We start from the raw sequence: 217,857 nt of genomic DNA on the forward strand, positions 1-217,857 counted from the left end.
CCGATTGCTGATCGTCCGGCCATTAGCCACCCCCTGAGCAACCGAACCTAGGGCGGCGGTCATGCGAAGGCAAGCCTGAAAGAAGTCGAGGATATGCTACTTCTTGCCTTTCTTGTCCTCGACCTTTTCCGGCTTCTTCTCTTCCTTGCCCAGCGCGATGGGAACGGTGGAGGTCAGCCTGAGGGTGAGCGGGCACATCTCGGTTTCCTCGCCCGCCTTCACGCACTTGACCGGCGGCCAGTCGTAGCCGCTGGTGGGCACGATGGTGAACTGGGTCGCCCCCAGCGTGCAGGAGAACAGCCGTCCGGTCCGGCCGTTGGGCGCCAGCGTGGCGACGCTGACCACCCAATTGTCCACCAGCTCGTCCATGGCCCCGAAGGTCCGGGCGATGAAGCCGAGCGCCACGTTGGCCAGAAATCGTTCTCCACCACGAAATTGACCCGGCACTTGGCCGAGCCCGACCCCGCCCACATGGTGGCGATCACCGCCACGGTGCCCAGGCCTTCGCTGGCCTGGGGCGGAGCCACCACGACCTCGCGCGGGCCGGGCAAGGTCGTCCACATGGCGCCCTGGGACTCGCCGCCGCCTTCCTTCTTGCCCCCGGCCGCGACAGCAGGAAAGGCCGCCAGGACCGCGAGAAGAACCGCCAATGCCAGATCTCCGGCACCCAGACCACTCCTCGTCCTGCCCTTCCGGCGAGGATGACGCCGCTGCCGGGCATTGCAATGCCCGGCCGAGGGGCCACCTTGGGGAAAGGGCGCCGGCTCGACAACTGGCATGATACATGCTTGTTTCCCTTCGGCACTGTCACAAGGAACGGACATGGGATTGCGGGTCATCGTGGTGGACGACGAGCGGGACCGGGCCGAAATGGTCCGAACCTCGCTGGAGGCCGACGGCTTCACCGTGGTGGCGGTGTTCGCCAGCGGCGCCGGCCTGCCCGCCCGCGTGGCGGAACTGGCCGCCGACGTGATCATCGTCGACATCGATTCCCCCGACCGCGACACCTTGGAAGATATGCGCCACGTCGGCATCGAGCAGGGCCGGCCGGTGGTGATGTTCGCCCAGGACGGCAAGCCCAGACCATCAAGGCGGCGGTGGACGCCGGCGTGTCCGCCTATGTGGTCGATGGACTGAAGCCCGACCGGGTCCGCCCGGTCATCGACGTGGCCATCGCCCGTTTCGCCCAGTTCCAGTCCCTGCGGGGGGAACTGGACGAGGCCCGGACCACGCTGGCCGAGCGCAAGCAGATCGAGAAGGCCAAGGGCATCCTGATGAAGCGGCGCAAGGTGGAGGAAGACGAGGCCTACCGCCTGATGCGCCGCATGGCCATCGACCAGAAGCAGCGCCTGATCGACGTGGCCAACAAGATCATCGAGGCCGCCGAGCTGCTCGGCTGATCTGCCGCTTTTCTAGCCGAATGCCCGCCGGCCGGTCATCGGCACCCCCCAACCAGGAAACAGCACCGCAAATGTCTATTTTTTAGACAGTTTTGCGTTTGTGTCTAAAAAATAGGCTTGCACAGCCTGTTGCGCCGCAGCAAAGCACCGGAATCGGTCAATTTCCACTCTGGCACGGCGGTTGCTTTTCCATTTCGTGACGGCGGAGCCCCTCAATGGCGAGGTCCCGCCCCACGAGAATTCCTCACGAACAGGCCATCCGGCGACGATGCCGGCCAGGCCGAACAAGGAACAAAGGCGTTCCACGGAATTGCGCCCCCTTTCATGGGATGGCGTGACGCCGCGGAACGCCTTTTTTGCGTTTTGGCTAACGAAGGACACGACGACCATGACCGACAACAGCACCACGACCAAGGGTATCTCCGCATTTACCATCCTGGCCTCCGCCGCCGTGCTGGCCGCCGCCCGCGCCGCCCTGCCCGGCGGCGCCTGGGCCGCCGCCGGCGATCCCGGAGGTCAAGGGCGCCGTGTTCGGCTTCATCGCGCTGACCGATTCCTCGCCGCTGATCATCGCCAAGGAGAAGGGCTTCTTCGCCAAGCACGGCATGCCCGACGTGCAGGTGCTCAAGCAGGCCTCGTGGGGCACCACCCGTGACAACCTGGAGCTGGGCTCGGCCGGCGGCGGCATCGACGGCGCCCACATCCTGACCCCCATGCCCTACCAGATGAGCTCGGGCCGCATCACCAAGAGACCGCAAGGTGCCCATGAACATCCTGGCGCGCCTCAACACCAACGGCCAGTGCATCTCGGTCTCCAACGCCTACAAGGAGCTGAAGCTGACCACCGAGGCCAAGGCCTTCGGCCCGGCCCTGGCCAAGGGCCGCGCGGCGGGCAAGGAGATCAAGGTGGCCATGACCTTCCCCGGCGGCACCCACGACATGTGGATCCGCTACTGGCTGGCCGCCAACGGCATCGACCCCGACAAGGACGTCTCCACCATCGTGGTGCCGCCGCCCCAGATGGTGGCCAACATGAAGGTGGGCACCATGGAGGCCTTCTGCGTCGGCGAGCCGTGGAACGACCAGCTGGCCCACCAGGGCATCGGCTTCTCGGCGGTGACCACCGGCGAATTGTGGGCCAACCATCCGGAAAAGAGCCTGGCCATGCGCGCCGACTGGGTGGAGAAGAACCCCAAGGCGGCCAAGGCCGTCACCATGGCGGTCATGGAGGCCGCCCAGTGGTGCGAGGCCAACATCGAGGAGATGTGCAAGATCGTCTCCGGCCGCGAATGGTTCAAGGTGCCGGTCGAGGACATCGTGGCGCGCGCCTCGGGCTTCATCAATTACGGCGACGGCCGCCTGGTGGAAAAGAGCCCCCACGTCATGAAGTTCTGGAAGGACTTCGCCTCCCTATCCCTTCCCAGAGCCACGAGCTGTGGTTCCTGACCGAGAACCAGCGCTGGGGCTACCAGCCCATGGATCTCGACACCAAGGCGCTGATCGCTCAGGTCAACCGCGAGGACATCTGGCGGGCCGCCGCCAAGGATCTGGGCGTTCCGGCGGCGCAGATCCCCACCTCCACCTCGCGCGGCATCGAGAAGTTCTTCGACGGCAAGACCTTCGACCCCGCCAACCCCACCGCCTACCTGAAGAGCCTCGCCATCAAGCGCGCGGCGGTCTGACCGAGGAGATGACATGACCATGGCAACCAATCCCGTCGGCGTGACCCCCGACACCACCAAGGCGACCGCCTACAAGCCCGTCGTCCCGGTCAGCGCCGCCGCCAGGAAGGCCAAGGAGGTGGCCGGCCGCGTCCTGCCGCCCATGATCGGGCTGGCGGTGGTTCTGGGCGTCTGGCAACTGGCCTGTTCCGGCCCCAACGCCATGCTGCCCGGTCCGGTCAAGGTGGTGCAGGACACCTGGGGCCTGATCGTCGATCCGTTCTTCGATCGCGGCGGCGTGGACAAGGGCCTGTTCTGGCATCTGTTCGCCTCGCTGAAGCGCGTCGCGGTGGGCTTCGCCCTGTCCTCCCTGGCCGGCATCTTCCTCGGCGTGCTGATCGGCCAGAGCACCATGGCCTACCGGGCGCTGGACCCCATCTTCCAGGTGCTGCGCACCGGCGCCGCTGGCCTGGCTGCCCATCTCGCTGGCCGCCTTCCGCCAGGCCGACCCGTCCGCCATCTTCGTGATCTTCATCACCTCGGTGTGGCCGATCATCCTCAACACCGCCGTCGGCGTGCGCAACATCCCCCAGGATTACCGCAACGTCGCCGCCGTGCTGCGCCTGTCGCCCATCGAGTTCTTCTTCAAGATCGTCATCCCCGCCACCGTGCCCTACATCTTCACCGGCCTGAAGATCGGCATCGGCCTCTCGTGGCTGGCCATCGTGGCGGCCGAGATGCTGATCGGCGGCGTGGGCATCGGCTTCTTCATCGGGGACGCCTGGAACAGCTCGCTGATGAGCGAGATCATCCTGGCCCTGATCTATGTCGGCCTGGTGGGCTTCATGCTGGACCGCATGATCACCTTCATCGGCCAGAAATTCTCGAGCTAGAAAGGACCCCGTCATGAGCGCCTATCTCTCCATCGAGAACGTCGGCATCACCTTCAAGACCGACAAGGGATCGTTCTGCGCCCTGGACGACGTCAAGCTCCGCATCGAGAAGGGCGAGTTCATTTCGGTGATCGGCCATTCCGGCTGCGGCAAGTCCACCCTGCTCAACATCGTCGCCGGTCTGCTCCAGGCCACCGAGGGGGGCGTGCTGCTGGAAGGCCGCGAGGTGGACTCCCCCGGCCCCGACCGCGCCGTGGTGTTCCAGAACCACTCGCTGCCGCCCTGGCTCACGGTCTACGACAACGTGCGCATGGCGGTGGACAAGGTGCTGGGCAGCACCAAGACCAAGGCCGAGCGCCACGACTGGACCATGCACAATCTGTCGCTGGTGCGCATGGACCAGGCCAAGGACAAGAAGCCGGGCGAGATCTCGGGCGGCATGAAGCAGCGCGTCGGCATCGCCCGCGCCCTGGCCATGGAGCCCAAGGTCCTGCTGCTGGACGAGCCGTTCGGGGCGCTGGACGCGCTGACCCGCGCCCACCTGCAGGACAGCTTGATGGAAATCCACAACCGCCTGGGCAACACGGTGATCATGATCACCCACGACGTGGACGAATCCGTGCTGCTGTCCGACCGCATCGTGACGATGAACAACGGCCCGGCCGCCACCATCGGCCAGATTCTCGACATCGACCTGGAGCGTCCGCGCCGCCGCGTCGATCTGGCCGCCGACCCCCATTACAACCACCTGCGGGCCGAGGTGCTGCGCTTCCTCCATGGCCACGCCCCGGCCAGCCACGCGGCATAGTCTAGTTTTTGAACACCTCTTTTTTGTAAGCCTATTTCTTAGGCACACCTGCCGGCAAAACCCCGCCGATCCGCCGTTCCGGCCTTGGCATGGGGTGTGCAAGTCAGCAGGCGAGTTTGCAGGACACGGCTCGGGGCCTCAATGGCGAGGCTCCAAGCCCGAAAACGAAACCCCGGGATCGCGACGAAGCGGCCGATGGGGCTGGAGGAACAAAGGCGTTCCACGGAATTCGACGCTGCCCCTCGGGGCCGGCGCCGGAGATTCCGCGGAACGCCTTTTTGTTTGGCCGAGGGATCAAAGTCATGAACCTGGAAAAGACCCGCCTGAAGTTCGGTATCGTGCCCCTGATCGACGCGGCCCCCCTGGTGGTCGCCAAGGAGCGCGGCTTCTTCGCCGAGATGGGCCTGGACGTGGAGCTGTCGCGGGAGTCCTCGTGGGCCTCCATCCGCGACAAGGTGGCGGTGGGCGCGCTGGACGGCGCCCAGATGCTGGCTCCCATGCCGCTGGCCATGAGCCTGGGGCTTTCTCCGCTCCGGGTGCCCATGGCCGCCGGCGGATGTAACGCCGCGCCTCAATCCCGGCGGCAACACCACTGGGCGGCCCCCTGGCCGTGCAGGCGGCCGACGAAGCCACGGCCGGCCATGACCGGTCTGGGCCCGCGCCCTCAACGGTGTGAGGTGATGCCGTTCACGGCGTACCAGGCGCGCGGGTGATGACGCTGTCGTCCACCGGCTTCTCCCCGGCCAGCACCGACGACAGCATGATGCGGTTGTAATTGGGGTGGGGCTCGGCGCCGAACACCGTGATGTCGTAGCGGGCGGGCGCGATGGCCAGCAGCTCCTCCACGGTGCGCATGCCGGCCATGCCGTTGCCGATGACGACCAGCTTCTGGCGGGGAACAGCGTTCATGTGAGGTCTCCTGATTCGGTCTTCGCGGCGGGGGCCGGAGCGGTGACGCGGGAGGTGAAGGGGTCGAAGGTGCCGCCGCCCAGCAGCAGGTCGGGACCCATCTCCATGGGGCGGGTGGATTTCGACAGGGTCCAGGGAACGGCGTGGCCGCCCTCGGTCTTGTAGTCGGTGAGCGGGACGGCCAGGCCCTGGGCCAGGGCCGCCACCCGGTAGAGGTCGGGGCGGAACACGGATTCGGCGGCCGAGCGCGAATCCAGGGTGGCGGGGGCCATGTCCCAGCGCTTCATCATCTCCAGGTACCACATGGCCTGGGAGCGCCAGGGGAAGTTGGCGGCGAAGGCGTGGAAGGTGATCAGGTCCCGGGGCAGGCCGTTCTCGCCCAGCAGCGGCGCCCGCAAGGCTTCGAGCGGGGCGTTGACGTATTGCGGCTGGGCCAGCAGCTCCGCCAGTTCCGGCCGGTTGTCGTCACACCAGCGGGCGGCGTTGATCAGGGCCTGCAGCGCCGCCAGATGGGTTTCGGGATGGCGCTCCGCCCATCCTTGCGTGACGGCGAAGACCTTTTCCAGCCGGCCGGCGAAAATGTCGCGGCTGGTGGCGGCGATGCGGCCCAGATTCATGCGTGCCGCCAGGCTGCCCCAGGGCTCGCCGACGCAATAGCCGACGATGTTGCCCGCCGACAGGAACGAGATCATCTGGGGCGGCGGCACCACGGTGAAGGCGACGTCCTTCTGGGTGTCGATGCCGGCCGCTTCCATCCACAGGCGCAGCTCGGCGGCGTGGGGGGAATAGGGATAGACGGTGGCGAAGGTCATGGGCGGCCGGCCGCGGGCCCTGTCGGCCTCGATCACCCGCTTCAGGGCGCGGGCCGAGACCGGGCGGGCGGCCATGGCTTCGGGATCGGCCGCCTGCATGCGCTCCCAAAGGGCGTTGCCCAGCGTGATGGTGTTGCCGCCGAGATTGAGCGCCATGCCGGCGGCCATGGGCACCCGGAGCGGAGAAAGCCCCAGGCTCATGGCCAGCGGCATGGGAGCCAGCATCTGGGCGCCGTCCAGCGCGCCCACCGCCACCTTGTCGCGGATGGAGGCCCACGAGGACTCCCGCGACAGCTCCACGTCCAGGCCCATCTCGGCGAAGAAGCCGCGCTCCTTGGCGACCACCAGGGGGGCCGCGTCGATCAGGGGCACGATACCGAACTTCAGGCGGGTCTTTTCCAGGTTCATGACTTTGATCCCTCGGCCAAACAAAAAGGCGTTCCGCGGAATCTCCGGCGCCGGCCCCGAGGGGCAGCGTCGAATTCCGTGGAACGCCTTTGTTCCTCCAGCCCCATCGGCCGCTTCGTCGCGATCCCGGGGTTTCGTTTTCGGGCTTGGAGCCTCGCCATTGAGGCCCCGAGCCGTGTCCTGCAAACTCGCCTGCTGACTTGCACACCCCATGCCAAGGCCGGAACGGCGGATCGGCGGGGTTTTGCCGGCAGGTGTGCCTAAGAAATAGGCTTACAAAAAAGAGGTGTTCAAAAACTAGACTATGCCGCGTGGCTGGCCGGGGCGTGGCCATGGAGGAAGCGCAGCACCTCGGCCCGCAGGTGGTTGTAATGGGGGTCGGCGGCCAGATCGACGCGGCGGCGCGGACGCTCCAGGTCGATGTCGAGAATCTGGCCGATGGTGGCGGCCGGGCCGTTGTTCATCATCACGATGCGGTCGGACAGCAGCACGGATTCGTCCACGTCGTGGGTGATCATGATCACCGTGTTGCCCAGGCGGTTGTGGATTTCCATCAAGCTGTCCTGCAGGTGGGCGCGGGTCAGCGCGTCCAGCGCCCCGAACGGCTCGTCCAGCAGCAGGACCTTGGGCTCCATGGCCAGGGCGCGGGCGATGCCGACGCGCTGCTTCATGCCGCCCGAGATCTCGCCCGGCTTCTTGTCCTTGGCCTGGTCCATGCGCACCAGCGACAGATTGTGCATGGTCCAGTCGTGGCGCTCGGCCTTGGTCTTGGTGCTGCCCAGCACCTTGTCCACCGCCATGCGCACGTTGTCGTAGACCGTGAGCCAGGGCAGCAGCGAGTGGTTCTGGAACACCACGGCGCGGTCGGGGCCGGGGGAGTCCACCTCGCGGCCTTCCAGCAGCACGCCCCCCTCGGTGGCCTGGAGCAGACCGGCGACGATGTTGAGCAGGGTGGACTTGCCGCAGCCGGAATGGCCGATCACCGAAATGAACTCGCCCTTCTCGATGCGGAGCTTGACGTCGTCCAGGGCGCAGAACGATCCCTTGTCGGTCTTGAAGGTGATGCCGACGTTCTCGATGGAGAGATAGGCGCTCATGACGGGGGTCCTTTCTAGCTCGAGAATTTCTGGCCGATGAAGGTGATCATGCGGTCCAGCATGAAGCCCACCAGGCCGACATAGATCAGGGCCAGGATGATCTCGCTCATCAGCGAGCTGTTCCAGGCGTCCCAGATGAAGAAGCCGATGCCCACGCCGCCGATCAGCATCTCGGCCGCCACGATGGCCAGCCACGAGAGGCCGATGCCGATCTTCAGGCCGGTGAAGATGTAGGGCACGGTGGCGGGGATGACGATCTTGAAGAAGAACTCGATGGGCGACAGGCGCAGCACGGCGGCGACGTTGCGGTAATCCTGGGGGATGTTGCGCACGCCGACGGCGGTGTTGAGGATGATCGGCCACACCGAGGTGATGAAGATCACGAAGATGGCGGACGGGTCGGCCTGGCGGAAGGCGGCCAGCGAGATGGGCAGCCAGGCCAGCGGCGGCACGGTGCGCAGCACCTGGAAGATGGGGTCCAGCGCCCGGTAGGCCATGGTGCTCTGGCCGATCAGCACGCCGAGGAAGATGCCGGCCAGGGAGGACAGGGCGAAGCCCACCGCGACGCGCTTCAGCGAGGCGAACAGATGCCAGAACAGGCCCTTGTCCACGCCGCCGCGATCGAAGAACGGATCGACGATCAGGCCCCAGGTGTCCTGCACCACCTTGACCGGACCGGGCAGCATGGCGTTGGGGCCGGAACAGGCCAGTTGCCAGACGCCCAGAACCACCGCCAGCCCGATCATGGGCGGCAGGACGCGGCCGGCCACCTCCTTGGCCTTCCTGGCGGCGGCGCTGACCGGGACGACGGGCTTGTAGGCGGTCGCCTTGGTGGTGTCGGGGGTCACGCCGACGGGATTGGTTGCCATGGTCATGTCATCCTCCTCGGTCAGACCGCCGCGCGCTTGATGGCGAGGCTCTTCAGGTAGGCGGTGGGGTTGGCGGGGTCGAAGGTCTTGCCGTCGAAGAACTTCTCGATGCCGCGCGAGGTGGAGGTGGGGATCTGCGCCGCCGGAACGCCCAGATCCTTGGCGGCGGCCCGCCAGATGTCCTCGCGGTTGACCTGAGCGATCAGCGCCTTGGTGTCGAGATCCATGGGCTGGTAGCCCCAGCGCTGGTTCTCGGTCAGGAACCACAGCTCGTGGCTCTGGAAGGGATAGGAGGCGAAGTCCTTCCAGAACTTCATGACGTGGGGGCTCTTTTCCACCAGGCGGCCGTCGCCGTAATTGATGAAGCCCGAGGCGCGCGCCACGATGTCCTCGACCGGCACCTTGAACCATTCGCGGCCGGAGACGATCTTGCACATCTCCTCGATGTTGGCCTCGCACCACTGGGCGGCCTCCATGACCGCCATGGTGACGGCCTTGGCCGCCTTGGGGTTCTTCTCCACCCAGTCGGCGCGCATGGCCAGGCTCTTTTCCGGATGGTTGGCCCACAATTCGCCGGTGGTCACCGCCGAGAAGCCGATGCCCTGGTGGGCCAGCTGGTCGTTCCACGGCTCGCCGACGCAGAAGGCCTCCATGGTGCCCACCTTCATGTTGGCCACCATCTGGGGCGGCGGCACCACGATGGTGGAGACGTCCTTGTCGGGGTCGATGCCGTTGGCGGCCAGCCAGTAGCGGATCCACATGTCGTGGGTGCCGCCGGGGAAGGTCATGGCCACCTTGATCTCCTTGCCCGCCGCGCGGCCCTTGGCCAGGGCCGGGCCGAAGGCCTTGGCCTCGGTGGTCAGCTTCAGCTCCTTGTAGGCGTTGGAGACCGAGATGCACTGGCCGTTGGTGTTGAGGCGCGCCAGGATGTTCATGGGCACCTTGGCGTTGTTCTTGGTGATGCGGCCCGAGCTCATCTGGTAGGGCATGGGGGTCAGGATGTGGGCGCCGTCGATGCCGCCGCCGGCCGAGCCCAGCTCCAGGTTGTCACGGGTGGTGCCCCACGAGGCCTGCTTCAGCACCTGCACGTCGGGCATGCCGTGCTTGGCGAAGAAGCCCTTCTCCTTGGCGATGATCAGCGGCGAGGAATCGGTCAGCGCGATGAAGCCGAACACGGCGCCCTTGACCTCCGGGGTATCGCCGGCGGCGGCCCAGGCGCCGCCGGGCAGGGCGGCGCGGGCGGCGGCCAGCACGGCGGCGGAGGCCAGGACGGAACGGCGGGAGATACCCTTGGTCGTGGTGCTGTTGCTGGTCATGGTCGTCGTGTCCTTCGTTAGCCAAAACGCAAAAAAGGCGTTCCGCGGCGTCACGCCATCCCATGAAAGGGGGCGCAATTCCGTGGAACGCCTTTGTTCCTTGTTCGGCCTGGCCGGCATCGTCGCCGGATGGGCCGTTTGTGATCTCGTGGGGCGGGACCTCGCCATTGAGGGGCTCCGCCGTCACGAAATGGATAAGCAACCGCCGTGCCAGAGTGGAAATTGACCGATTCCGGTGCTTTGCTGCGGCGCAACAGGCTGTGCAAGCCTATTTTTTAGACACAAACGCAAAACTGTCTAAAAAATAGACATTTGCGGTGCTGTTTCCTGGTTGGGGGGTGCCGATGACCGGCCGGCGGGCATTCGGCTAGAAAAGCGGCAGATCAGCCGAGCAGCTCGGCGGCCTCGATGATCTTGTTGGCCACGTCGATCAGGCGCTGCTTCTGGTCCATGGCCATGCGGCGCATCAGGCGGTAGGCCTCGTCTTCCTCCACCTTGCGCCGCTTCATCAGGATGCCCTTGGCCTTCTCGATCTGCTTGCGCTCGGCCAGCGTGGTCCGGGCCTTGTCCAGTTCCCCCCGCAGGGACTGGAACTGGGCGAAACGGGCGATGGCCACGTCGATGACCGGGCGGACCCGGTCGGGCTTCAGTCCATCGACCACATAGGCGGACACGCCGGCGTCCACCGCCGCCTTGATGGTCTCGGGCTTGCCGTCCTGGGCGAACATCACCACCGGCCGGCCCTGCTCGATGCCGACGCGGCGCATATCTTCCAAGGTGTCGCGGTCGGGGGAATCGATGTCGACGATGATCACGTCGGCGGCCAGTTCCGCCACGCGGGCGGGCAGGCCGGCGCCGCTGGCGAACACCGCCACCACGGTGAAGCCGTCGGCCTCCAGCGAGGTTCGGACCATTTCGGCCCGGTCCCGCTCGTCGTCCACCACGATGACCCGCAATCCCATGTCCGTTCCTTGTGACAGTGCCGAAGGGAAACAAGCATGTATCATGCCAGTTGTCGAGCCGGCGCCCTTTCCCCAAGGTGGCCCCTCGGCCGGGCATTGCAATGCCCGGCAGCGGTGCTACCCTCGCCGGAAGGGCAGGACGAGGAGTGGGTCCGGTGGTCGGAAAACTGGCATTGGCGGTTCTTCTCGCGGTCCTGGCGGCCTTTCCCGCCGTCGCGGCCGGGGGCAAGAAGGAAGGCGGCGGCGAGTCCCAGGGCGCCATGTGGACGACCTTGCCCGGCCCGCGCGAGGTCGTGGTGGCTCCGCCCCAGGCCAGCGAAAGCCTGGGCACCGTGGCGGTGATCGCCACCATGTGGGCGGGGTCGGGCTCGGCCAAGTGCCGGGTCAATTTCGTGGTGGAGAACTATTCCTCGGCCAACGTGGCGCTCGGCTTCATCGCCCGGACCTTCGGGGCCAAGGACGAGCTGGTGGACAATTGGGTGGTCAGCGTCGCCACGCTGGCGCCCAACGGCCGGACCGGACGGCTGTTCTCCTGCACGCTGGGGGCGACCCAGTTCACCATCGTGCCCACCAGCGGCTACGACTGGCCGCCGGTCAAGTGCGTGAAGGCGGGCGAGGAAACCGAGATGTGCCCGCTCACCCTCAGGCTGACCTCCACCGTTCCCATCGCGCTGGGCAAGGAAGAGAAGAAGCCGGAAAAGGTCGAGGACAAGAAGGGCAAGAAGTAGCATATCCTCGACTTCTTTCAGGCTTGCCTTCGCATGACCGCCGCCCTAGGTTCGGTCGCTCAAGGGGGGCGGCGAATGGCCGGACGATCAGCAATCGGATGGATGAGGCCGGCGGCGGCATGGCTGCTGGCGCTTGCCCTGCTGCTCGGCACCATGCCGCCCGTTCCCGTGGCCGTCGGCGGCACGGGGCCGGATGCCTTCGTCGCCGCCGATCTCTGCTCCACCTCCCATGGTGTCGATCCCGCCGGAACGGCCGGATCGAAGCATGATTGCGGCAACCATTGCTGCGTCCTGTCGGGCAAGGTGCTGCCGCCCGCGCCGCTGTCCCCGCGGCCGTTGGGGCTGGTGGTCGCCGCGCGGTCCGGCCCGGTGCCGTCTCTCGCGCCCGACCAGCCGCCCGCTCCTGTCCCGCCGGCCCGCGCCCCTCCGTTCCTCGCCGCCTAAGACACGGCCCGCCCGTCCGGGCCGCCTTCAGCGATTCATTCATCGAGGAACATCATGACCTGCCACGCGATTCATCGTGGCGGATTTCGGCATGGCCGAGTCCGCCTGCTTGCCAGCACCTTTCTCTCCACCCTCCTGATGTCGGGGGCCGCCCTGGCCGAAGAGATTCCGGAAGTGGTGATCTCGGCGCCTCGCCTCAGCGTTCCGGCCGAGGCCAAGGCCAACGCCGCCGGCGACACCGCCAGGCTGCTTTCCGGCACGCCGGGCCTCAACCTCAACGGCCGCGGGGACAGCGGCGCGGGCGGCAGCACCTTGCCCGACAGGACGCAGCAATGGTTGCCGCAATCATGCTTCGATCCGGCCGTTCCGGCGGGATCGACACCATGGGAGGTGGAGCAGAGATCGGCGGCGACGAAGGCATCCGGCCCCGTGCCGCCGACGGCCACGGGAACGGGCGGCATGGTGCCGAGCAGCAGGGCAAGCGCCAGCAGCCATGCCGCCGCCGGCCTCATCCATCCGATTGCTGATCGTCCGGCCATTCGCCGCCCCCCTTGAGCGACCGAACCTAGGGCGGCGGTCATGCGAAGGCAAGCCTGAAAGAAGTCGAGGATATGCTACTTCTTGCCCTTCTTGTCCTCGACCTTTTCCGGCTTCTTCTCTTCCTTGCCCAGCGCGATGGGAACGGTGGAGGTCAGCCTGAGGGTGAGCGGGCACATCTCGGTTTCCTCGCCCGCCTTCACGCACTTGACCGGCGGCCAGTCGTAGCCGCTGGTGGGCACGATGGTGAACTGGGTCGCCCCCAGCGTGCAGGAGAACAGCCGTCCGGTCCGGCCGTTGGGCGCCAGCGTGGCGACGCTGACCACCCAATTGTCCACCAGCTCGTCCTTGGCCCCGAAGGTCCGGGCGATGAAGCCGAGCGCCACGTTGGCCGAGGAATAGTTCTCCACCACGAAATTGACCCGGCACTTGGCCGAGCCCGACCCCGCCCACATGGTGGCGATCACCGCCACGGTGCCCAGGCTTTCGCTGGCCTGGGGCGGAGCCACCACGACCTCGCGCGGGCCGGGCAAGGTCGTCCACATGGCGCCCTGGGACTCGCCGCCGCCTTCCTTCTTGCCCCCGGCCGCGACGGCGGGAAAGGCCGCCAGGACCGCGAGAAGAACCGCCAATGCCAGTTTTCCGACCACCGGACCCACTCCTCGTCCTGCCCTTCCGGCGAGGGTAGCACCGCTGCCGGGCATTGCAATGCCCGGCCGAGGGGCCACCTTGGGGAAAGGGCGCCGGCTCGACAACTGGCATGATACATGCTTGTTTCCCTTCGGCACTGTCACAAGGAACGGACATGGGATTGCGGGTCATCGTGGTGGACGACGAGCGGGACCGGGCCGAAATGGTCCGAACCTCGCTGGAGGCCGACGGCTTCACCGTGGTGGCGGTGTTCGCCAGCGGCGCCGGCCTGCCCGCCCGCGTGGCGGAACTGGCCGCCGACGTGATCATCGTCGACATCGATTCCCCCGACCGCGACACCTTGGAAGATATGCGCCGCGTCGGCATCGAGCAGGGCCGGCCGGTGGTGATGTTCGCCCAGGACGGCAAGCCCGAGACCATCAAGGCGGCGGTGGACGCCGGCGTGTCCGCCTATGTGGTCGATGGACTGAAGCCCGACCGGGTCCGCCCGGTCATCGACGTGGCCATCGCCCGTTTCGCCCAGTTCCAGTCCCTGCGGGGGGAACTGGACAAGGCCCGGACCACGCTGGCCGAGCGCAAGCAGATCGAGAAGGCCAAGGGCATCCTGATGAAGCGGCGCAAGGTGGAGGAAGACGAGGCCTACCGCCTGATGCGCCGCATGGCCATGGACCAGAAGCAGCGCCTGATCGACGTGGCCAACAAGATCATCGAGGCCGCCGAGCTGCTCGGCTGATCTGCCGCTTTTCTAGCCGAATGCCCGCCGGCCGGTCATCGGCACCCCCCAACCAGGAAACAGCACCGCAAATGTCTATTTTTTAGACAGTTTTGCGTTTGTGTCTAAAAAATAGGCTTGCACAGCCTGTTGCGCCGCAGCAAAGCACCGGAATCGGTCAATTTCCACTCTGGCACGGCGGTTGCTTATCCATTTCGTGACGGCGGAGCCCCTCAATGGCGAGGTCCCGCCCCACGAGATCACAAACGGCCCATCCGGCGACGATGCCGGCCAGGCCGAACAAGGAACAAAGGCGTTCCACGGAATTGCGCCCCCTTTCATGGGATGGCGTGACGCCGCGGAACGCCTTTTTTGCGTTTTGGCTAACGAAGGACACGACGACCATGACCAGCAACAGCACCACGACCAAGGGTATCTCCCGCCGTTCCGTCCTGGCCTCCGCCGCCGTGCTGGCCGCCGCCCGCGCCGCCCTGCCCGGCGGCGCCTGGGCCGCCGCCGGCGATACCCCGGAGGTCAAGGGCGCCGTGTTCGGCTTCATCGCGCTGACCGATTCCTCGCCGCTGATCATCGCCAAGGAGAAGGGCTTCTTCGCCAAGCACGGCATGCCCGACGTGCAGGTGCTGAAGCAGGCCTCGTGGGGCACCACCCGTGACAACCTGGAGCTGGGCTCGGCCGGCGGCGGCATCGACGGCGCCCACATCCTGACCCCCATGCCCTACCAGATGAGCTCGGGCCGCATCACCAAGAACAACGCCAAGGTGCCCATGAACATCCTGGCGCGCCTCAACACCAACGGCCAGTGCATCTCGGTCTCCAACGCCTACAAGGAGCTGAAGCTGACCACCGAGGCCAAGGCCTTCGGCCCGGCCCTGGCCAAGGGCCGCGCGGCGGGCAAGGAGATCAAGGTGGCCATGACCTTCCCCGGCGGCACCCACGACATGTGGATCCGCTACTGGCTGGCCGCCAACGGCATCGACCCCGACAAGGACGTCTCCACCATCGTGGTGCCGCCGCCCCAGATGGTGGCCAACATGAAGGTGGGCACCATGGAGGCCTTCTGCGTCGGCGAGCCGTGGAACGACCAGCTGGCCCACCAGGGCATCGGCTTCTCGGCGGTGACCACCGGCGAATTGTGGGCCAACCATCCGGAAAAGAGCCTGGCCATGCGCGCCGACTGGGTGGAGAAGAACCCCAAGGCGGCCAAGGCCGTCACCATGGCGGTCATGGAGGCCGCCCAGTGGTGCGAGGCCAACATCGAGGAGATGTGCAAGATCGTCTCCGGCCGCGAATGGTTCAAGGTGCCGGTCGAGGACATCGTGGCGCGCGCCTCGGGCTTCATCAATTACGGCGACGGCCGCCTGGTGGAAAAGAGCCCCCACGTCATGAAGTTCTGGAAGGACTTCGCCTCCTATCCCTTCCAGAGCCACGAGCTGTGGTTCCTGACCGAGAACCAGCGCTGGGGCTACCAGCCCATGGATCTCGACACCAAGGCGCTGATCGCTCAGGTCAACCGCGAGGACATCTGGCGGGCCGCCGCCAAGGATCTGGGCGTTCCGGCGGCGCAGATCCCCACCTCCACCTCGCGCGGCATCGAGAAGTTCTTCGACGGCAAGACCTTCGACCCCGCCAACCCCACCGCCTACCTGAAGAGCCTCGCCATCAAGCGCGCGGCGGTCTGACCGAGGAGGATGACATGACCATGGCAACCAATCCCGTCGGCGTGACCCCCGACACCACCAAGGCGACCGCCTACAAGCCCGTCGTCCCGGTCAGCGCCGCCGCCAGGAAGGCCAAGGAGGTGGCCGGCCGCGTCCTGCCGCCCATGATCGGGCTGGCGGTGGTTCTGGGCGTCTGGCAACTGGCCTGTTCCGGCCCCAACGCCATGCTGCCCGGTCCGGTCAAGGTGGTGCAGGACACCTGGGGCCTGATCGTCGATCCGTTCTTCGATCGCGGCGGCGTGGACAAGGGCCTGTTCTGGCATCTGTTCGCCTCGCTGAAGCGCGTCGCGGTGGGCTTCGCCCTGTCCTCCCTGGCCGGCATCTTCCTCGGCGTGCTGATCGGCCAGAGCACCATGGCCTACCGGGCGCTGGACCCCATCTTCCAGGTGCTGCGCACCGTGCCGCCGCTGGCCTGGCTGCCCATCTCGCTGGCCGCCTTCCGCCAGGCCGACCCGTCCGCCATCTTCGTGATCTTCATCACCTCGGTGTGGCCGATCATCCTCAACACCGCCGTCGGCGTGCGCAACATCCCCCAGGATTACCGCAACGTCGCCGCCGTGCTGCGCCTGTCGCCCATCGAGTTCTTCTTCAAGATCGTCATCCCCGCCACCGTGCCCTACATCTTCACCGGCCTGAAGATCGGCATCGGCCTCTCGTGGCTGGCCATCGTGGCGGCCGAGATGCTGATCGGCGGCGTGGGCATCGGCTTCTTCATCTGGGACGCCTGGAACAGCTCGCTGATGAGCGAGATCATCCTGGCCCTGATCTATGTCGGCCTGGTGGGCTTCATGCTGGACCGCATGATCACCTTCATCGGCCAGAAATTCTCGAGCTAGAAAGGACCCCCGTCATGAGCGCCTATCTCTCCATCGAGAACGTCGGCATCACCTTCAAGACCGACAAGGGATCGTTCTGCGCCCTGGACGACGTCAAGCTCCGCATCGAGAAGGGCGAGTTCATTTCGGTGATCGGCCATTCCGGCTGCGGCAAGTCCACCCTGCTCAACATCGTCGCCGGTCTGCTCCAGGCCACCGAGGGGGGCGTGCTGCTGGAAGGCCGCGAGGTGGACTCCCCCGGCCCCGACCGCGCCGTGGTGTTCCAGAACCACTCGCTGCTGCCCTGGCTCACGGTCTACGACAACGTGCGCATGGCGGTGGACAAGGTGCTGGGCAGCACCAAGACCAAGGCCGAGCGCCACGACTGGACCATGCACAATCTGTCGCTGGTGCGCATGGACCAGGCCAAGGACAAGAAGCCGGGCGAGATCTCGGGCGGCATGAAGCAGCGCGTCGGCATCGCCCGCGCCCTGGCCATGGAGCCCAAGGTCCTGCTGCTGGACGAGCCGTTCGGGGCGCTGGACGCGCTGACCCGCGCCCACCTGCAGGACAGCTTGATGGAAATCCACAACCGCCTGGGCAACACGGTGATCATGATCACCCACGACGTGGACGAATCCGTGCTGCTGTCCGACCGCATCGTGATGATGAACAACGGCCCGGCCGCCACCATCGGCCAGATTCTCGACATCGACCTGGAGCGTCCGCGCCGCCGCGTCGATCTGGCCGCCGACCCCCATTACAACCACCTGCGGGCCGAGGTGCTGCGCTTCCTCCATGGCCACGCCCCGGCCAGCCACGCGGCATAGTCTAGTTTTTGAACACCTCTTTTTTGTAAGCCTATTTCTTAGGCACACCTGCCGGCAAAACCCCGCCGATCCGCCGTTCCGGCCTTGGCATGGGGTGTGCAAGTCAGCAGGCGAGTTTGCAGGACACGGCTCGGGGCCTCAATGGCGAGGCTCCAAGCCCGAAAACGAAACCCCGGGATCGCGACGAAGCGGCCGATGGGGCTGGAGGAACAAAGGCGTTCCACGGAATTCGACGCTGCCCCTCGGGGCCGGCGCCGGAGATTCCGCGGAACGCCTTTTTGTTTGGCCGAGGGATCAAAGTCATGAACCTGGAAAAGACCCGCCTGAAGTTCGGTATCGTGCCCCTGATCGACGCGGCCCCCCTGGTGGTCGCCAAGGAGCGCGGCTTCTTCGCCGAGATGGGCCTGGACGTGGAGCTGTCGCGGGAGTCCTCGTGGGCCTCCATCCGCGACAAGGTGGCGGTGGGCGCGCTGGACGGCGCCCAGATGCTGGCTCCCATGCCGCTGGCCATGAGCCTGGGGCTTTCTCCGCTCCGGGTGCCCATGGCCGCCGGCATGGCGCTCAATCTCGGCGGCAACACCATCACGCTGGGCAACGCCCTTTGGGAGCGCATGCAGGCGGCCGATCCCGAAGCCATGGCCGCCCGCCCGGTCTCGGCCCGCGCCCTGAAGCGGGTGATCGAGGCCGACAGGGCCCGCGGCCGGCCGCCCATGACCTTCGCCACCGTCTATCCCTATTCCCCCCACGCCGCCGAGCTGCGCCTGTGGATGGAAGCGGCCGGCATCGACACCCAGAAGGACGTCGCCTTCACCGTGGTGCCGCCGCCCCAGATGATCTCGTTCCTGTCGGCGGGCAACATCGTCGGCTATTGCGTCGGCGAGCCCTGGGGCAGCCTGGCGGCACGCATGAATCTGGGCCGCATCGCCGCCACCAGCCGCGACATTTTCGCCGGCCGGCTGGAAAAGGTCTTCGCCGTCACGCAAGGATGGGCGGAGCGCCATCCCGAAACCCATCTGGCGGCGCTGCAGGCCCTGATCAACGCCGCCCGCTGGTGTGACGACAACCGGCCGGAACTGGCGGAGCTGCTGGCCCAGCCGCAATACGTCAACGCCCCGCTCGAAGCCTTGCGGGCGCCGCTGCTGGGCGAGAACGGCCTGCCCCGGGACCTGATCACCTTCCACGCCTTCGCCGCCAACTTCCCCTGGCGCTCCCAGGCCATGTGGTACCTGGAGATGATGAAGCGCTGGGACATGGCCCCCGCCACCCTGGATTCGCGCTCGGCCGCCGAATCCGTGTTCCGCCCCGACCTCTACCGGGTGGCGGCCCTGGCCCAGGGCCTGGCCGTCCCGCTCACCGACTACAAGACCGAGGGCGGCCACGCCGTTCCCTGGACCCTGTCGAAATCCACCCGCCCCATGGAGATGGGTCCCGACCTGCTGCTGGGCGGCGGCACCTTCGACCCCTTCACCTCCCGCGTCACCGCTCCGGCCCCCGCCGCGAAGACCGAATCAGGAGACCTCACATGAACGCTGTTCCCCGCCAGAAGCTGGTCGTCATCGGCAACGGCATGGCCGGCATGCGCACCGTGGAGGAGCTGCTGGCCATCGCGCCCGCCCGCTACGACATCACGGTGTTCGGCGCCGAGCCCCACCCCAATTACAACCGCATCATGCTGTCCTCGGTGCTGGCCGGCGAGAAGCAGGTGGACGACATCGTCATCAACCCGCGCGCCTGGTACGCCGAGAACGGCATCACCCTTCACACCGGCGATCCGGTGGTCGCCATCGACCGCGCCGCCAGGACGGTGAGTTCGGCCAACGGCGTGGTGGTGTCCTATGACAGGCTGCTGCTGGCCACCGGCTCCAAGCCGCTGATGCCGCCGCTGCCCGGCCTGGATCTGCCTGGCGTGGTCGCCTTCCGCGACATCGCCGACGTGGACAAGATGCTCGCCGCCGCCGAAGCGAAGCAGCGCGCCGTGGTGATCGGCGGCGGTCTGTTGGGCCTGGAAGCCGCCTGGGGCCTGAAGCGGCGCGGCATGCCCGTCGCCCTGGTCCACCTGATGCCCACCCTGATGGAGCGCCAGCTGGACGTGGAGGCCGGTGGCCTGCTGCAGAAGGACCTGACCGAGCGCGGCCTGCACTTCTTCACCTCGGGCCAGACCGAGGAGATCATGGGCGCCGAGGACGGCCGCGCCCGGGGAGTCAAGCTCACCGACGGCCGCGAGATTCCCGCCGATCTGGTGGTGGTCGCCATCGGCATCCGTCCCAACGTGGATCTGGCCAAGGCCGCCGGACTGGACATCAACCGCGGCATCGAGGTCGGCGACGACATGGCCACCTCGGACCCCGCCATCTATTCGGTGGGCGAATGCGTCGAGCACCGGGGCCAGATCTTCGGTCTGGTCGCCCCCATCTGGGAGCAGGCCAAGGTCTGCGCCTCGCGCCTGGCCGGCCGCGACGAGCTCAATTACGAGACACCGCCCCTGTCCACCCGGCTCAAGATCACCGGCATCGACGTGTTCTCGGCCGGCCAGCTGGCCGCCCAGGATGAGGCCGACGAGGAGCTGGTCTACCGCGACTCCGCCAAGGGCATTTACAAGAAGCTGGTCATCCGCGCCGACCGCGTGGTGGGCGCCGTGATGTACGGCGACGTGGCCGACGGCTCGTGGTACTTCCAGCTGATGCGCGAAAAGGCCGACGTGGCCGCCATCCGCGACCGCATGATCTTCGGCCAGGCCTATGCCGACACCTCCTGCAAGGGCCACGGGGGCGGCGTCAACGTCGCCGCCATGAGCGACGACACCCAGGTCTGCGGCTGCAACGGCGTCTCCAAGGGCGCCATCGTCAAGGCCATCACCGAGAAGGGGTTGACCAGCCTCGACGAGGTCAAGGCCCACACCAAGGCCTCGGCTTCGTGCGGCCAGTGCGCCTCGGTGGTCCAGGCCATTCTCTCCCACGTCACCGGCGAGGTGGTGGAGGCCAAGGCCGCCGGCATGTGCGGCTGCACCGACCTCTCCCACGACGAGGTCAGGAAGGCCATCCTCGCCCAGGGCCTCAAGACCCAGGACGCGGTGCGCTCGGCGCTGGGCTGGCGCCACGCCGACGGCTGCGCCAAGTGCCGCCCGGCGCTCAACTACTACCTGCTGTGCGCCTGGCCGGCCGAATACGTGGACGACTACCAGAGCCGCTTCATCAACGAGCGCGTCCACGCCAACATCCAGAAGGACGGCACCTATTCGGTGGTGCCGCGCATGTGGGGCGGCCTCACCACCCCCGACGAGCTGCGCGCCATCGCCGACGTGGCCGACAAGTACGAGATTCCCACCGTCAAGGTCACCGGCGGCCAGCGCATCGACCTGCTGGGCGTCAGGAAGGAAGACCTGCCCGGCGTGTGGGCCGATCTGGGCAAGGCCGGGCTGATCTCCGGCCACGCCTATTCCAAGGGCCTGCGCACGGTGAAGACCTGCGTCGGCTCGGAATGGTGCCGCTTCGGCACCCAGGATTCCACCGGCCTCGGCGTCAGGCTGGAGAAGCTGATGTGGGGCTCGTGGACGCCGCACAAGGTCAAGCTGGCGGTGTCGGGCTGCCCGCGCAACTGCGCCGAGGCCACCATCAAGGACATCGGCGTGGTCTGCGTCGAGGCGGGCTATGACATCTCGGTGGGCGGCAACGGCGGCATCGAGCTGCGCGGCACCGACCATCTGGTCCGCGTCGCCACCGAGGAGGAGGTGCTCGAATATTCCGGCGCCTTCATGCAGATCTACCGCGAGGAAGCCCGCTACCTGGAGCGCACCGCGCCGTGGGTCGAGCGGGTCGGCATGGATTACGTCAGGAAGCGGGTGGTGGACGACGCCGAAGGCCGCCGCGCCGCCTTCGCCCGCTTCGTCTTCTCGCAGAAATACGCGCAGGTGGACCCCTGGGCCGAACGGGCCTCGGGCGCGGTGGACACGCACGAATTCAAATCCCTGGCAGAGGTGGGCTGAGACCATGCAGGACTGGATCAAGATCGGACGCGTCGAGGACATCCCCAGGCTGGGCGCCCGCACCGTCCATACCGCCAAGGGCGACATCGCGGTGTTCCGCACCCGGGACGACGAGATTTTCGCCCTTCACAACCGCTGTCCCCACAAGGGTGGCCCGCTGTCGGAAGGCATCGTCACCGGTCGTGTGGTGGTGTGTCCGCTGCACTCCTGGACCATCGACCTGGAAACCGGCGAGGCCACCGCCCCCGACGAGGGCTGCACCCGCCCGGTGGAATCCAAGGTGGCCGACGGCCAGGTCTGGCTGAAGCTCGAAATCGCGAAAAAGGTGGCCCATGGCTAGGTGGAGCAACATGTCATCCTGAGGCGCAGCCGAAGGACCTTTCAGGCAACCGACGCTTCGGCTGAAAGATGCTTCGCTGCCGCTCAGCATGACAGGCGCGCGACATGAGCCGGAACGATTGAAACGAGGACACCATGGATACAATCCGCACCACCTGTCCCTATTGCGGCGTCGGCTGCGGCGTCATCGCCGCCCGCCTGGACGAATCCGCCGAATGGGTGGTGCGGGGCGATCCCGAGCATCCGGCCAATCTGGGCCGCCTGTGCGTCAAGGGCTCGGCCCTGGCCGAGACCATCGGCCTCTCTGGCCGCCTGCTCCATCCCATGATCGGGGCGGAACAGGTGGCGTGGAAGCCGGCACTGGATCTGGTGGCGGAGAAATTCTCCGCCGCCATCGCCGAACACGGCCCCGATTCCGTGGCCTTCTACGTCTCGGGCCAGTTGCTGACCGAGGATTACTACGCCGCCAACAAGCTGATGAAGGGCTTCATCGGTTCGGCCAACATCGACACCAATTCAAGGCTGTGCATGTCGTCCACCGTGGCCGGCCATGTGCGCGCCTTCGGCTCCGACACCGTGCCCGGCTGCTACGAAGACCTGGACCTGGCCGATCTGGTGGTGCTGGTCGGCTCCAACGCCGCCTGGTGCCATCCCGTCATCTTCCAGCGCATCCTGGCCGCCAAGACAAGGCGCCCCGACATGCGCATCGTGGTGGTCGATCCGCGCCGCACCGCCACCGCCGAATGCGCCGATTTGCATCTGGCCATCCGCCCGGGCTCCGACGCCATCCTGTTCAACGCCCTGCTCGCCCACCTGAAGGGCGAGGAGACCGATGTGGACGTGGGCGTGCCCCTGGAACGGATCGTCCAGTTCTTCTCGTGGTTCGCCGACACCGAGAAGACCGTCACCGTCTGGTCCCAGGGCATCAACCAGTCGTCCTCGGGCACCGACAAGGTGGATGCCATCATCAACTGCCACCTGCAGACGGGCCGTATCGGGCGGCCCGGCATGGGGCCGTTCTCGCTCACCGGCCAGCCCAACGCCATGGGCGGGCGCGAGGTGGGCGGGCTGGCCAACATGCTGGCCGCCCATATGGGCTTCGACGAGGCCAGCGTGGACCGGGTCGGCCGCTTCTGGAACGCGGCGCGCATGGCCACCCAGCCGGGGCTCAAGGCGGTGGACCTGTTCCGCGCCGTGGCCGAGGGCAGGATCAAGGCCCTGTGGGTCATGGCCACCAACCCGGCGGTCAGCCTGCCCGAGGCGGATCTCGTGCGCGCCGCCATGCAGGCCTGCCCCTTCGTGGTGGTCTCGGAATGCGAGGCCGACACCGATACGGCCCGCTTCGCCCATGTGCGCCTGCCGGCGCTGGCCTGGGGCGAGAAGGAGGGCACCGTCACCAATTCCGAGCGCCGCATCTCGCGCCAGCGTCCCTTCCTGGCCGCGCCGGGCGAGGCCCGGGGGGATTGGTGGATCATTGCCCAGGTGGCAAGCCGCATGGGCTTTGGCGAGGCCTTCGCCTGGGCCGATACGGGCGCCATCTTCGACGAGTTCTGCCGCCTGACCGCCTTCGAGAACGACGGCGCCCGCGACCTGGACCTGACGGGTCTGGTGGGGACCGATTACGATGCCATGGAGCCCATCCAGTGGCCGGTGAAGGCCACCGGCAAGGGCACGGCGCGCCTGTTCGCCGACGGCCGCTTCTACCACCCCGACGGCAAGGCCCGCATGCTCGACATCACGCCGCGCCCGCCGGCCCGCACCACCGACGAGGCCTTTCCCCTGGTCCTCAACACCGGACGCATGCGCGACCAGTGGCACACCATGACGCGCACCGGCCGCTCGCCCCGGCTGGCCGCCCACGCCCCCGAACCGGTGCTGCTGGTCAACCCCAAGGACGCCATCCGCTTCAACCTCGCCGATGGCGGACTGGCCAAGGTTTCGGGATCGCGGTCCAGCGTGGTCCTGCGCGTCGCCATCGACTCGGGCCAGCGCCCGGGCGAGGTCTTCGCCCCCATCCACTGGAACGACCGCACCGCCTCGGGCGCGGTGGTGGGCGGCCTGATCGACGCCGCCACCGACCCCGTCTCGGGCCAGCCGGAACTGAAGCAGGCTCCGGTGATGGTCGAGCCGGTGGCCGCCGCCTGGCACGGCGTGCTGCTGTCGCGCGACCCGGTGGAGCTGCCCCGGTCGTTCTACTGGGCCAAGGCGGCGGGCGAGGCCCATTCCATCTGGCGGCTGGCCGGCGAAGGCGGCGAGGACTGGCCCGCCACCGCCAGGCAATGGCTGGGCGGGGACGGCGAATGGATCGAGTTCCTCGACCCCAATCGCGGCCATTACCGGGGGGCGCGGCTGGTGGGCGGCCGCCTGGATGCGGTGCTGTTCGTCTTTCCCTGGGCCACCGACTTCTCGCCCGACTGGGTGGCGGCCGCCTTCGGCCGCGCCGCCATCGCCGGCGACGAGCGCGCCACCCTGGTGGCCGGGGCGCCGCCCGGCGGCGACCGGGGCCGCGACAAGACGGTGTGCGCCTGTTTCAACGTCGGCCTCACGGCCATCCGTGCCGCCATCCGCGACCACCGCCTGTCCAGTCCGGCGGAAATCGGCGCCATGCTGAAGGCGGGCACCAATTGCGGCTCGTGCATCCCGGAACTGCGGGCGATCCTGGCCGAAGCGGCGCCCAAGGTGGCGTAGGCCGTTCATGGCGTCATGGCCGTGCTTGACACGGCCATCCACGTGGCGCGGCATGGATGCCCGGATCAAGTCCAGGCATGACGAAGGAAAGCGTGGGGACGCTATTTCTCGAAGACGGCCCAGCCCTTGTCGCCCTTGACGAAGCGGCCCGAGGCCTTTTCCGTCTTCTCGCCCAGCGGGCCGTTGACGGTCATCTCGAAGTCGCAGGCGAAGCCTGGATTGCCCTTGGCCTCGGCGCAGGCCAGCTTCTTGAAGCCCTTGACCTTGGTGGACAGGTCCTTGCCGATCAGCTTGCCGACACCGCCCAGCTGTTCGTTCATGCCGCCGAAGGTCTGTTCGACGGCGGCCTTCATGTCGGCCTCGGAGGGCTCGCCGCTGCAGGCGGCCAGCAGGCCGCAGGCGGCGGAAACGGCAAGCAGCGACCGGGCGAGAGTGAAACGGGACATGTGACCTCCTCCATCCATGTTCCCATCGGGTATAGCGGCGCCCGACCCCGGCGGCAAGGTGGCGGCTGGTCGAGGAGGGGTATTTCGTGGTATTGCCCCGTCGCCCGATAATCCATGCAGCCGGAGCCATGACCATTCGAGCGAAAGACGCCGCGTTGCTGGCCGGATTGGTGACCCTGGCCGCCCTGCTGCATCTGTGGCTGGCCGGCACCACCCTGCTGTCCGGGGACGAGGCCTATTACTGGCTGTGGTCGCGGGATCTGCAGCTGTCCTATTACGACCACCCGGCCATGATGGCCTGGTGGATGGCCGCCACCACCGCCCTGTTCGGCGAATCGGAAGCGGCCATCCGCCTGCCCGCCGCCCTCGCCGTGGCGGCCGTCACCCTGCTGGTCTTCGACATCGCCCGCCTGGCCTTCCGGGACATCCGCGCCGGCTGGTGGGCGGTGATCTTGCTGAATGCCACCATCCTGTTCGCCGCCGCCGGGGTGATCGTCACCCCGGATTCGCCGCTGCTGGTGTTCTGGTCGCTGGCGCTGTGGGCCATGCTCCGCCTGCTGGACGGAGGGGGGGCACGGTGGCTCTACGTCCTGGGCCTCTCGCTCGGCCTGGGCTTCACCTCCAAGTACACCATGGTGCTGATCGCGCCGGGCATCCTGGCGGTCTTCGCCCTGTTCCCCGATGCCAGGCGCTGGTGGAAGAGCCCGCATTTCTGGGCGGCCATCGTCCTGGCCCTGGCCTGCACCCTGCCGGTGCTGGTGTGGAACGCCCAACACGATTGGGTGTCCATCAGGAAGCAATTGTCCCATTCCTTCGACGTGCCGGTGAGCAATCCGCTGAAAAGCCTCACCACCTTCCTCGGCACCCAGTTGGGCACGGTGACGCCGCTGATCTTCGTCTTCATGCTGTGGGGCATGGGCTGGGCGCTGTGGGCCGGCTGGCGGCAGCGTCGGCCCGGCTGGTTCCTGCTGGGCGCCACCTCGGCGCCGCTGCTGGCCTTCTTCGTCAACCACAGCCTGGGCGGGCTGGTGCAGCCCCACTGGCCCGGCCCCGCCTATCTGGGCGCCACCATCGCCACCTCGGGCGCCTGGGTGGCGCTGGGGCCGTCCTGGCGCAAGAGCCTGCGTTGGGCCTGGTTGGCGGCGGTGGGGCTGGGCGGCCTGCTGGTCGCGGCAACCTACCTCCAGATGGCCACGGCGCGCCTTCCCATCCCCATCAAGTCCGACCCCATGAGCCGCCTGGGCGGCTGGGACGATCTGGCCCGCGCCGTGGAGACCGAGCGGGCCAGACACCCCGACGCCTTCATCTTCGCCACCAAGCACGAAGTGGCCGGGCTGATGACCTATTACCTGCGGGACCATCCCATCGTCTTCCTGACCGGTTCGGCTGGCTTTCCCCGAATTCCTTCGTATGATGCGCGGGACGTGGCGACCCTTCCCGGCCGGGACGGGCTGTTCGTGGTCAAGGACGGGTTCTACGCCTTGCAGGACATCGGCCCGTCGTTCAAGACGCTCTCCTTGCTGACCACCGTGGAGAGGCGCTGGGGGAGCAAGGTGGTCGATCGGTATGAAATCTGGCTGGCCGAGGGCTATACCTCGGGCACCTTCGAGGGCAAGTGAGGCGGGCGTGAACGTCGACAGGATGCGGCAGATCGATTTCTGGGCGGGGGTCCCCCTCGCCTTCCTGATGACGCTCTACTGGCGGATCCGCTGCTTCTTCGCCCCGCCCACCCCCAAAGCGGGCAAGAACATCCTGTTCATCGAACTGTCCGAGATGGGCAGCGCGGTCATCGCCGACGCGGCCCTGAAGCGGGCGCAGGCGCTGTTTCCCGACGCCCGGATCTACTTCCTGATCTTCGCCAAGAACCGCCCCAGCCTGGACATCATGGGCACCATCGCGCGGGAAAACATGCTGACCATCCGCGCCGACAGCCTGTGGACGCTGGCCACCGACACCCTGGCCATGATCCGCACCATGCGTTCGCTGGACCTGATGGCGGCCATCGACATGGAGATGTTCTCGCGCTTCTCGGCGCTGCTGACCTTCCTGTCGGGCGCGCCCAAGCGGGTGGGCTTCCACCGCTTCCACACCGAGGGACTGTATCGCGGCGAGCTGCTGACCCACCGGGTGCCCTACAATCCCCACCAGCACGTGGCCAAGTGCTTCATGGCCCAGGTCCACGCCCTGAGCGAGCCGGACGGCACCACCCCCCACGGCAAGGCCCATTTCACCGACGAGGACATCCGCCTCGCCCCGGTGACGCCATCCGCCGAAACGCTGGAATCCTTCAAGGCCCGGCTGTTCGAGGCCTATCCGGTGCTGAGGACCGCCCGGCGCTGGGTGATCCTCAACCCCAATGCCAGCGAGCTGATGCCGCTCAGGCGCTGGCCCTACGACCGCTACAAGGAGGTGGCCCGCCGGCTGCTGGCCGAGCATGACGACCTGGCCATCGTCATCACCGGCGTGGCCTCGGAAAAGGCCGAGGCCGAGACCCTGGTGGCGGCGGCGGGTTCGGAGCGTATCTGCAATCTGGCCGGCTTCACCCGCATGGAGGACCTGATCCCCCTCTACGCCCTGTCGGCGGTGATGGTCACCAACGATTCCGGGCCGGCCCACTTCGCCGCCCCCGTCGGTCTGCCCACCATCGTGCTGTTCGGCCCCGAGACGCCCGCCCTGTACGGCGCGCTCAACGACCGGGCCGAGTTCATCACCGCCCGGCTGGCCTGCTCGCCCTGCGTCTCGGCCATGAACCACCGCAGCACCGCCTGCACCGATCCCGCCTGCATGCGCGCCATCCCGGTGGAGCAGGTGCTGGACGCCGTCAAGCGCCTGCTGGGATGATGCTGATCGGCCATCGCGGACTGGCCGGCCTCGCCCCCGAGAACACCCTGTCATCGTTCCGCGCCGCCGCCCGCCATGGTCTCCCCATGGTCGAATTCGACGTGCGGCTGTCCCGGGACGGCGTGCCGCTGGCCTTCCACGACGACACCCTGGAGCGCACCACCGACGGAACCGGCCCGGTGGCCGGGCGCGACTGGGCGGAGATCGCCCGGCTGGACGCCGGATCGTGGTTCGCCCCCGCCTTCGCGGCGGAGCGGGTTCCCAGCCTGGAACAGGCGCTGCGCCTGTGCCTGGACCTGGGACTGCTGGTCAACCTGGAGATCAAGCCCGACCGGGGCCGCGAGACGGAGACCGCCGAAGCGGCCCTGGCCCTGGCGCTGCGCCTGTGGCCCGGTGATGTCCCGCCACCGCTGATCTCCAGCTTCGAAATCCCCTGCCTGGAAGCTTCGCGCCGGGTCGCGCCCCCTTGGCCGCGCGCCCTTCTGCTGGAAAGCCTGCCCCCCGACTGGCGCGAGCGGGCGCAGCCTCTCGCCGCCGCCCTGCATCTGGATCACCACGGCCTGACGGCGGAGCAGGTCGCCCAGGTCGCGGCGGAGGGAGTGGCGGTGCGGGCCTACACCGTCAATGACCCGGCGCGGGCGCGGCAGCTGGGCCAATGGGGCGTCACCGCCGTGTTCAGCGACATCCCTCATTCGTCATGAGTTCGTAACGTCACTGTGGCGCATGACGACAAAGGGTTATATATGTGCCGTCATCGGCAGGCCTGGGAGAGCCCGCCGTCGCCATGCGAGGAGTTACCCCTGACGTGAAAGCGCTCGATCCTATCCTGATTTCCGGCCGCGAGGTCCTGCCCCTGGTCGAGGGCGGCAAGGGGATCAACGTCTCCAACGGCGAAAGCTCGGGCGCCTGGGCGGCCGCCGGCGGCGTCGCCACCTTCTCCGGGGTCAACGCCGATCTCTACGACGAGAACGGCAATCGCATCGACATGGTCTATCACGGCAAGACCAGGACCGAGAAACATCACGAACTGATCGCCTACGGCATCCGGGGCGGCATCGCCCAGGCCCGCATCGCCCACGACCTGGCCGGCGGCAATGGCCGCATCCACATGAACGTGCTGTGGGAGATGGGCGGCGCCGAGCACATTCTCGAAGGCGTGCTGGACGGGGCCAAGGGCCTGATCCACGGCGTCACCTGCGGCGCCGGCATGCCCTACCGCGTGGCCGAGATCGCGGCGCGCTACAACGTCTACTACTACCCCATCGTCTCGTCGGCCCGCGCTTTCCGCGCCCTGTGGAAGCGCGCCTACCACAAGTACGGCCAGCTGCTGGGCGGCGTGGTCTACGAGGATCCCTGGCTGGCGGGCGGCCATAACGGCCTGTCCAATTCCGAGGACCCCAGGAAGCCCGAGCCCCCCTATGGCCGCGTCGCCGAGTTGCGCAGGACCATGGTGGAATGCGGCCTTCCCAACACGCCGATCTTCATGGCCGGCGGCGTCTGGTGGCTGAAGGAGTGGGAGGACTGGATCGGCAATCCCGAACTGGGCCCCATCGCCTTCCAGTACGGCACCCGTCCGCTGCTGACCCAGGAGAGCCCCATCTCCGACGCCTGGAAGCAGCGCCTGCTGACGCTCAAGCCCGGCGACGTGCTGCTGCACCATTTCAGCCCCACCGGCTTCTACTCCTCGGCGGTGAAGAACGGCTTCATCAACGAGCTGTGCCAGCGCCTGGACCATCAGATCCCCTATTCCAGCGAATGCGTCGGCGATCACGAGGCCGAGCTGCCCATCGGCGCCCGTAAGCGCATCGTCTGGGTCACCCCCCACGACCGCGACCGGGCGCTGGGCTGGATGGCCGAGGGCTTCACCGAGGCGCTGCGCACCCCCGATTCCACCCTGGTCTTCGTCACCCCCGACAAGGCCGAGGAGATCCGCATCGATCAGGTCAACTGCATGGGCTGCCTGTCCCAGTGCATGTTCTCCAACTGGGCCCAGAACGAGGCGGCCACCACCGGCAAGAAGGCCGACCCGCGCAGCTTCTGCATTCAGAAGACGCTCCAGAACATCGGCCATGGCGGCGACGTGGAGAACGAGCTGATGTTCGCCGGCCACAACGCCTACCGCTTCGGCTCGGACCCCTTCTACAAGAACGGCTTCATCCCCACGGTGAAGCAACTGGTGGAGCGCATCGCCAGCGGGGAATGAGGCCGGCAAGCGGCCGGGACGGCCGCGCTCCCAAATCCACTCGGAGCGCGGGCATCTTGCCCGCTGTCCCATACTTCCGCCGCATTTCCGGCCCACAAACGAAAACGCCGCCCAAGCCGGGCGGCGTTTTACGTTGGGGCGATGCCGATGGCGCTATTCGTTGACCGCGGCCTTCAGCACGGCGCGGGCTTCGTGTTCGTCGATCTGGTGGACGTCGGAGAGGTGGGTTTCCCAGTTCTCGACGTATTCCTTGACCGCGACGGCCAGGCATTCCCCCACCGTCTGCCCGGTCTCGGCGGCCAGCGCCTCCAGGCGCTGCTTCAGTTCGGGCGAGATGGCAAGCGACAGGGTTTCCATGGTTCGGTCCTCGTTGAACATTTCGATGTCGGCGAACGCTTCCGTTCGCCGACATATAGCCGCCATTGCGGCGGCGGCCAAGCGAGCGGAGGCGAGCGCCCGGCGAGGGGCAAAAGGCGAGTCGCGTCAGCGCCTCGCCGACATGAACGGACTCTACATCCAATGAACGGATGTTGCCAGTTCCGAGCGCCCCCCGCCCCGTGGTAGAAGGCGCCATGGCAGTTCCTCCTTCGCGCCCCAAGGGCGCCGGCAATCCGTTCAAGCTTTCCATCGACCCCGCCGACCGGCTGTTGCCCAGCGGCTCCGGGGGCGAGCCGCCGCCGCGCGAGCCGCCGCAGCCGCCGAAAAGAGCGCGCGAGCCGCGTGAGCCGAGGAAGCCCAAGGCGCCGGGAAAGAGCGGCGGCAATGGCGGCGGCCGGCGGATCTGGCTGCGCCGCCTGCTGATGTGGGGCCTGACCCTGGCCATCTGGGCCGGTATCGGCGTGGCCGGGGTGGTGGCCTATTACGCCATCGACCTGCCCGACATCGACCGCATGACCGCCCAGACAAGGCGGCCCAGCGTGGTGTTCCACTCGGTGGAGGGCGAGACCTTCGCCGCCTATGGCGATCTCTACGGCGAGCCGCTGGAGCTTGCCGAGATGTCGCCCTTCATCGCCCAGGCGGTGCTGGCCACCGAGGACCGGCGCTTCTACAGCCATTGGGGCGTCGATCCCATCGGCCTGGCCCGCGCCCTGTTCGTGAACTTGAGGGCCGGGCACACGGTGCAGGGCGGCTCGACCATCACCCAGCAGCTGGCCAAGAACCTGTTCCTCACCCCCGACCGCACCCTGAAGCGCAAGGTGCAGGAAGTGCTGATGGCCTTCTGGCTGGAAAAGCGCTTCTCCAAGGAGCAGATCCTGGGGCTCTACCTCAACCGGGTCTATCTCGGTTCGGGCACCTTCGGGGTGGACGCCGCCGCCAAGCGCTATTTCGACGTCTCGGCCCGCAAGGTCGACGTGTACCAGGCCGCCGTGCTGGCCGGATTGCTGAAGGCGCCGTCCCGCTATTCGCCCTTGAACGACCCCGAGGCGTCGCGCAAGCGGACCAGCGACGTGCTGGGCCTGATGGTCAAGGCCGGCTATATCGATCCCAAGACCGCCGAGACCGTCCAGATCACCGGCGCCGCCCAGCTGGTCAAGCGCCCCGTTCCCGCCGGCCGCTACTTCGCCGACTGGGTGATGGCCAACCTGGACCAGTTCGGCGAGGTGGCGGGCAAGGACATCGTGGTCCACACCACGCTGGACATCAGCCTGCAGCGCAAGGTGGAGGCCGACCTCAGGGCCATGATGGCCGGAGCCGGGGCCAAGGCCCGCGCCTCCCAGGGCGCCGTGGTGGTGATGAGCCCCGATGGCGCCGTCCGCGCCCTGGCCGGCGGCCGGGATTACGACGACAGCCAGTTCAACCGCGCCACCCAGGGACTGCGCCAGCCCGGCTCGTCGTTCAAGCCCTTCGTCTACCTCACCGCCATGGAGAAGGGGCACACCCCCGACGACGTCTACGAGGACGCCCCCATCAAGCTGGGCAACTGGAGCCCCGGAAACTACACCGGCAAGTATCTCGGCCCCATCGCCCTGCGCCAGGCCCTGGCCGAATCCGTCAACACCATCGCGGTGCGGCTGGTGGAGGAGGTGGGGCCCGCCCGGGTGATCGCCACGGCGCGACGCCTCGGCATCACCGCCGATCTGCGGGGCGACGCCACCCTGGCGCTGGGCACCAGCGAGGTGTCGCTGCTGGAGATGACCACCGCCTACGCGGCCATGGCCAACGGCGGATACGGGGTTGCCGCCTATGGCGTCTCCCACATCACCGACCCCCAGGGCCGCGTGCTCTACCAGCGCCAGGGCGGCGGCTTCGGCCAAGTGGTGTCGCCGGCGGCGCTCGCCCGCATGCACGACATGATGAGCGCCGTCATCACCCAAGGGTCGGGCAAGGCGGCGCGCCTGGACCGCCCGGCGGCCGGCAAGACCGGCACCACCCAGGATTACCGCGACGCCTGGTTCATGGGCTTCACCGCCGATTACGTCACCGGCGTGTGGATGGGCAACGACGATTACCGCATCGAGATGAAGAAGGTCACCGGCGGCGGCCTGCCCGCCCAGTTGTGGAAGCAGGTGATGGTCTCCGCCCATCGCGGCCTGCCCGCCCGGCCGCTGCGCACCCCGGAAATTCCGTCCGAGCCCGCCCCGGCCGAGAGTGTCGGCGACTTCGTGGCCGGCGCCGCCCAGGCGGCCGGCGACGCGGCCAGGGGCATCGGCGGGGCCATCGACGATCTGCTGAAGGGGATTTTCGGGCGCTGACGGCGGGCTCCGCCCACACCCGCAAAGGGCCTGAGGCCCTTTGATCCCCCTGGGTTAAAGGGAATGGGGGCCAGGGACGAATACCAGCCGGTCAATGAATTGACCTGTCATGCTGAGGCGAAGCCCACTGCCGTCCGGTTTACTTCGGCCAGCACTGGTCTCTTGCCTTGCCCAGGCTTGGTTTGAGATGGCTCCACCGGAATGGGGATACGGAAAAAGCCTCTACAACCACCAAGACACCAAGACACCAAGAGGACAGAGCGGATCGCCCCGCCCAACCTCATCGTCATGGCCGGGCATCGTCCCGGCCATCCACGCGGATCCGCTGGAATGCCTTATGAAGCAATAGTCCCTGCGGATGGGCGTGGATGCCCGGAACAAGTCCGGGCACGACGCACCTGAAATGATGGGGTGGACGGCCCCTGCTCACCGGCGTCGCAATGCGCCAAGATGGTGGTTGTCGAGACACACCATTCGAAGGGGGCCGTCCATGGCGGAGAGTATCACGGTTGGTTTGGATCTGGCGAAGCGGGTTTTCCAGGTTCACGGGGTGGATAGTGCAGGAGCCGTGACGCTCCGGCGCCAGTTGCGCCGGTCGGAAGTCATCAAGTTTTTTTCCAGCCTTTCCCGGTGTGTTGTGGGGATGGAGGCGTGCGCCTCCGCTCACTATTGGGGGCGGGCGCTGGTCAAGTTGGGTCACGAGGTGCGTCTGATCGCCGCCTCGCAGGTCAAACCCTATGTCAAACGGGGACGAAAGAATGATGCCGCCGACGCGGCGGCGATCGCCGAAGCGGTGACGCGCCCGCACATGCAATTCGTCCCGATCAAGACCGAAGAGGCGCAGGCGGCGCTGATGCTTCATCGGACCCGCCGTCTGCTGATGACCCAACGCACCATGCTCGCCAACGCCTTGCGGTCGCACTTTGCCGAATACGGCATCGTCGAACCAGAAGGGCAGGCCGGATTGGCGCGGCTGGTGATCCTCGCTCTGGATGCCCCCGACGCAGCCTTGCCCGAGGCCGCCCGCGAGGCGCTGGCGATGGTGGCGGCACACTGGCGCGACACCGACGCCAAGATCGATGCTCTGGACGTCGAAATCCTGAGGTGGCATCGCGGCAACGCCGACAGCCTGCGGATCGCCACCATCCCCGGCATCGGCCCGCTGATCGCCAGCGCCATCGTCGCCACCATGGGCGATCCCAGGCGGTTTAAGACAGGGCGCGACTTTGCCGCCTGGCTTGGACTGGTGCCTTCGCAAAATTCTACCGGCGGCAAGACGATACTGGGGCCGATAACCAAGGCAGGCGATCGCTACCTGCGGTCCCTGCTGGTGGTTGGCGCCACCAGCGCATTGTGGCGCCGCCGCAAGGAGGAGGGAACATGGCTTGCCGCCTTGATGGCGCGCAAGACGGTGCGTCAAGTTTCCATCGCGCTGGCCAACAAGATGGCCCGCATGGCCTGGGCCATCCTGGCCAAGGGCGGCGTCTACAGGGAATCGGCCGCGATGGCGGCATAGACACAGGCACAAGAAACAACCAGTTGCGAGGGCGATGAAAGCGTGATGGCGACCGGTCAATCCAAGGAACGGCAAAACCCTGCAAAGGTCACGGCCGGCAAGGCCTCTGAAATGATTGGGAGCCGTTCCGCGGATCACATCATGGCCAGCGGTCATAGTGCCGCGAAAACAGGCCGGACACATGACTGCACCCGACCGGGGCGTGATCTCGCAAAAATCTCCTTGCAACGCAGGGGCCGTCCACACATGTCCTCTTGGTGTCCTTGGTGTCTTGGTGGTGAAAAAAACCGTCCGCCAGCACCCAGGTAATTGGAGCGGACAGCTGAGGCGAAGCCGAAGCATCTTTCAGGTGCAAACGGCTCCGCCTGTGGCTGAAAGATCCTTCCGCCCTTTGGGCGTCAGGATGACAACTTCAAAGGCCGGCTGGTACAAGTCGTCCCTGGCTGGTGCGGGGCAAAGCCCTGCATTCACCCGCCTATTCCGGCCAGGTCACCACGTGATAGTCCAGGAGGTCGGCCCGCGATTCGGCGATGACCTTGCCGCGCACCGAGATGCCGGCCCGGTGCACCGTCTCGGGATCGCCCGAGACCAGCGGGTGCCACCATTGCAGCACCTTGCCCTCGGACAGCACCCGGTAGGCGCAGGTGGAGGGCAGCCATTTGAGGGTGGGCAGCACCACGGGGGAAAGCTCGACGCAATCGGGCACCGAATCCCAGCGGTTCTTATAGTTCTTGCACCCGCAGGTGTGCAGGTTGAGCAACCGGCAGGCCACGTTGGTGTAGTGGACCTCGCCGGTGTCGGCGTCCTCCAGCTTGTGCAGGCAGCAGCGGCCGCAGCCGTCGCACAAGGATTCCCATTGTGCCCGGGTCATGGCCGACAGGGGCGTGGTCCGCCAGAACGGCGGACCGTCCTGCTCCGGCTTAGCCCCGGTCGTGTTGGCGGATGAACTCGCGGACATTGGGATAGACCTCTTCACGCCAGCGGCGGCCGTTGAAGACGCCATAATGGCCCACCTTGGGCTGCAGGTGGTAGCGCTGCTTCTCGGGCGCCAGATTGACGCACAGATCGTGGGCCGCCTTGGTCTGGCCGATTCCGGTGATGTCGTCCTTCTCGCCCTCGATGGTCATCAGGGCGGTGTGGCGGATGGCGCCGGGATCGACCTTGCGGCCCCTGGACACCATCACGCCGCGCGGCAGATGGTGCTCCTGGAACACCTTGCGGATGGTTTCCAGGTAGTAATCCGCCGGCAGGTCCATCACCGACAGGTATTCGTCGTAGAACTCGCGGTGCTGGGCGGCGGAATCGCCGTCGCCCTTGACCATGTTCTGGAACAGCTTGACGTGCTCGCCCACGTGGCGCTCGAGATTCATGCTCATGAAGCCGTGCAGCTGCAGGAAACCGGGATAGACCTTGCGACCGTGGCCGGGGTAGTTCATGGGCACCGAGTGGATCACCGTGCGCTCGAACCACGAATGCGGCTTGTGGGTGGCGACCTCGTTGACCTTGGTGGGATTGACCCGGGTGTCGATGGGACCGCCCATCATCAGCATGGAGCGCGGCTGGTTGGGGTTGCCCTCGGCCGCCATCAGCGACACGGCGCACAGCATGGGCACCGACGGCTGGCACACCGCCATGACGTGGGTGTCGGGCCCCAGGAATTCCATGAACTCCACCAGCAGGTCGATATAGTCGTCCAGGGTGAAGTCGCCCTTGGCCAGCGGCACGTTGCGGGCGTCGATCCAATCGGTGATGTAGACGTCGTGCTCGTGCAGCATGGTCTCCACCGTGCCGCGCAGCAGGGTGGCGAAGTGGCCCGACATGGGGGCCAGCAGCAGCACCTTGGGGTCGTTGCGCCCTTCGACGACGCGCTTGAAATGCAGCAGATTGCAGAAAGGCGTGTGGTGGACCACCTGCTCGACCACGTTCACCGTCTCGCCGTCCACCGTGGTGGTGTGCAGGTTGAAGGGCGGCTTGGGATAGCGCCGCGTGGTCCGCTCCACCAGTTCCGCCGTCGCCGCCACGGTGCGCCCGAACTTGGTGTAGGCCATGGGCACCCAGGGGTGGCTGTACACCGACTGCATGGCCTCGGCCAGCATGCGCATGGGCGCGAAAGCGTGGTGCTGCATTTCGTGGAGATGATAGAGCATGTCCGTCGATCCCAGGCTGATTGGAACGGTGGCGTGCATTTTTGTTACAGGCGGATGACATTCCCCGCAACAAAATTATTCTGCACTATGATGCAGAATTCGCCTTGACCCTGGAATCATTTCATGCTGCGCCGCAGCAAGTTCAAGGGGAAGCCGCGTCGATCAGATGGACGAAGGAGCCGCTCACCCCTCCCTCGGCCAATCCGGCCCGGCCCAGCGGGGCGCCCGGCGCGTCGGAGATCGCGAACAGTGGCCGCCCCTCCTCGGCCAGGATGGAGGCGTAGTGGAATTCATGGCCGCGGAAGGCCTCGCCCGCCCGTCCCAGCGGCCCGTCGGCGGCGAGAACGGCCCGGCGATACCCCAGATGCAGTTTCCGCCTGGCGAAGGAGGTTTCCAGCCCCAGCAGGCCGGCCATGGGGTGGCGCACGCCCTGGGCGTCCTCCATTCCCCGTCCCAGCACCATGTAGCCGCCGCATTCGCCGTACAGCACCGCGCCTCGCTCGGCCGCGGCCCGCAAGCCCCCCAGGAAGCCGGCACTGCCCGCCAGCCGGCCGGCATGCAGTTCGGGATAGCCGCCCGGCAGATAGACCGCGTCGGCGGCGCCATCCGGCCCCTGGTCGGCCAGGGGGGAGAAGAACGTCAGGTCCGCTCCCGCCTCGCGCCAGCCCTCCAGCATGGCGGGATAGGCGAAGGCGAAGGCCGTGTCGCGGGCCACGGCGATTCGACTGCCCAAGGGAGGGACCGGGGCGCCCCCCACTCCGCCGGCCAGACGCGACGGCTCGGCCAGGGCCACCAGCCCGTCCACGTCCAGATGCCGCTCCGCCAGGGCGGCGGCGCCGTCGAGGAAGGCCTGGAGATCGGCGCGCTCGGCGGCCTGGACCAGTCCCAGGTGACGGGACGGCGTCTCCAGCCCGGGCGAGGGCGGCAGGAAGCCCAGCAGGCGAATCCCGGGGCAGGACATGGCGCAGGCCGCCGCGATGGCCGCCTTGTGCTTGTCGCCCGTCACGCGGTTGAAGATCACGCCCCGGATGCGCACGTCGGGCCTGAGATTGGCGAAGCCGGCCAGCACCGCCGCCGCCGAGCCGGTCATCCCGCGCCCGTCGATGACCAGCACCACCGGCCAGCCGGTCATGGCCGCCAGATCGGCGGTGCTGCCGTCGGGCTGGCCGGCGGGGACGAAGGCGCCGTCGAACAGCCCCATCACCCCTTCGCAGACCAGCAGATCGGCCCCATCCCCCGCCCTGGCCGCCAGGGCGGCCAGGGTCCGGGGGCGCATGGCCCAGGAATCCAGGTTGTAGCAGGGCCGCCCCGAGGCGGCCGCGTGGAAGGCCGGATCGATGTAATCCGGCCCCACCTTGGCCGAACCGACCGCCAGCCCCCTTCCCGCCAGCAGGCGCAGCAGGCCCAGCGTCAGGGTGGTCTTGCCGCTGCCAGAGGCGGGTGCGGCGATGATCAGCCCTTTAACCAACGTGCTTCTTCAGCCCCGCCACCAGATCGTCGACCGAGATGCCGTGGGTGAAGTGGGCGACGAACTTGCCGTCAGGCCCCATCAGGTAAAGGATCGCCGAATGGTCCACGGTGTAATGCTCGGGGCGGTCGCCCTTGACCTTGGCGGCGTAGACCTTGAACTCCTTGGCCACCTTGGACACTTCGTCGGACGAGCCGGTCAGGCCGACGATTTCGGGGGAAAAGGCCCCCACGTATTCCTTCATCACCGCCACGGTGTCGCGCTCGGGATCGACGGTGATGAAGATGGGCACCACCTTCCTGGCGTAGGACGGCCCCAGCTTTTCCAGGACCGCCGTCACCGTGGACAGCGTGGTCGGGCAGACGTCGGGGCAGAAGGTGTAGCCGAAGAAGATCAGCATGTAGCGATTGCGGTAATCCCGGTCGCTCACCGTCTTGCCGTTATGGTCGGTCAACTGGAAGGGGCCGCCGATGGCCGGAATGGCCTTGGCACTCTCGGAATTCTGGCCGCTCCAGATCACCAGGCGGACACCGACCACCACCAGGGCGACGACGATCACCGCCATCAGGGCCAGCAGGCTGCGCGAGAACTTCATCCCTCGTCTCTCCGTATCAGGAAGCAAGAAGCTGCCAGGCCATGAAGCCCAGCATTCCCGCGTTCAGAACCAACAAGGCGGGCGCCGCCCGCAACAGCGGAGCCCGCCAATGGGACAGGGCCGCCTGCCCCACCGCCGCCACCGCCACCAGCATGGGCACCGTTCCGGCCCAGAAGGCCAGCATGCCGAAGGCGCCGGCCACCGGATTGCCGCCCGCCGCCGCCGCCGCCAGGGCGGCGTAAAGCAGGCCGCAGGGAATGAACCCCAGCATGGCCCCCAGCGCCCAGCCGCGCAGCCCGAAAGGCCGGGCGAACAGCGGCCCGGCCAGACGGCCCACCGACCGCGCCCAGCCACTTTCTCCGCCGCCTCCGGCCAGCGCCTTGATCCCGGGCAAGGCCATGGCCAGCAGCAGCAGCGCCGCCACCCCCAGCAGCAACGCTGCCAGCAGCCTGAACGAGTCCGCGCCCCCCAGGATGCCGCCGAAGGTCGCCGCCACGGCGCCCAGCGCCCCATAGGTGGTGGCGCGACCCAGATGATAGGGAGCCAACGCCGCCCCCGCCAGACGCCGCATCTCGGTCATGCGCTCCAGGGGAATGGCTTCCAGCCGCGCCGCGCATTGCGACAGCACGAAAGGCCCGCACATGCCGCCGCAATGGGTCAGGCTGCCCACCAGCCCGGTGACGAACAGGCCGAGAATGAGGTTCTCGCGCCCGTCGATGCCGACCTTGCAGATTCCCATGCCGGCATGGGCCAGATCGGTCAGCACCTCGATCATGCCCGGTCTCTTTTTCTTACCGTCATCCCGGCCTTGAGCCGGGATCCAGGGGGGGCGACTCCTGGATCCCGGCTCAAGGCCGGGATGACGAGGGAGCAGAAGGCTTTCATTCCCGCCACCAGTCCAGCTGGCGGCGCAATTGGACAACCGGGCCAACCACCAGCAGGGCGGGGGGCTTCAGCCCGGCCTGCTCCACCGCCCGGGCGGCCTCGGCCAGGGTGGTCTCCAGCACGGACTGGCGGGACGTGGCGGCGTTGCAGACCACCGCCACCGCCTCGTCCGCCTTGCGCCCGGCCGCCATCAGGCGGCTGGTGAGACGGTCCAGATGCTTCAGCCCCATGTAGAACACCAGGACGGGGGCGCCACGCGCCAGGGCGTTCCAGTCGAATTCGTCCGGAATCTCCCCGTCGGAGCCATGGCCGGTGACGAAGGCCACGGCGGAATTGGTTTCCTTGGAGGTGACGGGAATGCCGGCATAGGCCAGCCCGCCGATGCCGGCCGTGATGCCCGGCACCATGCGGAAGGGCACGCCCGCCGCCACCAGGGCCAGGGCCTCCTCCGGCCCGCGCCCGAAGACGAAGGGGTCGCCGCCCTTGAGGCGCAGCACCCTTTTTCCCGCCCGGGCCAGTTCGATCAGCCGCGCCGTGATGTCGGCCTGCCGCGCCGAGGCCTCGCCACCGCGCTTGCCCATGGATTCCATTTCGGTTCCAGGCGGGATCAGGGCCAGGATGCGGGCATCGACCAGGGCGTCGTGGACGACCACGTCGGCGGCCTTCAGCGCGTGCAGCGCCAGCAGGGTCAGCAGGCCGGGATCGCCGGGGCCGGCGCCCGCCAGCCACACCGAGCCGGGGGCGAATTCGGGAAGGTCGAAAGGCAGGTCGAGCATGGTGGCCCGTACTATAAGAGTTTGCGGCCCCGGAGTCTCACCCCTTTGGCCGAGTCTCACCCCTTGGCCGGGCGCAGGACGTGGGTATGGTCCTCGGCATACAGCCGGGAATCGGTGAACTCGGCTCCGCCCAGCACGCGGCCCACCAGGATCAGGGCGGTGCGGGTCAGCCCCGCCGCCTTCACCTTGTCGCGGATGTCGGAAAGCGTGCCCCGGATGAAGCTCTGGTCCGGCCAGCCCACCCGGAAGGCCACCACCACCGGGCAATCCGCGCCGTAAAGGGGCGACAGTTCCTTGACCACGTGGGCGAGGTTGGTCACCGACAGGTGGATGGCCAGCGTCGCGCCGCTTCTGCCCAGCGTCGCCAGATCCTCGTTGTTGGGCATGGCCGACGAGCGCACCGAGGTGCGGGTCAGGATCACCGTCTGGCTGACGTCGGGCAGGGTCAGCTCGGTGGACAGCGCCGCCGCCGCCGCCGCGAAGGCGGGCACCCCCGGCGTCACGTCATAGGGGATGCCAAGCTGGTCCAGGCGGCGCATCTGCTCGGCGATGGCGCCATAGATGGACGGGTCGCCGGAATGGACGCGGGCCACGTCGCAGCCCCTGGCGTGGGCGGCCTCCATCTCGGCGATGATCTCGTCCAGATTGAGCGGCGCGGTATCGACCACCTGGGCCGAGGGCATGGCCTCGGCGACGATTTCGGCCGGCACCAGCGAGCCGGCGTACAGCACCACCGGACAGCGGCGGATCAGGTTCAGCCCCCGCACCGTGATCAGGTCGGGAGCGCCGGGGCCGGCGCCGATGAAATGGACGGTCATGGACTATCTTCCGAAAATCGTCATGGCCGGGCTTGACCCGGCCATCCATGGACCCCCGGGTCAAGCCCGGGGATGACGATGAATAAACTCAGCCGCAGCCGCCGGCGCCACCGCCGCCGCAGCCGCAGCCGGTACCGCGCACCTGGTCGGGCTGGACGTGCAGCGCCGCCACGCCCGGCAGCTCCTTGCCTTCCAGCCATTCCAGGAAAGCGCCGCCGGCGGTGGAGATGTAGGAGAACTTGTCCTCCACCCCCGCCTTGGCCAGGGCCGAGACGGTGTCGCCGCCGCCGGCCACGGTCAGCAGCTTGCCCTGCCTGGTGCGCTCGGCCGCCCACTGGGCGACGGCGTTGGTGGCCTTGTCGAAGGGCGCGATCTCGAAGGCGCCCAGCGGGCCGTTCCACACCAGGGTCTTGCAGCCGCCCAGACGGTCGATGATCGCCTCGGCCGAGGCCGGCCCGGCGTCGAGCATCATCTTGTCCTCGGGAATGGCGTCGATGCCCACCACGGAATTGGCGGCGTTCTCGGCGAACTCGCCCGCCACCACCGCATCGACCGGCAGCACGATGTGGCAGTTGGCGGCCTTGGCCTTCTCCAGGATCTGGCGCGCGGTATCGGCCATCTCCTTCTCGCACAGGCTCTTGCCCACCGCCTTGCCCTGGGCGAACAGGAAGGTGTTGGCCATGCCGCCGCCGATGATCAGGTAGTCCACCTTGGCCACCAGATTGCCCAGCAGGTCCAGCTTGGTGGAGACCTTGGCGCCGCCGACGATGGCCGCCACCGGCTTCTCGGGGGCTTCCAGCGCCTTGCCCAGGGCCTCCAGCTCGGCCTGCATCAGGCGGCCGGCGGCGGCCGGCAGCAGATGCGCCAAGCCTTCGGTGGAGGCATGCGCCCGGTGGGCGGTGGAGAAGGCGTCGTTGACGTAGGCGTCGCCCAGCGCCGCCAGCGCCTTGGCGAAGGCGGGATCGTTCTTCTCTTCCTCGGGATGGAAGCGGACGTTCTCCAGCAGCGCGATGTCGCCGTCCTTCATGGAGGCGATCAGCTTTTCCACGTCCGGACCGATGCAGTCGTCGGCCCAGGCCACCGCCTTGCCCACCGCACGCGCCAGCGGCTCGACCAGCAGCTTCTGCGAGTACTTGTCCTCGCGCCCCTTGGGGCGGCCGAAATGGGTCAGCACGATGACCTTGGCGCCCCTTTCCGCCAGCTGGATCAGCGTGGCGGCCGAGCGGTCGATGCGGGTGGTGTCGGTGACCTTGCCGTCCTTGGCCGGAACGTTGAGGTCGGCGCGCACCAGCACCCGCTTGCCCTTGACGTCGAGCTTGTCGATGGTCCGGAACATGGAAGTCTCCCTTGGGTCTTGATATCTAAACGGCCCCCAAACCGTCATGCCCGGACTTGATCCGGGCATCCATGTGGCGGACGCCGAAGCCGGGGTACCGGCGACGCTTCGGCGGACCGGCGTGGATGGCCGGGACAAGCCCGGCCATGACGATCAAGGCCTGGAGCCTACTTGGCGATGTGGCCGAGGAAGCGCAGCATGTTGCAGGTGTAGCCGTATTCGTTGTCGTACCAGGTGACGACCTTGACGAAGGTGCTGTCCAGCGCGATGCCGGCGTCGGCGTCGAAGATGGACGGCAGGTTGCAGCCGACGAAATCGGTGGCGACCACCTTGTCCTCGGTGTAGCCCAGCACGCCCTTCAGAGCGCCTTCCGACGCCGCCTTCATGGCCTTGCAGATGTCCTCGTAGGAGGCGTCCTTGTTCAGTTCGACGGTCAGGTCGACCACCGAGACGTCCGAGGTGGGAACGCGGAAGGCCATGCCGGTCAGCTTCTTGTTCAGCTCGGGCAGCACCTTGCCCACCGCCTTGGCGGCGCCGGTGGACGACGGGATGATGTTTTCCAGGATGCCGCGGCCGCCGCGCCAGTCCTTGGAGGACGGACCGTCGACGGTCTTCTGGGTGGCGGTGGCGGCGTGCACGGTGGTCATCAGGCCGCGCTTGATGCCCCAGTTGTCGTTCAGCACCTTGGCGACGGGGGCCAGGCAGTTGGTGGTGCACGAGGCGGCCGAGACGATCTTCTCGCCGGCGTACTTCTCGTGGTTCACGCCGTAGACGAACATGGGGGTGTCGTCCTTGGAGGGAGCGCTCATCAGCACCTTCTTGGCGCCGGCCTTGATGTGCTTCTCGGCGTTGGCGGCGTCCAGGAACAGGCCGGTGGACTCGATGACGATATCGGCGTCGACCTCGTTCCACTTCAGCTCGGCCGGGTCCTTGACGGCGGTGAGGCGAACCTTCTTGCCGTTGACGATCAGGTTCGAGCCTTCGACCGAGACGTCGCCGTTGAAGCGGCCGTGCACCGAATCGTACTTCAGCATGTAGGCGAGGTAGTCGGGCTCGAGGAGGTCGTTGATGCCGACGATCTCGATCTCGGGAAATTCCTTCGCCACGGCGCGGAACACCATGCGACCGATGCGGCCGAAGCCGTTGATGCCAACGCGAACAGTCATAATTTCCTCCACTTGGTCCGACACGACGTCTCGCAGGCACGCCCTGGCCGGGGGCATGAAATGGGTGGCGCCGGCGCGCGCTCAAAGGCAGCGCGCCCTGGCCTGCGGAGTCGGGCAACCATATTGCACAGAGTGCGCTCCGAATCCAGTGCTGGGTGGGGGCGGAATTCGGCCATGACTTTGGCGCATTCCAGGGTGATACCAATCGACCTCTTGTGCCGCCCGCACGGTTATGGTTCAACCGCTGGCACCGATGTCTCGGCCGTGGACGCCGCCCCGGCGCCCAGACCACCGACGAGAAGGAAAGATCGCTCATGAAGATGCTGTTTGCGCGCCGCCCCATGCTCGCCCTCTCCCTGGCGGCCGGGCTGGCCGCCAGCCCGGCGTTCGCCGCCGACACCGTTGTCGCCAACGTCAACGGCTCCGACATCAAGATGTCGCAGCTGGCCGAGTACGGCCGCCAGATGGGGCCCCAGGCCCCCTACGAGGCGGTGCTCGAGGTCGCCATCAACAACCAGCTGGTCTACGAGCTGGCCAAGAAGGAAAAGATGGACGCCGATCCCGACGTCAAGGCCGCCCTGAAGCGGGTCGAAACCCAGCTGATGGCCCAGGCCCTGATGCAGAAGAAGGTGCGCGGCGCCATCAGCGACGAGGCCGTCAAGGCCCGCTACGACCAGGCGGTCAAGAACTTCGTGCCGCAGGAAGAAGTGCGCGCCCGCCACATCCTGGTGGAGACCGAGGAAGGTGCGCGCTCGCTCATCGCCGACCTGGGCCGCGGCTCGGATTTCGGCGAACTGGCCAAGAGCCGCTCCACCGACAAGGGTTCGGGCGCCATGGGCGGCGATCTCGGCTACTTCGTCAAGGACGCCATGGTGCCGGAATTCGCCGCCGCCGCCTTCGCCATGCGCCCCGGCGAGGTCTCCAAGACCCCGGTCAAGAGCCAGTTCGGCTATCACGTCATCAAGGTCGAGGACAAGCGCATGGCCTCGATCCCGCCCTTCGACCAGGCCAAGCCGGTCATCGCCCGCCAGATCGCCGAGGAGATCCAGGAAAAGATGGTCGTCGATCTGCGCGAAAAGGCCAAGATCAAGCGGTTCAAGCCCGATGGCTCGCCGCTGGAAGCGGCCAAGAAGTAAACGCCTCCGACGGGCCCGGCCACTTGACAGCGGCCGGGCCTTATACCCTGCGACCACGGAACCGAACGCCATGAGCACCGCCATCTCCCCCCTCGCGCCCGAGAGCTTCCCCGACATGCCCGCCATCCGGGGCGTCCGGCTGGCCAGCCACGCCTGCGGCGTGCGCTATGCCGGACGTACGGACCTCCTGATGGTCGAGATGGACAAGGGGACCAGTGCCGCCGGCGTCTTCACCCGCTCGCTCACCGCCTCTGCGCCGGTGGAATGGTGCCGCGCGGCGGTGGCCAAGGGCTCGGCCCGCGCCCTGGTGGTCAATTCCGGCAATGCCAACGCCTTCACCGGCTCGGTGGGCGTGGCCTCGGTCAAGCGCACGGTGGAGTCCACCGCCGCCCTGGTGGGCTGCAAGGAGTCCGAGGTCTATATCGCGTCGACCGGCACCATCGGCGTGCGCCTGCCCGACGAGAAGATCACCGCGGCGCTGGCCGACGTCCGCGCCAAGCTCCAGCCCGGCAACTGGCTGGAGGCCGCCCAGGCCATCATGACCACCGACACCTACCCCAAGGGCGCCACCCGCCGGGCGGTGATCGACGGCACCGAGGTGATCATCAACGGCATCGCCAAGGGCGCCGGCATGATCGCGCCGGACATGGCCACCATGCTGTCCTACGTCTTCACCGACGCCGCCCTGCCGGCCGAGGTGCTGCAGGACCTGCTGTCCAAGGGGGTGGACAAGTCCTTCAACGCCATCACCGTGGATTCCGACACCTCCACCAGCGACACCCTGATGCTGTTCGCCACGGCCAAGGCCGGCAACACGGTGATCAAGGATTCCAAGGACAAGCGCCTGGCCGATTTCAAGGCCAAGCTGTTCGACCTGCTGCTCGACCTGGCGCTGCAGGTGGTCAAGGACGGCGAGGGCGCCACCAAGTTCGTCACCATCCACGTGACCGGCGCCGCCGGCAAGCGGGCGGCGCGGGCCATCGGCATGTCCATCGCCAATTCCCCCCTGGTCAAGACCGCCATCGCCGGCGAGGACGCCAATTGGGGCCGGGTGGTGGCCGCCGTGGGCAAGGCGGGCGAGAAGGCCAACCGCGACCGGCTCTCCATCCGCATGGGCGGCGTGCTGGTCGCCGACAAGGGCGAGATGGCCCACGGCTATGACGAAGCGCCGGTGGCCGCCCATTTCAAGGGCAAGGATATCGTCATCGAGGTGGACGTGGGCGTGGGCAAGGGAAGGGCGACGGTCTATACTTGCGACCTGACCCACGCGTATATCGACATCAACGGGTCCTATCGCACCTGAAGACGGAGCGTGTTGCCATGAGCGAACGGGGTTGCCGGGAACCAGGAACGGTCTGGGCGGGACACCCTCTGCTCACCGCCCGCCTGCGCATGCGTCCGGTAAACGACCATGACCTGGATGCCCTGGTGGCGCTGCTGGGCGACTGGGACGTGGTGCGCCTGACCGCCGCCATCCCCCACCCCTTCGGCCTCGACGAGGCCAAGGCCTTCGTCGCCCACCAGGAAGTGCGCCGTATCGAGGGCAAGGGCGTGGCCCTGGCCGTCGAGCGCACCACCGACGGCGTGCTGGTCGGCGTCATGGGCTTCGGGCTGGAACGGGACGGCACCCCCGAACTGGGCTATTGGATCGGCAAGGAGTTCTGGAACCAGGGCTATGCCACCGAGGCCGCCCACCGCCTGATCCGCCATCTGTTCGATACCCTGGGATACGAGCGGGTCTGGGCCCACTTCCATCCCGACAACGCCGCCTCCAAGCGGGTGCTGGAAAAGGTGGGGCTGACCTTCCACCACGTGGACACCTGCCCCATGCCGGCGCGGGGCGAAAGCGTCGTCGCCCCGGTCTTCCACCTGCGCAAGGCCGAATGGGAAATGGCCCGTTCGCTCCGCCCCACCCTGCTGGTGGTGGCCGCCGCCCTGGTGGACGGTGACGGACGGGTGCTGATGGCGTCGCGGCCCGCCGGCAAGGCCATGGCCGGCCTGTGGGAGTTCCCCGGCGGCAAGATTCATGAGGGCGAGACGCCGGAGAGCGCCCTGGTGCGCGAACTGGAGGAGGAACTGGGCATCGACGTGCGGGAAAGCTGCCTCGCCCCCGTCGCCTTCGCCTCCCACGACTACGACACCTTCCACCTGCTGATGCCCCTCTATCTGGTGCGGGTGTGGAAGGGCAACCCCGCCGCCCGCGAGGGACAGGAACTGCGCTGGGTGCGCGCCGCCCGCCTGGGCGACCTGCCCATGCCGCCCGCCGATATCCCCCTGGTCGCCATCCTGCGGGAATGGGTATAATACCGGTCGTCATTCGAACTGTTGTCATCCTGACGACCGTAGGGAGGAAGGATCTTTCAGCCTGAAGCTTCTGGCGTCACGGCGTGAAAGATCCCTCGCCAAGGCTCGGGATGACAAGACGAGTCCGTTCCACGGGCGGACGGTATAATACCATTCCCCGATATGGGAGTGCGGTCATGGCCAATGCGGCGATCCTGGTGATCGGCAACGAGATCCTGTCCGGTCGGACCCAGGATTCCAACGTCGCCTATCTGGGCAAGGAACTGGCGGCGCGCGGCATCGCGCTGGCCGAGGTGCGCATCGTCAGGGACGACCAGGCGGCCATCGTCGCCGCCCTGGACGCGTTGCGGGCCGCCTACACCTACGTCTTCACCTCGGGGGGCATCGGCCCCACCCACGACGACATCACCTCGGCGGCGGTGGCCAAGGCCTTCGGGCGGAGGCTGGAGCGCAACCCCGAGGCCGTCCGCCGCCTGCAAAGCCGCTACGGCGAGGGCGAACTCAACGCCGCCCGCCTGAAGATGGCGGAAATCCCCGAGGGCGCCGCGCTGATCGACAACCCCATCAGCCAGGCCCCCGGCTTCCGCCTGGACAACGTCTTCGTCATGGCCGGGGTGCCCTCCATCCTGCGGGCCATGTTCGAGGGCATCCGCGCCACCCTGGCCGAGGGGCCGCCGCAGATGTCGCGCTCGGTCACCCTGTCGGTGCGCGAGGGCGACCTGGCCGAGGGCCTGTCCCGCATCCAGGACCGCCACCCGGAGGTGGACGTGGGCTCCTATCCCTCGTTCACCGAGGGCCGCTCGCTGGTCACCGTCGTGGCGCGCGGCACCGATGCCGGGCGGCTGGACGAGGTCATGGCCGAGACCCGCGCCCTGGCGGCCCGACTGAATGCCGCCGTCACCGAAGGGTGAGGCCCGTGACCCCCAAGGAACGCGAGCCCCTGAAATTCCTGGCCCAGCACCTGTGCTACGGCCTCGCCGCCGGAGCCACCTTCGGCGGTCTGGTGCTGGCCACCGATCTCGGCCATATCCGCACCATGGCCATGGATTCCCCCAATCCCGTTCCGGTGCTGCTCCTGCTGTTCGGCGGGCTGTTCATCACCTTCGGCTCGGTGGCCATGGGGGTGGGAATCATGAGCCTGGCCCGGGACGACGAGCGCGACCGCGACATCTATTAGAGTTTGTCCGACTTAGGCTGAAGCATCTCCATTGGCCGTCATTGCCGGGCTCGACCCACGGGTGACCGGTTCAATTCGGCCAGCACTGGTCTCTTGCCTTGCCCAGGCTTGGTTTGAGATGGCTCCACCGGAATGGGGATACGGAAAAAGCCTCTTCAACCACCAAGACACCAAGGACACCAAGAGGACAGAGCGGATCGCCCCGCCCAACCTCATCGTCATGGCCGGGCATCGTCCCGGCCATCCACGCGGATCCGCTGGAATGCCTCATGAAACAATAGTCCCTGCGGATGGGCGTGGATGCCCGGAACAAGTCCGGGCACGACGCACCTGGAATGTCCTCTTGGTGTCTTGGTGGTGAAAAAAACCGTCCGCCAGCACCCAGGCAATTAAGCCGGACACCCGTGGGCTCGACCCGGCAATCCATGGCCCCCCGGATCAAGTCCGGGAGTGACGGTGGAAGGAATGCGTTTCAGCTTCAATCGGACGAACTCCAGACCGGCAGGCTTTTCCCCGCACCCGGCAGTTTTTTCCGTCCGACCGCGCTCACGCCTCTGTCCCCGCGCTTCCCCGAAAAAATAACAATGTGTGTTTTCAATGCACTAGATGAGTTGGCACGACTTGGCCCGCCGCTTGCTGAGGAATGGACGCGAAAGACCGTTCGCAAGCCCATTTCGCGGGGACAAGACCATGACCGTGCAATCCATCGACAAGCGTGTGGTACCCGAAGCCAACATGACTGCCGTCTCCCAGGACAAGCAGCAGGCCGGCGTGTCGGCGGAGGACGCCTTCCTTTCGGTATTGCAGCAGACCACCCAGCGCTTCGCCGGCGTCAACGGCAAGCTGGGCGGCCTGACCTCGGGCGACAAGGTCCTGTCCGAGCACATCACCCGCCTGCACGTGGAAGTGAAGGCCGACGCCCGCCAGGAGGCCCGCGAGGAGGCCCCGGCCGTGGCCAAGGACACCCGCTCCGCCGGCAAGGGCGACAAGGCCCGCGCCGCCGGGACCGGTCAGGCCAATTCCCGCAAGACCGACGAGGCCGAGGCCGCCCCGGCGCCGGTCAAGTCCGACGACGACGCCAAGAACGTCCAGGCCGCCGATGCCGAGGCCTCGGACGAGGATGCCTCGGCCCAGGACGGCGACACGGTACAGGCTCCGGCCGAGACCGGGGCCGACGATGATGGCGAGGTGGTCGTCGCCATCGACGTGACCATCACCGAGACCGTGCAGATCATCCAGGTGGACACCTCCGGCGACGCCCCCGCGCTGGACCTGAACGCCCTGGCCCAGACCGTGAAGACCCAGCTGGACGGCATGGACGACGGCAAGGACGGGAACGACCTCATGGCCGGCCTGTCCGCCGATGACCGCCAGCGCATCGCCGATCTGCAGGACCGTCTGATCAGCGAGGTCGAGGACGGTGACCTGGAAGACGCCCTGGACGCCGCCACCGAGCTGGTCAACCAGATGATCTTCAAGGTGGGCCAGCACAAGGCCGCCGCCGAAGCCACCACCGCCGGGCAGGTGGAAGACCTGGCCGACCGGCAGGCCCGCGACCTGGCCGCCATGCTGTCGGGCTCCAACGTCCACATGGACATCAAGGTCCAGACCAAGACCGCCGATGCCGGCCCCGTCACCCAGAGCGCCGCCACCGTGGTGGAAACCTTCTCGCTGCTGGACCTCGCCGCCCAGACGGCCGGCGCCCAGGGCGGCGGCCAGGAGCAGGCGGCCGGCCAGGGCTTCGCCTCCAGGCAGGAAACCGGCCCCGCGCAGGTCCAGGCCGCCCCCACCCTCGCCCAGGACGCCGGCGCCGCCATGGCGACCGAAGCCGAGGCCAGCCCCTTCGCCGCCATCCTGGCCGCCCAGGTGGAAGCCTCCACCATCGACGACGCCCAGCCCGAACAGCGCAATGTCGCCGGCCTGGCCGGCGTGGGCTCCGCCCAGGCCTCCGACAAGGCGTCGGCCGGCCAGGCCGCCCATTCCGCCGCCCGCACGCCGCGCACCCAGCTGCAGGCCCAGGTGATGGAGCAGGTCTCCGTCCAGATCGACAAGCAGGTCAAGGACGGCGCCGACACCATCAAGATCCAGCTGAAGCCCCATGAGCTGGGCAAGATCGAGATCAAGCTGGAAGTCGGCACCGACGGCCGCGTCTCGGCCACCGTCACCGCCGACAAGCCCGAGACCCTGGCCATGCTGCAGAAGGACGCCAAGGGCCTGGAGAAGGCCCTGGAGGATGCCGGCCTCAAGCCCGACAGCGCCTCCACCACCTTCAGCCTGAAGGGCGGCGAGCAGCAGCAGAACGCCGATCGCGGCAACAACAACGCCCGGTCCCGCCGTGGCCGCAACCGCGAGACCGGCGGCGGCGACGATGCCCAGCTGGCCGGTGCCGGCGCGGCCCAGGCCGCCCGTGGCCGCACGCTGGGCGGACGCTCCGGCGTCGACATCTCGGTGTAGGAGCAGGCCCGATGACCACCATCGACACATCCGCCGCCTCGGCCAACGCCGCCTCCGCCGGAACCGGCTCGGCCGCGGGCAAGGCGACGCTGGGCAGCAACTTCAACACCTTCCTGACCATGCTGACCACCCAGCTGAAGCATCAGGACCCGCTGTCGCCCATGGACTCGACCCAGTTCACCAACCAGCTGGTCCAGTTCTCCAGCGTCGAGCAGCAGATCAACGCCAATTCCAACCTGGAAAAGCTGATCAAGCTGCAGCAGACCGCCCAGACCACCCAGGGCATCAACTATCTCGGCCAGACGGTCGAGGTGGCGGGCACCGACCTGCCCCTGCAGGACGGCGCCGCCTCGCTGACCTACACGCTGCCCAAGGAAGCCCGCGACGTGAAGGTCGCCATCAGGGATTCGTCGGGAACGCTGGTCAAGACCATCAACGGCGAAACCAAGGCCGGCACCCACAACCTCGACTGGGACGGCAAGGATTCGTCGGGCAACCAGCTGGACGACGGCCGCTACTCCATCACGGTGACGGCCACCGCCGCCGACGGCTCGAGCATCACCGCCACCAGCTCCACCTTCGGGCGGATCACCAAGGTCACCAACGACGCCACCAACGGCACCACCCTGGTGATGGGCGCCGGGACCAAGGGCAACGACATCACGCTCTCCATGGACAAGGTGGTCAGCGTCAAGGACAACACGGCCGGCATCAACAGCGCCCAGCTGAACGCCGCCAATGCCCAATACCAGGCCGCGCTGGCGCAGCTTCAGGCGCTGCAGTCGGCCTCTTCGAACAACACCGGCTCGAGCAGCCAGTAGGTTTTAGGATCAGGAGGATATCATGAGCTTGTACGGCGCATTGTTCTCGGGTGTCTCCGGTCTGGCTTCTCAGTCCAGCGCCATGGGAGCCATCTCGGACAACATCACCAACGTGAACACCACCGGCTACAAGGGCGCCAAGGTCAACTTCCAGACCCTGGTCACCAAGCAGGTCTCCCTGACCACCTACTCGCCGGGCGGCGTCCAGTCCAAGCCCCGGGCGGCCATCGACAACCAGGGCCTGCTGCAGGCCACCTCCAACTCCACCGACATGGCGCTGTCGGGCAACGGCATGTTCGTGGTCAACACCGACCCCGATTCCGCCACCTCGGGCAACGGCATGTTCGCCTATACCCGCGCCGGATCGTTCAAGGTGGACAAGGAAGGCTACCTGCAGAACGTGTCGGGCTTCTACCTCCAGGGCTGGCCGCTGCAGCCCACCAACAACAACGTCCTGGCCAAGCCGACCGAAGTGACCATCGACGGCAACACCTACATGAAGGCGTACAAGCAGGACGACGGGACGTTCCACTACGTCAACCAGAACATCATCAATCCGCAGGAACTGAAGTCCCTCAATCTGAAGACCATCGGCGGCACCGCCGACCAGACCACCCAGATCAAGATGGGCGCCAACCTGCCGTCGGGCGACACCATCTACAACCCGGCCAGCACCTCGTCGTCGGGCTATCACCAGACCAGCGTGCTGATCTACGACAGCCTGGGCGACACCCACAATTTCAACGTCAACTGGACCAAGACCAACGCCAACCAGTGGGACGTGGAAACCAAGAGCAACTTCTTCTCGGTCTCCACCACGCTCACCGACGCGGCCAACAACAACACCGCGGCGCTGAGCATCTACGGCGAGGCCGCCGGCAACACCTCCCAGGGCGTCAACACCCTGATCGCCGCCACCACCACCGCGCTCGGCTATTTCGCCGGCACCGGCGTCATCGCCATGCCCACCGGCACCCTGACCGCCGCCCAGCTGCCCATCGGCTCGATCCTCAACATCTCGGCCGCGTCGGGCACCGCCAGCACCAACAACGGCGACTGGTACGTCAGCGGCACCGTCACCACCACGCCGGCGGTCACCGATGCCGGCCCCACCTCGACCACCATCGTCTCGGGGGGCACCACCAAGTCCTGGACCGGCACCTTCACCGCCGCCGGCAGCACGATCTCGCTGGGCGCCGCCTCCACCGACTACGCCGTGGGCGACTACATCAAGGTCAGCAACGCCGCCAGCACCACCGCCAACACCGGTTATTACCGGGTGACCGGCGTCGCCGCCGGCCCGCCCACCGTGCTCACCGTGGTGGAAGCCGATTACATCACCACCTCCACCGCCCCCTATCAGGACCAGCGCGGCATCAACCCGCCGTCGGGCGCGGCCTCCATGGACATCCTGGACGGCTCGACCCCGTCGCTGGTCTACGGCAGCCAGGCGCGGCTGGACTTCACCGCCTCGTCGGCGGCGGACGTCGCGGCGCTGAACACCAAGACCTTCGCCATCACCGTCGGCGGCAACACCCTCAACATCTACTTCGACACCACCGGCACCATCGCGCCGGCGGCGGGCAAGGAAGTGGTCATCAACCTCAACAACACCAACTACACCTCGGGTTCCGACGTCGCCACCCTGGTGGCCCAGGCCTTGCGCAATCCCCGCAACTGGGACAGTTCCACCAACGCCGTCCTGACCGCCGACGTGGTCTCGCTGGGCTCGACGCTGCCGCTGTTCCGCGCCAACGGCTCGCAGGTGGAGATCATCCAGCAATCGGGCGGGTCCACCTTCGACTTCAACGTGTCGACCATGGGCACCGCGCTCACCCAGTCGCAGACCCGCAACTGGAGCTCCGCCATTCCCTCGCTGGACAACGTCGATGGCCTGTTCAGCCTGAACGCCATCACCGCCACCGATCCGGCCATCACCTTCAACGGCGACGGCACCCCCAAGAACATCAACGTCGCCAAGATGGCGGTCAACTGGGCCAACGGCGCGCAAAGCATGACCCTGGTGCCCAACGGCACCGGCGCCGACCAGCGCATCGACTGGTTCGTGGGCAACACCTCGCAGGCCGACGGCATGACCCAGCTGGGCGGCACCTACCAGCTGGCCTACCTGACCCAGAACGGCGCCAAGTTCGGCAATTTCTCGGGCGTGTCGGTGGGCACCGACGGCGTGGTCACCGCCCTGTTCGACAACGGCGTGCGCCGCCCGGTCTTCCAGATCCCGGTGGCCACCTTCACCAACCCCAACGGCCTGGAATCGCTGACCGGCAATTCCTGGATCGAGACCAACACCTCGGGCACCTACACGCTGCGCGTCGCCAACAATGCCGGCGCCGGCTCGGTGCAATCCGCCTCGCTGGAAGCCTCGACCGTGGACATCGGGTCCGAGTTCACCACCATGATCGTCACCCAGCGCGCCTATTCGGCGGCGGCCAAGATCATCACCACCGCCGACCAGATGCTGGACGAACTGGTGCAGATCAAGCGTTAACCGCGTCCAACCCAATCCGCGTCCTGACAGGAACGGCGGCCAGAAGGCCGCCGTTCCGATTCCGGGACGCCCGCCGGGGCGTCTACATTAAAACCCGACCCGGCAAAAATTGCCGGGCGTTAACCATCTCTTCAGCGGCACGACCTTAGTCTGTCATCTGGACGCGCCTGCCGGCCGGCGGCATGCGCGTGCATCCGATGGAGACGACGTGAACGCATTCCTGCAGATGCTGCGCGGTCTGGGACCCATGCGGCTGGCCGCCATCGCTGGCGTCGGCGTCAGCATCCTGGGCTTCTTCATCTATCTGATGAGCCGCGTCGCCGCGCCGCAGATGGAGCTGCTCTACGGCGAGCTGGACCTCGGTGATTCCAAGGCGATCATCGAGAAGCTCTCCGCCGAGAAGATTCCCTACGAACTCCGCAAGGACGGCACCGAGGTCTGGGTGCCCAAGGACCGCAAGCTGGACCTGCGCGTGCGCATGGCCGAGCAGGCGCTGCCCGCCGGCGGCCGCATGGCCGGCTACGAGCTGTTCGACAAGCAGGACGCGCTGGGCTCCACCAGCTTCCAGCAGAACATCACCATGATCCGCGCCCTGGAAGGCGAGCTGTCCAAGACCATCCGCTCCATCGACAAGGTCAAGGCCGCCCGCGTCCACCTGGTGCTGCCCAAGCGCGAGGCCTTCTCGCGCGACACCCAGGAACCCTCGGCCTCGGTGATCATCAAGATGAACGGCGCACAGCGCCTGGACAAGGGGCAGGTCAGCGCCATCCAGCACCTGATCGCGGCGGCCGTCCCCAAGATGAAGCCGTCGCGCATCTCCATCGTCGACGACAAGGGCACCCTGCTGGCCAAGGGCTTCGAGAATTCCAAGGATTTCCAGGCCCAGACCGCCGAGGAGATGAAGGTCAGGACCGAGGCCAAGCTGGTCAAGACCATCGAGGACCTGCTGGAGCGCTCGCTGGGCCCCGGCCGCGTGCGCGCCGAGGTCACGGTGGACATGGACATGAGCCACGCCACCACCACCGAGGAGACCTTCGACCCCGAGACCAAGGTGGTCCGCTCCCAGGTCACCGTCAACGAGGGCGAGCAGAGCCAGGACGCCGAGCCCACCCCGGTCACCGTGCAGCAGAACCTGCCCGACCCCAACGCCACCTCGTCGGGCAACATCCGCACCTCGACCAAGATCAACAAGAACCAGGAAACCGTGAACTACGAGATCTCGCGCAAGACCAGGAGCACGGTCCGCGAGATCGGCGAGATCCGCAAGGTGTCCGCCGCCGTCATCGTCGATGGCGTGCGCGAGCAGTCGGCCGACGGCAAGCAGACCTCGTACCGCGACCGCACGGCCGAGGAACTGTCGCAGATCGAGGCGCTGGTGAAGTCGGCCATCGGCTACACCAAGGACCGCGAGGATCAGGTCAAGGTCGCCTCCATGCCCTTCTACAAGGGCGAGGAACTGCTCCAGGCCGAGGAGCCCGGCGAGTTCATCTTCGGCATGCGCCGCGACTTCGTCGAGAAGGTGGCGTCGAACCTGGGCCTGTCCGTGGTCGCCATCCTGTTCCTGCTTCTCGTGCTGCGTCCGCTCATCAGCCGGGCCATCGAATCCATGCAGGGCCAGGTCGGCCCCGACGGCCGCCGCCTGCTGACCGCCGAGGGCGGCGCCATGCCGCAGCTGACCGGCCCCGGCGCGGCGGCCATGCCGGCGCCGCTGGGCGGCGAGGAAGAGGTCATCGCCGACGAGCTCATCGACATCGACAAGGTGGAAGGCCGCGTCAAGGCGTCGTCCATCAGGAAGATCGGCGAGATCGTCGACAAGCACCCGGAAGAGGCCCTGTCCATCATCCGCAACTGGCTCTACCAGGAAAGCTGAGGAGGTCTTTAGATGGCGCGCGTCAAGGAAGACTACCGCAGCCTCACCGGCCCCCAGAAGGCCGCCATGTTCATGCTGTCCTTGAACGAGGAGCACTCGTCCAAGCTGTTCGGCATGCTGGGCGACGACGAGATCAAGGAACTGTCGCAGATCATGGCGTCGCTCGGCACCGTCTCCTCCAACCTGGTGGAGCGCGTCTTCGTGGAATTCGCCGACGCGCTGTCGTCCACCGGCTCGCTGACCGGCTCGTTCGACACCACCGAACGCCTGCTGATGAAGAGCCTGCCCAAGGATCGCGTCAACTCCATCATGGAGGAAATCCGCGGTCCCGCCGGCCGTACCATGTGGGACAAGCTGGGCAACGTGTCCGAGCAGGTGCTGGCCAACTACCTGAAGAACGAATACCCCCAGACCGTCGCCGTGGTGCTGGCCAAGATCAAGCCCGACCATGCGTCCCGCGTGCTGGCCATCCTGCCCGAGAACTTCGCCATGGAAGTCATCATGCGCATGCTGCGCATGGAGGCGGTGCAGAAGGAAGTGCTGGACGGCGTGGAAAAGACCCTGAGGACCGAGTTCATGACCAACCTCGCCCGCACCCAGCGCCGCGACGCCCACGAACTGATGGCCGACATCTTCAACAACCTGGACCGCAACACCGAGAACCGGTTCATGTCGGCCCTGGAAGAACGCAATCGCGAAAGCGCCGAGAAGATCAAGGCGCTGATGTTCACCTTCGACGACCTCACCCGCATCGACGCCGCCGGCATCCAGGTGCTGCTGCGCTCGGTGGAGAAGGACAAGCTGGCCATCGCGCTCAAGGGCGGCGCCGACGCCGTCAAGGAGCTGTTCTTCAAGAACATGTCCGAACGCGCCGGCAAGATGCTCCGGGAAGACATGGAAGCGCTGGGTCCGGTGCGCCTGCGCGACGTGGACCAGGCCCAGGCCGCCATCGTGGTCATGGCCAAGGAACTGGCGGCGTCGGGACAGATCGTCATTTCCGAGGGCCGCGAAGAAGACGAGCTGGTGTACTAATCCATGGCTTACCAGAAGTACATGTTCGACCTGGATTTCGGCCCGCCGCCGGCCAACCGGCCCAAGGCGGCCGAGCCGGCCGAGGATTCCTACCAGGCCGAGCCCGAGCCCGAACTGCCGCCGCCGCCCACCTTCACCGAGGAGGATCTCCAGGTGGTGCGCGAGGCCGCCTACGAGGAAGGCCACCGCAACGGCATGGCCGAGGCCAACGAGACCCAGCAGGCCCTGCTGGCCGCCTCGCTGGAGCGGGTGTCCAACGCGCTGGCCATGCTGGACGCCGCCCAGGCCGACGCCAATGACGCCAACCAGCGGGTCGCCGCCCGGGTGGCCATGGCGGTGCTGAAGAAGGTTCTGCCCGCCGCCTGCGAGCAGAACGCCTTCGAGGAGGTGGTGCGCACCGTCCACGAATGCCTGGGCCACGTGCTGGACGAGCCGCGCATCATCGTCCGGGTGGATTCCTCCCTGGTCGATCCCATGCGCGAGCGCCTGGAGCAGACGGCCATCGAGCACGGCTTCGAGGGCCGCGTCGTGGTTCAGGCCGATCCCCGGGTAGCCATCGGCGATTGCCGGGTGGAATGGACGGATGGCGGGGCCGAGCGGGATCAGACCCGCCTGATCGCCGATATCGAGACGGCGGTGAACCGGGCCCTGGCGCCGCCCGAACATCGCCCGGAAGAGTAACTGGAGGTCACCATGCCCGATTTCGAACTCAACGACTTCAAGCCGGACGGCGAGGAACCCATAGGTCGCGGCGATGTGCCGGACATGCCGCGATCGGCCCGCGACCTGGAGGCCGTCTACGACATTCCGGTGCAGGTCTCGGCGGTGCTGGGCAAGGCCACCATGCAGGTCAACCAGCTGTTGAAGCTGGGACGCGGCGCGGTGGTGGAACTGGACCGCAAGGTGGGCGAGGCCATCGACATCTACGTCAACAACCGCCTGGTGGCGCGCGGCGAGGTGGTCGTCGTGGAAGACCGCCTGGGCGTGACCATGACCGAAATCATCAAGACCGACCGGGCTTAAAAAAGAGCTCTAGCGGGAGAGGGACGACATGCGACTTCTGATCATCGGCACGCTCGACGGCCAGATCGGCGCCGCCAGCCAGATCGCCATGGCGCGTGGCGCCAAGGTTCGCCAGGCCGAGGACGTTCCCGCCGGCCTCGAGGTGCTGCGCACCCAGGGCGCCGATCTGGTGATGATCGACGTCAAGCGCGACATCAAGGGACTGATCGATTCGCTGGAAGCCGAACGCATCATCGTTCCCGTGGTGGCCTGCGGCATCGCGTCCGACGCCTCGGCGGCGGTGCGCGCCATCAAGGCCGGCGCCAAGGAATACATCCCGCTGCCCCCCGACGCCGAGCTGATCGCCGCCGTCATCGCCGCCGTCACCCAGGAAAACCACAACATCGTCTTCAAGGACCCCCGCATGGGCCAGACCTTGAAGCTGGCCGAGCAGGTGGCCAATTCCGACGCCTCCATCATGATCACCGGCGAATCCGGCACCGGCAAGGAGCTGATCGCGCGGTTCATCCACAACAAGTCCAAGCGCTCGGACAAGCGCTTCGTGGCGGTCAACTGCGCCGCCATCCCCGAGAACCTGCTGGAATCCGAGCTGTTCGGCCACGAGAAGGGCGCCTTCACCGGCGCCGTGGCCCGGCGCATCGGCAAGTTCGAGGAAGCCCAGGGCGGCACCCTGCTGCTGGATGAAATCTCCGAGATGGACGTGCGCCTGCAATCCAAGCTGCTGCGCGCCATCCAGGAAAAGGAAATCGACCGGGTGGGCGGCAACCAGCCGGTCAAGGTGGACGTGCGCATCCTCGCCACCTCCAACCGCAACATGGAGGACGAGGTCAAGAAGGGCACCTTCCGCGAGGACCTTTACTACCGCCTCAACGTGGTGACCCTGGCGCTGCCCGCGCTCCGCGAGCGCCCGCTGGACATTTCGGTCCTGGCCGACCACTTCGCCAAGCGCTACACCGAGGCCAACGGCCTGCCGTCGCGGCCCATCTCCGCCGAGGTGCGCCAGATGCTGTCGCGCCACCACTGGCGCGGCAACGTGCGCGAGCTGGAGAACACCATGCACCGCGCCGTGTTGCTGGCCAGCGGCGCCGAGATCGGCCCCGAGGCCATCATCCTGTCGGGCACTCCGGTCGGCACCAATCCCGACCCCATGGTCGCCCAGGCCGCCAATGCCGCCGCCTCGGTGATGGGGGCCAGGGGCGCCAATCTGGTGGGCAAGACGGTGGCCGAGGTCGAACGCGACCTGATCATCGACACCCTGTCCCATTGCCTGGGCAACCGCACCCATGCGGCCAATATCCTGGGCATCTCCATCCGCACGTTGAGGAACAAGCTCAAGCAGTATTCCGATGAAGGCGTCGATGTGCCGCCGCCCGCCGGCGGCGAGATCGAACGGGCCATGATCTAGCGCCATGGCTGAGGGACAGGCCCAGAGCCCCAGCGCCGGCAGGGAAATCCTCGACCGCTTCGCCGCGTCGGCCCGACGCGGCGACGTGGGCCTGGCGTTCGGCATCATCGTCATCCTGATGGTGCTGATCCTGCCCCTGCCGCCGTGGCTGCTGGACATCGGCCTGGCGCTCTCGCTCACCGTCTCGGTGCTGATCCTGATGGTGGCCATCTTCATCGAGAAGCCGCTGCAGTTCAGCTCGTTCCCCACCGTGCTGCTGATCACCACCCTGATCCGGCTGGCGCTCAACCTCGCCTCCACCCGCCTGATCCTCTCCCACGGCCACGAAGGCGTCGAAGGCGCCGGACAGGTGATCGCCGCCTTCGCCAGCTTCATCATGAGCGGCAGCTTCGTCATCGGCATCATCGTCTTCGCCATTCTGGTGATCGTCAATTTCGTGGTCATCACCAAGGGCTCGACCCGTATCGCCGAGGTGGCGGCGCGCTTCACCCTGGACGCCATGCCCGGCAAGCAGATGGCCATCGACGCCGACCTGTCGGCCGGGTTGTGCGACGAGCCCACCGCCAGGAAGCGCCGCGCCGAGCTGGAAGGCGAATCCGCCTTCTTCGGCGCCATGGACGGCGCGTCCAAGTTCGTGCGCGGCGACGCCGTCGCCGGCCTGATGATCACCGCCATCAACGTCATCGGCGGCATGATCATCGGCATGGCGCAGCAGGGCCTGACCTTCAGCCAGGCGGCCGAGTTCTACACCAAGCTGACGGTGGGCGACGGCCTGGTCACCCAGGTTCCCGCCCTGATCGTCTCGGTGTCGGCCGGCATGCTGGTGACCAAGGCCGGCGTGCAGGAAGCGGTCGACCGCGCCCTGTTCAGCCAGCTGGCCGGCTATCCCCGCGCCGTGGGCATGGCCGGCGCGCTGATGACCCTGATGGCGCTGGTGCCCAACATGCCGTTCATCCCCTTCTTCCTGCTGGGCATCGGCATGGGTGCCTCGGCCTACCTGCTGGACCGCGACCAGCGCGCCAAGGCCGAGCAGAAGGAACAGGAGCAGGTGGCCGAGGCCATGCAGCAGGCACCGGTCCCGGAAGAGCCCATCTCCACCGCGCTGAAGATCGACCACGTGCGCCTGGAACTGGGCTACGGCCTCCTGCAGCTGATCAACACGCCCAAGGGCCAGCGCCTGACCGACCAGATCAAGTCCTTGCGCCGCGCCATCGCCGCCGAGATGGGCTTCGTCATGCCGTCCGTGCGCATCCAGGACAACATGCAGCTGCCGGCCAACACCTACGTCATCCACGTGAAGGAAGTGGAGGCGGGCAGAGGCGACCTGCGCCCCGCCGCCCTGCTGATCATGGACCCCCGGGGCGAGGACATCACCCTGCCGGGCGAGAAGACGCGCGAGCCCACCTTCGGCCTGCCGGCCATGTGGATCGATCCCACCAACCGCGAGGAAGCCCTGTTCCGCGGCTATACCGTGGTGGACCCGCCCACCGTGATCACCACCCACCTGACCGAGGTGATCAAGGACAACATGAGCGAGCTGCTGTCCCATGCCGAGACCCAGAAGCTGCTGGACGAGCTGGACAAGGAGCACCAGAAGCTGATCGCCGAGCTGATTCCCAGCCAGATGACCATCGGCGGGTTGCAGCGGGTACTGCAGAACCTCCTGGGCGAACGCATCTCCATCCGCGACCTGCCCACCATCCTGGAAGGCATCGCCGAGGCCTGCGGCCATACCCGCAACGTCACCATGATCACCGAGCACGTGCGCGCCCGTCTGGCGCGGCAGATCTCCGACAACAACACCGGCCCGCAGGGCTTCATCCCGCTGGTCACCCTGTCGCCGGAATGGGAGCAGGCCTTCGCCGAATCCCTGGTGGGCAACGGCGAGGAAAAGCAGATCTCCATGGCGCCGTCGCAGCTGCAGGACTTCATCAGCCGCACGCGCCAGACCTTCGAGCGCTTCGCCATGCAGGGCGAGACCCCCATCCTGCTGACCAGCCCCATGGTCCGGCCCTATGTGCGCTCCATCGTCGAGCGCTTCCGGCCCATGACCGTGGTGATGAGCCAGTCGGAAATCCATCCCAAGGCCCGCATCAAGACACTGGGGCAGATCTGATGAGCGCGCAGATGTCATCCCGACGACCAACGGGAGGAGGGATCTCATCCTGCCCCGCTCTGCCCGTTCGCCCGCCATCGTTCCAGACGGAGATCCCTCGCTCCGCTCGGGATGACATGGGGAGCGGCAAATGAGGCTCAAATCCTTCACCGCGCCCACCATGACCGAGGCCATGGAACTGGTGCGCCAGGAACTGGGCGACGACGCCATCATCGTCTCGACCCAGCGGGCCGCCGGCTCCAAGGGGGTGCGCATCACCGCCGCCCTGGAATCCGTCGATGCCGACCTGGCCGTCGCCTCCATGCTGGAGGAGGCCACCGGCGGCTCGGAAGTGTCCGAGGCGGTGCGAAAGGCGCTGGCCGAGCACGGCGTGCCCCAGCGCCTGACGGACCGGCTGGTCAACGCCGCCCAGACCTCGGGCCTCACCCAGCCGCCGCTGGCCTGCGCCGCCGCGCTGGAGGCGGGATTCACCTTCGCCCATCTGCCCGAGCACGGCGCGCCGCGCCCCTTCATGCTGGTGGGTCCCAACGGGTCGGGCAAGTCCATCGCGGCGGCCAAGCTGGCGGCCCGCTCGGTGCTGAAGCAATGGCAGGTGGGCGTGGTCACCTGCGACAACATCCGCGCCGGCGCGGTGGAGCAGCTGGCCGCCTTCACCTCCATCCTGGAAATCGACCTGGTCCGCGCCCGGGGGCCGGAATCCCTGGCCCGGGCGGTGGAGAGCATGAACGGCATGTTCGACCTGGTGGTGATCGATTCCCCCGGCCTCAATCCCTTCAAGCAAAGCGACATGGACTACCTGCAGGCCCTGATCGAGGCCGCCGACGTGGAGCCCGTCCTGGTGATGGCCGCCGGCGGCGACCCGGAAGAGGCCGCCGAGATCGGCGAGGCCTTCGCCGCCATCGGCGCGACGAGGCTGTTCGCGTCGCGGCTCGACACCACCCGCCGCCTGGGCTCCGTCCTGGCGGCGGCCGAGGCCGGACAACTGGCCTTCTGCGACGTTTCCGCCAGTCCCCACGTGGCGTCGGGCATCTCGCCCATCTCCGCCGTGGCGCTGGCGCGGCTGATCATGCCGCAATCGGCCGAGGCCGAACCCAAAGACGAAACCTTCTGGACCGAGGCATCCGCATCATGACCACGATGGAAGTTCCCACCCTGGCGCCCCGTCCCACCCTTAGGGCCAAGGGACGCAACATCGTCGCGGTGGCGTCCGGCAAGGGCGGCGTGGGCAAGACCTGGTTCTCCATCACGCTCTCCCACGCTCTGGCGCGGGCCAACCAGCGGGTGCTGCTGTTCGACGGCGATCTGGGCCTGGCCAACGTGGACATCCAGCTGGGCCTGATGCCCAAGACCGACCTGGGCAGCGTGGTGGCCGGGCGGATGACGCTCAACCAGGCGCTGACCCGCTTCCCCGAGGGCGGCTTCGACATCATCGCCGGGCGGTCCGGATCGGGCACGCTCGCCAACATCCCGCTGTCGCGCCTGCAGATGCTGGGCGACGATCTGGTGCTGCTGGCCGGCAATTACGACCGCGTCGTGGTCGATCTGGGCGCCGGCGTCGAGAAGACCACCCGCAACTTCTCGCAGCAGGCCGGCACCATCATGGTGGTGACCACCGACGAGCCCACCTCGCTGACCGACGCCTACGCCTTCATCAAGGTCACCCACATGGAGCGCCCCGGCACCGACATGCGCATCGTGGTCAACATGGCCAATTCGACGCGGGAGGGCGAGCGCATCTACAACACGCTGCTCAAGGCCTGCGAGGGCTTCCTGAAGATCTCGCCGCCGCTGGCCGGCGTCATCCGCCGCGACCTCAAGGTGAGGGAGGCCATCCGCAACCAGACCCCGATCATGATGCGCTCGCCCAACGCCGAGGCCGCCGCCGACGTCGAGGCCATCGTCGAGCGCCTGATCCGCTCGCGCTAGCGCCATGTGCTCGGCCATCCCGCCGGCCCCACCCCCGGTCGCGCCGCCTCCTCCGGCCAGCGCCCCGGTGGTGCTGAGCGTGGTGGCCGACAAGGGCGCCGCCGAGGCCCTGGCCAAGCTGCAGGCCGGCGCCGTGCTGGCCGCCACCATGGCCGCCGCCGAGGGCAGGGGTGTGGTGCGGGTGATGACCGCCGATGGCGGCTCCCTATCGCTCCGCCTCCCCCCCGGCCAGCCCCTGCCGCCCGACGGCGCCCAGCTGGCCATGCAGTACATCACCCAGAACGGGCTGCCCGCCTTCAAGCTGCTGGCCATCAACGGGCGCCCCACCGGCGGCCTGCCCAACCTGCCCGACCTTACCGCCCTGCTCGGCCCCGGCGGCGGCGGCAAGCCCCAGGCCGCCCAGAACGCCCCTGCCCAGCCCGGCCCGGCCGGGGCGCCGGTGGTGACCTCGCCCGGGCTGGCGGGGGGGCCGGTCGGCCTGACCGCCACGGTGATCCGCTCCGGCCCGGCGGGCGCGGTGATGCTGCCCGGGAATGCCGGCACGCCGGGCCTCGAGATGAACCAGCCCCTGCCCGAGGCGCTGACCGGCCTGCCCCCCGGTTCCCGCCTCACCGTGCGCATCGCCGCCATGGCTCCGCCGGCCCAGGGCGCGGTGAGCGGCGGCCAGCCCCTTCCCACCAGCACGGCCCAACCCGCCGCCAATGCCGCCCCACCGCCGCAAGGGCAGCAGGCCGCCACGCCGCAGGCCCCCCCGTCCGTTCCCGCCGCCGGAATGCCGTCGGCGCCCCATCCGTCCCCGCCGAACGCATCACCGGCGGCGGCGGCCCCTCTTCCCGGCGGCACGCCCGCCGCCCCGCCGACGCCCAACCCGCCCCAGCCGCAGACGATCACCACCATGCCCGCCGTGGTGGTCTCCCAGCCGGCCGGCGCCGCCGCCCTGGTGCAGAGCCCGGCGGGAGTGCTGTCGCTCAACGTCGCCTCGCCGCTGCAGGTCGGCAGCCTGCTGCGCCTGGAGGTGGTCGGCCAGCCTCTGCCGCCGCCCCCCTTGGCGCCCGCCCCCGGCCCGTCCCAGGGCCTCACCGCCGGTGGCTGGCCCAGCCTGGATCAGGCGGTGGACACCCTGCTGCGGACCGACCGTCAGGCGGCCGAGCACCTGATGCGCATGATCCCCCAGGCGGGTCCCCGCCTGGCCGCCGCCCTGTCCCAGTTCGCCGGGGCGGTGCGGAGCGGCGACGTCCGCCCCCTGCTTTCCGAGCCGGTGACCCGTGGTCTGGAAAGGGCCGGACGCCGGGATCTGGTGGACAAGCTGAAGCAGGACTTCCTGGATCTGGCCGAGGATTCCGCCCGTCCCCTGGGGCGCGGCGACTGGCACTCCATCACCCTGCCCTTCGCCCATGGCGCCAACATCGACCCCATCGACCTCTACGTCCACCGCCCGCCCGAGGAGGAGGAGAGCCGGGGCAAGCAGGGAAGCGAACAGCGCTTCATCCTGGACGTGCGCATGAGCGTGCTGGGCCGCGTCCAGCTGGACGGACTGGTGCAGAAGGACACCAAGCGCTTCGACCTGATCGTGCGCACCGCCGAACCGCTGCCGCCCGCCATGTGCCGCGACATCGCCGGCATCTTCGCCGAATGCGGCCAGCTGACCGGCATCAAGGGCCAGGTGTCGTTCCAGGCGGGACGGCCCTTCGTGGACCTTGCGCCCTCGGCCGCACCGGCAACGCAAATCGTGGTATGATCCCTGCGCGGCTTTTCCACCTCCCCCACCGATGGCATAGGCTTTGCTTGAAGATTCCGGAAAACCACAAGCATCGTCTGAGATGAACACCATCGCGCGCGACCCCAAAGGCTATTACGCGATCCTCGGCCTCGCCCCCGGGGCGGATGCCGACGCCATCAAGAGCGCCTATCGTTCGCGCGTGAAGAAGGTCCATCCCGACCGCAATGCCTCTAAGCGGGCGCGTGAGGAATTTCAAAGGGTTATCGAGGCCTATGGCGTGCTCAAGGACGTGGTGCGCCGCGCCGAGTACGACACCTTCGGACAGGAAGCCACCCATGACGACGACGCCCAGGTGGCTGGCGCGCCCATCGCCTGTTGCGGCTGTGGAGCGCTGACCGCCCAGCCCCGCTACGTGGTCTATCACTGGGTCCGCTCGTTTCTGGTGTGGGCAAAAACCGGCACGGTGGAGGGAATTTTTTGCCGGGCATGCGCCGATCGTGCCGCCGTGCGGGCCTCGACCACCACCTGGGCCTGGGGCTGGTGGTCGCTGCCCGGATTGCTGCTCGCCCCCCTGGCGCTGCTGCGCAACCTGCTGGGCGGGTCCAAGCCGCGCCACGAGAACGCCAGGGTGCTGATCCGCCAGGGCCGCGCCTTCCTGGGACGCGGCGAGCTGGAGCTGGCCCGCTCGCTGGCGCTGCAGGCCGGACGCTTCGCCCGCCTGCCCGACGACCGCGCCCGGGTCGAGGATCTGCTGCACGCCACCCGCGACCTGCCCGACAACCGCCGGCTCAAGACGCGCTGGCAGCTGGGCGGCGGCGTGTTCCTGGCCCAGGCGCTGCCGCTGCTGGCCCTGCCGCTCACCGCCGGGGTGTTCGCCCTGATCGCCACCAAGCCCTGGGACCAGCCGGTCGCCACCACCGCCGCCCCCATCGCCATGCAGCCGGCCCGAAGCGGCGAGATCCGCCACGTGGCGGTGGACGGCCTGAAGGTGCGCATGGCGCCGCTGCCCGGCGCCCCGGTGCTGACCCTGCTGGACCGCTTCACCACCGTCGAGGTCGGCGCCGACCCGACCGACCCCGAATGGGTCAAGGTCAGGACGCCGTCCGGCATCGACGGCTTCGTCGAGACCCGCTCGCTCTACGCCGGGTCGGGGGGACGCTTCAAGGCCCAATGGTGCGCCGAGAACCGGGGTGCCCCGCCGACTGCCGGAGAAATCCTCACCCGGCGGGTCAGCGGCGACCACCGGCTGCTGGTCCACAACGAGGGCCGCCGCGACGGCGTGGTCAAGCTGAAGACCATGGCCGGCAACACGGTCACCGCCTTCTACGTTCCCGCCACCTACCATATCGGCATCGGCGGCATTCCCGAAGGCACCTACCGCATCGAGTTCGCCACCGGCGCCCGCTATTCAAGGGGCTGCGGCGTGTTCCTGGACGACATGCAGGCCTCGATGCTGCCGGTGACGCTGACTTTCAAGTACCAGTCGGCGGGAGCGCTGCGCTCCCTGACCAAGATCGCCGAGATTTCACTGTCCCCCGCCCCCGACGACCCGGTCCAGCCCCAGCCCCTGCCGGCCGACCGCTTCGCGGCCGACGATTAGAGGCTGTCCGGGTTAGGTTGACGTCTCGTCCTTGACCGTCATTGCCGGGCTTGACCCGGCAATCCAGACCCCCGGATCAAGTCCGGGGGTGACGGCGGAAGGAATGCGATTCAGCTTCAGTCGTACAAGCCCTAGATGTGGGGCCGCGAGACGTTGCCGCCCGCCACTCCCTGGCAGTGCTGAAGGGGCTTTCACCGGCAGCGTTTCGACGCCGGCGGCTGAAAGAGTCTCCGCGCCCCTCGGAATGAAGCCGTGTCTCGCGCTTGACGGTTCGGCGCCGGCCCCTTGAACGGCCCACGAAAAAGCCCCTCCCGGTCTCCCGGAAGGGGCTTGGCGCGTCCATGGGGACGGGAAGGCTACTTGGTGGTGCCGATGCCGGCCGGCGCCCGGGTGGTGGAGTAGACGCCGCGCTGGTCGGGGATGGGTTTGAACTTGTCCGAGATGCCCAGCACCGTCTCGGCGCCGCCGAGATAGAGGAAGCCGTCGTCGGGCATCACCCGGCTGATGTTGTCCAGCACGCGGGTCTTGGTGGGCTGGTCGAAATAGATCAGCACGTTGCGGCAGAACACCACGTCGAACTGGCCCAGGGGCTTCAGGTCGTGCAGCAGGTTGTATTCGCGGTACTGGACCATGCCACGGATGGCGGGGTCGATCTGCCACATCTCGGCGGTCTTCTTGAAGTACTTGACCAGCAGCTGGATGGGCAGGCCGCGCTGCACCTCGAACTGGGAATAAAGTCCCGCCTTGGCCTTTTCCAGCATCTCGGTGGAGATGTCGGTGCCGACGATCTCGATCTTCCAGCCGGCCAGCTTGGCGCCCTCCTCCTTCAGCACCATGGCCAGCGTGTAGGCTTCCTGGCCCGAACTCGAGGCCGCCGACCAGATGCGGAACGACTTCTTGGCGGCGCGGGTGGCCAGCAGGTGGGGCAGGACGACGCTCTTGAACTGGTCGAACGGCTTGATGTCGCGGAAGAAGAACGACTCGTTGGTCGTCATGGCTTCCGTGACCTCGCGCAGCAGATCCTCGCCGGCGGTGCGCAGTCCCGCCACCAGGTCGTCCAGCCCCTTGAGGCCGCGCTTGCGGGCCACCGGGGTGAGACGGCTTTCCAGGAGGTAGGCCTTGTCGCGGGTGATGACCAGACCGGAACGGTCCTTCAGCAACTTGGCGACGAAATCGAAATCTTCGGGCCGCATGGGTTTAGCGCCTCGCCGCCAGTTTCATGATCCAAGGGGCAATTTCCGGCAGTGGCAGGACGGCCGAGCAGATGCCCGCCGTCGCCGCTGCCCCCGGCATGCCCCACACAACCGAGCTAGCCTCGTCCTGGGCGATCACGGTGCCGCCCGAGGCAACCACCGCCTGGCCGCCCTTCATGCCGTCGGCGCCCATGCCCGTCAGGATGCAGGTCAGGACGCGCTTGCCATAGGCGGCGGCGATGGACCGCAGCATGGGGTCGACGGCCGGGCGGCAGAAGTTTTCAGGAGGGTTCTTGTTCAATCGCAGCACTTTGTCCGTACCCTTGGTTTCGACCACCATGTGGAAATCGCCCGGCGCGATATAGACGCGGCCGCCGGTGATCACCTCGCCATCGACGGCCTCGCGGGCTTCCCAGCCCGAGACGCGGCTGATGTGTTCGGCCAGGATGGTGGTGAAGGTGGCGGGCATGTGCTGGGTGATCAGGATCGGCTGCCGGACGGTGCCCGCCTTCATGGTGCCCAGGACCGTGAACAGCGCCTGGGGACCGCCCGTCGACGATCCGATGGCGATGATGTCCGGCGGCTCCGGAGTGTTGTTGCGCAACTGCAGCGGACCCGGCGGATGGATGGCGACCGGAGTGCGCGGCGCCGCCGGGGAAATGGTCGGCCGGGTGGCCGGCGGGCCGCCGGGGCGGGCGGGGCGGGCGCCGGCGCGACGCGCCTGGCCCAGGGCCCGGATCTTGCCCACCAGTTCGCTCTTGAAATCGGCGCCGCCCGCCAGATCGCGGGTGGAGGTGGGCTTGGGGATGTAATCGGCGGCGCCCATCTGCATGGCGCGCAAGGAGACGTCGGCGCCCTTCAGCGTCAGCGTCGATTGCATGATGATCTTGAGGCCGGGGTCGATCTGCAGCAGCTTGGGCAGGGCGGTCAGGCCGTCCATGACCGGCATCTCGATATCGAGAATGACCACGTCGATCTCGTTGCGCTCCAGCGAGGCGAGCGCCATCTGGCCGTTGCCGACCGAGGCGACCACCTGGATGCCGGCCTCGCCTTCCAGGATGCGGGTGACGAGACCGCGGACCACTGCGGAATCATCGACCAGCATGACCCGGATGGGATCGGCTGCCGGAGAAGGGGAATCGAGGGCCATGGGTGGAATCACCGAACCAGGGGCTACAGCAATCCGACCTGCGAGAACTTCGCCTGAAGGATTTCACTGTCGAAAGGCTTCATGATGTATTCGTTGGCGCCCGCGGTGATGGCTTCCTGGATGTGCTCGATGTCATTTTCGGTGGTGCAGAACACCACCACCGGATGATCGCCGCCGGGAAGCTGGCGCAGCGCGCGCAGGAAGTCGATGCCGTTCATCACCGGCATGTTCCAGTCCAGCAGCACCGCATCCGGCATGGCGCGCTTGCAGGCTTCAAGGGCCGCGGCGCCGTCCTCGGCCTCCTCGGTCTTGAAACTCAGCTCGTGCAGGATCTTCTTGGCCACCATGCGGATGACCTTGGAATCGTCAACGATCAGACAGGACTTCATGCCCAAGCTTGCCTCCGATGGAGGGGTGGTCTTGCTTCCCCTGCGGGACTGCCACCCCTTCGTGGTCCCTTACCCCATGCCTATACTATTCGTTCCGCGTGAAATCCAGCAGCTTGCCCACGTCGAGGACCACCAGCAGCTTGTCGTCCAGGCGGTAGATGCCGATGGAGAACTCGCGCCAGTGGGGGTCGAGGGTCGGCGGGTTGCGCTCGAACTTGGCGGCCGGCAGGCTCAACACCTCGCCGACCTGATCGACCATCAGCGAGTACAGCTCGCCGGACTGGTCCACCACCACGCTCATGCCCTTCTTGTCCTCGGCCCGCTTCTTGAGGCCCAGGCGCAGCCGGACGTCGATGGCGGTGACGATGCGGCCGCGCAGGTTCAAGGACCCGGCCACCTCGCGCGGCGCCAGGGGGATGCGGGTGATCTTCTGCGGGCCCAGCACGTCCTGGACGGTCAGCACGGGGATGCCGAACAGCTGACCCTCGATGAACATGGTGACGAAGTCCTGGGTCTCGGGAGCGGCCAGCTCCGTTCCAGGACGCTTACCGGCGGGGACGAGTTGGTTCATGCGGCACCTTTAGAGGCTGCGATGGTCGAGGCCAGGGTCTGCAACAGCGCATCGCGGTCGAATTTGGCGATGTAGTCGTTGAAGCCCACCTGACGGCCGCGCTCGAAATCCTTTTCGGTGGCGTGCGACGACAGGGCCACCATGGGGATGGTGCCCCAGCGGCCGTCGGCGCGCACCGCCTGGGCGAATTCGAAGCCGCTCATGCCGGGCATCTCGATGTCGCTGATGATGGCGTCGAACTCGTCGCCCCGCTCGCGCAGCTGCAGGGCCTTGTCGGCGCCGTCCACCGAGATCACCTCGTAGCCGGCCACCGACAGCAAGGGCGTCAGCAGGTTGCGGAAGAACGGCGAGTCGTCCACCAGCAGCACGCGCGGCTGGTGGTAGTCCGAGCTGCCGAATTCCTTGTCGTTGCGGCCGAACCAGTCGCCGAACGCCTGCGGCAGGTAGTAGCCGGCATCGATGATGGTGGTGGCCTTGCCGGCGATGACGGCGGTGCCGATGACGCCGGGATTGTCGGCGGACAGCTCCACCTTGAGGGTGTCCTCGACGATGTCGACGATCTCGTCCACCACCAGGCCCATGGTGTGGTCCTTGTCCGAGAACACCAGCACCGGCTGGCGGCCCTCGTCGCGGAAGTTCATGATGCCGTCGATGGCGATCAGCGGCATGAGGTGGCCGCGGTACTGGACCATGGGCTTGCCGTGGCTGTGCTCGATGTCCTTGACCTCGATCTCCTCGAGGCGGGCCACCAGGGCCAGCGGCACCGCCTTGAGGTCGTCGCCGCCGGCGCGGAACACCAGCAGCGAGGTCTTGCGGTCGGCGTGGCTTTCGCGCAACACCTGGGCCTCGGCCGCCTGGGCGCCGCCCATCATGCCGGATTCGCCGGTGGCGCCGGCGATGCCGTTGGGGTCGAGGATCATGATCACCGAACCGTCGCCCAGGATGGTGTTGCCCGAGAACATGGAGATGTGGCGCAGGATGGGCGCCACCGGCTTGACCACGATTTCCTCGGTGTCGAACACCCGGTCGACGATGATGCCGAAGGTGTAGGTGCCCACCTGGGTGACGACGATGAAGGTTTCCTGCTGCTCTTCCTCGTTGTCGGCCAGCTTGAGCAGGCGCTTCAGCGAGACCAGGGGCAGCAGGCGGTCGCGCAGGCGCAGCACCGGCGCGTTGTTGATCATCTCGATGCCGTGCTCGGAATTGTTGGTGACGCGCACCAGTTCCAGCACGCTGATCTGCGGGATGGCGAAGCGCTCGACGGCGCATTCGACGATCAGGGCCGAGACGATGGCCAGGGTCAGCGGGATCTTGATGATGAAGGAGGAGCCCTTGCCGGGCTGGCTCTTCAGCTCGACCGTGCCGCCGATCTTCTCGATGTTGGTGCGCACCACGTCCATGCCGACGCCGCGGCCCGACACGCTGGTGACCTTCTCGGCGGTGGAGAAGCCGGCCTTGAAGATGAACTGGTAGATCTGCTGCGGCGTCAGCGCCTCAAGCTCGGATTCCGACGCCAGGCCGTTCTGGATGGCCTTCTGCTTGATGCGGTCCAGGTTGAGGCCGCGACCGTCGTCGGAAATCTCGATGATGATGTGGCCGCCCTCGTGGAAGGCGTTCAGCACGATCTTGCCCACTTCGGGCTTGCCCACCCGCTTCCTTTCCTCGGTGCCCTCCAGGCCGTGGTCGGCCGAGTTGCGCACCATGTGGGTCAGCGGATCCTTGATCAGCTCCAGCACCTGGCGGTCCAGCTCGGTCTCGGCGCCCAGCATCTGGAGGTCGATCTTCTTGTTCATTTCGACCGCGAGGTCGCGGACGATGCGCGGCAGCTTGGCCCAGGCGTTGCCGATGGGCTGCATGCGGGTCTTCATCACACCTTCCTGAAGGTCGGTGGTGATGTGGGACAGGCGCTGCAAGGGCGTCGCGAACTCGCTGTCATCCTTGCCGCGAACCATCTGGAGCAGCTGGTTGCGGGTCAGCACCAGTTCGGACACCAGGGTCATCAGGTTTTCCAGCAGCTCCACGTTGACGCGGATGGTCTGGGCGGCCACGGCGGATTCCTTGGCCTCGCCCGCCGGGACCGGCGGCGCGGCGGCGGCGGCCACCGCAGGCGGCGACGCGGTGGGCGCGGGAACGCTGGCCTTGACCGGCTCGGGCTCGGGCTCGGGCGCCGGAGCGGCGGCCACGGGCTCGGGAGCGGGGGCGGCGGCCACGGGTTCGGGCGCGGCCACGGGCTCGGGGGCGGGCGGCGGCGGGGGCGGCGGCGGCGGAGCGGCGGCGGCAGGCGCGGCGGCGGGGGCGGCGCGGCCCTCGGCCATGGCGTTGAGACGCTCGATCAGGTCGGCGTCGCTGCCCTCGGGCTCGCACTCGTTCTGTTCAAGATGACCCAGGATCAGCTTGATGCGGTCGATGGACTGCAGGATCAGCGTCACGGCGTCGGGGGTGACTTCCAGCTCGCCGTCGCGGAACTTGCCCAGCACGTTCTCGCCGGCATGGGCCACATGCTCGAGGCGCGGCAGACCCAGGAAGCCGCAGGTGCCCTTGATGGTGTGGACCAAGCGGAAGATGTTGCCCAGAATCTGGGGGTCGTTGGGATTCTGCTCCAGGTTCACCAGGGCAACGTCGAGAACGGAAAGACTTTCCGATGTCTCAGTCAGAAATTCACTGAGGAGATCATCCATGATCGACTCCAGTACGGTCCTGTTTCAGCACCCGCACGCGGCACCAAAACTACCTCTCCCCCCATCCGAACCGGACAGGCCATGCAGACTAATAGCACGGCGAGGAAGTCTTTAGAAGAACCCAGACCCGGGTAAATCCGCTTGCGAAACGATTTTCTCCACAATCCCCGTCAGGCCATGATGGAAATCTCCCCAGGCCTGGGATCGACGCGGATTTTCAGGCCCTTAGCCCGGGCGAGGTGAAGCGCGAACCACGCCTGGGCCCCGCGGGGACCCGATGGCGGCGCGCCATCGATCAGCACCAGGCGGGCCTCGGCGGACAGGCCGCCCCCCTCGCCCGCCGCGTCGACCCGCAATCCGGCGGAGCCGTTCCCGTCCTGGCCGCAGCGGGCGGTGATCCGTCCGCCGCGCGGCAGCGCATCGCGGGCGATCAGCACCAGGTTGAGCAACAGGCGCGCCGTCTCGCCGTCGATCTCGGGGCGTTCGCTGGCCCAGTCCAGGGTGATGCCGCCGGCGACGGCACCGCCGAGATAGGCACGGATCAGGTCACCCAGCGCCTTGGGTGCGTGGGGGAGGTCATTGGCCGGTCCAAGAGCGGCACGCAGGAACTTGAGGCGGGCGGTGGCGGCCCCCATGCTGGCCGAGACCAGACCCAGGGTTTCCGGATCGCTGCCGTCTTCGATCAGCTCGAGCCCGGCCGCCGCCGCGCCCAGCGGGCTGGCCAGGTCGTGGCACAGGCGGGCGCAAAGAAGTTCGGACAATCGGGTGTCGGGAAGGTCAGTCATGGAATGGCAGCATCCGGGATTTCACCTACAGTACATAGTTATACCATAGACACATTCAATACGTCATAGCCGAAGAACCGCCACCGCCTCCAGGTGGGCGGACCAGGGAAACTGGTCGATGGGGGTGAGGCGCTCGACGCGCCAGCCGCCATCGCAAAGGGTGCGCAGGTCGCGGGCCAGGGTGGCGGGATTGCACGAGACCATGGCCAGGGTCGCCGGCCCGCCCGCCACGGGGCGGGCCAGTTCAGCGGCCTGGGCGGCGGCCCCGGCGCGGGGCGGGTCCAGCACCACGGCGCGGAAGGCCTTCAGCTCGTGGGCGGCCAGGGGGCGGCGGGCCAGGTCGCGCACCTCGGCGGTAAGGGGCAGTCCCTGGGTCCGGGCGGCGGCGTCGAGGGCGGCCACCGGCCCCTGCTCGCCTTCCACGGCGCGAACCGGGCCGCGCAGCGCCAGCGGCAGGCTGAAGCTGCCGCAGCCGGCGTAAAGGTCGGCCACCGGCACGTCCCTGGGGATGGCCGCCAGGATGATCTCGGCGATGGCCAGCTCGCCGCCGCGGGTGGGTTGCAGGAAGGCGCCGGGAGCGGGCTCCACCGCGATGCCGCCGAAGCGGACCAGGGCGGGGCGGCGCCGGGCGATGGGCTCGGCGAACCCGCTGCCCGGCCTGCGCCAGTGCAGGCGGGCGAGGTCCAGCGCGTCGGCGGCGGCGGCCAGGGATTCGCGCTCGAACAGATCGAGGCGGGCGGGGGCCTCCACCAGGACGTCCAGGCCGCCTTCGGTCAGGGTGACGACCATCTCGCCGCCGCCTTCGACGGCGATGCCGTCCAGCATGCGGCGCAGGCCCGGAAGGGCGGCCCCCAGGGCGGGGTCGAGCAGCGGGCAGCGCTCGATGTCGATGACGGTATGGCTGGCCCGTCCGTTGAAGCCCAGCAGGATGGCGCCCTTGGCGCGGATGAAGGTGAAGTCGGCCCGCCGGCGCGAGGCGGGCGGCACGCGCACCAGCGGCTCCACATGCGCCTCGGCCAGGCCCTGGCGGGCCAGCTGGGTGATCAGCAGATCCCGCTTCCATTCGGCGTAATGGGCATCGTCGAGATGCTGGAGCGAGCAGCCGCCGCAACGGCCGTAATGGCCGCAGGGCGGGGAGGCGCGCCCGGGGCCGGGCTCGGCGACCTCGATCAGGGCGGCGGTCAGGCCGTCGCCGCGCTTGCCCTCGATCCGGGCCAGAACCCGGTCGCCGGCCACGGTGAAGGGGACGAACACCGTCTCGCCGTCCAGCCGCGCGATGCCGTCGCCGCGCGCCCCCACCATCTCGATGTCCAGTTCGACGGTGCGCGGCGCGGGAATGGCGCGGCCGGGGCGCGGCGGGGCGCGGCGGGGCTTCCTCATCGGGGCGACGGGCTCAGGTCGGCCAGGAAGCGGGCGAAGATGTCGGCGACGCCCTTTTCCATGGCGTGGGCGGCGTCCTCCACCCGATCGGACGGCGTGGGGACGCGGGCCTCGTAGGTCCGCAGCAGCACCAGCCGGCCGTCGCGGGCGCCGACCACCGCCAGTTCCAGATCGACCACGGCCAGCGAGGCGCCGGCGATCTGTTCGAAACGCCGCACCTTGCCACGCAGCGTCCAATCGGACAGAACCCGCAAATCCGGAGTCACCACCCGGTCGGCGGCGCCGGCCTCGGCGAGGTAATGGGCCAGGCGGTCCTGCAGCAGCATGCCGGGCGGCTCGCTCCAGAAATCGTACTTGTAATGGGCCAGAACGCCGTTGCGGGAAAAGGCCAGGGCCCGTTCCGCCACCACCCCGTCGGCGGCCAGCCGGTTGACCTCCAGCACGCCGGGCAGGATCGGCTTGGCGAAACGCAGGGCGGGCGCCCCGGGCTCGATGCGGTAGAACGAATCCGGCGGCGCGGCGGGACCGGCGCAGGCGGCGAGGAAGAGGGCGGCAAAGGCAGCCGAGATGGCGTTGCGCATGATCATCATTTCCGTCCCGGGCCGTCCTCGCCCCGCTTGTTGCCGCCGATCAGCACGCCCGGGTTTTCGCGGATCTGGCGCGAGAATTCGTGCAGGTTCCGGGTGGTGCCGTCCAGATTGTAGGTGACCGAATCGATGGAGCGCGACACCGCCTGCAGGGTATGGCGCAGTTCCTTGATGCTCTGGTCGATGTTGTCCTGGTTGCCGGTGATGGACTTGTCGAGCGAGGTCAGCATGGAATCCACCTTCCTGCGGCTGTCCTGCAGGCCGGCCGACAGCTTGGCGGCATTGTCCAGGGTCTCCCGGATACGCTCGGCATTGGCATCATTGATCACCTTGCCCGACAGGGTTCCGGTCATCTTCTCCACGTCGGCGGTGATGCGGGGCGTCTTGACCGCCAGGTCCTGGGTCACCGCCAGCAGATTGGCCATCAGTTCGGGGGCGTGACGCTCCAGGATGGTGCCCAGCGATCCCACCTGCTGGTTCAGGCTGAACAGCAGCGGCTTCAGGGCCGTCTGGTTGAGGTCGGTGATCTGGCCGGCCATGTCGTTCATGGCGGCGAAGATGTTGGCGGCGGGACCGGAGGGAATCTCCGAGCCGGGCGGCAGCATCTCGGACGAACTGCCGCCCTTGATGTCGAGCGTCGCCGCCGCCAGCAGGCCCGACGCCGCGACGCGGGCCTGGGAATCCTTGGGGATGCGCCAGTCGTCGGCCACCGAGACTTCCAGGCGGAAGGCGGTGGTGTTGCCCTCGTGCAGGGGCGATATCCGCTCCACCTGCCCCACCGGGAAGCCTTCGTAGGTGACCTTGGTGCCGTACTTGATGCCGGCCACGTTGGCCAGCCGGGTATAATAGGACTGGGTGGAGCCGGTCCGGCCGGTGAGCACCGCCACCACCACCACCAGCGATACCAGCATGGCCAGCACGAAGCCGCCGACCATCACGTAGTTGATGCGGGAATCCTTCATGGGCGCAGAGTCCGGTCGGTTGGGTGGGCGGGGCCGCCGGTCAGGCGGCGCAGATAGGAATCCGCATCGGGCTCGGCTTCCTCGGTGCGGCGGTTGAGGAGGTTCTGGATGCGCGGGTCGGTGCTGGCGCGGATCGCCTCCACGGTGTCCAGCGCCAGGACGTGGCCCTTGTCCAGCACGCAGATGCGGTCGGCGATCTTGAAGGTGGAGTCGAGATCGTGGGTCACCACCACGATGCTCATGCCCATGGCGTCCCGCAGGCGCAGGATCAGGTCGTCGATGGAGGACGCCACCACCGGATCCAGCCCGGCCGAGGGCTCGTCGCAGAACAGCAGCTCGGGGTCCATGACGATGGCCCTGGCCAGGGCGGCGCGCTTGATCATGCCGCCCGACAGCTCGGCGGGTTTCAGGTGCTCGAAGCCGGCCAGGCTGACCACTTCCAGCTTGAGCCGCGTCATGATGCCGATGGTGGTCTCGTCCAGCTCGGTATGCTCGCGCAGCGGCAGGGCGATGTTGTCGCCGACGCTCATGGAACTGAACAGCGCCCCCGACTGGAACGCCACCCCGGTGCGGGTGCGCAGCCGCTGCAAGGCCACCGGCGACAGCCGGGCGATGTCGTGGCCCAGGATGCGCACCGTGCCCGAGCTGGGCTTCTTGAGGCCCAGAAGGTGGTTGAGCAGCGTGGTCTTGCCCGAGCCGGAGCCGCCCATGATCACCATGATCTCGCCCTTGCCGACGGAAAGCGACACGTCGTGCAGGATCTTGCGGTCGCCGTAATGGGTGACCAGATTGGAGACCTCGATGGAATTGGCGGGACTTCCCATCAGCGCGTCACCATGAAGACGAAGACCATGTCGGTGATGACGATGGCCGAGATGGCATGCACCACCGAGCGGGTGGTCATGCGCCCGACGCCTTCGGCGCCGCCGGTCACCGAGGCGCCGTTGACCACGCCCACCACGGTGATCAGCACGGCGAAGATGGCGCTCTTGCCCAGGCCGTGCCAGACGTCGTTGAGCCGGACCAGGGTGGTCATCTCGTCCACATAGGCGCCGATGGAACTGCCCAGCTGCGGCGCGATGTAGAGCCCGGCGGCGAACAGCCCCACCAGGTCGGACCACAGCGTCAGCGCCGGCAGCATCACCAGCATGGCCAGCAGCGGCGGCACCACCAGGAAGCGCACCGGCGAGATGCCCATGACGGTCAGCGCGTCGATCTCCTGGTTGATGCGCATGGTCCCCAGCCGGGCGGCCAGCGCCGAACCGGAACGCCCGGCCACCAGGATGCCGGTGATCAGCGGGCCGAACTCGCGCACCACGCTCATGGCGACGCCCAGCGAAACCCGGGATTCGGCGCCGAACAGCCGCAGGGTGTAGATGCCCTGGATGGCCAGCATGATCCCGATGGTGGCCGACAGCACGGTGACGATGGGCAGCGCGCCGATGCCGATCTCCATGGCCTGGGCCACCACGGGGGCGAGGCGGACCGGCTGGCGGCGCTTGCCCCCCATGCCCAGCCAGTAGACGCATTCGCCCACCAGCGAGGCCCCGAAGCCGAACTCGGCGATTCCGGTCACCGCCCGGCGTCCCAGCCGGTCGAGAAATCCGACGAATCCCCTGGGTTCGGCGTCCGTGCTCACCGCATCATTCCCCCAAGGCTTCCTCGAGCGTGCCGGCGATGGTGAAGACACGGTCCAGGCGGGCCAGCTGCAGCACCCGGCGCACCGGGTCGCTGATGGCGGCCAGCACGAAACGGGTGCCGTTCTTGCGCGCCATCTGGTAGGCCTCCACCAGTCCGGCGATGCCGGAACTGTCGATGTATTCCACCGCCGACAGGTCGGCCGCCACCACCGGGCGCTTCTCCAGCATCAGATCCATCAGCGCCTTGCGCAGCGCGGGCGAGTGGCGCAGATCGACCTCGCCCGACAGGGCGACGACGACGGCGGTTCCGATGGCGCGGGTTTCCAGCTTCATGTCGGGTCGATCCGTTTGACCATTTGCAACAGGTTACCGATTCCGGCCGGCGGAGCCAGGAAATCGACGTGATCCATGATCGAGCGCATCAGATGGGTGCCCAATCCCCCCGGCCGCAGCTCGTCCAGCGGCCTGGGCTGGATTTTAGCCACATCCACGGCGGGAGCGAAATCCATAAGTCGTATGACCAGGCGATCATCTTCGCGGTCCAGGTGGACGAGGATGTCGCCGTCGCCCCCCTTGTAGGCGTGGCGGATGATGTTCTGGCAGGCCTCGTCCACCGCCAGCACCACGTCGCCCACCATGGAGTCGCCGCAGCCCAGGGCGCGCGCCGCGCCGCCCACCGCGGCGCGGATGGCGGACAGTTCGTCGGGGCGGGCGGAGTAGCGGCCTTCGAATCCCGCCGGACGGCCCCGGCGGTCCTCGATCACCATCAGGGTGATGTCGTCACGCAGCGAGCCGCTGTCGTCCAGGGACTGGACCACGGCGTCCAGGCGCCGGGCGGCCGGCAGGTCGGCGAAGCTCTGGATCAGGGCGCGGGCGCCCTCGGCCTCCAGCATGGAATCATGGCGCGTTCGGGCCTCGGTCAGCCCGTCGGTGAAGAGATAGAGGCAGCCCCCCTTAAGATCGACCACGCTTTCCGGACAGCCCTCGGCGAACAGCTCGACGGCGATGCCCAGCGGCGGCATGTCGCCCTCGATGGGGGTGAAGCGCCCGTCCTTCAGCAGCAGCGGCGGCTCGTGCCCGGCGATGGCCAGGGTCACCCGCCCGGCGGCCGGGTCGAACAGGCCGGCGGCCATGGTGACGAACATGCCGGGCATGCGGGTTTCCAGCAGTTCCGAATTGATGGCGGCCAGCACCGCGCCGGGACCGGCCTCCCGCTTGACCAGGCAACGGAACAGGCTGGCGGTCTTGGCCATCAGCAGAGAGGCCTTCATGCCCTTGCCCGCCACGTCGCCGATGGCGAAGGCGATGCGTCCGTCGGCCAGGTGCATGATCTCGAAGAAGTCGCCGGATACGCCACTGGCCGGCAGATTGATGCCGTGGATGGGGGAATCGGCGGGCAAGTCTCCCGGCAGCATGGCCCGCTGGATCTCGGCGGCCAGTTCCAGCTCGCGCTTCAGGCCCTGCTGCTCGGCCATGTCGGCCACCAGCCGGGCATTGATCAGGGCAAGGGCGGAACTGGCGGCCAGGGCTTGCAACAGACGGGAATCGGTCTGGGTGAAAGCCTCGCCGCTGACCTTGTTGAACAGCTCGATGGCCCCCAGCCGCTGCCCCCGCACGGCCATGGGGGCGCACAGGATGGAGCGGGTCTCGAAGCCGGTGGCGGCGTCGATGGCACGGGCGAAATCGGGGTCGCGCCTTGTGTCCCGGACCAGCTGCGGCACGCCGAGGTCGATGGTGCGCCCGACGATGCCTGTTCCCGGGGCAAGCCGCAGGCCGATGACGTCCACCGGCCCCATGTTGGCGCGGCAGACCAGCTCGCCCGTGTCCTCATCGATCAGGAACAGCGAGGCGGCCTCGGCGCCCAGCCGCCGGGCGATACGCTCCAGGCCGAGATGGAGCGTCGCCTCCACGTCGTGGGAATGGGCGAAATCACCCGTCATCTCGACGATCAGGTCGAGATGGCTGGCGGAATCGGTCTCGGGAAGCGGGCTCGGCATGGCCCCATCATGCCAAGAAGTCGGAGAACGGCCAAACGGATAGATGCCCGCACCGTCCATGCGAAAAAATACACGGGGGGCTCGACTTTACGTGTTCTGCCCGTGTAAAGGGAGGGATGGGACGGGGAAGGACATATTGGGGCAAGTGATGTTTTTTTCGCGAGGCAAGGGCGGTCCGACGATCGAGCCCGGCGATGTCTTTCACAAGCTTGGAACCTATGGCAGCGACTGGATGGTCGAGCGGATCTTCGATTACCCCGACATTCCCCGCCACGTCCGCCTGGTCGACCGGGGCAGCGGCCGCACCATGACCGTCGCCGCCGACATGCTGCTCGATCCCGACAATTTCGTCAGGCGCAAGGCCTGATCACGGCGGGCGGCAGTCCAGGCTGCCCGCCAGCTGCTTTTCGATCAGCGGCGGATAGTCGTAGACCAGCACGCTGTCGCGCTGATGCACCGTGACCTCGGTGTCGTTGCCCTTGCGCACGAAATCCACCACCAGCAGGGTCTCGGTGCGGAACACCGCCTCCAGTTCGCCGACCAGTTCGGCGCGGCTGCCGTTGGGGGCGATGGTGCAGCGGTAGTGATAGTTGGGGCCGCGGGCGCACCAGGACAGCATGCGCGCCACCTTGGGGCAGGCGTTGGAGGGGCTGACATTGGTGCGCAGGCTGACCTTGCGGTCGGCGTTGGCGCGCGCCTCCTCGGGCGTGCGGTCCGGAGTGACCAGGGAACAGCCCCCCAGGATCAGTGCCGGTGCAAGGATGAAAGGCAATCGCATGGAAAATCCGATACAGTCCGGACGAATCCTAGCCGGGTTCGCATCGGAACGGAACTAAGGTTTTCACCCTATTACTCCTGGATGAGGGCCAGAATGGCCGCCGTCACGTCGGTCAGGCGGGCCAGGTCGCCATCGCGGGAGAGACGGTGGTCGCCGTCCTTGACCAGGATGACCTCCACCTGATCGGAGGCCAGGCAATCGGCCAGGCGCAGCGCGGTCTGCCAGGGCACGTCCTCGTCCTTCTGCCCCTGAATCAGCCGGACCGGACAGTGCAACTGGATCAGGTCGCGCAGCAGCAGGTGGTTGCGCCCGTCCTCGATCAGCGAACGGTGGATGCGCCAGGGCTTGTCCGGTTCGTAGCAATTGGGCAGTTCCAGCTCGCCGGTTTCCATCAGGGTGCGGCGCTGCTCGAAGGTGAAGTCCTGCCACATCAGGTCCTCGGTGAAATCGGGAGCGGCGGCCACCCCCACCAGCCCGGCCACCCGGTCGCGGAGTTCCAGCGCCGCCAGCAGGGCGATCCAGCCGCCCAGGCTGGAGCCCACCAGAACCTGTTTCCCCTCGGTCAGGTCCGAGATGACCGCCACCGCGTCGGCGGCCCAGCGGCCGATGGTGCCGTGGGCCACGTCGCCCGACGATCTGCCATGGCCGAAATAGTCGAAGCGCAGGAAGGCGCGGCCCTCGGCCCGGCACATCTCTTCCAGCGCCAGGGCCTTGGTCCCTTCCATGTCGGAATGGTAGCCGTGCAGGAACACCACGCCGGGAGTCTTGCCTTCCAGCCTGCGGTAAGCGATTGTCGCGCCGTCGGGGCGTGTTAGTATCCCGCCGCCTGCCGGGTTTTGCCCGTCTTTCGAGTTCTCAGTCATCGCTTTCGGAAACCCATGGATCACGTTGCCCCCATCGAAGCGCCATCCCCGGCCGTTCGTCAACCGGTCGTGTTGCAGGTGCTGCCCGCCCTGGTCACCGGAGGGGTGGAACGCGGCACCGTGGACATGGCGGTGGCCCTGGCCGAAGCCGGATGGACCGCCATCGTCGCCTCCGAGGGCGGCCCCATGGTGCGCGAGCTGACCCGCGCCGGGGCGACGCACATCACCCTGCCGCTGGCTTCGAAGAATCCGCTGACCATCCGGTCCAACGCGCTGAAGCTGGCCGAGCTGATCACCACCCACCAGGTGGACATCGTCCACGCCCGCTCGCGCGCGCCGGCCTGGAGCGCCTGGATCGCCGCCCAGGCCACCGGCGCCCATTACGTCACCACCTTCCACGGCACCTACAATCTCGGCTGGTTCGGCCTGAAGCAGAAGTACAACGCCGTGATGACGCGGGGCGAGAAGGTGATCGCCATCTCGGATTTCATCGCCGAGCACGCCCGGCGCATCTACGGCCTGGAGGCGGAGCGGGTCCGCGTGGTCCATCGCGGTATCGACATGGCCCGCTTCGACCCCGCCCGCGTCAGCCCCGAGCGCATCATCCAACTGGCCCAGAAGTGGCGGCTGCCCGACGGCTATCAGGTCATCATGCTGCCCGGCCGCCTGACCCGCTGGAAGGGCCAGGCGGTGCTGATCGAGGCCCTGGCGCTGCTGGGCCGTCACGACGTGCGCTGCCTGCTGGTGGGATCGGACCAGGGCCGCACCGGCTATCGCGAGGAGCTGGTGGAACTGGTCAAGCGCCGGAACCTGACCGACGTGGTCCATCTGGTGGACGAGTGCACCGACATGCCCGCCGCCTACATGCTGACCGACGTGGTGGTGTCGGCCTCCACCGATCCCGAGGCCTTCGGCCGTGTCGCCGTGGAAGGCCAGGCCATGGGCCGTCCGGTGATCGCCACCGCCCACGGCGCCACCGACGAGACGGTGCTGCCCGGCCGTACCGGCTGGCTGACCGCGCCGGGCGATCCCCATGCCCTGGCCCAGGCGCTGGACCGCTTCCTGGCCCTGTCGGCCAAGGAACGCGACCTGATGGCCAAGGACGCCATGGATTTCGTGCGTTCCAAATTCTCCAAGGAAAGCATGTGCGCCAGCACCCTCGCCGTCTACCGCGAGGTGCTGGGAGTTCCGGAAGCGGCGCCTGCTGACGAGGGGTCGTGACCGGTTCGACCAACATCCTGGTCATCAAGCTCGGCGCCCTGGGCGATTTCGTCCAGGCCATGGGGCCCTTCGCCGCCATCCGGGCCCACCACCCGTCCGCCCGCATCACCCTGCTGACCACCCGTCCCTTCGCCGAACTGGCGAACGCCTGCCCCTGGTTCGACGAGGTCTGGCTGGACGACAAGCCGCCCCTGTGGCGCCTGGACAAGGTGCTGGCCCTGCGCGCCAGATTGCGGAGCGGCCGCTTCGAGCGGGTCTACGACCTGCAGACCTCGGACCGCTCGTCCTGGTATTTCCGCCTGCTGGGTAAAGAGGTCGAGTGGTCGGGCATCGCCAAGGGCTGCTCGCACCCCCACGCCAATCCCCGGCGGGATTTCATGCACACCATCGAACGCCAGCGCGAGCAACTGGCCATGGCTGGCATCGCCAAGGTGCCTCCACCCGATCTCGCCTGGGCCGAGGCCGCGCCCGGCCGCTTCGACATCCCCGGCCGCTTTGTGCTGCTGGTGCCGGGCGGCGCGCCGCACCGTCCCGCCAAGCGCTGGCCGGCGGAGCGTTTCGGCCGTCTGGCCGCCCGGCTGATGGAAATGGGCTTCACGCCCGTCCTGCTGGGCACCATCAAGGAGCGGGCCGAGATCGAAATCATCACCGCCGCCTGTCCCCAGGCCCTGGATCTGTCCGGGAAGACCGGACTACCCGACATCATCGCCCTGGCCCGCCGTGCCGAGGCGGCCTTGGGCAACGACACCGGCCCCATGCACCTGATCGCCGCCGGCGGCTGTCCCTCGGTGGTGCTGTTCTCCCACGAATCCGACCCCAGCCTGTGCGCGCCGCGCGGCAACGTCACCGTGCTGCGCCGTCCGTCGCTCGCCGACCTTGGCGAGGCGGAGGTGGAGGCGGCGCTGGCCGGGATGTTGCCCCGGTGAGCGACGAATCACGCCAGGCCTGGCTCGACAGACGGCGGCGGCTCGAGGCTCAGCTGATGGAAAGCCGCCTGCGTTCCACCCCCGATGGCCCGCGGCCGGTTCCCCGCCTGTTCGGCCATGACGCGAAATTGCGCTGGGTCTTTCAGGCCACCGGGCTTTATGGCTGGGGCCGGCGCAATGCCGCCCGGCCGCACCTCCATCGCCTGGACCTGAGGCCACGCAATCTGCCGGAAGCTTTCGACGGCTTCACCATCCTGTTCCTGTCCGACCTGCACCTGGACATCGCCTCTGGCGGCCCCGAGGTGGCCTTGGATCTCGTGTCGCGGGTCGAGTGCGACATCGCCATTTTCGGCGGCGACTACCAAAGCCATGGCCGTCCCGCCGCCCCCGTTGTCGCGGCAGCCATGGCCCCCTTGCTCGCCGCCATTCGGGCCCGCCAGGGAGTCTATGGGGTGCTGGGCAATCACGACCGCCACGACATCATCGAACCGTTGCGGATGGCGGGCTTGCGGCTGCTGATCAACGAGACGGCCACCCTGTGGCGCGACGGACAAGCCCTGACCCTGGTCGGCTGTGACGATATTTACACCTTTCACGATCCCGCAGCCAACCGGGCGCTGATGGCGGCGCAGGGCTTCCGCATCGCCGTGATCCACTCTCCCGATTACGCGCCCGAGGCCGCGGCCGCCGGCTGCGCCGTCTATCTCGCCGGCCATACCCACGGCGGACAGGTGTGCCTGCCCGGGGGGCGGCCGGTCGCCACCGCCCTGGATCGTGACCGGGCCCTGTGCCGAGGTGTATGGCGCAAGGGCGAAATGATTGGCTACACCACCACCGGCGTGGGAAGCGGGGGCATCCCCGTCCGCTTCAACTGCCCGCCCGAAGTGGCGCTGATCACCCTTCGGCGGGGTGCGCCTTGACTCGGCAGCCATTCTCCTTAGACTTCCTCCCCCTGATTTGTTCCCACGCGTGAAAGAGAGTGTCATGGTCGCCATCACCCTGCCCGACGGCAAGGTCCGCCAATACGATCACCCGGTGACGGGTCTGGACGTGGCCCGGGATATCGGCCCCGGTCTGGCCAAGGCGGCGCTGGCCATCACTATCGACGGCGAGATGAAGGATCTCGCCACCCTGATCGATCGTGACGTGAACCTTTCCATCATCACCGCCAAAAGCGGCCAGGACGCGCTGGAGCTGCTGCGCCACGACGCCGCCCACGTCATGGCCGAGGCGGTGAAGGAGCTGTATCCCGAGACCCAGGTCACCATCGGCCCGTCCATCGAGAACGGCTTCTACTACGACTTCGCCCGCCCGACGCCCTTCACGCCCGACGATCTGGTGAAGATCGAGCAGAGGATGGCCGAGATCGTCGACCGCGACGAGGCCATCACCCGCGAGGAATGGGACCGCGACGCGGCGGTGAAGTTCTTCGAGGAGGCCGGCGAGAAGTACAAGGCGGAGATCATCGCCTCGATTCCCGCCGACCAGAAGATCGGCCTCTACCGCCAGGGCGGTTTCATCGACCTGTGCCGTGGCCCCCACCTGCCGTCCACCGCCAAGCTGGGCAAGGCCTTCAAGCTGATGAAGCTGGCCGGCGCCTATTGGCGCGGCGATTCCCGCAACGAGATGCTGCAGCGCATCTACGGCACCGCCTGGTTCGAGAAGAAGGACCTGGACGCCTATCTCCACATGCTGGAAGAGGCGGAAAAGCGCGACCACCGGCGCCTGGGCCGCGAGATGGAGCTGTTCCACCAGCAGGAGGAGGCCGCCGGTTCGGTGTTCTGGCACAAGAAGGGCTGGACGCTCTACCGCGCCGTCGAGTCCTACATGCGCCGCCGGCTGGAGGCCAACGGATACGAGGAAGTGAAGACGCCGCAGCTGGTGGACTTCTCCCTGTGGGAGGCCTCGGGCCACGCCGACAAGTTCTCGGAATCCATGTTCACCATCAGGACCCAGGACGAGCGCCACCTGGCGGTGAAGCCCATGAACTGCCCCTGCCACGTGCAGATCTTCCGCCAGGGCATCAAGAGCTATCGCGACCTGCCGCTGCGCATGGCCGAGTTCGGCTCGTGTCACCGCTACGAGCCGTCGGGCGCGCTGCACGGCATCATGCGGGTCCGCGCCTTCACCCAGGACGACGCCCACATCTTCTGCACCGAGGACCAGATCACCTCGGAGACCATCGCCTTCTGCCAGCTGCTGAAGGAGGTCTACACCGATTTCGGCTTCACCGACGTCCGCGTCAAGTTCTCCGACCGCCCGGCCAAGCGCGCCGGCTCGGACGAGACCTGGGACAAGGCGGAAAGCGCCCTGCTGGAGGCCTCCAGGGCCGCCGGCCTGGAGACCACGCTCAATCCGGGCGAGGGCGCCTTCTATGGGCCGAAGCTGGAATTCGTGCTGAGGGACGCCATCGGCCGCGACTGGCAGTGCGGCACGCTCCAGGTGGACTTCGTGCTGCCCGAGCGTCTGGACGCCGCCTATGTGGCCGAGGACGGCACCAAGAAGCGCCCGGTCATGCTGCACCGGGCGATCCTGGGCTCGTTCGAACGCTTCCTCGGCATCCTGATCGAGAACTTCGCCGGACGCTTCCCCCTGTGGCTGGCCCCCACCCAGGTGGTGGTCGCCACCATCGTGTCGGAGGCCGACGATTTCGCCCGCGAGGTCGAGGCTAGTCTCAAGGCCGCCGGCCTCAGGGTCGAACTTGACTTGCGCAACGAGAAGATCAACTACAAGGTCCGCGAACATTCGGTGGCCAAGGTGCCGGTAATGCTGGTGGTGGGCAAGCGCGAGGCCGAGCAACGCTCGGTCGCCATCCGCCGCCTGGGCAGCCAGAACCAAGAAATTGTTGCGCTGGAGCAGGCTATCGCTACACTCGGCGCAGAGGCGACCCCGCCCGCGTGACGGGGCGAACCCCTTGGAACCGACGGCCCGGCCCGCGATGATCGCACCCGGGCCTATCGGTGTACTCGAAACGATGGAGATTGTTCTATAGCTAGGCCCCCGATGCAGACGCCGCCCAAGAACGATGGGCCGCGCGTCAACCGCGAGATCGATGTGCGTTCCATCCGCCTGGTGGGCGCCGACGGAGAAATGATCGGAGTCGTGACCCTGCGCGAGGGTCTGCTGATGGCCGAGGAAGCCGGGCTCGACCTGGTCGAGGTCTCGCCCAACGCCGATCCGCCGGTCTGCAAGATTCTGGACTTCGGAAAGTTCAAGTACGAGGACCAGAAGAAGAAGAACGCCGCCCGCAAGAAGCAGAAGGTGATCGAGGTCAAGGAGATCAAGCTCCGCCCGAACATCGATGATCACGATTACGACGTGAAGATGCGGAGCATGCGGAAGTTCCTCGAGGAAGGCGACAAGGTGAAGGTCACCCTGCGCTTCCGCGGCCGCGAACTGGCTCACCAGGACCTGGGCATGAAGGTGCTGGAGAAGGTGCGCGACGACCTGGAGGATCTGGGCAAGGTCGAGCAGGTCCCCAAGATGGAAGGCCGCCAGATGGTCATGGTGATCTCGGCGAAGTAGGCTTCGCCGGGCGTCCCAACTTTTTTCCGCACCCGCGCAAAGCGGGTTGCGGAGAGAAAGGCTTTACGCTATTTTCCGCCCCTCCCCATCGACCCGGGGATATGCGAACCCTGTGGAGGGGTGGCAGAGTGGTCGAATGCGCCGGTCTCGAAAACCGGTATGGGTGCAAGCTCATCGTGGGTTCGAATCCCACCCCCTCCGCCATCGCCAGGGCCTCCGGGCATCCTGGGCTTGCCGAAATGCTCCAATTTTGCTCCACTTGCCGTTGGGCGAGGTGGAGCAACACGCCATGGCGACCTACAAGAACCGAGGCACCGACTGTAGCGCGCCGGGCAATTTTGCACCAATTGCCGCCCGATTTTGCACTGAAGACTTTCAGGGCGGGCGCTAAACACCGGTCCCTCTCCCTCCCTTGATCAGCACCTCGCCAACCTTCCCCCGGGCCGATGTGTCGCGGGCGATGCTGTAGGACGTGTCCACCGCCTCGATCTGGAAGGCGGAGAAGATTCTGCGCACAGCCGGGCGGTCGTTCAGCGACATGATGAAGCGGCCTTGAATGCCCTCCAATTGGACTGCCAGGCGCTCGAAGTCGTCGCGGCTGAACATGGCTTTGCCGTAGTCGCCCTCGCAGCCGAAATAGGGCGGGTCGAGGTAGAACAGGGTCTCGGGCTTGTCGTAGCGGGTGATGAACTCGCCGTAGGGCAGGCATTCGATCACCACTCTGGAAAGCCGGGTGTGCAGATCCTCCAGCATCGGGCCCAGCTTGGTAACGTCGAAGCGGGCGGGCGTGGATGGCGACACCCCGAAGTTGCGGCCAGAAACCTTGCCGCCGAAGGCCGTACTCTGGAGGTAGAGGAAGCGTGCCGCCCGCTCCAGGTCGGTGAGCGTATTCGGATCGGTGGCCGCCAGCCGCTCGAATTCCGCCCTGGTGGTCAGCTGGAACTTGATCATCTCCATGAAGGCCACGTAATGGCGCTGCAACACCCGGAAGAAGGTGGCCACTTCACGGCTGTAATCGTTGATTACCTCCGACTTGGCGGCGAGGGTGCGACGAAGGAAGACGCCGCCCATGCCGACGAAGGGCTCGGCATAGATTTCGTGCGGGATGGCGGCGATCTCGGCGGCGATGCGCTTGGCCAGGTTGCGCTTGCCGCCCAGATAGGGGGCGACGGGACGAACGGCGGTAACGGATCGAAGCTGGGTGGACTCCATGGTCTTGCGTGTCCATGATGGCCCCGCCCGGTGCACGGGTGCGGGGATGACCCGGCCTCGGCCGGGGTTGGGTCGGGCGAGTTCCAGCTCGCGGTTCGGGGTGCTCGCAACGCCCCGTCCCCCCGCCGGCCGAAGCCGGCGGGGTCACATCACGACGACGCCAGCGTCAATCCGGCCAGCACCGCCCCCACCGCCTCCACATCCTCCGCCCCGCGCACCGCAGCCTTGGCGCGCAGCCGGGCGCCCTCGATGGCGGCCGAGGCCATGGCCCAGGCGTCGGCTTGGGCCACGATGGCGGCGGCCACGGCGGTGATGGTATCGCCGGTGACGCCGATTTCGGCGGAGAGGTGCGGATAATCGGCGTCCTGGGGATCGACGGCGGCCACCCACGCCCGCGCCTCGGTCAGCTTGGTCTGGTAGACCATGGCCTGGGCGGCCCCAGCCGTGACATAGGCCAGCCGCGCCTGTTCGGCCCGCCAGTCGATCTCGGCCAGCGCCCAGGCCCGTACTTCGGCCAGCGGGCGGGGCACCGCCACATAGTCGCGATGCGGCCCGGTGACGGGTGCATCGGAAACAAGATACAGCCGATCATTCGGGCGGGGGGCGGGAACCACCGGCTCGAAGCCCAACTCGGCGGCGCCATCGGGGCCAAGTTCGGCCAGACGTCCGGCCGGATACTGGGTATCGTTCAGGATAAATTCCTGACCGCTGTGCACGTCGCCGAGGGTGGGGTGCCAATAGAGCATGATGCCTCCGATTAAATGCCGAAGCGCCGGTGGAGCTTGGCCCACAGCGCGTCGAGATTGGCCTTGGTCAGGGTGCCGCCCTGCCAGGCGGCGAAGCCGTACAGGCGTTCACCACTGGGGTCCGGGTACTTATTGCCCGAATTGTGGTCTTGGCACGCCAAGTAGAACGGCTTGGTGGATGTCGCGGTAGAAGGGCTGATGAGGGTCGATGACCATGTGTTGGCACCGCCCACCGGCATGTAGTTCCCGTTGTTCCAAATGAACCCGGTGCCCCCGTCCACCACCGTGGCGGCGATGAAGGTTGGGGTGGCGTTCGGAACGTTGCCATCCGTGACCTTGCTGAGGCTGCCCGTGGACCCATTGACGACGCCCGCATTCACCTTGGCGCCACCATCGGCATAGACGCCCATGCCGACCTGCGCCGCTGTTCCGCCCATGTCCCCGATGGGCTGTGCCCCGGCGCCCGACAACGAGACCACCATCAGGATGGTCCATTGTGCCCCTGCCTTGTGCAGGGCATCGGTCCAGGTCATGCGGTCCCCGACCAAGCGTAAATAGCTGGAGCCGTTGAGCAACCAGTACTCGTTGGCGCTGAGCTTGCCGGGGGTGCCGACGAAGGTGGGATCAGCTGTGGCGGTGCCGTCCGTCCCCAGCCAAAAATCACTGCCGGCCCCAGAGCGGTCCAGCCACTTGGTGGTGGCGGCGGACGGCACCGACAGGATGTCGCCGGCATCAAGGCACAGTTTGAGATTGGCGGTCAGGCCGCACTGGACGATGGCGTCGTAGATGCTGATGGGACGTGACGCGGCGGTACCGCACAAAATGGGCAGGACCATCATGCGCCTCCGGTGATCATCGGCGCGGCCCGCAGCTTGGTGCCGTCGTACCAGGCCAGAATGATCACCTTGCCGGTCAATGCCGTAGGCAGGCCCGCCGCGCCGAAATCCCACAGGGCGTGCCAGTTGGGCGTATAGCCGTTGGTGGTGATCTGGAGGCCGTACATGGTGCCGGCCACCAGATTGGAAGGCGCGCCGATGGTGCGCACGGCGGCGGTGGTCAGGTTGGCCCACTGGCCATGGGTGGGGATATCCCAGGCCACAGTGGCGGCGTCAGTGAGGGCGGCGCCAACGTAGGGAGACTGTTGTGCCGCCCAGACCAGGGCCTGGGACAGGTTGAGCTTGAGGCCCGCCGCCGACCGGGCCAGTGTGGCGCCGTCCAGCTTGATGCGGGCACCGTTGGCGCCATCGGCCTCTAGGCCCTGCCCAGCGTCGAGATAGGCCAACGCCCTGAGCCCCGACACGGCCGAGGCGGCGATCATGGCGGCGATGGCATCGCGCACCTGGTGGGTGTTCGCCTCGTCGGGCGTCAGCCCGCCCGCCGTGATGACGGCCAGCAGTTCGTCGGTGACATCGTTGTTCCATCTTGCCGGATCACGGGACGGCGGAATCGAGCCATCCGATGTCCCGTCGGTATATTTGCCGAGGTACAGGTATACATCCGGCAAGCTGTGGGGGTAATTCATGGGGGCTCCTACTCGAATAGGACCACGGTGCCGGCCGGGGCCAGGCGCCGGATCATGCAGACCAGGGGATAGTTTCCCCAACGGGTGAAGGGCTCGCCCATATAGGCGCCGCCGAATCGGCGGGGGCGGATGGTGCCGGTGGTGCAGGTGACCTTCCAGGTCCACTGCATCTCCTCCGCCCCGAAGGTCTGGCCGCAGCGGCGGCGCCAGAACCACGAGGCCTTGTATTGGGTGATGGTGATGTCGTAGCCCAGCGCCTTGGCCAACTGGACGAAATAGGCGGGCGATTGGCCGCCGGTGGCGATCATGCGGGCCAGGGCGGCGGCGCGCCGCTCGGCGATGGTCTCGGCCTGGACGGTGCATTGGTCGGGCAGGCCCAACACCTGCTCCCACTCCGACAACAGCAGCAGAGCGGTGGCGGGGGAGCGCTCGGCGATCAGTTGCTCCAGCAGGGCGTCGATGCGGGCGAACTCGGTGGCATGGGAGGAGTAGATGCGTCCCCGCACGGATTCGGGATCGCGGGGCCAGAGCATGCCGCGCGGCAAGAGGGAAAGCATGATGCCGGTATAGGCGTCGCGGTCGCGAATGGCGGCCATTAGGCGTAATCCTCGAAGGTGATGGAGGTGATGACCGCCATCTCGAAGGCGGCCAGCGCCGGATCGGCGGCGGGCGCCGTGATGCGATGCTTTTCCTCTCCCTCGGCCGCCGAGATGGCCGCCGACAAGCGCGAACGGGCGCCCAGTTGCCCCGGCTCGGATTCGGCGCGGTACCAGGCGCGGATCGCTGCCTCGGCCGCCGCCCGCACCTCGGCGGTGTTGGGGGAAATCTGCACCACCAGATCGTGGGGCACCGACGTGGGAGCGGCCACGATGCAGGTGGAGCACACCGGGGCGATATCGTCCCGGTCCATGTAGGCCTGGACCAATGCCACCTCACCGCCGGTGGGAATCGGCCCGCCCTCGTTGTTGTCGCGCACCACCAGCACGGTGACGAAGCCACGGCGCGGTGTCGCCTTGTAGGTCCAGGCGCGCGTGATGCCGGCGCAGGACAGCGCCCAGGCGGTGTAGTCGTCGGCGCAGCCGCCATGGGGCGGGCGGCGCATGCGGGCCAGCAGGCGGGCCAGCAAAGCGGGCGCGGTCTCGGCGTCGGCACCGCCGCTGATCTCGCCGCCGGTGCCCTTGGCCGACAGCCCGGCAATGGGCGACGACAAGGTCAGGGTGAGGCCCGCCTCCTGGTTGCCGGCGGCGCCGGCCGTCACGGCGGTGATGGCGATGATGGCGGTGGTGGTGCCGGTAGCGATAGTCGCCTCGGCATCGGTGGCGTAGTCCTGGCCGGCCACGCGCAACAGCGTGCCGGCTTCCACGGTGACGGCATTGGTCCCGGTGCGGGTCAGCGTCACGGTGCCGGTGGCCGCCACCGCCGGCTTGCGGTAAATGCCCCAGTCGGCGGCGATCACCTCCAGCTGATCCTCGTCGGCGGTGTTGGGCAGGATCTGGTCCGCCACCCGCAGGGCGAAGTCATAGAGCCCGCTCGCCACCTCGGCCATCATGTGGGCCTGGACGTTGAGGTCGGAGGCCGGCACGCGGGCATCGGCGCCGGGCAGGCGGCTTTCGATAGTGGCGACCTGGCGTTCGTACAGCGTCTTGTAGGAGGGGCGGTCAAGTGCCATGGCCGGTCCAGTAATAGTCGTAGGTGCGGGTCCAGCGGACACCGTCGCGGCGGGTGACCTCCACCAGCAGACCCAGGATGCCCGGCGCCGTCACCTCGGCGGTGACGATGACCGAGGCGGCCAGCTTGGCGCGGACCAGCCAGGCCAGGGCCGTCTCGGCGTATTCCTTGGCCCGCGCCACCACGCTGGCCAGCTGCTTCTCGCGGTGGAGCAGCCACAACCACGAGCCCAGCTCGAAGGCGTTGGGATCGACCTCCACCATGCGGCGCGTCAGGCACCAGCCCCGGCGATCGTCGGTGCCGTCGGGAATCACATCGTCGGGGCGCGCCTTCTTGTCGGTGAACAAGCTGATCATCACCGCCGATTCCAGACCGTCGGTGGTCATGATGGTGCCCGCATCGGTAAGCGCCAGGTCACCGGACAGCCGTGCGGTGTCGAAAACGATCAGGCGGTCGCTCATGGTGTCACCTCCGGCGGGCTGATCGGGTGCGGTGCGCCGGCCTCCTCGCCGATCTGCCAGGTATCCACCTTGGTCGGGTGCCAGACCTGCCCGTGGCCGGAAACGTCCCAGCGGAAGACCTGGGTGGCGTGGATCTGGATGTCGGGGGCCTCGAACCGGATCATTTTCGGGCTGGAGACAACAATCCCATTACGGGTCAGATGCACCTTTTGGCCCAGGTCGTCGTGCAGGGCGACCTCACCATAGGCCAAGCTGATGGTGTAGCGCCGGTCGAACAGGCGGACCACCATACCGTTAGACCGCAGCCCGGCGAGATACAGCATTAACGCCTCGGCGCCGGGAAACGGGCGGGACGAGATGCCGTAATCGGTGAGGTAGTCGCGCCCGTCCAGCACATCATCGTCGGTGATGCCGGTGACCTGGGCCTTGGCCAGGCCGCCCTCGGCCGACAGGGCGGCCAGCACGCCGCGCCCCACCATCATGGCGACGCGGTGGCGCAGGGACTCGGCCAGGGCGGCGAGGCTCACCATTTGATCCCCCCCTTGGCCTTTTCAGCCAGCAGGTCGAAGGCCCCGGGCCCCACCAGCGACAGCTTGGTGATCTCACCGCCCTGATCGTCCAAGGTGAGGTCCACCGAGGCGATCAGGCGGTCGCCGGCCAGATCATCGGCAGCCGCCTCGACCGGGACCAGCCGATTGGGGCGCCACACGCCATCGGCATGGCGCCAGCCCTGCACCACCGCCTCGACGGCCACGGCCTTGGCGCGGCCCACCATGGCCTCCCAGGCGGCCTGCTGTGCGGCGGTGATGCCGTCGGCCAGATCGTCGGCCAGGCGCGCGGTGGGGCGGTAGCGGCGGATGCCCGGATCATGGGCCTCGCCCTTGGTGCCGGCGTTGACCGAGGGAGTGTCCCACATCAGGCTTTGCGACCAGACGGTGTAGTCGCGGAAGCGCCCGATACGGCTGTCCTTGTGCCCGATGGATTTGAGGTTGCCGCCCAGCACCAGGCGAGTGCGCACCCGCCCGGGCTTGCCCGGCCCCAGCACCAGCACGCCCCGCCCGTCGGAATAGGGCAGCACGCCGCGCGCCTGGCACAGGCGGTTAATGGCGGCGATAGCCTTCTCGCCCCGTTGCAGGGTGAAAGTCGGAAACGCCTTGCCCAGATCGGTGCCGGGCGCCACTTCGACCTTGATGCCGAACGGCTTGCAGATGATTCCGACCAGGCCGAGAAGGCTATGATTCTGCCAGTCGCCGGGGGCCAGCATGGTGGCGCAATCCACCAGATCGGCGGTGGCGTCGCGGCCGGTGACCTTGACGGTATGGGCCTCCGCCGACCAGGTACGGCTGACCTCGTCGATATGGCCGTCGATCACCACCTCGTCGCCGATCCGCACCTGGACGGCGTCCTCCTTGCGCAGCCGCACCGCCCCCTCCCGTTCGGTGAGCGACAGCTGGAAGCCGCCGGCCAGGGCGTCCAGGCCGGTGCGAATGGAGTTGACGGCGGTCCAGCCGGCGTAATCGCGGCCCGCCGCCCGCAAGGTGACCAGATCGACCGAGTCAACCATCGATCACCTCGATGGCGGAGCCGGCGGGCACGAACAAAGGGTGCCAGATAACGGCGTGGTTGCGGGCATAGATCTCGTCCTGGCGCGAGGCGTCCCCCAGATGGCGATGGGCCACCAGGACCGTGGGGGCGGTGGCGGCGATCTCCACCCGGCGAAGGGCGGCCAGGCTGCCGGCCTTGGCGGTCATGGCCTTGATCGTCTCGGCCCGGAGATCGGTGAGCGCGGCAAAGACGGCGCCGAGGCAGGCATCATCCATGCGGGCATCGTCCAGCAGGGCCACGGCCCGATCGCGGGCTGCCAGGGCATCGTCCCGGCTATCGTAGGCGGCCGCCACGGCCACCCGGGCGGCGGCGATGGCCGCGCCGCGCCGGGTCAGACGCGACAGGGCGGCGCGGTTGGCATCCTGGCGGGCAGAGGCCGAGTTGGTGGCGACGGCGCCGACGCCCGACGAGATGAGGGCCAGCGCCGAGAGAGAGGACGAGGCGGTGCCCGCCTTGTCCGACGCCAGGCTGCCGAACAGGGCGGCCAGACGGGCGGCCAGGGTGCGGACATCGCGGATCATATCCAAGGGGCCGGACGCGAAGGCACTGGTGGTGAGCAGGGCGCCCTCCACCGTGCGCATCACCTGGCGCAGCGCCCGCATGGAATCGGATACGGTGCCGGCGATGGCCAACAGGGCCTGGGCGGCATCGGATTCCAGCATGTCCTGACCATCGGTCGAGAACTCGTCGTCGAAATCGTCGGCCACGGCCTCGTCGGCGGCATCGGCGGCATCGGATACGCCGGAGCCGGCGACCTCTGTCTCTACCGGAAAGGTGGTCTCGCCATCCTCGACGAAAATGAAGGTGAAGCGCGCCATGCCGCCCTCGCGGCTGGTTTCGCTCATGCGCACCGGCGGTTTCAGCGCCACCTGGCGCTCGCCCAGAGTGGGGTGGACCAGGGTGCCGGGGCCACCCGCCTTGATGGCGGTGATCAGCTTGTCCCGCTGGGCCATGTAGCCGTCGCCCAGGACGTAGCCCACCACCTCGAACTCGTCGGGCCCGAGACCCAGATCCTCGGGCCAGCCCCCCTTGCGCTGGGGGTATTTGTGGACGGTCACCAGGGGGTCGAACGTCGTATTGAGTTCGCTCCAGAAGAACTCGACCCCACGCCACGACGCCTTGCGCAGGCTGTCCCGCCATGAGGCGCTCATGGAAAGCCCCCGATGGTCTGGCCCAGGTCCACGTGCAGACCGGAATTGGGCGTCAGATTGGTGGCGACGGCGGTGAGACCGGGCGGCAGGCGCAGCTCGAGCGCCAAGGCGCTTTCCACCTTGGTGGGTTCGCCCTTTCGCTTTTCCTCTCCCGCCAGCCAGTCATAGAGGCGTTCGGCCATGGCCTCGCCCCCCATGCCACCGGCCTGCGATCCGGCGAAGCCGCCGGCCACAGTGCCGACACCGGGCATGATCAGGGAGCCCAGGGCCGCACCGCCGGCAGCGCCGGCCAGGCTGCCGGCGGTGCGGCCGATGGCCCCCACCGCGCGGCGGCGGTCGCCGTCCATCAGGGCATCGACGGTGTCATAGGCCCCCAGGCCGATGGTAACGGCCCCGCCCAATCGCCGGCCGATGGCCTTGGCCAGCCCAGCGCCGCGTGTCGCCAGCCCGGCCAGCAACCCCTTGCTGCCGGCGGCGGCGGTTGCCGCCTGTCCCGCCTTGGATGCTTCGCTGATGACGGTTGCGCCGGCCCCAGCCGCTGCACCCAAAGCGCCGCCCGGCCAATTGGTGACGATCACCGGCATGGGGGCCCCGCCCAAGGCTGCGGCCCCGGCGGCGCCCAGGGCACCTGCGGCGCCGGCCTTGCCGCCCCGAACGTAGCGCATGGTGTCGGCGGTCCAGCGCACCGCATCGACCCCCTTCTTGACTGCGATCAGCCCACCCACGGCGATGGCGCCGTATTTCAGCGCCGTCATGGTGGATTGCAGTTGTTCCGGCTTGAGCCGTCCGATGGCATCCGCCAGATCCCCCACCGGCCCGGCCAGGTTGGTATCGGCGAATTGCTTGGCCGCCGCGGTCAACGCCGTCATGGAGGCGTTGATGTTGCGGGCGTTGGCGGCCAGGGCGTCGGCCTTGATGGTGGCTCCGTCAGAGGCGACACCCATGAACGATTCGATACTGGCGAAGCCGCCGGTCTGCTTGAACTCGGTGATGCCGGCGTTGAAGGCGCGCATGGCCTCGGCATCGAAGACCATGGACAGTTTGGCCACGTCGCCCTTGGACTTGGTGACGATCTCCTTGTAGAGGTCCACCACGCTCCGCATGCGCTTGGGGTCACTGGGATCGGTGACCTGGATGCCGACGGATTTCAGCTTCTTCAGCTTCTCGGCATCGCCGAAAGTGCGCAGCAGCGCCTCGAACGCCGTGGCGGCCTGTTCGGAACTGCCCACGCCCTTGCGGATCATCTGGATGGTGGCGTCCAACTCCATGGCGGCCTGGGGGCCGCTGCGGCCCATGGCGCCATAGGCGGCGGCCAGGCGCTCGCCCTGGGTGGCCAGATCCTTGAAAGCGAAGGCGCCCGCCTTGCCGGCATTGATGGAATGGTCGATGGCGGCCAGGACGCCTTCCGGCGTCTTGATGTTGAACTTCTCGGACAACTGGGCCACCCAGGCGCCGACATCGCGGCCGTCGGCCTTGGTGGCGCGGATGGCCAGGCCCATGTTGCGGATGTTGGCCATGGCGGTATCCAGGTCGCCGGTCTTCTCGACGATCACGTCGATGGCATCCAGCAACTGGGCTGGATCGAGGCGGATGTCCGGGGCCTGGGCCACCTCGAACACCTTGCGCTTGAGTGCCTCCATCTCGCCGGCCGACTTGCCGGCGGTGATGCCCATGTAGTTCATGCGCTCCTGGAGGTCGCCCACATACTTGGCGGCACCCACCCCGGCGGCACCCGACAACAGGGCGGTATAGCGATTGGACAGGTGGTCGAGGCCCTGGCCGGCCAACCCCATGGAGCGGGACAGGGCGCCCATGTTGGCGGCGCCCCGGGTGGACAGGCGCTCGAAGCCCTGTTCCAGGTCGCCCACCTTCTTGGCGGCGTCGCCCTTGACGTAGAGCCCGATATAGGTGAGCAGATCGCCCATTACTTGGTCACTCGCCTCAGCACCCGCATCACTTCACGCACCGACATCGTCATCACATCCGTCCGCTGGCAGCCGACATGCCGAGGCAACATCAGCGCCAAATCGGCGAACAGATCACGATGCCGGATGACCTCGCCCCCGGTCGGCGGCCTGGTCCATGGCCTTGGACGCCGCCATGTCCAGTTCCTCGGCTTTCTTCTGAAGCTCGACGAAATCCTCGGTTTCCAGCTTGAGGAACATGGCGAGGTCGAGGGGGCCGTCGATCACCGTGCCGGCGGAATCCTCCAGCCGCTTGATCTGGCGGCGCAGCAGATGCACGCCCGAAAGCGTCGGGCTGGACACCAGGTGGAACTGGCCGTCGGGACCCATGACGCATTTCTCGGCATCCTCCCCCGCGCCGATCATGTCGGCGACGGAGACCTCGCGCAGGACGGCGTGGGTGGCGGTGCGCTCCCCGTACTTCGATCCCTTGGGCAGGGTCACGCGCAGCTCGGCCATGGCTACACCTCCTCGGGCAGGCCGGAGGCGGAGCTGATCTCGATGGCCACCTCGCCGTCGCCGCCCGACCATTTGGGCGTGTCGAGCGTGCAGGCGTCGCGCAGGATATAGGTCTGCCCGGTATTGAGGGTGACCACCACGGTGGCGTTGTCGAAAGCAAGGTCGGACAGGTATTCGCCCGCCGCCAGCTGGGCCTTGGCGGTGACCTTGCACGGCACCGTCTCCTCGGTGGAGCCGTTGATTATCCCGCCCGCCCCGGTATGGATGGTGCGCTTGGTGCCGCCGGGATCGAACTCGACCTTGGGCAGCAGGCGCAGCAGGGCGCCGTCCTTGGTCACGGTGGCATGGCCAGCCAGCTTGGTCATGGGTGATCTCCCTTAGTTGATGAAGTCGATCAGTTGGTGAAGTCGATTCTGGCGGCGAAGACACGGAACTGGTTGACCAGATCGGGCGGCACGATGGCGTTGACGCGATTGACGTTGTTGCCGTCGCGCTCGACCATCAGGTCGCGCTTGAACTGCTCGATGGACTCCACCAGGCCGGCCTCCTGCCAATCGCCGGCCAGGGCGATCAGCTCGTTGCGGATATCCTTGGGCCGCACCACGAACTGGCCGGGGCGAAGCGGGAAGGAATCGCCGGCCAGCTTGTGGCGGGGGAACCGCTGGGCAATGCGGGCCCGCATGGAATAGCGCAGGAAGGCCAGGGTCTTGACCGTCTCCAGCTGGAGGTACGAGGTGTCCTCGTAGCCGGAGGCGTTGCGTTGGTAGCTGGTGATGATGTTGTCGAGACGGATGGTGCCGTCGTCATCCACCCAGAAGGTGGAGATGCCGTCCTTCAGCAGCTGCTCGCGGGCGTCCAGGTCGAAACGGTCGGCCTTGGGTGGGGCCAGGACCTGGGTGCGCGGCAGGGCCAGGGTCTGAAGCGGCCGGGCCGGGTCTTGCTTCATTTCGAATGCGGCGTGGCCCACCAGGGCGCCGGCCCAGCGCCAGGGGGCGGACGGGCTGTTGTAGCCGCCGAAATAGCTGACATTGGGGGAGTTGCGGCCGTTGCCGAAGGTCGCCAAAGCGCCATAGGTGCCCTGGCGGCCGACGTAATAGTGGGCGTCGGTCATCACCGTGCCGCCCCAGCGCCGGGCGCCATCCTCCTCCAACTGGGTGATGTTGGCGGTGTCGCCATAGGGGCAGATGACGTCGGTGTACCAGTCGCTGGCCACCACCGCCAGGGCGGCGCCCACGTCGGGATCGGTGGCGCCGCCGGCCATGGGAACGATGGTGACGGACAGGCCGGCGGGCGGCGCCTCCTCGTCGTAATAGCCGGCGCGGATGTCGATCAGGTTGCCGGTGGCGCCCTTCCAGCGGCAGGTGAAGGTCACCACCCCGGCGACGGCGACGGCGGTCACCGGCAGGGCGGGTTCGGCATTGGCCGCCGCCGCCAGGGCGGTGGCCATGGAAGATACCGACTGCCCGGCGGTAATACCGATACGGATGCGGATGCCGCCGATGCGGAGCGTATAGGTGTCCGACGCCAGGGCGGCGGTGGTGAAGGTGACGCTACCGGCGGCGGCGGTGGCGGCCTCGTCGTCGGGCAGGGCGACGGCCCAGCTTTCCACCGAGGTGTTGACCGATTTCAGCGCCACGAACATGTCGTAGAGCAGCGATCCCTTGCCCGCCAGGCCGGCGGCGGCGGACAGGTTGGCCACCCGCGTGGGGGTCAGCGTGGCCATGGTGCCGGCGGCGATCTTCTGGCCGATGACCAGGATCTTGACCGGCATGCCCACCAGCTTCTGGCCGGCCCGGCTGTTGTTGTATTCCACGTACTGGCCGGAGGAGCGCAGATCGATGGGGATGCTGTCGAACTGGATGGACATGGACTACTCCTTGGCCTTGGTCTTGCGCGGGGCATCGGCCTCGACCACGTCACCGTGGGCCAGGCGCTGGCGCCAATAGGGGGCGAGCTTGACCGTCGCTCCCTCGGCCGGGATGGGCAAGCCGGTGGCGGGGTCGCGGATCACCAGCGGCTTGCCGTCAGATTGGGTGGCGGGTTTAACGGTGACGGTGGTCATGGGGTGGCTTCCCTCGGTTTGATCAGATCTTCGGCGTCGGAGGTGGTGGCGGGCATGGGGGGCTCGACGTTGCCCAAGGGCGGCACGTCCCAATCCACATGCAATTCGAGGAATTCACCCAGGGCGTCATCGGTGACGATCACCCGGTCCTCGTACCAGATGGTGGTGAAGGTGCAGGCGTAGACTGAGATGGGCTGCGAGGCGTAGCGGCCATTGATGACGCTGGTCACCGCGCCGGGGGTGAGTCCGTCGATGGCGTCGCCGTGGCCCAACTCCTGGCCGTCCAGCAGCTTGCGGATATCCCACATCATCTGGTAGCTGCCCACGGCACCGGCCGCGCCGCGCCGACGGGCGACCTCGTTGCGGCGATTCTTGGCGCCGACGAAGATGGTGTAGGAGATGGGCACCTTCTGGCCGCCACCCACCTGAATGCCCTCGCCGATCTCTTTCAGCAGCACCAGGGCACAGGGGAACTTGAGGGTGGCCTTGGCCAGGTCGGCCTCGGAATCGAACTCGCCGCCATAGCCCGCCACATGCAGGGCATAGCCCAGCTTGCCGTTGCCGGTCCCGGAGACGGCCGCGATGCGGTCCATGATGGCCTGTTCCAGGTCGCCGAGGATCATTGGCCGAGCCCCTTGCGACGCAGATAGGCCTGGGCCAGGCCGTCGATCATGTCCTCGTCATGGCCCCCCAGGCCCAAATAGGGCCGGGCCGGGATGGTGATCTTGCGGCCCCGCCCGGCCTTGCCGCCCAGTTGGTGGATTCCGGCGTATTTGAGGTTGCTGCCCCATTCGACACCGCCCGCCGTCAGGCGGAAGGTGACCGAATTGCGCAGATGGCCCTGGCGGAACAGGATGCGCAGGCTGGCGATGCGGTCGGCCACGCCCTTCCTGAAACGCATCTTCTTGGTATAGGCCCGCTTCACTCCGCCGACACGCGACAGGATGGTGTCGGCGGCCAGCGACGCCCAGCGGCGGCCATCGGGGCCGCTTTGAGTGTCGAAGCGCCCCCGGGTGGACTGGACCATGGCGGCGCCAATCTCGCGCATCAGGGGCGCGGGATCGTCGATGCCTTCGCGCACCTGGCGCAGCACTCCTTGAGTGCGGTGCAGGCCGGAGAAGTCGAAGACCAGGGAGGCGCTCACGGCCAGTTCCTCCCCAGATTTTCGCGGGTGAATACCTGGGTGGCGGACGAGCCGCGTACCCGGCGGCGCGCCTGTTCCTCCACCGCCGGGGCGGCGCTCTCCAGGGAGACCACGCCCTTGGCGATCTGCTCCAGGGTATGGACCGAATCCTCGTAATCCACCCGCACCCGGCCCTCGGACAGGTCGGTGGACAGGCGATAGCGGGCGATGGTGACACCGATCCGCACCAGCAGGGGCGGTACCGTGGCCAGCGGCAGATTGGCCACCCGGCCGACATAGCCGTCGATCTCGGCATCGGCGGCGGCCAGCGCCGCCCCCAGGACAGCCGCGTCGATACTGCCGGCGCCGGAGCGGTCGGTCAGTTCGATCAGTTCGTCCTCGCCGAGAGCGGCGACCATGTCGGCCTGGGTGGCGTAGGTCATGGGCTAGCCCTCAACCACCACGACGCGGCCGGCCAACTGGGCGGCGAGATCGTCGGTGAGGGTCATCGTCTCGCCCTCCTGGTACCGCCTGCCGCCCACCTTGACGGCGGAGAGCACGGTATAGGCCGTGCCCTGGGCCCCATCGGAATCCGGCCCACCGGCCGGGGACGCGGCGGGGGTCTCGGCGGGCGGCGTTTGCGCGGCGGCCATGGGCGTGGCGGGCGCCTTCCGATCGGCATTCTTGGGCGTCGCCATGGTCAGCTCACCACGTTTTCGAAGAAGAAGCCGAGGTCCGGCGCAATGTTCAGCTCGCGGACCTGTTCGCCGACGCGCACGCGGACGGAGCCCATCAGGCCGATCTTGGGCTCGGGGATGTCGCCCGCGATCCGGCCGCCCCACTGGGCGGTCAGGCAGAAGGTGGGGCGCAGGTTGTTGAAGTCGGCCAGGGGATCGCGCACCAGCAGGGCGCAATGGTTGCCCCACACCCGGTGGCGCTGCGGCGCCTGGCCCGGCTTGGCGATGTTGACCCAGCCCTGGCCGACGATGACCTCGTCCAGCTCGAACAGGTCGGCCACTTCCTGGCGGGTGGCGATGCCGCCGTTAATGTTGAGCTTGCCCACGCCGGCCAGGATCTGCGGATGGGAGTTGAGCTTGCTCCAGGCCGCCCGCCCGATGACCATGACGTTGGGCAGCACGATGCAGGCATCCAGCGCCGTCTTGATGTCATCGATAGGAGCGGAATTGACGTAATCGTCCCAGCGATCGTTGCCGGCCAGGGTCAGCTTGTTGCCCGCCGCATAGGTGGCGGCGCTGAACACCAGGGAGGCCACGCGGATCTCGCGGCCCAGTTCCAGCAGGTCGGTCAGGTTCTCGGCGGCGCTGGCCAGGGGGTCGAAACCGGGGATGTTGGCGGCGTTCTTGATGTCCTTGTTGGGCACCACATCATCGACGCCCCAATCCTTGGTGGAGCCGTCCTTTTCCTCCATTTCGAACTCGATCTCGGCGGGCTGGCCCTTGCGCCCGACCTCCAGCTCGGGGACGGTGATCTTGCCGCCCAGCTTGTGCTGGTACCACTTGAACTGCTCGCCACCCACGGGCTTGCGCGGGCAGATCAGGCTGGCGATCAGCTTGTTGTTGATGAAGGCACGGGCGACGCCGGTGAGGACCGGATTGATGGGGAAAGGCGCGGTGACCATGGGTGGGAACCTCCGTTAACCCTGGATGCGCTGGGGCGCGATGTTGACGAGGCCGAAATCGCCGGCCACGCCGGAGACCTCGGCCCAGCCGCCGATCTGATTGTTGACGCCCGCCGCCGGGTCGGCCTTGACGGCGCGGCCGGTGGCGTCGGCGGTCAACGGGTCACCCCGGGTGACCACGCCGCCATAGACGATCTCGGCCAGGCCGGTCTTGACGATGTCCACGCGCTCGCCGTCGGCGGCGTCCAGGCGCTCGGACACGCCCATGATGGCGTCGGCGGCGGTGGCGGCCAGGGTGGCGGTGCGGTCGGCGGTGCCGTACTTGACGAAGTGCCGGCCGCCGATGGCGCCTTGGGCGGTATAGGTCTTGGTGAGGCCGGGATTGCTCACGGATCAGCCCTCCTGCTTGGTGACATGGGTGACCGCCTGGGCGGCGGTGACGTGGCGCCCAGCCTTGGTTTCGGTATCCATGTAGGCGCGGGCGCGCTCGGCGATGTCGTCGGCGCTGGCCAGATCGGCGGGGCCGGGACCACCGTTGAACTCGCCCAGTTGGACCAGCTTGGGCGCCTTGGCCAGGCGGGCGCGGTAGGCCGCCCGCGCGGTCAGCTTGGCGGTACCGTCGCCGTCGGCCAGGGCGATGATGGCGGCGCCGTCATCCATGGCGGCCAGCTCGACCAGCACCGAGTCCTTCTCGCCCGGCGGCAGGCGGCCATCCTTGATCAGGCCATCCACGAAGGCGGCATCGTCGGCCTTGCGGGAATCGGCCTCGGCGGCGGCCAGGGCTACCTCCTTGTCGCCGATGGATTTCTCGCGGATGGCCAGGTCGGCCTCCCGCTTGTCGAGGGCGGCCTTTTGGGCCACCAGGTCTTCGGCGTTCGCCATGGGATCTCCGGGGTGAGGGGACAAATCAGGGGTGGAAAAAGCCGGGGTCTGGTCCTCGGCGGCGGCACGCACCGCGTCGGCGGCGGAACGGAGGTCATCCGCCACATAGGCGGGCAGGATGCCGTCGGCGGCCTCGATGCCCCGCTCCTGGATGATCCAGTCGCGGAAACGACCCATGGCGCCGGCCACGGAACGCAGCGCCCAGGACATGGGGCCGGCGGCCTCGCACAATTCAACGGTGACGGCGCCGTCGTCGGCGGCCAACGCGATGGGTTTCAGGCCCTTGACCGCCGGGGCGCGGGCGCCCAGCAGGCCGAGATGCTTGATGTAGTGCTTGCCCGGCTTGGGATTGCCGGGGGAATCGGGGAGATAGAACGACAGCGACTTGTGCTTGAAGCGCTTGTCCTTCAGCGTCTGGGCGAATTCCGGGTCCACGTCGCAGGCGTCGCACAGCAGCACGCCGTCCTCGACGCGGGGGTTGCGCAGCCAGCCATAGGCGGGATCGTCCATCTTGGGATGGCCCACCACCGCCGGGGCGTCCTGGAGATCGGGATCGTAGACGGCGGCCATCTCGGCCACATGGGCGGCGGTGACCACCACCGGCTTGCCGTTGGCGTCGGTGTAGGTGCCGGGGCGCAGGACTTCCAGCGCTTTGAGGTGACGTTGCCCAAGGGTGATCCCCGCATGGTGAGTGCCATGGGGAGCAGCCTAGGGGGGGCGCGGCGGGGGAACAGCCCTGAAGGATTTCAGGCGGGGATGATCCGGGCGGATCGCAGTCGGATGGTGCCCCCGTTTCGGCCCCCGCGCAAGATGCATGCGCGGGGGCCGCCGGCATTGCCCCCGTCCCGGCGCTCTAACGGGGGTCTAACGGGGGGTGACGGGATCGGCACGGGCACCGCGACCGGAAATTGCCTTCGCCGCCCCGTGGCGCTATAATGGCCTCACGACGGCGATGGTGGGCAGCGGCGCCCGCAACCATCGCCCGGCGCTCCGCCGGCCGCTTCGGCGAGGGCCCCAATCCTCTCATTTCCGGCCATACAGCAGCTTGCCCTGGCGCGAGCGGCGCAATTGCTGCGGCTTGTCGGACGGCACCAGGGTCCAGGCTTCCAGCCGGCCTTTGTTGGCCTGGGCCACCAGGGTCATGGCGCCCTTATCGGTATCCACCATCTTGACCAGGCGCCTGCGCAGTTCCACCTTGCCGGTGCCCTTGTGCCGCTCGAAGGTCATCCAGATCTCGAAGGGATCGGCCAACAGATCGGGCAGCAGGGGCAGCCACGGGGCGCGGGCCGGGTCCACATGGGCGGCCAGGGCGGCGGCATCCACCAGCAGGCGGGACCCGTCGGGCAGTTGAAACACCTTTTCCGGCCCACCGATGACACGACGGGTGATGGCCTCCATGGCGCCCTTGTCGGCGGCAGGCGGCCCCAGTCTCGCCTGGGCCTTGTCCACCGGCACCTGGGCGGGCCGTTCGGCGCTCTGCCAATCGCCTGGGGTCAGCACCTCCCAGGCGTCGCGCTTGGCCTGCCGCCACTGGCCCATGACCTGGTCGTTGAGCTTGTGTCCGAAGGCGGCCTCGCCCGGATTGTAGTCGAAGCCGGGGTCGATGCCCTTGGGCACGGTGACCGTGCGGGGGCCTGACGGCGTGTTGACCGTGCGGGTCACCATGGGATCGGGGGGCGGATCATCGCTCACCGTCCAACCGGAGATCCGTGCCGCCTCGCCCGACAGGATGTCCACCTGGCAATGGCAGCCCCAGGCGTTGATGGGCCAGTGGGCGCCCCAGAAGGCGTGGCCCAGCGGCAGGGTGATGCCGTTCCAGGCCTTGTGCTCGGCGCGCTCGTGGGCGCTGGGGTTGTGACGGTAGCGGGCGACGGCGTCGGGCAAATTTTTGCCCTGTTCCCACCGTCCGGCGCTGTAGGCCTGGGACAGGTTGGTGTTGTAGATCACCCCCGACCGCCAGCCGCGCGAGCCGTTGTAGCTCCAGCCGTGCTCGGCCACCAGGCGGTCGAAGTCCTTCCTAAAATCGGCCAGCGTGCGGCCCTCGGCGATGGCCTTGCCGATGGCTTCGTGGAATCCGGTGACCAGTTCGTCGGTGGCGGCGCCGGCCACGACGAAGGCGCGGCCGTGCTCGCGCCCCCAGATATCCGTCCAGGCCTTGGTGGGCAGGGCCAGCTTGGCCTGGTGATAGGCGATGGCCTCCGTGAAGTCCACGCCCTGGGGCTTATCTGCCATGGACGATGTCCGATCGGCCCGTCAGGTTGGCCAGGGCCATGGCCTGGCCGATCAGGTTGGCCAGGTCGCCGGGGTCCTGGGTGGGATAGATCTCGGCCAGACGGGACAACACATCGGCCAGGGTGCCGCCGTCCTCCTCCACCTGGTCGAGCAAGGCGCGCACCCGGCCGACGAGGGCGGACATGGCGCCGGCCGACAGCGTGTCCAGCTGGTCCGCCAGATCGCTCACCTGACCCTGGCTGCCCTGGGCCTGCTTACCCTGGGTCGGCGCGGCCAGGGCGGGAACGGGATCTGGGGACGGATCGGCGGAAGCGGGAGGCGGATCGGCGGGGCGGCCCACATAGGTCCAGCGCCCGCTCCACTGCTCCTCGATGTCGGCGGCCGAATCCTCCGGCTCGTAACCGGCCTGGCGCATGGCGCTGACATATTCCAGCACCATCTGGCGGGCCTTAATCTTTTCTTGCCGGGTCTTGGCCTCGGCATCCTCCTGGGTGGGACGGTCGCGCCAGACCTGAGGGGGCACGGCGTCGGGATAGTTCAGTTCGGTGATCCAGGTCAGCAGCTGGGTGTTGAGGGTAGCCGACAGCAGGTCGGCATCGGCGTCGATGATCTCGTCCTTCACCGCCTGGTGGACCTGGCCCAGGGCGCGACTGCCCGCCTTGCCCTCCGACGTGGTCAGCGTCTCGCCCAGCACCGCCACGGTGATCATGCGGTCGCAATATTCCACCAGGTCGGGATAGGTCACCTGGCCGGAACGCGACGCTTCCAGGAATTCGACGATGGCATCGGACGGAATGGTCATGGCGGTGGATTGGGAGACGGCCTCCAGCTTTTCCAGGAAAACGTCCTCTTCCTCCACGGTCATGGTGTTGGGCACCTTGCCCACCGTGGTCGGGCTGCCGAACTTCTCGGCGAACACCATCCAGAACTGCACGCCCAGGCGCTTGAAGAAGCACCACCAATACAGCTGATGGCCCAGGCCCCGCCCGTAGGGATCGCCGGTCTGGTCGCCGAAGCGATGGACGATGAACTTGCGGGGCGGCAGATCAATGCCGGTCCAGGAATTCTCCCGCGTCAGCATGCGCAGCTCACCGTCCAGGCCGAAGACGAAGCGGCGCTGGTTGCGGGGCTTGATGGCCACCGGCACGATGAAGCCGTCGCGGATGTCCCAGATGGGCTCGGCCACGGCATAGCCCTTGAGGGTAGCGCCCAGCAGATCGAGGCAGAGCTTGTCGAAGGACAGACCCCACTCGCCGTTCAGCACCCGTTCGGACAGCTCGGCCGCCTTCTTGTCCTGGCGGTGTTTGCCACCGGGCACCAGTTCCCAGTCGCGGGCCACCAGGCCCATCTTGCGCTTCTGTAGCACGGCGAAGGCCATGGGATCGCGCTCGATCTCCCCGTAGAGCTTGAGGCCCTTGCCCCGCCCCTCCTCGGCCAGCACCTCGTCGGTGGGCCGCATCATGTCGGTGAATTGAGGCACCGTGGGATCGGTGAGCGGCAGGGCGAGTTCGGTACGCAGCCCGGCCTTGGACGCAGGCTTGGGGGTATCGGTCATCAGAATCTGCCTTTCAGGCCGGCGGTGGCGGTCTTGCCCTTGCCCAGACGCAGCGCGCCCCGGCCCGAGCGGATGGATTGGGCCATCTGCCACAGCATCTCCAGCATGTCGGGGCCGTCGTCGTGGGGGGCCTGGGGATAGAACAGCAGTTGCTCCTTCAGCACCGCCTGGTTGGCGCCGATGCGGATCAGGCCGTTCCTGATGTGGGGCTCCAGGCTTTCGATACGCAGTGCCTTTTCCGTGGTGGATTGGATTCCCACCATGGGAATGGGGGTGCCGCGTATCGCCGATTCCTTGACCAGCTGCTGGGCGAAGAAGGCCTGGAACTGGACGATCTCGACGCCCCACTTCAGGCATTTGTATTCGCGGTGAAGCGCCTCGATGTCGGCCATGATGACGCTGGGCACCCGCTTCCTGATCGAGGCCTCGACCACGTCGAGGATGCCGGTGGCGCGGTTGAAGCCGCCGACGCCGATGGCCGAGGGATCGGCGTTCTTGCCCGCGCCCCCCATGGAGGGATCGCAGGCGCCGACGAACACCCATTCGGCCAGGCGCGAGGTCCAGAAGGTCAGGTGCGCGAACATCTGGTTGGCGCCGTCCATGGGCTCGTTTTGGTATTCCGAGCTGAAGGGGCCGTCGCCGATGCGGACCCTGATCTTGGCCAGCTTGACCAGGGGCTGGACGGCGGGCCATAGCACCCTGCTACCTGCCAGCATCTCAGCCTCGTGGTCGCGGAAGAACTGGTCGGCCAGTGCCTCGGCCAAAGCGGGATCGGAATTGCGCAGGATGCCTTCCCACCGCTCCCACAGATCCAGGCGGTCGGGCTGGCGGATCACCGCCTTGAACACCTTGCAGCGCCACAGGGGATTGCGGGATTTCCGCATGGCCACGGCGTCGTAATGCAGGAAGGTGTTGACCCAGATCAGGTCCATGGAGCCGTCGGGCGGGCCCAGGGGCTCCACCGTTTTGTCGATCCAGGATTCTAGCTTGTTGCGCTGGTCGGGGTTCTTGACGTTCTCGTCGTTCTCCAGATCGTCGGCGATGACCAGGTCGGGGCGCTGGGCTCCGTGGCGGAAACCGCGCAGCGCCTTGCCGGCGCCGCCGATCTTGACCTTGGCACCGGTGGCCGTGACGATCTCGCCCGCCTGCCACACCGGCCCGGCGCCGGTATCGTCCGGGAAGTCAGCCCGCAGGCGGGGATTGAACTCCAGCTCGGATTTGAGGCCCTGAAGGTGGACGGCGGCCTGGTCGAAGGTGTCGGACAGAATCACCGGGAAGCGCTTGATACGCCGGATGATGCACCACAGGGTGAACAGCAGGGTGACCACCGTGGATTTGGCATTGCCGCGCGGCGCGGCGATCAGCTCGCGCCGCCCTTCCGGGGCCACGGCCACCTGGGGCAGGTGGTCGAACAGCCACTCGTGGAACTCGCTGGACTCCCCCTTGATGTAATGGGGGAAGTAGGTGCGGCAGAAGAAGCGGAAGCCGTCATCGGCCAGGGCCTTGGCCCGGCGTTGGGTCGAGGCGATCCGGTCCATGATGAAACCGGGGCACTCGGTTTCGATCAGACGGCGCTGTTCGGCCGCCAGCTCGGCCAGGGACTTAAGGAAGTCGTCGGCGGTGACCTGTTTGCCGCGCCCAGCCATGACAATCAGCCGTATTTCTTGGCGACGAAGGCGCCGAAGGGCTCCAGCATCTCCACCAGGGCGGCGCGATGTTCGGGGAATTCGCGGACCACGAAATCGGCCAGGTCGCCCAGCAGCTCGGTGGCCACGGCAAAACGCCCCAGATCGGGGGCGGCCTTGGCCACGGCGCTCATGGTCTTCTGGAAAGCGTCGGCGAGACGGCTCAAAGTTTCCGCCTTGGCCGAAGGGGGCATGTCGGGAGTATCGCGCACCCCATCCACCGTGGCCTGGTACATGGCCAGGAAGTCGTGCAGCACCAGCTGGGCGATGGTGCCGGCGCCGGACGAGGTCAGCGAGTGGGCGGCGCGGGCCTTGTCCCAATCGTCGCCGTTGGCGGCGGCGGCGGATTTCCACTTGCGTGCCGTGGGCGCCGGCACGCCCGCCCGGGCGGCGGCGGCTTCCAGGTCCAGCTTGTCGATCACATAGGCAGATCGGATCGCGGCCTTGGCCTCGGGGGGATGGGCCATGTCACTCCCCCAGGCGGCCGAGGGCGGCGTTAACCGCGCCGCCCATGACATCGGCGGGGGACGGCTTTTTAACGCCCGGCACTCGCGCCCGGCCGGTGGCCACGTCGGCGCCACGCTGGGTCAGGGTGACCACGGTCACCGCGCCGTGGCGGGCGATAATGGCCAGGCCCTGCTCCGCCAGCCAGGCGCAGATGGTTTCCACCTGGTCGCGGGACATGCCGAAGCCGATGGATTCCAGCAGATCCTGCAACACGCTGGTGTTGTGGGCATAATCGCCGTCGTCGGCCAGGAAGCGGAGCACGGCCAGGCGGGCGGATTCGAGGATCACGTTGCTCATCGCTTCTGGGCCTCCAGCGCCCCTTCGACCATGGACCTGACCGGGGTTTCGACCCGCTTCAGGATCTCGGTCACCACCTTGATCTCGCCCCGCAGATCGGCCATCCCCAGGGCGAGATCGTGGAACTGCTCCTGGGTGGGAAGGTTATCCAGGGTGGATTCCAACCGGGTGAAGCGGGTATCGCCTTCGCGGAAGCGGTCCTCCAACTCGTCGTGATGGGCGGCGTGTTCGTCGCGGAACTTGTCGAAGGTCTCGTGGCTGACGAATTGCTGGTGCACCGACCACCGCGCCCACAGGCCGATGCCGGCCAGGGAGCCGCCCAACACCACCGATATGACCGGCCACCAGGCCAGGAACCATTCAGCCACTCTTCGTCTCCTGTTTCTCGGTTTCCGGCGGGTTATCCGGGTAGTGGGGCGGCGGAATCACCAACGGACGGGGCTTCACCCCGGCCCTCGCCAGGGCGCGAGCCAGATGACGCTCCTGGGCGGATTGCGCCTGGTCACCGAAATCGCTCACGGGGCGACCTCCGGGCCGGCGTCGCGGGAAGCGGACTGGGCGGCCGTCCGCGCGGCCTGGGCGGCGATCGTCGCCACGTCTACGGCGTGCTGCCCGAGTCGAGCAGCTTCGTCGCCGCCTCGACGGAGGATGTCCAGCGCGCCAAGGGCCCGATCGAGGGCGGCTCGTAGGTCCGCACAGCCGCCGGGGCTTCCATCGGCCGGGGACACGCCGCCGTCACCGCCACCCCGATGGACTGCGGCCCCGCGCAGGCGGAGAGCAGCAGCAGACAGATCAGCGGATAGCCGAGCGCCGTCCTGGGCGAGCCGGTCGCGCTCCTGGGAAAGTTGGACATAGGATGCCTCCAGACTGGCCAGGGTGATGGCGTGATTGTGCTCGGCCTCGCGCGCCGCCGCTTCGGCCGCCCGCAGCGTGGTGGCGGCCCGTTCGTGCAGCTCGGCCACCGCCTTGTCGTGCTGGGCCTGGTCGAAGCGATGCACCATGATGCCGGTGGCCACCGACCCGGCGGCGGCCATGCCCAGGGCGGCAAGAATCGTCCAACCCAGCAAGGCTGCCGAGGGGAAGCCCAGGAAGGCGGCGAACCGGGTGATCAGCGTGATCACAGCCCGGCCTCCATCTGCGCCTGGTAGCGGGCGATGCGCTCCACATAGGTGGTGGTCTCGTGGGCGTGGGCGGGGCCGGTGACATGGCCCAGGCAGGGGGCAATCACGGCCCACAGCCGTGCGCCGCCGCAGGCCTTCTGGGCGTTGATGATATTGCCCGCCCCGGCGTTGTAGCTGGCCTGGGCCAGGGGCTGGCGGTCAGCGGGATCGCGGCCGGTACGCCAGACCTGACGCAGCCGGGCCATGTAGTAGGCCCCCGCCTCGATGGCGATAGGGGCATGGGGCGAGACGGCACCGAGCCGCAACTCACGGGTGATCTGTCCCCAGGTGGCGGGCATGAACTGGGCGAGGCCCTTGGCGCCCACCGGCGAGACGGCGCGGGGATCGAGGCGGGATTCCTGGTACAGCTGCGCCTTCCAGGCAGCCGGCCGGGGATAGTCGGGCCAGTAGGTCTTGACCGCCGAGGCGATCTCGCCGTCATAGCGAGAGGGGAAGGTCGGCCCGGCCGAGGCGGCCGAACAGCCCATCAGGGCGCCCATCAGAAGGGCCAGACCGACGAAGCGCAGGCCGTAGTAGATTGCCAGGGCGACGGCGCTCTTGGCTATCCGCTCCATGCTCTGGCCGAAGGTGCGTCCGGCCCGTTGGTCAAGCCAGGTAGAGACCAGGATCAGGCCGGTGACGGCGGCGAGGGCAAAGCCCAACCGCATCAGGGTGGCGAGAAGCGCGAAATCGTCGAACATGAGGAGTCCCTTTGGACGGCGGTAACCGTCCAAAGGGTAGATGCGGTGGGGAGAGAATGAAGACCCTGAAAAGCTTCAGACGAGGCAGTGCCAGGATGCGCCGCTGGAGGCGCGAATTACATCGGGCCGTTGGAGGAAGTCACTGTACTCTTCGTACAGTCGGCGCCGATCGAGGAACCACACTGGGACCGTGCCGTCATCAGTCATATGCTCGGCAACGAACATATCCCAAGCCACCACACGCCCCTCCTTGGCCACAAGGACTTCGTTATCAGGACCCTTGAGCCAACTGGGCAGGGTGATCTTGGTCATGGCTTCCTCATTAATCGAGTGATCTTGCCGCCATCGGCCGAAGGAATCAACGCCCGCCCATGAGGGCCAGCAGAGGCGGCTCCTCGGCCGGTGTCCCGGTCGCGCCCTTGGGCGGTGGCCCGGCCAGGACGTTGTAGACGGTGCGCTCGGTGCATTTCATCTCGGCGGCGATCTTGCGGATGGAGCACCCCTGGCCTTTCAGCTCCCAGACCCTGGCCCGCTTGCCCGGCCCGATGGGCACGTCGATGCGGGTGCCGCCGAAGCGCTCGGCCAGGGCCTCGGCGGCCTCGTGCCCGATCAGCGCCACCACCGGCGCCGCCGGCCCCAGGCGACGCGGCGACGGCACATACAGTGACCGTCCGCCCCAGGCCTTGGACAGGGCCAGCGCCTTGTCCTCGCCGATCAATTCGGCGATGACGGCGTAGTTGACGATGGGATCGAGGGCGGCGGACATGATCATGGCTCCCTGGAAAGCTCGGCGGCGGCGGGGCGGTTGTGGGTGATGCGCCGGACCTCGATGCCGCCGTCCTCCAGCCGGATGAACCAGTGGAAGGGCTGGCCATCGAAGCCGGCCGCCCACATGTCCTCGTCATCCAGCAGACGCAGGATCTCCTGGCGCTGGCTTTCGTCCGGTTCGTCATAATGCTCGGCGATCACCGAGGCGCACATGGCGGACCAGCCGTGGACCAGATAGGCGCCCGCGCCGTCCCCATGGACGGACACCACGTACATGGCGTCTCGCATGTGCTGGTAACTCGCGGTCATGTCTTACTCCTCAGCTGAGAGGGCGGTTGGGTCGGTATTCCCGGCGGATCAAGCTGATCGCGTGCCCGAAATGGGCGGCATCATCGAGCCATCCGTCGCGGTCTTTTCCGACCTTGCCGGCGGCGATACGGATGCAATTCGCCTTGCGCTCCTCAAGCCAGTCCAGGGTGTCGTCGATGCTGTCCCGTTCGCTCACGCCGGCACCTTCTTCCGGGCCTGGGCGGCCTCCTTGCGGCGTTCACGGCGGTTTCCCTCTCCCGGATAGCGGGGCTGGGAATGGATGTTCGGGGTGCCGTCATCGGGATCGGCGGGGGCGATGTCGCGACGGCGCATCGCCTCAACCATCTCGGCATAGGAGGTGGGTTCGCCCCGCTCATCCATCTCTCGGCGCCGCAGCTCCAGTTGGCGGATCGCTAACGCATGGTCGATCATCTGCATGGTCATGACTCCTTGGGAGTGGGTGTGGTCGCCCGCGCCTTGCGGACCCAACGGCCGAGCATCTCGGCGGCCTGGTCCAGTTGCTGCTCCGACAGCATGGTCACCGCCGTGGTGTGGGGCGAGATGCGCGAGGTGGACAGCCAGTTGTCGAGCGCGGCTGTATCAGTGATTCGCACGGCGCCCAGGGCATGGAGCTTGGCCCATTGGGCATGGAGCAGCAGTTGCTTGGATAGCGTGCCGTCGCGCTGTGGCGAGAAGCCCTCGCGCAAGCACCAATCCTTGAGCGCTTCGATCACCCGGTTGGCCTGGGCGCCGGACAACCATTGCAGGGCATCCCTGCCGGTCATGCGCTTGGCGAAGGCGGCGAGGGCCGATTCCTCGGGGCTGCGCACCGCGCCCAGGTGGTACAGCGCCAGCCAGAGGGCGCGAATCTTGGCCGATTGGGGATCGCCGGCCATGGCGCGGGTGCCGGCGCGCTTCGGCGACGGCTTCCACAGCCCCTTGGCCTTGAGGTCGTCGATGCACTTGGCGAAGTCGCGGGCGGTCATGGTGCTGGCTGAGGCGTCGGCGCCGCAGATCCGCGCCTGGATGGCCTTGCGGTCCTCGTCCGAGACCTTGGCCTCGCGGCAGGCGGCGAACCATGCCCTCCGGGCCTGGGGGGTGTCAGTCGAAGGGATCATAGCAAGCCTCCTGCGGTCTGGTCCGGGTAATCTCCGGGGCGCTCCAGCCGGGTGCGGGCATCAGGGGGAATCCAGAGAAGGCTGGTGCTCCGCCCTCCGCCGAAAATTCCGCACACCGGGATTTTCCAGAAGATCCAGCAATAGGCTGTGGCGCTGCTGGCGGCGGCATCCAGGCGTCCCATCACCATGGGAACCCGGCCGGAAAACTGGGCGACGAACCGGGGAGGAAATCGCTGGAAGAGGTCGTAGCGTTCCCCCGATTCGAGGAAAGCGGTGCGCACCAGCATGGCCACGCCCATGGTCGCGATGTCCAAGGCATGTTCGATGAACTGCTGCCCCACCGAGAACGGTGGGTTGGTGATGACGAAATGCGGCTGCTTGACCGGGGCCGGCGACGCGGCGAGGTCATTGACGCCGAGGAAGTCATGGACCGCCGCGCCGATGCCGTAATCGAACACGTCGCTGGCCACCACCAGGCCGAAACGCTCGGCCAGCACGCGGGCCATATGGCCCTCGCCACAGGCAGGCTCCCACACCGTGAGTTCGTCCCAGGGAATCTCGCCGCCGCCCATGCCAGCGGAGACGCCCCGGATATTGACGTGCTCCAGCAGCGCCCGTGTCGCCCAGGGTGGCGTCGGGAAATAGTCGAGCGCGCGCGGTGGCGAGCGGCGCTGGGACATGACGGCGGAACTGATGTTCTGGCCGGTCATTCCGCGTCCGCCTCCTCGATGTCCTCGTCCTGGTCCTCGGGCTCCTCGACCACCTGGCAGTTCCGGCGGCCGCAGCTGGCGCATTGGGTGTGGGTGAGGTCCGACAGGGGGCCGCGCCAGGTGACGTGGCCGTCGCAATAGGCGCAGATCATGATGGCTCTCCGAACAGCGGAAGCGCGGCAGGCTGGGGCGGGACGGCCTCTTTCGCGGCGCGGCGGTGTTCGCCGGGCCAGGCGCGCATCCAGGCCAGCGGTTCGGCCAGGGTCCCGGACTGGCGCCACTGGAAATAGCCCAGGGCGCCGGTCGCCGGGATGGGGGGGCATTGACGCTGGTTGGCCAGCACCAGCCCGCGCGGGCCGAAGAACCAGGGGCTGTCATGGTCCTTGACGATGGCGGTGATGTCGGCGGCGCCGATGATGGCGCCGCGCACCAGTTCGTCGGGACGCGGGCATTCGACGCCCAGGCGGGCCATGAAGTCGGCGGCACCCTCGTACTCGTCCCGCGTCATGCCCTTGGCGGCGTGGATCGCCACCGGCCGGGCGTCGAATCCGGCCTTGGTGACGGCGAAGGTGGAGCGGTTCTCCACGCCCTTGTAGCCCAGCACGATGGCCCAGGCCCAAGGCTGGCGGACGCTGAGGGCGAGATCGGGCATCATGACGACACCTCCGTCACCTTGCCGAACAGGCCGCCGGCATAGACGGTGACCGTCCAGCCGGTACGATCGATGACGGCTCCGGCCTTGGTCCCGGACTTCCGGGTGTAGCGGAACGGTACAGAGAGCGTGCCGTCCTTGCGGATCGCCGCCGTCACCGGGGATTTCAGTACATATCCCTTGGCGGTCAGGTCGGCGTGCTCATCGATCATCTTGGGCGCGAAGAACGCCACGTCGATGGTCAGGGAGCCGCCCAGGATGTAGGGATAGAGGGTGGGTTTGGATTTGGTCATGACGGATCTCCGAAAAGGTCGCCGGTCTTGGCGCAACGCTCTGGCACGTCCTCGGTGGTGAAGGCGGTGCAGACCGGCTGGCCATCGGTGCCGAACTGCCATTGCTCGGGATAGAGCGGGTCGGTGACCATGAAGGCCATGGTGGCCGATTGGATCGAGCACGGCTCGCCCAGGGCGGGATCGGCGCGGAAGGCCGCCTCGCGGGCGCAATGGGCGCACCAGGCGGCCATGAAGATCTCGCCCTCGGTACCGTTGGAGGGCTGGTATTTCCCGCCGGCCTGTTTGGCACAGGCGGCGGCCAATTCCGGCGGGTAGATGGCGGGGGCATGGGTGGTCATTCAGCGGCCTCCTTCAGGATCTCCGCCACGGCCGGCGCCAGGGCTTCGGTGATGATCGCCTGGGCCATGTGGACGGGGATGGCGTTGCCGATCTGGCGGGTGACTTCCTCGGTGGTGCCGGCGAACTCGTAGGAATACTGCTCGGTGGTAAAGCTGGTGGCGGCCGCCAGCTCGGGGTTCGACAGCATGCGGAGCGGCAGGCACAGCAGACCGAGGCGGCCATGCTCGTCCACGATCAGGCGACGGCTGGCAACGGCGGCGGCCAGATCTTCGGGGGCCTCGCCGACGATGGCCTGCACGAGGGCGAAGCGGGCCTTGGTGGTCACCGTGGGCAAGGGCTCGTCAACCGGATGGCAGCTCAGACCCGAGCCGTTGCTGTAATGGGGCGCGATCATGGCCGGGCCGACCAGACCGATGCCACGCTTGCTGGTGATGGTGTCGAGGGGCTCGGACACCGGCTTGACCCGGTTGGGATCGCCATCGGCATGATTGACCGCCATAACGAAGGGATGCACCAGCGCTTGGTTGGCCTTGGTGATGATGGTGGGTACCGGCGCCGACAGCGGCGAGACGTGGGCGCCACCGTTGGCTTGGTCGATGGCCATGACGAAGCCGGGCTCCACCAGCGCGATGGCGCCGGCCGTGGCCACCGTCATCAAAGGATCGTCCACCGAGCGCGGCGCGCTACAGCTCTGCTGGCCCAGCACGAAGGGCTTCACGTCCGGCTCGACCACACCGAACTGGCTGCCGCTGGTGGTGATGGTCGGGATCGGCTCATCGACGCTGCGCGGCTGGGGGCCACCCTTCGGATCAGCATGGCGCGGGGTGAAGACGAACGGTTTGGCCTCCGGTTCCACCAGGGCGATGTTGCCGCGCGTGGTGACAGTCGGGATCGGCGCGACGGTTGCGTCCGCCGGAACGTTGTTGGTGCGGTTGGCCAGGACGAAGGGCTTGGCCTCGGCCACAATGATGCCCAGATGATTGCCGCCAGCCGTTACGGTGGGCAGCGGCTCGGACACCGGGTGGGCTGTGGACGTGCCGCGAAGCTCAATGACGGCGGCTCCGGCAGCGGTGGGCGTGCCGCCTCGACTGGCTCCTTTTTGCTTGCCCTTGTCGCCCCAGCGGGCGATGGAACGCTGCAGCTCCAGTTCGAGCGCCGGCATATAGATGGGCGCCATCCAGCCGAAGTGCCGCTGGACGCCCACCATGACGCGGCGGATGGTGTTGGGCCGTAGCGGGACCGGCCGCTCGAAGACGCAGCGCCCCCGCTTGCTCCAGTCGATGATCTTGGCCGCCGGCACCCATGGCTTCAGGCCCAACGGCTCATTCTCGTTGGCCGGGGCGTGGGTGCGAGGCGGCCAGGTGATGGGATGGCCGTCCCGGCGGGCCTGCATGATCCAGCGCTTGCGGGTCGTGGCGTCGCCATAATCGGCGGCGCAAATGATGCGCCACTCGACGACATAGCCCAGCGCGCGCAGGGACGCGATCCACGCCCTGTAGTACTCGCCCTTGCGGGCCGGGTCGCGCACCATCCACGGGCGGTCGTGGCGGTCGTTGAGCGGGACATTGCCCTTGCCCAGCTTGCGTCTCAGCGGCCCCCAGCCGACGATGTCGGGCACGTTCTCACAGACGATGATGTCCACGTCCAGTTCGGTTGCCCAGGTGTTGATCGCCCAGGGATGCATGCGCTGCTGGTCATTGATTGGCTGGCCGCCCTTGGCAGTCGAATGGTCCGTGCAGGTCGGGGCGGCGAGCAGGATGTGCAATTTGCCGCCGGGCACCGCGACGATGGGCCGGAGCGCGTGTACATCGGCCTGGAAGTGCTTGGCGAACGGGTGGTTGACGGTGTGAGTCTGGATGGCCCGTTCCCAGTGATTGAGGCAGACCAGCTCGACCTCGACGCCCATTGCCTCCAAGGCGCGCACCAGGGCCGTGCTGAAGCCTCCGGCGCCGCAGAACAGATCGGCCGCCTTGATTCTCACCGGGGTGAGAGCCGAGGTATCAGACAGCTTGTGGGCAAAAAGAACAGTCATACCTACACCTTCTACGGGGGAAGCACCCCGGCGCCGCTTCCGGCGCCGGGGCTGGGGGTTACTCGGCGCCAGCGACGGCGGCGAGGGCCTTGGCCAGCTCGTAGACGCGCTTCCTGACCTGCGGATCGGTGATGTTGTAGTAGGCGCGCACCAGCTCCAGGGTTTCCCGCTTGGTCATGGGGTCGGCCTCGAAGGTCGCCGGCTCTTCCGACAGGCCGACCGAACCCTTGATGATGTTCACCGGGCTCTGTGCCTGGACGCCGTCCGCCATGTCATCGAAGAAGTAGGAGACCGGAACGTCCAGCACGCGCGACAGGTCGAACAGGCGCGAGGCGCCGATGCGATTGGCGCCGCGCTCGTACTTCTGCACCTGCTGGAAGGTCAGGCCGATGGCCTCGCCCAGCTTTTCCTGGCTCATGCCGAGCAGGGTGCGGCGCAGGCGCATGCGGGCGCCGACGTGGATATCGACGGGGTTCGGGGCTCCGTTCTCCTGGCGTCCACGGGTGGAGACTTTGCGCTTGCCCGTCTTGTCCGGGGTGGTCATCATGTTCATCTCAATCCTCCTTGATCTGGGGCATCCGCCCCGGTTATCGACCGGTCCCGCTGCAACGGGGCCGGCCGGATTGCGTGTGGTAGTCGTTGAGCGCGTCCCGCATGTCCGGCCAGTCGAGGCCGGCGGCCTCGGCGGCGGCGAAGATGCGCATGAGGTCGGTCTTGGGGTCGAAGGTGGCGGCCTCCTCGGCCATGGCGTGGGTGGCCAGCTCGCGGCGCAGATCGGCGGCGGCGGCGCGCAGATGGCGGCCCAGATGGGACTGGGTACCGACCGCACGGGCGGCGGTACGGGCCAAGGCGTCCACCAGGAGCAGGGCGTCGAGGAGGCGGGCCATGGCGATCACCAAGCCCGGAGGTCATCAAGGGCGGAGGCGTTGCTCCGCTGGCAGGTCGGGCAAACGTGGTTGTGCGCCCCCGCGCTCTGGAACGTTCCCCGGCACTTCAGGCAGGTTTTGGCCTTGGGCCAGCCTTGGACGGGGCGGGCCGCCTCGACCTTCTTGGCCGCGATGGTGGCCTTGCGGGCCGCAACGGCCGAGCCGCCACGCGGATACTTCTCCGGCAGGCCGAGGGTCTTGGCATGGGCAAACACCGCCTTGTCGCTGGGCGCACCCAGCAGTTCGGCCAGGCGCTTGTAGGTGTGGCCCTGGGCGAACAGCTCTTCCAGCAGGATGGGCGTGCTGCCCGGCTTCCACCAGGAATCGACCTCGGCCACGGTGCGGGTCAGAACGGGAAAGGCCATGGTCAGGCCCCCCGGATCTTGGCGGGCGGCCAGGCCGGAACCGGCTCACGGATCACCTCGGGCTTGGGGATGCCGTCGGTGCAGGCGGCGGGACGACGGGCTTCAGCGCAGGCCGACAAGGTATCGTCGGCCCAGGCGGCAATGTCGGAAACGAAGCCGATCTCAGGCGCGTGGGCGGGCTCGAAGCGATCGCCGTCGGTGCAGCCCGGGCAGGTGCGGCCATGGGCCTCGGCGCCCTGGTGGTGGCATTCCGGGCAGGCGGGGAAGCGGGGGGAGTGCTGGGCCATGGCTACTTCTCCTCTTCGGGATAGGGCTCGCCGCAGAAGGGGCAGAAGGTGGCCTGCATGATCGGGGGCTTTCCCCGCTTCGAGGCTTCCTTCTTGGCAGTCCGGATGGAGACCCGCTGGCGGCCGAACAGCGGCAGTTCCAGCATGGCGTTGTGGTCGGCCAGGAGCTTGTCCACGGTGGCGATGCAGTCGCACATGGTCAGGATTCCTTGTGGTTGGAGAGCATGGCCGCCGTGCGGTTGAACCGCTCGCGGGAGGTGGAGCGCCCAGCCTTATCCTGGCCGGCACCGACAAAAGCGATATCGGGGCGCTCACGGCGGGCCAACCAATCCAGCCAATCCAAAAGCGCGTCCTCGGCATCCTGGGGCGTGGCGGCTTCCGGCATGCCCGGTACCAGGAACACGCCGGGCTCCCAGCCATGGCGGGAGACGACGTGGAACAGGTTGCGCATGGAGCGAAGAGGCCCGATGGCGATGATGCGGGTGCCCTTGGTCCGCTGGGGGTTGACGCCCACCCGGATGCGCCCGCCGGGCTCGACCCAGGCGAAACCTTGCTGCTTCTTCTGGGCGACGAGAGCCGGGGGACGTTGGACCAGGACCTTGGAGGGAATGATGTGAGACGTGATCATGGGGCCACCTCCTCCAACTGGGTTTCGAAGGGCTTGACGATGAAGTCCTCGCCGGAGCTGCCGATGGAGATGCCGGCGACGGTGGTGGCCACCCCGGGCTCGGCCAGCATGGCCTCCTTGTTGGGCTCTTCCTTGACGCGCAGGAAGCGGTCCAGGCCCAGGCGCTTGAGCGCCGCGATCACCGTCTCGGCGCCCCGGATGGTCACCTTGGGCGGACGGGCGCGCCAGGCGATCTCGCCCGCCGCGAAACGGTGGAACTTGACGCGGTTGTCCTGGGTCAGCGCCGCGCGGTGAGCCTCGGCATAGGTGTGCAGGCCTCGGGTCAGGGCCTCGATCTCCGCCTTGAGGGGCTGGGCCTCTTCCTCGTAGTCGGCCTTGACGGCGGACAGCGCCTCGTTCATGGCGGTCTCCAGGACCTGGCGGTCACGCTGGGCGGCGCCCAGACGGGCGACGAAGTCGTTGGCCTCCTCGGCGGTCTGGGGCACCGCGAAGGGGGCGGCGGCGGTCTTGATGCGGGTGGCGGCTTTCGCCATGGGGGGCTCCTTAGGGCTGGGGCGGGATGAAGTGGTTGCCGGCCAGGGTGGACGGGCGGACGAATGGTGTCGGGGCGGCAGCCTGAACCTCGGCGCTGATCTCCGCGCCGGACTGGACCACCAGGGCGACGAGCACGGCGATCAGCAGGGCGATGGTCAGCCGGGGCATGGCGCGGCCTCCTGCTCGGCGCAGATCCGCGCCACCAGGCCGATGGCCAGGGTGTTGACCAGGGCGGTGGCGGAGCCGTGATCGCGGATGCCGGCCACCACCAGCTCGGCGGCGTGGAGCGCTTCCTGGCCGGTGACCGGGCCGGAGCAGATCTCGAAGGTCTGGCCGTTGGTACCGACCTCGGCCACCCAATGGCGGTCGAAGGCATCCAGGAGCACGACGCGGGAGCGCCCCCCGATCTCGATGGCGCCAACGGGACGGGCGGAAACCTCCTCCGTTCCGCTCATCCAGGCGAAGACGGTGTCGCCGTTATAGGGCAGCGCGCTCATGCCGCGTCTCCCGCGCCGCCCGGCGGCGCCACGACCGGCTGCGCCAGGGAGATGGCGCGGCGGATGCCCGCCCGGTTGAGGATGGTGGCCAGGGCCAGGATCTCGCGATCCTCGTCGCTGTCCCCGCCGTGGAGGAGACGCAAGGCCAGCTCGATGGCGGCGGCCTGGGCGGCCAGGATGTCCACGGAAGCCTGCAACGCCCGGATGGAGCGGCCATACAGGACCGTGCCGTCGGGCCATTTGGCGATGGAGGCCGACAGGCTGCGCAGCCCGCCGGAGACATCATCACCAGGGGGGGCGCCATCGAGGGCGGCCTGCCCCTCCATCAGCGCCACATGGTCGCGGACGGACTCAAGGTTGGCAACGAAGGCCCGCAGCTTGGCGGTATCCTGGCAGCGGCAATCGGCCTCCACGGTGGGGCCCAGCCAGGTCCGGGCGGTGACCAGCAGATCGTCGAGCAACTGGGTGCAGGTGTCACGCATGATCGGCCTCCTTGGCGGGATGCTTGGGGGCAGGGCGGTGGGGACAGGATTGGCAGGCGCGCCACAGGGCAGCGGCGCGCCCCGAGGCGGCGGAAAAGGGCTTGGCGGCCTGGACCCGGCAACGGTCCAGGGCGATGGACTGGCCAAGGCCCGGGCAGGCGACCTGGTCCATCAGCTTGGCCCGCACCCGCGCCTCGACGCGGACGGTGCCGCCGGGATAGGTGCCGGACAGCACCAGGGAGACGGCGGCGCGGCTCATGCCGATGCGCGTGCCGGCCTGGGTGATGGAGGTGTCGCGGGCGCAGGTCCGCAGGACGGCCAGCCAATCGGGATCGTCCTGGCGCGGGGCGAGAGTGTCGGACTTGGCGGTCGCGGAGGGGGCGGTCACAGGCATTCTGGGGCCTCCTGCGTCCAGGTGACCTTGGCCAGGTTGGGGTCCCAGATCTGGTGGCTGCGCTGGATCTGCGGCGGCATGGGGCCGGTGTTGCGCGACGGCAGCAGGCGCCAGATGGTGGGAATCGTGGTGTCGGTGGGCCGCTCAACCACCATCAGGTAGCCAGCCTTGCGCAGCCATTTGACGTAATGCTCGGCGTCGGAGCGGGCGATCGCCACCTCCTCGGTGGAGCCGAGCTTGACCAGATCCTGGAGGGTGAACTCGCCGAGGATGCGGATGGTGCGCCAGATGGCGCGGCGGCCGGCGCCCTGGCGCACCGGGGTGCCGTCAGGACGGAAGCGGGGGGTGGCGGGGCCGGGATCATCGACCAGCACCAGGGCGCCGTCGTCGGTGGCCACCAGCAGTCCGCCCGCCGTTAAACGGCGCAGGTAATCCTTGGCGGTTTTACGGTCGGCGCGCAGGCGCGGCCAATCCGTCCGGTCCATGTGCGCCAGCAGGCCGGTGAGATCGAAGCGATGATCGGGGCCGAGTCCTAAAGCGCGGATGGCGATCCAGATGGCATCCTGGCCGGTGACGGTGCGGCGGGTGGACAGCTTGTCCGCCGGCTTGCGTCCGGTGGCCATGATCAGATCACCCCCCGGCGCCGAGCGGTGACATCGCCGGTGTTGAACTTGCGGTCGGCCCAGGTGCGGCGATCCACGTTGTCCCAACCGAGGCGCAGGGCCTCCTCCTGGATGTCGTCCAGGTTGGCGGCGACGCGCCGCGTGCAGCCCTTGACCTGATCCACCAGATGCTTGAGCAGATCGTCGGCCACATTGATCTGGTCGGCATAGAGGCGGGCCAGGTGGCGGGCGTCGTCGAGGCCGCAAGGCTGGGCGGCGACGGGACGGGCCATGCGGTTGTGCAGGCGCTCGTAGCGCTCCAGTTTGACCGGCAGATCCTCCTCGCCGATCAGGACGATGGGGGTCTTGGCGATCTCGTAGAGGTCGCGCAGCACCTCGGCATAGCCCCGGTCCACGACGAAATCGGCCTCGTCCACGAACAGGACGATGCGGCCCACCATCATCTTCTCGGCGGCGATCTCGATCAGGTCGTAGGTGGGCTTGGAGCCGTACCGCGTGCCGGGGGACAATTCGCCCAGCAGGGCCTCGACGAATTTCTTGCGGGTCCAGGTAGAGCGGACCTCCAGGTAGGCCGCGCGCTCGTCCAGCTTGTTGACGGCGTAGGTGGTGGCGACGGTCTTGCCGTAACCGGAGAAACCGTAGAAGCAGCCGATTCCGGGCAGATCGGACTTGCGATGCTGGATGCGCCCGACCAGTTCCTGCATCAGGGCGACGTTGGTCAGGGGGGCGACGGTGTTGACGGCGGGGGCGGTCTGCGACATAAACTTGGTCTCCATCAGTATTGTTCGTTTTTTCCGACGCCCGCCGTGCCACCGGCGGGCGTCGTCGTCATCCGGCGGCGCCGGACATCTCGTCAAAATTCGCGGACATTTCGGACATGGCGCGCCACTCGGCCGACAGCGGGTAGCGCTGGTGCCAGCGGCGCGCGTCCTCGGCGACCTCCCCTCCTGCGGCGATGGCGGCGTCGAGATCGCGCCAGCGGGCGAAGCGGGTCGTCGGCGTCTCTGGGATGGGGGCGGCGGTGGCGGACGGCGCGGCGGTCAGCTCCAGCACCAGGTGCTGGTGGAGGATCGCGACGTTGTCCGACAGCACCGGGGTGGCGGTGGCGTCGATGACCTGGATGCCGGCCTCGGCGTGAATCTCCCTGACGTGCTCCATGGCCCGGTCCAGGCGGCCCTTCTCGCGGCGTTCGATGGAGCGGTCCAGGAACGACCGGGGCAGCACGGCGCGCTTGTTGGCCTCGAATCCCGCCTCGCAGATCAGGCGGCCATCCAGGTCGCGGACATAGACCTTGGAGGCGTCGTGGACGTCGTAGCCCACCATCACCTCGTGCCCGTGCCAGTCGGCCAGGATGCGGCTGAAGTAGCTGTTGCCCAGGACCGAGACCATGCCGCGCGTCACGGTGCGGATTTCGTAGGGGCGGGTGAGGTCGGCGGCCTCGACAGCCGAGACCACGGCCGGGCACCAGCCGCGCGCCACCGCCTCGGCCCATGATTCGGCGGGGGTCATGTGGCGGCGGCGGCCGGTGACGGGATCGGTGATGCGGGGCAGGCCGCGATGGGGGGTGTTGTTGTATTCCTGGACCCGGGCCTCGGCCCAATCCAGGAATTCCGGCCAGGCCATCATGAGCCGCGTGGTGCCGGCGCGCTTGATCTCGGCCCTGGTGATCTTGTGGACCACCTGGCCGGCCTGGCGGTCCATGTCCTGGCCCATATAGGCGGACAGGCGCTTGGCACCCTTGATCCAGATGCTCTGGTGCGAACGTTCCACGTAGCCGCCGGCCTGGGGGTTGTTGGGCAGGCGGTTGAGCTTGGTGGTCTGGATGCGGTGCAGCAGGCCGGTGCGCTCGTCATCCATCAGCTGGTTGTTGTAGCCCGAGCCGTTGTCCACGTACCACACGGCGGGGATGCCCCAGCGGGTGACCATGTAGACGATGGCGTCGGCCACGCCCAGGGCGTTTTCGGCCAAGCCGGCCGACCAGCCGACGCACATGCGGGTGGCCAGATCGATGATCGTGGTCATCTCGGGCCGGAAGGGGCGGCCGTGGCGGGGGTGCAGCACCTCGGCATCCAGGCAGTGGCCGTCGCTTTGGACCACGTCGAGGGGATCGAGGCCGGAGAGGTCGCGCTTGACGTAGGGCTTGATGGACTTGAGTTCCTTGGGCCCCATGCGGCTGCGGTTGCGCTCGATGGTGCTGACCTTGCCCAGCCACCGGCGGGCCTGGCCGTAGCTGGGCGGATTGATGCCGGGCGGCAGGGCGCCGGGCGCCGACAGATCGGTGGCGATGATGTCGTGCAGGCTGCGGTTCTGATGGTTGGCGATGGCCAGCAGGGCCGGTCCCCAGGCCGGAACGCTCATGTCGGGCTGGGGGACCTTGGGGGCCAGGGCGGCGGCACCGGCGGCGCGCTCGTTGTGCCAGTTGATCAGGGTGCGCGGGCTGACGGTGCGGCTGCCCGCCTTTCCCGCCTTGGCATTGGCGACGGGCAGCAGCCGGGCGATGGCCGGGGGCAAATGGCCGATCGTGGCCTCCTCGACCACCCGGCTACGGGCGCGGGTGATGCCGCCCTCCAGCATGGCCAGCTGGTCCACGTATCCCAGCACCGCCATGCGGGCATCCATGGTGGCGCGCTGGGCGTTGGTCAGGTGGGTGGTGTCGCCGATCATGGAAACGGCGACAGAAGCCCCGGCCGGCGGAGAGGATTCGCCGGCCGGGGAAGTGGCCGGGGGCATGGGCGGGAGGAGACCGCCCCCGGCTGAAACCACATGTCTGATCAGGATGTCGCGGGCGGCCTTTGGAAGTCCCCTGGAGAAGGCGGAGACATCGTATTCCCAGGCATGAGTGGAATCATCGCGGCGGCGGCGCGGCCATTTTTCCGTGGCGGCTCGCTTGTTAACGCCCTGGGGCGTGGCGGGCAATCCGGGAAGCTTGAGCGCGGCCAGCTCGGCGGCGGTGTGCCAGATCTCAGCCATGGTCCACCTCGCGGAACAGCGGGGTGGCGGCCACCAGGCGCCTCTGCTCGGCCCGCGCGAAGCGGATGAACAGGGCCAGCCGATCAAGCCGGGAACGCACCAGGTCGGCGCTTTCGGCCACGACGCATCCTGAAGATTCCGCCAGGCCGTGCAACAGGATGGAATTGCCCAGCGCCACGCAGAAGGCCGGGATCAGGTCGGCGGGAAAGCGATGGGGACGGCTGGCCCCGGTCCAGCTGTCGATCATCGCCTTGCTGATGGGCCGTCCGGCGTGGAAGGCGACCATCTGGGCCAGGTCGTTGCGGTCGGCGAAGGGACCGGCGGCGATGGCCTGGTTGAGCAGGCGGCGCATGCGCTGGTCAAGATTGAGGGCACCCGGTTCGCGCCGGGGTTCGTGGGGATCGGGAAGGTCCACGGCGCCTTCGAGCAGACGCATGAAGTCGAATTGATTGGGGTCGGCCACATGGTGCCGGCCCTTCTGGGCTCTGGGCATGGGTGCCTCCATTCGGGGGTCGTTGAAAACCCGCAAAAAGAGGCCGGACGCGACGTTTTGCGCGCTGCCGCGCCCGGCCTGAAGTTGCGGAGACACGGCGGAAAGCCGCCGCAGCCGGCCGGCGGGCCGGCGGCCTTTCCCTCCAGGGAGGCAGAGGGAAAGTGGTGTGGAGAGGGCCGCGATCATGCCGCCCTCTCCGAAACCGGATGCGCCATTTGTGGCGCAATCTGCACGCCCAATTGGGCGGCCCATTGGAACAGCCGCAAGCCGGAGGGATAGGCGTCTCCCGCCTCCCAGCGCTGCACGGAACGGCGCCCGACGCGCAGGGACGTGGCCAGGCCGTCCTGGCTGATCCCCATCTCCGCCCGGCGGCGGGACAGCAGTCCGGCCAGCGACATGTAGGAGATCTGCCAATCGTGAGCCCGGCGAGTGCTCATGCCGCCGCTCCATCTTGGACATTGCCGCAGGGGCTGCGCGTGATACGGTGTTTCTCTCGGGTTCGTCCCAGCCGCTTGCCGTCTGGGGCGAAGTACTCGGGAAACAATTGCTGGGGCCGCAGCTCCAGGATTTCGGCGATGCGTTGCTGGAGGTGCGATGAGGGCACCAGCGTAGCGTTGCTGACGGCCTGGACCGAGGTCCCCTGTTCCAGCGCGATCCGGGTGAATGACCATCCACGGTTTCGCAGCTGCCAGATGATCCACCCCCGCCGTTCGGTGGGGTTTTTCGGAATGCTTATCGTTGAGGTGTCAGTCGTCATGTCGATGGTTATAGCGGACAAGTGGGCGTCACGACAAGCGTCAAAAGCGCCCAAATGGCATTTTCAGCGACGCCCATTCGTGCGTCGCCGATCGATTGGCATTTTTTCATTCGCAGTCAATGCGTTACCGCTCGCCGAAAGCGTTTCAGCGGCAAATGGACGGATTTTCAGCCATGACCGGTGCCGCTGAAATGCTGGGAGATCGCTTGAGGATCGTTCGCGGGGGGTTAACCCAGCCTGCATTTGCCGCCCGATTGGGCGTTGCAAAGGATACGATCGGCAAGTATGAGCGCGGCGAACGGCGTCCCGAGGCGGACGTGCTCGCTCGCCTGCACGAGGTCTGCGGCGTCAACATCAACTGGCTGCTCACCGGCAAAGGTGAGAGGCAACTCGGCCCTGGGGTTCAAGACGCGGCTTCCGTCCCCGGCGAAACCGAAATCAACAGTGACGCTCTCGCGGGCGCCATCGCCGCCGTAGAGGAATTGCTGGCCGCCCGAAATCTCACGCTGGCGGCGGAAAAGAAGGGGAAACTGATCACCCTCGTATACAAACAGTTGACCCACGATGGCGCGGAAGGCCAAATCAAGAGAGGTCTGATCAATGACCTGCTTGATCTGGCGAGTTGAGGACGATGGGCGGAGAAGATTGGGCAGCAAAGGCACGGCGATTACTGGCCGATGCCGTGGGAGCCAACGACAACGGTATTGCGTGCTTGACGCCACAGACAGTGATCTTCCAGGCACCGGTAACCATGAATGTTAGTCTTGGAGGCGGAGCAGATGCCGCCGAGCAACAACGCCGTACCCTGGTGCATCGCCTGGAGGGTGTCCTGGCCGGGGAACCCGACACGGTCTGTTCCGAGTTCCAGGACGAACTGCGCCGAAAATTCGGTAAGGATACGATTGCCTCGCTGGAAGTGGATGATCTGGTCAATCTGCTGGCCGGGTTCTCGGCAATGATTCGCGTCGCCCGGCTTTTGGCCGGGACGCCGAAGCGTTAGAGGAGAGCAGCATGCGTCTGTCCGTCATCGCATTTCTAACGCTGTTGTCCATAGCCGGATCGGCCAGGGCCAACGATCATGACGACACGCTCAATCGGACGATCGCTCAATACCTTAGCGCCAACACGACGATCATCCAGCGCGCGGACACGCCTGCCGATGTCGTGCGGGTTTGGCGCGACATGGTGATGGTGAGCGACATGATCGGCCTGTCGGCTCGTAACGCCTTACCGGACCAGGTCAGGCCCCAGATCGCGAGGCGCCTCAGCGCCACCATGGGCAGTGTGATCCGGGTTGGTGGCTATGATGATTGGCAGGTGGCGCTCCTAGCCGACATCACTCGGGCGTTCGCAAGTACGGCGGCGGAATATCGGCAGGAACGGGTCCCCTACACGACCTTTGGGACCGCCTCAGGCCTGTTGAACGCCAGTAAGACGCTCGCCCGCCAGATCGAGGCGAAGTACGCCAAGCCCGGCTCCATCATTCCGCCCGAGCCGACGCTCGAAAAATGGTAGCTCCGGTGCAAAATCGCGCGGCTCACTGACCACTTTTGACCATTTTGTTCCGGTCACCGGTGCAGAATGGCGACCTCTCCATCCCCGCACAAACACTGGCCTTCAGCCCGATCCTCCGAGACCGAGGTCGGTGCAGAATTGGTCACCTCCCCACACCGACGCGAAGCCTGCATGGCAGGCTCGGGTGCGGATCGTGGGCTACGGCACGAAAACGGCCAGTGGCTTCAAGACCAAGAAGGAAGCCGAGGATTGGGCTGCGGGCGTTGAGCGCCCCATGCGGCGCCGCACCTACCGGGATGACGCCAAAGCCCACCAGACGACGCTCCTGGAGGCTCTGGAGCGGTACGAACGGGAAGTGACGCCCACTAAGAAAGGCGCAGCCGAGGAGCGGTATGTTCTGGCGGCGTGGCGCCGCGATCCCCTGGCCCTTCGCTCCATGGCCTCTATCACCGCGTCGGACGTTGCCGAGTGGCGGAATCGCCGCATGACGGCCCCCAGAAAGCTCAAGGATGGCACGGAACGCCTTCCGGCACCGTCCACCGTCGCCAACGCCATGAACCTCCTCAGCGCGATCTTCGTTCACGCCGCCAGTGAGTGGCACATGCCGAGCCTGAACAACCCTGTGGCCGGTGTGAAGCGCCCTAAGGCCAATGCGGGGCGGAAGCGACGGCTGGTCGGTGATGAGGAAGAGCGGCTGCTGACGGCCTGCAAGGCGTCCGAATTCAATTGGCTTGAGGCAATGGTGATCATCGCCATCGAAACCGGCATGCGTCAGGGAGAGCTTCGCCAGCTGATCTGGCGCCATGTCAACGGCTCCACGGCGCACCTGCCGGACACCAAGAACGGAGAGCCCCGGACGGTTCCCCTATCGACCAGGGCGCGAACGGCGTTCGCACAGCTTCGCAAGCTCTATCCTGATGCGGCAGAGGTGTTTCCCCACACCAAAGGAGAGGTCATCCTGGCATTCAAGGACGCTTGCAAGGCGGCGGAGATCGCAGGGTTGACGTTCCACGATCTCCGGCACGAGGCGGCAACCCACTTATCCAAGAAGCTTCACAACGTGCTGGAACTGTCGGCGGTCACCGGCCACAAGACCCTTCAGACCTTGAAGCGCTACTATCAACCGGACCCTGAGGAATTGGCGAAACGGCTGGATTAGGCTGCATTACCCACCCGTGGGATAGCATCCAGAAAGAGGGAGTGCCTCTGTCAATAAAAACTTTACACAGATTCATGTTTCGTACACACTCTCCTGCCGTAGGCAACGTCAAAGCGCCATCAATGACATATGCACAAGCACAAGCCTGCGGACTTTCGAAGCATCAGGTCTTCGAATTTGCGGAGCACGCCTATGAGGCGTTAAAGCTGACCCCAGGCGCAGATTTAGAGCCAATTATCGACACTCTGGGAGGTCGAATTAGGTGGGTCAGCTCTCAGGATTTCAATGCGACTTTAGACGGTTCTATAGTTGTCCATCCTGGCGGAAAATTTGAAATTTTTGTCGCGCAGGATGGGGGGCCACTGAGGGCGCGATTTACCGTCGCGCATGAGCTCGGTCACTACCTTCTGCATTCAAGAAACGCCCCTGCTGGAATGACTGCAGAGCGGTATGGAACGGGGCGTGTTGAATGGGAGGCAAATTGGTTCGCCGCAGGGTTTTTGATGCCTAAGAAGGCTTTCGTTGATGCTGCAGGTCGCCATGCCGGCTATCTCGCCAATGTGGCTGGCGAATTTAAGGTGTCGTTGGCTGCGGCAGAAATACGCGCCAAGGATCTCGGGCTGAGTGTATGGTAAATAGTGGCGACAAGGCGCAATTTCCGAGATCAACGCTTCGGCTGTTCTTCAGTGTTGATATCGTTGGTTCGACTGCTTTTAAGCAGGGTCGGAAGAAAATAGCCGATCAATACGGCCAGCAGTGGCTCGAACCATTTTCAGCTTTTTTCTCAGGATTGGCCGACCAGCTACGCTACCAGTGGCAGGCTTCAATGGCTAATTTGGGAGAAGACATTTCGAAGGAGATACAGAGTCCGCCAAGCTTTTGGAAAGCGGCTGGCGATGAGGTTCTGTATGTCCAGGAAATATCGTCACCACTTCAGCCTCTTTTCACGTTATCAACTCTCAGGGAGGCGATTAACAAATACAGGAGTGAGCTCAAGCGCGTATCATCGTCTCTTGATTTGAAGTCGTGCGCATGGCTGGCTGGGTTTCCTGTAAACAACGCTGAAGTTGTCCTTGGATTTAATAGGGATGACCTTAAGAAGGTTACGCCTGTATTTGATGAGTGGGTTTTTCAGCACTCACTGCGGCGGTTTTTATTTGAGCAAGAAAAACGCCAGGGCGAGGTATTGGATTTTATCGGACCACAGATGGATTTGGGGTTCCGCCTTGCTGCCAAGGCAACTCCTCGCAAAATGATGCTATCTGCTGATCTCGCTTTAATGCTCGTCGAGGCTTTTCATGACAAAAAAGACGGGTGGACAGGAAGATTTGATATCCACGACAGAATATATTTTGATGGAACAGAGCCGCTAAAAGGTGTTTTGTCAGGAATTCCGTATCCTCTTATTTGGATGGATACGCAGTGCGATCTTCCGCTTAACCAAGCTGAAGATGCAATGCGGGGAATAATGAGCTACTCCCCAGAAATCGGACACTGACGGAAGCTACGATCTGATGTTTGCTGATCCTCAACGACGAGGAGATCAGAGATGTCGAAGCGCAGGAATCATGACGCGGCGTTCAAGGCGCGTGTCGCCCTTGAGGCGCTGAAGGGCGAACGGACGGTATCGGAACTGGCGTCGGCCTACGGCGTCCATCCGACCATGATCCATCAATGGAAGAAGGCCCTTTTGGACGGGGCTGCTGATATCTTCGAACGCGGCGGCAAGAAGAAGGCCGAGGTGGACGAAGACACGGTACGGTCCCTGCACGCCAAGATCGGGGAGCTGGCCGTGGCCAACGATTTTTTGTCTCGAAAGCTCAAGCCGTGGACCGGCAAGTGAGGCGGACCATGATCGAGCCGAAACACCCGGCGCTGTCGATCGGCGCCCAATGCCGTCTGCTGTCGATTGCACGCTCCTCGTTCTATTACGAGCCCCAGGGCGAGACGGAGACCAACCTGGACCTGATGCGGCAGATCGACCGCCAATTCCTGGAGACGCCGTTCTATGGTGTCCGTCAGATGGCTTGGCATCTCCAGAACGAGGGCCATCCGGTCAACGTCAAGCGCGTCCGGCGGCTGATGCGGCTCATGGGCCTGATGCCGATCTACCAGAAGCCCAATACCAGCAAGCCCGCCAAGGGCCACAAGACCTATCCCTACCTGCTGCGGGGCCTGCGGATCGACCGGCCCAATCAGGTCTGGTGCGCCGACATCACCTACCTGCCCATGCGCAGGGGATTCCTCTATCTGGTCGCCATCATGGACTGGGCCACCCGGAAGGTCCTGGCCTGGCGTATCTCCAACACCCTGGAAGCCGATTTCTGCGTCGAGGCCCTCAACGAGGCCATCCTGCGCTTCGGCCCGCCCGAGACCATGAACACCGACCAGGGCAGCCAGTTCACCTCCTTCGCCTGGGTCGACCGGCTGAAGCAGGCGGGAACCCGCATCTCCATGGACGGCAAGGGCCGCTGCATCGACAACATCTTTATCGAGCGGCTGTGGCGATCCCTGAAATACGAATGCGTCTACCTCCATGCCTGGGAAACCGGCTCGCAAGCAAGGGCGGGGATCGGACGCTGGATCACCTTCTACAACCACCAACGGCCTCACGCCGCCCATGGCGGCAGAACCCCTGCCGTGGTCTACTGGAACACCATCAACCAAACCGATCAGCAGGCCCGGAGAGTAGCTTAAACTTCCCCGAAATCTGTCCAGCCAACGGGGAGTAGCTCATAAGTCCACCAAAGCTTGACGTTGTAAAAAGATACTGTGAAGCATTTATGGCGCATAATACGGACAGCTATAGGTGGATAATAGCGCCTTTTATTCGGTCTGAAATATCAGAATATGGTGTTGAGCCGCCATACCACAAGGATGAGCTGTCGAATATGAGGGATCGTTGGGAGCGGTCGTACAAATCATATTTGGACCCAGAGGACAGCGGAGAAATATCATCCGCCTCCAATTCCATAGATCCATCTTCCATTATTTCGATGCTAACTTCATCATCTTCCAAAGCTGGGGAATAGAGAGGGTGATGGTCGGGGAAGGGGATCGGCCCGGCGCCACCTACCCATACCGGCGCTGGCTTCGAAATCCAGGAAGATCATGACGCCCCCCGGCCATACTGGCTCACCAACCCACGAGCCCGTTCCACCAGTTGCTGACGGAAGCCGTTGGCCGCCGCTTTCCCCTTATCCTTGGCCAGCTCCAGCATGACGACAGCTCCCAGGCGGAGGGCGTGGCCAATGGCGTCATCGAGGGCGCAATGTGTGATCAACGTAACCGTCCTCTGACGGCTACGGCGTTGCCTTGGGTTTCCGCTTACGCCGATTGGCAAACTTGGTGAATTCCTTGCGGATAGCGGCTTCGTCGATGGTCGATGGATCAAATCCGGGGCCGCGCCATTCGATCATGTTGTCATGGTCTTCATGGTCGGGATCGGCGATGACTTCGAGGTAATGGGCGTAGCCCCAGGGCCCGCCGCAGTCTTCTGGCGGGCAGGCGCCTTGGGCGTCCAGCAAGCGGGGATAGCTGACCTCGGGATCGGCTTCGGCGAGAGCTTCGAGTTTCACCGTATGCATCCAATCGTCGCCGAAATCGTAAACGTATTGGAATGTTTTGTTCCGTTTGAGGTGGAGGAGGAGATCGGCCAGGGTCGCCGTTTTGGCGGAGAGGGTGTTTGAGTCCGGCCAATCCGGGTCGGGAATGCCATAGGCGACGGCGCGGCCGACGCGGAATTCGTAGAGGTGATAGTTTTCCCAGCCCATGGCGATCTGGATGACAAGGTGCAGATCCGCCAGACGCATGGTGAGTGGCACTTCGATCCGCCGGATCACGGGCAGGTCCATGTCATCGAGTTGGATCTTGAGGCGGGCAATCTCGGTCATGGTGCGATGTTCCAGGGCAGCAGGGCGGCGATGCGGTTTACCGGGTGGTCGGCAATCCGCGTCAGAACATCGCGCAGATAGGCCTCCGGGTCGAGGCCGTTGAGCTTGGCGGTCTCGGTCAGAGTGTAGATGGCGGCGGCGCGGTCGCCGCCGGCATCGGAGCCGGCGAACAACCAGTTTTTTCGGCCCAGTGCCAGCGGGCGCATCGCCCGTTCGGCGGCGTTGTTGCTGATCTCCAGGTGGCCATCGTCGAGATAGCGGGTGAGCGCTGACCAGCGCGAGCGGGCATAGCGGATGGCGGCGGCCAACTCGCTTTTGCCGGAGATGCGGGTCAGGCTGGCGTCGAGGTAGCCTGCCAGATCTCCCATGATGGGACAGGCCTCGACCTGTCGGATGGCGCGACGCTGGTCGGGTGGGATGCCGACAATGGCGCGCTCGACGGCGAACAGGCGACCGATACGTTCCAGCGCCTCCGCGGCGATCGGTGCCGTGGTGGCGACATGGACATCGTGGAATTTGCGGCGTACATGCGCCCAGCAGGCGACCTCCGTCACTGGCGGTGGTTTGCCCTCCTTGGCCAGGTACAACTCGCCGAAGCCGGCATAGCCATCGGCATGGAGGTGGCCACGGAAACCGGCGAGATGCTTCTGTGGACGCTCGCCCTTGCGGTCTGGACTGTAGCGGTAGGCCACGGCGGGTGGAGCCGGTCCATCCCAGGGCCGCTCGTCGCGCAGATACGCCCATAATCGGCCGGTTTTGGTCTTGCCGATCCCCGGCGCCAGCACGGGCACCGGCGTGTCGTCACCATGGATCTGGCCGCCGGCCATGGCATGGGCCTCGGCCGCGTCCACCAGGGGACGGACCAGGGTGGCGGCCTTGCCGACCCACTCGGCCAGGAGTCCACGGTCGAGATCGACGCCATCGCGGGCATAGATCCCCGATTGGCGGTAGAGCGGCAGGTGATCGCAGTATTTAGACACCAGCACATGGGCCAGCAAGGCGGCGGAGGGCAGACCGCGCTCGATCGGCATCGAGGGCATCGGCGCCTGGACCATGCCCTCGCAGGCTCGGCAGGAATAGGCGGGCCGGATGTGGCGGATCACCTGAAAGCGGCCGGGGACGTAATCGAGGATCTCGGTGACGTCTTCGCCGACCTTGCGCATCGCTCCGCCGCAGGAAGGGCAGGTACAGGCGCTATCGTGGACCACCTCGGTGCGCGGCAGGTGTGGCGGCAGCGGCCGCCGGGCACGATTGCGCTTCGGCGCGGGGCCGTCGCTCGCACCGTCCTCGGCTGGCGCCAAGGCGGCGGCGGCACTCGATTCGACCTCCTCCAGCATCAGCTCCAACTGATCGGCGGCGCGGCTGATTTTCTCCGACGAGCGGCCGAACTGCATCCGGCGCAAACGGGCCAGCTCGATCCGCAGCTTCTCCACCTCCAGCGTCTTGCTCATCAGGCCGGCCTGGGCGGCGGCCAACGCATCCGCCTGGGTGGCGATGATGGCCTGTAGCGCGACGATATCGGTGGGCAGGGCGTCTGGAACCATGCCGTCGATTCTACCGTCAGAAGCAGATTCCGACCAGCGCCAGCCCCTCATTTTGTGAGGATTCCCGCCGGGTGTGGCGGGAATGACTCACCCCGCCGATTGCGGCTTCCAGGTGCGGATCGGCATCCTCCAGTCGATCCCCTCCAGCAGCATGCCGAGTTGCGCCGGAGTCAGCCCGACGATGCCGTCCGCCGGCGACGGCCAGACGAAGCGGCCCTTCTCCAGACGCTTGGAAAATAGGCAAAGACCTTGGCCGTCCCACCACAACACCTTGATCAGATCGCCCCGCCGCCCCCGGAACACGAAGACCTGGCCGCCGAAGGGATCGCGAGACAGCTTCGCCTGCACCAGCATCGCCAGCCCGTCAAAACCTTTGCGCATGTCGGTGTGCCCGGAAGCCAACCACACCCGCGTCGACGTCGGCGGCACGATCATCCCAGCGCCGCCAGTACCCGGCGTAACGGCTCGGTCGCCACCTCCGGCCCCACCCGGACCATCACGCCAGTGGGCAGCACGATTTCAATCCGCCCGCTATCGTCCGGCACCACAGCCGGGGGCTCCGAAACCGCGATCGCCAGAAAACCACCATCAGCGATCCCAGTAGCGGCCGCCAGCAACTCCCGCCGCCAAGTGAACAACTGCTGTGGCGCGATCCCATGGCGCCGGGCCACGCTGGACACTGTCCGGCCCGGCATCGCCGACTCCGCCACCATCTGCTGCTTGTCCGCCGCACTCCAACGCCGACGGCGCTGAACCGACGTGATCACCTCGACCTGGGTCATCGTGCCACGCATTAAAGTCACCATAATGCTTGGCACTTGGCCTCAACTCGCCCCGCCGCACAAGGCAGCCGTCAGAGGACGGTTACTGATCAACCCCGCCTCGGAATGGAGATCCGCAGCCAATCGCTCATGGTTCTCGGCCGGAACGCCGGCCCGCATGCATGCCTCGGCAATCATTGTGTCCATATCAAGGGACTGGCTGATGCGGAATGACGAAGCAATGTCCGTGGCGGCATAGAGAGTCTGGAGCCATCGGCCATCCGTCCCCGGGCTGTCGCTCAGCACCTCGGCGCCGGCCAGATCGGCATTCAGCCGGGTGGCCACCTCGCGCACGTCCATTCCAACCATGACGAGCTGGTGACGGGAAATCCGATGTATCTTTTTGCTCTCGGCACTCCAGTCCAGTTCATCCCAGCCAGCGGCGGGCCGGATCAGGGCGGACCATCCGCGCAGCAGATCATGAGACACCCAAGCCACCTCCAAGGGGTAGCTGGTGACATGAAGTCCGGATGCTTCGACGTCGAAGAAGATCACCGCCCACCCTCCACCACACCGCGACACCAGCGCGGCACCGAGGGAATGCCCGGCTTCGGCTCACCAAGAGTCTGCCGGACGATCTCCTCAATGCGGGATGGCCCAAGACTACCGGCGGCCACCTTCGTGGCCACCTCCATCAGCATGGCGGCGGTCTGCCGGTCATCGATTCCCTCGGCCCACGTTTTCTCAAGGGCAACGCCGATGGCATCAGACAGAATCTGCTCGAGGTCGGTCACCACGATCATGGCTCATGTCTCCCGTTTGAGATGGCGGAGCACTCTTTTGAAAGCACCCAGACCGAAGCCGCCAGCACCAATCTCAACCACCAGCCCCCGGTGATCCTTCAGCGCCTTGACGGCTCGGCAGACTGCCGGGTCATCGTCCAGCAGGACCCATGCTTGGACATCGGTGCGGCCAAGGAGCCAGGTCGCCACGTCCTCGGCCTTGGTCGAGAACTCCGAAGATTCCGGCAGGCAGCAAAGTGGCTTTGCCAGCCCAGCCGCGACCAGCGCATCAATTGTTTCCGCCGGCCCAATATGGCGACGCCACGATGATGAGACGACGATCTCAGCGCTAGCCTGGTGGGCGAGGGCATTGATCTGCTCGATGCCAGCCCGGTCGAACTGCTCGGCCCGCAGCGGCAAAATGACGCCATCGACGTCTAGGAAGATGATCTTGGTCATGGTTTGGGCTCCAAATTGGAGCCGAGCGTTTGACGGAGCCGCCCCCGGCGCCCGGAACCGTTTCATCCGGGTCGGCAGTGATCTCCCCGTCACTGCTCGGGCCGCCCATGATGGGCACGTGGCGGCTCAGCCCTGCGCGGCAGATTTCGCGCAAAGCCAATATTCGCATAAGCAGCCGGCTGAGGGAAGGCTAGGGGCTGAAGCGCGAGCGCTTGCCAAGCCCCTCGAAGACAGCCGCCGAGGCTGCGTCATGGCGTACCTGGTCTTGGACCGCTTCACACGCTGCTTGCCATGCGATGGCGTGATTCACCGGGCTTCGCATTGCCGCCACATAGCTCAGCATGGCAGCGGCCCGTAGCAGTGTGGCGCATTGATCCGGCCCTGTAATGTCGCTCCCGCTCTCAATGTCCGCTTCATGCAGGAGTACCTCGCCGATCAGCCGCAGGGCATGGTCGGGGTCGTTGGCCACGTCGTTTTGCTCCCAGGCTTGCCCAAGAGCGGCGCGATAAACCGTCGTTGTTGGATCATTGTTCATTGGTCGCCTCCATCGCCTCATCAAGGTCAATATCCGATATGTCGGCGAAACAGTAAATTGCACTGCAATACCGTGAGTAACATACGGCAGGGAAGCCAACTGTTACTCACGGCTTGGCCGGCCGAATTAAAGCTGACGCCAAGAGAAGCCAAAGTCAGAAATTGATTATGCTTGCATAAAATATTCGCCACTGCTTACCTGAGTGAGCAAGGCACCTCCCGAAGGCCCGCTTACGCGGTCCCTGGGAAGCCTTGGAAGGGGGCTCCGCCCCCTTCACCCCCACAGGGCGATAGGGAGAAGAGGGATCATGATTACGGACGACGATGCCCAGTCTTTTGACGCGCTGAACCGCCTGCTGAAGATTGCCCAGAGCGATACCGGGCAATCTCGTCGGGTTGCCAATTTTCTGCTCGCCTGGTGGAACGCGGAAAGCTGCGGCGGGTTCGATTTCACCGACTTGTGGTGTGTCGATCGCGCCATCGCCGACGACATGCTCTCGGTGACTCGCTTGGTTGCCACGGCACACAACTACCCCACAGCCTACGGCCTCGGCGAACACTTCGAAAAGCTGGTTGCAGACTGGCGCCCGCATCTTCTGAAGCCCGCGCTCGAACAGCAGCAAGTGCAGCGGACGCTACGCTGATGCCGCGCCCCCGCCTTCTGTCAGATGGCCCCGTGATCAAGGTCCGCGTGACCCGTGGTCAATACCTCGACCTGAGGGCCAAAGCCCAAGCGGCGGGGATGTCGATGGCCGAGTTGTTGCGGGACCATGGCGACCAACTCGCCGTGGTCAACCGCACCGACTGGCGTCTCCGGACCTACCAGCTTGGCCGAATCGGCACCAACCTCAACCAACTTGCCCATTGGGCCAACGTCCATAAATCCGCCGCCGAAGCCCGGCAGGTGATCGTCGCTCTGTTGCGCCTGGAGCGGGCGCTCCGCAGCGAATATGGCCTCGACCAGGGGGAGCCATCATCATGATGGTGATGTGGTCGAACCATACCGGAGCAAAAGATCCCGAAGGCATCATGGTCACCGATTACATGGCTGCCCCGACTGTCTGGAAGCCCCGCCCAGAAGGTGGGCGGGAGCGGGTTCAGCGTATCCCGCCGCCGGAGGTGCTGAAGGGTGACGAGGTTCTGATGCGCCAAGCTATCCGGGCCGTTCCTTTTCAATGCCGGTATTCATCGGGTGTCTTGTCGTTTGAGCAGGGTGACGTCGATGTGACGGCCTTCAATGCCGGCGATGACGAGCTGCGGCGCCAAGTGGCGGAGGTCATCCGAGAGTTCGAGGCCACGGCCTATGCCGGCATTGCCGAGGAACATCGGCCGCCGACCTTCTGGACCACCCATACGCACACGGGCCGCCTCGAGCTGAATTATTGCATGCCGAGGGCAATCCTTGCTGGTGATGGCAAGCTTCGGTCGATCAATCCGCACCCACCAGGCCGTGAGAGCATCAAGCTGTTTGATGCCTTCCGGGATGTCTTCAATGCACGCTATGGCTGGGCCGATCCAGAAGACCCAGCCCGGGCGCGGCTGACCAAGACTCCGAACTGGGTGCAAAAGGTGGCAGCCGAAGCCGCAAGGCTGGGAAAGGAAGGCAAAAAGCCTCTCGTCGAGAAGATTGGGGAATGGGTCGAGGACGGATTTGCTGCCGGCGAGATCAGCCGCCGAGAAGACCTGATCGCCCAGTTGAAGGCGGGTGGCATTGCCGTGACCCGAGCCGGCAGGGATTACATCACCTTGGTGAATGACGCGGGCATCAAGGTCCGTCTTCGCGGCCGGCTGTTTTCGGAAGCCTTCACGTCGCCAGAGGCCATCGCACCAACGTCTCCTGTCGAAGCTCCACCACGATTGTTTCTCCCCGCGTGCGAGGAACGCCTGGCGGAACTCCGTGAGCGACGTGCGCGGTTTCATCGCCTGCGTTATGGCGGTCCGGAATGGGAGCCGCCAGAAGCCACGACCGGGCCGGAGACGCCGCCGCCATTAGAGCATCTGATCGATCAGGATGCGCCGCCGTCGCTCCATGCAAAGTCACTTGGCCATCGGCCGCCGGCAGCATGGCCCAAGGCGAAGCCATTCCGACCAGTCGGCCAGGGCGAAATCGAGCCGGATGAGCCGCGCGATGTTGCTCGACGCCGATACAAGGCCAAGCTGTTCGTTCTGATCTTCGGCGCTACGCTGCCAGATGACTTGCTGATGGCACTGCGCTGGATCGACCGCGATAGCCGCACGGTCCGTCTTGCCGATGGATCAGCGGTCACGGATCACGGCGACCGGATCGCTGCCACACATGCCAGCGAGCTGACCATCCGACTGATGATCGCCGAAGCCCAGGCCAAAGGCTGGGAGCGGATTAGGATCAACGGCACGCCTGAATTCCAGCGCCTGGCCGTGGCCATGGCGGTTCGCGCGGGCCTGGACGTTGGGAATCCAGACTTGCAGAGCCAAGTCGAACGGGAGCGATCAATCATGAAGGAGAGCGATGATGGCAGGCCTGACCCCGATGGAGCGCGAATTGCTTCGGTCACTGGAGCAGATCGAGGCCCAGGCGCAGCGGCGCGAAGAGGGGATGATCGAGCAGATCGCCAGTTTGACCTTGCACTTCGAGCAAATGACCACGCGGTTGGACGGCTTGACCAAAGCATGCGACGGCTTGGCGCGGCTGCTCGTCCAGGAGTGACGCGCGTCCTTCGTCAACGCCAAGATCAGGCTCAGGAGGTTGAGCGGTTCAAAGCGGAGATCGATTTATGCGCCGTGGCGGCCACCCTCGGCTTTGCTGAAGACCGGAAGGCTGGGGATCGGAATCATCGTGTCATGCGCCACGCGGATGGCACCAAGTTGATTATCGGCGCCTCCAAGGCAGGGCATTGGGTTTACTCATCGAATTGCGGGCAGGCCGGAACCGTCGTCGATCTCCTTGGTTGGCGTGTGGGGGGGGAATCTGGGCGAAATCCGGAAGCAACTGCGGCCATGGATTGGCGAGGCGGCAGAGAGGCCGAAGGTCGATATCCAGTTTTACGCGCCTCAGCCGAAGCCGGCGCCGGCACCGGCGGACGCCATGAAGGCCGTCGCAGATTGGGAGAGCGCCAACATCACCATGCGCAGCATCTTCCTGGAGCGGAGCCGTGGTCTCGACCCCGCCACTCTGGCCAGCAATCGCTTCGCCGGAACCTTCCGCGTGGATGAGCGACAGAACGCTGTCTTTCCTTATCGGGACGGCTCTGGGGCGATTATCGGCACCGAGCGCAGGAACCGGCCGCCCCAGAGATCAAAGGACTCATTCAAGCACTATTCCGGGGCGGTCGGCATTTGGATGTCCAATGCCTCATCGGTCGATACCAGGCTGGTGTTCACGGAATCGCCAATCGACGCGATGAGCCACTGGGAAATGCTGTCCCCACAGGACCAGGCTGCCACCCGCTACGCGGTCATTCGCAGTGGTTCCCGTGACGAAGACCTGGAGGCCATCATCGGAGCGATGCCTGACGGTGCAGTGATTGTCTCGGCGTGCGATCCAAACGAAGCCGGGGACGCGTAACGTTCCATAGCCCGGAGACGGGTTTCTGCGTCCTGCGCATCAAGGCCAGAGGACAGCGCGACTTGGTGACGTTGACTGGATCCGCCGCCACGGTGCAACCCGGTGAATATGTTCACGCCAGCGGCCGCTGGGACAACCACCGGGATCATGGCCTGCAATTCAAGGCCACCTTCCTCAAGGTGACGCCCCCGACTTCCCTGGACGGGATCGAGCGGTATCTCGGGTCGGGGATGATCAAGGGCATTGGCCCGGTCTACGGCAAGAAGCTGGTGAAGGCATTCGGCGATGCAGTGTTCGATGTCATCGAGCAGTCACCGGATAAATTGCGTGAGGTCGATGGCATCGGCCCGGTCAGGGCAAAGCGCATCGTCGCAGGGTGGGCCGAGCAGAAGGCCATTCGCGAGATCATGCTGTTCCTGCAGTCCAACGGCGTCAGCACGGCACGGGCGGTTCGCATCTATAAAACCTACGGAAGTGAGGCTGTCCCACTGGTCAGCGAGAATCCGTACCGTCTTGCTCGCGACATCCGGGGCATCGGATTCAGAACCGCCGACCTGATCGCCGAGAAACTGGGCATCGAGAAGACCTCCATGATCCGCGCCAGAGCGGGACTGTCCTATGCCCTGATGGAGGCCGTCGGGAATGGCCACTGTGCCCTGCCCGAAGATGATTTGCTGACCCTGGCAGAGCAACTGCTGGAGATACCCCAGCCCCTGCTGACCGAGGCGCTCGATCTTGAGCTTCGAGCGGGCAACATCACCAACGACACCATCGGCGACCGGCACTGCATCTTCCTGCCCAACCTCTGGCACGCAGAGCAGGCTATCGCCACCCGACTCAAGGCCCTGGCCATCGGGGCCCCGCCATGGCCGACCATCGATCCGGACAAGGCCATTCCTTGGGTTGAAGCCAAGCTGGGCGTGACCCTGGCCGACAGCCAGCGAGCCGCCGTCGGAGTGGCCCTGTCCTCGAAGGTGATGGTCATCACCGGCGGTCCCGGCGTCGGCAAGACCACCTTGGTGAATTCCATTCTCCGGATCCTGGCCGCCAAGGGAGGAGACGTTGCGTTGGCTGGCCCCACAGGCAGGGCGGCCAAGCGGCTGTCCGAGAGTACCGGCTTGGAGGCAAAGACCATCCACCGTCTTCTGGAGTTCGACCCGACCAGCGGGGGCTTCAAGCGGTCGGAGGAGATGCCCCTGGAATGCGACCTGCTGGTGATCGACGAGACGTCCATGGTCGATGTGCCGCTGATGGCGTCGCTGCTGAAGTCCGTACCCGGCCATGCGGCCATCATGATTGTCGGGGACGTGGACCAACTTCCCTCGGTCGGCCCTGGTCAGGTTCTTGCTGATATAATCAGTTCAGGCGTCGTATCCGTCGCCAAGTTGACTGAAATCTTCCGCCAAGCCGCCAGCAGCAAGATCATCATCAACGCTCATAAGGTCAACAAGGGGCAAATGCCGGAACTGGCTCCGCCGCAGGACGGGCTGACCGACTTCTATTTCGTTGATGCCGCAGAGCCTGAGGATGCTGTTCCCAAGATCATCGAGGTCGTAAGCAAGCGTGTTCCTCGCCGATTTGGGATGGATGCCATCCGGGATATCCAGGTTCTATGTCCCATGCAGCGGGGCGGTGTTGGCGCTCGTTCGCTCAACGTTGAACTTCAGAAAGCCCTAAATCCAGGGCAGCACGGTGAAGCGGCGGTAGAGCGGTTCGGCTACACCTATCGCGTCGGCGACAAGGTGATGCAAACGGAGAATGATTACGACAAGGAGGTCTTCAACGGCGATATCGGCTTCGTGATCTCCATCGATGTCGACGCCAACGAGATCGTCATCAACTTCGACGAGCGACAGGCCAGCTACAGCTTCGGGGAGTTGGATGAGGTGTCGCTGTGCTACGCCACCACCATCCACAAGTCCCAAGGGTCCGAGTACCCCTGCGTCGTCATCCCGATCATGACCCAGCATTACATGATGCTGGAGCGGAACCTGCTCTATACCGGGATCACCAGGGGCAAACGCCTAGTCATCCTTGTCGGACAGCGCAAGGCTGTCGGCATGGCCGTGCGGGGCGTCAAAGACAGAAAGCGCTGGTCGAAGCTGGGAGAGCGCCTTGCCGCCTTTGCCGCGGAGACCAGAGATTAATGTCGGCTCTCTCCCTCGTTCGGGATTGGGCGGAGAAGTTCGTCGATGGCATTGCAGATGTGCCGCCAGACCGCCCAGCCTTCCGTATCACCAGCCGCCATCAGATCATCGCAGCGCATGGCGGCGTGCACTGGCGCCTCGTCACCATGGCGCTCGATCAGCAGCTTTGCTGCCCGCCAGATATCGGGGTCAGAAACCGGCATGGGCGGAACTCACAGCAGCCATCTCACGATCCCCAGGATATTGATGGCGACGAACGTCACATTCAAGGCCACCAGCGATGGTTCACGCATCAGAAGGCCAGCGGCCGACCATGACAGCGACGACACCAGAAACAAGACGAATCCCCACCCACTTGAAGGGATATTGGCGGCGACAAGAAGCGCCCCCAGGATGCCAGCAGCCGTCCCCAGCCATTTCAAAACGCAGAGCATGCTCATCGTCCGGCATACCGTTCGGAATGCTCGGCATGAAATTGCCAGTTCCGGGTATATCGCTGCGCCTGGGCGGCGTCGGTGATTACCAACAGATTCTCGGCGTTCTTTTCCTGGGCGGCACGGCTGAAGTTGAAACTGCCGGTGATGACGCGTTCCCGGTCAATCACCATGATCTTGTTGTGCGCGATGGCGTGTTCGCGGTCGACCGTCACCGGCACTTTGGCGATGGCCAAGGTGTCGGCTGCAATCTGTCCCTTGTTTTCACATGCCGCCTTTTCAGCCCGGCAGAAATTCGATTTGTCGAGGATGGCCCTGACGTCGACGCCCCGCTTCTTAGCGGCAACCAGCGCCTTGACGATATCGGGATTGGTGAAGCTGTACGCCTGAACCAAGACTTCCCGCTTGGCAGCGGCGATTTGATCCACGATCACGCCGGTGCAATCCTCACCGGGGGTGAAGCATACGCGAATATCGCTGGCATAAGCTGTGCCGAACGCTAGGAAGAGGACAAGAAGGGGGGCAGTGAATATTTTCAACATGAGAGTCCCTGGATCAACTGCGAAGAAGGTCAGACAGCTTAGGACGCTGGCCTTCTGGAAATGGCAAGGGGCGGCATACGCTCATGGCCAGAAAGCCAATGCGTGCCATTCGCTGTCCAGCGATAATGCCCTCGCCAGCAGCGACCGTCACCTTTCCCAGAGCCTTCCCGACCATCTCGCCAGCCGCCGTCGTAAAAGCATCGCCCAAGACATCTGTGGCAGCAACCACGCCAACTTCGCGCATCAGACGGCGCATCAGGGCAATGGTTGTCAGCTTTCCTGGCCGATGTCCGTAGACGGATGCAATTCCGCGGATCAGAGACGCTGATCGAGCGAGAAAGACTGCAGAATCTGTGAGTGTGGTCGGACTCATGGCTACCAGCATGGCTGTATCGGCAGCGGCCCGCTTCACAAGCAGGGATGCCTGCTGATCCAGCGGCTCAAGCACCTGTCGATTGAACTGAGTGATCAGGCCAACTGCATCGCCACTCTTTGATGCCTCATGCCACTTTGCTGGATCGTTAGACGTCGCCAGCGCATCTGTGACGTCCTTCAACAATTTCAGCGTCTCACGTGGATCCTTGATCCTTGTGGCCCGAACACGAAGTTCATCAACATTTTGCAGGCGCCCCTGAGCAACCATCTCACGCCCGATCCAGACCAAGGCGCCCAACACGGTAGCGCCGACGAAGAGCCCGCCGGCTGCAGCTAACGCCCAATGCCGGTCAGCGAGATCGAGCAGCCATTCGCCAACCGAAAGGCCAGCCAATCCGACCAAGCCGAGGGCAAAAAGGCCTAGAGCGATCCCCACCTTACGCTGAGAGGGCGAGAGGACCTCCGTAACCGGTAGTGGTGTGGTTTCAATAACAATCCGCGACATCTCCTCCGCTTCTACGGTGAAAGCGTCGCGAGGCTGCAAGGAAGGGGCAAGTGGCTCGCATTCGGTAGGAATGGCGAACGGATCCGTCATTTCAGGATGTCCTTAAGGATGAAATCGATTGCCCGGTCCAGATTAATGTTGGGGATGCCGCCGAAGGCTCCTGCATCAAGTCTAGGTGGACTAAAAATTGGATAACGGATGGCAGTGCGCGACCAATAATCGGGACGCGGACGATCGCTGGGAATGACGCCAGGATAGATTTTCAGGCCCTTGTCGCTGTCGATGGGTTTTCCAACCACGACATCAACCTCACCAACATCCACCAACACCTTGTCATCCTTGGTGCACAATACGGATGCCAAGGCCATCGATTGCACGCGAGAACCGTCAGTGAGATCGCGTGAGATGCGGTCACCGATGATATTCTCAAGCAATCGTTCAAGAGCATGGCGCTGACTTTGCGGCACATGATCCGCTTTCGTGACAGCGAAGAGCACCCGATCGAACTTGCGGTGCTGCATGCGAAGCAACTTCCACCACCGAGATCTTCCCAACCCCAGCGCATCAAGGGCCGTACCAATGGCCTCGCAGGCATCGTCAAAAACAACCTGGCCACCGTTGAGGGCGGTCAGCAAATCGACGAGAACGACCTGCTGATTGCATCGGTCGAAGGTTTCACGAAGGAAGCCGGTAACAATCTTGTCGCAGTAAGCCTTGTAGCGCTGCGCGAGGGTGGCCCATAACGTGTCCTTACCGGATTTGTCAGCCTCAGGCGGGGGCTCCATTGGAAAGAACCACAGGAGTGGCTTGTCGCCTCCGCCGTCGGGCATGATGAACCGCCCAGGCTGCAGAAATGACAAGCCGAGCTCATCGCGCATCTTGAACAATGCGTCCTTGTAAAGCTCATGGCCTCGCCGGGAGATCAGGTCAATGTCGGCTCGACTGTTGCCGTTGGCGGTTGACAGGAAGCCCAGGAAATCGGTGGCGACGATTGAAATTGCCCCGGTCCGCAACCGCGATAGCGTTTGGCGCGACCATTCCTCGAAACTCAGGTGGAGCAGTTGGACGTCATTCAGCCATTCCCCTGGGTAATCGATGATGCCTAGCGTCAGGATGCCGTCCTTGCCCAATGGGTTTGTAATGCTTCTCGCGCGCTTGTAGCGAATTTTCAGCTCGGTACGTGAGATCGAGTCTGTGGATTTCGGCCAGCGCGGCGGATCAGCCTGCAAATCCCGGAAGTATTTTTCAGTTTGAAATGGGGGCAAATCAGCGATACCTGCCGGTTCCTCTTTGACCCCGATGATCTCCGGGCGAAACCCTGGCAGCGCATCTGGGTTTCGGCTTCTGGCCAACAGGTTACGGATCAAAGATGCGACAAAGACCGTTTTTCCCGCTCGCCGCAACCCGGTAACCGCGATATCAGCACGGCGGCCCATGGCATGCTCCACGCTATCCACGATGCTCGTGATAGCATCCTTGCCATAGTTCTTATTCATCCAATTTCCCCAAAGCGTCGTTTGCCCTGAGGACTCGTCTCATGATCGGCTTCGACGAAGATCTCGACGATTTCCTCGCTGGAATGGATCTCGACACGAACGGGGGCATCCCCAAAATCCACCTCGTGGCGGCATCTGTTACTTCCCCGGATGATTGCGCTTGGCACCATGACCCTCCTGAAATTTCGGCTGGCTTAAAACTGCTTCGCCGCCCAGATGACGCGACCGATGATGTTGACCTCGTCGGCGGTACGCTCGTAGGTCTGGTACTCCGGGTTGATTGACCGGATGACCACTGTCGGTGGATCTGAGTGAGGGATGTGCTCGATCCGCTTGGTCACCAACCCCATACCGTCCCAGATAACAAAGATTCCCGGCGGCACCGGCACCTTCTGACTGGTGTCGATGAGGATGCGATCCCCACTGGACAGGAGCGGTTCCATGGAATCGCCGGTGATGGTGATCATGCGAAGGTCACTTGGCTGAGCGCGAAATTCATAGCGAACCACCGCATCGGGAAATAACCAGGTCGCCTTGGTTTCTTCCAAGCCGTCATGCACGGCGCCGTACCCTGCTGAAGCACGAACATCAATCTCGGAAACCGGCAGGAACCCATCCGGGAGAGCCAGACCCACATCGTCCCGCTGGTTCGGTGATCGTGGCTTGCGCGTCGGGATCTGCGAGTGACGTAGTTCGTCCTCTTCGACGGCCAAATGTTCCGCCAGCGCTTGGCGGACGTCCTCAGCCAGGATTTTCGGCGTTCCCCGAAACACGAACTGGTGCAGATAGGCGGCATTGCGCCCGATTGCCAGCGAGAGATTTTTCAGATCGGTCTTCTGCTCTTGCACGAGCTGGAGAAGGCGGAGGCGGACAGGGTCGAGGTCCATGCTGGTATCCCATTGATTCGGCTATGTAGGAAATTAACAATCTTTTCCGTTTGACGCAAGAGGCGCATGCGGATTTTATATTTCCTATCATGAGCACATTAAGCGAACAGTTCCGCGCCACCGTCGAGGCTTTCCTCGCCAATAGCGGCTTCAAACCCACCGAGTTTGGGCGCCAAGCCGTTGGCGATCCATCGTTTGTGCTCGGCATGCGACGCGGCCGCTCACCGACATTGGCGACCGCCGACAAGGTGATGACCTTCATTCGGACGATCGAAACGACCGTCCCGCGAACGGCAGGGAATAGGAAGAATGACGACTGATCGTCCTATCTCACACATCAATCAGGTCCAGCTTTCCCGCCGGTGGGGCTTGAGCCCCCGCACGCTGGAGAAGTGGCGCTGGCGCGGCAAAGGCCCCCGCTTTCTGAAGCTGGAGGGCAAGGTGGTCTATCGCTTGGACGATGTGGTCGCCTACGAGGCCGATCATATGCGCGAGCGGACCGGCGAAACGCGGGTCGCATCATGACGCCCCTTACCCTGCCCGTTTTGAGCGAACGCAGCTTTCTTGCCTGGATTAATCAAGCCCAGCCTGGAGACCGCATCTCGTATCACGAGGGGCTCCTGGCCGTTGATCGGGCACCTGGTCCATCGGCTTTGCACGGATCCGCTCGTTCCGAACTCGACCGTATCGCCGACCACGCCATGGCGCAGGCCAAAGACGGTTGCCTGCTGCTCGTGCAGCGCCGCATCGCCGAAGACCGCATCGCCTACATCGCCATCAAGGCGAGCGGCGACAAGCCCCGGAGGAACTGATTATGACCATCCCCAATCGTCCCAGCCTCGCCGACATGATCCACCTGCCGCTGGGTGAGGCCGCCAGCCTGCCAGCGGACATTCTGGCCCTGCTGCAGGAAGAGGCCGAGCAGACCGTGCGTCTCGCCAAGATGCAGAAGGACTGGCTCGACGGCGTGCTGACCCGCCGCTACGCAAACCTCGCCACCGAACTGCGCAGCCGTGAGGGCAAGGATACCGGCACGGTGCGGTTCGATGACGGCGACATCACCGTGGTGGTTGATCTGCCCAAGAAGGTGGAGTGGGACCAGTCGATGCTGACCGCCATCGTCGAGCGCATCCGCGCCAGCGGCGATGATCCGAGCGAATACATCGAGACCGCCTTCAAGGTGCCGGAGCGCAAATACGGCGCTTGGCCCGCCCACATCCGTACCGCCTTCGAGGCGGCCCGCACGGTCAAGACCGGCAAGCCGACCTTCACGCTGAAGCCCAACACCCCCTGAGACAGCGGCGGGGCTGCCCGTTCCGCAAGGGCGGGCCGGCATCCCTTCGGCGCCCGGTCAACGCCCCGCCGCCCCCGACATCAAGGAGACATGATCCCATGGCCGTTCGCATCATCACCGCCGACGAGCGCCTGTCGTCCGCCGGCAACAAGACCTCGGTGGCCATTTTCGGCCCACCTGGAGTCGGCAAAACCTCGCTGCTGAAGACCCTGCCGCCCGCCCACACCGTCTGCCTCGACTTGGAGGCGGGCATGAAGTCGGTCCAGGACTGGTCCGGCGCCAGCATCCCGGTGCGCAGCTTCGGCGACTTCCGGGACTTGGTGGTGCTGATCGGTGGCCCCGATCCGGCGGCCGATCCCAACGCCTATTACAGCGCCCAGCATCACCAGCATGTGCGTTCACTCTATGCCGGATCGGGCGTCGAGGAATTCCTCGCCTCCATGCCGGTGATCTTCGTCGATTCCATCACCGACCTCACTCGCCAGGCCATGGCCTTCGCCAAGCAGCAGCCGGAAGCCTTTTCCGACCGCACCGGCAAGCCCGATATCCGTGGCGCCTATGGCCTGCTGGGGCGCGAGGTAATCCAGGCGCTGAAGCACCTGCAGCACGCGCCGGGCAAGACGGTGATCTTCGTTGGTGTGCTGGAGAAGGTCACCGATGAGTTCAACGCCACCACTTGGCAGCCGCAGATGGAGGGATCGAAGGCGGGGCGCGAACTGCCCGGCATCGTCGATCAGGTCATCTCCATGCACCTGTTTTCCCACGACGCCGACGGCAACTGGGAACTGAACGAGAAGGCCGCCGAGCGCCGCCTCGTTTGCCGCTCGGGCAATCCCTATGGCCTGCCCGCCAAGGATCGCTCCGGTCGACTCGATGTGACCGAACCGCCGGACCTCGGCGCCTTGCTGTCCAAGATCAACCGTATCCCCGTCTGATTGAAAGGAACACATCACCATGTCCTACGATTTCAACGACGCCCAGGCCCAGCGGATGCCCGCGGGTGAACTGATCCCGGACGGCACCTTCGCCAAGGTCCGCATGACCATCCGCCCCGGTGGGGTCAATGGCTCGGTGCCGATGGATGCCGGGCTGCTGAAAGCCGCCGCCGAGAGCGACGCCAAGATGCTGGACTGCGAATTCACCGTGGTCGAGGGGCCGTGCGTGCGCCGCAAGTTCTGGCAGAACTTCACCGTGGCCGGCGGCAAGCTGGACGACAAGGGCCAGTCCATCGCCTGGAATATCTCCAAGGCATCGTTCCGCGCCATGGTCGATTCGGCCCTTGGCCTCGACCCCAAGGATATGAGCGATGCCGCCAAGGCCAAGCGGGTCTTGCTGGGGTTGAAGCAGTTGGACGGGATCACCTTTGTCGCCCGCATCATGGTCGAGCCGGCCAGTGATCCGGACAAGTATCACGACCAGAATCGGCTGGCCAATGTGGTGCTACCTGGGGACCAGCAATACGCCCCGATCATGAAGGGCGAAACGGTGGAACCGGAACCCATCAACGCCAAGCCGCGCAAGCCGACCAAGACCGCCGCCGGAGGCAATTCCCCTGCCTGGGCCACCGAGGCAGCCCCGGCCCAGGGGCCCCAACAGCAGGGGGGAGCGGCGTGGTCTCAGCAGCCCCCGGCAGCGGCCCCGCCGCAGGCTTCACCGCAGCCGGCGGCCAACGGCCCGGCTTGGCTCAATGGCTGAGGGAGATGCCGCTCGTCCTCGGGCGGGCGGCCCCACCATGACCGATGATGAATGGCAGGCGCATACGACGCGCCAAGCGGCGAAGGCGATCGGCGAATGGCTCGAAGCCCGAGGAAAACTGCACCAGCCCATAAGGGCGCTGGCCATGTGGGAGTTGGAGGCCATGGCGTCCAACGCCATAGGCAGCTTCATCGTGCTGGCCTCGCAACGGATCAAGGCGGAGCCCGATCAGCACCCGGAGCTGACCCTGCTCTTGCTGGGCTGAGTCTTTGCGCCATCTGCGGTCGCGAGGCCAAGGGCTTTGGCTATGTCCATCGCCTGCGCCACGACCTTTACCCATTTCATCGCTTCTGCTCGGCCACCTGCCAAAAGGCCGGTGCCGAGATCGCAGGGAGACAGAACGGCATGATCGACAAGACCGCCCGAGAAACCCAGGCCATCAAGGATGCCCGCCGTACCTTCGCCGAGGCACTGACGGCGCTGGCCCTGATGGAGCCGTTCTACCACCGCACCGCAGAGGATATCGACCGCCTGATCGAAGCCGCTGTCACCGGCTACGTCGAGTCCATGCAGCGACAGGCTGGTGTGAAGGAACGCTCAGGCACCCCGTTCGACGACGAAATCCCATTTTAGGGGGCAGATCATGCTCGACCTGAATCATGGATCCGGCTTCCAGTACCAAAAGCCCGACCGCGATCCCGGCATTACCGTGGCGGTCAACGCCGCCATCGATGCCGCCTTGGTGGTCCGCAACCGCTCTCAGGTTGCTCGTCAGTACGTCAGCACGTCTGGCATCGGCCGCGAATGCCTGCGCCAGATCCAGTACGACTATCTCGCCATCCCGAAGGACTACGGCCGGGATTTCGAGCCAAAGACGCTTCGTATCTTCGAGGCCGGTCATCGGGGCGAGGACGTGGTAGCGGCTTGGCTGCGGGCCGCCGGGTTCGATCTGCGCACCGAGCGCCGCGACGGGCGACAGTTCGGCTTCTCGGTGCTGAACGGCCGCTTCAAGGGCCATATCGACGGCTGCCTGATCGGCGGGCCGGTGGCCATGGCCTATCCCGCCCTGTGGGAGAACAAGGCGCTGGGCGTTTCTTCCTGGAAAGACGTGGTGAAACGCGGCGTGGTGCTGTCGAAGCCGGTCTATGCCGCCCAGCTTGCCCTCTATCAGGCCTATATGGATCTGCCGACCCCGGCACTGTTCACCGCGCTCAACCGGGATACCTGGGAAATCCACTGCGAACTGGTACCGTTTGACGCCGCCCTGGCCCAGACCATGAGCGACCGTGCCCTCCAGGTGGTCCAGGCCAGCGACGCCCAGGAGATGCTGCCCCGTGCGAGTGCCGAACGGACCTCGGTGGTTTGCCGTGGCGGCAAGACGGCCGGCGGCTGGCACGGGGCCTGTTCCTGGCAGGACCGTTGCTGGGGAGGGACGAGATGACCCGCCGTCTTCCATTTTATGGTGACCATGTGATCGAGGGTGAATTGTGGCGTCCGGTGCCCGGCCATTCTTCATACGAGATCAGCGACCACGGTCGCGTCCGCCGTTGTGTTACTGTACGAGGTCGACGCGCCGGTTCATTGCTGCGCCCAGGTCAATCTTACAGTGGCCATCTCTACGTCATCATCACCCCCGACGTTGGAAAACCCAGGAAACAGTGGGTGCATCGCTTGGTCGCGGCGGCCTTCATTGGCCCCCCTCCTTTCGATGGTGCGTATGTGCTCCATGGCGATGACGTACCCACGAATAATGTGCCTTCCAATCTGCAGTGGGGAGATCATCGCCAGAATGTCGCCGATGCCAAACTCAATCGAAAGACTCCCGGCGAGGTCAGCCAAGTCGGAGCACAGAGAGGCGAAAATAATCCAGCAGCCGTCCTTAATGCCGCCAATGTCATCCAGATCAAACGATACTTGGCGCTCGGGCTTTGCGGCTCATGCATTGCCCGGCTCTATGGTGTAAAGAAAGAAACCATCTATGCCATCGCAAAAGGCCGTATTTGGGCACATGTCCAACTCGTGCCTGCCGAGCCGCTCCTCATCGACTTGAACGACGTTGAGCCGCTGATCAACTGCCGTTTTAACGAGGACATGATCGCAAACGATCGCCACTCCGACCGAGAGTTGGAGGTGGCCCATGGCTGACGTGACGCCCTCCGATATCCAAATTCGGGCGATAGCGGAAATCAAAGATTGGTTCAAACACCGGAGCAGTCAGCAGCAGGTTTTTCGTGTTTGGGGATGGGCTGGGGTCGGCAAGTCCACCGTGCTGAAATTCGCCCTCGACGATCTGGGCCTCAGCCCCCATGCCGAGGATCGTCCCGGTGTGGTCACCGCCACCTTCACCGGCAAGGCCGCTCTGGTGCTGCGGCGCAAGGGAACTCCGGCGCGGACCATCCACAGCCTGATCTACAGCGTCATCGAGGCGACAGAAGAAGAGGTCGAGGAAGCCCAGAAGCGCATCGCCGAGGCCGAGATCAAGGCCCGCACTCTCGGCGGGTTCGAGCGGACCACGGCGGAAGCGGCCATCGAAGCCATGCGACAAGCGGTGCGCGACATGAAGAAGCCACGATTCTCCCTCAACCCCGCCAGCGCGGCCGCCGAGGCCAAACTGATCGTGTTGGACGAGGTGTCCATGGTCGGCGAGGAGATGGCCCGCGACCTGATGAGCTTCGGTCGCCCCATCCTGGTGCTGGGCGATCCCGGCCAGTTGCCGCCGATCAAGGGCGAAGGCGCCTTCACCAAGGACGCCCCAGACGTCATGCTGACCGAGATCCACCGCCAAGCCGCCGAAAGCGCTATTATCCGGCTGGCAACGATGGCGCGTGAGGGCCGTCCCATCGGCTTCGGCCAGTACGACGACCATGCCTGGAAAATGCCCATGGCCGACGTCACCCCGCCGCAGGCATTGCGCGGCGGACAGGTCATCTGCGGCCGTAACGCCACCCGGTTCCAGTTGAACAACGCGCTCCGCCGCGCCGCCGGGTTCGGTGGATCGTACCTGCCCACCGGCCCCGACGAGAAAATCATCTGCCTTAAGAACCAGAACGATCTCGGCCTGATCAACGGCATGTTCGTGTCGCTCTCCGACATCGTCGACGAGGGCAGCCTGTATTTCTCGGCGGTGGGCATCGACGAGGACGGCAAGCCGGTCGGGCATCCGGGGACCAACGGCAAGCCCGGCCGTCTCCTTATCTATAAGGGCCACTTCGAGGACCATGTCGCTCTCGATGCCCATCGCCACGACCGCGATTGGAAGAATAAGCGCATGCTGACCGAGGCCACCTTCGGCTGGGCCATCACCTGTCACAAGGCCCAGGGATCCAGTTGGGAGAACGTCGTCGTCTGGGACGACGGTCTGGGCCGCACCGAGCAGGATCGCCGCCGCTGGCTGTACACCGCCATTACTCGTGCAGAAAGGGGGCTGGTGATACTCGCATGATCGACCTCAACGACGTCTGGCAACCGCCTGCCCGTTTTGACCTGCCCGAAATTCGTGGTCGCCTGGCCGCCACGGCACCGGACTGGCTGCCCGGCCTGTTTCCCCAAGGTCGGCTGTCCCCGGATCGCCGGACGTTGCGCTGTGCCGATCTGTCGGGGCGTTCGCCACGCAAGGAGGGCTCGTGCATTATCCATCTTGGTGGCCACCATGCAGGTTGGGGCTTCGACCATGCCACCGGCGAGAGCGCTGGGCCCATCGACCTGATCCACCACGCCACCGGTCTCGCCGACCGCGATCTGTTCGAGGAAGCCGCCCGGCTGGCGCGGATGGATCTGCCCGCCCCACAGCGAGCCATGACGCCCAAGCCGACACATGACCTGGAAATCGCCCGCATCCTCGGCGGTGTCCAACCGCTGGTCGGCACCATCGGCGAGACCTATCTGAAGGGGCGTGGCATCGGCGATCCGCGGTCGCCCGATCTGCTGTACCACGACGACCTTCCCGACTTCGATGGACGGCGCGGCTGGCCGGGGCTGGTGGGGATCGTCCGTGACGGTGCCGGCAACCCCGTCGGCGGCATCCACCGCACCTTCCTGCTCGACGACGGCAGCGGCAAGGCGCCACCGGGCAAGAAGATGTTGGGGGCAATCGACAGCGGCAGCGTGCGCCTCGCCCCCATACCCGCCGATGGCCACCTCGGAATCGCCGAGGGCATCGAGACCGCCCTGTCGGCCTGGGCCATCTTCGGCATCCCCACCTGGGCGGCACTGTCGGCGGGAGGTCTGCGTCAGTGGCAATGGCCCGAGGGCACCCGCCGCGTCACCATCTTCGCCGATGCCGGTGACGCCGGTCAGCAGGCTGCCGCCGCCCTGGCCGACCGTCTCAATCTGGCCGATATCCCGTCCACCATCGTCTCTCCCCTGCACGGGGATGATTTCAACGACGACCTCGGGAAGGGCGCGGTGGCTGCACATTATAACAAGCTGCCGTCAATCGTGGAGCCGCAGATCCCCACCTGCTTCAATGATCTGCGGGCTGCCGCGCTGAAGCTGACCTTTCCGCCCGACATGGACGTATTCAGCCAGGTGCTGGGGCAGCTTGCCCGCGCCAAACTCGAACCTGCTCATGAACGCGAGGTGCTGGTGGCCATCAAGGCGACGGCCCGTATCCCGATCGCCACCACAGAGAAGCATCTTGCGACACTGCGCAGTGAATTGCGCCGCAGCGACAGCACGCAGTCCACCCGCCCGGCCTGGTTCGCTCAGATCCGCACCAGCCCCGACGGCACGCCCGAGCGCAACGAGGCCAACGTCATCACCGCCCTGTCGAATGACGAAGCCTTCTCCGGGGCACTGATCTTCGACGAATTCCGCCAAGAGATCGTCGTCAACCGACTGCTGCCCTGGGACGATCCACACAAGGCCACCATTCCCCGTCCGTGGTGCGAGGCCGACGACATCCGTTGCGCCGAATGGCTCCAGCGCCGCGACATCAACGTTTCCTCGCAAGTGGTGGCCCGCACCATCGGCGCCATCGCCCGCGATATCCGCATCCATCCAGTGCGGGAATACCTCTCCAACCTGAAATGGGATGGCGTGCCCCGTCTGGAAGCCTGGGCCATTACCTATCTCGGGGCCGCCGACACCCGTCTGTCCCGTGCTTTCGGCTCGCTGTGGGTGCTGTCGGCGGTGGCCCGCGTCATGGACCCTGGGGCCAAGGCCGATCAGGTGTTGATCCTCGAAGGCCCCCAGGGGGCTAAGAAGTCCACCGCACTGAGGACCCTGGCCAGAGCGGACTGGTTCACCGACGAGCTGGCCGAGATCGGCAGCAAGGATGCCGCCCAGCAAACGCGCGGCGTGTGGATCATCGAGATCGCAGAACTCGACGCCATCGGCCGCGCCGAAACCTCCAGGATCAAATCCTTCCTGTCCCGGTCGGTCGACCGATACCGGCCCCCCTATGAACGCTACGTCATCGACGTGCCGCGCCAGTGCGTATTCGCGGGCACCGTCAATCCCGACACCTACCTGCGCGATGAAACTGGCAACCGCCGCTTCTGGCCCGTCCGGTGCGGCAAGATCGGCATCGCCGCTCTCCGCCGCGACCGCGACCAGCTTTGGGCCGAGGCCATGGTCTGGTACGCCAACGGTGTCGAATGGTGGATCGAAGACGAAGAAACCAAGCGCATGGCCGAAGACGCACAGGAAGAACGGTACCAGGGCGACGCCTGGGACGGCCTGATCGACCGCTGGCTGGTCTACGACAAGGAGCGGGTCAACCAAGGCTATGGCGCCTACGACAATTGGCGTGACGTCGAGGTTGCCCGATCCGAACCGCTGACAGACCTGTCCATCGGCGAGGTTTTGCAGAATGCCATCGGCATCGAGCCGGCCAAATGGACGAAGAGCGACCAAATGCGCGTCGGTGCGTATCTCAAGACCCGTGGCTGGGAGCGATACCGGAATGGAACCAACCGGCGAGAGTGGAGATACCGCAAGGTGGAGCGGGCATAAACGGCCAGCCCTGTTATCGGCCAACTTGAATGACCAAGCCAGGCAGGCTATGTTCCTGTCATGTTCGCATTCCGCCCAGATATGCCGCTGCCTCCCGGCACCTGTCAGGCTTCGAGCCGTGGCTTCGCGCCATCCGAGGCCACGGCACCGATCTATTCCGCCCTGGTGGCTGCGGGCTTCCCGTCACCGGCCGACGACCACCTTGAGGGCAAACTCGATCTCCATGAGTTGATGGTCAAGCGCCCTGCCGCAACCTTCTTTTGTAAGGCCGATGGCGACAGCATGACCGGCGCTGGCATCCAGAGTGGCGACTTGCTGGTGGTCGACCGATCGGTCCAACCCCACGATGGCGATATCGTCGTGGCGACTCTGGATGGCGGTCTGACTGTGAAAACCTTGCGGAAGACCGAGGATGGCTGGGAGTTGGCATCGGCCAACCCCGATTACCCGAGCTTCCCCGTTGACCCGGATGACGGCGTCCAGATATGGGGCGTCGTCACCTTCGCTGTGTCTGCGCTGACCAAGCGGTGATGGGCCATGGCGGTCTACGCCCTGGTGGATTGCAACAACTTCTACGTCTCATGCGAGCGGGTGTTCAACCCGGCCCTTGAGGGCAAGCCGGTCATCGTTTTGTCCAACAACGACGGTTGTGCAGTTGCCCGGTCGGCCGAGGCGAAGGCCATCGGCGTGCCCATGGGCGAGCCGGCATTCAAGTTGCGCCACTTGGTCGAGAGCCACGGCTTGGTGATGCTGTCCTCCAACTATGCGCTCTACGGCGACATGTCCGAGCGGGTCATGTCGGTTCTGGCGACATTCGCCCCCGGCGCCGAGGTCTATTCCATCGACGAATGCTTCCTCGATCTCGCGGGCATGCCAGTGGACGATTTGACAGCGTGGTGTCAGCAGATCCGCGCCACCGTGCGACGCTGGACCGGTATTCCGGTGTCGGTCGGTATCGGCACCACCAAGACCATCGCCAAACTCGCCAACCGACTGGCCAAGAAGTCGCCCAAGACAAATGGTGCTCTCGATCTGGTCGGCCATCCCGAATGGGTGGCGGCTGCACTGAAGCGAACACCGGTAGCCGATGTCTGGGGAATCGGGCGCCAGTATGCCGGCCATTGTGGGGTCAAAGGAATCCGCACCGCCTTTGATCTCATCCAGGCCGAAGATGGCTGGATCCGAAAGACCATGGGTGCGGTTGGGCTGCGGACCACGATGGAGCTTCGTGGAACGGCAGTCCACACCCTGGACACCATGCCATCGGACAAACACACGACCTGCTGCTCTCGATCTTTTGGCGAAACCGTGTCCGAACGCGGTCACGTCAGAGATGCCGTCACGCTCTTTGCCAGCAGAGCGGCAGAAAAAATCAGGGCCGAGGGCTTGGTGGCGGGCGCGCTTCAGGTCTTCGCCTACACAGACCGATTCCGACCCGATCAACCGCAGTTCTCGCTGACCTCCATGGCCCGGTTGTCGCCGCCGACATCATCCACTCCACACATTATCCGAACCGCTCTGCGGGGGCTGGAATCGGCATGGCGGGATGGATACGAGTACAAGAAGGCCGGGGTCATTCTGCTGGATCTTGTCCGCCCCGAAGATGTTCCGCGCGATCTGTTCTCGCCACCGCCAGAAGCCGGGGTGAAGCCGAGGGCGTTGATGGCAGCGGTGGACGGCATCAACAGTCGGCTCGGTAGCGGTTCGGTCGGGTACGGCCTTGCGCCGAAGGATGCGCCGTGGCGGATGCATTGCGGAAATCGAACGCCGAGCTACACCACCAAGTGGGACGACCTCCCGGTGGCGAAGGCGTGATGGATGATCTTCAGAACGGGAGTGTCCGTCCTACCTCGTCCCACCTCTGTTTGAAGGTAGGACGCCTGAAAGCCGCAGAAACACTGGCTTCGTCCTACCGTCCTACCTGTCCTACCTTTTTCAAAATCCTTATGGGGGAAAAGAAAAATTTACCATATTAGCTGCGCTATAACTCACCACAACAACCATAGTGTTGTAAATTTTATTTTCCCTGGAGAGGGTTTCAGAAATAGGTAGGGAGGTAGGACGAACCCACTCACGAGAGGTGAATTAATCAATTATTCCAACTAGATATATCACGTCTCACCTCGTTTCCCAGGTGGGACGGGGTATGCAGGAGGTGGGACGGGCAAGGCCCCTTGATGCCATTCCACGCGCCGACCCATTTCGCCACGAATTTTCTTGCCGCCGATTCCCCCTTTTCATAGACTCCCCCTCGACCAAAGCCGAAGGCCCACCGATCTTGTGAGCCTTCACCATGACCACCATCCTCGCCCTTGATCTGGGCACGACCGCCGGCTGGGCCATGCGCCTTGCCGACGGTGTCATTGTCTCCGGCACCATGGAGTTCCGCCCCGGCCGATTCGAGGGCGGAGGAATACGCTTCCTGCGCTTCCGATCCTGGCTGGACCACCTCGAAGCCGGTGCCAAGGGCATCGGCACGGTCTATTTCGAAGAAGTACGCCGCCACGCCGGCACCGACGCCGCCCACATCTATGGCGGCTTCCTGGCCCATCTCACCGCTTGGTGCGAACTCAAGCACATCCCTTATCAGGGCGTTCCGGTCGGCACCATCAAGCGCCACGCCACCGGCAAGGGCAATGCCGGTAAGGATGCGGTGATCGCCGCCATGCAGGCGCGCGGCTTCAATCCCGAGGACGACAACGAGGCCGACGCCCTGGCCATCCTGTCCTGGGCCATCGACACCGAAGGAGGTGTGCGATGAACTGGCATCCTCCCGGCTTCGGTGGCACCCGCCGTGATCCTGAGCAGGTCAAACGGGATGGCTGGCAGGAACGTGGCGTCCTGGTCATTGCCGAAGACGACCAGCGCCTGTCCTGGCCCGAGCGGGAACTGATCCGCCAGTTGGGCGCCAAGCTGTATGGTCCGCGCCCGGAGGTGTCCTATGGCTGAGATCCATTGGACGCCTTCCCTGGTCGAAGACCGCCTTGCCGAAGCCGCCGACACCCTGCGCCGACTTCCCGAAACCAGAATCCAGGGGCACGCCAGCACCTGGCCACCCTATGTGCAGGAATGCTTGGAATCCACCGAGGTGAAGCTGCGCCGTCCGCCACCTTCCGCAGCCGCCATCACCCGCATGGACGAAGCCTTGCCCTGGTTGCGCCACCTCGATCCCACCGACGCCAAGATCATCTGGCTGCGGGCCACCAACGCGCCATGGAAGGTGATCTGCTGGCAGGTCGGCAAGACGCGGGCGACCGCTCACCGGCATTGGCTGTTCGCGCTGTGCGTCATTGCCTGGAAGCTGAACGGCAAGCGCATCCCTCGTCACATCTCCAAGGTCGATCTGATCGCCCGCACCAAGGCGGCGGAGGAAAGCGAAAAGTGTATCGATACATCGCAGGGCGGGACAGTGATGGCCAGTTTGGGATAGATGTAAGTCCAGGCTCGCGGAACGGGCGGCGACGATCACTAAATGATCCGCCGCCCGAAGCGGGCGAAAGAATAGAACTCCGTACCGTGGAGAATTGGTTCCTCCCCGGCACCTTCCCCTATGCGGGGGGCATCAGCGCCCGATTTCGCTAGCGACAGCCGAAAATTCTGGGTTTCCACTTGGGTTTCCAGTTTCCACCCCACGAGGCGCGCAAGGCCATGGCCAGCGCGCCTTTCGCATTTCCGGGGGCCTGGAAACCAGGGTGGAAACCTTGCCGCTGTTAACTACCCAATTCCAACCCTAACGGGTCGTTTCCATGGAAACCGCCCGAACGGGTAGGGTTCCACTCCCAAGAGATCGCCCCATGCCCCATCCGCTTCCTGACACGGTCGAGCACTGGCCCGTCGACCGGTTGCGTCCCTATGACCGCAACGCGCGGACCCATTCGGACGGCCAGGTCGCCCAGATCGCCGCCAGCATCGTCGAGTTCGGCTGGACCAATCCCGTGCTGGCCGACGGCGCTGGAAACGTCATCGCCGGCCACGGTCGGTTGGCAGCGGCGAAGCAGCTTGGCCTCAACACTGTGCCGGTGCTGGTGCTCGACCATCTGACCGAGGCCCAGCGTCGCGCCTACATTCTGGCCGACAACAAGCTGGCGCTGAATGCAGGCTGGGATGAAGAGACCCTGGCGGCGGAACTGCACGCGCTGAATGCCGAGGGCTATGACCTCGATCTGATCGGCTTCTCGGAAGAGGAACTGGACGCCTTGATGGCTCCCCTTGATGACAAGGGCGACGGCCAGGGAGAAGGTGACGAAGACGAGATCCCCGAACCGCCCGTCGACCCGGTAACGCGGCCGGGCGATTTGTGGATCTTGGGCCGCCACCGCCTTCTGTGCGGCGACAGCACCGTCGCCACCGATGTGGAGCGTCTGCTGGCCGGAGCCACGCCGCACCTGATGGTGACCGACCCGCCCTACGGCGTGGAATACGACCCCACCTGGCGGAACGAAGCAGGGGTGTCGTCCTCGGCCCGCACCGGCAAGGTGGCCAACGACGACCGCGCCGACTGGCGGGAAGCCTGGGCGCTGTTCCCCGGCGAGGTGGCCTATGTCTGGCACGCGGCCATCTTCGCCAAGACGGTAGCCGACAGCCTGGAGGCGAATGATTTCAAGATCCGCGCCCAGATCATCTGGTCGAAGAATCGCTTCGTCCTGGGCCGCGGTGACTACCACTGGATGCACGAACCTTGCATTTATGCTGTGCGCAAGAACGGAACCGGCCATTGGCAGGGGGCGCGAGATCAGGCCACCGTCTGGGCCATCGGCAATAACGGCGACGAGGACGAGGCCACCGTTCACGGCACCCAGAAGCCGGTGGAATGCATGCGCCGGCCGATCCTAAACAACAGCGCCGAGGGCGATTCGGTCTACGAGCCGTTCGCGGGCAGCGGCACCACGGTGATCGCCGCCGAGACCACCGGGCGGGTCTGCTTCGCCATGGAATTGAACCCCGCCTATGCCGATGTGACCGTCGGCCGCTGGCAGAAGATGACCGGACAGAAGGCCATCCTGGACGGAGACGGGCGGTGTTTCGTGGAAATCGCCGCCGGGAAAGCGGTCAGCGCCGGGTGATCCGGCGCAGGGAATGCTGGTACTTGGCGTCGGTGGGCTTCCAATCAAGCGGCTTGCAGCCGAGCCGCAGATCACGGTTCCAGAATTCCAGGATCTGCTGGTTGGAATAGCCCCGGCCCCGGGAGTACTCGAAATCGGTCTGCGACCATTGAGGATGGGCCTTCAGCAAGGCGCTAGGACGGACGGTCAACCGGGCCGCCATGGTCACTTCGCCTCCTGGCCAGCGGTAAATGCGGCTTCCAGGGCCTTCTTGATCTGCCAAGCCGACAACTCGTGGAAGTCCAGCCGGTCGCTCTTGCGGGTGTCCAGGGTCTCCAGGTCGAGGATCTGGGTGGCGATCTCGGTCAGGGCTTGGTCTCGGGTTTTCATGCTCTTGGCCTTCCGTTGTGGTGAGGCCAGTACCGCTCTATGTCGCCGACAGATCAAGTCGATTAAGTGTGCGATTTCAATAAGGTGATCGATTGCGCCAGTCCCATCGAATGTCACTGGCCGAGGCCGCCGCCAACGTGGTGATCGGCTACGCCATCGCGGTCGCCACCCAGGTGGTGGTGTTCCCGATCTTCGACATTCACATTACCCTGGCCGATGATCTGGCGATCGGCTTGGTGTTCGCCGTGGTGTCCTTGGCTCGGGGTTTCATGCTGAGGCGGGTCTTTGAACGGCTCCGGTGACAAATTGGCGACATGCCCTTAATCTTCTTCCGGGATTCTTGTCCGGGAAGGAAAAACAGCATGAGCAAGACCGCGATTTCCAAAGCCATTCGCACCGCCGCCCAGGCCGACGAAGCTGTCGATGCCTTGGTGGCCACCATTCTGGATGGCGTGAAGTCCGAAGGCCGCTTCCGGATGATTGGATTTGGGACCTTCTCGAAGTCCGAGCGCCCGGCCCGGCAGGGCCGCAATCCCCAGACCGGCAAGACCATTGAGATCGCGGCGTCCTCGACCATCAAGTTCAAAGCGTCGTCGTCGCTGAAGAAGTAGGCTGAAGAATGGCGGTTGATCCCGAGCAGGTGGCGCGCAGCGCGGACGATCTGATCGATCACTACGGTCAAACCGCTCTCGAAGTAGCCCGCCAGCAGGCTGAACGTGCGTCGAGGACAGGTGATCATCCTGCCCTCGATCTCGCCCTGATGGTTTTGACGGAAATCGAGCGCCGTCAGACTGCAGAATCCAATTTGTAAACCCGGCCCCGGCCTTCGATCTTCTCGCTGGTGACGTCCAGGCCGAGCTTCTTCTTTAAGGCCCCGGCGATTGCGCCCCTTGCCGTATGTGGCAACCAGCCGAACTCGGCGGTAATCTCGGCGATGCTGCTGCCCTCGGGCCGCTTCAGCATGGCGATCAGGGCCTCCTGCTTGGTGCCTTCGCGGGGCTTGCGGGCCGGTTTCGCGACGTGGGCGTCCGTGGGCGGGGATTCTGCCTCGTCGGCCATGTCAGCCGCCGGTTCTTCTTCCGGCGCCGTGTCGGCGCCCGTGTCGGCGACAATGCCCAACACCATGTAGGCGGCGGCCGTGGCAACCAGCGTCAGCGAGGTTCCATCCTCGGCCTCGCGCCAGACCGGAGCGCCGGGTTCGGCGGGGATTTCCTCGGCCAGTTCCTTCTTGATCAGGCTGGTCAACACCATGTCGACCGCAGCGCCCTTCAAGGATGTGGTGATCGGCAGGACCAGCCCGCCCTCGCGGGCGCAGGCAGCGGACAGGATGACGGACTGGGTATCGGAAAGTTGAATCGTGGTCATGGTGGTTCCTCTCGGGTGCGGCGCGGTCAATCCGCGCCCTGTACCACCCCGAGCCCAACCGGGCGGACCCGGTCGGGCGATGCGGGAACCAAGGGCGTCAGGCCGCCATGTTGGCCAGAAGGCGTCGGGCTTCGTAAATGGCCGTCCACATGGCGCGGTCATCGGCTGGCCCGTCGGTTGTTTCGATCTCGGTGGCGGCGCGGTCGATGGCCCGCAGCGTTTTCACCATGGCGGCATTATCAGTGCGCAGGCGGTCGAGTTCGGCGGAGTCGGTCATCTATGTCTCCTTATCTTGACGGTGCTGCCGACGAGGCCCGACGTCAGGCTGCCGCGTCGGCCATGACCTCGAAATGGGTGACGAAGCCGGTGAGGTAGGGCAGCCCGTGCGGGATTCCGGTTTCCCGCGCCGTGTGGCAACTGATGGTCCAGGCCATCCAGCGGGCCTCCGCCGCATCGATCGCCGCCGCCAGCCCGAGACCGCGAAACAATCCGTTCGCGACGTCGTCGGCGAAGTGGCGGCCTTGGGTGCTGTCGAGGAAATCGCGCACCGCCGTGTCCGGGCAGCCGGTGGCGGTCTGGATCGCGGGCATCGCCAGTTCCCAGGCTTCGGCCGGGTCGGCGTGATCGCCCATGGTGCCGAAAAAGCCCCAATCAATATTGGCGGTGGGGAGGATGGTGTTGGGCATGGTGGTCTCCGTTGTTCGTGGGACCATCCATCGCTCTGTCGGCCCGGCACATCAACTGGAATAGCGGATCATTTCCTTTCGTTTTAAGGCTTCGATCATGGGGGTGTCCGTTCGCGAATATGCCCGCAGGCGTGGCGTCAGCCATACCGCTGTGCGCAAGGCGGTGCAGACGGGCCGGATTCCCCAGGAGCCCGACGGCACCATCGACCCGGCAAAGGCCGACGCCGCCTGGGATGCCCAGACCGACCCGGCCCGACGGGCGGCAGCACCGCCGCCCTCAATGCCATCCCCCACCCCGAAGCCATCCTCGTCGCCATCACTCCAGCGCGAGACCGTTCCGCCATTGCCCAGCACATCCGGCGCCACCTTCAACCAAGCCCGCACGGCCCATGAAGTCGCCAAGGCCCAGAAAGCCCGCATCCAGGTGGATCGCCTCAAGGAAGAGGTGGTCGATCGGGCGCGGGCCACCGCCCTGGTGTTCAAGCTGGCCCGGCAGGAACGCGATTCCTGGATCACCTGGCCGGCGCGGGTCGCCGGGCAGATGGCCGCGGAGATCGGCATCGACCCGTATGTGATGCAGACCCTGCTGGAAGCCCATGTCCACGCCCATCTCGACGAACTCGCCGCCATCGAGCCGAACTTCCGATGACGCGTTTGGGTTCCGTGGGGCCGATGCTGTGCTGCTGGCATGGCAGGACGGGATGCGTCCTGATCCCAGCCTGACCGTCTCGGAATGGGCCGATCAGCACCGCATGCTGTCCAGCCGGGCTTCGGCGGAACCGGGCCGCTACCGCACGGCCCGGACTCCTTACATGCGCGACATCATGGATGCGCTGTCGCCCACCAGCCCGGTGCAGCGGGTGGTGTTCATGAAAGCGGCGCAGGTGGGAGCCACCGAGGCCGGATGTTGCTTCATCGGCTTCGTCATCCACCATGCGCCGGGGCCGATGCTCTGCGTCCAGCCGACAGTGGAGATGGCGAAACGGGCGTCTCGCCAGCGCATCGACCCGCTGATCGAGGAAAGCCCGGCCATCCGGGAACGGGTCAGACCGGCCCGCTCGCGCGACGCCGGCAATACCATGCTGTCGAAGGATTTCCCTGGCGGCACATTGGTGCTGACCGGCGCCAACAGCGCGGTGGGCCTGCGTTCCATGCCGGCCCGTTACCTGTTCCTCGACGAGGTCGACGCCTATCCGGCTTCCGCCGACGACGAAGGCGATCCGGTGGGGTTGGCCGAGGCGCGGTCTCTGACCTTCGCCCATCGCCGAAAGGTGTTCCTGGCCTCGACGCCGACCATCCGGGGCATGTCGCGCATCGAGCGGGAATACGAGGCATCCGACCAGCGCCGCTTCTTCATGCCGTGCCCTCATTGCGGGACCATGCAGTGGCTGAAATTCGAGCGGCTGCGCTGGGACAAGGGCCGCCCCGAGACGGTGCGCTATCACTGCGAAGCCTGCGAGCAGGAGATCGCCGAGCACCACAAAGGCGCGATGCTGGCGGCAGGCGTTTGGCAGGCGACGGCCACGGGCACTGATCCCGGTACCATCGGCTTTCACATCTCGGCGCTGTATTCACCGCCGGGCTGGCAATCGTGGCGGGACATCGTCCGCCTGTGGGAAGCGGCACAAGGAAATGACGATGCGCTGCGGGTGTTCAAGAACACCGTGCTGGGCGAAACCTGGACCGAGTCCGGCGAGGCCCCCGACTGGCAGCGGCTCTACGACCGCCGCGAAAACTGGGCCAATGGCAGTGTGCCGGAAGGCGCCCTGTTCCTCACCGCCGGGGCCGACGTCCAGAAGGACCGTGTCGAGATCGATGTCTGGGCCTGGGGGCGAAACCTGGAAAGCTGGCTGGTCGACCACATCGTCATCGACGGCGGTCCCGAGAAGGCCGAAACCTGGACTGCGTTGGAGCAGGTGCTGGCGAAGACCTGGCAACATGCCAACGGTGCCGCCCTGAAGATCGCCCGTCTCGCCATCGACAGCGGCTACGAGTCCTCGGCGGTCTACACCTGGGGCCGCCGGATGGGCGTCGGCCAGGTCTCGCCCATCAAGGGTGTCGAGGGTTTCAACCGCTCCAGTCCGGTCTCCGGCCCCACCTATGTGGACGCCACCGAGGGCGGCAAGAAGATCCGCCGCGGCGCCCGCCTCTGGACGGTGGCGGTGTCCACCTTCAAGTCGGAGACCTACCGGTACTTGCGCCTGGAGCGGCCCACCGACGAGGAACTGGCCGAGGGAATCCGTTACCCGGCCGGAACGGTGCATCTGCCATCGTGGGCGGACTCAGAGTGGTGCAAGCAATTCGTGGCCGAGCAGTTGGTGACGGTCAAGAACCGACGCGGCTTCACCAAGCTGGAATGGCAGAAGCTGCGCGAACGCAACGAGGCGCTGGATTGCCGGGTTTATGCCCGCGCCGCCGTCTGGATCGTCGGCGCCGACCGCTGGTCAGAGGCCAAATGGCGGGATCTCGAGAAGCAGGTGGCGGTGACCGACCGGCTTCCCGCCAGTGACCCGGAGGCCGGGCGGATCCGCCGAATCGCCCGCCGTCCCCGGCGGATCATCAAGTTCAGCGGGATGCACTGATCATGACTCTCGACGAGATGAAGGCCGAGCGCGAGCGGGTGCTGGCGCGGCGCAACTCGCTGGTGGCTCGCGTCACGGTGGGCGACCGCACCGTCCAATACGATCTGACCCAGGCCAATCACGTCCTGGCCGATCTCGACCGTCGCATCGCCCAGGCCGAGGGCAGGAAACCCCGCCGCCGCATCCTCGCCGTCGCCACCAAGGGGCTGTGACCATGCTGGGGAGTTTCCGCCGTCGCCTCGGCGCTCTGATCGGTGGCTTCGAGGCCGCCCAGGGCAGCCGCCGGCTCAAGGGCTTCCAGCCCAGCCGCGCCCACGTCAACACCCTGATCGCCGCTGCCGGTTCCGACATCACGGCGCGAGCCCGCTATTTGGTGCGCAACAACGGCTATGCCCTCAACGCCGCCGAAAGCTGGACCGGAAATGCGGTGGGCACCGGCATCAAGCCGTCGTCCCTGATCGCCGACAGGGATCTGAAAGCTCGGGTGCAGCAGCTCTGGCTGGCCTGGACCGACGAATCCGATGCCGAGGAACTAACCGATTTCTACGGCCAGCAACGCCGCGCCGCCCGCGAGGTGTTCATCGCAGGCGAAGTGTTCTTCCGCCTGCGCCCGCGTCGTCCGGAAGACGGCCTGACGGTGCCGTTGCAGCTTCAGATGCTGCCCTCGGAAATGTTGCCGTTGACCCGAACCGAGGTTCTTCCCAACGGCAACGTCATCCGCCAGGGCATCGAGTTCGACCGCATCGGTCGGCGGGCGGCATATTGGTTCCTGCGCCGTCATCCCGGCGATCTTACCGACCCCGGCATGGTCGGCGAAATGGTGCGTGTTCCGGCCGCCGAGATCATCCATGTCATCGACCCGGTGGAATCGGGGCAGTTGCGCGGGGTGTCACGGCTGGCCCCGGCCATCGTCAAGCTGTTCCTGCTCGACCAGTACGATGACGCAGAACTTGAGCGCAAGAAGATCGCGGCGATGTACGCGATGTTCGTCATCTCGCCGGCACCAACCGATATTATCGATGTGACCCCAGCCGACGATGGTTCCGGCGACCGCATCGTCGAGGTCCAGCCCGGCCAGGTGGTGCCGTTGGAGCCGGGCGAGCAGATCCAGACCTCGGCCCCCGCCGATGTGGGCGGATCGTATGAGCCGTTCGAGTATCGGACGCTGCTGCAGATCTCGGCCGCCACCGGCATCCCTTACGCCTATTTGTCAAACGACATGCTGAAGGCCAATTACTCCAACTCGCGCATGGCGCTGCTGGAATTCCGCCGCCGGGTCGAGGCATGGCAGCACTCGGTGATGGTCCACCAAATGTGCAGGAAAGTGTGGCAGCGCTGGCTAGATGTGGCGGTGCTGTCCGGGGCGCTCGACATTCCCGGCTACGAGCGCAACCGCGCCAGCTTCATCGCCTGTTCCTGGCTGCCGCCGAAATGGGACTGGGTCGATCCGCTGAAGGACGCCAAGGCCGAGATCGAGCAGATCGGGGCGGGTCTGAAAAGCAGGACGCAGGCCCTGGCCGAGCGTGGCTATGACGCCGAACAGGTCGATGCCGAGATTGCCGCCGACCGCGAGCGCGAGCAGCGGCTGGGGCTGACCTTCGGTTCCGATCCGACACCGCTCTTGTTGCCCCCACCGACATCGTAAGGACGGACATGCACGATTTGCCCCATCTCGCGGCTCGCCTGTATGGGACGCCGCTGCTGGTCGCCCGCAGTAAGCTGGATGTGATCCTGGGTGCTCTCGGCCCCCGGCTGGCTGGGCAGTCCATCTCCTTCGACGGCGATACGGCTCCGTCCGCCGATGTGGCGGTGACGCCCGACGGCATCGCCATTATCCCGGTGATCGGCACTCTGGTGGCGCGGTCGGGATACCTGGGGGCCGCCAGCGGGCTGACCGCCTATTCGGATATCGCCGAAACCATCGAGGCGGCGGCCACCGATCCCGGTGTCCGGGCCATTCTGCTGGACGTGGACTCCTCCGGCGGCGAGGTCGGCGGCCTGTTCGATCTGGTCGACCACATTCAGGCCGTCCGCGCCCAATGTGGCAAGCCCATCTGGGCGATAGCTGACGAAGCCGCGCTCTCGGCGGCCTATGCCATCGCCTGCACCGCCGACCGCCTCTACGTCACCCAGACCGGCGAGGTCGGCTCCATCGGCGTGGTCGCCGTCCACCGCGACGAATCGGGGGCCGATGCCCAGGCTGGGCTGGCCTGGACTTTCGTTCATGCCGGTGCCGCCAAGGTGGATGGCAATCCCCACCAGCCGCTGTCCGGCTCTGCCCGTGCCGCCCTTCAGGCCGATGTGGATGCCCTCTACGGGAAGTTCGTCGCCCTGGTGGCCAAATGCCGCAAGCAGCCGCCCGAGGCGATCCGCGCCACCGAGGCCACCGTCTATCGCGGCGATCAGGCGGTGACCGCCGGATTGGCCGACAAGGTCGGCACGCTCCGCGTTGCCCTGGCCGATCTCGGCACCACCCTGGCGCGCCCGTCTATCCGTTCCCCCGTCCTGTCCAAACCCAAGGAGACCACCATGTCCGAGCAAACGGGGGACATCCCCGTCATCGAAACCGAACGTCCCACTCCAGCAGCCATTGTTCCGGTGCCCGGCGCAGTAACCGCCCAGGTGGAACAGCGTCTGCGCGCCGAATATTCCGAAATCAGCGCCGTTGCCGCCCAGGCCGCCCGCCTGGGTGTGACCATCGATCCCGCCGAGGCCATGGCCAAGGGCATCCGCCCCGAGGCGCTGCGCCGCTCGGTTCTGGAGCAACTGGCTGAGCGCTCCGAGGCCACCGATGTGGTCGCCGCCGCCCCGGCGGGTGCGGCCCCCAAGACCGAATCCGAAAGCCCCATCGTCCGGCGTGCCCGCGAAGCCGCCGCCCGGAAATAAGGACACGCTGCCATGCCTGTGCTGACCGCTTCGCCCACCCTGGGCGATCTGCTGAAGTTTGAACTGAACGCCAGCTACACTCGCGAGACCGTCACCCTGAAGGCGGGGACCAGTTATCCCCTGGGTTCCGTGCTGGGCCGCATCACCGCCAGCGGCGAATTTCGTCTATCCCCCGCCGCCGAGGTGGTGGGGGACGAAGGGGCGGAAACCGCCATCGGCGTGCTGCTGGAAGCCGTTGATGCCACCGATGCCGCCGTCACCGGCCTGATCGCCGCCCGCGGCCCGGTCATCCTGGCCGATGCCGCCCTGGTGTTCGACGCCTCGGTCGATCAGCCGACCGAACGAGCAGCCAAGATTATCCAGCTTGCCACCGTGGGGCTGGTTGCCCGCGCCACCGTCTGATCGGAGCCTTTCCCATGACCCAGATCATCAATCCCTTCGACGTGGGCGGCTACTCGCTCGCCGAAATGACCCAAGCCATCAACATCCTGCCCAACCTGTACACCCGGTTGGGCCAGATGGGGCTATTCCGCTTCGAGGGCGTCACCCAGCGCAGCGTCATCATCGAGCAGGCCGAGGGTGTCCTCAACCTGCTGCCCACCGTTCCCCTGGGCGGCCCGGCCACCGTCGCCAACCGCGATGCCCGGAGCATGCGGTCGTTTACGGTGCCGTGGATTCCCCACGATGATTCCATCACGCCCCAGGATGTCCAGGGCGTGCGCGGCTTCGGCGTCGCCGATGCCGCCGATCCCCTGGCCACCGTCATGGAGCGCAAGCTGACCCGCATGCGGAGCAAGCACGCCCAGACCAGGGAATTCATGGAGGTCAACGCCCTGAAGGGCGTGGTCCGCGACGGCGGCGGGTCCACCCTGTACGATTACTTCAGCGAATTCAGCCTCGCCCGCCAGCAGGTGGATTTCGCCCTCGGCACCGCCACCACCAACGTCCAGAGCAAGATCCGCGATGTCCTGCGCAAGGTGGAGGTCGAGTTGAAGGGGGAGACCATGACCAGCGTGCTGGCCCTGGTCAGCCCGGAATTCTTCGACAAGCTGATCGGCCATGCCAAGGTCGAGCAGGCTTACCAGTATTATTCCTCGACCGGTGCTCAGCCGCTGCGGGAAGACGTCCGCCGCCGCTTCCCCTTCGCCGGCATGGTGTTCGAGGAATACAGCGCCACCGTCACCCTTTCCACCGGCCAGACCGAAACCCTGATCCAGCCGGGCGAAGGCATCGCCTTCCCGCTGGGCACCATGGACACCTTCGTCACCTATGGCGCCCCCGCCAATCTGATCGAGACGGTCAACACCCTGGGCGTGCCCATGTACGCCCGGCAGTTGGCCCGTCAGGACGGCAGCGCCATCGACGTCAAGACCGAGGCATCCATCCTGCCGGTCAACAAGCGGCCCCGGCTGGCGGTGCGGTTGTTCTCGGGCAACTGAGCATGACCGCCTTCGCCGACGCCTTTGACGACCTGTTCGCCGATCCGAACATGGCCGTCGCCGTGACCTACCAGGGCAGCCCCGTGCGTGCCCTGGTGCGACGGCCCGACCGCGACATCGAGTTCTCGGACATCACCGTCCACACGGGGACGGCGGTCTTCGAGATTCGGCGGGGGGAGGTTCCGGCACCCCAGGCGGGGGATGTGATCGTCCATGACGGCGCCAGCTTCGTCGTCCAGGGAGAACCCCGCCTGGATGCCGAGCGGCTGATCTGGACCTTGGACACGAGACCGGCATGAAACTGGCGGCGGCTATTTCCGGCGATCTGCGCAAGATCATGGCCGAGGAAATCAAGGCTGCCGAGGACGCCGTCACCGCCGCCATGCGCCAAGCCGCCGACGGATTGAAGGCCGATCTTCGCCGCCAGGTCACCGAGGCTGGCATGGGCCAGCGCCTCGCCAACACCTGGCGGGCCGAGCTTTATCCCAAGGGCCGGAAAAGCATCAAACCGGCGGGGTTCGTCTTCACAAGGGCTCCCACCATCATCCGCGCCTTCGACCAAGGGGCGGTGATCAAATCCAAGCACGGTTTCTGGCTGGCGATCCCCACACCCGTGGCCGGGGCGGGACCGCGGGCCAAGCGCATGACGCCCGACCTGTGGGAGCAGATGCACGGGAGCCGCCTGCGATTCATTTATCGCCGGGGCGCTCCCTCGCTGCTGGTGGCGGAAAACATGCGGGTCCGCGCCGGCAAGCGGGGCGGCTTCGCCAAGGGCAGCGCCTCGGCACTCCGCTCCGGGCGCGGGATGACCACAGTGGTGATGTTCATCCTGGTGCCGCAGGTGAGCTTGAAGAAGCGCCTCGACGTGGACGGCGTCGCCGAGCGGTGGGCCTCTGCGCTGCCGGAGCTGATCGTCAGGAACTGGCGGTAACGCCGATCAGAACAATCGCAAATCGAAGACGAAGGGCCGTTGCGATTCGACCTGAATGTGCTGAGCATGGGGATGAAGTGGATTGATCAGGACGTTCCACTCCTCGGGCACGATGACGGACGGCACCCGTAGAATCGCGCTTCTTCCCGATGCAAGCCACTTGTCGCCAAAGGCCCTGGCGGTTTCCGTAGCTTGGGGCTGCGCGTCTTCGTATCCCACATCACCGGTCTCGATCGCGACGAGCCGGTAATCCTCGGGCAGCAGGTCGAGAGGCAAGTCCAGATGGACGCGAACCTCAAGAACGGCCAGAGCGGCCGATCCGGCGCAATACACAACGGGACGTCCCGGTGAATTCCAGCGTCCCCCGAACATGCGGGCACCTTCGCCGTCCAAGGCGGAATGGGCCTCGCGGGCCAATCGCCACAAACGCATCAGGCCGCGATCCCATGGGCTATGCGGCCAAGAATGGTCTCGACCTCGCGGGCACCTTCTTCGGTATCGAGCAAATCGAGTGGAATCTCATTGGCCAGTGCGGTGGTGGACCGTCGCAGCCAGCGATGAGCCTTGTCCTGAGTGCCGAAGACCTCCTCGGCGATCGCCATGACGCGGGCGACCCGCATCAGCCGGTCGGATTGATCCGTGGTCAGGGTGCCGATACGCTCCCGATGGGCCAGCGTCTTGCGCGGCAGTACGACACGATCGGTTTCCGCACGGGACAGCCGCCCCGACTGCATCAAGGCATGCACAGCACTGACCGGTAGTCCGGCCCGAACGGCACGGATCAGATCGAATTGACTGAGAATAGCAGCCCCGACGACTGAGGGACCTCCGACGACATCAATGATAGCGGTTGGTGTGGGCATGGCTGCGCTCCTTGGCGATATGCCCAGTATGTACGTGCAAATTGCCAAATTGCAAGGGCGAGCATTCTCCGCAGAACATGCGGAGAAACAGCCCATATTCTCCGCATCCATCTCGGATACCCGCCCATGCCCAGCATCCGTGAGCAAATTCTGTCCGCCCTGCTGGCGCTGCTGGAGACCGTCCCCGGCGCCACGGTCAAGCGGGAAGCGCCGCTGCCTGAAACGGTCCCGGCGGGTGGCCTGATCATCTTGCGTGACGGCGATCCCGGAGACTCGGAGGTGGTGTTGTCGCCCGTTACCTACCTGTGGGAACACCAAACCGAGATCGAGATCATCCTCCAGCGCGGCCAGGACGACGACAGTGCGGCATTGGACAACCTGCTGATGGCGGTGGGCGTCGCCCTGGCCGCCGATCGTTCTCTCGGTGGTCTGGCCGAATGGCTGGACTGGGGCGCCCCCAAGACCTCCGGCCTCGCCATCGACGGCGCCGCTTCCTTACGCGGTGCCACGGTGCCGGTCACCATCCATTACAGCAGCCCCGATCCGTTGGGCTGATTTCCAATCCATCAAGGATTTCGATCATGGCGAAAACTCGGGCCTATGGCGCCGATTGCGTGCTGCTGGCCGCATTCGAGGCGAGCTACGGCGTGCTTCCGGCCGACGGCTATGGACGGCTGTCGTTTAAGGACTCCAGCCTGGGGGCCGAGCGACCGCTGGGTTACGACCCGCTGCTGGGCCAGGGTCGCGACGCCCAGGACCCGTTCTATGAGGCGATCAAGGACGAGGGCGATATCGGCGTGCCGCTGGATGTGCGGGCGCTGGGGTTTTGGCTGAAGGGCTTGTTCGGTGCTCCCACCACCGCTGATAACGGTGATGGTACCTTCGACCATGTCTTCACCTCGGGCGGCACGCTACCCAGCCTCGTCATCGAGATCGGCCACGCCCAACTGGCGGTGCCGAAGTTCTTCCGCCATGGCGGGGCCAAGCTGGACAAGCTGTCCTTCGATATGGCTCGCTCCGGCGCAGCCAATGCCAGCATCGGGGTGATCGCCCAGGGCGAGGCCGAAGCCTCCACCACCATCGACGCCAGTCCGGCCAGCTTTGCCCTGAAGCGGTTCAGCCAGGGCAGCGGCACCATCCGGGTCGGCGGTGGCCAACTAGCCAACGTGGTGGGCGGAAAGCTGTCCTTCTCCAACAACCTGGATCGGGTCGAAACCATCCGCGCTGACGGGTTGATCGACGGCGTGGACGAGACCGAGGCCACCGCCGAAGGCACGGTGGATATCCGCTTCGGCACCGACACCACGCTGACGGCTGCCATCGCCGCCGAAAGTCCGGTGGCCATGGAATACGGCTTCACCATTCCCGGCTCGGCCTTCGCCCTGACCTTCCATCTGCCCCGCGTGTTCCTGCCCAAGAAAAAGCAGGAGATCAAAGGCCCCGGCGGTATCCAGGCCAGCTACGACTGGCGGGCGGCCCGCGATCCGGTGGTGGGGTATCTGCTCCGCATCTCCCTGGTCAACGACGTGGCGGGGTACTGACCATGATCCGCTTGTCCATCCCCAAGGAACCCTACTGGATCGATCTGCCCCACGGTGTCCGGGTCTTTGTCCGCCCCCTGACCACGGCGGTGTACGAGGCCGCCCGGTCACGCGGCTGGCGCATGGCCCGTGCTATCGCCGCCGAACATGCCGATCTGAAAGCCGCCGGAGCCGACATCACCGGCCTGCCCGATCTGTCCGACGAGGACGCCCTGGCCGGGTTGTCACAGATGCTGTTCGCCCAGGGTCTGGCCCGCTCGGCCATCACCAAATGGAAGGGCGTGCTGGATGCCGATGATCGGCCCGCTGAGATCACCGACACCGCCATTGCCGACCTGATGCAATTGCCCCGCATGGCCGAGAGCTTCGTCGTCCAATACACCGAAACCCACGAAGCGGTCATCGCCGAGGGAAACGTCTCCAGGCCCGCGCCGAATGGCACTTCGGCGGCGGGCCTGACTACTGCCGAGGCTGTGGCGGAAACTGCGACTGCCCCTATGACCGCAACGCCCCACTGACCGAGGCGGGCTGGCAAGCCTGGGAATTGCTGACCGGCGCCATCGGCGCCATCCGTATCGGTCCCCGTGGCGGCATCACCGGGCTCGACCTTACCGCCCTGCTGATCCAGGCCCAGGCGCTGGGTTACGACCAGCCCCTGCTGGCCCACCTGCTGCCCTTCACCGAGCGCGGCATGGTGGCAGGGGCCGCCAAGGCTCAAACAGAGACCTGATCCATGGCCACCAAATCCGTCTCAATTCGCCTGTCGCTACAGGATGGCGAAACCGTGCGCCGCGCCCTGCTGAAATTGGGCGAGGATGGCCAGAAGGCATTGGCCAGGATTGAAGGTGCGACGCAACCGGCGTCGAAGTCGCTGCTGGCCATGAATGCCGCCAGCCAGGATATCCAGGGCGGCATGGCGGGTTTCGCCTCGCGGCTTGGCCCCATCGGCTCGGTGATGATGGCACTGGGCCCGGCAGGATTGGCGGCGGGAGCGGCCATCGGCTTCTTCGGCAAGGCCATGGTGGAGTCCACCATCAAGGTGGAAAGCCTGGAGGCCCGCCTCAAGGGGCTGGTCGGCGCGGCGGCGCTCACCGAAACCACCTCGTATCTCTATGCCCAAGCCCAGAAGACCGGCACCGCCCTGGAGACGGTGGTCGGAGCCTATTCTCGGCTGGCGGCATTGCAGAAGGCCGGGATCATCACCACTGGTGAATCCCGTGCCCTGCTGGAAGGTTTCCAGTCCACCGCCATCGCGCTGGGTGCCTCGTCCGAACAGTTGGAGCAATCGCTGTTCGGTCTGGCCCAGGGCCTGTCGTCGGGCACGTTGCGGGCGGAAGAACTCAACCAGATCGTCGAGCCCATGCCGGGCCTGCTCCAGGCTCTCGACCGGGCCGCTGCTCTGCCCTCGGGCGGTTTCCGCCAGATGGTCACCCAGGGCAAGGTGACGGCGGATTTCTTCCGCGACACCCTGATCAAGGCGCTGCGGGGCTTCGACGAAGCCGCCAAAGAAAGCGCCGATACCGCCGAGCGGTCATTCACCCGCATGGCCAATGCCTGGCAGGGATTCACCAACGCCCCCTGGCTGCGCAAGGTTCTGTCGGGTGGCGCCAATGCCGGGGCGGCGACGCTGGAATCCCTGACGCCGGGGGAATCGACGGTCAAGTCGCGGCTGGCCGATCTGGATCGCCGCATCGCCGCCCTGGGGGGCGAGCAGGCGCTCGACAAGCCGTTGCCCGCCGGCACCCATTCCGTGGTGGTGATGGCGGTCAGGGAGGAGAACGAGGAACTGCGCCGCCTGCTGACCGAACGCCAGGATGTCGCCGCCGATCTCGACGAGATCACCCGCAAGCGGGCGGGCATGGAAGCCCATGCCAAGATGGAGCGCGACCGGGTCCGGGCCGAGCAGCGCGAGCCCAGCTATCTGGAAAAGCTGACCGACCTCAAATTCGAGGTGGAATGGCAGGAGAAGCTCAATACGGCCCGCGCCGCCGGCAACGCGGAATTCTCCCGCACCAAGTCCCAATACGAGGCGGCCAAGGGATTCCGCCAGATCGAGAAGGAGTTGTTCCAGCAGGGTGGCGTCTATCGCACCCAGCCCAAGGAACATGAGATCAAGGATCTGCTGGCCCGCGAGGCCGAAGCCAAGGGAAATGGCGAGAGGTCCGCCCAGGCTCAGGCCGAGGTGCTGGGCTTAAACCTCCAGGCCCGAGGCCAAGAACGTCTGGCCGAAGCCGCCCGCACCGGCGGGCAGGCCCAAATCGATGCGGCGCGGGCCGCCAAGGTGCTGGAATTCGCCTTCAAGAATAACGGCGCGGCGGTGGCCGAATACGACCGGGCGCTGCGCCGGATCGATTCTGCCAAGCTGCTGGAGCAGAAGAACGGCCTGATCCGCACCATGGGGCAGGAAGCAGCCGCCAATGACCGTCTCGCCGATGCCGCAAAGGGATCGGTGGCCGATACCATCCTGGCGGAGCGCACCAACTGGCTGGCAGAGCAGGCCTCCAAGGGGCTGAGTGATGCCAATGGCGAACTGGCGGCCTCCTACGCCCAGGTGCAGAAATCCCGCGCCAACAGCGAGGCCGCGCGTGCCGTCGCCGATCTGGAGCGTGAGATCGACGCCCAGGTACGGCTGGCCCAAGCGGTGCGCAGCAGTGATCGCACCAAAGTCCGCGACGTCACCATCGACAATGATGTCACCAAATTCGCCCGCAGCCATAAGCTGGCCGAGGACGATCCCAAGGTGGATGAGTACCGGGCGGCGCGATCCCGCCAATATGCCGAAGCGGTCAAGGACGAGGCCCGCCAAACCACCCTGGCCTATGACGCCACGCAGCGGTTTACCGAGGAACTGGCCAAGCTCAACGAGCAGCGGGCCAGCGGCGCCTTGTCGGAGGAAGCCTATACCCGCCGTTATCGGGAATTGGAGCAGGACAAGCTGGCCGCCAGCCGCGACTGGCAGGACGGCGCCATCCGGGCGGTGCGGGCCTATGCCGACGAAGCTGGCAACGCGGCGGCCTCCGCCGAACGGGCCATGTCGGGAGCCTTGCGGGCCAGCGAGGACGCCTTCGTCAAATGGGCCACTACCGGAAAGCTGGCCGGGCAGGATCTGTTCAACAGCCTGGCCGAGGAGGCCCTGCGCGCCGCCTGGCGCATGTCGGTGGTGGCGCCCCTGTTCGGCGGGGCCGGTGGCGGCATCTTCGGCGGCATGATCGCCGGCATCGGCAGTTTCTTCTCGGGCGCCGGATCAGCTGGGGCCAGTTCCGGCGGTGCAACGCCGGTGCCCGATACCGGCGCCTTCGCCATCGCCCATTCCGGCGGCCTGATCGGTCTCGACCGGCTGGAGACCCGTTCATACAGCGCGTCGGTCTTCGCCAATGCGCCGAAATACCACGGCGGCGGTCTGGTTGCGGGAGAGCGCCCCATCGTCGCCCGCATCGGCGAGGGCGTTTTCACGCCAAAGCAGATGGACAATGCCGACCGCATCTTGGATGCCGCCTTGTCGCAGCCGACGGCGGTGGGCGTGGTGGTGACAGTCAACAACAATGCGTCCGGCACCCAGGCCCGTGCCGAACAATCCCAGGGGGCCGATGGCCGCATCCATCTCGATATCATCGTTGAGGAGATTGAAGGCCGCATGAGCCGCCGCATCGGTCGCGGCGAGGGCATGGCCCCGGTGCTGGAGCATCGCTATGGACTGAACCCGGCGGCAGGGACCTATCGATGACCACGCTCGTCTCCTGGCCCACCCGGCTGCCGCTGCCGACCTATGACGGCTATGCCCTGGAACCGGAATCGGCCGTTACCCGCACCGACATGGAATCCGGCCCCGCTCGGCAGCGGCGGCGGTTCACCCAAACGCCGACCCGCATCCCGGTGCGATGGCGCATGTCGGCGGTGGACTTCGCCACCTTCGAGGCATGGTTTCGCCTGAAGCTGGCCGATGGCGGCGATTGGTTCGGCATCTCTCTGCTGGGCGGGATCGGCATCGCCGCCCACGAAGCCCGTTTCGTCGGCCAGGGCAACGCCCCCTACAAAGCGGTGCCCAGCCGAGGCGGGGCTTGGATCGTCACCTCGGTGTTGGAAGTCCGTGAGCGCCCCATGCTCGACGCGGGGGCGCTGGAAATCCTGCTTGTCGAGGACGTGGTCGTTCTCTTTGCCAACATCCAGACCCTCCATTCCATCCTGCATGTCGGCTTGCCCGTCAGCATTCGCTGGTGATCGTTCATGACCCTGCAAACCGATCTCGCCGCCGCTGTCGCCCAGGTGACCGCGAACAGTACCCTGCTGCACAAGGTGGTGCATGGCCCGGCCAGCGGGACCGAGTCCCAGGTCGTCACCGAGGGGGGGCCGGTCAAGACGGTGGCCAAGGCCATCGCCGATATCGACACCCGGCTTCAATCCGGTCTGGCAACCCTGGACCAGAAGGTTGCGGCGGCGGCGGCCAGCGCGACGCTTGCCGTCCAAAGCGCCGATACCGCGGAGACGAGCGAGGCGGCCATCGCGGCAAACGCCCAGGCCGCCAGCTTGTCGGAAACGCATGCCGCTGCCAGCGCATCATCGGCATCCGGAAGTGCCGCCGCAGCCAATGCCAGCGCGGTCGCGGCACTGGCAGCCCGGCAAGCGGCAGAGAATGCCGCGATCCTCGCGGAACAGTCCAAGATAGCCACGGTGGCGGCGAAAGCCGTCGCCGCGCAGGCAGCCCTTGATGCAGCCGCCTCGGCATCGGCTGCCAACGCCTCAGCCATCGCGGCTAATACCAGCGAAGTCGCCACCCGGTCGAGTGCGGAAGCGGCGCATCTGTCCGAACAGCAGGCGACTGCATCCTCGGCCTTGGCGATAAGTGCCGAAGCCAGCGCCACCGCGTCGGCGGCCCAGGCTCGCGCCTCGGAAACCGCCGCCGCGGGGTCGGCAGTTGTTGCGGCTCAGGCCGAAACCGATGGCGCCTTCTGGGCCGGACAGGCCGAGAGCTTCGCCGTGGCGGCCGAAGCGGCGGCAACCATCGTCGCTGAAGCAACCGGCCTGGATCTTACGACGCTGATCGTTTCCGCCCGCAGGGGCTCGGACTACCGAACGCTCGGCATCGAGTTGTTCTGAGAGGAAGGCCCATGACCACCCTTGCCCATTACCTGACGGTCAAGGCCGCCCAGGACAACGCCTTCGCCACTATCTCGGCCAAGCTCGACGATCCCAACCTGCGGATGGACGATTTCGCGCTGATGGTAAAGGCTATCGAGTTGATCGAGACCGTCCAGGACACCGATGCCTACGACGCCCTGCTGCGCAAGGTGGCCGCCAAGGCAGCCGGTCTCTATGCCCCGGACTTAAGCGGCGAGGACATCCTCATGCTCACCCGGGCCTCCCGGCTGGGCGACATCCCCCATGGCGGGGAGGAACGGTGGATGCTGCTCAACCGCGACGAACGGAACATGGATGTCACCGGGGCCGTGATGATCGGCGAACGCACCCTGGAATCGTTCGGCGACCGTGTCCTAGAAACCTTTTACGCGGAGACCTGATCCCATGCCCCTGACCATCACCCCGATCCCCAATGCCGCCCCCTTCGCGGCGTTCTCCGACAATGTCGGCATCTTCAGCAATTCCAAGGCCCGTGAAATCCCGGCCCGGCTCAATGCCATCGCGCAAGGACTGAAGGATCACATCAACACGCTGTGGCTGGCCACGGCCACCGGCTTCATCAACGGCACGGTGATCGCTGGCCTGAACGCCGCCATCGCCAAGATCGAGACCTTCTCCAACGGGATCGAAACCCGCATCAACAATCAGATGGCCGAGTTTCAGGTCAATCTCGCCAATTACCTCGGAACCAATGCCGGGTATTCGGTCAGTGCTGCCAACGCAGCCCTGTTCACCGGGGGCATCGTCGCAGGCGACGTCGTCTACGACGTTGCCGGAAGGGCGGTTTCGATCCGCCAGGGGCCGCGTCTGATCAACGGCATCACCTACAACGACGACGGCACCATGGCTGGCTATGCCGAGAAGCTGACCCTGGGCGGCATCACCTACACCCGTGCCTACAGCTTCACCTATACGCCCGACGGCCAGATCGCCGCCATTACGGAGGCTTGACGATGGATATCCTGACGTTCAACGCGCTGAAACAGGTCCAGCGTCGTCTTGACGGCGATCTGCTCGATCCCTGGAAACGCCCGGCCTTCGCCGTGGTTACCATGAGCAGCTCGGCGCCCTGGGGCACGGTGGTCTACAACCACTATCTCCAGGAGCTTTGCCGCCAGCATTACAATGACAGCGGCTATATGCAGGGCAGCACCAGCAGCTTAGGGACCGAGTTCTTCAACAACTGGTATTCCTACGGCCAGACCAACTCGAACATCTCTTCGACCGACACCTCCTACGGTGATGGCACGGCGCGGTGCGGGCATCTGGGCCATATCGCCCTGGGCGTCGGCCCCGACGGTTCGATGATCGGCCGCCCCAGCCCCTATGCTGGCACGGCGCTGAGAAATGTCGGCGTCTGGGTCAACAACAAGACCAACCGTAACCTCGCCCTATTTATGGAGAACCAGTACGCGGGCGTGGCACCGCGGGCCATCGCGCCCGGCCGCCTGACCGGCACCGAGGGTTGGCATCTGGCCTGGACCAACACCAAGTTCTACGCCCAGAACAATTTCGGGACGTACAGCAAGTACGGCATGATCGGCTACAACGAGAAAACCGGCACGCTGGTCATCAATGAGAACCGGAATGGTGGCACCTCCATGAGGCTGCACGTCTATTCCAACGTCGCCCCGTTCGACATCTCCGCCAGCAACCGTCGCGCCTGGTTCAACAATCTCGATGAGACCAAGCACATCTTCTACGATTGGACGGCCAATTCGGCGGGGTATGCCGAGAGCCTCTATCGCGGCATCGTCATTCCCTGCGACGACGGCAAAATCCTCATCGTGCGGATGGAACCCAGCAATTACTGCATGCTGGACCGCTTCACGCCGAACGGTTCCGGGGGCTACACCAAGGAAGCCACCCACACGCTGAGCACGACCACCACCTACGGCATGGAATCCGGAGATCGGAACGGCATCCGTTTTCAGATCTCCAACGACGGCAAATACGTCATCTGCTACCAGCCCTATTACTACTATGGGGCCGGGGCCGAGGTGTTCCTGATCCGGGTGTCGGACGGGAAATACGCCTTCCTGCAATACCAGGATTCCGGCTATGGGCGGTCGTTTGCGCCCATCCGCGACAGCGACTTCATGGTCTCCTACAGCCCGAATTCCGACAGCGGCTACGGCATCTACATGTCGCACATCGACACCCGGACGGTGTTCCAGGCCATCGCCGACAAGGGCGACATGAGTTCCAAGGTGCCGGGCTTCAACGTCTACATCTTCGACAGCGCCTATCACTCGACCAATTACCCCTACATCGTCCCGATCATCGGAGGCATCTGATCATGGCCGGCAAAATCAGCTTCCCCCACGGCAATGACTGGGGCGTCATCGGCCCCGAGGGCGACCACGATCTGCCGGTGGATTCGGTGCTGGGTCACCGCTTCCAACTCGTCGATGGCGAGGTCGTCGATCGCTATGACGGCGTCACCGATGATGAGGTCCGCGAGATTGATGCCGCGCGCGTCGTCGAGCGGCAGGCCGAGGAACTCCAGGCGGCCAGAACCGCCCTGGTTCGCCGGGTGAAAACAGAAGCGGCGGGGCGCATCGCCACTCTCGACTGGAAAGTCGAACGCGCCCGCGAGCGGGATGCCCTGAACGGCACCAAGACCCTTCATGAGGTCTATGCCGAGCGTGAGAACATTCGGCTGGCGAGCAACCAGGCCGAAGCCGCCATCGCCAAGCTCACCTCCCAGGAAGAGATCCAGGCCTTCTCCTGGTAGATCTTCCCCCCGACCCGGACTTCAATGCCATGACCGAACAATCCCCGGAAATCTGGGCCGGCGTCGCCACCCAGTATGTCGGCGCCTGGGGTCAGGCCGCCCCCATGGTCCAGATCGCCGCCATCGCCGCCACGGTGCTCATCATCGCCATCATCGCCTGGGCATGGTCGAGGAAGCAGGGGGCACCGGACGCATCCGGCGTCCCCGTTGAAGCCTTCGCCCATGTGGTCGAGGAGCAGGCCCGCCAGACCGAGGCTTTGCGCTCGGCGGTAGAGGGCCTGTCTGAGATCGTCCACGAGATGCGCAAGCTGCTGGCGGCTCGGACCTTCTGTCCGTTCCCGTCGCCCATGTGCGTTCCTGGCAAGGATAACCATGCCTGATCCGGCGTTGTCGCAGGCGCTGAGGGAGGCGTTTGCATCAGCCCCGGCTGGAACGGTGATTCTCGATACGTTGGAGATCTGGCATCCAACTTTCATTGAGCCGATCCGGGTGGTCCGAGACCATGCCGACCTCACCGCCCGGCTGGAAGCTGGCGCTCCCCGCGATGGCGGCAAACGGGTGACCTTCGCCGCGCTGGCCTTCGAGTTCTCCCCGCCGCCGGTGGATACTGCCCCGGTGCCGGAAATCACCGTCACCCTCGACAATGTCGGCAGCGACATCACCGACGCCCTGGAAGGGGCCGCCGTCAGCCAGCAGGTGATCGAGATCACCTGGCGGCCCTATCTCTCCACCGATCTCAACGGCCCCCACATGGACCCGCCCATCACCATGACCCTGACCGATGTCGAGGCCGACACGATGAGGGTCACGGGGCGTGCCCGCATGCTGGATGCGGGGAACAAGTCGTTTCCGTCCATCACCTATACCGCCCGGCGGTTTCCCGGTCTGGCGCGGTAATGACGTAGCGGGCTGCCGCCCGCACCCGCTCGGAGGCTGGCCTCCAAACCTCCATTCCTTTCGAGGTCATCATGCACTGGGCTGCCGCCTATATCGGCCTGCCGTGGTCCGTCCACGGCAGCGGGCCGGACTCGTTCAATTGCTGGGAATTCGTCCGCATAGTCCAAGCCGAGCATTTCGGCCGCCTGCTGCCCGAGATCGGCAATCCCGAAGACATGCTGGTCATGGGCCGCACCTTCCGCGACCATCCCGAACGGCAACGTTGGGCCAAGGTTGACCCGCCTTCAGAGGGTGATTGCGTGCTGCTGCGCCGGTCCCGCCATCCCATCCATGTGGGAATCTGGCTCGACGTGGATGGCGGCGGCGTCCTGCATTGCGCCGAGGGCGCCGGGGTGGTGTTTCAGCGTTCGGACGCGCTCGCGCTCAACGGCTGGTCCATCGAAGGCTTCTACCGGTTTTCGCCATGACCGTCTCCATCGTCATCGTCACCAATCCGTTCGAGCCGGTGGCCAGCCGCTCGGTGCATGCGGTGGAAGCCGGGATTACGGTGGGCGGCCTGTTGCAGGCTTGCGGCATCGCCGATGATTGCTGGTCCGATGGCCCGGAAATCCTGATCGGCGGCATGACGGTGCCGGTCGGCATCTATGCCGTCCGGGCCATCGTCGATGGCGAGGTCGTCACCATCATTCGCTGGCCTCAGGGCGGCGGGGGCGGTGGTGGGGGCGGCAAGAACCCCATGCGGATCGTACTCACCATCGCGGTGATGGTGGCCGCCATCTATCTGGGCCCCATGGCGGCGGTAGCCATGGGATATACCGCCGCCGGCAGTGCCGCCGCCATGGCCACCGCCGGCATCGCCCTGGCCGGCTCGATGCTGATCAATACGGTGATTCCGGCCCCCAAGCCCTCCATGCCGTCGCTCAACTGGGGCGGCAGCGGCAGCGCGCCGGCCCCCAGCCCGACCTATTCGATCCAGGCTCAGGGCAACCAGGGCCGATTGGGCCAGCCGATCCCGGTGATCTATGGCCGCCACCTGATCTATCCCGACCTCGCCTCGGAGCCCTACCAGGATTACGTGGGCGGCGAGCAGTACCTCTACCAGCTCCACGTCATCGGCCAGGGAGAATATGCGGTCGAGCAGATCCGCATCGAGGACACCCCCATCTCCTCTTTCGAGGAGGTCCAGACCGAAACCGTTCCGCCCGGCAGTCGGGTCACTCTGTTCGAGCCGGATGTGGTCACCGCCGCCGAGGTGGCGGGCCAGGAACTGGTGGCCCCCAATCTGGTGCAATCGGGCGACGACGGATATATCGGCCCGTTCACCGCCAATCCAGTCGATACCACGGCGGGAGCGCTGGGCATCGACGTGGTGATGCCGCGTGGCCTCTATTACGCCAATGACGGCGGCAGCCTCGATAGCCGCACCGTCCAGTGGCAGGTCGAGGCGCGCGCCATCGATGCCGAGGGCGGAGCCATTGGCGGCTGGGCGGTTCTGGCGCAGCCGTCGCATAGTGCCGCCACCAACAGCACCATCCGTCTGTCCTTCCGCTATTCGGTCAGTCCGGGCCGTTACGAGGTCCGCCTCAAGCGTCTCGACACCAAGGACACCGCCGAACGTGCCGGTCATGAAATTCGCTGGGGCGCTCTGCGCGCCTATTTGACCGGCCAGCCTGATTTCGGCGCCGTCACTCTGCTGGCGGTGAAGATGCGGGCCACCGACAACCTGTCGCAGCGCTCCTCGCGCATGATCAACGTCATCGCCACCCGCAAGCTGCCGGTGTGGTCGGCGGTGGGCGGTTGGTCGGCTCCGCAGCCGACCCGTTCCATCGCCTGGGCCTTCGTCGATGCCTGCAAGGCCGAATACGGCGCCAAGCTGGCCGACAGCCGCATCGACCTCAAGACGCTGGCCGCCCTGGATGCCGTTTGGGCTGCCCGTGGCGATTCCTTCGACGCGGTGTTCGACTCCAGCATGACGGTGTGGGAAGCGCTGACCCGTATCGCCCGCTGCGGCCGCGCCGTGCCCATCCAGCAGGGCGGTATCGTCCGCATTATCCGCGACGCGCCCCAGACCATGCCGGTGGCCATGTTCGGGCCGCGCAATATCGTCAAGGGCTCCTTCAAGATCAAATACGTCATGCCCGGCGACGACACTGCCGACGCGGTGACGGTGGAGTATTTCTCGTCCCGCACTTGGAAGCCCGACGAGACCACCGCCAAGCTGCCCGACAGCCAGGGCGACAACCCGGCCAAGGTCAATTTGTTCGGCTGCACCGCCAAGGATCATGCCCAGCGGGAAGGTCTCTACATCGCCGCCAACAACCGCTATCGCCGCCGCATGGTCACCTTCCGCACCGAGCTGGAGGGCATGATCCCGACCTACGGCGATCTGGTCGCCATCACCCACGACATGCCCCGCTGGGGCCAGGGCGGCGAGGTGATCGATTGGCGGGCCGAATCCGCCAAGCCGCCCTGGATTGGGGCGGTGCTGGTGCTGTCCGAGCCGCTGATCTGGACCGAGGGCGCCAGCCATTACCTGGCGCTGCGCCGCCGCGACGGAAGTCTGGCAGGGCCGTTCCGGGTCGATCCGGTGGCCGATACCCCCACCATGGTGCGTCTCGCCGAACCGCTGACCGTCACGCCTTATACCGGCGGCTCGGAGGAGCGGACCTACTTTTCCTTCGGTCCCGGCCAGGCTTGGGCCCAATCCGCCCGCATCCTCGCCATCCGCCCCCGCGCCGAGCAGGTGGAGATCACCGCCGTCGCCGAGGATTCCCGAGTGCATGTGAACTGATTGCGGGGCGCTGCCCCGTTCCCCGCCAAGGGCCGCGAGGCCCTTGGAACCCGATCCTTTTCTGGCCGCCCATCCGGGCGGCTTCTCTATTGGGCGTTCATGAGTCAAGCACCTTCTTGTCTCCATCTGCCTTATTGGAGAGCATTGTCCCGCCAGGTCTCTGGCTTCTCTCCGAAGTCGGCGCGTTGGCCGCTTCATGGTTAGGTCCGAAGAGTGGTGGCTCAAGCTTTTTCGCGAAGTCGCTATTTGGCGCTTCAAACCGCCCTCGATCTCACCGACCCTCGGTCCCCGGAGGGACTTCGCTCCGCCTCGCGGCAGATCCTAAATTACGACGGACGCAATAGCTCAGACAGTGGCTTCGGCCTTCCAGCAGAACTCTGTGCGATCGATCCACATGCGGTGAAGAATCACCGCCAGTTTGCGTGCGACGGCAACCATCGCCCTGGCCATGCCTCGGCGTTTGGCAATCCGCAGGCCCCATGCCTTGAGCGCTGATGGCTTCGAATTCGGGCGCAGCAGCACCAAGGCCGCCTCGAAGAGCGTCGATCGCAATGTTTCATCGCCGTTCTTGCTGATCCGGCCCCGGCGGTCGATCTCGCCGGATTGGTGCGTTCGAGGAACCAAGCCGAAATGTGCACCAACGGCTCGTGAACGCTGGAAGCGGGCCGGCTCATCAATGGCTGCCCGGTAGGTCATCGCGACCACCGGCCCAACCCCAGGTGCGCTCATTAACAACCGGCAATCCTCATCGGCGCGGACCAGTTCCAACATTTTCCGATGAAGAGCCGCGAATTGCTCACGGGTGACGCGCCGGACGATGAGCATGGGTTCGATCACCGCCGCCAGCGTAGGGTCGCCGTCAATCAGCTCGCGGATCCGCGCGTCGTAACGGGCACGACTAATGACGCCGACTTTCATGCCGAAATTACGCAGCAGCCCCCGGATGCTGTTCTCGACGTCCAGAATCCGCGCCTGGAGAAAGCGCCGACCGTTGAGCAACGTCCTGATCTGCTGGCTCGCCAGGGTCTTCACATGCACGGGCCGATAAAGGCCGACACGCATCATCTGTGCGATGCCGCGGGCGTCGTTGCGGTCGGTCTTGTTGATCTGCGCCTTGAGCACCGCCTGCGCATGCCGCGTCTCGATGCAGATGACCGGCAGGCCAGCCTTTGCCAAGCCCGCGTACAGCCATTGGCAAAGCGGGCCTGCCTCGACGCCGACACGGATGTACCGCCTGCCGGGCACATCAAGGAACTGGATCAGCGCCTCGGGTTCGCTTTCGACCTTGCCTTCCTGAACGATTCTTCCGGTCTCGGTCATCACGCACACACTCGTCGTCCGCACCGACACATCCAAACCGACGAAATAGTCCATCACTTCTCTCCCCTGCTGGTCGGCGCCGCATCAGATCGCCGTCACGTCGAGAATTCTTACCACCCTACCGGGTGATGAGGGCGAGAGCCCAATGACCCAACCTTTTTCATTGGAGGTTCCCCATGACCAAGGACGCTGTCGTGCCGCGTGGCATTCGCCTCAACAATCCCGGCAATATCAAGGAATCCCCCGGCGACAAGACTCAGTGGCAAGGCGAGCGCGCCACCGATGACGATCCGGTGTTCGAGGAGTTCGTCAGCCCTGAAGCGGGCATTCGGGCGCTGGCCCGCATCCTGCTCGGCTATCAACGCCGCCATGGCCTCAACACCGTGACGGGGATCATCACCCGTTGGGCGCCGGGCTGCGAGAACGACACCGGCTCCTACATCACCCATGTTGCTGCCCGCCTGGGCGTGGCGCCCGATCAGGCCATCGACCTGACCAAGGCCGACACCATGGCCGGACTGGTCGAAGCCATCATCCGCCATGAAAACGGCCAGCAGCCCTACGCCAGAGAGGTGATCCTGGCCGGGGTCGGCATGGGGCTGGGGAGCGCCTGACCATGAATCTGCTCGATCTCCTCGGCGATGCCGCCGCCATCGCCGCCAATCCCATCGCGGGGCTGGCCAAGGTGGCGCTGGACGTGGCGCCGGACATCGCCAGCCTGTTCGGCGACGATGCCGAGAAGGCGGTCGGCAAACTGGCTGACACCGTCCGCGCCATCACCGGCACCGACGATCCCGACAAGGCCCGCGAGGTGCTGGCCGATCCCAATCTGGTATTCCAGCTTCGCTCCCAGGCGCAAGAATTCGCCCATGCTGAACGCATGCAGCAGATGACCGGGGCAATCACCACGCTGACCGCTACCCTGGTCGACCGCCAGAACGCCCGCGCCAGGGACAGCGAGTTCATCAAAGCAGGCAGGAGCAACACTCGCGCCAACGTCCTGCTGGTGACCGCCGGACTCGGCATTGTCGGCGGGATCGGCTTCATGGTGTTCGGCCATGTGGACGGCAACACCGCCGTCGGCGGCTGCATCATCTCGGTGGTGACTCTGCTGGCGGGCAAGTTTGCCACCGCGTTTGATTTCGAGTTCGGCGGATCGGCCGATTCGGAGCAGACCCGCACCCTGCTGGCTCAGGCGCCGCCCATCGGAAAATAACCTCCAACCACAACTATCTGATCCAGCCGACCGAGGGAGCAAATCCCCCCGGTCGGCTTTTTTCGTGTTTGTGGCCTGCGATACGGCAGGCCTGTGGTGGGCTCAGGTCAGGGTCGCTGCCGTTCCCACCCCACGATTGATCCGTCCCTCGCGACGGCGTCTCCCTGTGGTCCCCGCGCTTGAAGGGTCCGGGTCCCCTGATCAACTTGCTTTATCGATCCAGCATCCGGGCGTCGCCGCCGACCGCGTCGATGATGCTGCGCATCTCGAAGGCAAGTTCGGGGTGGTGACGATCCAGAAAATCAGAAATCGCCTCGTTGCGAAACAGCTTCGAGACATACCCCCTGGTTACGACCAAAGCCAACATGGTGTCCCCCAGGTTCCCTTCGACCGCCCGGTAGTCCCGGTTCAGTCTTTCCATCTCCCGTTCCATCCGCGCGATATCTTCCGCCGAAATCCCCTCCAGCTTCTTGGGCTTGTCCGAATCGACCAGATCCTCTGGCCTCGTCGCCGCCAGCAGCACCTTGGCGTAGGACACCGTGAACCGGTTGGCCAGGATCATCATCTCGGTCGCCTCGATCTGGCGCATCGGCTTCATTTTACGCAGGAGCGGAAATATCGCCGGTGTGACCATGCGGTCCTTCAGCATCTCCGCGACTTCCGGCGCGATGCGGTCCAGCATGTGCTGGCGCTCTTGGATCCTCTTGACGTCCATCGCCATCCCCTCGGCGATCTCCTCGGCCGGAACTCCCCTCTGGATGGCCCGGAGGATCATTCGGTGCTCCTGGACCGCCGTCATTCTGGCCACCCGTCGGTTGTAGGTGAAGCCCTCGTCGTCGGTGGACACCAAACAGATTGTTGACGTGGCCCCAATTTCCTTCAGGGCGTGGAGACGGAGATGCCCGTCCAATAGAATGTAATGGGGAGAACTGTCCTCGGCCTTGTCGGGATATACCGCCAGCGGCTCGATAACGCCGACCTTGCGCACCGAAGCCAGAATACTGCGGTACTTGGATGTTTTGAGGACAGTCTTGGCGACGATTCGGGTGGGCAGAATCCGCTCCAGCGGCAACGTGACCGTGGTGGTCTCAAAACCGAGATGGATGGAGGTCATGGGGCAGACCTGATCTGATTGGCCAAGACCTTGGGCAAGTCTTCCAGCCCCTCGGCCCTGAGCAGGGTACGAAAATGCTCGTCCGAGAACAGTTGACGCAACGCAGTCGTCAGCAGCAAAAGGCGTTGCTCGCCGATCTCGGCTTTCCGTATCAGCACCTCCTGACGTCTGACCTCCTCCTGATAGGCGCGCACCAGCGAGCGGGTCGAGGTGGCTGGCTGGCCCTTGCTTGCCAGAGAACGGCCATAGCCGGTGCCCAACAATCGTCGCCGTTCGATAAGGCGCCTGACCTTGAGCAATTGCGTCCCTTTGAGGATTCCCTCCTGGTAGGCTTCCTGCAGGGTGTTCTGAAGGGCGGTGTCATCGCTGTGGGCGATCTGGGTGGCGAGATACATGGGCATCCATCCCCGCTCGACGGCAGCAATCAGCCGATCCTCGCCATTGTTCAGCAACACCAGGATGCCATCGACATAGACCTTGTTCAGTCCCGTCTTGGTGGCGATTTGAGTTGGCGAATACCCTCGCTCCTCCATGACGCGGATGGCCATCAGCAAATCCCGGTTGGAATGCTTCCGCCGCGCCATGTTTTCGATCAGGCTACGGAGGTAGCAGTCGGACTCGGTGGCCTGGATGACCAGGGCAGGGATTTCGCTCTCACCCATGGCCTGGAACGCTTCGATGCGCCCCTGGCCGCAGACGAGGTCGTATCGTGTGCCCCCGGCGTCGGCTCCATTTTCGCGCACCGTGATTGGCCGCTTCAAGCCGACGGTCGAGATGTTGTCGACCATGCTGGCGAAAATCTTGCTGTTGCGGCTGCGCGGATTGAGAATCCGGATGCGGTCGATTGGGATCATCCGAATGGCATTGTCACAGCCGTCCATCACGCGAACTCGCGGAGCGGTACCCTGCGGGTGAGATCGTAGAGGCGGTCCAAGCTGTCTTGGCGATAGATGTCGAGGCCCAGGCCGTTATCTTCCGCCAGCCGCAGCTTTGCTGCATTCATATCGATGGACGGCAGCAGGTAGTAGTCCTGGATCTCACGGTTGTCTGGAGCCATGCGGGCCGCCACCGTGATGTCGGGGGCGAGGCCCGTCTCCAGCCGAATGGTCCAGCGGAGCGACCCCGCCTTGGTTTCCTCACAACGGGCGATTACCAGGGAAATGGAGAACTCGTCATTGATGATGACCAAGCCACTTGCCAAATCCCGGCGGACCGAGCCGCCCAGGTCGCGGATGCGTCGCAGCATGTCCTCGACCACCGTGGGGAACATGCGACGAAGGTGGCGGTTGATCTCGATATAGCCATAGTCGCGGCCAGGATCGTAGCCGATCAGGGCATAGGCCCGCGGCAGGCTGCCGAAGCGATGCAGGTAGGCGCCACTGGAGGGGCCATTCTCGACCTCGTCGATGACAATCCCCGACAGTCGTCCATGCCGGTCATAAAGCGTCTTGAGATGCTCCAGCATCTCCTGATCGGAAAAGCGCCGCGCCCGTTCGACAATGATCGCCTGCGCAGCCCGGTAGTCCTGGATATCGACGATGGGAGTGAAGACGCCTTCGGCCCGGATCCACTCTTCGGGCGGGTTCCTAACCCGCTGAGCCTTCAATTTGAAGGACCGGCGGTTGAAGATATTGTTGCCGATATATTTCTCGTTGGTCAGCACCTGATGCACCGTCGAAGCACGCCAAGGCCGCCCCAAGTCGGTCAAGGTGCCCTCGGCGTTGAGCAAGGCTGCAATCTCACCCTCGCGGCGGCCCTCCCTCACGAACAGGCGGTAGATGCGTCGCACGGTCTCGGTTTCGTTCTCGGGACCGGGCTTGAGGATCACCCGGTCGGTCTGCAGGCATTTGTGCTGTCCCTTTTCCAGAACGCCAAGCTCGGCTCCGGACTGATCGATCCGCATCCGGCGCAGGCCATAGCCCGCCGGGCCGCCCTGGCGATAGCCCATCCGGATCAGACGGCATTGCCCGGCGAACACCTTGACCGACAGATCACGGCTATAATCTCCAGCCTGGCTACGGCGGATCATTTTCAGCAAGGAGGATGGCATGCTGCCGTCGTTGACGAACTGCTCGGCGCAGTACTCAACCTGAATGCCAGCCTTCTTGCACAGGTATTCGTAGTAGGCGCTCTCGTCGGTGTCCTGGAAGCGACCGAAGCGGCTGACGTCGTAGACCAGCAGCATCTCGAAATCAGCGCGGCCCTGGGTCGCATCGGCGATCAGCCTTTGCAAAGCCTCACGCCGATCCAGTTGCAACCCGCTTATTCCTTCGTCGGCGTAGGTGCGGACAATCTCCAGTCCGTGGCGTTCGGCGTATTGGGCGATGGCATCGGCCTGGTTCTCGGTGGAGTACTGCTGATGCTCCGTCGACATGCGCAGGTACTGGGCCACCCGCTTCGGCAATATTGCCCCGGTGTTCAGGCCGTCGTCTACTCGCTGTCTTCCAGCCACGTTGCCATCCCATTCTTTCCTGCCACGCTTCCAGAACCCCGGCGAAGCATGATTTCCGTCTTACCATACGGATGGAGATCAGGAATGTCGTGGCCGGAAAAGTGCAAAATCTTGCACCTTTCAAAGCTTGACAACGCCGTCGATGCTGATCTGGCGGTGCTGGTGTCCGTCGCCCTGCGCTCGGAATTGCAGGACGGTCGTGCCATGGTGAAAACCATCGGCCGCTGGACCGGCGCCAGCGACCGCACCATCAAGACATGGCTGGCAGGCACCGCAGTTCCGGGAAGCGACCATCTCATCACCTTGATGCGGGAGTCGGAAGCCGTTATGGCCGCTGTGCTCGTGGCAGCAGGGTGGGAGATACTTGAATGAGAGAAACAGTGAACTCATCAAGGGCAACCGCAGCAACATCCGCTCCAATGCTCTTCTCATCACTGCCGGACTCGGCATCGTCGGCGGTGAAGGCTGCATGGTGTTCGGGCATGTAGATGGCAACACCGCCGTCGGCGGCTGCATCATCTCGGTGGTGACGCTGCTGGCCGGCAAGTTCGCCACCGCCTTTGACTTCGAATTCAGTGGATCGGCAGATTCCGAGCAGACCCGCACCCTGCTGGCGCAGGCACCATCCATTGGCAGGTGGCACAATCCATACTGCGCACAACGCGGCCGGTCAGGGGAGCGCCCCCGGTCGGCCACATTTTGCGTTCTGGTGGGCGCAGGAGATCTTCGTTTCCACCGCTCCTGTCGACTTGGCGTCAGAATCTACTGACTGTTTTGATCGAATCAAATTGCCAGCCTCCAGAATGTATCTATCCTCTTCGTTTGGGGGCACCGCACCGAACTCTGCTGATGAAATTCCGGGGCTTAGAGGCTTTACGTCAATGCCCGATCAGCGCATAGGCACTAGTTGAGCAAGCTTCGGAGAGGGAATAATGAGCAGCATTACCCAATTGGCTGCACAAAATCCGCGATCAATGGTGCTTTCTGCCATTTTGGTGAGCTTAGCCATCGGGGTTCTGGCTGCATTCGGCGTCAACGATTTTAAGGAAAGGGAACGGCATTCTCTGTTGCAATCCGAGGCGCGTCGGAACGGTATCGAGATCATGTCGCAGACGTTGAACGGAAATCTGATGGGGTCCGTGGCCGTTCTCGGCCTTCTCGACGAAGACATCAAAGCCGAGGCCCAGGGGCATGGCCTTCCGAATGGTCCCAGGGTATTGGGGATATTGGAAAGTGTCGCGCGGGCCTATGATGCGCAAGGTCTTTTTCTGGTCGGTCGGGACGGCGTCGTCCGTTCGTCGTGGGACAGCGGGGGCAAACCTTCGACAGGGATCGATGTTAAGTTTCGGCCATATTATCAAATGGCGATGCAGCGTAAGGAGAATGTGTACGCCGCAGTCAGCTTGGCGCGGGGAGATCGATCCCTCTACTTCACTGCGCCGATCCTGTCCGAGCAGACCAGAAACAGCATGTCGGTGGGCGCAGTCGTGGCGCGGACCGATTTATCGAAAGTTGATGCCCTTCTCCGCGACAAGACCGATATCGCTTTGCTTTTGTCGCCTCAGGGGGTGGTCTTCGCCAGCAACAGAGCCGACTGGATTGGCTTTCTTTCCGAGCAGCCAACCGTCGAGCAGTTCAAGGCCATCCGTGATCTCAAACAGTTCGGCAATATGTTCGAGAAGCAAGAGCCCTCGCTGTTGCCGTTCTCCTCCCGCCAGGATCGCTTGTCGCTCGATGGGACGCGATATGCGGTCGCCAGTGCCCGGGTGCAATGGAACGATCCATTTGGCGATTGGAAGCTGACGTTGATGGAAGACCTTTCCCGCACGGTTCCGCGTCGGGATAGCGCGGTTATCGGTGCCTGCGTTGCTTTGGTCGTCGGAATCTTGCTACTGACACTGGTCAATATGCTGCGCAGTCGTCATGCCCAGCAGGTTTCCGCCGATCATTTGGCCGGGTTGGCAATGGCGCAGCAACGCAGCGCCGAGAGGAAGGCGGAACTGGCGGCGACGGCCATACGGCTGCAGCAAGCCAAGACGATAGCCGAACTGACCGAAGCCTTCCTGCGCGAAGCCCATCAACTGATTGGTACGCTTCAGGGGATTGTCTACGTTAAGAGTGATAAACCTGATGGGGTACTGTCGCTGGCCGCAGGCTATGCCACCGACAACAGCGTGAAGCCGGAGATTGCCATCGGTGAAGGTTTGTTGGGGGAATGCGCCCAGGAAGGCCGGATGCGGATCATTGCCACGCCACCGGACGGACTCTGGTCCATCGAATCCGGATTGGGCGGCGCGCACCCTCTGGCGGTGATCATGGCCCCGATCATGCTGAACGATTCTCTGCAGGGTGTGGTCGAGGTCGCCCTGCTGAGGCATCCCGACGAGGAAACGACGCAGCAGTTCGAGGGGATGGTCGATATTCTGGCCCTGAACCTGGAACTAGTGCGCCGCAGGGAGTTGACCGAAGAGCGGCTGCAGGCCGTCTCCGTGGCCGAGCGGGTCAAGGGTGAGCAACTGGCCTTCCAGCAGATTCTGGTCGACAGCATTCCGTACCCGCTGTTCTTTCTGGATGGCGAAACCCGGTTCCTGGGGGCCAACCACGCCTTTGAGGAGGCTTTCGGCGTTCGGCGGTACCAGCTTATCGGTCAAAGGATGATTGATCTGGACTATCTGCCCGAGGCGGAACGTCCCACCTTGCAATCGGAGAACGAAGCCGTCATCGCCGCCATCGGCCGGGGCCAGCGGGAGTTGCGGATCAGGCAGGCCGACGGCCGCGACCATGACACGCTGTATTTCCTGTCCGGCTTCCGCAATCCCGACGGGACACCAGGTGGATTGGTGGGGACTTTCATCGATATCAGCGCCATGAAGGACGCTGAGCGCGAGCTGGCCCGGCTGGCCGATGTGGACCGCTTCGCGCGGCTGGCGCGCGGACGCGAACAGCGTGTTCTCGAACTGAAGCGGGAGGTCAACGCGCTGTCCGCCCAGGCCGGGCATCCAGAGCCCTATGCCACCGAAATCGTCGAACTGGTCGGGGACCACGAATTCGCCCCTCACCCCGATTATGATACCCGGATCGATGGGGCCGACACTCCGCTGCGACTTGGCGATCTGGTCGATCTCAATGAGTTCCAAGTCCTGTTCGCCAACTTCTGTGACGCGGTGGGGGTTCCGGCCGCTATCATCGATTTACAGGCCAATGTCCTGGCCTCGTCACGCTGGCAGCGGGCCTGCACCGACTTTCACCGGGTCAACGAGCAATCTTGCGCCCGTTGTATCGAAAGCGACACCGACCTCGCCCTCAAGCTCCAGGATGGCGAGGATTTCACCACCTATAAATGCAAGAACGGCATGACCGATTGCGCCTCGCCGATCATCGTCGAAGGCCAGCATCTGGCCAATGTCTTCATCGGGCAATTCCATGTCGGCTCCCCCGACATGGATTTCTTCCGACAGCAGGCGCGGCAATTCGGCTATGACGAGGGCGAATATCTGGAGGCTGTCGCCTCGGCCCCCATCATGGATGAGGGGCGCCTTCCCGTGATTCTGGGATTCCTGTCGGGTTTCGCCCGGATGATCTCGACCATGTCGCTGGCGCGGCACCGGGCCGATGCCGCCCAGCAGGCGCTGTGCCGCCAAGCGGAACTGCTGCGTCAAGAACGTCTGGCCGCCATGAGTCTGGCCGAAGACGCTACGCGTCAACGACAAGACGGTGATGCGTCGGAGACGGAGGCGCGGCCATGAGAAGGATCGACACTGCCATCGAGAAATGGACCTTGGGCCGGAAGCTGCTTATCGGCTCGTTGACGACCATGTTGATCGTTATCGCCGTTGGCATCGTCGGCGTCATCGGTCAGTTGCAGTTGATCAAGACCGTTGAATTCTTCACCTCCACAGGGATGAACGTTGTCCCCCTTATCAAGGGCGTTCAACTTGATGCACAGGTCATCGGCCGATCATTGCGCCAAGCCGTACTCGCCACCAGTGCCTCCGACCGCCAGGATGCTCTCGGCCAGGTTGGGGCGTCCCACCAGCGCATCGCAAAGACAGTTCCCAATATCCGACCAATCCTGCTGAAGCACGAGAACAGCCATCTGGTTGATAAATTCGAAGCTATTTATGCGGCCTACATGGGCAACGTGGACAAGGTGCAAGGGCTTCTTCAACGGGGAAATGATGCAGAGGCCCAGGCTTTCGTGGCCTCGCCGGAGTTCCAACGGAGCGGAATCGCCCTGAACGAATTCCTGACGCTGGCGGTAAACATGGCCGAGGCCAACCTACAGGAGATGACGCGGACCTCCATCCGTTCGGCCATGGACGGGTTGCAGCTTTTCATCGCGCTCATGGTGTTCGGCGTTTTGGTGGGGCTGGGGACGAGCGTCATGGTCGGACGCTCCATCCGCCAGCCCTTGTTCAGGATTCGCGATTCGGTCTCGGACATGGCGGAAGGCCATCTGGATCGGGTTCTGCCCTGCATTGAATACAGCAACGAACTGGGTGATCTCGCTCGCGCGATCGGGGTGCTGCAGACCGAAGCGCAACGCATGGCTGCTCAACGATGGGTCAAGACCAATCAGGCGGCAATCCAGGCGAATCTGCAATCGGCTGTCTCGGCGCCGGAACTGACTCGGAACTTCCTGGCCGATATCGCACCACTCCTCAATGTGGGGCATGCCGTGTTCTACATCTGGGATGAGGACGGGCGGCAGCTGCGGCTGACAGGCAGCTACGCCTATTTGAATCGCAAGAAGCTCAACCCTCATTTCGCCCTCGGACAAGGACTCGTCGGCCAGTGTGCCTTGGAAAAGCAGCCCATCGTCATAACCGACCCGCCCGAGGACTACGTCCACATCGGCACTGCGCTGGGCGAGGCTACGCCCAGGGTTATCGCGACCGTTCCGGTCCTCCATAACGATAAGCTGATGGCGGTGGTTGAACTGGCGGCATTCGAGACTTTTGGTCCCGATCAGCAAGCCCTGCTCGATGGGGTAATGCCGATCCTGGCCATGACCCTGGAAATTCTTGATCGCAACGTCAAGACACAGGAATTGCTGGAAGAGACCACTCGCCAAGCCGAGAACATGGAGAAGCAGGCTGCCCGGCTGGAAGAGCAGTCGGTGGAGCTGGAGGCGCAGCAGACCGAAATCCGGGCGACCGAAGCCTGGTTTCGAGGGATTATCGAATCCGCTCCGGACGGCATGCTGGTGTCCGATGGCGACGGTGTCATCGTCCTGGTCAATCCGCAGGTGGAAGCCATGTTCGGTTACCAAGCGGGTCAACTGACCGGACGGCCAATCGAGATACTGGTGCCTGAGGCGGCAAGGCAAGGGCATGTGGTCCAGCGGGATGGCTATATCAAGAGCCGCGATACCAAGAAAATAGCGATGCGGGATCGCGAATTGCGGGGAGTCCGTAAGGATGGCTCCGAATTCCCCGTAGAGGTCGGCCTATCGCGCCTGCCGGCCATCGGTGGACGCGGACTGTGCATTTGCGCTTCGATCCGCGATGTGACCGAGCGCAAACAAGCGGAACAAGCCATCGCCCATGCCAATATGATGAGCGATTCCGCCCTGGATCTGGCCAAGGCCGGCTATTGGCTGATCGACTATGCCGATCCCGATTACTACACCAGCTCCGAACGAGCCACCGCCATCTTTGGCGAGCATCCCACTCCTGGCTATCGCTACCATCTGATGGACGAGTGGTACAGTCGGATTGCCGCCGCCGATCACGGGGTGGCGGAGGCCACCGCGGCCCATTACGCCGAGGCCGTCGAGGGCAAGGTGCCGCGCTACGACTGTACCTATTGCTACAAGCGACCCATCGACGGTCGGATCGCCTGGATCCGGGCGATCGGCAATGTGGTTCGGGACAAGGATGGAAAGGCGCGGTTCATGTACGGCGTTTCCCAGGATGTCTCCGAGATCAAGGAGGCGGCGTCCGAGATTTTGCGCGCCAAGGAGATCGCCGAGGAGGCCACCAAGGCCAAAAGCGATTTCCTGGCGAATATGAGCCATGAAATCCGCACGCCCATGAACGCCATCATCGGCATGAGTCACTTGGCCCTGCAGACCAAGCTGGACAAGAAGCAGCGCAATTACATCGAGAAGGTCCACCGCTCGGGCGAGAACCTGCTGGGCATCATTAACGACATCCTCGACTTCTCCAAGATCGAGGCCGGCAAGATGTCCATGGAGCGCATCGACTTCCGTCTTGAGGACGTGATGGATAATCTCGCCAATCTGGTCGGCCTGAAGGCCGAGGATAGGGGGTTGGAGCTTCTGTTCAACATTGCGCCGGATATTCCCACGGCTTTGGTCGGCGACCCGCTGCGCCTTGGCCAAGTGCTGATCAATCTGGGCAACAATGCCGTGAAGTTCACCGAAAAGGGTGAGATCATCGTCGGCGCCGAACGGGTCGGCCATTCCGACGCGGGCGTCGAGCTGCATTTCTGGGTGCGCGATTCCGGGATCGGGATGACGCCGGAACAATGCGGGAAGATGTTCCAGAGTTTCAGCCAGGCGGATTCCTCGACCACCCGCAAATATGGCGGCACGGGGCTGGGTCTTGCCATTTCCAAGACTCTCGTGGAACTGATGAACGGTCGCATCTGGGTCGAGAGCGAGGCTGGCAAGGGCTCGACCTTCCATTTCCATGTCCGGTTGGGCGTCCAGGCCCAACCCACCGCCCGACGCATCTTCCATCCTGACGAATTGATGGGGCTGCGAGTCCTCGTGGTCGATGACAACGCCTCGGCCCGTGAAATCCTCTCGGCCATGGCCAAGGGCTTCGGCCTGGAGGTTGATGTCGCTTGGGATGGACAGCAAGCATTGAACATGGTTGCGACCGCTGAAAAGAAGGGACTCTCCTACGACCTGATCCTGATGGATTGGAAGATGCCGATCATGGACGGTGTCGAGACCGTCCAGCACCTTCAGGCCGGTCATCATGCAAAGGTGCCGGCGGTGATCATGGTCACCGCCTATGGCCGCGAGGAAGCCCTGAATAACGCCCAGGAGCGCGGTGTCGCGGTTAAGACCGTCCTGACCAAGCCGGTTACCTCGGCCAGCCTTCTCGATGCGATCGGCGATATTCTCGGGAAGGGCGTGATTACCGAAAGCCATGCCCAGGATAAGGCGGAGGGCTACAAGGAGACCATGAGGGCGCTGGAGGGCTCCCGCGTCCTGCTGGTCGAAGACAACGAAATGAACCAGGAACTGGCGACGGAACTTCTGTCCCAAGCCGGCATGGAGATTGTTCTCGCCAATCATGGGCAAGAGGCGTTGGACATCCTCTCCAGGGATTCAAAATTCGACGGCATTTTGATGGATTGCCAGATGCCGGTGATGGACGGTTATACGGCGACACGCGCCATCCGCACCGATCCCGCCCTGAACGATATTCCCGTCATCGCCATGACCGCCAACGCGATGTCGGGCGATCGTGAAAAGGTCATCGAAGCGGGTATGCTCGACCATATCGCCAAGCCGCTCAATCTGGAAAACATGTTCGCCACCATGGCGAAGTGGATCAAGCCGGGGAAGGCTAACCCCCGCGTCGGAAACACCCCGAAGGTGGCCTCGCCGTCGAATCCTGCCGGCGGCCTGCCTGATTTGCCGGGCATCGATGTCAAGGCCGGGATGGCGACCATGGCCAATAAGGAATCGCTCTATACCCGGATGCTGATCAAGTTCCGGGATAGCCAGCGCAACTTCGCCGATATATTTGCGGCGGCCAAGGTCGATTCCGATCCTGCGGCGCCGATGCGGGCCGCCCATACGCTCAAGGGAACGGCCGGCAATATCGGCGCCAAAGGGGTGCAGGACGCGGCGGGAGTCCTGGAGCATGCCTGTAAGGAAGGCCGCCCCGACAACGAAATCGATGCCTTGCTGGCAAAGACCTTGGCCGAACTCGATCCCGTCATTGCCGTTTTGGGCGCGGTCGTTTCCGGCCAGACATCGAAGGCGCCGGCGGTCCCCGCGGCCGAGCTGAAAATGGCCCTCGGGAAGTTGGCAGCCCTGCTCGAAGACAGCGATTCCGAGGCTGGCGATCTGTTGGAGGAGTTGCTGCCGAAGCTTGACGGGACGGCCATGGGGCGAGCCCTGAAGCCCGTCGCGGACGCCATCGAGGATTGCGACCTTGACGCCGCCCTGGCCAGACTCAGGGATGTTGATGTCGAATGACTTTGTTCCCGACATCAATCAGGCAAGCAAAGCCCCCTCTGCATGTCGCGGGAATCGGGGCATCGGCCGGGGGGCTGGAGGCTATGCTGCTGATGTTCGCGCGCATGCGCCCGACCGGGCGCATCGCCTATGTGGTGGCCCAGCATATGGCCGATAACGGCCACAGCGATCTGGTCGTGCGGTTGATTTCGCGGGAATCCGTCTTGCCGGTGATGTTGGCCGGGCAGGGCGCCCGCTTGCTGGCGGATACTGTCCTGGTGATCCCCGCGGGCCGGGACGGCCAAGTGCATGGCGATACGCTGCGACTGTGCGATCCCGCCCCGGAACATCTGTCCACCCCCTCGGTGAACGCCCTGTTTTCCTCGATCGCGGAGACATGTGGATCCGCGGCCATCGGCATCATTCTTTCGGGAACCGGGTCGGACGGTGTCAGCGGGTGCCGAATGATCCGAAATGGCGGTGGGCTGACCCTGGCCCAGGAACCGATGGAAGCCAAGTTTGGCGGGATGCCCGAGGCGGCGATCAGGGCGAAGCTGATCGACGCGGTGCTCCCGGTCGAACAGATCGGCCAAGCCCTGGCTGCGCGCTTTCCTGGGTCCGCTCCCGGCCCCTCCGTGCCCCCGGTCATATCCGCCGGAGAGCCGGTGGAGTCTGGGATTTCCGAGGCGGTCCATCGGGATCTCCAGAATTTGATCCGACAAGTGCATGAGGCGACCGGAATCGATTTTTCCAGCTACAAGGAAGAAACCTTGTTGCGCCGTATGGAAAAGCGGAGATCCACCCTGGGGCTGGATTCCGCTGATGCCTATCAGGCGCTGATCCGTCGCGATCCAGAGGAACTTCATGTGCTGCAGCATCTGTTCCTCGTCTCTGTGTCCTCGTTCTTTCGTGATCGAGAATCGTTTCGAGTGTTGGAGCGGGTTCTGGCCGCCACCATTGCGGAAAAGCCGGACGGCGAGCCGATCCGGGGCTGGGTGCCGGGTTGTGCCTCGGGCGAGGAGCCCTTTACCCTTGCGATCATCCTGAGCGAACTTCTGGCGAGTCACCCCGACAAGCATCCGATATCGATCATCGCCACCGATCTCAACCCGGAAGCCTTGGCTATGGCCAGGGACGGCGTCTATCGAAAAACGGCCTTTAAGGAAATGGATGAAGCCCTGCGCGACCGCTACTTCCTGCCGCGCGGACAGCATTACGAGATCAAGCCCGATATAAAATCGCGTGTCACTTTCGAGCGGCGCGACGTCCTGGCCGGCATTCCTCCGGCCGACCTTGACTTCGTCAGTTGTCGGAATCTGCTGATTTACATGAAGGGCCATCTTCAGGACGACCTGGTGAAGCTCTTTCATCGTGCCTTGCGGCCCCAGGGGCTGCTGTTTATCGGCCAATCGGAATCGCTCAGTTTCATGGGCAACTCCCTCTTCGGCCCCATTGACCACTACCACCGGCTGTTCCGTCGGCGGCGCTAGAATTCCAGGAGAGGACACCCATGAATGCACTCTTGAATTTCGTCGAGCGACTCAAGCTCACAACCAAGCTGGTCATCGGCTTTTCCACCGGAATCCTGGTCGCGGTAGTGATCGGCCTGCATGCCCAATCCAATCTTTCCCATATGCATGCGGAAATGGAAAAGATGTATGAGACGGACTTGCTGGGGCTCTCGCATATCAAGGAAGCCAATGTCAATCTGATCTATATGGGGCGTGCCCTGCGGCACATGATGATTGCCCAGGATGCTCAGTCGCGGGACCGTGCTAGGGCGCAAGTCGATCAGGCCCGGAGTACGCTCCGCGACGAGATGGCTGAGGCGCGTAAGCGCCTGTTTCGCACAGAGGCGGTGGAACGTTACGAGCAGTTCCAGCGTGATTTCGCTAAATTCAACGAGAATGTCGAGCATGCCATGAGGCTGATCGAGCGGGAAAGCCTCAACCCCTCTGTCGCCGCAAAATTCATCACCAGCGCGGAATTCGCCGCAGTCGTCAATCAGGCGGACGACGAACTCGACAAGCTTACAAAGGTCAAGGAGCTTGGCAGCAAGGAAACCCTTGAACAGGTGCGGACGCAGGTGGCGGGGACCCAGCGCATGGCGATGTTGTTGTTGCTGGGGGGAACTTTTACCGCTGTCTTGCTTGGTTTTTTCGTCGGCGCCAGCATCCAGCGTCCCAATGACCGCTTGCGCGGTTCGGTGGAGGATCTGGCGGCGGGCAATGTGGATACCTCAATTCCCCATACCAACTATCCCAACGAAATCGGAATCATGGCCCGCGCCATCAGCGTGCTACAGGATATCTATCGCAAGGCCAATGAGCAGCATTGGGTCAAGTCGCATGTGTCGGACATCGGCGCGGCCCTGCAGCAGGCCGAGGATTTCGGCGCCCTAACCCAGGTCACGGTTTCCAAAGTCGCACCAGTAGTCGGAGCCGGACATGGGGCGTTCTACGTCGCCGATACGGAGGGCCGATATAACCTTCTGTCCAGTTACGGCTATCGTGAACGCAAGCATCTGAACAACAGTTTCATGGTGGGCGAGGGTCTGGTCGGACAATGCGTCCTGGAAAAGGCGACCATCGTACTGACGGCGCCAAAGGATTATATTCGTATCAATTCCGGTCTGGGCGAGGGGCCTCCCGCCAGCATCATCGTGCTGCCGATCATTCACAACGATCGCGTTCTCGGCGTTTTGGAATTGGCTTCTTTCCAACAGTTCAATCCGCGAGAACAGGCGGTTCTGGAGGCATTGTTGCCAACGCTCTCCACGAGCATGGAGATTCTCGACCGTAACCTACGAACCAAGGAACTGCTGATCGCTACCCAGGAACAGGCTGAGCGAATGGAAAAGCAGGCTGCCCAACTTGAGGAGCAGCAGGTGGAAATGGAAGCCCAGCAAGCTGAGCTGCTTGAAACCGAAAATTGGTTCCGCAGCATCATCGAAACAGCGCCAGACGGTATGCTGGTCACCGATTCGGAAGGCAGAGTTCTACTTGTCAACCCACATGCGGAAACTCTGTTTGGATATTCATCTGGCGAGCTGATCGGCGGGGAGATTGAGAAATTGGTGCCTGGATTCCATGAGATGAGTGGTAGCCAAGAGGTGACGGCGCGGAATAAGGACGGCACCTCGTTTCCCATCGTTCTTTTTTCCAGCGCACTCCCACCGCGAGGTGGCCGCGGTAGATGTGTCAGCATTTCCATAAGGGCGCTCCAGGACTCGTAAGTTATTATTGCGATACCGGAAGGCATAAGCGAATGCGCGTATCAACGGTCGTCAGTCTTGGCATGGGGTTGGTGGTTCTGGCCAATGTCGTGCTCATTGGGCGAGTCATCGCTCCGCAAGTGGACAAGCAGGCGAGTGTCCAGTCTGGCATGACGGCTGAAAGGCTTATGGTGCTCGGTCTTGACGCGGCATCGCGGATTTCGGCGGAACGCGGCCCGGCCAACGGCGTTTTAGGCAGCGACCTGCCCTTGCCGGCAGAGCGGATCGAGGCGCTGCGGCTGGCCCGTGCCGGAACCGACAAGGCATTGCAGGAGATCAAGGCGGCTCTGAGCAATGGGCATCCTCTGCGTAACCAAGAGGCTGTTGTCCGGTCCATTGACGTTTCCGATCGCCAATTGGCAACGGCACGGCGTCAGATCGATGACCTTGCTTCTCACCCGCGCTCGGATCGCAAGGACGCGGAGGTCATGACGGCGGTGAACGCCATGATCGATGTGATTCCAATGCTGGCGCCTGGGCTGAACGCCATCGAGAACAACCTGGCTCAGGCTGACCCGTCGCTGATCAATTTTGTCACCATCGCCCGGCTGGCCACGGAAATGCGAGACCATGCCGGCCAGCTTGGTTCGGTCTTCACGGCCCCCTTCGTTGTCCGGAGACCGATGACCGGCGATGAGCTTGCCCGAGTAGAGCGTTTACTGGGGACGATTCAGGCCCTGGATTATCAGTTGCGGCTTGCCTTCGACAAAACCGGCTCTCCCCAGGATCTCAAGATTGCCCTGGCGGCTATCGATTCCGACTTCATCGGCGGAGGGCTGCCGTTGGTGCGCCGTATTCGTGACGTAGGCATGAGCGGTGGCGAATACGGAATGAGTGCGGCTGATTTCGCCAAGATCTACGTACCGCAGATGAACGTGATTCTCGGGGTGCGTGCCACCGCGCTGAAGGCGATTTCAGCCCAAATAGCCGAAATTGACCATGAAAGCCGTTGGGCGCTGCGCACCAATCTGGTGCTAACCATCATTGTGGCCGCTTCGATACTGGCCTGCTTCCTGTTGATTGTCCTGCGGATGTCTCGTCCGCTGTCGCAGGTTCAAAAGGCGCTGGGACAGCTGTCCAAGGGGGAAGACCGGATCGATTTGCCCGCTGCCCGTCATCGTGACGAAATCGGTGAGGTCGTCGAGGCTCTCACCCAGCTGACGTCCGTCGTGAGGGAGCGGGCGAAGGAAACTTATGTCTCCGGCCGAGTGGCGCAGATCAGTACCGATTTGCAAGGAGCCGAAGATTTCGAAGGGCTCTCCCGTGCATTGTTCTCCAATCTGTCGACGGTTCTCGATATCGGTTTTGCCAGCTATTTCCGGCGTGATGGAGAGGATGACGCCCTTGTGTGCTGCGGTGGGTATGCTCGGCAGGGAGATGTCGTCTCACGACAGCGCATCGCCTTGGGTGAGGGGCTGATCGGCGAATGCGCCATGGAGCGGCGTGAGATTGTTATCGCCAACCCGCCGGTAGACTATCTGCGCATTCAAACCGGACTGATGTCGGCCCCGGCTCAGGCCGTACTGCTGCTGCCTGTTCTCAGCGGTGCCCAATGCCTGGGCGTCATCGAGATTGCCGCGCTACGGCCGATCGATGGCCGCGACCGAGAGGTCATCGATGCCGTTCTGCCGGTGCTATCCATGCGCATGGAAATCCTGGCACGCAACGAGCGAACCCAGCAATTGCTGATGTCCACCCAGGAACAGGCGCGTGAACTGACGGTCCAACAGGAAAGGATTCAGTCGCTGCTCTCCGAGCAGGACGCGATCTTTGAAAATGCACCCATGGGAATCATGTACACCGCCTCGGGGCGGGTCCAGCGGGCCAACCCGGTCATGGCCGAATTGCTCGGCTACACGGTGGAGGGCCTAAAGGGACTGGAGGCAGCATCTTTCTTTTCTTCGGCGGATAGTTATCACGAATTTGGCGTGCAAGTCGGGTCTCGGTTGGCTGCGGGCGAGGGCATCCATCTCGAATGGGATCTTGTCCGGGGCGACCACGCCATCTTCACGGCGATGATCTCCGCAAAGGCCGTCCAGCTTGAAGGGCTCGAACGTTCCTCCATCTGGATCGTCGAGGACATCACGGAGCGCAAGCGCCTCGAACGCGAGATGCAAGACAGCGGTGAGCGGTTACGCCATATCCTGGAAAACAGCCCGTCGGGCGTGTCGATCAACACGGAAGACGGACGTTCCATCTTCTCCAATCAGCGGCTTGCGGAAATGCTGGGGACCACGCCGGAAGAACTGGCTCAACGGAGTGCCACCGCATTCTGGCTCAATTCATCGGATCGCCAGGATTTCATCGAGACCCTGCGCCGCGATGGGTTCGTGCGCGACTACCAAGCTCAATTCGTGCGCGCAGACGGCACGCCGATCACGGTTCTCCTGGCATCGGCTCTTACCGAATTTGCCGATGGACGCTATCTGGTCACCTGGGCCTATGACATTACGGAACGTCAGAAAGCCGAGGATGCCGTTCGCTTCGCTGGGGCAGAGCAGCAGGCCATATTCGAAGCCGCCACGGTAGGTATCGCTTTCCTCAAGAACCGGATCATCATGCGCGGCAATCCGCAGCTTGATCGACTATTCGGCTATGAGCCTGGTGAGATGGTCGGCCAGTCCACCCGTATCTGGTTTGCCGACGACGCGGCTTTCGCAGACGTGGGGTATTCTTACCATGCCCTGTCTCGAGGCGAGGTTCACCAACGCGAACAGGAATACGTTCGCAAGGATGGCTCGCGTTTTTGGTGCCGAATCAGCGGCAGTGCCATCGATCCCTCGGACCTGTCCCGCGGCGCGGTCTGGATGTTGGAGGACGTGACCGAGGCACGGGCGGCGGCCGAGGCTCTGGCCCGCGCCAAGGACGCCGCCGAAGATGCCGCAAGGACCAAGAGCGATTTCCTGGCCAATATGAGCCATGAAATCCGCACCCCTATGAACGCCATCATCGGGATGAGCCATCTGGCCCTCAAGACCGAGATGACGCCGCGTCAGCGCGACTACGTGAAAAAGATCCAGCAATCGGGGCAGCATCTCCTGGGGATCATCAACGACATTCTGGATTTCTCTAAGATCGAGGCTGGCAAGCTGGAGGTGGAGGCTTCCGAGGTCCAACTGGACAAGGTATTGGAGAATGTCGGCAACCTCATTTCCGATAAGGCGACCGCCAAGGGGTTGGAACTCCTATTCGATATAGGCTCGGGCGTCCCTCTCGACTTGATGGGAGATTCCCTAAGGCTGGGTCAGGTGTTGATCAACTACGCCAATAACGCGGTGAAATTTACCGAAGAGGGCGAGATCACCGTGGCTGTGCGCCTGATGGAAGATCTCGGTTCCGACGTCATGCTGCGTTTCGAAGTCAAGGATACCGGCATTGGTCTGACCGAGGAGCAAAAGGGGCGCCTGTTTCAGAGCTTCCAGCAGGCTGATACCTCAACCACTCGCAAATTTGGCGGTACCGGTCTGGGGCTGGCCATCTCCAAGAAGCTAGCCGACCTGATGGGGGGAACGGTCGGAGTCGACAGTGTCTCTGGAGAGGGCTCTACCTTCTGGTTCACGGCCCGCCTGGGCAAGGGCAAGCCGCGTGCCCCGATGTTGCCCGAGACCGAGTTGCAGGGGCGTCGCATGCTGGTGGTCGATGACAACGAGAATGCCCGCGCCGTGTTGGTCGACATGCTGACCTCGATGTCATTCGAGGTCGATGCCGTCGATTCCGGGCGCAAGGCCATCGACATGATCCGTGAAGCCGTGCTGAGCGATCCTTACGAGGTGGTTCTTCTGGACTGGCAAATGCCAGAGATGGATGGCTTGGCGGTGGCAGACGCAATTCATTCGATACGTCTACCCTTTCCGCCGCGCCTCATCATGGTCACTGCCTATGGCCGAGAAGAAGTGATCAAGGGCGCGCAGGCAGCCGACATCGGCGAAGTCCTGATCAAACCGGTCAGCCAAGCAGCCCTGTTCGACAGCATCATGCGGGTGTTCGCGTCCGATGAGCGCCGCGGCGAGAGTGACGATGGTTCCGAGACCTGCGGCCCCAGCCTGGACAAGCTGAATGGCATCAGGGTGTTGTTGGTTGAGGACAACGAGCTTAATCAGGAAGTAGCCAGCGAAATCCTCAGTGATGCGGGGCTTATCGTCGAAATCGCCGAGAATGGCCAGATCGCGGTGGATAAGGTCAAGACAGGAGCTTACGACCTTATCTTGATGGATATGCAAATGCCGATCATGGACGGTGTCACCGCTGCTCGTGAGATCCGCAAGCTGGGCCTCGTAAAATTACCCATCATCGCCATGACCGCCAATGCCATGCAGATGGATAAGGATCGCTGTCTAGAAGCGGGCATGAACGATCATATCGCCAAGCCCATCAACCCGGACTCGATGTTCGCCACCTTGCTGAAATGGCATGCCCCGGTTGTTGCTCAGAATGCAGGTCCGGTGATAGCCAAGCCAGGACCGGAACCGGACGACCACAAGGAACTCGTCGCGCGCCTGCGCAGCTTGCTGGCCGACAACGATCCCGAGGCCGAGGAACTCGTCGACGCCAACATGGCGTCCCTTCGCAAGCTTCTGGGGGCTAAAACCAACCGCTTCGCCAAGTTGGTGAGCGGATTCGACTTTGACAAGGCGATAGAGCTGCTGCCGGGGAAAACCAGTCCGGCTGAGTGCCCCAATTTGCCCGAGATCGATCCCGACGTGTTCGACTTTGACCGCATGGGGCCGATCTATAAATGGGATATGGCGCGCATTCAGCCGTTGCTGTCTGCCTTTTTGGACGACGCTGCCGCCAAGGTGAGTCGCATTGGGAACGAGACCGATCTGTTGGCCCTGCGTGAAATCGCCCATGGGCTTAAGGGCACCGCCAACACTGCCGGGGCCGTGCGGTTGGGTCGACTGGCTGCTGATATCGAGACTTCGGCCAAGGGGGGCAATAACGAAGCGGTTGCCATGCTGGTGCCATTGCTGCCCGCTACATTGACCGAATTGAAAGACGCTTTGGCGTCGATTATCGACCACGAAGGTGACGCATGAATGACGCAGACTTACGACGTATCAAGGTGCTTCTGATCGACGACGAGCCGTTCATCCGGCTGACCATTCGGCAAATCCTGATGCAGATCGGCATTCCGCCGTCGAATCTTTACGACGCCGGTGACGTAAAGACTGGCTTGGCCGAGACGCTCCGGATGCGCCCCAGTTTGGTGTTATGCGATATTCACATGCCGGGCGAAGACGGCTTCGTCTATGTCACCAAGGTCCATTCCGCGCCAATTCCTGAAGTAGCCGCTATCCCAGTGGTCATGCTGACCTCGGATTCGGGAGAAGAGGCGGTGATGACCGCCAAGGGGCACAAGGTCGCGGGCTATCTGGTCAAGCCGGTGTCCATTGCCGCCGTCAAGAAAGCTCTCGAACGTGCGATGAAAGTGACCCTGCCATGAGCGAAGACCGCCGCCCGATTGTCCTTGTCGTTGATGACACGCCCGATAACTTGAAGTTGATGAGCGCCCTGCTCAAAGACCTCTACCGTGTCAAGATCGCCAATGCGGGAACCAAGGCGCTGTTGATCGCTGCTTCGGACTCCCCCCCTGATCTGATCTTGCTCGACATCATGATGCCCGAGATGGACGGATACGAGGTCTGTCGCCGCCTGAAGGCTGATCGAGCCACCCGCGATATTCCGGTGATCTTCCTGACCGCCAAGGCCGAAACCGAGGACGAGGAATTGGGCCTGAAGGTTGGCGCCGTCGATTACATCACCAAGCCGATCAGCCCGCCTGTCGTTCTGGCTCGTGTAGAGACCCACTTGAAGCTGAAGGCTAGCGCCGACTTTCTGCGCGACAAGGCCGATTATCTGGAGGCCGAGGTCGGCCGGCGCACCCGCGAGGTTATGGCCATTCAGGACGTTACCATCCTGGCCATGGCATCCCTGGCCGAAACCCGCGATTCCGATACAGGCAACCATATCCGCCGCACCCAGCATTATGTCCGTGCCCTGGCCGAAAAGCTGAAAGATCAGCCGCGTTTTTCCTCTTATCTTGACGCTTCCACCATCGACATGCTGTTCAAGTCGGCGCCGTTGCATGATATCGGCAAGGTCGGCATTCCCGACCGTATCCTGTTAAAGCCCGGTCGCTTCGAGCCCGCCGAATTCGAGATCATGAAGACCCACACCACGTTGGGCCGCGATGCTATCGAACATGCCGAGCAATCTCTGGGTACTCCCGTCGAGTTTCTATCGATGGCTAAGGAGATCGCATTTTCCCACCAGGAAAAGTGGGATGGCAGTGGCTATCCGCAGGGCCTCTCTGGTGACGACATACCGATCTCGGCTCGTCTGATGGCGGTGGCTGATGTCTACGACGCCCTAATCAGTCGGCGAGTATATAAGGATGGAATGCCGCACGACCGCGCCGTGGCGATCATTCGAGATGGTGCGGGCAGCCATTTTGATCCCGACATCGTCGATGCCTTCCTGGTTCTGGCAGACGCCTTCATGACCATCGCAGATCAGTTCTCCGACACTGACAGGGATATGGAGCAGAAACGCGAGTATCTCGAACAGGCTGGTGGTTAACCGGCTCCCCTTCCCGCGCGTCTCCGGGCATAGTGGGTTACGGTTTCGAAGCTCAGGCTGCTGTCAAATCCGATCTGATCAGACAATTTGAAGCTTCGAGCCTATCGCATTGTCGAGGCTCCTCGCCATCGGCCATTGACAACTCGGTATCTCATTGAATTTCAGTGAGAGAAGGTTCGCCACCAACCCCCAGCGCTCCGCCACTTACCTTGCGAATCCAGTTCTCCATGTTCTGGTGGGTGCCTGAAGTTCAGGCTGCCTGCGCCGTTTATGTGGCATGGCTGTTGACCGGGCAGGGCACCGGAGAGCGATTTCGCGGCCAGCATCACTTTCTCTTCCCTTCGCTATTCTCCGCTGGCTGTTGACTGCGAATCCGATGAAGGTACGGGTTTTGTCGGGTGGGTATTGAGTGGACTGTCACCGTAGTCGTCACCGTAGTCGTAGGTGAACTCCGCGCGCCCTTCTGCCCCGCCTCATGTCGAGTAAGTTGCGGATCGGTGAAGTGGAAAAGGGACTGGAAGCGGTCTGACCCCGCACGCGGTGGATTGATTTCTGCTGTCCGCAACAGATAATGGAGGTTGTGCCTCCGCTGCGGCCAGGGGCAGTAAACCCGGATAGAATTGGACTGCGGAGTCGTTTGATGGGTGGTGGCGATCAAGAAAATGCCAAACAGGGGCAACCGGAATTTTCTGATTACATCGTCTTCGTCGATGAAAGTGGTGGCCCGACGCTGAAGGAGATCGATCCGCATTTTCCGCTACTGGTGCTGGCCTTCCTGATCGTCAAAAAGACTGACTACTGCACCGTTTTGTGCCCGGCAGTGCAAAATTTCAAATTTCGCCATTTCGGGCACGACCAGATCATCCTGCATGAGCGGGAAATTCGCCGTGATCTCGGAGCGTTCTCCTTCCTGAAATCGAGGGAGAGAAAGGCGGCCTTCCTGGGCGAGTTGACTGATATTATCTCGGCCTTGCCCGTACATTTGGCGGCGGTGGTGGTCCGTAAGGACGTGCTGAAGGGGCGATACGTCACGCCCGAGAACCCCTATCACCTCGCATTGAAATATGGCCTTGAGCGGGTGGCGGCCTTCCTGCATCAGCAGCAGGCTTGGCAGGAGGGCAAGACCCCGACCGTTCATGTGGTCGTGGAATGCCGGGGCAAGAACGAGGATGACGAACTGGAACTGGAGTTCCGCCGGATTTGCGACGGCGGCAATTACAAGAGCCAGAAGTTGCAGTTCGATCTGATCTTTTCTGACAAGAAGGCCAATGCACCGGGTTTGCAGATCGCGGATCTGATGGCCCGTCCCGTGGGGATGTCGGTGCAGAAACCCAACCAGCAGAACCGGGCCGTCGATGTGCTGAAGGCCAAGCTTGTCCAACGGTATGGCCGGGTGGATGGCTGGGGGCTGAAGGTGTTCCCATAACCGGAAAACAAGCGGCCCCGACAATCGCTCGCCAGGGCCGCATGCCGACCGAGAATCCCCAGTCCATGAGGTGATCTTACCCTCTCTCAGCCTACACGGGCAAGCCGGAAAATGGGAGTACGGTGACAGTGCATTCAATACCCGAATTCCAGGCGGCATAACGCATTGATTTAGATGTTTAGTCCCGGCATTTGATGGATCGGGTCAAGCTTGAATCGCTTTGGCTCTGTTGTCCAGATTTTGCAGATGTATTCGTATGGTGTGAGGCCCTTGAGGGTCTTGAGGCGCTTGGCGAAGTTGTAGGCCAACACAAAGTCATCGAGGTGGGCGCGAAGCTGAGCGTGGTTGTCGTAGAAGAACCGCTTCACGGTCGCTTCCTTGATGGTGCGGTTCATGCGCTCGACCTGCCCGTTGGTCCAAGGATGCTTGGGCTTGGTCAGGCGATGGTCGATGTCGTTCTGGGCGCAGGCAAACTCGAAAGCATGGGCGCGGAACCGCTCGCCCCGTTGCATCGCCAGCTTGATGTCAGATGCTGCCGAGGCCTTGTTTCCTGGGGTCGTGAAGTGGGTGCCGTTATCGGTCAACACGGTGTGGATCGTGTAGGGCACCGCCTGGATCAAGGCCCGCAGGAAGTCAGCGGAGATACGTGTCGTCGCCTTCTCATGCAACTGGATAAACGCGAACTTGCTGGTGCGGTCTATGGCGACAAACAGGTAAAGCTTGCCTTCGGCGGTCCGCACCTCGGCAATGTCGATGTGGAAATAGCCGATGGGATAGGCCTTGAACTTCTTCTTGGCCGGTTTGTCACCCTCAGTCTCCGGCAGACGGCTGATGCCGTGGCGCTGCAAGCAACGATGCAAAGCAGAGCGGGTCAGGTGCGGGATCGTCGCCTGTAAGGCGTACAGGCAATCGTCCAACGGCAACAAGGTATGGCGGCGGAAGGCCACGATGATGGCCTCCTCCTCGATGCTCAGCACCGTGGATTTGGCTTCCTTCGGCCCCGTCGGCAGATCGCTGACGGATCGGCGCTTCTTCCACTTGGCAACCGTTTTGGGGTTGATCCCGTAACGCTTGGCAAGGGCCCTCAGGCTCTCTTGACTATCTTGTATTGCTCGACGGACTGCCTCTGTCGTCGTGGCGCTGCCGTGTAGAACCTGGCCCATAGTGCCTCCTTCCACTCCGTGGACAAGAATGCACCATCAAATGCCGGGACTAAACATCTAAAACGAGAGAAGGTTGGCCCGCAGCCCACTTCCCTCCGCCATCGAAATGAAAAGGCCGCCCTTGAGGCGGCCTTTTCATTTCGACCCATGTGGAGATCGGCGAAGGAGCGGCATTCCGGGGCTGAAGACGGGGGGCGCCTGGCGCCGGACCGAGAAGGCCGCCCTCCCCCCTCCTGCGGGCCGGACGGCGACGCAGCTGCTACGCCACGCCCCCGGCGCTCTTTCAGCCCGAGCGACGTCCGCAGGCGCTTGAAGGATGCTTCGCCGTTCCCGGCATGACGGCGCGTTTCATATTTGATGCCCGCCGCCTCAAACACCAAAAGGGCCCGTGGCTGCCCACGGACCCTTTTGCAATGCTTGACCTTCGAAGCCTTAAGCGGCGGCGGCCTGCTTGGTCGCCAGGGCGCGCTCGATGCGCTTCTTCAGGCGGCGGGCCTCGGCGCTGAGCTTGGTGGTGGCGATGGACAGCAGGTAGGAGTCGATGCCGCCGTTGTGTTCGATGGTCTTCAGACCGTTGGTCGAGATGCGCAGGCGCACGGCATGACCCAGGGCGTCGGACAGCAGCGAGGCCTCCTGCAGGTTGGGCAGGAACCGACGACGGGTCTTGTTGTTGGCGTGGCTGACGTTGTTTCCGGTCAGAACGCCCTTGCCGGTGATGGCGCAGCGACGAGCCATAGCGAAATCCTCATATCCAAAAATTCGGTCCCGGAAGAGCGCCCGTTGGCCGGGGCATACCGGAGGAAGCCGCGTTTTTACGGTGACCGAAGCCGCCCGTCAAGCGCGGAATCCGATTCCGTCGCATATATCGCCCTCAGGCGCCGGGCGGGCGCGGGCGCCCTGGGCTTCCGCGGCATAAGCCGCGCGGCGCCTTGCGCCTAGCCCATCCCGAAACGGGATGGGTCCCTTCCACTTATGGGCTCTACCTCACCCAACGGCCGAGATAGCTTTGAATCAGCTGGGCCATCTGCTGATCGATATCCTTCGCCAGGCTTTCGCTGATGTCGTAGAGCACCCGGTCGCGCTCGTTGAGCGTGATGCCCTCGGCCACGGTCTTGGAGCGGGTGGCCTGGGCCACGGTCTCGCCCTGGACCATGCCGCGCGCGTCGAGAATCTGCACCGCCACGTTGAGGGCGGCGTCGTAGCGCACCTCCTGCTCCTTCTTGAAGGCGCCGGAGAATCCCTTGTCGATGGCCAGCGGCACCTCGACCACCTTGGCGTCCCGGATCACCACGCGGGCCGAGCCGCTGCGGCCCACCGGCTTCAGGCGGTCCTGGGCCCAGCGCTGGATGGCGCCCTCGGGCGACACCGGCATCAGATGTTCGATATGGGGCGAGCGGCCGGGCGCGACGAATTCCGAGACGATTTCCAGCTGTCCCACGTCCAGCTGGAAGGGCCGCAGGTTGGCGAAGCTGATCTCGGGCAGCTTCTGCATGGGCGGCTTGGCGTTCTGGCAGGCGCTGGCGGTCAGGGCGGCGACAACGGCCACCACCAGGCGGAAATGCCGAGCGATCATCGGAATGGCTCCCCTTGAGCGTGCGAAACGTGCGGGATCAATATCGGTGCGGTACGGCAAGCCGTCAAGAATGCTGCAGTTCGGACAGCCGGAAGACATGGTCGGCGCGGCAGAACTCGCAGGTCACCACGATACGGCCCTCGGCATCGGCCACCGCGGCGATCTCGGCGGCGGGCAGCGAGCGCAGGGTGGTCTCCACCTTGGCCCGCGAGCAACGGCAGCGGGCCTGCAGCGCCTTGGCCTCGAACACCTGAAGCTGCTCGGCATGATAAAGGCGGTAGAGCAGCTGCTCGGGCGCCAGGGCGGCATCGGTCAGTTCGGCGCCGGTGACGCTGGAGAGCAGGATTTCGGCGCGGCGCCAGCTTTCCTCGGCCTCCTCGGCCACCAGGATGGGGGCGCTGCCGCTCCCCGAGGGCATGCGCTGGATCATCAGCGCCGCCGCCGCCCAGCCCCGTCCGTCGGCGGGCGGACGAACCATGGCCTCGATGGCGGTGTCCAGCTGTTCCGATTGCTTGAAATAGACCCGGGCGCAGTCTTCCAGGGTGGCGCCCTCCAATTCGACGATGCCCTGATAGCGCTCGGTATCCGGCCCCTGGTCCACGGTGAAGGCGAGATAGCCCTTGCCCAGCAGGACGGGCACCGAGGCCCGGTCGGAAACCTCCACCTGCCCCAGACGGGCGGCGTCGAAGCGGGCATGGGCGCGCACGTCGCCGCCGCTGGTGACGTCGGCCACCAGCAGCGAGACCGGGCCGTCGCCCTGGGCCTGGAGGGTGAAGATGCCGTCGAACTTCATGGAGGTGGCCAGCACGGCGGCCAGGGCCATGGTCTCGGCCAGCAGGGCGGCCACCGGCACCGGATAGGCGTGCTGATCGTCGAGAATGGTGTCCAGCGCCGCGCCCAGGCGGACCAGGCGTCCGCGCACCGCGCCGCCCATCACGGAAAAGGGCAGGACGGTATCGGTCAAGCCAGGCACCAGGTCAGGATTCCCTTCTGGACGTGCATGCGGTTCTCCGCCTCGTCCCACACCACCGATTGCGGGCCGTCCATGACCGGGTCGGTCACTTCCTCGCCGCGATGGGCGGGCAGGCAGTGCATGAACAGGGCATCCGGCGCGGCCTTGGCCATCAGCGCCTCGTTGACCTGATAGGGCTCCAGCAGCTCGTGGCGGTTGGAATCGGTGCAGCCCATGGACACCCAGGTGTCGGTCAGCACCAGATGGGCGCCCTGCACCGCCTCGGCGGGATGGGTGGTCAGCACCACGCCGGCTCCCCGGGCCCGGGCCCAGTCCACGGCGGCGCGCGACGGCATCAGGCTTTCCGGGCAGGCCAGACGGATCTCGCAGCCGAAATGGCCGGCGGCGTGAATCCAGCTGGCGGCGACGTTGTTGCCGTCGCCCACCCAGGCCACCACCTTGCCGGCCAGCGAGCCGCGATGCTCCTCGAAGGTCATCACGTCGGCCATCACCTGGCAGGGATGGGATTCGTCGGTCAGGCCGTTGATCACCGGCACGCCGGCATGCCGCGCCAGCTCGGTCATCTTTTCCGGCAGGTTGGTACGGATCATCACCGCGTCGACGAAGCGCGACAGCACCCGGGCGGTGTCGGCGATGGTCTCGCCCCGGCCAAGCTGGGTATCGCCCGCCGCCAGCATGATGACGTCGCCGCCCAGCTGCTTCATGCCCACCTCGAAGGACACGCGGGTCCGGGTCGAGGGCTTCTCGAAGATCATGGCCAGGATCTTGCCGGCCAGCGGCGCCTTGGGGCCCCTGCCCTGCTTGTAGGCCAGGCCGAGATCGAGGATATGGCGCAGCGTCGCCGTGTCGAATCCGTCGAGGTCGAGGAAATGGCGGGGCGCGCCCGATGCGTTGGAAGGGATCATTTCACCTCATCGAAGGCACGGGCCAGGATGCCCACGGCTTCGTCCACATGGCTCTCATCGATGATCAGCGGCGGCAGCAGCCGCACCACATTGTCGCCGGCCCCCACGGTCAGCATTCCGTGGCCCGCCAGCCTGGCCACCATCTCGGTATTGGGCATGACGGGCTTGAAGCCCAGCATCAGGCCGAGGCCACGCACCTCGGTGACCACGCCGGGAGAACGGGCGCAAACCTCCTCGACCCGGCGGCGCAGCAGGGTGGCCATGGCCTGGACATGCTCCAGGAAGCCGGGTTCGGCCATGACGTTCAGCACTTCGTCGGCCACCGCCATGGCCAGCGGATTGCCGCCGAAGGTGGAGCCGTGGGTGCCCGCCACCATGCCCGAGGCGGCCTTTTCCGTCGCCAGGCAGGCGCCCACCGGGAAGCCGCCGCCCAGGCCCTTGGCCGCCCCCATGATGTCGGGGGTGACGCCAGCCTGCTGATGGGCGAACAGGGTGCCGGTGCGGCCCATGCCGGTCTGCACCTCGTCGAAGATCAGCAGCAGGCCGAACTCGTCGGCGGTGGCGCGCAGGCGGCGCAGGTAATCGGGATCGCCGGGGACGATGCCGCCCTCGCCCTGGACCGGCTCCACCAGGATGGCGGCGGTCTCCTTGGTGATGGCGGCGCGCATGGCGTTGAGATTGCCGAACGGCACGTGGTCGAAGCCTTCGACCGCGGGGGCGAAGCCCTCCATGTGCTTCTTCTGCCCGCCGGCCGCCACGGTGGCCAGGGTGCGGCCGTGGAAGGCGCCCTCGGCGCAGATGACGCGGTAGCGTTGGGGATTGCCGGCGGCGTAGTGGTAGCGCCGGGCCATCTTGATGCAGCATTCCAGCGCCTCGGCGCCGGAATTGCAGAAGAACACCGTGTCGGCGAAGGTGCGCTCCACCAGCTTGGCGGCCACTTTCTCCTGCCCCGGCACCCGGTACAGGTTGGAGGTGTGCCAGACCTTGCCGGCCTGCTCGGTCAGCGCCTTGACCAGACGAGGATGGCAATGCCCCAGGGCGTTGACGGCGACGCCGGCGGCGAAATCGAGAAAGCGTCGGCCATCGGCCGTGAACAGATGGACACCCTCGCCCCGCTCGAAAGCGAGGTCGGCACGCGCATAGGTCGGCATCACCACTGGAATCACATTCGCTCTCCCGAGAATGCCCGGCGGTCTCGCGAAAGCGAGCGAAAAGGCCGGCGCGCTCATGGAAAGCGGCAGAATATCGGTTGGAAAGCGGCAAATGTCAATGGGCAGGCGGCTTTTCAGCTTCTGAGCTTGTATCCGCTGTCCAGCATGCGCCAGGTGACCAGCAGCAGCACCAGATCGGCAACCGCCATGGCGGCCACGCCCACCGCCACCGAACCGTCGCTCACCCCGATGAAGCCCGCCCGGAATCCGTCGATCATATAGAAGAACGGATTGGCCAGGGCGATGGCGTGGAAGGCCTGGGGCAGGCGCTCGATGGAATAGAAGGTGCCGGACAGGAACGACAGCGGCGTGACGATGAAATTGGTCACCGCCGCCATATGGTCGAACTTGTCGGCCCAGATGCCGCCCATCATGCCCAAGAGCGACAGCATCAGCGAGCCCATCACCGCGTGATAGACGATCAGGGCGGGATTGTGGACCGGCAGGGGCACGAACAGGGCCATGGCGAGGCCCACGGCGATTCCCACCGCCAGCCCGCGCGCTACCCCGCCCAGCGCCACCGCCGCCGTCTGCTCGGCCCCGGTCAAGGGCGGCATCAGCATGTCGACGATGTTGCCCTGGACCTTGGAGATGATGATGGAGGAGGAGGTGTTGGCGAAGGCGTTCTGGACGATGGCCATCAT

General features: G+C 65.5%; 247 protein-coding genes, 1 tRNA gene and 2 pseudogenes (1 of these 250 only partly in view). 121 read left to right on the forward strand and 129 right to left on the reverse strand.

Translation table 11 applies throughout. The features are described 5' to 3' along the window. Window positions 1–96: 96 nt before the first annotated feature. A complete protein-coding gene (locus ACV4UZ_RS14050) occupies window positions 97–447 on the reverse strand; it encodes a hypothetical protein (protein ID WP_491601433.1) in 351 nt (116 codons plus the stop codon). Window positions 448–822: 375 nt separating this feature from the next. Between ACV4UZ_RS14050 and ACV4UZ_RS14055 the strand changes: the two genes are divergently transcribed. Then, entirely contained in the window at window positions 823–1,137 is a 315-nt protein-coding gene (locus ACV4UZ_RS14055) for an ANTAR domain-containing response regulator (protein WP_491601434.1), read from the forward strand. Next, window positions 1,110–1,400 (forward strand): ANTAR domain-containing response regulator, encoded by a 291-nt coding sequence (locus ACV4UZ_RS14060; RefSeq protein WP_491601435.1) that lies wholly within the window; start codon window positions 1,110–1,112, stop codon window positions 1,398–1,400. Before ACV4UZ_RS14055 ends, ACV4UZ_RS14060 begins: the two co-directional genes overlap by 28 nt. 75 nt (window positions 1,401–1,475) lie before the next feature. Here ACV4UZ_RS14060 and ACV4UZ_RS14065 read toward each other — a convergent pair whose 3' ends face one another. After that, the gene (locus ACV4UZ_RS14065) at window positions 1,476–1,814 is read right to left on the reverse strand and encodes a hypothetical protein (protein WP_491601436.1); all 339 of its coding nucleotides are present in this window, start codon (window positions 1,812–1,814) and stop codon (window positions 1,476–1,478) included. A gap of 92 nt (window positions 1,815–1,906) precedes the next feature. Here ACV4UZ_RS14065 and ACV4UZ_RS14070 point away from each other — a divergent pair. The 3 genes and pseudogenes from ACV4UZ_RS14070 to ACV4UZ_RS14080 form a co-directional block, all read left to right on the forward strand. Further along, a pseudogene (locus ACV4UZ_RS14070) lies at window positions 1,907–2,128 on the forward strand (ABC transporter substrate-binding protein); the annotation flags it as partial. A gap of 31 nt (window positions 2,129–2,159) precedes the next feature. After that, complete coding sequence (locus tag ACV4UZ_RS14075) at window positions 2,160–2,846, forward strand: CmpA/NrtA family ABC transporter substrate-binding protein (RefSeq protein ID WP_491601437.1); 687 nt, start codon at window positions 2,160–2,162, stop codon at window positions 2,844–2,846. Window positions 2,847–2,875: 29 nt separating this feature from the next. Continuing rightward, window positions 2,876–3,082, forward strand: a complete 207-nt coding sequence (locus ACV4UZ_RS14080; RefSeq protein WP_491601438.1) for a hypothetical protein — start codon at window positions 2,876–2,878, stop codon at window positions 3,080–3,082. Here ACV4UZ_RS14080 and ACV4UZ_RS14085 read toward each other — a convergent pair. Next, the gene (locus ACV4UZ_RS14085) at window positions 3,063–3,617 is read right to left on the reverse strand and encodes a hypothetical protein (protein WP_491601439.1); all 555 of its coding nucleotides are present in this window, start codon (window positions 3,615–3,617) and stop codon (window positions 3,063–3,065) included. The two genes, ACV4UZ_RS14080 and ACV4UZ_RS14085, sit on opposite strands and share 20 nt — an antisense overlap. Between ACV4UZ_RS14085 and ACV4UZ_RS14090 the strand changes: the two genes are divergently transcribed. The 3 genes from ACV4UZ_RS14090 (at window position 3,580) to ACV4UZ_RS14100 (ending at window position 5,475) form a co-directional block, all read left to right on the forward strand. Next, window positions 3,580–3,954 carry an ABC transporter permease subunit gene (locus ACV4UZ_RS14090; protein WP_491601778.1) on the forward strand — a complete coding sequence of 125 codons (375 nt, stop codon included), beginning with the start codon at window positions 3,580–3,582 and terminating at the stop codon, window positions 3,952–3,954. The genes ACV4UZ_RS14085 and ACV4UZ_RS14090 overlap by 38 nt on opposite strands. A 13-nt stretch (window positions 3,955–3,967) precedes the next feature. Further along, window positions 3,968–4,762 (forward strand): ABC transporter ATP-binding protein, encoded by a 795-nt coding sequence (locus ACV4UZ_RS14095; RefSeq protein WP_491601440.1) that lies wholly within the window; start codon window positions 3,968–3,970, stop codon window positions 4,760–4,762. Window positions 4,763–5,064: 302 nt separating this feature from the next. Then, window positions 5,065–5,475 carry an ABC transporter substrate-binding protein gene (locus ACV4UZ_RS14100; protein ID WP_491601441.1) on the forward strand — a complete coding sequence of 137 codons (411 nt, stop codon included), beginning with the start codon at window positions 5,065–5,067 and terminating at the stop codon, window positions 5,473–5,475. Here the strand turns inward: ACV4UZ_RS14100 and ACV4UZ_RS14105 are convergent. The 5 genes from ACV4UZ_RS14105 to ACV4UZ_RS14125 all read right to left on the reverse strand — a co-directional run bounded on the left by ACV4UZ_RS14105 (window position 5,450) and on the right by ACV4UZ_RS14125 (window position 10,173). Continuing rightward, on the reverse strand, window positions 5,450–5,671 hold the full coding sequence (locus tag ACV4UZ_RS14105; RefSeq protein ID WP_491601442.1) for an FAD-dependent oxidoreductase: 222 nt from the start codon (window positions 5,669–5,671) through the stop codon (window positions 5,450–5,452). The genes ACV4UZ_RS14100 and ACV4UZ_RS14105 overlap by 26 nt on opposite strands. Beyond that, window positions 5,668–6,891, reverse strand: coding sequence for a CmpA/NrtA family ABC transporter substrate-binding protein (locus ACV4UZ_RS14110; protein ID WP_491601443.1), 1,224 nt, complete (start codon window positions 6,889–6,891; stop codon window positions 5,668–5,670). Before ACV4UZ_RS14110 ends, ACV4UZ_RS14105 begins: the two co-directional genes overlap by 4 nt. Window positions 6,892–7,193: 302 nt before the next feature. Beyond that, window positions 7,194–7,988 (reverse strand): ABC transporter ATP-binding protein, encoded by a 795-nt coding sequence (locus tag ACV4UZ_RS14115; RefSeq protein ID WP_491601444.1) that lies wholly within the window; start codon window positions 7,986–7,988, stop codon window positions 7,194–7,196. Between the two features lie 14 nt (window positions 7,989–8,002). After that, complete coding sequence (gene ntrB / locus ACV4UZ_RS14120) at window positions 8,003–8,863, reverse strand: nitrate ABC transporter permease (protein ID WP_491601445.1); 861 nt, start codon at window positions 8,861–8,863, stop codon at window positions 8,003–8,005. A gap of 14 nt (window positions 8,864–8,877) precedes the next feature. Then, the gene (locus ACV4UZ_RS14125; protein WP_491601446.1) at window positions 8,878–10,173 is read right to left on the reverse strand and encodes a CmpA/NrtA family ABC transporter substrate-binding protein; all 1,296 of its coding nucleotides are present in this window, start codon (window positions 10,171–10,173) and stop codon (window positions 8,878–8,880) included. Between ACV4UZ_RS14125 and ACV4UZ_RS14130 the strand changes: the two genes are divergently transcribed. Next, window positions 10,148–10,399: a hypothetical protein gene (locus ACV4UZ_RS14130; RefSeq protein ID WP_491601447.1), complete on the forward strand. Its 252-nt coding sequence runs from the start codon at window positions 10,148–10,150 to the stop codon at window positions 10,397–10,399. The two genes, ACV4UZ_RS14125 and ACV4UZ_RS14130, sit on opposite strands and share 26 nt — an antisense overlap. A gap of 157 nt (window positions 10,400–10,556) precedes the next feature. Here the strand turns inward: ACV4UZ_RS14130 and ACV4UZ_RS14135 are convergent, their stop codons facing one another. Further along, window positions 10,557–11,135 (reverse strand): ANTAR domain-containing response regulator, encoded by a 579-nt coding sequence (locus ACV4UZ_RS14135; RefSeq protein ID WP_491601448.1) that lies wholly within the window; start codon window positions 11,133–11,135, stop codon window positions 10,557–10,559. Window positions 11,136–11,308: 173 nt separating this feature from the next. Between ACV4UZ_RS14135 and ACV4UZ_RS14140 the strand changes: the two genes are divergently transcribed. The 3 genes from ACV4UZ_RS14140 to ACV4UZ_RS14150 all read left to right on the forward strand — a co-directional run bounded on the left by ACV4UZ_RS14140 (window position 11,309) and on the right by ACV4UZ_RS14150 (window position 12,862). Continuing rightward, window positions 11,309–11,863: a hypothetical protein gene (locus ACV4UZ_RS14140; RefSeq protein ID WP_491601449.1), complete on the forward strand. Its 555-nt coding sequence runs from the start codon at window positions 11,309–11,311 to the stop codon at window positions 11,861–11,863. A 102-nt stretch (window positions 11,864–11,965) separates the two neighbouring features. Next, window positions 11,966–12,307, forward strand: coding sequence for a hypothetical protein (locus ACV4UZ_RS14145; RefSeq protein WP_491601450.1), 342 nt, complete (start codon window positions 11,966–11,968; stop codon window positions 12,305–12,307). 54 nt (window positions 12,308–12,361) lie between these two features. Next, complete coding sequence (locus ACV4UZ_RS14150) at window positions 12,362–12,862, forward strand: hypothetical protein (protein WP_491601451.1); 501 nt, start codon at window positions 12,362–12,364, stop codon at window positions 12,860–12,862. 59 nt (window positions 12,863–12,921) lie between these two features. Here ACV4UZ_RS14150 and ACV4UZ_RS14155 read toward each other — a convergent pair whose 3' ends face one another. After that, entirely contained in the window at window positions 12,922–13,476 is a 555-nt protein-coding gene (locus tag ACV4UZ_RS14155) for a hypothetical protein (RefSeq protein ID WP_491601449.1), read from the reverse strand. Between the two features lie 173 nt (window positions 13,477–13,649). On the opposite strand from ACV4UZ_RS14155, the gene ACV4UZ_RS14160 reads away from it, so the two are divergent. Continuing rightward, on the forward strand, window positions 13,650–14,228 hold the full coding sequence (locus tag ACV4UZ_RS14160) for an ANTAR domain-containing response regulator (protein WP_491601448.1): 579 nt from the start codon (window positions 13,650–13,652) through the stop codon (window positions 14,226–14,228). Between the two features lie 157 nt (window positions 14,229–14,385). Here ACV4UZ_RS14160 and ACV4UZ_RS14165 read toward each other — a convergent pair whose 3' ends face one another. Then, complete coding sequence (locus ACV4UZ_RS14165) at window positions 14,386–14,637, reverse strand: hypothetical protein (RefSeq protein WP_491601447.1); 252 nt, start codon at window positions 14,635–14,637, stop codon at window positions 14,386–14,388. On the opposite strand from ACV4UZ_RS14165, the gene ACV4UZ_RS14170 reads away from it, so the two are divergent. The 7 genes from ACV4UZ_RS14170 to ACV4UZ_RS14200 all read left to right on the forward strand — a co-directional run bounded on the left by ACV4UZ_RS14170 (window position 14,612) and on the right by ACV4UZ_RS14200 (window position 24,600). After that, window positions 14,612–15,907, forward strand: coding sequence for a CmpA/NrtA family ABC transporter substrate-binding protein (locus tag ACV4UZ_RS14170; RefSeq protein ID WP_491601446.1), 1,296 nt, complete (start codon window positions 14,612–14,614; stop codon window positions 15,905–15,907). The genes ACV4UZ_RS14165 and ACV4UZ_RS14170 overlap by 26 nt on opposite strands. 14 nt (window positions 15,908–15,921) lie before the next feature. Next, on the forward strand, window positions 15,922–16,782 hold the full coding sequence (gene ntrB, locus ACV4UZ_RS14175; RefSeq protein WP_491601445.1) for a nitrate ABC transporter permease: 861 nt from the start codon (window positions 15,922–15,924) through the stop codon (window positions 16,780–16,782). Between the two features lie 14 nt (window positions 16,783–16,796). Next, on the forward strand, window positions 16,797–17,591 hold the full coding sequence (locus ACV4UZ_RS14180; RefSeq protein ID WP_491601444.1) for an ABC transporter ATP-binding protein: 795 nt from the start codon (window positions 16,797–16,799) through the stop codon (window positions 17,589–17,591). A 302-nt stretch (window positions 17,592–17,893) separates the two neighbouring features. Then, window positions 17,894–19,117, forward strand: coding sequence for a CmpA/NrtA family ABC transporter substrate-binding protein (locus tag ACV4UZ_RS14185; RefSeq protein WP_491601443.1), 1,224 nt, complete (start codon window positions 17,894–17,896; stop codon window positions 19,115–19,117). After that, window positions 19,114–21,573: a nitrite reductase large subunit NirB gene (nirB, locus tag ACV4UZ_RS14190; RefSeq protein WP_491601452.1), complete on the forward strand. Its 2,460-nt coding sequence runs from the start codon at window positions 19,114–19,116 to the stop codon at window positions 21,571–21,573. The genes ACV4UZ_RS14185 and nirB overlap by 4 nt, the downstream gene beginning before the upstream one ends. A 4-nt stretch (window positions 21,574–21,577) precedes the next feature. After that, window positions 21,578–21,913 carry a nitrite reductase small subunit NirD gene (gene nirD, locus ACV4UZ_RS14195; RefSeq protein ID WP_491601453.1) on the forward strand — a complete coding sequence of 112 codons (336 nt, stop codon included), beginning with the start codon at window positions 21,578–21,580 and terminating at the stop codon, window positions 21,911–21,913. Between the two features lie 134 nt (window positions 21,914–22,047). Beyond that, on the forward strand, window positions 22,048–24,600 hold the full coding sequence (locus tag ACV4UZ_RS14200) for a molybdopterin-dependent oxidoreductase (protein WP_491601454.1): 2,553 nt from the start codon (window positions 22,048–22,050) through the stop codon (window positions 24,598–24,600). Between the two features lie 101 nt (window positions 24,601–24,701). On the opposite strand, the gene ACV4UZ_RS14205 is transcribed toward ACV4UZ_RS14200, so the two are convergent. Further along, the gene (locus tag ACV4UZ_RS14205; protein ID WP_491601455.1) at window positions 24,702–25,046 is read right to left on the reverse strand and encodes a hypothetical protein; all 345 of its coding nucleotides are present in this window, start codon (window positions 25,044–25,046) and stop codon (window positions 24,702–24,704) included. 128 nt (window positions 25,047–25,174) lie between these two features. Here ACV4UZ_RS14205 and ACV4UZ_RS14210 point away from each other — a divergent pair, with 128 nt between their 5' ends. The 4 genes from ACV4UZ_RS14210 (at window position 25,175) to ACV4UZ_RS14225 (ending at window position 30,090) form a co-directional block, all read left to right on the forward strand. Then, window positions 25,175–26,665, forward strand: coding sequence for an ArnT family glycosyltransferase (locus ACV4UZ_RS14210; RefSeq protein WP_491601456.1), 1,491 nt, complete (start codon window positions 25,175–25,177; stop codon window positions 26,663–26,665). Between the two features lie 7 nt (window positions 26,666–26,672). Then, window positions 26,673–27,887 (forward strand): glycosyltransferase family 9 protein, encoded by a 1,215-nt coding sequence (locus ACV4UZ_RS14215; RefSeq protein ID WP_491601457.1) that lies wholly within the window; start codon window positions 26,673–26,675, stop codon window positions 27,885–27,887. Further along, window positions 27,884–28,588 carry a glycerophosphodiester phosphodiesterase gene (gene ugpQ / locus ACV4UZ_RS14220; RefSeq protein ID WP_491601458.1) on the forward strand — a complete coding sequence of 235 codons (705 nt, stop codon included), beginning with the start codon at window positions 27,884–27,886 and terminating at the stop codon, window positions 28,586–28,588. The genes ACV4UZ_RS14215 and ugpQ overlap by 4 nt, the downstream gene beginning before the upstream one ends. 104 nt (window positions 28,589–28,692) lie before the next feature. After that, a complete protein-coding gene (locus tag ACV4UZ_RS14225; protein WP_491601459.1) occupies window positions 28,693–30,090 on the forward strand; it encodes an NAD(P)H-dependent flavin oxidoreductase in 1,398 nt (465 codons plus the stop codon). Window positions 30,091–30,243: 153 nt separating this feature from the next. On the opposite strand, the gene ACV4UZ_RS14230 is transcribed toward ACV4UZ_RS14225, so the two are convergent. Continuing rightward, a complete protein-coding gene (locus ACV4UZ_RS14230) occupies window positions 30,244–30,447 on the reverse strand; it encodes a ribbon-helix-helix protein, CopG family (protein WP_068428219.1) in 204 nt (67 codons plus the stop codon). A 215-nt stretch (window positions 30,448–30,662) separates the two neighbouring features. Here ACV4UZ_RS14230 and ACV4UZ_RS14235 point away from each other — a divergent pair, with 215 nt between their 5' ends. Together ACV4UZ_RS14235 and ACV4UZ_RS14240 are read left to right on the forward strand one after the other, a co-directional pair. Then, the gene (locus tag ACV4UZ_RS14235) at window positions 30,663–32,783 is read left to right on the forward strand and encodes a transglycosylase domain-containing protein (RefSeq protein WP_491601460.1); all 2,121 of its coding nucleotides are present in this window, start codon (window positions 30,663–30,665) and stop codon (window positions 32,781–32,783) included. A 490-nt stretch (window positions 32,784–33,273) separates the two neighbouring features. After that, window positions 33,274–34,299: an IS110 family RNA-guided transposase gene (locus ACV4UZ_RS14240; protein ID WP_491601461.1), complete on the forward strand. Its 1,026-nt coding sequence runs from the start codon at window positions 33,274–33,276 to the stop codon at window positions 34,297–34,299. A gap of 475 nt (window positions 34,300–34,774) precedes the next feature. Here ACV4UZ_RS14240 and ACV4UZ_RS14245 read toward each other — a convergent pair whose 3' ends face one another. The 9 genes from ACV4UZ_RS14245 to gap all read right to left on the reverse strand — a co-directional run bounded on the left by ACV4UZ_RS14245 (window position 34,775) and on the right by gap (window position 43,490). Continuing rightward, entirely contained in the window at window positions 34,775–35,257 is a 483-nt protein-coding gene (locus tag ACV4UZ_RS14245) for a YcgN family cysteine cluster protein (RefSeq protein WP_491601462.1), read from the reverse strand. After that, complete coding sequence (locus ACV4UZ_RS14250) at window positions 35,220–36,446, reverse strand: polyhydroxyalkanoate depolymerase (protein WP_491601463.1); 1,227 nt, start codon at window positions 36,444–36,446, stop codon at window positions 35,220–35,222. Before ACV4UZ_RS14250 ends, ACV4UZ_RS14245 begins: the two co-directional genes overlap by 38 nt. Window positions 36,447–36,588: 142 nt before the next feature. Then, window positions 36,589–37,914 (reverse strand): cobyrinic acid a,c-diamide synthase CobB, encoded by a 1,326-nt coding sequence (locus ACV4UZ_RS14255; protein ID WP_491601464.1) that lies wholly within the window; start codon window positions 37,912–37,914, stop codon window positions 36,589–36,591. Then, window positions 37,907–38,509 carry an SCO family protein gene (locus ACV4UZ_RS14260; RefSeq protein WP_491601465.1) on the reverse strand — a complete coding sequence of 201 codons (603 nt, stop codon included), beginning with the start codon at window positions 38,507–38,509 and terminating at the stop codon, window positions 37,907–37,909. Before ACV4UZ_RS14260 ends, ACV4UZ_RS14255 begins: the two co-directional genes overlap by 8 nt. A 16-nt stretch (window positions 38,510–38,525) precedes the next feature. Next, window positions 38,526–39,284, reverse strand: coding sequence for a sulfite exporter TauE/SafE family protein (locus ACV4UZ_RS14265; RefSeq protein ID WP_491601466.1), 759 nt, complete (start codon window positions 39,282–39,284; stop codon window positions 38,526–38,528). 106 nt (window positions 39,285–39,390) lie between these two features. Further along, the gene (gene cobA, locus ACV4UZ_RS14270) at window positions 39,391–40,170 is read right to left on the reverse strand and encodes a uroporphyrinogen-III C-methyltransferase (RefSeq protein ID WP_491601467.1); all 780 of its coding nucleotides are present in this window, start codon (window positions 40,168–40,170) and stop codon (window positions 39,391–39,393) included. Window positions 40,171–40,226: 56 nt separating this feature from the next. Further along, entirely contained in the window at window positions 40,227–40,988 is a 762-nt protein-coding gene (gene cobM, locus ACV4UZ_RS14275) for a precorrin-4 C(11)-methyltransferase (protein WP_491601468.1), read from the reverse strand. A gap of 88 nt (window positions 40,989–41,076) precedes the next feature. Further along, on the reverse strand, window positions 41,077–42,324 hold the full coding sequence (locus tag ACV4UZ_RS14280) for a phosphoglycerate kinase (RefSeq protein ID WP_491601469.1): 1,248 nt from the start codon (window positions 42,322–42,324) through the stop codon (window positions 41,077–41,079). A 167-nt stretch (window positions 42,325–42,491) separates the two neighbouring features. Next, window positions 42,492–43,490, reverse strand: coding sequence for a type I glyceraldehyde-3-phosphate dehydrogenase (gene gap, locus ACV4UZ_RS14285; RefSeq protein ID WP_491601470.1), 999 nt, complete (start codon window positions 43,488–43,490; stop codon window positions 42,492–42,494). A 314-nt stretch (window positions 43,491–43,804) separates the two neighbouring features. Between gap and ACV4UZ_RS14290 the strand changes: the two genes are divergently transcribed. The 19 genes and pseudogenes from ACV4UZ_RS14290 (at window position 43,805) to ACV4UZ_RS14380 (ending at window position 66,583) form a co-directional block, all read left to right on the forward strand. Beyond that, window positions 43,805–44,626, forward strand: coding sequence for a peptidylprolyl isomerase (locus tag ACV4UZ_RS14290; protein WP_491601471.1), 822 nt, complete (start codon window positions 43,805–43,807; stop codon window positions 44,624–44,626). 70 nt (window positions 44,627–44,696) lie between these two features. Next, window positions 44,697–45,929 carry a bifunctional glutamate N-acetyltransferase/amino-acid acetyltransferase ArgJ gene (gene argJ, locus ACV4UZ_RS14295; RefSeq protein ID WP_491601472.1) on the forward strand — a complete coding sequence of 411 codons (1,233 nt, stop codon included), beginning with the start codon at window positions 44,697–44,699 and terminating at the stop codon, window positions 45,927–45,929. A gap of 89 nt (window positions 45,930–46,018) precedes the next feature. Next, window positions 46,019–46,414: pseudogene (locus tag ACV4UZ_RS14300) on the forward strand (GNAT family N-acetyltransferase); the annotation flags it as partial. Between the two features lie 102 nt (window positions 46,415–46,516). Then, window positions 46,517–46,930, forward strand: a complete 414-nt coding sequence (gene mutT, locus ACV4UZ_RS14305) for an 8-oxo-dGTP diphosphatase MutT (protein ID WP_442915565.1) — start codon at window positions 46,517–46,519, stop codon at window positions 46,928–46,930. A gap of 176 nt (window positions 46,931–47,106) precedes the next feature. Continuing rightward, window positions 47,107–47,841: a competence/damage-inducible protein A gene (locus ACV4UZ_RS14310; RefSeq protein WP_491601473.1), complete on the forward strand. Its 735-nt coding sequence runs from the start codon at window positions 47,107–47,109 to the stop codon at window positions 47,839–47,841. Window positions 47,842–47,846: 5 nt separating this feature from the next. After that, a complete protein-coding gene (locus ACV4UZ_RS14315) occupies window positions 47,847–48,107 on the forward strand; it encodes a hypothetical protein (protein ID WP_491601474.1) in 261 nt (86 codons plus the stop codon). 690 nt (window positions 48,108–48,797) lie between these two features. Continuing rightward, window positions 48,798–50,561 carry a flagellar hook-length control protein FliK gene (locus tag ACV4UZ_RS14320; RefSeq protein WP_491601475.1) on the forward strand — a complete coding sequence of 588 codons (1,764 nt, stop codon included), beginning with the start codon at window positions 48,798–48,800 and terminating at the stop codon, window positions 50,559–50,561. Window positions 50,562–50,572: 11 nt separating this feature from the next. Continuing rightward, window positions 50,573–51,382, forward strand: a complete 810-nt coding sequence (locus tag ACV4UZ_RS14325) for a flagellar hook assembly protein FlgD (RefSeq protein WP_491601476.1) — start codon at window positions 50,573–50,575, stop codon at window positions 51,380–51,382. A 22-nt stretch (window positions 51,383–51,404) separates the two neighbouring features. Beyond that, a complete protein-coding gene (locus ACV4UZ_RS14330) occupies window positions 51,405–53,891 on the forward strand; it encodes a flagellar hook-basal body complex protein (protein WP_491601477.1) in 2,487 nt (828 codons plus the stop codon). 208 nt (window positions 53,892–54,099) lie between these two features. Continuing rightward, window positions 54,100–55,761 (forward strand): flagellar basal-body MS-ring/collar protein FliF, encoded by a 1,662-nt coding sequence (gene fliF, locus ACV4UZ_RS14335; protein WP_491601478.1) that lies wholly within the window; start codon window positions 54,100–54,102, stop codon window positions 55,759–55,761. 12 nt (window positions 55,762–55,773) lie between these two features. Next, window positions 55,774–56,793, forward strand: coding sequence for a flagellar motor switch protein FliG (fliG, locus tag ACV4UZ_RS14340; RefSeq protein ID WP_068428276.1), 1,020 nt, complete (start codon window positions 55,774–55,776; stop codon window positions 56,791–56,793). 3 nt (window positions 56,794–56,796) lie between these two features. Then, the gene (locus ACV4UZ_RS14345) at window positions 56,797–57,474 is read left to right on the forward strand and encodes a FliH/SctL family protein (protein WP_491601479.1); all 678 of its coding nucleotides are present in this window, start codon (window positions 56,797–56,799) and stop codon (window positions 57,472–57,474) included. A gap of 12 nt (window positions 57,475–57,486) precedes the next feature. After that, the gene (fliN, locus tag ACV4UZ_RS14350; RefSeq protein WP_491601480.1) at window positions 57,487–57,816 is read left to right on the forward strand and encodes a flagellar motor switch protein FliN; all 330 of its coding nucleotides are present in this window, start codon (window positions 57,487–57,489) and stop codon (window positions 57,814–57,816) included. Between the two features lie 28 nt (window positions 57,817–57,844). Further along, the gene (gene flbD / locus ACV4UZ_RS14355; RefSeq protein WP_491601481.1) at window positions 57,845–59,221 is read left to right on the forward strand and encodes a sigma-54-dependent transcriptional regulator FlbD; all 1,377 of its coding nucleotides are present in this window, start codon (window positions 57,845–57,847) and stop codon (window positions 59,219–59,221) included. Between the two features lie 4 nt (window positions 59,222–59,225). Next, entirely contained in the window at window positions 59,226–61,337 is a 2,112-nt protein-coding gene (flhA, locus tag ACV4UZ_RS14360; RefSeq protein WP_491601482.1) for a flagellar biosynthesis protein FlhA, read from the forward strand. A gap of 130 nt (window positions 61,338–61,467) precedes the next feature. Further along, window positions 61,468–62,469 (forward strand): flagellar biosynthesis protein FlhF, encoded by a 1,002-nt coding sequence (locus tag ACV4UZ_RS14365; protein ID WP_491601483.1) that lies wholly within the window; start codon window positions 61,468–61,470, stop codon window positions 62,467–62,469. Then, window positions 62,466–63,263, forward strand: a complete 798-nt coding sequence (locus ACV4UZ_RS14370) for a MinD/ParA family protein (protein WP_011382940.1) — start codon at window positions 62,466–62,468, stop codon at window positions 63,261–63,263. Before ACV4UZ_RS14365 ends, ACV4UZ_RS14370 begins: the two co-directional genes overlap by 4 nt. 4 nt (window positions 63,264–63,267) lie before the next feature. Beyond that, entirely contained in the window at window positions 63,268–65,001 is a 1,734-nt protein-coding gene (locus tag ACV4UZ_RS14375; protein ID WP_491601484.1) for a DNA polymerase III, read from the forward strand. An 82-nt stretch (window positions 65,002–65,083) separates the two neighbouring features. Then, complete coding sequence (locus ACV4UZ_RS14380; RefSeq protein WP_491601485.1) at window positions 65,084–66,583, forward strand: DnaJ domain-containing protein; 1,500 nt, start codon at window positions 65,084–65,086, stop codon at window positions 66,581–66,583. Window positions 66,584–66,939: 356 nt separating this feature from the next. Here the strand turns inward: ACV4UZ_RS14380 and ACV4UZ_RS14385 are convergent, their stop codons facing one another. The 13 genes from ACV4UZ_RS14385 to ACV4UZ_RS14445 all read right to left on the reverse strand — a co-directional run bounded on the left by ACV4UZ_RS14385 (window position 66,940) and on the right by ACV4UZ_RS14445 (window position 79,915). Continuing rightward, a complete protein-coding gene (locus ACV4UZ_RS14385) occupies window positions 66,940–67,776 on the reverse strand; it encodes a CheR family methyltransferase (protein WP_491601486.1) in 837 nt (278 codons plus the stop codon). A gap of 4 nt (window positions 67,777–67,780) precedes the next feature. Beyond that, window positions 67,781–68,926, reverse strand: a complete 1,146-nt coding sequence (locus tag ACV4UZ_RS14390) for a protein-glutamate methylesterase/protein-glutamine glutaminase (protein ID WP_491601487.1) — start codon at window positions 68,924–68,926, stop codon at window positions 67,781–67,783. 23 nt (window positions 68,927–68,949) lie between these two features. Next, on the reverse strand, window positions 68,950–69,315 hold the full coding sequence (locus ACV4UZ_RS14395; RefSeq protein ID WP_491601488.1) for a response regulator: 366 nt from the start codon (window positions 69,313–69,315) through the stop codon (window positions 68,950–68,952). An 85-nt stretch (window positions 69,316–69,400) separates the two neighbouring features. Beyond that, window positions 69,401–69,886 carry a chemotaxis protein CheW gene (locus ACV4UZ_RS14400; RefSeq protein ID WP_491601489.1) on the reverse strand — a complete coding sequence of 162 codons (486 nt, stop codon included), beginning with the start codon at window positions 69,884–69,886 and terminating at the stop codon, window positions 69,401–69,403. Further along, window positions 69,883–72,564 carry a hybrid sensor histidine kinase/response regulator gene (locus ACV4UZ_RS14405; protein ID WP_491601490.1) on the reverse strand — a complete coding sequence of 894 codons (2,682 nt, stop codon included), beginning with the start codon at window positions 72,562–72,564 and terminating at the stop codon, window positions 69,883–69,885. The genes ACV4UZ_RS14400 and ACV4UZ_RS14405 overlap by 4 nt, the downstream gene beginning before the upstream one ends. Window positions 72,565–72,734: 170 nt before the next feature. Then, the gene (locus tag ACV4UZ_RS14410) at window positions 72,735–73,349 is read right to left on the reverse strand and encodes a histidine phosphotransferase family protein (RefSeq protein WP_491601491.1); all 615 of its coding nucleotides are present in this window, start codon (window positions 73,347–73,349) and stop codon (window positions 72,735–72,737) included. A 63-nt stretch (window positions 73,350–73,412) separates the two neighbouring features. Next, window positions 73,413–74,729, reverse strand: a complete 1,317-nt coding sequence (locus ACV4UZ_RS14415; protein ID WP_491601492.1) for a class I SAM-dependent RNA methyltransferase — start codon at window positions 74,727–74,729, stop codon at window positions 73,413–73,415. Further along, a complete protein-coding gene (locus ACV4UZ_RS14420; protein WP_491601493.1) occupies window positions 74,726–75,310 on the reverse strand; it encodes an ABC-type transport auxiliary lipoprotein family protein in 585 nt (194 codons plus the stop codon). Before ACV4UZ_RS14420 ends, ACV4UZ_RS14415 begins: the two co-directional genes overlap by 4 nt. A gap of 5 nt (window positions 75,311–75,315) precedes the next feature. Further along, the gene (locus ACV4UZ_RS14425) at window positions 75,316–76,278 is read right to left on the reverse strand and encodes an MlaD family protein (RefSeq protein ID WP_491601494.1); all 963 of its coding nucleotides are present in this window, start codon (window positions 76,276–76,278) and stop codon (window positions 75,316–75,318) included. Further along, window positions 76,275–77,102 carry an ABC transporter ATP-binding protein gene (locus tag ACV4UZ_RS14430; protein ID WP_491601495.1) on the reverse strand — a complete coding sequence of 276 codons (828 nt, stop codon included), beginning with the start codon at window positions 77,100–77,102 and terminating at the stop codon, window positions 76,275–76,277. The genes ACV4UZ_RS14425 and ACV4UZ_RS14430 overlap by 4 nt, the downstream gene beginning before the upstream one ends. Then, window positions 77,102–77,917, reverse strand: coding sequence for an MlaE family ABC transporter permease (locus ACV4UZ_RS14435; protein WP_491601496.1), 816 nt, complete (start codon window positions 77,915–77,917; stop codon window positions 77,102–77,104). Before ACV4UZ_RS14435 ends, ACV4UZ_RS14430 begins: the two co-directional genes overlap by 1 nt. A gap of 4 nt (window positions 77,918–77,921) precedes the next feature. After that, on the reverse strand, window positions 77,922–78,251 hold the full coding sequence (locus tag ACV4UZ_RS14440) for an STAS domain-containing protein (protein ID WP_491601497.1): 330 nt from the start codon (window positions 78,249–78,251) through the stop codon (window positions 77,922–77,924). Continuing rightward, a complete protein-coding gene (locus ACV4UZ_RS14445; RefSeq protein ID WP_491601498.1) occupies window positions 78,248–79,915 on the reverse strand; it encodes an ATP-binding SpoIIE family protein phosphatase in 1,668 nt (555 codons plus the stop codon). Before ACV4UZ_RS14445 ends, ACV4UZ_RS14440 begins: the two co-directional genes overlap by 4 nt. A gap of 148 nt (window positions 79,916–80,063) precedes the next feature. Here ACV4UZ_RS14445 and ACV4UZ_RS14450 point away from each other — a divergent pair, with 148 nt between their 5' ends. After that, a complete protein-coding gene (locus ACV4UZ_RS14450) occupies window positions 80,064–80,282 on the forward strand; it encodes a hypothetical protein (RefSeq protein ID WP_491601499.1) in 219 nt (72 codons plus the stop codon). Here the strand turns inward: ACV4UZ_RS14450 and ACV4UZ_RS14455 are convergent, their stop codons facing one another. Together ACV4UZ_RS14455 and ACV4UZ_RS14460 are read right to left on the reverse strand one after the other, a co-directional pair. Beyond that, on the reverse strand, window positions 80,283–80,693 hold the full coding sequence (locus tag ACV4UZ_RS14455) for a hypothetical protein (RefSeq protein WP_491601500.1): 411 nt from the start codon (window positions 80,691–80,693) through the stop codon (window positions 80,283–80,285). Window positions 80,694–80,764: 71 nt separating this feature from the next. After that, window positions 80,765–81,556, reverse strand: coding sequence for an alpha/beta hydrolase (locus tag ACV4UZ_RS14460; RefSeq protein WP_491601501.1), 792 nt, complete (start codon window positions 81,554–81,556; stop codon window positions 80,765–80,767). 15 nt (window positions 81,557–81,571) lie between these two features. Between ACV4UZ_RS14460 and ACV4UZ_RS14465 the strand changes: the two genes are divergently transcribed. The 6 genes from ACV4UZ_RS14465 (at window position 81,572) to ACV4UZ_RS14490 (ending at window position 87,432) form a co-directional block, all read left to right on the forward strand. Beyond that, complete coding sequence (locus tag ACV4UZ_RS14465; protein ID WP_491601502.1) at window positions 81,572–82,777, forward strand: glycosyltransferase family 4 protein; 1,206 nt, start codon at window positions 81,572–81,574, stop codon at window positions 82,775–82,777. Further along, window positions 82,774–83,703 (forward strand): glycosyltransferase family 9 protein, encoded by a 930-nt coding sequence (locus tag ACV4UZ_RS14470; RefSeq protein WP_491601503.1) that lies wholly within the window; start codon window positions 82,774–82,776, stop codon window positions 83,701–83,703. Before ACV4UZ_RS14465 ends, ACV4UZ_RS14470 begins: the two co-directional genes overlap by 4 nt. Further along, window positions 83,700–84,623 (forward strand): metallophosphoesterase, encoded by a 924-nt coding sequence (locus ACV4UZ_RS14475; protein ID WP_491601504.1) that lies wholly within the window; start codon window positions 83,700–83,702, stop codon window positions 84,621–84,623. The genes ACV4UZ_RS14470 and ACV4UZ_RS14475 overlap by 4 nt, the downstream gene beginning before the upstream one ends. A gap of 64 nt (window positions 84,624–84,687) precedes the next feature. Further along, window positions 84,688–86,604, forward strand: a complete 1,917-nt coding sequence (gene thrS, locus ACV4UZ_RS14480) for a threonine--tRNA ligase (protein ID WP_491601505.1) — start codon at window positions 84,688–84,690, stop codon at window positions 86,602–86,604. Window positions 86,605–86,706: 102 nt separating this feature from the next. Next, window positions 86,707–87,228, forward strand: a complete 522-nt coding sequence (gene infC / locus ACV4UZ_RS14485) for a translation initiation factor IF-3 (RefSeq protein ID WP_491601506.1) — start codon at window positions 86,707–86,709, stop codon at window positions 87,226–87,228. Window positions 87,229–87,342: 114 nt separating this feature from the next. Then, window positions 87,343–87,432: transfer RNA gene (locus ACV4UZ_RS14490), tRNA-Ser, on the forward strand. 183 nt (window positions 87,433–87,615) lie between these two features. On the opposite strand, the gene ACV4UZ_RS14495 is transcribed toward ACV4UZ_RS14490, so the two are convergent. The 60 genes from ACV4UZ_RS14495 to ACV4UZ_RS14790 form a co-directional block, all read right to left on the reverse strand. Beyond that, window positions 87,616–88,440 carry a DNA adenine methylase gene (locus tag ACV4UZ_RS14495; RefSeq protein WP_491601507.1) on the reverse strand — a complete coding sequence of 275 codons (825 nt, stop codon included), beginning with the start codon at window positions 88,438–88,440 and terminating at the stop codon, window positions 87,616–87,618. Between the two features lie 149 nt (window positions 88,441–88,589). Then, window positions 88,590–89,186, reverse strand: a complete 597-nt coding sequence (locus ACV4UZ_RS14500; RefSeq protein ID WP_491601508.1) for a hypothetical protein — start codon at window positions 89,184–89,186, stop codon at window positions 88,590–88,592. Window positions 89,187–89,197: 11 nt separating this feature from the next. Next, entirely contained in the window at window positions 89,198–90,022 is an 825-nt protein-coding gene (locus tag ACV4UZ_RS14505) for a hypothetical protein (protein ID WP_491601509.1), read from the reverse strand. After that, the gene (locus ACV4UZ_RS14510; RefSeq protein WP_491601510.1) at window positions 90,022–90,708 is read right to left on the reverse strand and encodes a hypothetical protein; all 687 of its coding nucleotides are present in this window, start codon (window positions 90,706–90,708) and stop codon (window positions 90,022–90,024) included. The genes ACV4UZ_RS14505 and ACV4UZ_RS14510 overlap by 1 nt, the downstream gene beginning before the upstream one ends. An 8-nt stretch (window positions 90,709–90,716) precedes the next feature. After that, on the reverse strand, window positions 90,717–91,304 hold the full coding sequence (locus tag ACV4UZ_RS14515; protein ID WP_491601511.1) for a YmfQ family protein: 588 nt from the start codon (window positions 91,302–91,304) through the stop codon (window positions 90,717–90,719). After that, entirely contained in the window at window positions 91,304–92,377 is a 1,074-nt protein-coding gene (locus tag ACV4UZ_RS14520) for a baseplate J/gp47 family protein (protein WP_491601512.1), read from the reverse strand. The genes ACV4UZ_RS14515 and ACV4UZ_RS14520 overlap by 1 nt, the downstream gene beginning before the upstream one ends. After that, entirely contained in the window at window positions 92,367–92,837 is a 471-nt protein-coding gene (locus ACV4UZ_RS14525) for a phage GP46 family protein (protein ID WP_491601513.1), read from the reverse strand. The genes ACV4UZ_RS14520 and ACV4UZ_RS14525 overlap by 11 nt, the downstream gene beginning before the upstream one ends. Then, window positions 92,834–93,367 carry a phage baseplate assembly protein domain-containing protein gene (locus ACV4UZ_RS14530; protein WP_491601514.1) on the reverse strand — a complete coding sequence of 178 codons (534 nt, stop codon included), beginning with the start codon at window positions 93,365–93,367 and terminating at the stop codon, window positions 92,834–92,836. The genes ACV4UZ_RS14525 and ACV4UZ_RS14530 overlap by 4 nt, the downstream gene beginning before the upstream one ends. Further along, a complete protein-coding gene (locus tag ACV4UZ_RS14535) occupies window positions 93,361–94,401 on the reverse strand; it encodes a phage baseplate assembly protein (protein WP_491601515.1) in 1,041 nt (346 codons plus the stop codon). Before ACV4UZ_RS14535 ends, ACV4UZ_RS14530 begins: the two co-directional genes overlap by 7 nt. Then, on the reverse strand, window positions 94,394–95,593 hold the full coding sequence (locus tag ACV4UZ_RS14540) for a DNA circularization protein (RefSeq protein ID WP_491601516.1): 1,200 nt from the start codon (window positions 95,591–95,593) through the stop codon (window positions 94,394–94,396). The genes ACV4UZ_RS14535 and ACV4UZ_RS14540 overlap by 8 nt, the downstream gene beginning before the upstream one ends. Beyond that, window positions 95,590–97,518, reverse strand: coding sequence for a phage tail tape measure protein (locus ACV4UZ_RS14545; RefSeq protein WP_491601517.1), 1,929 nt, complete (start codon window positions 97,516–97,518; stop codon window positions 95,590–95,592). Before ACV4UZ_RS14545 ends, ACV4UZ_RS14540 begins: the two co-directional genes overlap by 4 nt. 114 nt (window positions 97,519–97,632) lie before the next feature. Beyond that, complete coding sequence (locus ACV4UZ_RS14550; protein WP_491601518.1) at window positions 97,633–98,016, reverse strand: phage tail assembly protein; 384 nt, start codon at window positions 98,014–98,016, stop codon at window positions 97,633–97,635. 2 nt (window positions 98,017–98,018) lie between these two features. Then, window positions 98,019–98,381, reverse strand: a complete 363-nt coding sequence (locus ACV4UZ_RS14555; protein ID WP_491601519.1) for a phage tail tube protein — start codon at window positions 98,379–98,381, stop codon at window positions 98,019–98,021. Window positions 98,382–98,410: 29 nt separating this feature from the next. After that, a complete protein-coding gene (locus ACV4UZ_RS14560; RefSeq protein WP_491601520.1) occupies window positions 98,411–99,883 on the reverse strand; it encodes a phage tail sheath C-terminal domain-containing protein in 1,473 nt (490 codons plus the stop codon). Window positions 99,884–99,886: 3 nt separating this feature from the next. Continuing rightward, window positions 99,887–100,078 (reverse strand): DUF2635 domain-containing protein, encoded by a 192-nt coding sequence (locus ACV4UZ_RS14565; RefSeq protein ID WP_491601521.1) that lies wholly within the window; start codon window positions 100,076–100,078, stop codon window positions 99,887–99,889. Then, complete coding sequence (locus ACV4UZ_RS14570) at window positions 100,075–100,701, reverse strand: phage protein Gp37 (protein WP_491601522.1); 627 nt, start codon at window positions 100,699–100,701, stop codon at window positions 100,075–100,077. Before ACV4UZ_RS14570 ends, ACV4UZ_RS14565 begins: the two co-directional genes overlap by 4 nt. Then, window positions 100,698–101,222, reverse strand: a complete 525-nt coding sequence (locus tag ACV4UZ_RS14575; protein WP_491601523.1) for a phage virion morphogenesis protein — start codon at window positions 101,220–101,222, stop codon at window positions 100,698–100,700. Before ACV4UZ_RS14575 ends, ACV4UZ_RS14570 begins: the two co-directional genes overlap by 4 nt. Beyond that, a complete protein-coding gene (locus ACV4UZ_RS14580; protein ID WP_491601524.1) occupies window positions 101,219–101,644 on the reverse strand; it encodes a gp436 family protein in 426 nt (141 codons plus the stop codon). Before ACV4UZ_RS14580 ends, ACV4UZ_RS14575 begins: the two co-directional genes overlap by 4 nt. Window positions 101,645–101,647: 3 nt before the next feature. After that, window positions 101,648–101,899 carry a hypothetical protein gene (locus tag ACV4UZ_RS14585; RefSeq protein WP_491601525.1) on the reverse strand — a complete coding sequence of 84 codons (252 nt, stop codon included), beginning with the start codon at window positions 101,897–101,899 and terminating at the stop codon, window positions 101,648–101,650. A 2-nt stretch (window positions 101,900–101,901) separates the two neighbouring features. Next, complete coding sequence (locus ACV4UZ_RS14590) at window positions 101,902–102,840, reverse strand: major capsid protein (protein WP_491601526.1); 939 nt, start codon at window positions 102,838–102,840, stop codon at window positions 101,902–101,904. 15 nt (window positions 102,841–102,855) lie between these two features. Next, window positions 102,856–103,230 carry a capsid cement protein gene (locus ACV4UZ_RS14595; protein ID WP_491601527.1) on the reverse strand — a complete coding sequence of 125 codons (375 nt, stop codon included), beginning with the start codon at window positions 103,228–103,230 and terminating at the stop codon, window positions 102,856–102,858. Between the two features lie 3 nt (window positions 103,231–103,233). After that, window positions 103,234–104,319 carry a hypothetical protein gene (locus ACV4UZ_RS14600; protein WP_491601528.1) on the reverse strand — a complete coding sequence of 362 codons (1,086 nt, stop codon included), beginning with the start codon at window positions 104,317–104,319 and terminating at the stop codon, window positions 103,234–103,236. Window positions 104,320–104,745: 426 nt separating this feature from the next. Next, on the reverse strand, window positions 104,746–105,954 hold the full coding sequence (locus ACV4UZ_RS14605; protein ID WP_491601529.1) for a PBECR2 nuclease fold domain-containing protein: 1,209 nt from the start codon (window positions 105,952–105,954) through the stop codon (window positions 104,746–104,748). Continuing rightward, window positions 105,944–107,509, reverse strand: coding sequence for a DUF935 domain-containing protein (locus ACV4UZ_RS14610; protein ID WP_491601530.1), 1,566 nt, complete (start codon window positions 107,507–107,509; stop codon window positions 105,944–105,946). Before ACV4UZ_RS14610 ends, ACV4UZ_RS14605 begins: the two co-directional genes overlap by 11 nt. Then, window positions 107,509–109,155, reverse strand: a complete 1,647-nt coding sequence (terL, locus tag ACV4UZ_RS14615) for a phage terminase large subunit (protein WP_491601531.1) — start codon at window positions 109,153–109,155, stop codon at window positions 107,509–107,511. Before terL ends, ACV4UZ_RS14610 begins: the two co-directional genes overlap by 1 nt. A gap of 5 nt (window positions 109,156–109,160) precedes the next feature. Beyond that, entirely contained in the window at window positions 109,161–109,661 is a 501-nt protein-coding gene (locus ACV4UZ_RS14620; RefSeq protein ID WP_491601532.1) for a DUF1804 family protein, read from the reverse strand. Window position 109,662: 1 nt separating this feature from the next. Further along, the gene (locus ACV4UZ_RS14625; protein WP_491601533.1) at window positions 109,663–109,998 is read right to left on the reverse strand and encodes a VpaChn25_0724 family phage protein; all 336 of its coding nucleotides are present in this window, start codon (window positions 109,996–109,998) and stop codon (window positions 109,663–109,665) included. Continuing rightward, the gene (locus ACV4UZ_RS14630; RefSeq protein WP_491601534.1) at window positions 109,995–110,366 is read right to left on the reverse strand and encodes a DUF2730 family protein; all 372 of its coding nucleotides are present in this window, start codon (window positions 110,364–110,366) and stop codon (window positions 109,995–109,997) included. Before ACV4UZ_RS14630 ends, ACV4UZ_RS14625 begins: the two co-directional genes overlap by 4 nt. After that, a complete protein-coding gene (locus ACV4UZ_RS14635) occupies window positions 110,359–110,517 on the reverse strand; it encodes a hypothetical protein (protein WP_491601535.1) in 159 nt (52 codons plus the stop codon). The genes ACV4UZ_RS14630 and ACV4UZ_RS14635 overlap by 8 nt, the downstream gene beginning before the upstream one ends. After that, window positions 110,514–111,119, reverse strand: coding sequence for a hypothetical protein (locus ACV4UZ_RS14640; RefSeq protein WP_491601536.1), 606 nt, complete (start codon window positions 111,117–111,119; stop codon window positions 110,514–110,516). Before ACV4UZ_RS14640 ends, ACV4UZ_RS14635 begins: the two co-directional genes overlap by 4 nt. Then, the gene (locus tag ACV4UZ_RS14645; RefSeq protein WP_491601537.1) at window positions 111,116–111,859 is read right to left on the reverse strand and encodes a transglycosylase SLT domain-containing protein; all 744 of its coding nucleotides are present in this window, start codon (window positions 111,857–111,859) and stop codon (window positions 111,116–111,118) included. The genes ACV4UZ_RS14640 and ACV4UZ_RS14645 overlap by 4 nt, the downstream gene beginning before the upstream one ends. A gap of 75 nt (window positions 111,860–111,934) precedes the next feature. Continuing rightward, window positions 111,935–112,171, reverse strand: coding sequence for a hypothetical protein (locus tag ACV4UZ_RS14650; protein WP_491601538.1), 237 nt, complete (start codon window positions 112,169–112,171; stop codon window positions 111,935–111,937). Window positions 112,172–112,217: 46 nt separating this feature from the next. Then, a complete protein-coding gene (locus ACV4UZ_RS14655; RefSeq protein ID WP_491601539.1) occupies window positions 112,218–112,625 on the reverse strand; it encodes a hypothetical protein in 408 nt (135 codons plus the stop codon). A 2-nt stretch (window positions 112,626–112,627) separates the two neighbouring features. Further along, window positions 112,628–112,936, reverse strand: coding sequence for a hypothetical protein (locus tag ACV4UZ_RS14660; RefSeq protein WP_491601540.1), 309 nt, complete (start codon window positions 112,934–112,936; stop codon window positions 112,628–112,630). 10 nt (window positions 112,937–112,946) lie between these two features. Then, on the reverse strand, window positions 112,947–113,132 hold the full coding sequence (locus tag ACV4UZ_RS14665) for a hypothetical protein (RefSeq protein WP_491601541.1): 186 nt from the start codon (window positions 113,130–113,132) through the stop codon (window positions 112,947–112,949). Next, on the reverse strand, window positions 113,129–113,374 hold the full coding sequence (locus ACV4UZ_RS14670; protein ID WP_491601542.1) for a hypothetical protein: 246 nt from the start codon (window positions 113,372–113,374) through the stop codon (window positions 113,129–113,131). Before ACV4UZ_RS14670 ends, ACV4UZ_RS14665 begins: the two co-directional genes overlap by 4 nt. A gap of 2 nt (window positions 113,375–113,376) precedes the next feature. Further along, window positions 113,377–114,054, reverse strand: coding sequence for a regulatory protein GemA (locus ACV4UZ_RS14675; protein WP_491601543.1), 678 nt, complete (start codon window positions 114,052–114,054; stop codon window positions 113,377–113,379). Beyond that, window positions 114,051–114,764 (reverse strand): SAM-dependent DNA methyltransferase, encoded by a 714-nt coding sequence (locus ACV4UZ_RS14680; RefSeq protein WP_491601544.1) that lies wholly within the window; start codon window positions 114,762–114,764, stop codon window positions 114,051–114,053. The genes ACV4UZ_RS14675 and ACV4UZ_RS14680 overlap by 4 nt, the downstream gene beginning before the upstream one ends. After that, the gene (locus ACV4UZ_RS14685; protein ID WP_491601545.1) at window positions 114,761–114,916 is read right to left on the reverse strand and encodes a hypothetical protein; all 156 of its coding nucleotides are present in this window, start codon (window positions 114,914–114,916) and stop codon (window positions 114,761–114,763) included. The genes ACV4UZ_RS14680 and ACV4UZ_RS14685 overlap by 4 nt, the downstream gene beginning before the upstream one ends. Continuing rightward, the gene (locus tag ACV4UZ_RS14690) at window positions 114,913–115,419 is read right to left on the reverse strand and encodes an ASCH domain-containing protein (protein ID WP_491601546.1); all 507 of its coding nucleotides are present in this window, start codon (window positions 115,417–115,419) and stop codon (window positions 114,913–114,915) included. The genes ACV4UZ_RS14685 and ACV4UZ_RS14690 overlap by 4 nt, the downstream gene beginning before the upstream one ends. Then, the gene (locus ACV4UZ_RS14695; RefSeq protein WP_491601547.1) at window positions 115,416–115,709 is read right to left on the reverse strand and encodes a hypothetical protein; all 294 of its coding nucleotides are present in this window, start codon (window positions 115,707–115,709) and stop codon (window positions 115,416–115,418) included. The genes ACV4UZ_RS14690 and ACV4UZ_RS14695 overlap by 4 nt, the downstream gene beginning before the upstream one ends. Further along, the gene (locus ACV4UZ_RS14700) at window positions 115,706–116,047 is read right to left on the reverse strand and encodes a hypothetical protein (RefSeq protein ID WP_491601548.1); all 342 of its coding nucleotides are present in this window, start codon (window positions 116,045–116,047) and stop codon (window positions 115,706–115,708) included. Before ACV4UZ_RS14700 ends, ACV4UZ_RS14695 begins: the two co-directional genes overlap by 4 nt. Then, window positions 116,044–118,080: a DNA cytosine methyltransferase gene (locus ACV4UZ_RS14705; RefSeq protein ID WP_491601549.1), complete on the reverse strand. Its 2,037-nt coding sequence runs from the start codon at window positions 118,078–118,080 to the stop codon at window positions 116,044–116,046. Before ACV4UZ_RS14705 ends, ACV4UZ_RS14700 begins: the two co-directional genes overlap by 4 nt. Window positions 118,081–118,138: 58 nt before the next feature. Further along, entirely contained in the window at window positions 118,139–118,627 is a 489-nt protein-coding gene (locus tag ACV4UZ_RS14710) for a helix-turn-helix domain-containing protein (RefSeq protein ID WP_491601779.1), read from the reverse strand. A 40-nt stretch (window positions 118,628–118,667) separates the two neighbouring features. Continuing rightward, the gene (locus ACV4UZ_RS14715; RefSeq protein ID WP_491601550.1) at window positions 118,668–118,967 is read right to left on the reverse strand and encodes a hypothetical protein; all 300 of its coding nucleotides are present in this window, start codon (window positions 118,965–118,967) and stop codon (window positions 118,668–118,670) included. Between the two features lie 5 nt (window positions 118,968–118,972). Continuing rightward, complete coding sequence (locus tag ACV4UZ_RS14720; RefSeq protein ID WP_491601551.1) at window positions 118,973–119,371, reverse strand: zinc finger domain-containing protein; 399 nt, start codon at window positions 119,369–119,371, stop codon at window positions 118,973–118,975. Window positions 119,372–119,373: 2 nt separating this feature from the next. Further along, the gene (locus tag ACV4UZ_RS14725; RefSeq protein WP_491601552.1) at window positions 119,374–119,658 is read right to left on the reverse strand and encodes a hypothetical protein; all 285 of its coding nucleotides are present in this window, start codon (window positions 119,656–119,658) and stop codon (window positions 119,374–119,376) included. 2 nt (window positions 119,659–119,660) lie between these two features. Then, complete coding sequence (locus ACV4UZ_RS14730) at window positions 119,661–119,855, reverse strand: hypothetical protein (RefSeq protein WP_491601553.1); 195 nt, start codon at window positions 119,853–119,855, stop codon at window positions 119,661–119,663. Window positions 119,856–119,857: 2 nt separating this feature from the next. Beyond that, window positions 119,858–120,286: a hypothetical protein gene (locus tag ACV4UZ_RS14735; RefSeq protein WP_491601554.1), complete on the reverse strand. Its 429-nt coding sequence runs from the start codon at window positions 120,284–120,286 to the stop codon at window positions 119,858–119,860. Continuing rightward, a complete protein-coding gene (locus ACV4UZ_RS14740; protein WP_491601555.1) occupies window positions 120,283–120,819 on the reverse strand; it encodes a host-nuclease inhibitor Gam family protein in 537 nt (178 codons plus the stop codon). Before ACV4UZ_RS14740 ends, ACV4UZ_RS14735 begins: the two co-directional genes overlap by 4 nt. Window positions 120,820–120,829: 10 nt before the next feature. Further along, entirely contained in the window at window positions 120,830–120,988 is a 159-nt protein-coding gene (locus ACV4UZ_RS14745; RefSeq protein ID WP_491601556.1) for a hypothetical protein, read from the reverse strand. Beyond that, the gene (locus ACV4UZ_RS14750; RefSeq protein WP_491601557.1) at window positions 120,976–121,317 is read right to left on the reverse strand and encodes a hypothetical protein; all 342 of its coding nucleotides are present in this window, start codon (window positions 121,315–121,317) and stop codon (window positions 120,976–120,978) included. Before ACV4UZ_RS14750 ends, ACV4UZ_RS14745 begins: the two co-directional genes overlap by 13 nt. Further along, window positions 121,314–121,799: a hypothetical protein gene (locus tag ACV4UZ_RS14755; protein ID WP_491601558.1), complete on the reverse strand. Its 486-nt coding sequence runs from the start codon at window positions 121,797–121,799 to the stop codon at window positions 121,314–121,316. Before ACV4UZ_RS14755 ends, ACV4UZ_RS14750 begins: the two co-directional genes overlap by 4 nt. After that, window positions 121,792–122,193 (reverse strand): hypothetical protein, encoded by a 402-nt coding sequence (locus ACV4UZ_RS14760; RefSeq protein WP_491601559.1) that lies wholly within the window; start codon window positions 122,191–122,193, stop codon window positions 121,792–121,794. The genes ACV4UZ_RS14755 and ACV4UZ_RS14760 overlap by 8 nt, the downstream gene beginning before the upstream one ends. Next, window positions 122,184–122,816 carry a hypothetical protein gene (locus ACV4UZ_RS14765; protein WP_491601560.1) on the reverse strand — a complete coding sequence of 211 codons (633 nt, stop codon included), beginning with the start codon at window positions 122,814–122,816 and terminating at the stop codon, window positions 122,184–122,186. The genes ACV4UZ_RS14760 and ACV4UZ_RS14765 overlap by 10 nt, the downstream gene beginning before the upstream one ends. A gap of 2 nt (window positions 122,817–122,818) precedes the next feature. Continuing rightward, window positions 122,819–123,592, reverse strand: coding sequence for an AAA family ATPase (locus tag ACV4UZ_RS14770; protein ID WP_491601561.1), 774 nt, complete (start codon window positions 123,590–123,592; stop codon window positions 122,819–122,821). A gap of 52 nt (window positions 123,593–123,644) precedes the next feature. Next, window positions 123,645–125,786: a Mu transposase C-terminal domain-containing protein gene (locus ACV4UZ_RS14775; RefSeq protein WP_491601562.1), complete on the reverse strand. Its 2,142-nt coding sequence runs from the start codon at window positions 125,784–125,786 to the stop codon at window positions 123,645–123,647. Beyond that, window positions 125,779–126,279, reverse strand: a complete 501-nt coding sequence (locus ACV4UZ_RS14780; RefSeq protein WP_491601563.1) for a hypothetical protein — start codon at window positions 126,277–126,279, stop codon at window positions 125,779–125,781. Before ACV4UZ_RS14780 ends, ACV4UZ_RS14775 begins: the two co-directional genes overlap by 8 nt. A 182-nt stretch (window positions 126,280–126,461) precedes the next feature. Next, complete coding sequence (locus ACV4UZ_RS14785; RefSeq protein ID WP_491601564.1) at window positions 126,462–126,716, reverse strand: helix-turn-helix transcriptional regulator; 255 nt, start codon at window positions 126,714–126,716, stop codon at window positions 126,462–126,464. Beyond that, on the reverse strand, window positions 126,713–127,036 hold the full coding sequence (locus ACV4UZ_RS14790; protein WP_491601565.1) for a helix-turn-helix domain-containing protein: 324 nt from the start codon (window positions 127,034–127,036) through the stop codon (window positions 126,713–126,715). The genes ACV4UZ_RS14785 and ACV4UZ_RS14790 overlap by 4 nt, the downstream gene beginning before the upstream one ends. Before the next feature lie 173 nt (window positions 127,037–127,209). On the opposite strand from ACV4UZ_RS14790, the gene ACV4UZ_RS14795 reads away from it, so the two are divergent. The 7 genes from ACV4UZ_RS14795 (at window position 127,210) to ACV4UZ_RS14825 (ending at window position 132,407) form a co-directional block, all read left to right on the forward strand. Then, window positions 127,210–127,662 (forward strand): helix-turn-helix domain-containing protein, encoded by a 453-nt coding sequence (locus tag ACV4UZ_RS14795; RefSeq protein ID WP_491601566.1) that lies wholly within the window; start codon window positions 127,210–127,212, stop codon window positions 127,660–127,662. Window positions 127,663–127,667: 5 nt separating this feature from the next. Further along, the gene (locus ACV4UZ_RS14800; RefSeq protein ID WP_491601567.1) at window positions 127,668–128,036 is read left to right on the forward strand and encodes a hypothetical protein; all 369 of its coding nucleotides are present in this window, start codon (window positions 127,668–127,670) and stop codon (window positions 128,034–128,036) included. 11 nt (window positions 128,037–128,047) lie between these two features. Further along, on the forward strand, window positions 128,048–128,551 hold the full coding sequence (locus ACV4UZ_RS14805; RefSeq protein ID WP_491601568.1) for a hypothetical protein: 504 nt from the start codon (window positions 128,048–128,050) through the stop codon (window positions 128,549–128,551). 193 nt (window positions 128,552–128,744) lie between these two features. Next, window positions 128,745–129,710 carry a site-specific integrase gene (locus ACV4UZ_RS14810; protein WP_491601569.1) on the forward strand — a complete coding sequence of 322 codons (966 nt, stop codon included), beginning with the start codon at window positions 128,745–128,747 and terminating at the stop codon, window positions 129,708–129,710. A gap of 74 nt (window positions 129,711–129,784) precedes the next feature. After that, on the forward strand, window positions 129,785–130,345 hold the full coding sequence (locus ACV4UZ_RS14815; protein ID WP_491601570.1) for an ImmA/IrrE family metallo-endopeptidase: 561 nt from the start codon (window positions 129,785–129,787) through the stop codon (window positions 130,343–130,345). Continuing rightward, complete coding sequence (locus ACV4UZ_RS14820) at window positions 130,339–131,208, forward strand: hypothetical protein (protein ID WP_491601571.1); 870 nt, start codon at window positions 130,339–130,341, stop codon at window positions 131,206–131,208. Before ACV4UZ_RS14815 ends, ACV4UZ_RS14820 begins: the two co-directional genes overlap by 7 nt. Before the next feature lie 51 nt (window positions 131,209–131,259). Beyond that, a protein-coding gene (locus ACV4UZ_RS14825; protein WP_491601572.1) for an IS3 family transposase occupies window positions 131,260–132,407 on the forward strand; the annotation gives its coding sequence in 2 pieces (ribosomal slippage) (window positions 131,260–131,538 and window positions 131,541–132,407; 1,146 coding nt in all). Between the two features lie 605 nt (window positions 132,408–133,012). On the opposite strand, the gene ACV4UZ_RS14830 is transcribed toward ACV4UZ_RS14825, so the two are convergent. The 8 genes from ACV4UZ_RS14830 to ACV4UZ_RS14865 all read right to left on the reverse strand — a co-directional run bounded on the left by ACV4UZ_RS14830 (window position 133,013) and on the right by ACV4UZ_RS14865 (window position 137,684). Next, on the reverse strand, window positions 133,013–133,603 hold the full coding sequence (locus ACV4UZ_RS14830; RefSeq protein ID WP_011385681.1) for a plasmid pRiA4b ORF-3 family protein: 591 nt from the start codon (window positions 133,601–133,603) through the stop codon (window positions 133,013–133,015). Beyond that, window positions 133,600–135,147, reverse strand: coding sequence for an IS66 family transposase (gene tnpC, locus ACV4UZ_RS14835; RefSeq protein ID WP_491600542.1), 1,548 nt, complete (start codon window positions 135,145–135,147; stop codon window positions 133,600–133,602). The genes ACV4UZ_RS14830 and tnpC overlap by 4 nt, the downstream gene beginning before the upstream one ends. A gap of 87 nt (window positions 135,148–135,234) precedes the next feature. Then, entirely contained in the window at window positions 135,235–135,582 is a 348-nt protein-coding gene (gene tnpB / locus ACV4UZ_RS14840) for an IS66 family insertion sequence element accessory protein TnpB (RefSeq protein WP_043744949.1), read from the reverse strand. Next, on the reverse strand, window positions 135,579–135,929 hold the full coding sequence (tnpA, locus tag ACV4UZ_RS14845) for an IS66-like element accessory protein TnpA (RefSeq protein WP_158303983.1): 351 nt from the start codon (window positions 135,927–135,929) through the stop codon (window positions 135,579–135,581). Before tnpA ends, tnpB begins: the two co-directional genes overlap by 4 nt. 42 nt (window positions 135,930–135,971) lie before the next feature. Then, entirely contained in the window at window positions 135,972–136,463 is a 492-nt protein-coding gene (locus tag ACV4UZ_RS14850) for a 3'-5' exonuclease family protein (RefSeq protein ID WP_491601573.1), read from the reverse strand. Then, window positions 136,460–136,711 carry a hypothetical protein gene (locus ACV4UZ_RS14855; RefSeq protein ID WP_491601574.1) on the reverse strand — a complete coding sequence of 84 codons (252 nt, stop codon included), beginning with the start codon at window positions 136,709–136,711 and terminating at the stop codon, window positions 136,460–136,462. The genes ACV4UZ_RS14850 and ACV4UZ_RS14855 overlap by 4 nt, the downstream gene beginning before the upstream one ends. A 3-nt stretch (window positions 136,712–136,714) precedes the next feature. After that, the gene (locus tag ACV4UZ_RS14860; RefSeq protein WP_491601575.1) at window positions 136,715–137,149 is read right to left on the reverse strand and encodes an HAD domain-containing protein; all 435 of its coding nucleotides are present in this window, start codon (window positions 137,147–137,149) and stop codon (window positions 136,715–136,717) included. A 190-nt stretch (window positions 137,150–137,339) separates the two neighbouring features. Next, the gene (locus tag ACV4UZ_RS14865; protein WP_491601576.1) at window positions 137,340–137,684 is read right to left on the reverse strand and encodes a hypothetical protein; all 345 of its coding nucleotides are present in this window, start codon (window positions 137,682–137,684) and stop codon (window positions 137,340–137,342) included. 307 nt (window positions 137,685–137,991) lie between these two features. On the opposite strand from ACV4UZ_RS14865, the gene ACV4UZ_RS14870 reads away from it, so the two are divergent. Genes ACV4UZ_RS14870 through recD2 form a run of 5 tightly spaced genes read left to right on the forward strand, consistent with a single transcriptional unit; the run spans window position 137,992 to window position 143,374 of the window. After that, window positions 137,992–138,327 (forward strand): DUF7673 family protein, encoded by a 336-nt coding sequence (locus ACV4UZ_RS14870; protein WP_491601577.1) that lies wholly within the window; start codon window positions 137,992–137,994, stop codon window positions 138,325–138,327. A gap of 32 nt (window positions 138,328–138,359) precedes the next feature. After that, window positions 138,360–138,665, forward strand: coding sequence for a MobC family plasmid mobilization relaxosome protein (locus tag ACV4UZ_RS14875; protein ID WP_491601578.1), 306 nt, complete (start codon window positions 138,360–138,362; stop codon window positions 138,663–138,665). Further along, complete coding sequence (locus tag ACV4UZ_RS14880; RefSeq protein ID WP_491601579.1) at window positions 138,662–140,875, forward strand: LPD7 domain-containing protein; 2,214 nt, start codon at window positions 138,662–138,664, stop codon at window positions 140,873–140,875. The genes ACV4UZ_RS14875 and ACV4UZ_RS14880 overlap by 4 nt, the downstream gene beginning before the upstream one ends. After that, on the forward strand, window positions 140,787–141,227 hold the full coding sequence (locus tag ACV4UZ_RS14885) for a DUF3991 domain-containing protein (RefSeq protein ID WP_491601580.1): 441 nt from the start codon (window positions 140,787–140,789) through the stop codon (window positions 141,225–141,227). The genes ACV4UZ_RS14880 and ACV4UZ_RS14885 overlap by 89 nt, the downstream gene beginning before the upstream one ends. Continuing rightward, window positions 141,197–143,374, forward strand: a complete 2,178-nt coding sequence (gene recD2, locus ACV4UZ_RS14890; RefSeq protein ID WP_491601581.1) for an SF1B family DNA helicase RecD2 — start codon at window positions 141,197–141,199, stop codon at window positions 143,372–143,374. Before ACV4UZ_RS14885 ends, recD2 begins: the two co-directional genes overlap by 31 nt. Here the strand turns inward: recD2 and ACV4UZ_RS14895 are convergent. From ACV4UZ_RS14895 to ACV4UZ_RS14920, 6 genes are all read right to left on the reverse strand, one after another. Then, the gene (locus tag ACV4UZ_RS14895; RefSeq protein ID WP_491601582.1) at window positions 143,371–143,577 is read right to left on the reverse strand and encodes a DUF6961 family protein; all 207 of its coding nucleotides are present in this window, start codon (window positions 143,575–143,577) and stop codon (window positions 143,371–143,373) included. The genes recD2 and ACV4UZ_RS14895 overlap by 4 nt on opposite strands. Before the next feature lie 9 nt (window positions 143,578–143,586). Beyond that, complete coding sequence (locus ACV4UZ_RS14900; protein WP_491601583.1) at window positions 143,587–143,814, reverse strand: hypothetical protein; 228 nt, start codon at window positions 143,812–143,814, stop codon at window positions 143,587–143,589. Next, window positions 143,811–144,350, reverse strand: a complete 540-nt coding sequence (locus ACV4UZ_RS14905; protein ID WP_491601584.1) for a phospholipase D family nuclease — start codon at window positions 144,348–144,350, stop codon at window positions 143,811–143,813. Before ACV4UZ_RS14905 ends, ACV4UZ_RS14900 begins: the two co-directional genes overlap by 4 nt. 13 nt (window positions 144,351–144,363) lie before the next feature. After that, entirely contained in the window at window positions 144,364–145,320 is a 957-nt protein-coding gene (locus ACV4UZ_RS14910) for a TIGR01620 family protein (protein ID WP_491601585.1), read from the reverse strand. Continuing rightward, the gene (locus ACV4UZ_RS14915) at window positions 145,317–146,726 is read right to left on the reverse strand and encodes a YcjX family GTP-binding protein (protein WP_491601586.1); all 1,410 of its coding nucleotides are present in this window, start codon (window positions 146,724–146,726) and stop codon (window positions 145,317–145,319) included. The genes ACV4UZ_RS14910 and ACV4UZ_RS14915 overlap by 4 nt, the downstream gene beginning before the upstream one ends. 194 nt (window positions 146,727–146,920) lie before the next feature. Continuing rightward, complete coding sequence (locus tag ACV4UZ_RS14920) at window positions 146,921–147,613, reverse strand: S24 family peptidase (RefSeq protein WP_024078964.1); 693 nt, start codon at window positions 147,611–147,613, stop codon at window positions 146,921–146,923. An 89-nt stretch (window positions 147,614–147,702) separates the two neighbouring features. Between ACV4UZ_RS14920 and ACV4UZ_RS14925 the strand changes: the two genes are divergently transcribed. The 18 genes from ACV4UZ_RS14925 to ACV4UZ_RS15010 all read left to right on the forward strand — a co-directional run bounded on the left by ACV4UZ_RS14925 (window position 147,703) and on the right by ACV4UZ_RS15010 (window position 161,620). Continuing rightward, window positions 147,703–147,933, forward strand: a complete 231-nt coding sequence (locus ACV4UZ_RS14925; protein WP_491601587.1) for a hypothetical protein — start codon at window positions 147,703–147,705, stop codon at window positions 147,931–147,933. After that, window positions 147,923–148,138, forward strand: a complete 216-nt coding sequence (locus ACV4UZ_RS14930; RefSeq protein ID WP_024078965.1) for a helix-turn-helix transcriptional regulator — start codon at window positions 147,923–147,925, stop codon at window positions 148,136–148,138. Before ACV4UZ_RS14925 ends, ACV4UZ_RS14930 begins: the two co-directional genes overlap by 11 nt. After that, the gene (locus ACV4UZ_RS14935) at window positions 148,135–148,425 is read left to right on the forward strand and encodes a hypothetical protein (protein WP_491601588.1); all 291 of its coding nucleotides are present in this window, start codon (window positions 148,135–148,137) and stop codon (window positions 148,423–148,425) included. The genes ACV4UZ_RS14930 and ACV4UZ_RS14935 overlap by 4 nt, the downstream gene beginning before the upstream one ends. Window positions 148,426–148,427: 2 nt before the next feature. Next, a complete protein-coding gene (locus tag ACV4UZ_RS14940) occupies window positions 148,428–148,907 on the forward strand; it encodes a hypothetical protein (RefSeq protein ID WP_491601589.1) in 480 nt (159 codons plus the stop codon). Between the two features lie 98 nt (window positions 148,908–149,005). Continuing rightward, a complete protein-coding gene (locus tag ACV4UZ_RS14945; protein WP_491601590.1) occupies window positions 149,006–149,842 on the forward strand; it encodes an ATP-binding protein in 837 nt (278 codons plus the stop codon). A 19-nt stretch (window positions 149,843–149,861) separates the two neighbouring features. Continuing rightward, complete coding sequence (locus ACV4UZ_RS14950) at window positions 149,862–150,602, forward strand: hypothetical protein (protein WP_491601591.1); 741 nt, start codon at window positions 149,862–149,864, stop codon at window positions 150,600–150,602. Window positions 150,603–150,639: 37 nt separating this feature from the next. Continuing rightward, window positions 150,640–150,867, forward strand: coding sequence for a hypothetical protein (locus ACV4UZ_RS14955; RefSeq protein ID WP_009870825.1), 228 nt, complete (start codon window positions 150,640–150,642; stop codon window positions 150,865–150,867). 140 nt (window positions 150,868–151,007) lie between these two features. Then, window positions 151,008–151,235, forward strand: a complete 228-nt coding sequence (locus tag ACV4UZ_RS14960) for a DUF6511 domain-containing protein (RefSeq protein ID WP_491601592.1) — start codon at window positions 151,008–151,010, stop codon at window positions 151,233–151,235. A gap of 10 nt (window positions 151,236–151,245) precedes the next feature. Then, window positions 151,246–152,043: a hypothetical protein gene (locus ACV4UZ_RS14965; RefSeq protein WP_491601593.1), complete on the forward strand. Its 798-nt coding sequence runs from the start codon at window positions 151,246–151,248 to the stop codon at window positions 152,041–152,043. Next, the gene (locus tag ACV4UZ_RS14970; RefSeq protein ID WP_491601594.1) at window positions 152,040–152,747 is read left to right on the forward strand and encodes an NUMOD4 motif-containing HNH endonuclease; all 708 of its coding nucleotides are present in this window, start codon (window positions 152,040–152,042) and stop codon (window positions 152,745–152,747) included. The genes ACV4UZ_RS14965 and ACV4UZ_RS14970 overlap by 4 nt, the downstream gene beginning before the upstream one ends. Further along, window positions 152,740–154,044, forward strand: a complete 1,305-nt coding sequence (locus ACV4UZ_RS14975) for an ATP-dependent DNA helicase (RefSeq protein WP_491601595.1) — start codon at window positions 152,740–152,742, stop codon at window positions 154,042–154,044. The genes ACV4UZ_RS14970 and ACV4UZ_RS14975 overlap by 8 nt, the downstream gene beginning before the upstream one ends. After that, window positions 154,041–156,557, forward strand: coding sequence for a VapE domain-containing protein (locus tag ACV4UZ_RS14980; protein ID WP_491601596.1), 2,517 nt, complete (start codon window positions 154,041–154,043; stop codon window positions 156,555–156,557). Before ACV4UZ_RS14975 ends, ACV4UZ_RS14980 begins: the two co-directional genes overlap by 4 nt. 60 nt (window positions 156,558–156,617) lie before the next feature. Further along, window positions 156,618–157,088 carry a LexA family protein gene (locus tag ACV4UZ_RS14985; protein WP_491601597.1) on the forward strand — a complete coding sequence of 157 codons (471 nt, stop codon included), beginning with the start codon at window positions 156,618–156,620 and terminating at the stop codon, window positions 157,086–157,088. Between the two features lie 6 nt (window positions 157,089–157,094). Then, window positions 157,095–158,372, forward strand: a complete 1,278-nt coding sequence (locus ACV4UZ_RS14990) for a Y-family DNA polymerase (RefSeq protein ID WP_491601598.1) — start codon at window positions 157,095–157,097, stop codon at window positions 158,370–158,372. 478 nt (window positions 158,373–158,850) lie between these two features. Beyond that, the gene (locus ACV4UZ_RS14995) at window positions 158,851–159,318 is read left to right on the forward strand and encodes a crossover junction endodeoxyribonuclease RuvC (protein ID WP_491601599.1); all 468 of its coding nucleotides are present in this window, start codon (window positions 158,851–158,853) and stop codon (window positions 159,316–159,318) included. After that, the gene (locus tag ACV4UZ_RS15000) at window positions 159,315–159,506 is read left to right on the forward strand and encodes a hypothetical protein (RefSeq protein WP_009868270.1); all 192 of its coding nucleotides are present in this window, start codon (window positions 159,315–159,317) and stop codon (window positions 159,504–159,506) included. The genes ACV4UZ_RS14995 and ACV4UZ_RS15000 overlap by 4 nt, the downstream gene beginning before the upstream one ends. Further along, complete coding sequence (locus ACV4UZ_RS15005; protein ID WP_491601600.1) at window positions 159,499–159,987, forward strand: DUF6362 family protein; 489 nt, start codon at window positions 159,499–159,501, stop codon at window positions 159,985–159,987. Before ACV4UZ_RS15000 ends, ACV4UZ_RS15005 begins: the two co-directional genes overlap by 8 nt. Window positions 159,988–160,351: 364 nt before the next feature. Next, window positions 160,352–161,620, forward strand: coding sequence for a site-specific DNA-methyltransferase (locus ACV4UZ_RS15010; RefSeq protein WP_491601601.1), 1,269 nt, complete (start codon window positions 160,352–160,354; stop codon window positions 161,618–161,620). Here ACV4UZ_RS15010 and ACV4UZ_RS15015 read toward each other — a convergent pair. Both ACV4UZ_RS15015 and ACV4UZ_RS15020 read right to left on the reverse strand, forming a co-directional pair. Continuing rightward, complete coding sequence (locus tag ACV4UZ_RS15015; protein WP_491601602.1) at window positions 161,607–161,822, reverse strand: hypothetical protein; 216 nt, start codon at window positions 161,820–161,822, stop codon at window positions 161,607–161,609. The genes ACV4UZ_RS15010 and ACV4UZ_RS15015 overlap by 14 nt on opposite strands. Window positions 161,823–161,824: 2 nt before the next feature. Further along, complete coding sequence (locus ACV4UZ_RS15020; protein WP_491601603.1) at window positions 161,825–161,989, reverse strand: DUF6900 domain-containing protein; 165 nt, start codon at window positions 161,987–161,989, stop codon at window positions 161,825–161,827. Between the two features lie 92 nt (window positions 161,990–162,081). Here ACV4UZ_RS15020 and ACV4UZ_RS15025 point away from each other — a divergent pair, with 92 nt between their 5' ends. Genes ACV4UZ_RS15025 through ACV4UZ_RS15035 form a run of 3 tightly spaced genes read left to right on the forward strand, consistent with a single transcriptional unit; the run spans window position 162,082 to window position 162,800 of the window. Further along, window positions 162,082–162,291 (forward strand): DUF7220 family protein, encoded by a 210-nt coding sequence (locus ACV4UZ_RS15025; protein WP_491601604.1) that lies wholly within the window; start codon window positions 162,082–162,084, stop codon window positions 162,289–162,291. A 60-nt stretch (window positions 162,292–162,351) separates the two neighbouring features. Next, complete coding sequence (locus ACV4UZ_RS15030; RefSeq protein WP_491601605.1) at window positions 162,352–162,600, forward strand: HU family DNA-binding protein; 249 nt, start codon at window positions 162,352–162,354, stop codon at window positions 162,598–162,600. Window positions 162,601–162,608: 8 nt separating this feature from the next. Then, entirely contained in the window at window positions 162,609–162,800 is a 192-nt protein-coding gene (locus ACV4UZ_RS15035; RefSeq protein WP_156612482.1) for a hypothetical protein, read from the forward strand. Here ACV4UZ_RS15035 and ACV4UZ_RS15040 read toward each other — a convergent pair. From ACV4UZ_RS15040 to ACV4UZ_RS15050, 3 genes are all read right to left on the reverse strand, one after another. Then, complete coding sequence (locus ACV4UZ_RS15040) at window positions 162,776–163,354, reverse strand: DUF3489 domain-containing protein (protein ID WP_491601606.1); 579 nt, start codon at window positions 163,352–163,354, stop codon at window positions 162,776–162,778. The genes ACV4UZ_RS15035 and ACV4UZ_RS15040 overlap by 25 nt on opposite strands. 97 nt (window positions 163,355–163,451) lie before the next feature. Next, entirely contained in the window at window positions 163,452–163,631 is a 180-nt protein-coding gene (locus ACV4UZ_RS15045) for a hypothetical protein (RefSeq protein ID WP_068490506.1), read from the reverse strand. A gap of 43 nt (window positions 163,632–163,674) precedes the next feature. After that, window positions 163,675–164,040 (reverse strand): hypothetical protein, encoded by a 366-nt coding sequence (locus ACV4UZ_RS15050; protein ID WP_491601607.1) that lies wholly within the window; start codon window positions 164,038–164,040, stop codon window positions 163,675–163,677. A gap of 97 nt (window positions 164,041–164,137) precedes the next feature. Between ACV4UZ_RS15050 and ACV4UZ_RS15055 the strand changes: the two genes are divergently transcribed. The 9 genes from ACV4UZ_RS15055 to ACV4UZ_RS15095 are packed head-to-tail and all read left to right on the forward strand — an operon-like array spanning window position 164,138 to window position 171,878. Further along, window positions 164,138–164,689, forward strand: coding sequence for an elements of external origin (locus ACV4UZ_RS15055; protein ID WP_491601608.1), 552 nt, complete (start codon window positions 164,138–164,140; stop codon window positions 164,687–164,689). Between the two features lie 52 nt (window positions 164,690–164,741). Then, window positions 164,742–166,622, forward strand: a complete 1,881-nt coding sequence (locus ACV4UZ_RS15060; protein ID WP_491601609.1) for a phage terminase large subunit family protein — start codon at window positions 164,742–164,744, stop codon at window positions 166,620–166,622. A gap of 2 nt (window positions 166,623–166,624) precedes the next feature. Continuing rightward, window positions 166,625–166,834: a phage head-tail joining protein gene (locus tag ACV4UZ_RS15065; protein WP_491601610.1), complete on the forward strand. Its 210-nt coding sequence runs from the start codon at window positions 166,625–166,627 to the stop codon at window positions 166,832–166,834. A gap of 2 nt (window positions 166,835–166,836) precedes the next feature. Continuing rightward, window positions 166,837–168,267 (forward strand): phage portal protein, encoded by a 1,431-nt coding sequence (locus tag ACV4UZ_RS15070; RefSeq protein ID WP_491601611.1) that lies wholly within the window; start codon window positions 166,837–166,839, stop codon window positions 168,265–168,267. Window positions 168,268–168,275: 8 nt separating this feature from the next. Next, window positions 168,276–169,508, forward strand: coding sequence for a S49 family peptidase (locus ACV4UZ_RS15075; protein WP_491601612.1), 1,233 nt, complete (start codon window positions 168,276–168,278; stop codon window positions 169,506–169,508). Between the two features lie 12 nt (window positions 169,509–169,520). Continuing rightward, window positions 169,521–169,910 (forward strand): head decoration protein, encoded by a 390-nt coding sequence (locus ACV4UZ_RS15080; RefSeq protein WP_173983633.1) that lies wholly within the window; start codon window positions 169,521–169,523, stop codon window positions 169,908–169,910. 14 nt (window positions 169,911–169,924) lie between these two features. Further along, a complete protein-coding gene (locus tag ACV4UZ_RS15085; protein WP_491601613.1) occupies window positions 169,925–170,947 on the forward strand; it encodes a major capsid protein in 1,023 nt (340 codons plus the stop codon). A 2-nt stretch (window positions 170,948–170,949) separates the two neighbouring features. Further along, window positions 170,950–171,246, forward strand: a complete 297-nt coding sequence (locus ACV4UZ_RS15090; protein ID WP_491601614.1) for a head-tail joining protein — start codon at window positions 170,950–170,952, stop codon at window positions 171,244–171,246. Then, window positions 171,243–171,878 (forward strand): DUF6441 family protein, encoded by a 636-nt coding sequence (locus ACV4UZ_RS15095; protein ID WP_491601615.1) that lies wholly within the window; start codon window positions 171,243–171,245, stop codon window positions 171,876–171,878. The genes ACV4UZ_RS15090 and ACV4UZ_RS15095 overlap by 4 nt, the downstream gene beginning before the upstream one ends. A 6-nt stretch (window positions 171,879–171,884) precedes the next feature. On the opposite strand, the gene ACV4UZ_RS15100 is transcribed toward ACV4UZ_RS15095, so the two are convergent. After that, window positions 171,885–172,310 (reverse strand): RES family NAD+ phosphorylase, encoded by a 426-nt coding sequence (locus ACV4UZ_RS15100; protein WP_491601616.1) that lies wholly within the window; start codon window positions 172,308–172,310, stop codon window positions 171,885–171,887. Further along, window positions 172,310–172,741 carry an Xre family toxin-antitoxin system antitoxin gene (locus ACV4UZ_RS15105; protein ID WP_211546706.1) on the reverse strand — a complete coding sequence of 144 codons (432 nt, stop codon included), beginning with the start codon at window positions 172,739–172,741 and terminating at the stop codon, window positions 172,310–172,312. The genes ACV4UZ_RS15100 and ACV4UZ_RS15105 overlap by 1 nt, the downstream gene beginning before the upstream one ends. A gap of 126 nt (window positions 172,742–172,867) precedes the next feature. Between ACV4UZ_RS15105 and ACV4UZ_RS15110 the strand changes: the two genes are divergently transcribed. The 15 genes from ACV4UZ_RS15110 to ACV4UZ_RS15180 all read left to right on the forward strand — a co-directional run bounded on the left by ACV4UZ_RS15110 (window position 172,868) and on the right by ACV4UZ_RS15180 (window position 185,843). Further along, entirely contained in the window at window positions 172,868–173,296 is a 429-nt protein-coding gene (locus ACV4UZ_RS15110; protein ID WP_491601617.1) for an acyl-CoA transferase, read from the forward strand. Between the two features lie 26 nt (window positions 173,297–173,322). Then, a complete protein-coding gene (locus ACV4UZ_RS15115; protein ID WP_491601618.1) occupies window positions 173,323–174,282 on the forward strand; it encodes a phage tail tube protein in 960 nt (319 codons plus the stop codon). A 2-nt stretch (window positions 174,283–174,284) separates the two neighbouring features. Further along, window positions 174,285–174,800 (forward strand): hypothetical protein, encoded by a 516-nt coding sequence (locus tag ACV4UZ_RS15120; protein WP_491601619.1) that lies wholly within the window; start codon window positions 174,285–174,287, stop codon window positions 174,798–174,800. Between the two features lie 26 nt (window positions 174,801–174,826). Next, complete coding sequence (locus ACV4UZ_RS15125; RefSeq protein WP_491601620.1) at window positions 174,827–175,012, forward strand: DUF7697 family protein; 186 nt, start codon at window positions 174,827–174,829, stop codon at window positions 175,010–175,012. A 3-nt stretch (window positions 175,013–175,015) separates the two neighbouring features. Further along, entirely contained in the window at window positions 175,016–178,006 is a 2,991-nt protein-coding gene (locus tag ACV4UZ_RS15130; RefSeq protein WP_491601621.1) for a tape measure protein, read from the forward strand. Beyond that, a complete protein-coding gene (locus tag ACV4UZ_RS15135) occupies window positions 178,003–178,500 on the forward strand; it encodes a hypothetical protein (RefSeq protein ID WP_491601622.1) in 498 nt (165 codons plus the stop codon). Before ACV4UZ_RS15130 ends, ACV4UZ_RS15135 begins: the two co-directional genes overlap by 4 nt. Before the next feature lie 6 nt (window positions 178,501–178,506). Continuing rightward, window positions 178,507–179,376, forward strand: coding sequence for a hypothetical protein (locus ACV4UZ_RS15140; RefSeq protein ID WP_491601623.1), 870 nt, complete (start codon window positions 178,507–178,509; stop codon window positions 179,374–179,376). A gap of 11 nt (window positions 179,377–179,387) precedes the next feature. Further along, the gene (locus tag ACV4UZ_RS15145) at window positions 179,388–179,798 is read left to right on the forward strand and encodes a hypothetical protein (RefSeq protein ID WP_491601624.1); all 411 of its coding nucleotides are present in this window, start codon (window positions 179,388–179,390) and stop codon (window positions 179,796–179,798) included. 4 nt (window positions 179,799–179,802) lie between these two features. Continuing rightward, a complete protein-coding gene (locus ACV4UZ_RS15150) occupies window positions 179,803–180,369 on the forward strand; it encodes a hypothetical protein (protein ID WP_491601625.1) in 567 nt (188 codons plus the stop codon). A 2-nt stretch (window positions 180,370–180,371) separates the two neighbouring features. Further along, window positions 180,372–181,715: a hypothetical protein gene (locus tag ACV4UZ_RS15155; protein ID WP_491601626.1), complete on the forward strand. Its 1,344-nt coding sequence runs from the start codon at window positions 180,372–180,374 to the stop codon at window positions 181,713–181,715. 2 nt (window positions 181,716–181,717) lie between these two features. After that, a complete protein-coding gene (locus tag ACV4UZ_RS15160) occupies window positions 181,718–182,155 on the forward strand; it encodes a hypothetical protein (RefSeq protein ID WP_491601627.1) in 438 nt (145 codons plus the stop codon). 29 nt (window positions 182,156–182,184) lie between these two features. Further along, a complete protein-coding gene (locus ACV4UZ_RS15165) occupies window positions 182,185–182,535 on the forward strand; it encodes a hypothetical protein (RefSeq protein ID WP_491601628.1) in 351 nt (116 codons plus the stop codon). After that, on the forward strand, window positions 182,528–183,052 hold the full coding sequence (locus ACV4UZ_RS15170) for a DUF1833 domain-containing protein (protein ID WP_491601629.1): 525 nt from the start codon (window positions 182,528–182,530) through the stop codon (window positions 183,050–183,052). Before ACV4UZ_RS15165 ends, ACV4UZ_RS15170 begins: the two co-directional genes overlap by 8 nt. Window positions 183,053–183,123: 71 nt before the next feature. Further along, window positions 183,124–183,519 (forward strand): NlpC/P60 family protein, encoded by a 396-nt coding sequence (locus ACV4UZ_RS15175; protein WP_491601630.1) that lies wholly within the window; start codon window positions 183,124–183,126, stop codon window positions 183,517–183,519. Continuing rightward, window positions 183,516–185,843 (forward strand): host specificity factor TipJ family phage tail protein, encoded by a 2,328-nt coding sequence (locus tag ACV4UZ_RS15180; RefSeq protein WP_491601631.1) that lies wholly within the window; start codon window positions 183,516–183,518, stop codon window positions 185,841–185,843. Before ACV4UZ_RS15175 ends, ACV4UZ_RS15180 begins: the two co-directional genes overlap by 4 nt. A gap of 345 nt (window positions 185,844–186,188) precedes the next feature. On the opposite strand, the gene ACV4UZ_RS15185 is transcribed toward ACV4UZ_RS15180, so the two are convergent. Continuing rightward, a complete protein-coding gene (locus tag ACV4UZ_RS15185) occupies window positions 186,189–187,217 on the reverse strand; it encodes an IS110 family RNA-guided transposase (RefSeq protein ID WP_491599289.1) in 1,029 nt (342 codons plus the stop codon). Window positions 187,218–187,339: 122 nt separating this feature from the next. Between ACV4UZ_RS15185 and ACV4UZ_RS15190 the strand changes: the two genes are divergently transcribed. Together ACV4UZ_RS15190 and ACV4UZ_RS15195 are read left to right on the forward strand one after the other, a co-directional pair. Beyond that, on the forward strand, window positions 187,340–187,777 hold the full coding sequence (locus tag ACV4UZ_RS15190; protein WP_491601632.1) for a structural protein: 438 nt from the start codon (window positions 187,340–187,342) through the stop codon (window positions 187,775–187,777). A 2-nt stretch (window positions 187,778–187,779) separates the two neighbouring features. Next, window positions 187,780–188,379 (forward strand): hypothetical protein, encoded by a 600-nt coding sequence (locus ACV4UZ_RS15195; RefSeq protein ID WP_491601633.1) that lies wholly within the window; start codon window positions 187,780–187,782, stop codon window positions 188,377–188,379. A 211-nt stretch (window positions 188,380–188,590) separates the two neighbouring features. Here ACV4UZ_RS15195 and ACV4UZ_RS15200 read toward each other — a convergent pair whose 3' ends face one another. The 3 genes from ACV4UZ_RS15200 to ACV4UZ_RS15210 are packed head-to-tail and all read right to left on the reverse strand — an operon-like array spanning window position 188,591 to window position 191,945. Continuing rightward, on the reverse strand, window positions 188,591–189,493 hold the full coding sequence (locus tag ACV4UZ_RS15200; RefSeq protein ID WP_491601634.1) for a plasmid partitioning protein RepB C-terminal domain-containing protein: 903 nt from the start codon (window positions 189,491–189,493) through the stop codon (window positions 188,591–188,593). Beyond that, on the reverse strand, window positions 189,490–190,374 hold the full coding sequence (locus tag ACV4UZ_RS15205) for a plasmid partitioning protein RepB C-terminal domain-containing protein (protein WP_491601635.1): 885 nt from the start codon (window positions 190,372–190,374) through the stop codon (window positions 189,490–189,492). Before ACV4UZ_RS15205 ends, ACV4UZ_RS15200 begins: the two co-directional genes overlap by 4 nt. Then, entirely contained in the window at window positions 190,374–191,945 is a 1,572-nt protein-coding gene (locus ACV4UZ_RS15210; protein WP_491601636.1) for a recombinase family protein, read from the reverse strand. Before ACV4UZ_RS15210 ends, ACV4UZ_RS15205 begins: the two co-directional genes overlap by 1 nt. A gap of 84 nt (window positions 191,946–192,029) precedes the next feature. Here ACV4UZ_RS15210 and ACV4UZ_RS15215 point away from each other — a divergent pair, with 84 nt between their 5' ends. The 10 genes from ACV4UZ_RS15215 (at window position 192,030) to ACV4UZ_RS15260 (ending at window position 211,388) form a co-directional block, all read left to right on the forward strand. Then, window positions 192,030–192,317: a hypothetical protein gene (locus ACV4UZ_RS15215; RefSeq protein ID WP_491601637.1), complete on the forward strand. Its 288-nt coding sequence runs from the start codon at window positions 192,030–192,032 to the stop codon at window positions 192,315–192,317. Next, window positions 192,310–192,714, forward strand: a complete 405-nt coding sequence (locus ACV4UZ_RS15220; protein WP_491601638.1) for a hypothetical protein — start codon at window positions 192,310–192,312, stop codon at window positions 192,712–192,714. The genes ACV4UZ_RS15215 and ACV4UZ_RS15220 overlap by 8 nt, the downstream gene beginning before the upstream one ends. A gap of 163 nt (window positions 192,715–192,877) precedes the next feature. Then, window positions 192,878–195,691: a PocR ligand-binding domain-containing protein gene (locus tag ACV4UZ_RS15225; RefSeq protein WP_491601639.1), complete on the forward strand. Its 2,814-nt coding sequence runs from the start codon at window positions 192,878–192,880 to the stop codon at window positions 195,689–195,691. Then, complete coding sequence (locus ACV4UZ_RS15230; RefSeq protein ID WP_491601640.1) at window positions 195,688–200,130, forward strand: response regulator; 4,443 nt, start codon at window positions 195,688–195,690, stop codon at window positions 200,128–200,130. The genes ACV4UZ_RS15225 and ACV4UZ_RS15230 overlap by 4 nt, the downstream gene beginning before the upstream one ends. Further along, the gene (locus tag ACV4UZ_RS15235; RefSeq protein WP_491601641.1) at window positions 200,127–201,599 is read left to right on the forward strand and encodes a CheR family methyltransferase; all 1,473 of its coding nucleotides are present in this window, start codon (window positions 200,127–200,129) and stop codon (window positions 201,597–201,599) included. The genes ACV4UZ_RS15230 and ACV4UZ_RS15235 overlap by 4 nt, the downstream gene beginning before the upstream one ends. Window positions 201,600–201,619: 20 nt before the next feature. Beyond that, window positions 201,620–203,344: an MCP four helix bundle domain-containing protein gene (locus ACV4UZ_RS15240; RefSeq protein WP_491601642.1), complete on the forward strand. Its 1,725-nt coding sequence runs from the start codon at window positions 201,620–201,622 to the stop codon at window positions 203,342–203,344. 32 nt (window positions 203,345–203,376) lie between these two features. Continuing rightward, complete coding sequence (locus ACV4UZ_RS15245) at window positions 203,377–208,419, forward strand: response regulator (protein ID WP_491601643.1); 5,043 nt, start codon at window positions 203,377–203,379, stop codon at window positions 208,417–208,419. Beyond that, on the forward strand, window positions 208,416–208,826 hold the full coding sequence (locus tag ACV4UZ_RS15250) for a response regulator (protein ID WP_491601644.1): 411 nt from the start codon (window positions 208,416–208,418) through the stop codon (window positions 208,824–208,826). Before ACV4UZ_RS15245 ends, ACV4UZ_RS15250 begins: the two co-directional genes overlap by 4 nt. Next, the gene (locus ACV4UZ_RS15255; protein ID WP_491601645.1) at window positions 208,823–209,962 is read left to right on the forward strand and encodes a response regulator; all 1,140 of its coding nucleotides are present in this window, start codon (window positions 208,823–208,825) and stop codon (window positions 209,960–209,962) included. Before ACV4UZ_RS15250 ends, ACV4UZ_RS15255 begins: the two co-directional genes overlap by 4 nt. A gap of 640 nt (window positions 209,963–210,602) precedes the next feature. Beyond that, the gene (locus ACV4UZ_RS15260; protein ID WP_491601646.1) at window positions 210,603–211,388 is read left to right on the forward strand and encodes a DUF3800 domain-containing protein; all 786 of its coding nucleotides are present in this window, start codon (window positions 210,603–210,605) and stop codon (window positions 211,386–211,388) included. Window positions 211,389–211,558: 170 nt separating this feature from the next. On the opposite strand, the gene ACV4UZ_RS15265 is transcribed toward ACV4UZ_RS15260, so the two are convergent. The 7 genes from ACV4UZ_RS15265 to ACV4UZ_RS15295 form a co-directional block, all read right to left on the reverse strand. Then, window positions 211,559–212,551 carry an IS481 family transposase gene (locus ACV4UZ_RS15265; protein ID WP_491599989.1) on the reverse strand — a complete coding sequence of 331 codons (993 nt, stop codon included), beginning with the start codon at window positions 212,549–212,551 and terminating at the stop codon, window positions 211,559–211,561. A 432-nt stretch (window positions 212,552–212,983) separates the two neighbouring features. After that, window positions 212,984–213,286 carry a 50S ribosomal protein L28 gene (gene rpmB, locus ACV4UZ_RS15270; protein WP_085374257.1) on the reverse strand — a complete coding sequence of 101 codons (303 nt, stop codon included), beginning with the start codon at window positions 213,284–213,286 and terminating at the stop codon, window positions 212,984–212,986. Window positions 213,287–213,530: 244 nt separating this feature from the next. Further along, window positions 213,531–214,124 carry a hypothetical protein gene (locus ACV4UZ_RS15275; RefSeq protein ID WP_491601647.1) on the reverse strand — a complete coding sequence of 198 codons (594 nt, stop codon included), beginning with the start codon at window positions 214,122–214,124 and terminating at the stop codon, window positions 213,531–213,533. A 64-nt stretch (window positions 214,125–214,188) separates the two neighbouring features. Then, complete coding sequence (gene hslO, locus ACV4UZ_RS15280; protein WP_491601648.1) at window positions 214,189–215,088, reverse strand: Hsp33 family molecular chaperone HslO; 900 nt, start codon at window positions 215,086–215,088, stop codon at window positions 214,189–214,191. Continuing rightward, window positions 215,085–216,002 (reverse strand): ornithine carbamoyltransferase, encoded by a 918-nt coding sequence (argF, locus tag ACV4UZ_RS15285; RefSeq protein WP_491601649.1) that lies wholly within the window; start codon window positions 216,000–216,002, stop codon window positions 215,085–215,087. The genes hslO and argF overlap by 4 nt, the downstream gene beginning before the upstream one ends. Next, window positions 215,999–217,168, reverse strand: a complete 1,170-nt coding sequence (locus ACV4UZ_RS15290; RefSeq protein ID WP_491601650.1) for an aspartate aminotransferase family protein — start codon at window positions 217,166–217,168, stop codon at window positions 215,999–216,001. Before ACV4UZ_RS15290 ends, argF begins: the two co-directional genes overlap by 4 nt. Window positions 217,169–217,287: 119 nt before the next feature. Further along, window positions 217,288–217,857, reverse strand: the 3' portion of a protein-coding gene (locus ACV4UZ_RS15295; RefSeq protein ID WP_491601651.1) for an ABC transporter permease. Its footprint extends 243 nt past the window's final position; only the last 570 of its 813 coding nucleotides appear in the window; its start codon lies beyond the right edge, outside the window; it ends in the stop codon at window positions 217,288–217,290.

The sequence above is a fragment of the Paramagnetospirillum sp. genome, from assembly GCF_058402745.1.

Bases quoted from the DNA above. Each gene is read 5' to 3' on its own strand.
- ACV4UZ_RS14055 (WP_491601434.1), top strand. From the start codon at position 823: ATGGGATTGCGGGTCATCGTGGTGGACGACGAGCGGGACCGGGCCGAA.
- ACV4UZ_RS14080 (WP_491601438.1), top strand. From the start codon at position 2,876: ATGGATCTCGACACCAAGGCGCTGATCGCTCAGGTCAACCGCGAGGAC.
- ACV4UZ_RS14085 (WP_491601439.1), bottom strand. From the start codon at position 3,617: ATGATCGGCCACACCGAGGTGATGAAGATCACGAAGATGGCGGACGGG.
- ACV4UZ_RS14095 (WP_491601440.1), top strand. From the start codon at position 3,968: ATGAGCGCCTATCTCTCCATCGAGAACGTCGGCATCACCTTCAAGACC.
- ACV4UZ_RS14100 (WP_491601441.1), top strand. From the start codon at position 5,065: ATGAACCTGGAAAAGACCCGCCTGAAGTTCGGTATCGTGCCCCTGATC.
- ACV4UZ_RS14105 (WP_491601442.1), bottom strand. From the start codon at position 5,671: ATGAACGCTGTTCCCCGCCAGAAGCTGGTCGTCATCGGCAACGGCATG.
- ACV4UZ_RS14110 (WP_491601443.1), bottom strand. From the start codon at position 6,891: ATGAACCTGGAAAAGACCCGCCTGAAGTTCGGTATCGTGCCCCTGATC.
- ACV4UZ_RS14115 (WP_491601444.1), bottom strand. From the start codon at position 7,988: ATGAGCGCCTATCTCTCCATCGAGAACGTCGGCATCACCTTCAAGACC.
- ntrB (WP_491601445.1), bottom strand. From the start codon at position 8,863: ATGACCATGGCAACCAATCCCGTCGGCGTGACCCCCGACACCACCAAG.
- ACV4UZ_RS14125 (WP_491601446.1), bottom strand. From the start codon at position 10,173: ATGACCAGCAACAGCACCACGACCAAGGGTATCTCCCGCCGTTCCGTC.
- ACV4UZ_RS14135 (WP_491601448.1), bottom strand. From the start codon at position 11,135: ATGGGATTGCGGGTCATCGTGGTGGACGACGAGCGGGACCGGGCCGAA.
- ACV4UZ_RS14145 (WP_491601450.1), top strand. From the start codon at position 11,966: ATGAGGCCGGCGGCGGCATGGCTGCTGGCGCTTGCCCTGCTGCTCGGC.
- ACV4UZ_RS14150 (WP_491601451.1), top strand. From the start codon at position 12,362: ATGACCTGCCACGCGATTCATCGTGGCGGATTTCGGCATGGCCGAGTC.
- ACV4UZ_RS14160 (WP_491601448.1), top strand. From the start codon at position 13,650: ATGGGATTGCGGGTCATCGTGGTGGACGACGAGCGGGACCGGGCCGAA.
- ACV4UZ_RS14170 (WP_491601446.1), top strand. From the start codon at position 14,612: ATGACCAGCAACAGCACCACGACCAAGGGTATCTCCCGCCGTTCCGTC.
- ntrB (WP_491601445.1), top strand. From the start codon at position 15,922: ATGACCATGGCAACCAATCCCGTCGGCGTGACCCCCGACACCACCAAG.
- ACV4UZ_RS14180 (WP_491601444.1), top strand. From the start codon at position 16,797: ATGAGCGCCTATCTCTCCATCGAGAACGTCGGCATCACCTTCAAGACC.
- ACV4UZ_RS14185 (WP_491601443.1), top strand. From the start codon at position 17,894: ATGAACCTGGAAAAGACCCGCCTGAAGTTCGGTATCGTGCCCCTGATC.
- nirB (WP_491601452.1), top strand. From the start codon at position 19,114: ATGAACGCTGTTCCCCGCCAGAAGCTGGTCGTCATCGGCAACGGCATG.
- nirD (WP_491601453.1), top strand. From the start codon at position 21,578: ATGCAGGACTGGATCAAGATCGGACGCGTCGAGGACATCCCCAGGCTG.
- ACV4UZ_RS14200 (WP_491601454.1), top strand. From the start codon at position 22,048: ATGGATACAATCCGCACCACCTGTCCCTATTGCGGCGTCGGCTGCGGC.
- ACV4UZ_RS14205 (WP_491601455.1), bottom strand. From the start codon at position 25,046: ATGTCCCGTTTCACTCTCGCCCGGTCGCTGCTTGCCGTTTCCGCCGCC.
- ACV4UZ_RS14210 (WP_491601456.1), top strand. From the start codon at position 25,175: ATGACCATTCGAGCGAAAGACGCCGCGTTGCTGGCCGGATTGGTGACC.
- ugpQ (WP_491601458.1), top strand. From the start codon at position 27,884: ATGATGCTGATCGGCCATCGCGGACTGGCCGGCCTCGCCCCCGAGAAC.
- ACV4UZ_RS14230 (WP_068428219.1), bottom strand. From the start codon at position 30,447: ATGGAAACCCTGTCGCTTGCCATCTCGCCCGAACTGAAGCAGCGCCTG.
- ACV4UZ_RS14235 (WP_491601460.1), top strand. From the start codon at position 30,663: ATGGCAGTTCCTCCTTCGCGCCCCAAGGGCGCCGGCAATCCGTTCAAG.
- ACV4UZ_RS14240 (WP_491601461.1), top strand. From the start codon at position 33,274: ATGGCGGAGAGTATCACGGTTGGTTTGGATCTGGCGAAGCGGGTTTTC.
- ACV4UZ_RS14245 (WP_491601462.1), bottom strand. From the start codon at position 35,257: ATGTCCGCGAGTTCATCCGCCAACACGACCGGGGCTAAGCCGGAGCAG.
- ACV4UZ_RS14250 (WP_491601463.1), bottom strand. From the start codon at position 36,446: ATGCTCTATCATCTCCACGAAATGCAGCACCACGCTTTCGCGCCCATG.
- ACV4UZ_RS14260 (WP_491601465.1), bottom strand. From the start codon at position 38,509: ATGAAGTTCTCGCGCAGCCTGCTGGCCCTGATGGCGGTGATCGTCGTC.
- ACV4UZ_RS14265 (WP_491601466.1), bottom strand. From the start codon at position 39,284: ATGATCGAGGTGCTGACCGATCTGGCCCATGCCGGCATGGGAATCTGC.
- cobA (WP_491601467.1), bottom strand. From the start codon at position 40,170: ATGCTCGACCTGCCTTTCGACCTTCCCGAATTCGCCCCCGGCTCGGTG.
- cobM (WP_491601468.1), bottom strand. From the start codon at position 40,988: ATGACCGTCCATTTCATCGGCGCCGGCCCCGGCGCTCCCGACCTGATC.
- ACV4UZ_RS14280 (WP_491601469.1), bottom strand. From the start codon at position 42,324: ATGTTCCGGACCATCGACAAGCTCGACGTCAAGGGCAAGCGGGTGCTG.
- gap (WP_491601470.1), bottom strand. From the start codon at position 43,490: ATGACTGTTCGCGTTGGCATCAACGGCTTCGGCCGCATCGGTCGCATG.
- ACV4UZ_RS14290 (WP_491601471.1), top strand. From the start codon at position 43,805: ATGAAGATGCTGTTTGCGCGCCGCCCCATGCTCGCCCTCTCCCTGGCG.
- argJ (WP_491601472.1), top strand. From the start codon at position 44,697: ATGAGCACCGCCATCTCCCCCCTCGCGCCCGAGAGCTTCCCCGACATG.
- mutT (WP_442915565.1), top strand. From the start codon at position 46,517: ATGGCCCGTTCGCTCCGCCCCACCCTGCTGGTGGTGGCCGCCGCCCTG.
- ACV4UZ_RS14310 (WP_491601473.1), top strand. From the start codon at position 47,107: ATGGCCAATGCGGCGATCCTGGTGATCGGCAACGAGATCCTGTCCGGT.
- ACV4UZ_RS14320 (WP_491601475.1), top strand. From the start codon at position 48,798: ATGACCGTGCAATCCATCGACAAGCGTGTGGTACCCGAAGCCAACATG.
- ACV4UZ_RS14325 (WP_491601476.1), top strand. From the start codon at position 50,573: ATGACCACCATCGACACATCCGCCGCCTCGGCCAACGCCGCCTCCGCC.
- ACV4UZ_RS14330 (WP_491601477.1), top strand. From the start codon at position 51,405: ATGAGCTTGTACGGCGCATTGTTCTCGGGTGTCTCCGGTCTGGCTTCT.
- fliG (WP_068428276.1), top strand. From the start codon at position 55,774: ATGGCGCGCGTCAAGGAAGACTACCGCAGCCTCACCGGCCCCCAGAAG.
- ACV4UZ_RS14345 (WP_491601479.1), top strand. From the start codon at position 56,797: ATGGCTTACCAGAAGTACATGTTCGACCTGGATTTCGGCCCGCCGCCG.
- fliN (WP_491601480.1), top strand. From the start codon at position 57,487: ATGCCCGATTTCGAACTCAACGACTTCAAGCCGGACGGCGAGGAACCC.
- flbD (WP_491601481.1), top strand. From the start codon at position 57,845: ATGCGACTTCTGATCATCGGCACGCTCGACGGCCAGATCGGCGCCGCC.
- flhA (WP_491601482.1), top strand. From the start codon at position 59,226: ATGGCTGAGGGACAGGCCCAGAGCCCCAGCGCCGGCAGGGAAATCCTC.
- ACV4UZ_RS14365 (WP_491601483.1), top strand. From the start codon at position 61,468: ATGAGGCTCAAATCCTTCACCGCGCCCACCATGACCGAGGCCATGGAA.
- ACV4UZ_RS14370 (WP_011382940.1), top strand. From the start codon at position 62,466: ATGACCACGATGGAAGTTCCCACCCTGGCGCCCCGTCCCACCCTTAGG.
- ACV4UZ_RS14375 (WP_491601484.1), top strand. From the start codon at position 63,268: ATGTGCTCGGCCATCCCGCCGGCCCCACCCCCGGTCGCGCCGCCTCCT.
- ACV4UZ_RS14380 (WP_491601485.1), top strand. From the start codon at position 65,084: ATGAACACCATCGCGCGCGACCCCAAAGGCTATTACGCGATCCTCGGC.
- ACV4UZ_RS14385 (WP_491601486.1), bottom strand. From the start codon at position 67,776: ATGCGGCCCGAAGATTTCGATTTCGTCGCCAAGTTGCTGAAGGACCGT.
- ACV4UZ_RS14390 (WP_491601487.1), bottom strand. From the start codon at position 68,926: ATGGCCCTCGATTCCCCTTCTCCGGCAGCCGATCCCATCCGGGTCATG.
- ACV4UZ_RS14395 (WP_491601488.1), bottom strand. From the start codon at position 69,315: ATGAAGTCCTGTCTGATCGTTGACGATTCCAAGGTCATCCGCATGGTG.
- ACV4UZ_RS14400 (WP_491601489.1), bottom strand. From the start codon at position 69,886: ATGAACCAACTCGTCCCCGCCGGTAAGCGTCCTGGAACGGAGCTGGCC.
- ACV4UZ_RS14405 (WP_491601490.1), bottom strand. From the start codon at position 72,564: ATGGATGATCTCCTCAGTGAATTTCTGACTGAGACATCGGAAAGTCTT.
- ACV4UZ_RS14410 (WP_491601491.1), bottom strand. From the start codon at position 73,349: ATGACTGACCTTCCCGACACCCGATTGTCCGAACTTCTTTGCGCCCGC.
- ACV4UZ_RS14415 (WP_491601492.1), bottom strand. From the start codon at position 74,729: ATGAGGAAGCCCCGCCGCGCCCCGCCGCGCCCCGGCCGCGCCATTCCC.
- ACV4UZ_RS14420 (WP_491601493.1), bottom strand. From the start codon at position 75,310: ATGCGCAACGCCATCTCGGCTGCCTTTGCCGCCCTCTTCCTCGCCGCC.
- ACV4UZ_RS14425 (WP_491601494.1), bottom strand. From the start codon at position 76,278: ATGAAGGATTCCCGCATCAACTACGTGATGGTCGGCGGCTTCGTGCTG.
- ACV4UZ_RS14430 (WP_491601495.1), bottom strand. From the start codon at position 77,102: ATGGGAAGTCCCGCCAATTCCATCGAGGTCTCCAATCTGGTCACCCAT.
- ACV4UZ_RS14440 (WP_491601497.1), bottom strand. From the start codon at position 78,251: ATGAAGCTGGAAACCCGCGCCATCGGAACCGCCGTCGTCGTCGCCCTG.
- ACV4UZ_RS14445 (WP_491601498.1), bottom strand. From the start codon at position 79,915: ATGCCGAGCCCGCTTCCCGAGACCGATTCCGCCAGCCATCTCGACCTG.
- ACV4UZ_RS14450 (WP_491601499.1), top strand. From the start codon at position 80,064: ATGTTTTTTTCGCGAGGCAAGGGCGGTCCGACGATCGAGCCCGGCGAT.
- ACV4UZ_RS14455 (WP_491601500.1), bottom strand. From the start codon at position 80,693: ATGCGATTGCCTTTCATCCTTGCACCGGCACTGATCCTGGGGGGCTGT.
- ACV4UZ_RS14460 (WP_491601501.1), bottom strand. From the start codon at position 81,556: ATGACTGAGAACTCGAAAGACGGGCAAAACCCGGCAGGCGGCGGGATA.
- ACV4UZ_RS14465 (WP_491601502.1), top strand. From the start codon at position 81,572: ATGGATCACGTTGCCCCCATCGAAGCGCCATCCCCGGCCGTTCGTCAA.
- thrS (WP_491601505.1), top strand. From the start codon at position 84,688: ATGGTCGCCATCACCCTGCCCGACGGCAAGGTCCGCCAATACGATCAC.
- infC (WP_491601506.1), top strand. From the start codon at position 86,707: ATGCAGACGCCGCCCAAGAACGATGGGCCGCGCGTCAACCGCGAGATC.
- ACV4UZ_RS14495 (WP_491601507.1), bottom strand. From the start codon at position 88,440: ATGGAGTCCACCCAGCTTCGATCCGTTACCGCCGTTCGTCCCGTCGCC.
- ACV4UZ_RS14500 (WP_491601508.1), bottom strand. From the start codon at position 89,186: ATGCTCTATTGGCACCCCACCCTCGGCGACGTGCACAGCGGTCAGGAA.
- ACV4UZ_RS14505 (WP_491601509.1), bottom strand. From the start codon at position 90,022: ATGGTCCTGCCCATTTTGTGCGGTACCGCCGCGTCACGTCCCATCAGC.
- ACV4UZ_RS14510 (WP_491601510.1), bottom strand. From the start codon at position 90,708: ATGAATTACCCCCACAGCTTGCCGGATGTATACCTGTACCTCGGCAAA.
- ACV4UZ_RS14515 (WP_491601511.1), bottom strand. From the start codon at position 91,304: ATGGCCGCCATTCGCGACCGCGACGCCTATACCGGCATCATGCTTTCC.
- ACV4UZ_RS14520 (WP_491601512.1), bottom strand. From the start codon at position 92,377: ATGGCACTTGACCGCCCCTCCTACAAGACGCTGTACGAACGCCAGGTC.
- ACV4UZ_RS14525 (WP_491601513.1), bottom strand. From the start codon at position 92,837: ATGAGCGACCGCCTGATCGTTTTCGACACCGCACGGCTGTCCGGTGAC.
- ACV4UZ_RS14530 (WP_491601514.1), bottom strand. From the start codon at position 93,367: ATGGTGAGCCTCGCCGCCCTGGCCGAGTCCCTGCGCCACCGCGTCGCC.
- ACV4UZ_RS14535 (WP_491601515.1), bottom strand. From the start codon at position 94,401: ATGGTTGACTCGGTCGATCTGGTCACCTTGCGGGCGGCGGGCCGCGAT.
- ACV4UZ_RS14540 (WP_491601516.1), bottom strand. From the start codon at position 95,593: ATGAGCGCCTCATGGCGGGACAGCCTGCGCAAGGCGTCGTGGCGTGGG.
- ACV4UZ_RS14545 (WP_491601517.1), bottom strand. From the start codon at position 97,518: ATGGGCGATCTGCTCACCTATATCGGGCTCTACGTCAAGGGCGACGCC.
- ACV4UZ_RS14550 (WP_491601518.1), bottom strand. From the start codon at position 98,016: ATGGCCGAGCTGCGCGTGACCCTGCCCAAGGGATCGAAGTACGGGGAG.
- ACV4UZ_RS14555 (WP_491601519.1), bottom strand. From the start codon at position 98,381: ATGACCAAGCTGGCTGGCCATGCCACCGTGACCAAGGACGGCGCCCTG.
- ACV4UZ_RS14560 (WP_491601520.1), bottom strand. From the start codon at position 99,883: ATGTCCATCCAGTTCGACAGCATCCCCATCGATCTGCGCTCCTCCGGC.
- ACV4UZ_RS14565 (WP_491601521.1), bottom strand. From the start codon at position 100,078: ATGACCACCGTCACCGTTAAACCCGCCACCCAATCTGACGGCAAGCCG.
- ACV4UZ_RS14570 (WP_491601522.1), bottom strand. From the start codon at position 100,701: ATGATCCTCGGCGACCTGGAACAGGCCATCATGGACCGCATCGCGGCC.
- ACV4UZ_RS14580 (WP_491601524.1), bottom strand. From the start codon at position 101,644: ATGACCTACGCCACCCAGGCCGACATGGTCGCCGCTCTCGGCGAGGAC.
- ACV4UZ_RS14585 (WP_491601525.1), bottom strand. From the start codon at position 101,899: ATGGCGACGCCCAAGAATGCCGATCGGAAGGCGCCCGCCACGCCCATG.
- ACV4UZ_RS14590 (WP_491601526.1), bottom strand. From the start codon at position 102,840: ATGGTCACCGCGCCTTTCCCCATCAATCCGGTCCTCACCGGCGTCGCC.
- ACV4UZ_RS14605 (WP_491601529.1), bottom strand. From the start codon at position 105,954: ATGGCAGATAAGCCCCAGGGCGTGGACTTCACGGAGGCCATCGCCTAT.
- ACV4UZ_RS14610 (WP_491601530.1), bottom strand. From the start codon at position 107,509: ATGACCGATACCCCCAAGCCTGCGTCCAAGGCCGGGCTGCGTACCGAA.
- terL (WP_491601531.1), bottom strand. From the start codon at position 109,155: ATGGCTGGGCGCGGCAAACAGGTCACCGCCGACGACTTCCTTAAGTCC.
- ACV4UZ_RS14620 (WP_491601532.1), bottom strand. From the start codon at position 109,661: ATGGCCCATCCCCCCGAGGCCAAGGCCGCGATCCGATCTGCCTATGTG.
- ACV4UZ_RS14625 (WP_491601533.1), bottom strand. From the start codon at position 109,998: ATGAGCAACGTGATCCTCGAATCCGCCCGCCTGGCCGTGCTCCGCTTC.
- ACV4UZ_RS14645 (WP_491601537.1), bottom strand. From the start codon at position 111,859: ATGTTCGACGATTTCGCGCTTCTCGCCACCCTGATGCGGTTGGGCTTT.
- ACV4UZ_RS14650 (WP_491601538.1), bottom strand. From the start codon at position 112,171: ATGACCAAGATCACCCTGCCCAGTTGGCTCAAGGGTCCTGATAACGAA.
- ACV4UZ_RS14655 (WP_491601539.1), bottom strand. From the start codon at position 112,625: ATGTCCGCCGCCCTCGATCCCATCGTCAACTACGCCGTCATCGCCGAA.
- ACV4UZ_RS14660 (WP_491601540.1), bottom strand. From the start codon at position 112,936: ATGACCGCGAGTTACCAGCACATGCGAGACGCCATGTACGTGGTGTCC.
- ACV4UZ_RS14670 (WP_491601542.1), bottom strand. From the start codon at position 113,374: ATGCAGATGATCGACCATGCGTTAGCGATCCGCCAACTGGAGCTGCGG.
- ACV4UZ_RS14675 (WP_491601543.1), bottom strand. From the start codon at position 114,054: ATGATCCCTTCGACTGACACCCCCCAGGCCCGGAGGGCATGGTTCGCC.
- ACV4UZ_RS14680 (WP_491601544.1), bottom strand. From the start codon at position 114,764: ATGACCGGCCAGAACATCAGTTCCGCCGTCATGTCCCAGCGCCGCTCG.
- ACV4UZ_RS14685 (WP_491601545.1), bottom strand. From the start codon at position 114,916: ATGATCTGCGCCTATTGCGACGGCCACGTCACCTGGCGCGGCCCCCTG.
- ACV4UZ_RS14690 (WP_491601546.1), bottom strand. From the start codon at position 115,419: ATGATGCCCGATCTCGCCCTCAGCGTCCGCCAGCCTTGGGCCTGGGCC.
- ACV4UZ_RS14695 (WP_491601547.1), bottom strand. From the start codon at position 115,709: ATGACCAAATCCAAACCCACCCTCTATCCCTACATCCTGGGCGGCTCC.
- ACV4UZ_RS14700 (WP_491601548.1), bottom strand. From the start codon at position 116,047: ATGACCACCCATGCCCCCGCCATCTACCCGCCGGAATTGGCCGCCGCC.
- ACV4UZ_RS14705 (WP_491601549.1), bottom strand. From the start codon at position 118,080: ATGACTGTTCTTTTTGCCCACAAGCTGTCTGATACCTCGGCTCTCACC.
- ACV4UZ_RS14710 (WP_491601779.1), bottom strand. From the start codon at position 118,627: ATGATGACCACCCCGGACAAGACGGGCAAGCGCAAAGTCTCCACCCGT.
- ACV4UZ_RS14715 (WP_491601550.1), bottom strand. From the start codon at position 118,967: ATGGCCCGCCTCCTCGACGCCCTGCTCCTGGTGGACGCCTTGGCCCGT.
- ACV4UZ_RS14720 (WP_491601551.1), bottom strand. From the start codon at position 119,371: ATGGCCTTTCCCGTTCTGACCCGCACCGTGGCCGAGGTCGATTCCTGG.
- ACV4UZ_RS14725 (WP_491601552.1), bottom strand. From the start codon at position 119,658: ATGGCCCAGCACTCCCCCCGCTTCCCCGCCTGCCCGGAATGCCACCAC.
- ACV4UZ_RS14730 (WP_491601553.1), bottom strand. From the start codon at position 119,855: ATGTGCGACTGCATCGCCACCGTGGACAAGCTCCTGGCCGACCACAAC.
- ACV4UZ_RS14735 (WP_491601554.1), bottom strand. From the start codon at position 120,286: ATGATCACGTCTCACATCATTCCCTCCAAGGTCCTGGTCCAACGTCCC.
- ACV4UZ_RS14740 (WP_491601555.1), bottom strand. From the start codon at position 120,819: ATGGCGAAAGCCGCCACCCGCATCAAGACCGCCGCCGCCCCCTTCGCG.
- ACV4UZ_RS14745 (WP_491601556.1), bottom strand. From the start codon at position 120,988: ATGCCCCGGCTGACCATCGCCCTGCTGATCGCCGTGCTCGTCGCCCTG.
- ACV4UZ_RS14750 (WP_491601557.1), bottom strand. From the start codon at position 121,317: ATGAGCGCGCTGCCCTATAACGGCGACACCGTCTTCGCCTGGATGAGC.
- ACV4UZ_RS14755 (WP_491601558.1), bottom strand. From the start codon at position 121,799: ATGCGTGACACCTGCACCCAGTTGCTCGACGATCTGCTGGTCACCGCC.
- ACV4UZ_RS14760 (WP_491601559.1), bottom strand. From the start codon at position 122,193: ATGCCTGTGACCGCCCCCTCCGCGACCGCCAAGTCCGACACTCTCGCC.
- ACV4UZ_RS14765 (WP_491601560.1), bottom strand. From the start codon at position 122,816: ATGGCCACCGGACGCAAGCCGGCGGACAAGCTGTCCACCCGCCGCACC.
- ACV4UZ_RS14770 (WP_491601561.1), bottom strand. From the start codon at position 123,592: ATGGAGACCAAGTTTATGTCGCAGACCGCCCCCGCCGTCAACACCGTC.
- ACV4UZ_RS14775 (WP_491601562.1), bottom strand. From the start codon at position 125,786: ATGGCTGAGATCTGGCACACCGCCGCCGAGCTGGCCGCGCTCAAGCTT.
- ACV4UZ_RS14780 (WP_491601563.1), bottom strand. From the start codon at position 126,279: ATGCCCAGAGCCCAGAAGGGCCGGCACCATGTGGCCGACCCCAATCAA.
- ACV4UZ_RS14785 (WP_491601564.1), bottom strand. From the start codon at position 126,716: ATGAGCACTCGCCGGGCTCACGATTGGCAGATCTCCTACATGTCGCTG.
- ACV4UZ_RS14790 (WP_491601565.1), bottom strand. From the start codon at position 127,036: ATGACGACTGACACCTCAACGATAAGCATTCCGAAAAACCCCACCGAA.
- ACV4UZ_RS14795 (WP_491601566.1), top strand. From the start codon at position 127,210: ATGACCGGTGCCGCTGAAATGCTGGGAGATCGCTTGAGGATCGTTCGC.
- ACV4UZ_RS14800 (WP_491601567.1), top strand. From the start codon at position 127,668: ATGGGCGGAGAAGATTGGGCAGCAAAGGCACGGCGATTACTGGCCGAT.
- ACV4UZ_RS14805 (WP_491601568.1), top strand. From the start codon at position 128,048: ATGCGTCTGTCCGTCATCGCATTTCTAACGCTGTTGTCCATAGCCGGA.
- ACV4UZ_RS14815 (WP_491601570.1), top strand. From the start codon at position 129,785: ATGTTTCGTACACACTCTCCTGCCGTAGGCAACGTCAAAGCGCCATCA.
- ACV4UZ_RS14820 (WP_491601571.1), top strand. From the start codon at position 130,339: ATGGTAAATAGTGGCGACAAGGCGCAATTTCCGAGATCAACGCTTCGG.
- ACV4UZ_RS14830 (WP_011385681.1), bottom strand. From the start codon at position 133,603: ATGACCGAGATTGCCCGCCTCAAGATCCAACTCGATGACATGGACCTG.
- tnpC (WP_491600542.1), bottom strand. From the start codon at position 135,147: ATGGTTCCAGACGCCCTGCCCACCGATATCGTCGCGCTACAGGCCATC.
- tnpB (WP_043744949.1), bottom strand. From the start codon at position 135,582: ATGATCGTGCCGCCGACGTCGACGCGGGTGTGGTTGGCTTCCGGGCAC.
- tnpA (WP_158303983.1), bottom strand. From the start codon at position 135,929: ATGACCCAGGTCGAGGTGATCACGTCGGTTCAGCGCCGTCGGCGTTGG.
- ACV4UZ_RS14855 (WP_491601574.1), bottom strand. From the start codon at position 136,711: ATGATCGTGGTGACCGACCTCGAGCAGATTCTGTCTGATGCCATCGGC.
- ACV4UZ_RS14860 (WP_491601575.1), bottom strand. From the start codon at position 137,149: ATGACCAAGATCATCTTCCTAGACGTCGATGGCGTCATTTTGCCGCTG.
- ACV4UZ_RS14865 (WP_491601576.1), bottom strand. From the start codon at position 137,684: ATGAACAATGATCCAACAACGACGGTTTATCGCGCCGCTCTTGGGCAA.
- ACV4UZ_RS14870 (WP_491601577.1), top strand. From the start codon at position 137,992: ATGATTACGGACGACGATGCCCAGTCTTTTGACGCGCTGAACCGCCTG.
- ACV4UZ_RS14880 (WP_491601579.1), top strand. From the start codon at position 138,662: ATGATGGTGATGTGGTCGAACCATACCGGAGCAAAAGATCCCGAAGGC.
- ACV4UZ_RS14885 (WP_491601580.1), top strand. From the start codon at position 140,787: ATGCGCAGCATCTTCCTGGAGCGGAGCCGTGGTCTCGACCCCGCCACT.
- ACV4UZ_RS14895 (WP_491601582.1), bottom strand. From the start codon at position 143,577: ATGCCGGTTTCTGACCCCGATATCTGGCGGGCAGCAAAGCTGCTGATC.
- ACV4UZ_RS14900 (WP_491601583.1), bottom strand. From the start codon at position 143,814: ATGAGCATGCTCTGCGTTTTGAAATGGCTGGGGACGGCTGCTGGCATC.
- ACV4UZ_RS14905 (WP_491601584.1), bottom strand. From the start codon at position 144,350: ATGTTGAAAATATTCACTGCCCCCCTTCTTGTCCTCTTCCTAGCGTTC.
- ACV4UZ_RS14910 (WP_491601585.1), bottom strand. From the start codon at position 145,320: ATGACGGATCCGTTCGCCATTCCTACCGAATGCGAGCCACTTGCCCCT.
- ACV4UZ_RS14915 (WP_491601586.1), bottom strand. From the start codon at position 146,726: ATGAATAAGAACTATGGCAAGGATGCTATCACGAGCATCGTGGATAGC.
- ACV4UZ_RS14920 (WP_024078964.1), bottom strand. From the start codon at position 147,613: ATGGACCTCGACCCTGTCCGCCTCCGCCTTCTCCAGCTCGTGCAAGAG.
- ACV4UZ_RS14925 (WP_491601587.1), top strand. From the start codon at position 147,703: ATGAGCACATTAAGCGAACAGTTCCGCGCCACCGTCGAGGCTTTCCTC.
- ACV4UZ_RS14930 (WP_024078965.1), top strand. From the start codon at position 147,923: ATGACGACTGATCGTCCTATCTCACACATCAATCAGGTCCAGCTTTCC.
- ACV4UZ_RS14935 (WP_491601588.1), top strand. From the start codon at position 148,135: ATGACGCCCCTTACCCTGCCCGTTTTGAGCGAACGCAGCTTTCTTGCC.
- ACV4UZ_RS14940 (WP_491601589.1), top strand. From the start codon at position 148,428: ATGACCATCCCCAATCGTCCCAGCCTCGCCGACATGATCCACCTGCCG.
- ACV4UZ_RS14945 (WP_491601590.1), top strand. From the start codon at position 149,006: ATGGCCGTTCGCATCATCACCGCCGACGAGCGCCTGTCGTCCGCCGGC.
- ACV4UZ_RS14950 (WP_491601591.1), top strand. From the start codon at position 149,862: ATGTCCTACGATTTCAACGACGCCCAGGCCCAGCGGATGCCCGCGGGT.
- ACV4UZ_RS14955 (WP_009870825.1), top strand. From the start codon at position 150,640: ATGACCGATGATGAATGGCAGGCGCATACGACGCGCCAAGCGGCGAAG.
- ACV4UZ_RS14960 (WP_491601592.1), top strand. From the start codon at position 151,008: ATGATCGACAAGACCGCCCGAGAAACCCAGGCCATCAAGGATGCCCGC.
- ACV4UZ_RS14965 (WP_491601593.1), top strand. From the start codon at position 151,246: ATGCTCGACCTGAATCATGGATCCGGCTTCCAGTACCAAAAGCCCGAC.
- ACV4UZ_RS14970 (WP_491601594.1), top strand. From the start codon at position 152,040: ATGACCCGCCGTCTTCCATTTTATGGTGACCATGTGATCGAGGGTGAA.
- ACV4UZ_RS14975 (WP_491601595.1), top strand. From the start codon at position 152,740: ATGGCTGACGTGACGCCCTCCGATATCCAAATTCGGGCGATAGCGGAA.
- ACV4UZ_RS14980 (WP_491601596.1), top strand. From the start codon at position 154,041: ATGATCGACCTCAACGACGTCTGGCAACCGCCTGCCCGTTTTGACCTG.
- ACV4UZ_RS14985 (WP_491601597.1), top strand. From the start codon at position 156,618: ATGTTCGCATTCCGCCCAGATATGCCGCTGCCTCCCGGCACCTGTCAG.
- ACV4UZ_RS14990 (WP_491601598.1), top strand. From the start codon at position 157,095: ATGGCGGTCTACGCCCTGGTGGATTGCAACAACTTCTACGTCTCATGC.
- ACV4UZ_RS14995 (WP_491601599.1), top strand. From the start codon at position 158,851: ATGACCACCATCCTCGCCCTTGATCTGGGCACGACCGCCGGCTGGGCC.
- ACV4UZ_RS15000 (WP_009868270.1), top strand. From the start codon at position 159,315: ATGAACTGGCATCCTCCCGGCTTCGGTGGCACCCGCCGTGATCCTGAG.
- ACV4UZ_RS15005 (WP_491601600.1), top strand. From the start codon at position 159,499: ATGGCTGAGATCCATTGGACGCCTTCCCTGGTCGAAGACCGCCTTGCC.
- ACV4UZ_RS15010 (WP_491601601.1), top strand. From the start codon at position 160,352: ATGCCCCATCCGCTTCCTGACACGGTCGAGCACTGGCCCGTCGACCGG.
- ACV4UZ_RS15015 (WP_491601602.1), bottom strand. From the start codon at position 161,822: ATGGCGGCCCGGTTGACCGTCCGTCCTAGCGCCTTGCTGAAGGCCCAT.
- ACV4UZ_RS15020 (WP_491601603.1), bottom strand. From the start codon at position 161,989: ATGAAAACCCGAGACCAAGCCCTGACCGAGATCGCCACCCAGATCCTC.
- ACV4UZ_RS15030 (WP_491601605.1), top strand. From the start codon at position 162,352: ATGAGCAAGACCGCGATTTCCAAAGCCATTCGCACCGCCGCCCAGGCC.
- ACV4UZ_RS15035 (WP_156612482.1), top strand. From the start codon at position 162,609: ATGGCGGTTGATCCCGAGCAGGTGGCGCGCAGCGCGGACGATCTGATC.
- ACV4UZ_RS15040 (WP_491601606.1), bottom strand. From the start codon at position 163,354: ATGACCACGATTCAACTTTCCGATACCCAGTCCGTCATCCTGTCCGCT.
- ACV4UZ_RS15045 (WP_068490506.1), bottom strand. From the start codon at position 163,631: ATGACCGACTCCGCCGAACTCGACCGCCTGCGCACTGATAATGCCGCC.
- ACV4UZ_RS15050 (WP_491601607.1), bottom strand. From the start codon at position 164,040: ATGCCCAACACCATCCTCCCCACCGCCAATATTGATTGGGGCTTTTTC.
- ACV4UZ_RS15055 (WP_491601608.1), top strand. From the start codon at position 164,138: ATGGGGGTGTCCGTTCGCGAATATGCCCGCAGGCGTGGCGTCAGCCAT.
- ACV4UZ_RS15060 (WP_491601609.1), top strand. From the start codon at position 164,742: ATGCGTCCTGATCCCAGCCTGACCGTCTCGGAATGGGCCGATCAGCAC.
- ACV4UZ_RS15065 (WP_491601610.1), top strand. From the start codon at position 166,625: ATGACTCTCGACGAGATGAAGGCCGAGCGCGAGCGGGTGCTGGCGCGG.
- ACV4UZ_RS15070 (WP_491601611.1), top strand. From the start codon at position 166,837: ATGCTGGGGAGTTTCCGCCGTCGCCTCGGCGCTCTGATCGGTGGCTTC.
- ACV4UZ_RS15075 (WP_491601612.1), top strand. From the start codon at position 168,276: ATGCACGATTTGCCCCATCTCGCGGCTCGCCTGTATGGGACGCCGCTG.
- ACV4UZ_RS15080 (WP_173983633.1), top strand. From the start codon at position 169,521: ATGCCTGTGCTGACCGCTTCGCCCACCCTGGGCGATCTGCTGAAGTTT.
- ACV4UZ_RS15085 (WP_491601613.1), top strand. From the start codon at position 169,925: ATGACCCAGATCATCAATCCCTTCGACGTGGGCGGCTACTCGCTCGCC.
- ACV4UZ_RS15090 (WP_491601614.1), top strand. From the start codon at position 170,950: ATGACCGCCTTCGCCGACGCCTTTGACGACCTGTTCGCCGATCCGAAC.
- ACV4UZ_RS15095 (WP_491601615.1), top strand. From the start codon at position 171,243: ATGAAACTGGCGGCGGCTATTTCCGGCGATCTGCGCAAGATCATGGCC.
- ACV4UZ_RS15100 (WP_491601616.1), bottom strand. From the start codon at position 172,310: ATGCGTTTGTGGCGATTGGCCCGCGAGGCCCATTCCGCCTTGGACGGC.
- ACV4UZ_RS15105 (WP_211546706.1), bottom strand. From the start codon at position 172,741: ATGCCCACACCAACCGCTATCATTGATGTCGTCGGAGGTCCCTCAGTC.
- ACV4UZ_RS15110 (WP_491601617.1), top strand. From the start codon at position 172,868: ATGCCCAGCATCCGTGAGCAAATTCTGTCCGCCCTGCTGGCGCTGCTG.
- ACV4UZ_RS15115 (WP_491601618.1), top strand. From the start codon at position 173,323: ATGGCGAAAACTCGGGCCTATGGCGCCGATTGCGTGCTGCTGGCCGCA.
- ACV4UZ_RS15120 (WP_491601619.1), top strand. From the start codon at position 174,285: ATGATCCGCTTGTCCATCCCCAAGGAACCCTACTGGATCGATCTGCCC.
- ACV4UZ_RS15130 (WP_491601621.1), top strand. From the start codon at position 175,016: ATGGCCACCAAATCCGTCTCAATTCGCCTGTCGCTACAGGATGGCGAA.
- ACV4UZ_RS15135 (WP_491601622.1), top strand. From the start codon at position 178,003: ATGACCACGCTCGTCTCCTGGCCCACCCGGCTGCCGCTGCCGACCTAT.
- ACV4UZ_RS15140 (WP_491601623.1), top strand. From the start codon at position 178,507: ATGACCCTGCAAACCGATCTCGCCGCCGCTGTCGCCCAGGTGACCGCG.
- ACV4UZ_RS15145 (WP_491601624.1), top strand. From the start codon at position 179,388: ATGACCACCCTTGCCCATTACCTGACGGTCAAGGCCGCCCAGGACAAC.
- ACV4UZ_RS15150 (WP_491601625.1), top strand. From the start codon at position 179,803: ATGCCCCTGACCATCACCCCGATCCCCAATGCCGCCCCCTTCGCGGCG.
- ACV4UZ_RS15155 (WP_491601626.1), top strand. From the start codon at position 180,372: ATGGATATCCTGACGTTCAACGCGCTGAAACAGGTCCAGCGTCGTCTT.
- ACV4UZ_RS15160 (WP_491601627.1), top strand. From the start codon at position 181,718: ATGGCCGGCAAAATCAGCTTCCCCCACGGCAATGACTGGGGCGTCATC.
- ACV4UZ_RS15165 (WP_491601628.1), top strand. From the start codon at position 182,185: ATGACCGAACAATCCCCGGAAATCTGGGCCGGCGTCGCCACCCAGTAT.
- ACV4UZ_RS15170 (WP_491601629.1), top strand. From the start codon at position 182,528: ATGCCTGATCCGGCGTTGTCGCAGGCGCTGAGGGAGGCGTTTGCATCA.
- ACV4UZ_RS15175 (WP_491601630.1), top strand. From the start codon at position 183,124: ATGCACTGGGCTGCCGCCTATATCGGCCTGCCGTGGTCCGTCCACGGC.
- ACV4UZ_RS15180 (WP_491601631.1), top strand. From the start codon at position 183,516: ATGACCGTCTCCATCGTCATCGTCACCAATCCGTTCGAGCCGGTGGCC.
- ACV4UZ_RS15185 (WP_491599289.1), bottom strand. From the start codon at position 187,217: ATGGACTATTTCGTCGGTTTGGATGTGTCGGTGCGGACGACGAGTGTG.
- ACV4UZ_RS15190 (WP_491601632.1), top strand. From the start codon at position 187,340: ATGACCAAGGACGCTGTCGTGCCGCGTGGCATTCGCCTCAACAATCCC.
- ACV4UZ_RS15195 (WP_491601633.1), top strand. From the start codon at position 187,780: ATGAATCTGCTCGATCTCCTCGGCGATGCCGCCGCCATCGCCGCCAAT.
- ACV4UZ_RS15200 (WP_491601634.1), bottom strand. From the start codon at position 189,493: ATGACCTCCATCCATCTCGGTTTTGAGACCACCACGGTCACGTTGCCG.
- ACV4UZ_RS15205 (WP_491601635.1), bottom strand. From the start codon at position 190,374: ATGGACGGCTGTGACAATGCCATTCGGATGATCCCAATCGACCGCATC.
- ACV4UZ_RS15215 (WP_491601637.1), top strand. From the start codon at position 192,030: ATGTCGTGGCCGGAAAAGTGCAAAATCTTGCACCTTTCAAAGCTTGAC.
- ACV4UZ_RS15225 (WP_491601639.1), top strand. From the start codon at position 192,878: ATGAGCAGCATTACCCAATTGGCTGCACAAAATCCGCGATCAATGGTG.
- ACV4UZ_RS15230 (WP_491601640.1), top strand. From the start codon at position 195,688: ATGAGAAGGATCGACACTGCCATCGAGAAATGGACCTTGGGCCGGAAG.
- ACV4UZ_RS15235 (WP_491601641.1), top strand. From the start codon at position 200,127: ATGACTTTGTTCCCGACATCAATCAGGCAAGCAAAGCCCCCTCTGCAT.
- ACV4UZ_RS15240 (WP_491601642.1), top strand. From the start codon at position 201,620: ATGAATGCACTCTTGAATTTCGTCGAGCGACTCAAGCTCACAACCAAG.
- ACV4UZ_RS15245 (WP_491601643.1), top strand. From the start codon at position 203,377: ATGCGCGTATCAACGGTCGTCAGTCTTGGCATGGGGTTGGTGGTTCTG.
- ACV4UZ_RS15250 (WP_491601644.1), top strand. From the start codon at position 208,416: ATGAATGACGCAGACTTACGACGTATCAAGGTGCTTCTGATCGACGAC.
- ACV4UZ_RS15255 (WP_491601645.1), top strand. From the start codon at position 208,823: ATGAGCGAAGACCGCCGCCCGATTGTCCTTGTCGTTGATGACACGCCC.
- ACV4UZ_RS15260 (WP_491601646.1), top strand. From the start codon at position 210,603: ATGGGTGGTGGCGATCAAGAAAATGCCAAACAGGGGCAACCGGAATTT.
- ACV4UZ_RS15265 (WP_491599989.1), bottom strand. From the start codon at position 212,551: ATGGGCCAGGTTCTACACGGCAGCGCCACGACGACAGAGGCAGTCCGT.
- rpmB (WP_085374257.1), bottom strand. From the start codon at position 213,286: ATGGCTCGTCGCTGCGCCATCACCGGCAAGGGCGTTCTGACCGGAAAC.
- ACV4UZ_RS15275 (WP_491601647.1), bottom strand. From the start codon at position 214,124: ATGATCGCTCGGCATTTCCGCCTGGTGGTGGCCGTTGTCGCCGCCCTG.
- argF (WP_491601649.1), bottom strand. From the start codon at position 216,002: ATGATCCCTTCCAACGCATCGGGCGCGCCCCGCCATTTCCTCGACCTC.